This window comes from Arthrobacter caoxuetaonis, assembly GCF_023921125.1.
In the GTDB taxonomy this organism is placed as follows: domain Bacteria; phylum Actinomycetota; class Actinomycetes; order Actinomycetales; family Micrococcaceae; genus Arthrobacter_B; species Arthrobacter_B caoxuetaonis.
Map to the genome: position 1 here is coordinate 2,287,578 of NZ_CP099466.1, position 230,686 is coordinate 2,518,263.

Genomic DNA, 230,686 nt, shown 5'->3' on the forward strand with positions numbered 1-230,686 from the left:
CCGGTACTTTTCCTGTGAGAGGTACACCACCACGGATGGTTAGAACGCTGCCCATGAACACCTGTTTCTTTCGTCTGTTTTGCCCCCAAGGCCACTAGAGACTGCCTCCCCCAGCATAGGAGCAAGCACGCTGATACCGAAATATCGCCACTCACGCCGGGGCGCGGGATCGTGGCTTGTTTGCAGCGGGTTTTAGGGCCAAAAGCGGATAGGCCCTCCGGACGGGAGGGCCTATCAATTCTATGCCGGGACCTGCGTATGCAAAAACCGCCCCCAGGGGCGCCTCCGAGTCCGGAACGTCAGCTCAGGGGCCGCTAGGACCGGGCCGGAAGCGTGGTCGGTTTGAAAGCTGGACGCCTCGCTTCGAAGGCCGTGATGTCTGCTTCGTGCCGCAGGGTCAGGCCAATGTCGTCGAGGCCCTCAAGGAGGCGCCAGCGCGTGTAATCGTCGATCTGGAACGGTGCCGTGACCGTGCCGCAAATCACCGTCCGGGCTTCGAGGTCAACGGACACTTCGGTGCCCGGAGAGTTTTCGAGCACCTTCCAGATGAGCTCAATGTCGTCCTGGGCGACCTGAGCTGCAACAAGGCCCTGCTTGCCTGAATTGCCGCGGAAGATATCGGCAAAACGCGAGGAGAGCACAGCCCGGAAACCGTAGTCCTTCAGGGCCCAGACTGCGTGCTCGCGCGAAGATCCCGTACCGAAATCCGGGCCCGCGACCAGGACGGATCCGGCGTTGTAGGGCTCCTGGTTCAGGATGAACTCGGGATTCTTCCGCCAGCCGGCAAACAGTGCATCTTCAAACCCGGTTCGGGTGATGCGCTTGAGGTAGACAGCCGGGATGATCTGGTCCGTGTCCACGTTGCTTTGCCGCAGCGGAACGCCGATCCCGGTGTGAGTGGTGATCTTTTCCATGTGCTTCTCCTAGGCTGCCGCAGCAGCGGCGGTGCCCGCGGCCGCACCGGGCAGCGGATCGAGGTCCGATGGTGAGCTGAGGGTGCCGCGCACCGCCGTCGCGGCCGCCACGACCGGCGAGACCAGGTGCGTGCGTCCGCCCTTGCCCTGCCGGCCCTCGAAGTTGCGGTTGGAGGTTGAGGCGCACCGCTCCCCCGGTTCCAGCTGGTCGGGATTCATGCCCAGGCACATGGAGCAGCCGGCGAAACGCCATTCCGCACCAAAGTCCTTGAACACCCGGTCCAGACCCTCGGCTTCCGCTTCCAGCCGAACGCGTGCGGAGCCGGGGACCACCATCATCCGCACGTTCGGGTCTTTCTGCCGTCCGCGGATAATGTCTGCCGCGATCCTCAGGTCCTCGATGCGGCTGTTGGTGCAGGAGCCCAGGAAGACGGTGTCGACCCGGATGTCCTTCATGGGTGTGCCTGCCTGCAGGTCCATGTATTCCAGGGCGCGTTCGGCGGCTGCCTTGGCGTTCTCATCGCCGAAGTCCTCAGGAGAAGGCACGCTCTCGGAGAGTGAGACACCCTGGCCCGGGTTAGTCCCCCAGGTCACGAAGGGCTCCAGTTCATCGGCGTTCAGGTAAACCTCGGCATCGAACGTGGCGTCCTCGTCCGAAACCAGTGATTTCCAGTGCTCGACGGCGGCGTCCCAGTCCGCGCCCTGCGGCGCGTGCGGCTTGTCCTTGAGATAAGCGAACGTGGTCTCGTCCGGTGCCACCATGCCGGCACGGGCTCCGGCCTCGATCGACATGTTGCAGATGGTCATCCGCGCTTCCATGGACAAGGACCTGATGGCTGATCCACGGTATTCCAGGACGTAGCCCTGGCCCCCGCCGGTGCCGATCTTCGCGATCACGGCGAGGATGATGTCCTTGGACGTCACACCGGGCCGCAGGGTGCCCTCAACGTTGATGGCCATGGTCTTGAATGGCTTGAGCGACAGGGTCTGGGTGGCCATGACGTGCTCCACTTCGGAGGTGCCAATACCCATCGCCAGGGCTCCAAAAGCTCCATGGGTGGACGTATGCGAGTCTCCGCACACCACTGTGAGACCCGGCTGTGTCAGTCCCAGCTGCGGACCGACGACGTGGACGATTCCCTGCTCTGCGTCGCCCAGCGGGTGCAGGCGGACACCAAACTCGGCGCAGTTGGCGCGCAGGGTTTCGATCTGCGTCCGGCTGACCGGATCGGCGATCGGCTTGTCGATCTCCAGCGTGGGAGTGTTGTGGTCTTCCGTGGCGATGGTCAGGTCCGGCCGCCGCAGCTTCCGACCGGCAAGGCGCAGCCCCTCGAATGCCTGGGGAGAGGTCACTTCGTGGACGAGGTGGAGATCGATGTAAAGAAGGTCCGGAGCACCGTCCTGGCCCTTGGAGACAACGTGCTCGTCCCACACCTTCTCGGCGAGCGTCCTGCTCGCTGCGTGCTCTCCCATGACCTGCGCTCCTCGCCCGATGTGGTTCCGGCCTGTGCAGCCGAACCGCGGATTACTGATGGATTTAAGACAACCAGCATTGCAGCGGCCGGCGCCAGTTTTTCAGCTTGCATCTCAGATAATGAGACGGCAGTATCATTCTATGGACAACTCAAGCGGCGTGGGCGTTATTGATAAAGCTGCAATGGTGCTCGACGCACTGGAAGCGGGACCGACAACCCTCGCCCAGCTTGTAGCTGCCACCGGGCTGGCCAGGCCCACGGTCCACCGGCTGGCGCTGGCACTGGTTCACCACCGCCTGGTCGGGCGGGACATCCAGGGACGCTTTGTGCTCGGGAGCCGCCTCGTGGAGCTGGCATCTGCAGCCGGCGAAGACCGGCTCATCGCCTCAGCCGGACCCGTGCTGCTGGCCCTGCGCGATGCCACCGGTGAAAGCTCGCAGGTGTTCCGCCGACAGGGTGAATGGCGGGTGTGCGTGGCCTCCGCCGAACGGCCCATCGGCCTCCGCGACACCATCCCGGTCGGAACGCAGCTGTCCATGAAGGCAGGGTCCGCAGCCCAGGTGCTGCTGGCCTGGGAAGACCACGACAGGCTGCTCGAAGGCCTGCAGAATGCCCGTTTCACCCCCACGGTGCTGGCCGGTGTCCGGCGCCGCGGATGGGCGCAGAGCCTGGGCGAACGCGAACCGGGAGTAGCTTCTGTCTCCGCTCCCGTTCGGGGGCCGTCCGGGAGGGTCATCGCCGCCGTCTCCATCTCCGGGCCGATTGAACGCCTCACCCGCCAACCGGGCCGCATCCACGCCGAAGTCGTGACGCGGGCGGCGCAGCAGCTCACCGAAACCCTGCGCCAGGCTGCCGACTGACCCTGCCCTGCCGGCCGTGCCCGGCCTATCCTGAAGACCCAGCGGTCCGGAGAGCCTCCGGAAGAGTCCAAGGAGCGGCCATGAAACGCATGAGGGTGCTCTGGCACATAATCCGCCTCACTGGAGCCGACGTCGTCCTCTTCGGATTCCTTATTGTCTACGCGTCCGCTGCCCTGCTTCTGCCCCGGTTCGAACGCGGGATTCCGGGCCTCGGCGATTCCCTGTGGTACCTGTTCTCGTCCTTCACGACGATTGGGTTCGGAGACTACGTCGCCGTCACTTTCATCGGCAGGCTCATCACGGTATTCGTTGCCCTCTACGGCATCCTGGTGGTCGCCCTGGCCACGGGCGTGATTGTGGGCTTCTACAACGAGCTGCTCCGTGCCCGCACCAAGGACAGCCTGCGCGAATTTATCGGCGAGCTGGAGCACCTGCCGGACCTTTCCAGGAAGGAGCTGGAGGATCTTGCGGTCAGGGTGCGGCAACGGCACATCCTGGACTGAGCTCTCCCTCGGCGTTAAACCTAAACGGTTGGCGGGTTACAGCGCACGAGAGACACTTCTAATCAACTCGATTTCAGCTTGGACAGTCTGGCCCAAGCCGCTCTGACGTGTCACTCTCGCAACTGCAGCGGCTGACATCGCTTCGAACCGTTCCTGATCCTCCCACAGGCTTGCAATCCCCCTTGCCATTTCAGCCGCGTCTTCTGCTGGCGCCAGGATTCCACACGACGAATCCACGAACTCAGGGATAGCTGTAACGGCGTTTGTAACGGGCACGAGTCCTGACGACATGGCCTCATCTCTTGAGACTCCTTGACTATCCATTCTCGTGGGTGACAAGAACACACCGAAATTCCGATGCAGTTGCGCAATCTCCTGCTGTGTCAGGAATTGACGGCGCATTTCCACGTTAGGAATATCTTTCAAAGGTCGCAATACATCGTCAAACAGAGGCCCATCACCAACAATGAGGAACGAAGACCTGTCAAACAAAGGGTGGCTGCGCAACTGTAAAATAGCCTCCACCGTAAGATCGTTTGCGTACTTTCTCGAGGCGAAGGGGCGAATACTCAGCAATCTGAATCGCTGGTCCACGTCTTTTGCCTGGTAAGAAAATCTCTCTGTATCAATGAAGTTGTGTATGATGCTGAATCTGGTCGACTTAAGAGTTACACCCGTATCTTCCATGACCTCATGTGCAAAATACGCGGACACAAACACAAAATGCAAATTAGGATGTTGATAATTGAAAACCTGTCGCCATAGCTCGATGCGAGAGTCACTGCGAGCCTGAGCTACCTTCCGCTGTTCGTCTGTTTCATAGTTAAATTCTCTTCTATACCAGGGCTGGACTTCGGAGCCATGGAGCCAAATAATGGTTGGCACTTCGACAATGTGACGCTCCAAAATCTGCCACATCTTCTGATCAAGGAAATGGACCAAAATACTCTCGAAGTTGTTTTCTTTGATGGTTGAAGCCAGTTCTTCGGCACCGCCGACCTCAACGTCTACACCTTCAAACTCATACGTCCCTTGGGTAAGATTTTGGTTGAGCACAAACACCGCAGTGGGCATTCCTGCCTCACCATAGGCGCGGACTCGACTATGCACGAACCCGTGACGATAAAGATCATTGTAGGACGGGTAATGATTCGTGACAACGAGCTTCCGTTTATCACTGAGCAAGGGCACGACTTCACTTGTGCGATCTACCTTTTTTAGAGATATGCCAAAGACTTCTGCCGAACCTGTTCCCCTAATCCGCCAGCCGAATCTTAAAGAACGAGTACCAGCTGGAATTACTAATAATTCGTTTCGGTTCGTTCGTAGCACCTGACTATTTAGGCGCTCACCTTGGTGGTCAAGACATAAAACTATAAACGACAGGTCCAAACCGTCACTGGTAGCGGCATATACATACGGTTCCGCTAGTCTAAGACCGCGGTTCAAAAGCTGTTCTAAGGGAGTCGAGACATTTGAGTAAAGGAAACAGCGTTTTTCCACCGGTTGTTCGGAATCGACGCGGAGAGCAGTGCCGGTTGACCCGATGGAGATTCCTTTGGGATGATTTGTGCCCCCAAACTCCTGCGCGAGCTGGTCCGCATCCACATCAAACTTGGTGTGTTCGGGTGCAAAATCAGCACCCAAACCTTCTGCTAACGCGACTAGGCGTGTCAGTGGTATCCCTGTGTTCGTGCTGTTTTCCCACTTACCTACGTCCACGAGAGTCCTGGATCTAGGGGCATGATCGAAGGCTGGCAAAACCATGATGGCCATTCCGCCAATGAATGAACAATGTGACGTTCCCTCATCACCCGGGTCCAGTTCAGGCATCGAGGAAGTTCGCCATACTGTCGAGAAAGCAGGAGCAGTTGATACGCGTGTAAAAGCTCGACGAAGCCCGAGAGGATCACTAACCTCTGTCAAGCGGGATACCCCGTCAACTCCGGCAAATCCAAGGATACGCGCCGCGTCTTCAAGATAATGGGCGCCGTAGCTTGAGCTGGCCTCCCACAGGGAGACATAAGGCGCATCAGTGACTGTCGTTATGTCGAGTCTGGTGTTGGAGACCACATAACACCGGATCCCCGGCCCCGACACCGGCCCACCCAAACTGGTCTCAGGGTCAACAAGGAATACAAGTTCTTTTTCCGCCCAGGTCTGACGTGAATAATCACGCAGAATAGTGTCGATTTCCCCCCTGCTCTTCACTTTTGCAAGAACGGCAATTTTGCGCTCCGCCCATGATGGCCCACCGGCCAATGCCTTGGATGCAATGTAGGTGAGTCGAACGGTGGTCGTATACTCGTCGAGAACCTTCCGGAGTGCGCGCAGGCGCATATATGCCGCGCGGGCACTACGTGGGTTATTCGTACCGTCCAGGAACTTGTCAACCCGCCTTCTGGCCTCCTCCCTGTTATCAGATGATATGACTAAGTCACCAAAAAGAGCGCGGACCTTCGACGAGTAATTGCAGGTCACGGGACGGTTGCCAACGAGTAGTTCGAGTAGTTTACGCGAAACAATACTCTGGGACCCATGGGACGGACTGTGAAGTTTGTCGACTCCATCGGGGTCGGCTTCACCTGTAATGAAACTACTCGCGGCATCATTCATTTCATTATTGGCCGGATAACCTTGGCCATTTTCTGATGCTTTATCTAACCCTGGCTCATAAAAGAAAGGCAATAGATATACGCGCTCGTGCATCAGCACACGTTTGTACTTGGAAATCCGATCGATATCGGAAGTAAAGACATGATCAAACGCTGCTAAGAAATTTAGTGCTCCGTCGTTGGAGTCCGAATTGTCCCAGAGGACCGTAGGGATTCGACGCTCGCGACACCATAGAACTAAACTAAGTAACTGCGTCGCACTGAAATCTGAGCTTGAGTTCCGTTGCCCTTCATCTTGGCCGCGGTCAGTTTCGACAATCAAAATGTCAGGTGAAAATTGGTTGCATTCTCTTTCCCACCCTGCAGGAGTCGGCTGATGAACATTACATGTCATCTTGAACGCAGATGCAGTATATGTTCCTAGAATTCCCAAGACGCGGAGATCTGACAACCTTTTAACTCCGCTGTTGCCGTTAGAGATTGGTCTTGATAACAAAGAACCGGGCGCAAATCGAGACCCGTCAAGTGATTCAGCAAGCATCTCCTTCAGCGACCCATCCATTTTCTCTGAGCGCCTCGCGTTTCCCAGGGCAGAGTCCTGGACATCGCGTTCTTCGAAGGTGGTGTTAGGGTCGCATTTCGTTGAAGGCTTGGAGAGGGACGATTCATGCGGCTCGTTGACATCCGGCCTGTCTTCATAGAGTGGCTGCTCCATTGTCTTCCCTTTTCGTTTCCTCACCAATCGCTTACCCCCGAATCGTCTGAACGGCGAGCTTCATTCCACGATCCGTAAATGTGAATTCTACCCCAGCACGCTCTATTCCTTGGGTAGCAAATCGCGTGGTTATCTCAGGTGTACTCTGATGGCCAGATACTTCTCTCCCCGTAGAGGTCGGCCATCATTTAGTCGGGCAGTCGAAGAAGGACCGGGTGCCGACACGCGAAGTTAGCCGCTTGGACGGTGAGAGGACACGCGAAGCTATGGAAAGGTGGCTGCCGCCTGGTCCTGACCAATAGCTTGGAGCTGTAATGTCACCGTACTGTGGATCTACGGAACGTGAGAATCGTCCCGCCTAAGCCTGTGTCGGATGCCACTGTCCTGCCGGAATCCTGCTGATAAAAACTGCCAAGGTTCATGGCATCGCTTTTCGTTTGGCCGGGGACCCTGTCCAAGATCCTTTTTGTCGGTGTCACCGGCAGATTCTTAGATTGCTTAGCCGGCGAAATGATCCCACCCCACTGGCGGCGACTTCCTGCCCCGAACAGTCACCGTGCCGGCGCCGCTGCCCTTGGCGTCCGTTACCACGCCGATTCTTCGGAAGCCCCGCGGTAGCTCAGTCCCGTGCCCGAAAACGGCTAGCAGCCCATGGTCCTCTCCCCCACCTAGGACCCAGTCGACCGCGTTGGCCCCCATGCCCTTAGCAGCTTCCGTCAGTTGTTCTGCTTCGCGCAGCAATGCCTGAGGATCAAGGTCGACCCCTACTCCTGATGTAAGGGCTAGCCGGCCGGCATCGCGCACCAGCCCGTCAGAAATGTCCATCATGGCGTGAGCCCCCGCCACAGCCGCTGCGGGTCCGGCAGCCAAGGGCGGGCACGGACGGGACTGCGAGGCCGCGAGTGACCGCTCCCAGCCGCCCATGGCCGCGTAGTCCGCGCCGCTGTCCAGCAACGCCAGCCCGGCAGCTGCATGGCCCAGCGCCCCGCAGACCGCCAGGGTGTCCCCTGGCCGGGCTCCCGAGCGCAGAACGGGTGCCCGGCCCTGCAAGTCGCCCGTGACCGCAGCCGTAACCACCAGAGACTGACCGCGGCCAAGGTCGCCGCCGGCCACGGTGCATTGTTCGGCACCCAGTGCACGCAGCGCCGCGGAGAGGCCGTCTGCCAGGCCTTCCACCCAGGTAATACGGGTGTCCCCCGGCAGCGTCAGGCTAACGACCAGCGACGTCGCCACGGCGCCCATGGCATTAATGTCCGAAAGGTTCTGCGCCGCACACTTCCAGCCGACGTCGAAGCCGGTTGTGCGGTACCCGCCGGGCCACTGCAGCCGGAAGTCCTGATCCTGGACCAGAGTGTCTATGGAGATGACCGTCCGACCATCGGGAGCTGCCAGCATCGCAGCGTCGTCTCCGGGGCCCAGGAGGGCCTTTCCGGCTCCCAGCCGCGGGAAGATCCTTGCCAGCAGTTCCCCTTCACTGAGTTCCGCTACGTGCTGGGGGTGGTATGCCACGAAAATCCGTTGTCCTTTGCCTCACGCTTGCCGAGCTTTCATTATGCTTCATGGCTTCCCTGCGCCGGAGTACCCTCGCCCTATGAAGGGATCAGTAACACGGTTCGCCATTCTCCTGCGGGGCGTGAACGTCGGAGGAATAACGGTCAAGATGGCTGACCTGCGTGCAGTCCTCCAAGGTCTGGGGCTCCAGGCGGTGCGAACCCTGCTGGCCAGCGGCAACGCCGTCGTGACTTCTGACCTGGAACCCGTCGTGCTCAAGGCCAGCGTCGAGCAGGCGCTGCGTACGGAGTTCGGCTATGAGGCGTGGGTGATTGTGCTGCCCGTCACCCGCGTAGCCGAGCTTGCCGATGCGGTTCCCTATGCCGCAGACGATCCCGCCGTCCACGCCTACGTCACGTTCTCCTCGGATCCGGGGGTGCTGGACGAACTGGTTGGACTCGGAGCTGCTGCCGGACAGGAACAGGTTCGGCTCGGGGCCGAGGCAGTGGCGTGGACAGCCCGGAAAGGGTTGGCGCTGGATTCCACGCTTTCGAAGGCAACTGGAAAACCGCGCTATAAGTCTGCGACGACGACCCGCAATTTACGGACACTGCACAAAATAGTGGATGCTGGATAAACCGAGTTAAAGAAAACAGCCCCGGACATTTCTGTCCAGGGCTGTTGCCTAGTGACCCCAGCGGGATTCGAACCCGCGTTATCGCCGTGAGAGGGCGACGTACTAGGCCGCTATACGATGGGGCCATTTTGCTTCACTTGCTAAGTGAGCTCAATAAGTATTCCATACTCATTGATTCTTTCTCAAATCCGGCGAGAACCTTCTTTGATTAGCGCTGGGATACCAGGACTCGAACCTAGAATGTCGGTACCAGAAACCGATGTGTTGCCAATTACACCATATCCCAATGTGTTGATCCGGGCTGCTTCGGAAGCTTGAACATCCGGCTGCAACCCCTCAGCACGAGTTATTACTATACACGGGTTCGGGGCGGAGTACAAAACGGCTCCGCTTACTCGGCCCGGAGGCAAGGAACGCACGCTGTACAGGTCAGGATCACGCCAGTACCGGCGGCAGGAACCCTTCGACCAGTTCATTCAACGACCCGATTCTGGCCAGCGTCTTGGTTGCCGCGGCACCTTCCCCGATCCCGGTGCGGTCCAGCCAGATGCCCTGCAGCCCCGCGCTGCAGGCACCGCGGGCATCCACCTCGGGATTGTCGCCGACGTACAGGGTGCGGGCCGGATCAGTGCCCAGCAACCGTACGCCTTCAAGGAAGATCGCCGGATCCGGCTTCGCAGCGTCCACGGCGTCAATGCCCACCAGGACCTTGATCCGTTCCAGGCCTGCGGCATCGAGCTTGGCCCGCTGGTAGTCGTGCACGTTGTTGCTCACGGCCCCGTAGGGGATGCCGCGGGCATCCAGTTCGTCCAGGACCGGAACGACGTCGTCATATGCCTTGAAATGCCTGGGCAGTTCGCGGTCATAGGCATCGTTCCAGGCAGCCTCTGCGTCGTCGTCGAACACCGGGAGGCCGTGCGCCTGCTGCGCGTGTGCCACGCGCAGCAGGCGCTGGCGGGTGAAGCTCAGCTCCCCCGTCAGGTACTTGTCGTAGTAGCCCTGCGGATCGGCTGCGTAGAGGTGCTGGTAGGCCGCCCAGTCCTCCTCGGTGAAGTGTGCCAGGTCCGCGGCGCTGATTTCACGCAGCGTGTTGCCCATGGCCGTGCGGAGGTCCACGAGGGTCTCGTCGATATCAAAGAGCACCCCCATGGGCCTGCTGCTCCGCACTTCACTCATGGACGGCTCAGGCCTCGGCAGCGCGGAACGCGCGGATCCGTGCCAGTGACGAGTCCTTGCCCAGGATCACCATGGACTCGAACAGCGGCGGGGAGATCCGGCGGCCGGAGACGGCCGTACGGACGGGTCCGAATGCCAGCCGGGGCTTGATGCCCATCTCGTCCACCAGTGCTGAGCGAAGGGCTGCCTGGATGTTCTCGGCCGTCCACTCCTGCACGGGCTCGAGCGCCGCGAGCGTGGCATCGAGCACCTCGGTGAGGTTGGCCGGAAGGCCCTTCCGCGCGTCGTCCGCCACGTCAATGGCGTCGTCGGCCTTGAAAAGGAAGCCAAGCATGTCCGGAGCTTCACCCAGCAGCGTGATGCGTTCCTGCACCAGTGGCGCAGCTTCAGTGAGGATCTCCTCCTGGCGCTCAGTGAGCTGCTCCCCCACCAATCCGGCGTGCTGGAGGTAGGGCACCAGCCGGCCGCGGAAGTCAGCGGCGTCCAGCCGGCGCACGTGGGTGCCGTTGATTGCTTCGGCTTTCTTCAGGTCGAAGCGTGCCGGGTTGGAGAGCACATCGTGAATGTCGAAGTTCTGCACTAGTTCCTCGACCGTGAAGATGTCCTCATCGGCGGAGAGCGACCAGCCCAGCAGGGACAGGTAGTTGAGCAGGCCTTCGGGGATGAATCCGCGTTCACGGTGCAGGAAGAGGCTGGACTCCGGGTCACGCTTGGAGAGCTTCTTGTTGCCGCCGCCCATGACGTACGGCAGGTGCCCGAAGAGCGGCATGTACTGCGCAACTCCGACGTCAATCAGCGCCCGGTACAGGGCAATCTGCCGAGGTGTGGAGGAGAGCAGGTCTTCGCCACGGAGAACATGGGTGATCCCCATCAGGGCGTCGTCGACCGGATTCACCAAGGTGTACAGGGGAGCACCGTTGGCACGGACGACGACGAAGTCCGGGACGGTGCCGGCCTTGAACGTGATCTCGCCGCGGACCAGGTCGTTGAAGGTGATGTCTTCGTCCGGCATCCGCACCCGGAGCACGGGCTCGCGGCCCTCGGCTTTGAAGGCGGCGATCTGCTCTTCGGTCAGGTCCCGGTCAAAGTTGTCATAGCCGAGCTTGATGTCACGGCCGGCGGCGCGGTGCCGGGCCTCGATTTCCTCCGGGGTGGAGTAGGACTCGTAAAGGTGCCCCGCGTCCTTGAGCTTGGCGATGACGTCCTGGTAGATCTCTCCGCGCTGGGACTGGCGGTACGGTTCGTGCGGACCGCCAACGTTTACGCCTTCGTCCCAGGTGATGCCCAGCCAGTCGAGTGCGTCCAGAAGCTGCAGGAAGCTCTCTTCACTGTCCCGGGCCGAGTCGGTGTCTTCGATGCGGAAGATCATCTTGCCGCCGGTGTGCTTGGCGTAGGCCCAGTTGAACAGGGCGGTGCGGATCAGGCCCACGTGGGGCGTGCCGGTCGGGGACGGGCAGAAACGGACCCGCACCGGAGTGTTGTCGTCGACGGTGGGGAGATCAGCGAAGGAAGAAGGCTCAGTAGTCATGATGCTTCAAGTCTAGCCGCCGTCCACCCAGGGAACCGCGGCGGGTTCACGCCACGGCTGCCAGAAGCGCCCAAGGTATGCCCGCGCCCAGTACGGCACCAATCGCGGCGGCAGCCAGTTTCCTGCCGGAGAACTTCCGGTCCGGCCAGAACACTCCGGCAGCTGCGGCTGCTGCCAAGGCCAACCATCCGATCCACGCCAGGGGACCGACTGAGGGAAGGCCGGAGAACAGCATGGCGGCCGCGCCGGCACCGCCGCAAAAAACCAGCAGTCCGTTATCCAGGGCGGCGGCCCGCTGGAGCAGCAGGCCAGCCGCCGCCGAGGCTGTAAAGGCAAAGACGGCGGCTGCAACCGCCAGGGGTCCATCGAGCCACAGAATCAGCCGCAGCAATATAAAGCACAAGGCGACGGCGCCGAGCACCACCGGCCCCGTTGGAGCAGCTGCTGCCCAGCGGCTCAAATCGTTCCGCCGCTGGAGCACGGCCACCAGGACCACGGGGAAGACGCACAGCAGCAAGGCACTGCCTATCCCCCACAACCAGGGGGTGTCTTCACCTCTCATGCCGGCTTCCCCATGAAAAGGGGCTATTAGCAGCGCCGCAGACCACACACTTACGGCAGCGGCAGCGGGGAAGCCCGCTGCCCGACGCGCGCCGTCGTACGTTGAGTCCTCTGTCATTTCTTGATGTGCTTGCTAGCCGCGGGCAATATTGGCCAGCGTGCCGATTCCCTCGACCTGGACTTCGATCCTCTGCCCGTCCGTGATCAGGCCGACGCCGGCCGGGGTGCCGGTGAGGATGATGTCACCGGGAAGCAGGGTGAAAGCCTGGGACACGTACGACACCAGTTCCCTGACGCCCCACACCATCTCGGAAGTGTTGCCGTCCTGCACGAGTTCGCCGTCGAGGTAAGACCGCACAGCCAGGTTATCCGTGTCCAGCTCCGTCTCAATCCAGGGACCGACGGGGCAGGAGGTGTCGAAGCCCTTGGCGCGGGCCCACTGACCGTCGGTGCGCTGGGCGTCGCGCGCAGTGAGGTCGTTCGCGCAGGTGTACCCGAAGACCACTTCGTCCACCCGTTCAAGCGGAACGTCCTTGCAGATGCGTCCGATCACCACGGCCAGCTCGGCCTCGTAGGAGATCTCATCCGAGAAGGAGGGCAGGACGATCGGATCGTTCGGCCCGATCACGGAGGTGTTCGGCTTGAAGAACATCAACGGTGCTGCCGGGACTTCACCGCCCATTTCAGCCGCATGGTCCGCGTAGTTCTTGCCGATGCCCACGACTTTGCTGCGGGGAATGATCGGTGCGAGGAGGCGTACGTCCTCGAGCTTGTGCCGCTCCCCCGTGAGCTGCACGCCGGAGAAAAACGGGTCCCCCTTGATAACGGCAATTTCTTCATGGCCTTCATCGCCGTCGACGACGCCGAAGGTAGGGTCACTGTCCTGGATAAACCGAGCAATACGCATGGGTTCAAGCCTAGTCGAGAATGTGTGTACGCACGCATGGACCGTGGCTGGCTACCGGAGCAGGGTGAGTGTTCGCTAGCAGGGTGGAACAGCGTGGAAAGCAGGGTGGAACAGCGTGGAAAGCAGGGTGGAACAGCGTGGAAAGCAGGGTGGAACAGCGTGGAAAGCAGGGTGGAACAGCGTGGAAAGCAGGGTGGAACAGCGTGGAAAGCAGGGTGGAACAGCGGAGACAACGCAGCCTGGCTTTGGATGACTGGGTACAGGCCGGGACCACCCAGATACACACGGTTCCAGCATCAGGGGCGGGCTACGAACTAAAACGTGGAGAGCCGCTCTGAAGTTTTCCATGGGCTGCGCCTCGGTGACTGCTCACAACGCCGCGGCCCTGAACCGGGATGGGAAGAAGCCCTAAGACAAGACCCTTTCGCAGCACGTGGTGGACCGACCTGCGACAAATCGGCGCCTTGCCTGTCCTAGTCGCTCACGTCACCGTAGGCAGGACAGTCCAAACCGCAATGAAACTAGCCGGCATCGGCGTGCTTCCCCATCGAAGCCGCGGGCTGCTCGCATCATCCGACGGGAACATCCATCCGCCCCCAGCACCCGCGCGTGTGGTGTGGCAAAAATAGCGAGACCTCACGCGAAGACCCGGTTCCAAAGAACCTGCTTCAGCTGCTTGAGGATAAAGCACACGGGTAACTTCCCGCCCAGATGGGTGAGATCAACCGCCATCGTAGAAAATATCGGGCAGCTGCGGAACGCGGCGGTCGAAGTACACCTCGCCAGGAAACATCATTGCCAGCGCTTACCTGCAACCCGTCGAAGTGGTCTTTTAGCTAAGCTAAAAGACTGAAGTCCCTAGATCGGAGCGTCGCCTATGCCCACCCGAACGCCAACGTCAGAAGTCCTTAGAGCTCTTCTGACATCCAATTACTTGGACGGGCAATGCCCGGAGCTAGATTCCGTAATCGCTGCTTCAAGGCACCGCCCTGAGGCCTTTACGACGGTCATTCGAAAAGTATTTTACCGGACCATGGATCAGCAATTTAAGCGGCCGCAACAAAAGACTCTAGCTGCAACCGCACAATATTATAGACGATTGCGCGGAGTCATCTTGACGGATGAGTACCGATATTTTGACGCAGCGCTATCGCTCACCGCTTCTGCGCTCGAATCTGGTATAGCGGCGGCCGCCTCCGGTGATCAAACAAAAGCAATGTCCGTGATTGAAGCTGTGAGGAGGGAATATACTTTCCAATTCGGAGGCCTTGTAGACAGTCCCGAGGCGGTAGCCTTCCATGTGCTTGCCGGCCAGCTGCTCTCACTTACTGACCGTGAAGCCGCAGGCTATCATTTCACCAATGTTCAAAGAAGTGAATATAGGCGGCTGGTTCCACTGTTTTATTGGGATTCAGGCGCGACTACCTACTACACGCATGATACCGTGAACACCCAGCGGGCTCGAGACGATATGAAGAAGGCATTAGCAGCACCAATAAGCCTAAGACGCCCGGTGACTGACAACACGACTGTGATCGCAATTTCCGTCGATAAGACTTTCTTTCGAATTTACATAGGTTGGTTCCTGTTCTACGCACAACAACTCCCGGAAATCGACTTCGCCATTTATATTTGTGCACCAGCGGAAGAGGCCCGCACCCTAGTGGAAGACGGCGATCGATTCATAGCAGCACTATCGAATCTCAATAGTGGCTCGACGCCCTCGAATCTTGCGTACTACGGGGTTTCGACTCCAGATTTCGTCAACCAAGAGCGAACGTATTATGCATGTGTTCGCTTTTACGCGCTTCCGCATCTGCTAGCTCGATATGACAACGCGTACCTTGTGGACGCCGATCTATATTTCGAAAACGATCCTGGAGCGTTCTTGAAAAAAGTACGCGACTATACGTTTGGGACAGTGGTTAATGAGGGACTTATCGCTCTGCCGCCATGGCGCCGAAATATGGCTGGTAACGTCGTCGCAAATCGCTCTGTTCTGAGCACTAACCTGCTCGATGATCTTCTAACGTACATCTCTCACGGTCTAAAAGAATCCACAAGCTGGATGCTTGATCAGAATGCAATCACCTACGCTGTGGAACGTGCAGGACCTGCTGGCGGAGTCCGTTCGCTCAATGGCGCCGCGCGGCCGACGGTTGCCTCAAAGTTCATGACTCGATGGGAAAAGAACTTCACCGCTGCAAGAACATAGACGGAAAAGCCGCAAAGGCAGACCTTGGTCCGGGTATGGAGTGGCTGATGGCGGCCCACCAGCTCCAATTACCGCTCTGTCCCCGGACCCCGGGGAAGCATAGTGCCCCCGCAATCAACCGCGCCTCTGGGGGTATGGATACGCGTCATGAGTAGCTGCTCGAGAGTTTGGTGAATATGTCATTGACCCGCGGCGGATGTCTCGCCCGGTCACCCGCAGCATGGAAACCTGCGGCTGTCCGCGAGGTCTTCGGTGACGCTATAGAAACTGCATGCCACGCCGGAACCCGACCCTCCGGCCCCGCATACCGGTCGGGTTAAACAGGTCGGGCCCCGCACCAGGTGCGGGGCCCGTAGCCCGGAACCCCCAGGGGGGTTCTAATGGTTGTCCGGCGGTGACCTACTCTCCCACACCCTCCCAGGTGCAGTACCATCGGCGCTGCGGGTCTTAGCTTCCGGGTTCGGAATGGGACCGGGCGTTTCCCCCGCGCAATGACCGCCGTAACCCTACCAACCCGGCACACACCCACCCGGACCGAGTCCGGTGGTATGGCGGGTAAATCAGTGGATTACACGATAACCGTGTATTCAATTAGTTCCTGCAACCAGAACAACCCTGGCGGGTTGTTGGTTGGGAACCACATAGTGGACGCAAGCAGCATGATCACAACACCCTGTACGTTGGGAAACCGTTTGAAGTCGTGTTTCCCCAGGTGTTGGTGTGGTGTAAGTTATCGGCCTATTAGTACCGGTCAGCTTCACGGGTCTTTAGTCCCCGCTTCCACATCCGGCCTATCAACCCAGTGGTCTGGCTGGGGGCCTCTCACACACAAGGTGTATGGAAATCTCATCTCGAAGCAGGCTTCCCGCTTAGATGCTTTCAGCGGTTATCCCATCCGAACGTAGCTAATCAGCGATGCACTTGGCAGTACAACTGACACACCAGAGGTTCGTCCGTCCCGGTCCTCTCGTACTAAGGACAGCCCTTCTCAAATTTCCTGCGCGCGCAGCGGATAGGGACCGAACTGTCTCACGACGTTCTAAACCCAGCTCGCGTACCGCTTTAATGGGCGAACAGCCCAACCCTTGGGACCTACTCCAGCCCCAGGATGCGACGAGCCGACATCGAGGTGCCAAACCATGCCGTCGATATGGACTCTTGGGCAAGATCAGCCTGTTATCCCCGAGGTACCTTTTATCCGTTGAGCGACGGCCATTCCACAATGTACCGCCGGATCACTAGTCCCGACTTTCGTCCCTGCTTGAGATGTCTCTCTCACAGTCAAGCTCCCTTGTGCACTTACACTCGACACCTGATTGCCAACCAGGCTGAGGGAACCTTTGGGCGCCTCCGTTACTCTTTAGGAGGCAACCGCCCCAGTTAAACTACCCATCAGGCACTGTCCCTGACCCGGATTACGGGCCGAAGTTAGATATCCAGTATGACCAGAGTGGTATTTCAACGATGACTCCACCCGAACTGGCGTCCGGGTCTCACAGTCTCCCACCTATCCTACACAAGCCACACCGAACACCAATACCAAACTATAGTAAAGGTCTCGGGGTCTTTCCGTCCTGCTGCGCGTAACGAGCATCTTTACTCGTACTGCAATTTCGCCGAGTTTATGGTTGAGACAGCGGGGAAGTCGTTACTCCATTCGTGCAGGTCGGAACTTACCCGACAAGGAATTTCGCTACCTTAGGATGGTTATAGTTACCACCGCCGTTTACTGGGGCTTAAATTCCCAGCTTCGCCCTTGCCGTAAGGGCTAACCGGTCCTCTTAACCTTCCAGCACCGGGCAGGAGTCAGTCCGTATACATCGTCTTGCGACTTCGCACGGACCTGTGTTTTTAGTAAACAGTCGCTTCCCCCTGGTCTCTGCGGCCCACACCCGCTCCGGAAAGCAAGTTTCCATCACGGGGCAGGCCCCCCTTCTCCCGAAGTTACGGGGGCATTTTGCCGAGTTCCTTAACCATAATTCTCTCGATCGCCTTAGTATTCTCTACCTGATCACCTGTGTCGGTTTGGGGTACGGGCGGCTAAAACCTCGCGCCGATGCTTTTCTAGGCAGCATAGGATCACCGGATTCCCCCATACGGGGGTCCCATCAGATCTCAGGTGCGTCATCAAAGACACAGTGACGGATTTGCCAATCACTGACCCTACATCCTTAGACCAGGACAACCATCGCCCGGCCCGGCTACCTTCCTGCGTCACACCTGTTAATACGCTTACCTCCCAGGTTACGGTCCCGCGCTCCACCAAAACCCGGAACACCACAAGGGTGCACGGGCAGGTTTCGGGCGGTTAGTATCCCCCGCTTGGTATGGGCGGTTTTTCGCCGGTACGGGAATATCAACCCGTTGTCCATCGACTACGCCTGTCGGCCTCGCCTTAGGTCCCGACTTACCCAGGGCAGATTAGCTTGACCCTGGAACCCTTGATCATTCGGCGGACGGGTTTCTCACCCGTCTTTCGCTACTCATGCCTGCATTCTCACTCGTGTAGGCTCCACCACTGGTTTACACCGCAGCTTCACTGCCCACACGACGCTCCCCTACCACTCCAGACGGCTGAACCACGAAGGCTTACCAATAATCTGAAATCCACAACTTCGGCGGTGTACTTGAGCCCCGCTACATTGTCGGCGCGGAATCACTTGACCAGTGAGCTATTACGCACTCTTTCAAGGGTGGCTGCTTCTAAGCCAACCTCCTGGTTGTCTGGGCAACTCCACATCCTTTCCCACTTAGCACACGCTTAGGGGCCTTAGTTGGTGGTCTGGGCTGTTTCCCTCTCGACTATGAAGCTTATCCCCCACAGTCTCACTGCTGCGCTCTCACTTACCGGCATTCGGAGTTTGGCTGACGTCAGTAACCTTGTAGGGCCCATCGGCCATCCAGTAGCTCTACCTCCGGCAAGAAACACGCAACGCTGCACCTAAATGCATTTCGGGGAGAACCAGCTATCACGGAGTTTGATTGGCCTTTCACCCCTACCCACAGCTCATCCCCTCCATTTTCAACTGAAGTGGGTTCGGTCCTCCACGACGTCTTACCGTCGCTTCAACCTGGCCATGGGTAGATCACTCCGCTTCGGGTCTAGATCACGCCACTCACTCGCCCTATTCAGACTCGCTTTCGCTACGGCTTCCCCACACGGGTTAACCTCGCGACGTAACACTAACTCGCAGGCTCATTCTTCAAAAGGCACGCTGTCACAGCAACAAGGCTGCTCCAACGGTTTGTAGGCACACGGTTTCAGGTACTATTTCACTCCCCTCCCGGGGTACTTTTCACCTTTCCCTCACGGTACTTGTCCGCTATCGGTCATCAGGGAGTATTTAGGCTTACCAGGTGGTCCTGGCAGATTCGCACGGGATTTCTCGGGCCCCGTGCTACTTGGGATCCTCTCCAAGCGGCAGCATACATTCCGGTTACGGGGCTAACACCCTCTACGGCCTGGCTTTCAAACCAGTTCACCTATGCACCTGCACTCACTTCACCAGTCCGGCAGAACTGATACGGAAAGTCCCGCAACCCCAGTGATGCAACGCCCGCCGGCTATCACACACCACTGGTTTAGCCTCTTCCGCGTTCGCTCGCCACTACTAACGGAATCACTGTTGTTTTCTCTTCCTGCGGGTACTGAGATGTTTCACTTCCCCGCGTTCCCTCCACGCACCCTATGTGTTCAGATGCGGGTCACCCGGTCACTCGCGCGCCGGGCGGGGTTTCCCCATTCGGACATCCTGGGATCAACGCTCGGTTATCAACTCCCCCAGGCTTATCGCAGATTCCTACGTCCTTCTTCGGCTCCTGATGCCAAGGCATCCACCGTGTGCCCTTAAAAACTTGACCACAAAGATCAATAATTAATATCGCTATCGAGAAAACCACGGTTACCAGTACAAGACCGGTCACCAGGTTTTTCTGAAATTGCACTTAATAATTTTTAAGATGCTCGCGTCCACTATGTAGTTCTCAAACAACAACCCCGTCACACCCATCCACCAGACCAGGCACCCCGCAAGGGGAAACCCACAGCCCGGCATCCGGCATGCGCAGGAAAACCAGAAACAACAGATCCTGTTGCCTCAGGACCCAACAGTGTGCCAAACGATACCCACCGGGCAACCCGACCGGCCATGCTTTCCAACCCCCAGAAGGAGGCGTACTCACCAGCCGGACAGAACCCGGAAGAACCTATTTATTGATATTCCACCCTTGAGCACCCACCGGAGAACATATGTCTCCGACATGGGCATCTCCTGCAAAGCACACATCCAACACTGTGGAAGGACCTGCCACTTTGAGGTGCTCCTTAGAAAGGAGGTGATCCAGCCGCACCTTCCGGTACGGCTACCTTGTTACGACTTAGTCCCAATCGCCGGTCCCACCTTCGACGGCTCCCTCCCACAAGGGGTTAGGCCACCGGCTTCGGGTGTTACCAACTTTCGTGACTTGACGGGCGGTGTGTACAAGGCCCGGGAACGTATTCACCGCAGCGTTGCTGATCTGCGATTACTAGCGACTCCAACTTCATGAGGTCGAGTTGCAGACCTCAATCCGAACTGAGACCGGCTTTTTGGGATTAGCTCCACCTCACAGTATCGCAACCCTTTGTACCGGCCATTGTAGCATGCGTGAAGCCCAAGACATAAGGGGCATGATGATTTGACGTCGTCCCCACCTTCCTCCGAGTTGACCCCGGCAGTCTCCTATGAGTCCCCGCCATAACGCGCTGGCAACATAGAACGAGGGTTGCGCTCGTTGCGGGACTTAACCCAACATCTCACGACACGAGCTGACGACAACCATGCACCACCTGTAAACCGACCACAAGTGGGGGACCTGTTTCCAGGCCTTTCCGGTTCATGTCAAGCCTTGGTAAGGTTCTTCGCGTTGCATCGAATTAATCCGCATGCTCCGCCGCTTGTGCGGGCCCCCGTCAATTCCTTTGAGTTTTAGCCTTGCGGCCGTACTCCCCAGGCGGGGCACTTAATGCGTTAGCTACGGCGCGGAAAACGTGGAATGTCCCCCACACCTAGTGCCCAACGTTTACGGCATGGACTACCAGGGTATCTAATCCTGTTCGCTCCCCATGCTTTCGCTCCTCAGCGTCAGTTAATGCCCAGAGACCTGCCTTCGCCATCGGTGTTCCTCCTGATATCTGCGCATTTCACCGCTACACCAGGAATTCCAGTCTCCCCTACATCACTCTAGTCTGCCCGTACCCACTGCAGACCCGGGGTTGAGCCCCGGGCTTTCACAGCAGACGCGACAAACCGCCTACGAGCTCTTTACGCCCAATAATTCCGGATAACGCTTGCGCCCTACGTATTACCGCGGCTGCTGGCACGTAGTTAGCCGGCGCTTCTTCTGCAGGTACCGTCACTTTCGCTTCTTCCCTGCTGAAAGAGGTTTACAACCCGAAGGCCGTCATCCCTCACGCGGCGTCGCTGCATCAGGCTTCCGCCCATTGTGCAATATTCCCCACTGCTGCCTCCCGTAGGAGTCTGGGCCGTGTCTCAGTCCCAGTGTGGCCGGTCACCCTCTCAGGCCGGCTACCCGTCGTCGCCTTGGTGGGCCATTACCCCAACCAACAAGCTGATAGGCCGCGAGTCCATCCAAAACCGCATAAAGCTTTCCACCACCATGGCATGCGCCAGATGGTCGTATCCGGTATTAGACCCGGTTTCCCAGGCTTATCCCGAAGTTAAGGGCAGGTTACTCACGTGTTACTCACCCGTTCGCCACTAATCATTCTGTGCAAGCACAGAAGTCATCGTTCGACTTGCATGTGTTAAGCACGCCGCCAGCGTTCATCCTGAGCCAGGATCAAACTCTCCGTAAATGTGTTACAGACACACAACCGGAGCCAAGGAAAATTGGCTGCACAGTCATGCACTAAATTCGAAACCAGCTAAAAAAGCCATTCCAGCCCACGGGGTGGGCCGAACAGCCAGTTCAACCAATCAAAATAATTGGTATCAATAAACTTGGCACACTATTGAGTTCTCAAACAACAGTCGCATCCGGCCTACTCAGAAAAACCATTTCCGTTTCCGGCTGATTCTTTTTCTTTTCGCACCGCTGCGGTGTTTCATAATTCTATTTCATCGATCCGGTTTTAGCAATTCGGCGGATTTCCGTGGAAATCGTTTCGAACCGGTCAAACCATCACTCCGAACCACACGAAAGCGTCCGGATTATTTTCCGGCTGATTTGTGTGGGTTTTGTTTCCGTTCCGACCATTTCCGGTCGGTGGCAACTCGCTCTACTTTACACACCCCGGGCAGTTCCCGCAACCTGGCAGGAATGTGTTTCCCTGCACGGCTCCGGTTGCCCTGATGCGCGCTCCCCCGGTCCCGGGTTCACCGTTCTTCCGTGGAAGCGATAATCCATTTTAGGGAGTGCAGCGCCCCTCGATGCAAGTTCTGCAGCGGTGCCGGTGCTCACATGCCTCCCGCTCAGCCGGCAACGCGCAGATACTCCAGCTGTGCGGCGACTGAAAGCTCTGCTGCGCCCCTCACCGCTGCGGGTACATCCGCATAGACAGCGTCGGTGACTTCCTGCACGGAGGCATCGGCGCCAAGGTCCTCGAGCGCAGCCCGGATCTGGGCCAGGCGTTCATCCCGGTGGTCCCGGTACGTCAGGACGACGGACTCCAGGTTTTCGAGGTCGGCTCCGTGCGCCGGCAGGACTGCAGCCGGGCCCAGCGTGCCCAGCTTCTCCAGGCTGGCCATAAAGTCCTGCAGGGTACCGTCCGGGTAATCCAGCACAGTGGTGCCGCGTCCCAGGATGGTGTCCCCTGTCAGGACGGAACCGTTGGTGCCGTCTTCCGGAAGGAAGAAGCACACCGAGTCGGAAGTGTGTCCGGGTGTAGCAAGGACCTGGATCCTGGTACCGCCGGCCTGAATTGCCTCACCGTCGCGCAGCGGCTCGCCGCCGAAGCAGAACGCAGGGTCTGCCGCCCGCACCGGTGCGCCGGTCAGTTCATGGAACCGCTGGGCACCTGCGGTGTGGTCGGGATGCCGGTGCGTAATCAGCACCAGCTCAACGTCTCCGGATGCGGCCAGAGCCGAGAGGTGCAACTCATCCGCGGGTCCCGGGTCAACAACCACAGTGGATCCGCCCTCGACCGCCGCGATGATGTAGCTCTTGGTGCCGTCCAGGCTCATGGGCCCGGGGTTGTCGGCCAGCCGGTACCGGGCAAGCGGTGTGCTGCGCACGATTTCGCCCGGCGCCGGCTGAGCCGAAGCCGCCATCCTAGGCAAGCCGGGTCAGCCAGCCGCGGGTGTCCTCCACGGCGCCGGTCTGGATACCCAGGAGTTCCTGGCGGATGCTCATGGTCACGTCGCCTGCAACGGCCTCCGGGGAGCCGATGGTCTCCGTCTCGGACTTCAGTTCGCCCACGGGCGTGATGACTGCGGCAGTACCGCAGGCAAAGACCTCAGTGATTTCGCCGGAGGCAACGCCGTCGCGCCATTCATCGAGAGTGATCTTGCGTTCTTCGACCTGCAGGCCCCGGTCACGGCCGAGCTGCAGGACCGAGTCCCGGGTCACCCCGTGGAGGATGGTGCCCGAGAGCGCCGGGGTAACCAGCCGGCCGTCCTTGAACACGAAGAACACGTTCATGCCGCCGAGCTCTTCAACTGCGTTGTCGTTGAATTCGTCCAGGAAGAGCACCTGCTTGCAGCCGTGGGCCTCGCCTTCCATCTGGGCGATCAGCGATGCCGCATAGTTGCCGCCGCACTTGGCTTCGCCGGTTCCGCCGCGGCCGGCGCGGGCGTACTTGGTGGAAAGCCAGATCGAGACGGGCTTCAGCTCGCCGCCGAAGTAGTTTCCGGCAGGCGAGGCGATGACCCGGTACGACACCTCGCGTGCGGGGCGGACGCCCAGGAAGGGTTCCGTGGCGATCATGAAGGGGCGCAGGTACAGCGACTCCCCGTCACCGGAGGGAACCCATTCCCGGTCAACTGCGGCCAGCTGGCTGATGGACTCCAGGAACAGTTCCTCCGGCAGTTCCGGAAGGGCAAGGCGCCGGGCCGAAGCGTTCAGGCGTGCAGCGTTGGCCTCGGGGCGGAACGTCCAGATGGAACCGTCAGCGTGGCGGTAGGCCTTCAGCCCTTCGAAGATTTCCTGGCCGTAGTGCAGGACGGCTGCGGCCGGGTCCATGACGATGGGGCCGTACGGCTCAATGCGCGCGTTCTCCCAGGCACCAACGCCGGTATCATCCGCCCGGTAGTCAATGACGGCGGTGTGGTCCGTGAAGTGGTTTCCGAATCCCGGATCCGCCAGGACCGCTGAGCGCTCCTCTTCGGACTTGGGCTGGGCGGATAGCTTCTGGGTGAACTCCAGAGCGCTGACAGACATTATTCCTCCACGGTGAACGGCCGTGCCGTTCGACGTTCCTATTGATCGGGTCACTGTTGAGCTTATGACACAGCTGCGGCGATCGCATCGCCGATTTCCGCGGTGGTGCGCGTATTTCCTGCCCGGGACGCGACGTCGGACTCTACCGCCTGCTCCACCCGCTCGGCTTCGGCGTCGAACCCGAGGTGGTGCAGCATCAGGGCTGCGGAAAGGATGGCAGCGGTCGGATCGGCCTTCTGCTGGCCAGCAATGTCCGGGGCGGAGCCGTGGACCGGTTCGAACATGGACGGGAAGGTCCCCTCCATATTGATGTTGCCGGAGGCAGCCAGGCCGATTCCGCCGGTGACGGCGGCGGCGAGGTCGGTGATGATGTCACCGAACAGGTTATCCGTGACGATCACGTCGAACCGGGACGGGTTGGTGGTCAGGAAGATGGTGGCGGCGTCGACGTGGAGGTAGTCGGTCTCGACGTCCGGGAAGTCCGCCGCAACGGACTCGAAGGTGCGCTTCCAGAGGCTGCCCGCGTAGACCAGGACATTGTGCTTGTGTACCAGGGTGAGCTTCTTCCGCGGGCGTTCGCTGGCGCGCCGGAACGCGTCGCGCACCACGCGCTCGACGCCGTGGGCGGTATTCAGGGATACCTCAGTGGCAATTTCGTGTTCGGTTCCGGTGCGCAGGGATCCGCCGTTGCCGACGTAGGGACCCTCGGTGCCTTCACGGACCACGATGAAATCGATATCGCCGGGGTTGGCGAGCGGGCTGGCAACCCCCGGGTACAGCTTGGACGGGCGCAGGTTCACGAAGTGGTCGAGGCTGAACCGCAGCTTCAGCAGCATCTCGCGCTCAATCAGGCCGGAGGGCATCTGCGTGTCTCCGGGGGCAGCGCCGACCGCTCCGAAGAGGATCGCGTCGTGGCCCTTGAGCGCCTCGAGAGTTTCATCGGGAAGGGTTTCGCCCGTCCGGAGCCAGTGTTCGGCGCCGAGCTGGTACTCCGTCAGCTCGAACCGGGCGGGTCCGTCCTGCGTCACTGCCTTGAGGACCTTGACGGCCTCGGCAGTAACCTCAGGACCAATCCCGTCACCGGGAATGACGGCCAGGGAAATAACCTTCGACGCTTCTTCGCTCATACGCCAATTCTAGGAACTGCGTCCATATAGCGGTCAAGGCGTATCACATAATGAGACGCACGACGGCGTGACACCGTCCGCGCCGTCCGTCCAGGTGCGGTGCGCAACAGGGCGAGGCGGATGGGCTCGCACCGTTCCTGGTCGCAGGGGGCGGCCCCCGACTTCAACCCACGGCATGAGGCCAAGGCGCACCGGCACCCCCTAAAGTTGTTGTTCATGCTCCTGCACCAACGAATCTATGCCTGGATGCAGGCCAACCCGTTCAAAGTGGATCTGGCCGGTGCAGTTCTGGCCACCTTGGTTTTCGCCTTTCCGTTCCTGCTCGGCGGCTCCGGCTCGCTGGTCGAGTTTGCCCTCTCCGCAGCCATCACCATGCCTCTCGCCTGGCGGCGCACCCGCCCCGTGCCGGCAGCTGCCGTACAGGCCGCTGCGTGCCTGATCCAGCTCCCCGCGGTCCCGGTCACCGGGCTGTTTGCGGACATCTTCGTCCTGCCCATGGTGTACGCGCTGGCCGCCTACGCACCGCGCTGGGCCAGTCTGGCAGGCCTGCTGCTGGCCATGGTCGGCGGTGTGCTTTTTGTCCTCCAGTACTTCTTCCTGCCCTCGCTGCAGGGCGGCGCCCTGACCATGCAGCTGGGCGGGACAGCCATAGCGGTCTATCTGGTTGGCATCGTCTCCATCGAAGCGATCGTGCTGGTCTGCTGGACGCTGGGCGACCTGGCGCGCACCCGCCGCCTGGCCATGGAGTCCCTTCGCGACCGGGCCCGGCGCCTGGAAGTAGAGCGGCAGCAGGAACGGGACCTGGCAGCAGCGGACGAGCGCACACACATCGCCCGGGAAATGCACGACATCGTGGCGCACTCCCTCTCGGTGATCATCACGCAGGCCGACGGCGCCAGGTATGCGAGCGCAGCGAACCCGGACATCGCGGTCTCGACGCTGGGCACCATCGCCGAGACCGGGCGCGGTTCGCTCCGGGAGATGCGGCGCCTGCTGGGGGTCCTGCGGGGGGATGAGCATTCCTCCACCCGCCCGCTGCCTACCCTCGCGGACGTCGGTGATCTGGTGGAAGGCGTCAAGCGCGCCGGACTGGACGTACAGGTCAGGACGGCCGGTTCCATGCGCCGGGCGCTGCCGGCAGGCGCTGAGCTGACGGCCTACCGCGTGATGCAGGAATCCCTGACCAACGTGCTCAAGCATGCCGGCCCCCAGGCCCGGGCATGGATGGATCTCGAATGGACGCCCCGCGGCCTGGCACTGACAGTCCAGGACGACGGCCGCGGTGCCGGAGCCGACCAGTCCCCCGCAGCCGCTTCCAGCCTCCCTGATGGATTGGCCTCGCAGACCGCCGGCCCCGGACAGGGCATCAACGGAATGCGCGAGCGCCTGGCCCTCTACGATGGAACGTTGGAGGCCTCCCCCGTACCCGGAGGCGGCTTCCGCGTCGCCGCATTCATTCCCTACACGGAGGCTTGATACATGAGCACCCCCTCCCCCGGAGACGGGGAAGCAGTTCCTATTCGGGTCGCCCTGGTCGATGACCAGCAGTTGGTCCGCGGCGGCTTCAAGATGCTGGTCAACTCCCAGCCGGACCTCACCGTGGTGGCAGAAGCCGGGGACGGCGCAGAAGCCGTCCGGATCCTGGGACAGGTGAGCGCCGACGTCGTCCTGATGGATGTGCGCATGCCCGGGTTGAACGGGATCGAGGCCACCGAACGCATCCTGGAACGAAGCGGCCGGGGCGACGGTGAAACTCCGGTCAAGGTCGTCGTCCTGACAACCTTCGACCTGGACGAGTACGCCCTCTCCGCTATCCGGGCCGGTGCCAGCGGCTTCCTGCTGAAGGATGCCCCGCCGGAGGAACTGCTGGAGGCTATCCGGACTGTTTACCGCGGAGATGCGGTGATAGCGCCGTCGACCACCCGCCGCCTGCTGGACCATGTGGCACCCATGCTGCGCGAACCCACTCCCGAGGTCAGCCGGCACGCGGCAAGCGTGGAAACGCTGACTCCCCGCGAGCGCGAGGTGTTCACGCTCATTGCCGGCGGACTGTCCAATCCGGAAATTGCCGCCAAGCTGTTCCTTTCCGAAGCGACGGTCAAGACGCACGTCGGACACATCCTGGCGAAACTGGGAGCCAGGGACCGCGTGCAGGCTGTTGTTATCGCCTACGAGACCGGTATCGTCGCCCCATAACCCAGGAGGTGGCCCGTGGCTTCGGTGGACGACGTCCGTTTCTTCTGTCTGTCCCTGCCGGGCGTCTCTGAACGCCGGAGCTGGAACCAGCCGGCGTGGTTCGCCCGCACGCTAATGGCCAGGATGTGGGAAGACGGCGTGCTCACCGTCAAGACCGGGGAACGTGAGGCCCTGGCTGCGATGAACCCGGAAACCTACTACTGGACCCCGCACCACAACCGGTCCCCGCAGCTGATCCTGGCCCGGCTGGCGCACGTGGACAGGGACGAACTCCAGGAACTGCTGCTTGAGTCCTACCGGCTGGCGGGTTCCCTTCCACCCACGGGATGAGACTGCGGCTGGAATAACCCGCCCGTTCTCCGATGCGGGTGCATGACCGCGGGCCGTAGCGTTGCAGGCATGACAACCCTTACTGAGCATTCCGCTGTTCCCGGCCCCGGCAGCTCCACGGCTGCCGCCGCCGCGCTGGCGCTGAACAAGACCTACGGAAAAGGCGACACCGCCGTCCACGCGCTGCGCAACGTCGATGTGAGCTTTCAAACCGGGACCTTCACCGCCATCATGGGCCCCTCCGGCTCCGGCAAGTCCACGCTGATGCATTGCCTGGCCGGCCTGGACTCAGCTGACTCAGGCCAGATCTGGATTGGCGGCACGGAGATCACGTCCCTCAAGGACGCGGAGGTCACCCGCCTGCGCCGCGAGAGCGTCGGCTTTGTCTTCCAGTCCTTCAACCTGGTTCCCACGCTCACTGCCGAGCAGAACATCACCCTTCCCGTCGCCCTGGCCAATGGAAAAACGGATGCCGCCTGGCTGCAGGAAATCACCCGTACGCTCGGTCTCGAGGGCCGCCTCGCGCACCGGCCGCATGAGCTCTCCGGCGGCCAGCAGCAGCGCGTGGCCGTGGCGCGGGCCCTGCTGACCCGCCCGCACGTGGTGTTCGCGGACGAGCCCACCGGCAACCTCGATTCCCGCTCGGGTGCTGAGGTGCTTTCCCTGCTGCGCCGTTCCTCCCGTGAAATGGGACAGAGCATCATCATGGTGACCCACGATCCCGTGGCCGCATCCTATGCAGACCGCGTGGTCCTGATGAACGACGGCGAGCTGGTAGGCGAACTCTCCCAGCCCACACCGGAGAGCGTACTGGCAGCCCTCACCAAGCTGGGGGCGTAAGCCATGCTGCAGGTAGCCCTGGCGCAGGTGCGCCTGAACGCGCGCCGGTTCATCGCCGTCGCCGTGGCCGTGACGATCGCCGTCGGCTTCCTCACCGCCACATTGATCATCAACTCCTCCTCGAAAGCGTCCCTGACCCAGAGCGTTGGGCAGTCCTTTCGGAACGCAGACCTGGTGGTCTCCGCGAATTGGGACGAGGTAGCCGAATCGTTCCCCGTCCTGGACGACAGGATCGCAGACCTGGCCCGCAATACGGACGGAGTTGCTGATGCCTACGCGGTCCGGGATGCTTCGGTAAGCGTCCGTGACGGGAACGGTACCTCCTATGCGCAGCTGTCGAACATCCCGGCTGACGCTTCCCTGCTCCCGGTCGGCGTCGTGCAGGGCAGCTTGCCGGCACAGGCCGGTGACGTGGCGGTTGACCAGCAGACCGCCGACCGCCGGGGTATCACCCTCGGCTCGGTGCTGCCGGTGGCCGCAACCATGGATCCCGCGGAAGATGCCCCCGAAGCGGAACTGACTGTGACAGCACTGGTTGAGTCCTCCGTGGACCCGTCAATGACGGGGGCGGCACAGCTGTACGCAGTCGACACAACGGTCCTCGAGTACGCTGACGCCGAGCGCGGCTACAGCAGGATCCTGCTTGCCCTCGGCGACGACGCCTCCGGCGCTTCCGTACAATCCTCCCTCTCCGACGCACTTGCCGGTGCGGGCATCAGCTCCGTTTCGGTGCGGACCGTTGAGGAAGAAACCACCGAGCTTATGGCCGGCCTCACCGACGGCCAGGACAGCCTGACCGTTATCCTGCTTGCCTTCGCAGCGGTCGCCCTGCTGGTCTGCGCCCTGGTCGTTTCAAACACTTTCTCGGTGCTGGTGGCCCAGCGCACCCGCGAGCTGGCCCTGCTGAGGTGCATCGGCGCCGGCCGGTCACAGATCCGCCGTTCCGTGCTCGTCGAAGCACTGCTGGTGGGGATCGTGTCCTCCGTCGCCGGTGTGCTGGCGGCGGTGGCCCTGGTGGGCGGAATCGTCGCTTACCTGCAGACCCTTCCGGAAAGCGGTTTCGCTACCCTCTCCGTTCCGCCGTCGGCGGTTGCCGCAGGCTTCGCTGCCGGCGTCATCCTCACTGTCCTTGCTGCACTGGTGCCTGCCCGCGCTGCTACCGCCGTCGCTCCGCTGGCCGCCCTGCGCCCGGCCGAGGACGTCCGCGCCGGTACCCGCAGGGGACGCGTCCGGCTGGTTTCCGGGCTGCTGCTGATTGTGTCCGGCGCTGCGCTGCTGGCCTTGGGCGCCACCGACGGGGACCTGATCATCGCGCTTCCGGGCGGAATCCTCAGCTTCGTCGGAATCCTGATGTGCTCCACGCTTTTCATCCCGCCGCTGGTCCGCGCTGTTGGTTTCCTGGCCTCACCCTTGGGTGTTCCAGGCAAGCTGGCAGCCGTCAACGCAGTGCGGAACCCGCAGCGGACGTCCGCGACCGCCTCGGCCCTGCTGATCGGCGTCACGCTCGTAGTCATGATGATGACAGGTGCCGCCACCACCAGGAGTGCCTTCAACGACACACTCGCCGGCGAGTTCCCAGTGGACGTGACCGTCCGCGGAGCCATACCCGTTGAGTCGCCGTTCACCGGAAACGACGCGGCTGCCGCTGCCGCGGTGGAGAACGTGGAACAGGCAGCGTTCCTGCCGCTCGCCGGGCTGTTGGGCAGCGACGGGGAAGAAACCCCCGTCTATTCCCTTGATGCCGCTGACAGCTCCGTCCTGCTGGATGCCTCCATGGTCCCGGTGGACGGTGCCATCATGATGCCCCAGGGAACAGAGGCACAAACCGTCACAGTGCGGGGAGCCGCCGGGGACGTGGAATTGGACGTTGTGACTTCGTCGAGCCGTTCCTTCCCCGCCCTCGTCTCAGCCGAGACGGCCCGGGCGCTGGGCGGTGTGCCGGAGCAGCAGACACCGGAGCGCTTCCAGCCTCAGCCGCTGCTGTGGCTTGCCGTTGCCGATGGCCTGAACACCTCGCAGATCCTGGAACTCCAGTCGGCGCTTGCCGAGGCACTGAACATTGAGGAATACCAGATCATGGGTTCCGTCATCGAGCGGGCCGCCTACGAGCAGGTGATCGATGTCCTCCTCATGGTGGTCACGGGACTGCTGGGAGTCGCCGTCGTTATTGCCCTGGTGGGCGTGGCCAACACCCTTTCCCTCTCTGTGCTGGAGCGCACCCGGGAATCCTCCCTGCTGCGGGCCCTGGGACTGACTAAACGCCAGCTGCGCGGGATGCTGGCGCTGGAAGCCGTGCTGATCGCGGGTGTCGCCGCGTTGTTCGGGATCGGACTCGGCGCGGTGTACGGATGGCTGGGTGCCCAGTCCGCGCTTGGTGCCTTCGCCGATGTGGCTCCGGTCCTGCCCTGGGCACAGCTGGGCGGTGTGCTGGCGGTGGCCCTGGTGGCCGGACTGGGGGCCTCGCTGCTTCCGGCTCGCCGGGCAGCGCGCCTGTCCCCCGTGGCCGGACTGGCAGCAGACTAGCCGCATCTGCGGCAAGCGCGGGGCGGTGTCCATTGGACGCCGCCTCGCGTTTTGTCCGTTGGATCTGCAAAGATACAAAGCACACTGACAATCCCGGCGCCACGCCGGCGTACCGGAAGCAGAGAAGGAGCCGCAATGCCGCAGACAGCGACCGGGAGGACACCCCGTCACGAGTCACTGGCCGCCTACCTGGATGACCACCTTCTCGCCGCCGAAACCGGGGTCAGGCTTTTCAAGGCAGCCCGGAAGACGTGGGAGGGCACGGAGCACGAGTCGGTCTTTGCGCAGCTTGTCGAGCAGATCTCCGATGAGCGGGACGAGCTGGAAACGCTCATCCTGGCCCTTGGCTATCAGCGCAGCCAGATCAAGAAGGCCCTGGCATGGGTCGGGGCTGCCGTCGGCCGGACGGGCCCGATCAATCCGCTCAGCACAGGCAGGGGTCCCACCGGACAGCTGGAGCTGGAAACCCTGCAGGCGATCGTGCGTGCCAAGGAATGCCTGTACCGGACGCTGCTGGTGCTTTCGGCCCATGACCACCGGTTCCATGCCCCGCGGATCCGCGAGATGCTCGAGCTTGCCCAGCAGCAGCAGGATGCCGTGGCCAGGGTCATGGAGGAAACCGTTCCCGCCCGTTTCCTCACCTAGGCCCCCCGCCCAAAAAAACCATCGAGAGGCCAGTTACGGCCCGTTTGGACGTCCAAACGGGCCGTAACTGGCCTCTCGACGGTGCTGAAGGGGGTCGGCGGTGTTACTCCGCGGGTTCCTCGAACTTGGGGAAGATCGGTGCCGGCGCCGGAAGGGGCGTCCCGGCCACCAGCGGCGTGCCCAGGGCAGCGAACATGCGGGCGTCGCCCTCAGGCTGGCCCAGGACGTCGAGCAGCTTGCCGGCACTGCCCGGCATCACCGGCTGGATGAGGATGGCAACGATCCGCAGCACTTCAAGGGTCACGTAAAGCACGGTGTTCATGCGTTCGACGTCGGTCTTCCGCAGCACCCACGGCGCCTGCTCCGCGAAGTAGGCGTTGGTGTCGCCCAGAACCTTCCAAGTCGCCTCAAGGGCGCCGTGGAAGTCCTGTACGTCGTAGGCTTTACGGGAAGTTTCCAGCAGGCCGCGGGCAGCGGAGAGCAGCGCCTCGTCCTCGTCGGTGAAGTCCCCCGGCTGCGGGACAGCCGCGCCGCAGTTCTTGGCCACCATGGACAGCGACCGCTGGGCCAGGTTGCCCAGGTTGTTCGCAAGGTCGGAGTTCATCCGGCCCACCACGGCGTCGTGGCTGTAGGAGCCGTCGCCGCCGAAGGGCACCTCGCGCAGCAGGAAGAACCGCACGGAATCGAGTCCGTACTGGTCCGCCCATTCCTTGGGCGCCACCACGTTGCCCAGCGACTTGGACATCTTCACGCCCTTGTTGTGCAGGAAGCCGTGGATCATGACCCGCTTGGGCAGTTCAAGCCCTGCGGACATCAGGAAGGCCGGCCAGAAGATGGCGTGGAAGCGGGAGATGTCCTTGCCGATCACGTGGACGTCTGCCGGCCAGTACCTCTTGAAGGTTTCGCTCTCGGTATCGGGGAAGCCGACGCCGGTGAGGTAGTTGGTCAGGGCGTCCACCCACACATACATCACGTGGTCCGGGTTCCCCGGCACGGGAACGCCCCAGTCAAAGGTGGTGCGGGAGATCGAAAGGTCCTCCAGGCCTCCCTTCACGAAGCTAATCACTTCGTTGAAGCGGGAGCGCGGGGCGGCGAACTCCGGCTGGGATTCGTACAGGGCCAGGAGCTTGTCCTGGTAGTTGGAGAGGCGGAAGAAGTAGCTTTCCTCCTCCGTCCAGGTCACTTCGGTGTCCGTCTCCTTGGAGTAGCGGATCCCGTCTTCGCGGACTTCGGTTTCGTCTTCGCTGTAGTACGCCTCGTCGCGTACGGAGTACCAGCCGGAGTACTTGGAGAGGTAGATGTCCCCGTTCTCCTCCATCCGCTTCCAGATCGCCTGCGCAGCGGCGTAGTGATCGGCGTCGGTGGTGCGGATGAACCGGTCGTAGGAGGTCCCCATGTCCGCTTCCATCTGCTTGAAGGCGGCCGAGTTGCGGTCCGCGAGTTCCTTCGCGGTAATGCCTTCCTTATCCGCGGACTGCTGCATCTTCAGGCCATGCTCGTCTGTGCCCGTCATAAAGAACACGTCGAAGCCGTCGAGCCGCTTGAAGCGGGCCATGGCGTCGGTAGCGATGTGCTCGTAGGCGTGCCCGATGTGGGGTTCGCCGTTGGGGTAGGAGATAGCGGTGGTGATGTAGAACGGGGTCTTGGAATCGGAAGAAGTCACATAAGAAAATTACCCTGTTTCCGCAGTCCTTGTCGCTTTGTGCCCTCCGGGCCCAGGAGGCCCGGAGGCACAGGACTGTCCCGGTCAGTCGGTTCCGCCGTCCAGTACCGCACTAAGCACCGGACCGGTGGTAGCAAGTCCTGCCCGCACCAGCCCGATTCCGGCCGCAACGGACCCGGCCAGGAATGCCATGGAGACCGGAGCGAACAGCAGGGCCGCCCCCGTCAGGGGGAACAGCAGCGCCGCCGATACCGCAGCGGACCCGACGCTGACCAGGAGCACCGGCTGCATAACGGCTCCGATCCGCGCGGAGTCAATCACGTCCCTGGGCATGCCCATCCGGTCCAGGCTGCGGTACAGCTCTGCACGGTCCAGGACCGTTGCGGCCTGGTTGATGCCGGCCGAGCAGGCCACCATCAGGAATCCGGCGATGACGGTGATGAAGACACCTGTCATCACGTCCTGGAGCAGGAAGTCTTCCGGGCCCTCGGCCTGCGCGGTCTGCAGGAGGGCAGCGCCGGCTCCGACAATGACCGCTGTGAAGCAGACCATGGAGAGTGCACTGACCTGCCGCCAGGCGGCTTTGGGTGCGTCCAGCACAATGCGGGCGGCAAGCAGTGCCTGCGGTGTTTTGGCCCGCCGCAGCCGCCACTTGGCGGAACTGGCTACCAGCCAGGGACCGACCAGGTTCAGGACGGACATCCCGGCGGCGAACACACCGAAGATGATCACGATGCCTATGACGGGTCCGGCGCCGGGGATTATCAGGGCCAGGATGCAGACGCCGACGACCGCGGCTGCAATGCCTGCGCGTGACCAGTGGACCTTCTGTGCAGCGGAGCGGGTGCGAACTCCCAGTGGAGAAATCACTACCCGGCGCAGGCTGATAACGGAACTGACGACGGCGAGGATCACCACCGCTGCCACGGCCAGGGCTCCCGCAAGCGGATGCAGCCAGTAGGCCGAGCCGAGCGGAGCGCCGCGGAAATGGATGAGCGCAACGAACGGCGCAAGGACCAAGTAGCCGGCTACTCCCGCCACCGCTCCTGCAAATGCCTGAACAGCAGCCTCCACGACTGCCACCCGGCGCACCGTTTGGGCGGAGGCGCCGAGCAGCCGCAGGGTTGACAGATGCTCATCACGGCGCCGGGCGGAGAGCCGTGCTGCCGAACCTCCCAGGGTGAACAGTGGCAGCACCAGCAGGATGAGCGCGAAACTGGCCAGGAGCAGGTAGAAGTCGCCTTCCTCGTCTCCCCATTGCAGGAAGGACAAGGCGCCGGCAAGGACGGTAAGCAGCAGCGTGGTGACCACAGCGAAGGACGCCGCCGGCAGGACCCCAGCAGTCCGTCCGGATGTGCCGGGCCGGTTCAGCAGCCAGACAATGCGCAGCGGAACGTCCCACCCGGAGCTTGCAGCCCGGGCCACTATGGAAGGGGCGTACTGCGCACTCATCGCAGGATCCCGGCGGCGCCAGCGGTGTCAGCCACGATCCGGCCGTCAGCCAGGGTGATGGTCCGCCCGCACCAGGCAGCAACTGACGGATCATGGGTAACAACAACCAGCGTCTTGCCGGCGTTGACGGTTGACTCCAGCAGCACCTGCATAACCTCCGCGGAGGTACGCGAATCCAGCGCACCGGTAGGTTCATCGGCAAACAGGACCTGGGCGCCGCTGACCTGGGCGCGGGCAATGGCAACCCGCTGGGCCTGGCCGCCGGAAAGCTCACCGATCCGGCGCTGCTCCATGCCGGCCAGGCCAAGCCGTGCCAGCCAGGCCGCCGCTGAATCTTCAGCAGCGGCCCGCGGAACGCCGTTGAGCATCAGGGCCATCGCAACGTTCTCCCCGGCGGTCAGCTCTGGGATGAGCAGTCCCTGCTGGAACACAAAACCAAAGTCCCGGCGCCGCAGGAGCGAACGGCCGGCGTCGTCCAGGGTAGTGATATCCCCCTGCACGGAAGGGAGCCGGAGCAGCACCGAGCCGCTGTCCGGCAGGACAATCCCGGCCAGGCAGTGCAGCAGGGTGGTTTTGCCGGAGCCGGAGGCACCCATGACGGCCACCGACTCCCCCGCCCTGATCAAGGCTGATACCCCGTCAAGCGCAGTGGTGCTGCCGTAGGTTTTTCTCAGGTTGTGGGCGCTCAGGACAGGCGTATCTGCAATCATGCATCCAGTCTCCGCCGGCAGGCCCGGTCGGCGCGTCGGCTTCCGGCATGAACCCGGTTCCGGCGCCGTCGTACTGCGGGTGGAGGCCGGGATCCGCGGGGTACCTCCCCGGATGCACAGAAGGCCGGCCCCGCCGGGACCGGCCTTCCCCAACCCGCAGCAGGTTAGTCCTGCAGGTCCACTTCCCGTGCCACGGTTGCACCGATGGCGTCGCGGACGGACTCAAGTACGTCCTGCGGCACGGAGGAATCCACCGTCAGCAGCGACAGCGCCTGGCCGCCCTCGGAGTTGCGGGCCACCTGCATGCCGGCGATGTTGACGTCCGCTTCGCCCAGTATCCGGCCCAGGGCGCCGATGACGCCGGGACGGTCCTGGTAGATCAGCACCAGCAGGTGTTCGCTGATCGGGATTTCCAGGTCGTAGCCGTTGACGCCGACGAGCTTCTGGATCTGCTTCGGGCCGGTCAGCGTGCCGGAGACCTCCAGCTGGGTGCCGTCGGAGAGCGCGCCGCGGATGGTGAGCAGGTTGCGGTAATCATCGACATCGGGCGTGGTGATCAGGCGGACGGCGATGCCGCGCTGTTCGGCGAGCACCGGAGCGTTCACGTAGGAGACCTGCTCCGAGACGATGTCCGTGAAGATGCCCTTCAGCGCTGCCAGTTCCAGTGCCTTGACGTCCAGGGACGCGATCTCGCCGGCCACCTCGATGTCGATGGCGGTCACGGAGTCGGAGGACAGCGCAGTGAAGATCCGACCCAGCTTCTCGATCAGCGGGATACCCGGGCGGACGTCCTCGGCGATCACGCCGCCGGCGACGTTTACGGCGTCGGGCACCAGTTCGCCGGCAAGTGCCAGGCGGACCGACTTGGCGACCGAGATTCCGGCCTTCTCCTGGGCTTCGTCCGTGGAAGCGCCCAGGTGCGGGGTCACGATGACGTTGTCCAGTGCCATGAACGGCAGGTCGGTGCTGGGTTCCTTGACGAAGACGTCGACGCCGGCGCCGGCGATCTTGCCCTCGGTCAGGGCCGTGTACAGGGCCTCTTCATCCACGAGGCCGCCGCGGGCGACGTTGATGACGTAGGCGGTGTCCTTCATCTTCTCGAACGCTTCGGCGCCGAGCATGCCCAGGGTTTCGGGGGTCTTGGGCATGTGGATCGTGACGAAGTCCGACTGCTCCAGCAGCTCGTCCAGGGTGACCAGCTTGACGTTCAGCTGGGCGGCGCGGGCGGAGGTGATGTACGGGTCATACGCCAGGACCTCGGTGCCGAAGCCCTGCACGCGGGCGGCAACCAGGGCGCCGATGCGGCCCAGGCCGATGATGCCGACCTTCTTTTCGAACAGCTCGGTGCCGCTGTACTTCGAGCGCTTCCATTCCCCGCCCTTGAGGGCGCTGGAGGCCTGCGGAATGTGGCGGGCCAGGGAAAGGATGTGGCCTACGGTCAGTTCAGCGGCGGAAATGATGTTCGACGTCGGTGCGTTGACGACCATGACGCCGGCCTGCGTGGCCGAACGGATGTCAACGTTGTCCAGACCCACGCCGGCACGGGCAATGACCTTGAGTTTCTTGGCAGCCGCAATCGCTTCGGCGTCGACCTGGGTGGCTGAGCGCACCAGGATAGCGTCGACGTCCTCAATGGCGGACAGCAGCTGGGAACGGTCTGCTCCATCGGTCTGGCGGATCTCGAAATCGGGGCCGAGGGCCTCAACCGTGGCCGGGGAGAGTTCCTCCGCGAGGAGTACTACTGGTTTGGTGGCAGTCACCGATGACCTCTTTAGCTGTGTGTCGATGTGGTTTTGGGTATTTCACGCCGGAGGCCGGACCCTGTGCAGGGCCCGGCCTCCTTACCGAAACGGCTTGCTATTTAAGCGTAACGCCCGGGTTCGGACACGAATAATCCGTGTCTTTGTTACTGGCGCAACTAGCGCGCGACGTTGCCTTCGGTGTAGTCGTCGTCAGACTTGATCCATGAGAAGAGCTTGCGCAGTTCGCGGCCGGTGGCCTCGATCGGGTGGTCTTCACCCTTCTGGCGCAGTTCCTTGAACTCCGGAGCTCCGGCGTCCTGGTCATCGATGAAGCGCTTGGCGAAGGCACCGTTCTGGATGTCCGTGAGGACAGCCTTCATGTTTTCCTTCACCTCGGGGGTGATGACGCGCGGACCGGAGACGTAGTCGCCGTATTCGGCGGTGTCGGAAACGCTCCAGCGCTGCTTGGCGATGCCGCCCTCAACCATCAGGTCCACGATCAGCTTGAGCTCGTGCAGGACCTCGAAGTAGGCGACCTCCGGCTTGTAGCCGGCTTCGGTCAGGGTCTCGAAGCCGTACTGGATCAGCTGGGAAGCGCCGCCGCAGAGGACAGCCTGCTCGCCGAACAGGTCGGTTTCGGTCTCTTCGGTGAAGGTCGTCTCGATGACGCCGGCACGGGTGCCGCCAATCGCCTTGGCGTAGGAAAGCGCCAGGTCCTTGGCCTTGCCCGAGGCATCCTGCTCGACGGCGATCAGGTCGGGAACGCCGCGGCCTGCTTCGAACTCGCGGCGCACAATGTGGCCCGGGCCCTTGGGAGCAACCAGGGCGACGTCGACGTCGGCCGGGGGCTGGATGTAGCCGTAGCGAATGTTGAAGCCGTGGCCGAAGAAGAGGGCGTCGCCGGACTTCAGGTTCGGGGCGATCTCTTCGGCGTAGACGAAGCGCTGGACCTGGTCCGGCGTGAGGACCATGATCAGGTCCGCCTCGGCAACGGCATCGGCAACGCTGAGGACCTTCAGGCCTTCTGCTTCTGCCTTGGCGCGGGACTTGGAGCCTTCCTTGAGGCCAACGCGGACATCAACACCGGAATCGCGCAGGCTCAGGGCGTGTGCGTGGCCCTGGCTGCCGTAGCCGATGACGGCGACTTTGCGGCCCTGGATGATCGACAGGTCTGCGTCGTCGTCGTAATACATGTCAGTCACTGAAATATCTCCTGTTTGGGTTCTTGGATAAAGGTTTGTGGGTGGAACTAGGCGCTGCGCAGCGCGCGGTCGCTCATGGACTTCGCGCCGCGGCCAACGGCCAGGGTTCCGGATTGAACAATTTCGCGGATGCCAAAAGGCTCCAGCACTGACAAGAGTGCATTGAGCTTATCGGCGGTGCCTGTTGCTTCAACGATCAGGGAGTCTGTGGACACATCTACCACTGAAGCACGGAACAGCTCGGCTGCCTGGGTTACCTGCAGCCGGGTTGCGGCATCCGCGCGAACCTTGACCAAGATGTGGTCGCGTTGCACGGAAGACTCGGGAACCAGCTCGACGATTTTGATGACGTTGACGAGCTTGTTCAGTTGCTTGGTGACCTGCTCCAGCAGGTCACCCTCGGCTTCGACGACGACGGTAATGCGGGAAAGCCCCGCAACCTCCGACGGACCGACAGCCAAAGAATTAATATTGAACGCCCGGCGGGCGAACAGGGACGCGACCCGGGTCAGGACACCGGGAACGTCTTCAACCAGCACGGAAAGGGTGTGGCGTGCCATGTCCCTACTCCTCCTCTTCCCAGGTGGGCGTCATGTTGCGGGCAATCTGGATGAGGTCATTGCTGACCCCCGAGGGGACCATCGGCCACACCATCGAATCGCGGCTGACCACGAAGTCGATGACAACCGGCCGGTCGTTGATTTCCAGTGCCTGCTTGATCGTGGCGTCGATGTCCTCTTCGCGTTCGCAGCGCAGGCCCACACAGCCGTAGGCGTCAGCCAGCTTGACGAAGTCGGGGATGCGCACGGTGTCATGCCCGGTGTTCAGGTCAGTGTTGGAGTAGCGGGACTCGTAGAAGAGCGTCTGCCACTGGCGCACCATGCCCAGGGACGAGTTGTTAATGATGGCTACCTTGATCGGGATGTTGTTGATCAGGCAGGTTGCCAGTTCCTGGTTGGTCATCTGGAAGCAGCCGTCGCCGTCAATGGCCCAGACCACCCGGTCCGGGTTGCCCACCTTGGCGCCCATGGCCGCGGGAACGGAGTAGCCCATGGTGCCGAGGCCGCCGGAGTTCAGCCAGGCGCGGGGACGTTCGTACTTGATGAACTGGGCGGACCACATCTGGTGCTGTCCCACGCCCGCAACGTAGACACCCTCAGGGCCGGTGAGTTCACCGATCCGGCTGATGACGTGCTGCGGGGCGACATGTCCGTCTTCGGGTTCCGTCCAGCCGGTCGGGTAGGTCTCCCGCAGCCGGGAAATCACCGACCACCAGGGCGCGATGTCGGGGGTGCCGGTCGCCTCGAACTGGGCCCGCACCGCCTCGGTGAGTTCGGGAATGATTTCCTTCACGGACCCGACAATCGGCACATCGGCTGTCCGGTTCTTGGAGATCTCTGCCGGGTCGATGTCTGCGTGGATGACCTTGGCGCCGGGGGCGAAGGAGCTGAGGACGCCGGTGACCCGGTCGTCAAAACGTGCGCCGAGGGTGATCAGCAGGTCAGACTGCTGCAGGGCAGTAACTGCGGACACGGATCCGTGCATGCCGGGCATGCCCACGTGCTGCGGATGCGAATCCGGGAAAACACCCCGGGCCATCAGGGTGGTCACCACGGGAGCGCCCACTGTTTCGGCAAGCTCCAGCAGTTCAGCTGAGGCATTGGCCTTCAAAACGCCGCCGCCAACGTAGAACACCGGCCGCTGTGCTGCCGCAATGAGGCGGGAGGCTTCACGTACCTGCTTGGAATGCCCGCGGACCACGGTGCGGTAGCCCGGCAGGTCGATCTTCGGCGGCCAGGAGAACACCATTTTCCCCTGCTGCGCGTCCTTGGTGATGTCCACCAGGACGGGGCCGGGGCGCCCGCTGGTGGCGATGTGGAACGCCTCGGCGAGCACCTTGGGGATGTCGTCGGCGTTTGTCACCAGGTAGGAGTGCTTGGTGATCGGCATGGTGATGCCGACGATGTCCGCTTCCTGGAAGGCATCGGAACCGATAACGGCGCTGGAGACCTGGCCGGTGATGGCGACCATGGGCACGGAGTCCATGTGTGCGTCGGCGATCGCGGTGACCAGGTTCGTGGCGCCGGGGCCCGACGTCGCAATGCAGACACCGGCGCGGCCGGTAACCATGGCGTAGCCCTCGGCAGCGTGGCCGGCGCCCTGTTCGTGCCGCACCAGGATGTGGCGGAGCTTGGTGGAGTCCATCAGCGGATCGTAGGTGGGCAGGATTGCTCCGCCGGGAAGGCCGAAGACGTCGTCGACTCCGAGCTCCTCCAGTGCCCGGACGATGGCCTGAGAGCCGGACATCTCGGTGGGCGGTACTACATTGTTCGGGCCCTGGACGCGCGTGTCCGGGGCCTCAATCTGCGCCGCAGCAGAAAAAGCAGCATCTTTGGTCTTGGCATGCACGGACCGTGCCGGGCTTGCCTTCTGTGCCATCAGCGAGGGGCTGATTGGCGATCCCTTACTCATTGGAAACTTCCTTTGCGGATACATATCCAGTTGTTCTGATGCGGCGGCCGCCCGGGCGGTAAGTCCGGAGCAGTCTTTGTGCTTTCTGAAGCCAATAAAAAAACCCCTCGTGCCTGTTGGCTCCGTAGGGGTCCGCGCGTGACGTCTTTTTCAAGTCGGGCTGTTACGCCACGCGCTTGGTAAGGACGACGGTTACGATCTGCATGAGTTCAGTGTTCCCCTCCCCCGCTGACGGTGTCAACCGGAGACTATTACGTCTCATTATATGAGACGAAACAGTCCGCCCTCTGGACACCACGCCCGAAACTACGGGATTTCCCCCGCGTTAGCGGGTCTTCAAGCCCCGCCCCCCCCGAAAAGGCGGCAGGGCTTAATAAGGTTGAAACCCTTTAGGGGCCCCAATCGGAAGGCGCTCTGGGCGCCTTCCGATTGGGGAAGGGTTTCAACCGCAGTAAGCCCCGGTGGACGCGGAGTTGACCATCTTGGCGTACTTGGCCAGGACTCCCTTGGTGAACTTGGCCGGCAGCGGCTCCCAGCCGATCTTGCGGGCTTCGAGCTCTTCGGGCTCCACCACCAGGTCGAAGCTGCGGGCAGCGATGTCCACGCGGATGCGGTCGCCGTCCTTGACGAAGGCGATGGGGCCGCCGTCGACCGCTTCGGGAGCGACGTGGCCGATGCACAGACCTGTGGTGCCGCCGGAGAACCGGCCGTCCGTCAGCAGCAGCACATCCTTGCCCAGGCCGGCCCCCTTGATGGCACCGGTAATGGCGAGCATCTCGCGCATGCCCGGTCCGCCCTTGGGTCCTTCGTAGCGGATGACGACGACGTCGCCTGCGTGGATCCCGCCGGCATCGAGCGCATCCAGCGCACCCTGTTCGCGCTCGAAGACGCGGGCGGTGCCCTCGAAGACGTCGGCGTCGAAACCGGCGCTCTTCACGACGGCACCTTCCGGAGCCATGGAACCGTGCAGGATGGTGATGCCGCCGGTCTTGTGGATCGGGTTGTCCATCGCGCGCAGGACCTTGCCGTCCGGATCCGGCGGATTGATCGACGCCAGGTTCTCGGCCACGGTCTTTCCGGTGACGGTGAGGCAGTCGCCGTGCAGCAGGCCGGCGTCGAGCAGGGCCTTCATGATGACCGGCACGCCGCCGATCTTGTCGACGTCGAACATCACGTAGCGGCCGAAGGGTTTCAGGTCACCCAGGTGCGGGATCTTGTCGCCGATGCGGTTGAAATCCTCCAGCGTCAGGTCCACTTCGGCCTCGCGGGCGATGGCCAGCAGGTGGAGGACGGCATTGGTGGAGCCGCCAAAGGCCATGGTCACGGCGATGGCGTTTTCGAAGGCCTTCTTGGTCATGATGTCGCGGGCGGTGATGCCCTTGCGCAGCAGGTTAACCACGGCTTCCCCGGACTTGCGGGCGAACTCGTCGCGGCGGCGGTCGGCCGAGGGCGGGGCAGCGGAACCCGGCAGGGACATGCCGAGTGCCTCGCCGATGCAGGCCATGGTGTTGGCGGTGTACATACCGCCGCAGGCACCTTCACCGGGACAGATTGCCCGTTCAATGGTGTCCAGGTCCTTCAGGCTCATCTTCCCGGCTGCGCAGGCCCCGACGGCTTCGAAGGCGTCAATCAGGGTGACTTCCTTCTCGGTGCCGTCTTCAAGCTTGGCGAAACCGGGCATGATCGATCCGGCGTAGAGGAAAACACTGGAGAGGTCCAGGCGCGCGGCAGCCATCAGCATGCCGGGCAGGGACTTGTCGCAGCCAGCCAGCAGGACGGAGCCGTCAAGGCGTTCGGCCATCATGACTGTTTCAACGGAGTCGGCGATGACTTCGCGGGAGACCAGGGAGAAGTGCATGCCTTCGTGTCCCATGGAAATGCCGTCGGAAACCGAAATGGTTCCGAACTGCATCGGGAAGCCGCCGCCGGCGTGGACGCCTTCCTTGGCGCCCTGGGCGAGACGGTTCAGGGAAAGGTTGCAGGGGGTGATTTCGTTCCAGGAACTCGCAATGCCGATCTGCGGTTTGGCGAAATCGTCATCTCCCATGCCAACGGCACGGAACATGCCGCGCGCAGGCGCCGCATGGATTCCGTCAGTTACCACTCGGCTGCGGGGTTTGATGTCAGGGGTGTTCTCCATGCTCATAATCAAAATCCTATTCCTTTGCCCCGCATGCCTGCGCATCGCCTCCCCGCACATCGGTAAGGAGGCTGCTTTGTTACGTGCGGGTTACGTTCAGCGGACGGCAGGATGAAACCTGCGCCCCGCCAGCCGCCTTCTCCCCCGGCGGGGCTCCCTGTCCATACACTGGGGAGCATGACACTGGAATCCGGACTGCCAGAAGACCCAGCCAGCGCTGCCCTGAAAGCCTCGCTCCGCCGGGTGTTCGACTCCCAGATTCCCAATTACGGCGATTACAACCTCGTCTGCGCCACCCCGGCCGCTGACTCTTCCGGATTCTTTGTCCTGGGCTACCGGTGGCGCCCGCCGGAGCTGGTCTTCGCACCGTTTTCGGTGGATTCAATGGAGAGCCTGGCTCCGCCCACGGCGGTGAACTCCACCAACCTCTCGCACGCCGACGAGGTGGCTCCCGAGAGCTACGAAGTCGGGACGACGGCGGGCCGGGTCTTCCGCTTTTCGGTCGTGCCCGAGCCGGAGCTGCCCCCGGCAGGCGGCGGATCTCCCCGGCGGCTGGAACAGGACGGGGACTGCGAGGATTTCAATTCGTTCCTGGACACCTTCCTGGAACTCGGCTGAGCGGACGGCAGTACAGCGCTTAAGCCCAAGGACCGCGCTGCACAAGGTTCAGCGGCTCGCGTCCCTCGGCCAGCCGGGCAGCCTGGCGCCGCAGGAATTCCTGAATCCGCGGCGTAAAGGCCTCAGAGTTGCCTCCGACGTGCGGGGTGATGATCGCGTTCGGCGCCTTCCACAGCGGGTGGTCCGCCGGGAGCGGTTCGGGATCAACGACGTCGAGCGCTGCCTTGAGCCGCCCGGACGAGACTTCCGCTGTGAGCGCCGCGGTATCAACGACGCCGCCGCGCGCGACATTGACGACCAGCGCCCCGTCGGGAAGCGCGGCCAGGACCCGGGCATCGACCAGGTGCCGGGTCTGTTCGTTCAGCGGCGTAATGAGGACCATTACGTCCGCGGAAGCTGCAAGGTCAACGAGTTCGTCCGTGCCGTGCACATGGCCGTCCTCGTCGTCGCGTGCCTGGCTGCCAACCCGCGTCAGTTCAACCTCGAAGGGTTCCAGCCGGGCCGCGATTTCCCTGCCGATCCCGCCGACGCCAACCAGCAGGACACGCCGGTCAGCCAGGCCCGGATAGCGGCTGGGATTCCAGCGGGCCTCCTGCTGGTCCCGCACCGCCGCATCGATGCCCCGCAGCGAAGCCAGCATGAGCCCGACCGCGAGTTCGGCGGTCGCTGCGGCATGGACGCCGGCTGCGCTGGCCACCGCAGTGCCGGCACCCACGAGTTCGGGAAGTCCGTCATGCCCCGTGGTCTGGGCCTGGAGGAGCTTGAGGTCCGGGACCCGTGCCACGCCCGCACGCCAGTCCGTACTTGCCGCATAAGGCGTGACGACGGCGTCGATCTGCGCGTAGTCCACACCGTGCGGTTCCCCCACCATGTCCCATAGGTGTGCCGTCATCCCTGCAGGCAGCGGCTGCAGGGCATCGAGGAGTTCTTGGGTGGGGACAGTCAGGGTGCGGACCGGATGAGTTGACATGCGCCTCAGCCTAGCGGGGCCCTGAACCTTCCCGGAAAAGAAAACACCCCGGTCCGCCGGACCGGGGTGTTGCCTGCGCCGCGGCGGATCGCCGCGGCTCATCAGGGTGCGCGAGGAGGGACTTGAACCCACACGTCCGAAGACACTGGAACCTAAATCCAGCGCGTCTGCCAATTCCGCCACTCGCGCGCGGCCCGGCCGGGATCCCCCGGCCGCAGGCCAGCCCTTAGTCTACCTGAGAATCAGTCGAGACCGAGATCACGACGGAGCTTGGCAACGTGTCCCGTCGCTTTGACGTTGTACTGGGCGAGGGAGACTTTGCCTTCCGGGTCCACGACCACGGTGGAACGGATCAGGCCCTCGTAGACCTTGCCGTAGTTCTTCTTTTCCCCCCACGCCCCATACGCTTCGGCGACGGCGTGGTCGGGATCGGAGAGCAGCGGGAAAGTCAGCGCTTCGTCGGCCGCGAACTTGGCCAGTTTGTCCACGTTGTCCGGGGAAATTCCCAGCACGGCGTAGCCGGCCGAGGCCAGGGAGTTCAGGTTGTCCCTGAAGTCACAGGCTTCCTTGGTGCAACCCGGGGTAGCGGCGGCAGGGTAGAAGTACACAATGACGCTTCGTCCACGCAGGTCCGCCAGCGAGACGGGCGAGGAATCCGAGGACGCCAGGCTGAAATCGGGCGCAGCGTCACCAACGGAAAGTCTGGGCATGGGCAGGGGCTCCTTCAAATATAGATTGGGCAACGGCTGTGTCACAGCAGGACAGCAGGCTTGCGAATGGCTATCCTAGATATTGGATTTGTAGGCTATCCGAAACGCCGCGCAGAATCCGCACTCGAAAGGGAGAGTTCAGTTTTATGCCGGACATGGAGCATTGGCCAACCGGTCGCCTCTTATCAACAGCCGCCCGCCTCGTTGAGCATGCGTGGAACGAGCGTCTGGTCCGTATAGGAGTGACCCATGCTGGCGTTATCGCCCTTGGCGTCTTGGATTCACAGGGACCCATGACGCAGGCGCACCTGGCCCAGCTGGTAAGGGTCCAGGCCCAGACGATGGGCAAGACCCTCGCGAGGCTCGAAACGCACGGGCATGTGACCCGCGTTCGCAACGACCTCGACAAGCGAAGCCACATGGTCTCGATCACCCCGTCAGGCAAGCAGGCCCTGAACGAGGCCCAGGACATTGAGCGCACCCTGCTCGACGGCGGTGAACTGCTTTCCGAAGACCTCCGCGGCCAACTGCGGAAGGTCATCCGTGAACTCGGCAATCCCCGCTGGCAGATGGCCGTGGACGTTCCCGGACTTCCTGTCCCGCTGGACGCACCCTTGGACATCCCGGCGGACACCGCTTCCCGAACCGCTTAGGAAAACCGAACAGTACGTTTGAGCTTGTAGGGCGCACCAATGAAGGTGCGCCCTACAGGCGTTTAACCCTCCCGACCGGGCCGGGCCATCGGGGTTGGGGGCAGTACTGCTGCGCTGAAGTCTGGGTCCAGCCCCTGGAGTCCTGGCCGCGTCCACTCAAGAATTCACGGGTTCAGGCCCGCGTGGTGCTTCCACTGTGGCTGCAGCGGCTCTGAACCAAACGTCTGGAAAGTTCGTAAAAGATACTGGACTGGACGGTTCAGTGCAGTATGCTGATCGAAACATGCTCCAGAAAGGCGATGTAATGTCAACGACGACAACGGGCGCGGCAGCGACAGAACTACTGACGCGCGCAGAGGAAATGGTTCCTGTACTCCGGGAGCGGGCCGGAGAGGCGGAATCGCTCCGCCGCCTGCCTGAGGAAACGATTGCGGATTACCGCGCAGCGGGGTTCTTCACGGCCATGGTTCCCGCTGACCGCGGTGGTTCCGCGCTCAGCCTCCAGGAATTCGCGGATCTGATCAGGGTGCTCTCCCGGGGTGACGCATCCGCGGGGTGGATCGCTGCGTTTCTGATCTCGCATTCAACGTTGCTCTACCGCTATGGAGCAGCAGCACAGAGTGAGTTCTTCGCCGAGAAACCGTATGGGCTCACTGTCGCCGCATCCGCGCCTCCCGGCAAGGCGGAACCCGCAGACGGGGGCTACCGGCTGTCCGGGCGCTGGCGCTTCGGTTCGGGGGCCATGCACGCTGAATGGGCGACTCTCAGCGCCATGTCCCCTGAGGGTCCGCTGAGCGTCACAGTCCCGATGACCGAACTCGAAATCATCGATACCTGGCACGTCCCTGGAATGAAGGCAACTGGCTCAAACGACCTGGCCGCGGACAACGTGTTCGTCCCAGCCCACCGCACGGCACCCTTTGCGACATTCGCGTCCGGGGCCAACGACGGCGCTGCGCTCACGAGCTACCCGCTCATCGGATACCCCATGAACCGGACGCTTAACCTCATCCACTCCGCCGTCGCGATCGGCACTGCGGACGCAGCCCTCGAGCTGTTTGCTCAGGGATTGGGCAAGCGGGTGCGGATGCAGACCCAGCAGCGGGTGATCGACGAGCCGATCACCCGTCAGACCTACGGCAAGGCATGGGACCTGGTACAGGTCGCGGCACTTCAGATGCAGGACTCTCTCGCACACACGGACAGGGTTTACGGCGCCCACGCGGCTGCCCCTGCTTCGCTTGCCGACCGCGCCCGCATCAACCTTGGACTGACCGGCTCCGGCCAGAAGGCGTTTCAAGCCGTTGACCTCGTCGCAAGAGCCTCCGGTGCCTCCATCTACCGCACCGGTGACCATCTGGACCGAATCGTCCGGGACACGCAGGTCATGCGCAATCACGCGGCCATCGATTTCGAGACGATGGCCTCGGTCGCCGGCGGTGCCCTTCTCGGCGCCGGCATCGGCGACTACGCCGACCCCATGTTCTGAGCCCGTCCCACTGCCCTCCTCCAACTGAAAAGGAAGACCCTATGACAGACATTGCAGCACTTGAACGCCGGATTTCCCGAACCGAGGCCTACATCGAGATCTCGAACATCATGGGAAGGATCGAGTTTCTTCATTCCGCTTATGCGAACGAGCCGATCGTCCCTTACTTCAGCACACGGCCAGACACCGTGATCGAACTCCCGTTCGGCCGCTACACCGGTTCCGACGCCGCGCAGCGCTGCTTCGTCGGCGCCCTGGACGAGGGTCTGCCGCCGCGCGACCTGAGCGGCGAGTACGTGGAGCACCTCTTGTCCACACCAGTCATCGAGGTTGCCGATGACCTCGAAACGGCGAAGGCTGCTTGGATCACACCGGGCGCCGAGGCGCACCACCTCGGTTGGGTCGAGGGCAATCCCCTTCACGGTTTCTGGTACTGGGGCCGTTACCATCTGGTCTTCCGCAAGGAGGAAGGTGCCTGGAAGATCTGGAAGTACCGGAACTCGCTCACGTTCGTTGCCGACTACTACAAGAGCTTCACCGACGGCAGCCTCCCCCGGCCCCCTGCCCCAGTCGGCAACGGCGGGCCGGACAGCGCTCCGCGATTCCAGGTCGAGTACACCCCGTCCTGGGATCCCAAGAAACTCGTACACGCGCCCGAGCCCTACGCCACGTTCGTCGACGAGGACGAGTTCTAGGCGCAGGAACAACGAAAAGCGGCCGGATGAAATATCACCCGGCCGCTTTTGTTCTGCCTATCAGCTGAGGCGTTCCAGCACGATTGCCATGCCCTGGCCACCACCCACGCACAGCGCGGCCATACCGAGCGTCTTGTCTCCGGTCGACAAGCCGTTGATCAGCGTGCCGATGAGACGGGTACCGGTCGCACCGAACGGATGCCCAATGGCAATTGCCCCGCCGTGCGTGTTGAGCTGACGGTCTATGTCTATCCCGAGCTCCCGCGCAGAAGCGACGACCTGGACGGCGAATGCCTCGTTGATCTCGATGAGGTCGAGGTCTGCGATGCTCAGGCCGGCCCGGCGCAGCGCCCGGCGCGATGACTCCACAGGGCCAAGCCCCATGATCTCCGGAGACAGGCCCGAAACACCTGTCGAGACGATGCGTGCCAGTGGCTGCAGGCCGTGCGCCTTCGCGTACCGTCCGGAGACAACGAGTGCGGCGGATGCGCCGTCGTTCAGCGGGCAGGCATTGCCTGCCGTGACCGTCCCGACGGGAGAGAAAACGGGCTTGAGTTCCGCCAGTGCCTCCACCGTGGTGCCTTCTCGGATCGAGTCATCCCGATCGAAGATCGACCCGTCCGCCCTCACCACGGGCACGATTTCCCGCGCAAGATAGCCGCTGGCCTGCGCTTCCGCCGCCAGATACTGGGAACGCGCTGCAAAGGCATCTTGCTCCGCACGGCTGACCCCGGTCAACCGCGCCACGTACTCCGCGGTGTGGCCCATCTGGATGTAGGCGTCGGGCATCCCGCCGTCGGCGCGCGGGTCGCACCACGGCTCCGCCGACTGCATCGCCTCCGCGGTGCGTTCGGCAGGTGCGTCGAAGGCGGGGTTGCCTGCCCCGGCCGGCGGGGCCGCGTGTGATGTCGACTCGGTGCCGCCGACGAGGAACGCGTCCCCTTCGCCGGCTTTGATGGCATGGAAGGCCATCCGGGTGGTTTGAATTGAGGATGCGCAGAAGCGGTTCACGGTCGTGCCCGGCAGCGTGTCGTAGTTGAGCAGCGTCGCCACGACACGGGCCATGTTAAAGCCCTGCTCCCCGTCGGGTGCCGCTGTGCCAAGCATCAGGTCCTCGACGTCCTCGATTGACAATCCGGGTACCCGGCCGATGACGCTGGCGAACACCTGGCGCGCGAGTTCGTCGCCGCGCACGTCGGCGAGCCCGCCCTTGCGTGCGCGGCCGATGGCGGTGCGGGCAATGGAGACGATGACGGCGTCGTCGTCGTTGAGTGTGGTCATGCGGGCTCCCGTAGCTGGGTCGATTCAAGTGCGGACATGAGGTCTATGGCGTCGTCAACGGTCTTCGCAGAGCCGAACCCGTGGAAGTCGGGACGATAGATGACAGCCACGGCAGTTTCGAAGACCTCGCCGTATCGGCCGTCGACGTCGCTGCCGCTGTGCCGGTTGCGGGCCGCAGCATCGGGTGGCATGACCTCGATAACCTTGCACGGGAATCCCGCGGGTTTGGCCGCGCGGATACGCTCCGCATCTTCCTCGCTGACTACTCGCCCGTCCACGAAGGCCACGAACTCACCCCAGGTAATTCGGTCTGCGGCGCTCTCGCTGCCGTCGAGGCCCCGCAACCGTCCCTGCACGCCGATTCGGCCGGCGATCGGATCAGCCCCGGGCGCACCGCCCGGGAAGAATCCCGGACCGAGGATCTCCGGCGGCATGGGGGGAAGGGCATTCCAGGGAAAAGGCCCGGCACTGAGGAAATGGGCGTCACGCTCGGCGACCTTGGCGGGGTCGGTCTCACAAATCATTCGACCGAGTTCGAGTGACATCATCAGCGCATGCTGAACGTGTGCGCCCCGCTCGCTCCCATAGGTATCGAGCAGGCTGAGCGGCGCGACCCCGCTCAAGACGTGGTCAATTTTCCAGACGAGGTTCGCGGCATCGCGAACACCGGACACCATGCCCCGGCCGAAGAACGGCGGCATCTGGTGTGCGGCGTCGCCGGCCACGAACACACGTCCGCGGCTCCATTCGGTGACGCATCGTGCGTGGAAGGTGTACATCGCCAGGCGCTCAAGCTCCGCGTTCCCGGGGGTGACCCCCCAGGGCGCGACGAGTCCCCAGGCGTTTTCCGTACTGGTGAATGCAGCAGCATCCTCCCCCGGCATCAGCATGAATTCGAAGCGGCGTCGCCCCGGACCGCCGGAGACTACCGAGGTCGGACGCAGGGGGTCACAGATCTGGCCGTTCTCGGGCGTCCAGGCACGCTCGGACATTTGAAGATCGATCACCAGCCAGTCCGAGCTGAAGTCCAGGTCCTTCATTGCCAGACCGGCGAGTTCTCGCACGGTCGAATTGGCGCCGTCGCATCCCACCAGGAATGTGGCACGGACCGTGGCCTCACCGGAAGGTCCCGCGATGACCGCTGACACCCCATCCGCATCCTGGTTGTACCCGGTAAGGGCGGTTCCCCAGCGAATCTCGAGCCCTTCAACCCCCTCCTGATGCCGTCTCAGCGCGGCTTCAAGGTCAGGCTGGGCGAACATTGTGGACTCCGGCCACCCCTGCGGCCCGTCGATGGGTGCGGGGAACGTCAGCAGGAGCTTCCCGTCAGCGGTCAGCCAGTCGTAACTCAGGGCAGGCTCGCTGAACGTTGCCTGCTCGTCCGCGTCCAGACCTACGCCGGCCAGGAATCGGTTGACGTCAGGGTCATAATGGACTGCCCGTGGCAAAGAGTACGGTTCGCGGTGCTGCTCAACGGCCAGCACCCGGTACCCGCGCTGTGCAAGGTAGAGCGATGTCAGTTGCCCAACCACGCCCTGCCCCACAACAAGCACATCGACATCTTTGTCGCTCATTTGGCTTGGATTCCGTTCTCTTCATTGAATACTCGGGCCCGCTGGACGAACCAGTCGACCGAGCCTGGATTCTGCAGCGATCCCCGATTGACTGCCTTGGCCTGGTCGTAGCCGAGGAACACCTTCTTCAAAGGCACCTCGATCCGCTTCCCGGAGTACGTGAGCGGGATGCCCGGCACTGCTTCGATCGCGTCGGGAACGTGCCGTGCCGTCGCCCGGGAGCGAATGGCGGTCCGGATCCGCGCTACCAGGTCGTCGGTGAGTTCAACGCCGTCGGCCAGTTCCACGAACAACGGCATCCAGTACCGCCCGCCCGGCATTTCGATCCCCAGAACGACGCCGTTGCGCACCTCGTCCAGAGTCTGCAGCGCGGCGTAGATCTCCGCGCTGCCAAGCCGCACGCCGTCCCGGTTGAGCGTGGCGTCGGATCTTCCGTGCACTATCAGGCCCCCGCGCGGGGTGCGGCTGATCCAATCGCCGTGAGTCCAGACGGAGGGATCGGCCTCGAAGTACGCCGCGTGGTATTTGGCCCCATCCTCATCGCCCCAGAAGCGGACCGGCATCGACGGCATCGGCCCGGTCAGTACGAGCTCACCCACTTCGTCGTCCGCAGCCTCCCGGCCGTCCTCGGTGCGAACCTGGACGGGAGTCCCAAGCGTCGGTCCCTGCAGTTCGCCGAGGTGCACGCGCTGCCACGGGTTACCCCCGATAAAACCGCTGCAAATATCGGTGCCGCCGGAATCACTGGACAGATGCACATCAGCCTTGACTGCCTCGTGGACCCAGCGCCAGGTCGAGGGGGCGAGAACCGAGCCCGTGGACATGATCGTGTCGAGGCACGAGAGGTCGTGGCGATCCCCCGGGCGCAGCCCGGACTTCTCCACGAGGGAGAGATATGCGGCGCCTGTCGCGAGCATCGTCGCGTGTGCCTGGGCGACGATGGCGAACTGGCGGTCGGCGTCCGGCCACATGGACGCACCGGGGAAGGTAACCACGGACGCCCCCACGCTGAGCGTGTTGGGAAGCGTGTTCCACACCATCCAGGAGGTATTCGCTGCCGTGAAGTACCGATCATCCGGACCGAGGTCGAACTGCAGCCCGATTCCCTTGGCCGATTCCAGCAGCATCCCGCCGTGTCCGTGCACAATGCCTTTCGGAACGCCCGTGGTCCCCGAGGAGAAGAGAACCCACAAGGGGTGGTCGAACGGCAGCCGCCGGTAGTCCGCGGATGCAGACGGCAAGGCATCGAGGTCATCGAGGTACACGACGTCGGTCACTGAGGGCAGGGCGGAGCCAACCGAGTCCACCAGCGGCCTGGAGTCGACCGGGCGGCCCTTGAACGTGTAGCCGGAGGAACCCAGCAGCACGCGGGGCTCCAACGGCGCGAGCCTGTCCACGATCGCAGGTTGGGCGAAGTCGGGAGAGCACACTGACCAGACAGCGCCGACGGACGCGGTCGCGAGCATCGCCGCGATCGCCTCCGGAACGTTGGGAAACACAGCCGCGACGACGTCGCCCTCCTCCACGCCGAGGCCGCGGAGGCGGGAGGCGAGGGCAGCGACCCGGTCGCGGAGACCGGCCCAGGTCCACTCAATCCGCCCATCCTCGGACAGCCCCACGATCGCTACCTCGTCCGGGCGTGTATCCGCGTGCCTTAAGACGTTCTCGGCATAGTTCAGCCGCGCATCCGGGTACCAGACCGCGCCGGGCATGCGGCGCTCCGAAAGAGCAGGTCCCACCAGCCCGTCGCCTATCAGGCCTGCGTGTTCACGGACGAGATCCCAGAACGCCCCGGGTTCCTCGACCGACCACCGCCAAAATGCGGGATAGTCATCGACGAGTACCCCGTGGCGTTCGAGGGCCAGCTCCCGCAGGGCCCACAGCTTGGTCTTCCGGATACTCTCCTCGGTCGGCGCCCAGGTGACCTCGGGCGCCTCAGGCGTCTCGGTCACGATGCCGCAATGAACTCGTTCGTGAACGAGCCGAAGCCGTCGAGAGTGCTGGTGAGGCGGTAGCCCGGCCGCATCAGGATCCCGCGCGAGAGTCCCACGCCCGCCGGCGTGCCCGTGAAGATGATGTCGCCGGGCAGCAGCGTCACGATCTGCGAGAGCCTGTGAATGCTCTCGTCAATTGGGAAGAAGAGCTGGTCAGTGTCACCGTCCTGAAGAGTAATCGTCTCCTCGCCCGGGCGCTCCAGCGTTGCGTGGAACGAGATGGAGTTCCGGTTCGGGAATTCGTCCGGTGTGACCACGTACGGTCCGAACGGTCCGAAGTTCGGGAACGACTTGCCCATCGAGAACTGCGGTACGGGGGGACGACGCTGCACCGTGCGTTCCGAATAGTCCTGTCCGACGGCGATCCCGGCCACATGCTGCCACGCATCAGCCTTGGAGATCTTGTGGCCTTCCTTACCGATAACCACAACGATTTCGGTTTCGTAATCGACGTCGTCGCTTGGCAGTTCGACCTGTGCATTGGGCGCTGCGAGGCTGGAACGGAACTTCGTGAAGACGATCAGCTCATCGGGAGCCGGGATGTTCGCCTCGGCGGCGTGGTCCTTGTAGTTCACGCCGATGGCGAGCACCTGCGGAGGCCTGGGAACCGGGATGCCGAGATCGGCTGGTTCGAAGGGCGCTGCCGCCGGCAAGGTCGCCGCCGCTGCCCAGGCAACGAAGTCGCTCCAGCGCTCGTACACGTCCATCGGGTCAGGCCCGAAAACGCCGTCGGAGGCTGCGGCGATGTCCACCGCTCCCCTCTCACTGACAAGCGCTGCACGGCCGTTCAGGTTAGCGATGCGCATGTCTCAGGCCTCCGCTGCCATGGGGAAGGGAACTCCGCGCAGGAGTTCCGGGTTCGCCGCGATTTTTTCTGCCCAGCGGTCGGGGAACGACGGGTTGGGCACTTCAACGGCGGGACGGAACTCCCCGGCATAGGCCCGGCGATGGATCTCGTCGTGGTCCATCCCCGCCTCGCGTGCTGCAACCAGCTTGTCCGGATCGAACTGCGGTCCGAGCTGGTCCTCCGCGAACTCGCGCGATGCCCACATCCACTCGCTCGACTTGCCCCAGTCATGGAAGTTGTCCACCTGGATCTCGATGCCGTTCCCGTCCGGGTCGGCGTAGTACATGGACATCGTCATACCGTGGTCCATGTTGAAGGCAGGAAGGATTCCCTGGTCCCGCAGGCGGACGTAGTTGTCGAGCCACGAGTCGAAGTCGGGGTACTCGAAGGCCGTGTGGTGGATCCCGGCCGAGTGGGGTTTGTTCACCGGCGGGACCGTCCCCGGGATGCGGAGCAGTGCGATGCGGTGGTTCGCCTCGTCATTGACCAGCCACGCGGCGTTCTCCGAGTAAAAGACTGGCTGCAGGCCGCAGACAGCTTCGTAGAACCTCACCATCGGGTCGATCTCCATGGTCATGAAGGTCGCATGGTGCAGCTTGGGCACCCGGATCGGCCGTGGCCTGGGTGTGGTGGCGTAAACGGACTGGGACATCATTGTTCCTTAACTCGGCGGCTGCTGCGGCAGCCGGTGTTCTATTGGTTTAACCCGATGCTCGCTAAGCAGCCGGTTCAACGGGCGTGAAATGCCCGAACCGGCGGTGCTGATAGACCAGGCCAGCGACATCTGCGCTGTCCGCTCCTTCAACAAGTCCGGTCACGATGGTGTGATCCCCACCTGGTATGAGGTCTACGACCCGGCACGCCGCCCAGGACGCAATGCCGGCGATTCGCGGCACCCCCTGGTCCAGCACCCAATCGACTCCCTCGAATCGGTCCAAACCACGCTTCGCGAAGGTGGAGGCAATGCCCGCCTGGTCAAAGGCGAGGACGTTGAGCCCGAAACGTCCGGACTGCGAAATCAAGCCGAGCAGGTCTGAGTCGTTTTGCAGCGAGACCAGGACCATCGGCGGGTCGAGCGAGAGTGATGCGAATGCGCTGACGGTGGTCCCATGCGGAGCGTGAATAGACGTGGTGACGATGGAAACCGGTGTAGCCACCGCTCCCATGGATGCACGGAATGACTGCTGGTCAACAGGAACTTCGGCATGAGTTTTCACTGTTGCCTCCTTTTCGTTCATAAACGTACTGTACGGTGTAGTCCAGTTATGCGCAATGGTGCTGATGTCATATGCCGGGGAACGTGCCGTACGGTTCCGGGGCCAGGGCAAGGTCACGGGGATCCCAGACCGGTGAGTACGGCACCTGACCCCGGGGCGGAGCATCTGGTCCGTTCTCGTCGTAGGGCGGCAGGGGCGGGCTCAGCTGTGCAGCGGCGTCCGTGAAGCTGGCACTGTAGTCCGTGATGAAGGTGGCGGAGAGCCGGAAGTGCCAGAGCCGCCAGGCATCGTCTTCACGGACGAAATCCGCCGAGTAACGCCCCCAGTACCAAAGCGCCCGAAGCGGGTTGCCTTCAACCCAGCCGAGGTGATGCGCCTCGGCGCCCGGTGAGATCCATGCCGCCCGAGCGGTGCGCCCGTCCTGGGCAACTTCCACCACCGGAGTCGTGAGCAGGTGCTCAACGTACTCACCGGTCAAATCACGCGAGGGTGCCTTCATGGGGGGCGGCGCCCACGCTCTCCGTGCGGCATCCCGCCCGGTGAACGTACCGAACGGCATCTCCACGACCAGGTCCTCCCGGTCCGCGAACAGCGGTGGAATCAGGTCATCCCGGTAGGCCGAGTGGTAGAACGCATAGCGCCCCATGAGGTTTTCGATTTCATGAACAGCTTCGAGGCGCTCCAGTCGGCGGGTGATATCTGCGAGTTCGGACATGATGCCCTTTCGTAACGGAGGGGATGGAGGGGCGACGTCGTTTAAAAGAGGGGCTCGGGGAAGTCGCCGAGATCCTGCCCGAGGAGGACACCGCCGGCAACAGCGCTCATGGTCATGAAATCTGCGGACGCATGATTGCGGATGACCTGCGCATCCCTGCAGATGCGCTCCAGCGGGTCACCCGTGCGGAAGATAGAGGCCCCCGACGAGCGCACCACAAGGTCCACTGCAGCGAATGCCTTGGTGCCCGCCCCGGTGAGACCCAGGTTGATCACGGCGCGATTCTCAAGGCTTGCTTCCTGCGAGCGCTCAGGCCCGTAGATGGCGGCCGTCATTTCGAGTGCGTCCCTCATCTGCAGCTCCGCGACGTGCAGCAGGTCCCACGCGTGGGCGTATGCCGACCGCACGAGGGGGTCGTCCACGATTCGCTGCCCGGTCTGCATACGGACACGCTTACCGGCATTTCCGCGGAACAGCTCCAGGGCCGCATCCGCGGTGCCGAGCGCAACTGCCGCCTGGATGACAGGCAGAATGCGGTTGACGGGGTACGCAGCGAGCGGGTAACCGGGGTGCAGCGCAGCAGCCCGTTCCGAGTCTGCGGAGAACAACGCGAACTCAATCGTTCGGTGCGCGGGAACGAAGACGTCCTCTGCCTCTACATCGTTGCTCCCGGTGCCCTTCATACCGGGGACCTGCCACGTGTCGATCACCGTCACGTCCTCGATGGGCACCGCCACCGAGAGCGGCCCGGTTGGAGAAAGAGCGCTGACCATCACCCATTGGGCGTGCATCACAGCGGAGGCGAAGCGCCAGCGACCGCTGACCAGGTAGCCGCCCTCGGTCGGCGCTGCCGTTCCTGGCGGAGTTGCTGCCGCTGCGGCCAGAGCATACGTGCCGCCCTGGAAGAAGTCCGACTGTGCCTGCACTCCGTAACGGGCAAGCAGAAGATTGTGGGCCATGAGGAACGCGCCGACCCACCCGGCTGACGCGTCGCCCCGGGACAGGGTTCGGACGATGTCCACGTACTCGATGAGGTCGATCTGGGAGCCGCCCAGCGTGGCTGGGAGCATCGCGCTGAATAGGCCTGCCCTTTCGAAGTCGGAGATCGTTTCGTCCGGGAGGCGGCGCAGCTCCTCGGTCTCTGAAGCGCGTGCGCGCAGGGCTGGCACGAGCTCCTCCGCACGAGCGAGCAGGTCGAATGCAGATGGAGCGGTGGGCGCATGGATCATGACTGTGTACCTTTTCTTATAACGGAAAACGAGAACATAGAGGACGGGATGACGGCCGGCGGGCGTGCACCCGCCGGCCGCCGGATGGGAACTAGACGGCCCGGCTCGGTGGAGTCGCCGCGGTCTCGTCGAGCAGTTCCGGATTCGCCCATGCAGGGGGGTATTTCGGCAGAAGGGCGGCGCACGCTACCGCGATGACGCCCAGCACAACGAGTACGAGCATCGGCGCGGCGTAGCTTCCCGTAGCTGCCTGAAGCGCACTGAAGAGGTACGGGGACGCCGCAAGCGCAACACCCGTAACCGCGAGCGTCATGCCTTGGAGTGCCGCGAAGGACTTCATCCCGAAATACTTGGCGATCAGCGCCGGGCCCAGGGCCGACTCCACGCCCGCGATGATGCCGAGCAGTCCCATAGAGAGATAGACAAGCACCAGGGAACCACCGTTACCGAGTGCGAGCAGGAGACCTACCGGTGCGCCGAGGAGAAGCAGGGCTACGACCCAGGGGCGACGTGTGCGGTCAAGAGTGGTGCCCCCGGCAAGCAGTCCAATGATTGACGTGCTGGCGAGTACTGAAAGCGAGACCGAGACGGCGGCGGGATTGACACCGGACTGGCCGAAGAAATCCACTGCGTTCTGACGCATCGCGATCGGCCCGGTCCCAGCGAGGACGAGGAAGAGGATGAGCAGAATCCACGGTCGCGTCAAAATCGCTTTCCGGAACGGCACCCCCGGAAGAGAAGCGTCGACCGCCTTGGGCAGAGGAACGTGCGCAGTGACCTTGGGCTCGGAGATGAGCCAGAGCACGGTGGGGATTCCGATGACGGCGACCGCGATGGCGGTAACGAGGTAGGTGCCGTCCCAGCCAAGCCCCTCGAAGACCCCGGGGTCGACGGTGGGAAGAGGCGCACCGCCCGCTTCACCGGGTGGAATCAGACCAGCACTCCCGGCATCGGCAGGGGGTTCGGCACCCGCGGGCATCTCCCCTGCCGCCGGCGGAGCGGGGGTCGCCGCGTTTCCGTTAATAAGCCATTGAAACAGAGGCGACGAAATTGCCGCGATCATACCGGATGTCACGCCAATGAGGCCGAAACCAATGCCGCGATGCGCCGGGAACCACCCGGAGATGACTTTGAACACCACACCCAGGCTCGCACTGAAGCCACAGATTGCCGTGAGGGTAAGAAGCACACCGAGCAGCCATGTGGTGGTGCCGGCGACCGGAACCAAGGCCATAAAAACCGCATAGAGAATGATGGACGGCAAAGCGACCGTCCGGGCGCCGTGGCGGTCGACCCAGCGTCCGAGGAAGGGAAGGAACAATGGTCCGACGAGCAGCGGAATGCTGACGAACAGAAGGATCCCGTCCTGCGGCCGTGTACCTGTGCTCATCGCGAAGGCCGGAACAATAAAGGGTGTCATCGCAGCCAGGGCCGCAGGACTCACGGCGACCAGCAGGAGACTGCCGATAAGCGCCGCCTTAGCCCGGCCAGGGGCCTTCATGAACTCGAGTGCGTATTGTCTAAAGCTGATTTTTGCTGCACCGTCGAGCAACGGTGCAGGAGGCGGAAAGCTCGCCGCCGGCACAACAGGATTGTCTTTTTGCATCGGAGCTCCTTGTGGTCGGTACTCGCCTACGTCGACGTTGACGTTGGCGCCTTTCGGTTCTGGGGGGCCCGGCGGGCGAACACGCGGGCACGGCCTTACGGGTGCGGCGGGGCTGCCGGAGGACGCACGTTCTCCGGAGCAGTGACGGGCGAACTGATAGCCGCCATCATCGGAAACGGGGAAAGGCCGAACATCGCCCGGCCATTGATCTCAGCCATCGGATCGATGCGGAATGCCCCATGAGTCGCCAGGACGTGGATGTCCCGGACCGCGCGCTGGATCGGATTGGAGAGGGAAACCGCCGACGATCCCAGAGCGAGGAGGAGCCCGTCCACTGTGTGGAGGCACTGGTGGATCAGGTGGACGAGATCCATCGTGATTTCGGGTTCTTCAGACGGGAGATAGTCCTCGCCTGCGAGCGCCCGCCGATCGGCCTCGTCCATGTGCCGGGCGAGGACCGCCTCCGCTGCATTGATGACCGCACGCGCTTTACCGGCGACCACCTGGATCGAGGCCATCTCCGACATCGCCGGGTAGGGCAGGTTGAAGGGCGGACGCTTGGCAGCCTGAGCCAGGAACGAGTCAAGTGCCCCCTGTGCGATTCCGATGGCCAACGCCGCGAATGCGCCGCTGCTGCCGATCATCATGCCGAACGCGCCGTGTTTGAAGCCCAGCCCCGAGTAGGCGCCTCGAAGAGAATCGCTCAGACGCGGAAGGTCCGCGGTGTGGACGACGCGGTAGTCGGGGACGAAGGTCTCCTCGTCCGCCCGGATACTGTTCGAGTTTGTCGCCTGGAGGCCCATGACATGCCAGTCGTCTACGATCGCGTACTGGTCCCTGGACAGGACCCCCATTGCACGTCGCCGCTCGCCGCTCGCCGGGTCTTCATACTCGAAACCGACCGAGCCCCAGGCAGCGTGCTTGCTGCCGCTGCCGAACGACCACTTCCCCTTCACCTGGTAGCCTCCCGCCACCTTGCGCCCGTCGCCGACTTTTGGAGCAAAGACCGTCGCACCGAACACGAGCGGACCGACCCAGTCATCGATTCCCGCAAATACTTCGTCACGGACCTTCACATCGAATCCAAGGATGTTCCGGGTGGCGCTGGAGACGATTACCAGCCAGGCGGCTGCTGCATCGCCTTGGCCGAGTGTTCGCACGACCTCCGCAGTATCGCGGGCCCCGAGTGCGTAGCCGCCCAACTCCGTGGGGATTGTGATCTTGAAGGCACCGACGCCATTCACCGCCTCCAGAGTCGCGGGAGTGAGTGCGCCGAGCGCTTCCCCCTCGGCGGCCTGTTCGCGCAGCGACGGGAGGAGCTGGACGATCTCGTCCCGCATTCGGCGTCCCTCATCACTGAGGTACGGCGATTCGGGAAACTTCGCCCGGGCGGCAGGAAGACCGTCCCGCAGGATCGGTTCTCCGTTGGGGATGCCTGCGGGCGGGATTGTGTGTGATGTCATTGCGGGATCCAGTTTCTTCTGTGAGGTTTCCGTGATCAGGAGCGAGGCGCCGGGGGTCCCGGAGGCAGCGTGGGCGGCGGCGGACCTTCGGCACGCAGCGGGCCCAGCACCTGCGTCCACCGCAGCAGTTCCGCGAGCATCGGTGCGACGGCCCTCTGAGCGGAAGGCGGCGGCACGAACTCGCCGGCCTCAAAGTTCTGCATAACGAGCGGCAGCGCGACGCCGTCCGGCAGGGGCATCATCCGAACAGTCGTGACAATCTGTTTCATGACCTGGACTGCCCGGAGGCCTCCTGCGATGCCGCCGTAGCTGACGAACGCCACTGGGGCATACATCCATTCGCGCCCGAGATAGTCGAACGCATTCAGCAGGGCAGCGGATGGCCCGTAGTTGTATTCCGGTGAGACGAAGATGAACGCGTCCGCTTCCTGGATCTTGGCGGCCCAGCGCTGAGTGTGCTCATTCTCGTAGCGTCCGAGGACGGGGTGGTGCCGTTCGTCGAGGACGGGCAGACCGTACTCCGCGATGTCGACGAGCTCGACGTCGAACCGCCCATCCGCGGCTGTCTTCTCGAAGACCCACTTGGCAATGGGCCCGGCGAGGCGGCCGGGGCGGGTGCTGCCGACAATGATCTGCAGTTTCGGCACGGTCAGTCCCCCAGCGGATCCCGGCCGGGGACCGCTTTGCGGAACGTGCTCCAGTGCTCCGCCAGCTTTCCGTTGTGCACCCGGAAAACGGTGAGGATGTTCCACTCGTAGGTCGTGTCCGGCACGACTGGATCCGGGACAGGTTTTCGCATCATGAGGCACGCGACCTCGCCGTCAAGGATGACGCTCACTACCGGCGGCGAAACCTCGCCGACGACCGGCACATTCCGGAAGTGTTCAATGAGCTTCTCAAGGCCGTTACCGGCTGCGTTCGGATCGTGCTGAACGTAATCCCAGGCAGCGTACTTCGTCATCACCTCAACCACCTGTTCCTGCACCCGGTCGTCACGGACCATGCGGGCCAGGTCGGCTTCGAAGTCTATGAGCAGGCGCTTGACCGCGTTGCGTTCCGGCGAGGAATCAGCAGCTACCGCCGCTTTGAACTCCTCATTGTCGAGCCAGTTCTCATAGATCGCAGGATCGGTAATTTCTGCGATCCCGTTGACGATCGAAAATCCACTCATGCGCTGTCTCCTTGTTCGAGGTGAGCTGAGGACGCGGACATCGCGGACGAAGCAATGAAGGGCCGCCCATTATCGAAACGACATCGTTTCGTTCACCTAGAAGTGAGACTAACGCCACATTCAGCCATGCACAACCCTTTTCCGCGCGTCGAATTTTCGTGGCACATACGCGGGCCCTGCGCGGACACCGGGACGAGTTCTCCGCGAACACCGGGGCCAACCCATCAACCCCAAAAAAGAGGGACCAGCTCAGTTTGAACTGGTCCCTCTTCACTTCGCGGCTTTTCAGATTGCCTGCAGGAAATGCCTTCTCTCCGGACAGCTAGCGGAGCCCTCCGCGGGGCGCAAGCACAGGAAGCAGGATCGTCTCCACAAATCCCTTCAAATACGCGGGATCAGGGAACGAGCCCTCGACCAGATGCCGGGCGAGCGGGATTGAAAGGAAGACGTGGTGGCAATACCGGCGCGTCACCTCGTCAACGGTGATCTCGCCTCGAACAACGGCGCGGTCGATCGCCCGGTCCAGCGGCGATCCTGCAGGAGCGGAGAGCTGTTTGCGCATCGTCTCAGCGAGCATCGGGTCCTTCATGGACGCGTGAGCGAGGGCTGCCAGGAGCGCCATCTCCGACTCCGCGACCTGCCCGAGGTCGTCCATGATGGCAGCAAGATCACCAGAGAGTGTACCCGTGTCCTTGTCGGCAGGCTGGGCGATCGAGGAATAAGACCGAAGCGCGGCCATAACCAGGCCGGGTTTGCCCTGCCACTGGCGATATATGGTCGCCGTGCTGCATCTGGCGCGCTTGGCCACCGCGGCCATCGTCAGATTCTCGTATCCAACCTCTTCAAGCAGCTCAACGGCCGCGGCCAGGATCTCTGTCTGCCGCGCAGCCGAGAGTCTGGTGCGCCGCCCGGGCTCATCCTGCGCCTTGACCACCGCAGTCCTCCTAAATCGGGAATCGACACAACCCTATCCTTCCAGGCCGTGCCTTTCGCACCTCGGAAGTCAGGCCAATGCAGGGCCCCAGGGATAGTCGTACCCTGGAGGCAAAGCCACGGCAGGCTCGCTGGCCGTCGGCCGGAGGCCTCGCAGGAACACTCGCGTGATGTATTCCACGTGCGACTCAAGCAGCTCGTCCGAAAGCTGAAAATCCGAGATCAGCTGATCGAACTCAATGCCGGATGCTGTCATGCGCAGGAGCATGGCGGCGTGGGCATCTGGCCGATCGAGAGTGAAGCCGCACTCCGAACCGTAATCAACGAGCAGGTCCGCGATGATGCTGACGATGTCCGATACCTCCGGCATCTCCGCCGCAAAAGTACCGAATGCGTCTAGGATTTCCCGACGCCGGTTTGCTTCGGCGATCATCACCCGGAAATAGGCGATGGCCTGGGACCCTGACCCGGCCTGGCTGGCGGCGATCAACGCGGACACCAGACGGTCCTCCGCCGACCCCTCAGATAAAGCATCGCGCTCTTTCAGCTCAGACAGGTGCTGCCCCAACTCCCTGGCACCGTAATGCAATACAGCTTTGAACAGCTCGAGTTTGTCTGCAAAGTGCGCGTAAACGGTCGTCTTGGACACCCCCGCGAGCGCGGCAACCGCATCCATGGACGTACCGTCATATCCGTTGACCAACAGCAGCTCAACGGCTGCATCCAGGACTATGTCGCGCTTGCTGCGACCACTTCGTTTTTTCCGGGGCATTCACGCTTCCTTTGCTCGAACTTCAACTGCCGCCAATGCGCACTGTTGAAGGCATTGAGGAATCTACCCACCTTATCGCCTGGATCGAGAAGTCCAGTGTACCGGCCTTACCCGTCTGGTACTGTGCGGTACAGTACAGCAACTTACCAGAACATCGACGGAGATGACCATGACTGACACGATCAACCCTGCTGGTACTGGCCTCCACGAGGGGCGTATGCCTGGTCCCCCCGTCGACCGGATGACACCGTTGGATGCGGCGGCCTCCAGGTACCTCAGCCCGGAAGGGAGGCGGATCGCGGCCGGCGTACAGGGTCTGCAGCAGCGTATTCGCGATCTGGCCCCGGAAGCAGAGAAGCGTGGCCGGCTGGACAGCGGGATCATCGAAGCGTTTACGGATCTCGGTCTATACCGCGCGTGCGCCCCGCTTGAGTACGGCGGCTATGCGCTGGGTGCCCGCGACATCGCGGAGATCGCGGGCGCGCTCGGCAAGGGTGACGCCTCCGCAAGCTGGACATTCTTTGTTGGCACCAGCCTTCGTATGGTGAGCACACTCCCCGAGCGTTTAGTCAATGAACTGTACAGCCGGCTGGACGGTCACTCCGGACCACTCGCAGCCGGCGGTTCCACCTTCGCGGCGGTAACCGGCACTGCCACTCGGGCTGAGGGAGGGTGGATGGTCGAAGGCAAGTGGACCTATGTATCAGGGAACCATGACGCCGCCTGGCTGTTCGGCGGTGCTGCCTGGGTTGACGGTGACAAGAGCGGGCATGCCCTGATCATGATGGATCCGGCCGACATAAAGCGGCTTGATGATTGGCAGGTGGCGGGAATGGCGGCCTCTGATTCGAATTCGATTGTGACAATTGAGCCGGTGTTCGTGCCTGACCACCGGTTCGTTGACATGGCCGAGCTCCCGATGCACATGGATAGCGCCGCTGCCCGGTTCAGCGGCCTTGCGTACCAGGCGAAGACCCGCGCCTCCATGATGACAGCCACGGTTGTGAACATGGCCGCTCTCGTTGGTATGGCGGAGGGCGCGTTGGATGTGTTTCGCCAGCTAGCCCCCGCGCGGAAGCCGTTCAGCCCGCCCTACGCCAGCATTGCCGAGATGGCCTCGAGCCAGGTTGCCGCCGGCAAGGCCAGAGCACTCATTGACGCGGCAAAGGCGACGGTGCTGCAGTACGCGGACGAAATCGACCACCTCGCGGTACGCGGCGAGGACTATACCGGTGATGAGGAAGCACAAGGATGCACCAGCCTGGCTTTCGCGGGCCAGCTCGCGAAGGACGCAATAGACCTCATCCTGCGCATTACGGGCTCCTCCGGAATGGCACTCTCCAGCCCGCTTCAGCGATACTCCCGTGACGCCGCCGTGATCCTCTCCCACGGCGCAATGCGCCTGGAGTCCCTCGCCGAGATCAGCGGCCGGCGCCTCCTCGGCCAGCCACCGTTCAGCATGTTCGCCGGCGGACTGCAGGACAAGGCTGCTCAAAAGTAGCGAAAACAAACCTTGACGGTCCGGGACTGATCAATCCCGGACCGTCAAGGTGCAGTCCTGCTGGAAAAACGGAAGGCGGGGCCGGGCCAAGTGGCCCTGCCCCACCTTCTGCGGCTGGCGGTGTTCAGTGTTGGAGCACACCCGCTTGAACGCTGGCGCCGGTGATCCACCCCACCACGGTGTCCTTATCGGTCTCCCCCGTCGGCACATCCGCTACTTTCCGACCGCGGTTCAGGACGACGATACGGTCTGAGACTGCGGAAGCGAGCGGAAGGTTGTGGGTGACGACCACGATCGAGACGCCCCGTGCGGCGAGGGTTCGGATGAGCGACTCAACGAGCTCAGTCTGCTCGTGGCCGAGCGCCGCAGTGGGCTCGTCCATAAGCAGAACCCCATGTTCCGGCAACCGGGCACTCGAACGAGCAATCGCGATGACCTGCCGCTGGCCACCGGAGAGCATCTCCACTGACCTTGTCACCGGCGCTGTTCGCACTCCCAGCGCATCGAGCTCACGCTGTGATTCTCTGCGCATGGCCTTTCGGTCCAAGAAGCCGAGCCAGCCCAGCGGTCCATGCATCAGACGCTCGCGCCCCAACATCAGATTTCCGGCAATGTCCATCGCTTCTACCAACGCCAGGTCCTGGTACACCATCTGGACACCGGAGGCGGAGGCATCGCGCGGGGATTTGAAATGCACCCGCTCACCGGACACAAACAGTTCCCCCGCGGTGGGCACGTGTGCTCCGGACATGACCTTGAGCAACGTTGATTTACCTGCCCCATTGTCCCCCAGGAGCGCGACGACCTCTCCGGGGCGGACCACAAGTGAGACCTGCTCAAGCGCCCGTGCGTAGCCGTAGTGGACATTAATATTCTTCAGTTCAAACGCCGCACCGCTCATCGGAGCCCACCTTTCATGCCTTCGCCGTTGTTGGCTACAAGGAGCTTTGACGTGGTGTTTGTTGTCCACATGTTGAGCCCGAGTCCCCCGACGAGCAATATGCCCGTGGCGACAGAGGACCAGTCGGCGGGAACCTTCGCGAGCAGGAGCCCAGCCGATATCGTGGCTACCACGACGGCACCGAGCCCCACCCGGGGCAGGCTTCCCCGCCCACCGACAAAGGGAACCCCGGCGAGAGCGACAGCGGTCATCGCTGTGAAGACCGTGCCGACGCTCGCGCTCGGAACCGCCGTCGTGATGTATGCAGCGGTCACGATTCCTCCAAGCGCTGCGCACACTCCCGAGATGACAAACCCCAGAATGCGGTACTGGTTTACTGCGATTCCGACGCGACGGGCCGCTTCGGCGCCGCCGCCCACTGCCAACAGCCGAACGCCGCCCCGGGTGTACTTGAGAAAGACAGTGAGCACCACAAAGACGCCGACCGAAATGTACACCGGGGCAGGAATGCCGAAGTAGGTCTGCGTCCCCATGAACACGAGCTGGGTCAGCCCGGAGATATTGGAGCCGTTCGCCAGGAGCAGCGCAGCACCACTTAGGACGCTGAGCATGGCGATCGTTACGATCAGTGGATTAAACCCACGCAGTACGACCAGCGCGTTGACTACACCGACGACGAGCCCCGCCAACAGCCCGGCCGCAACCGCCAGCCAGGTCGGTGATCCCTGCGTCAAGAGGGTACCGGTGACGACGCCGGCAAATGCGGCCGTACCCGGAACGGAAAGGTCCAGCACTCCGGTCATCACTCCCACGGCAACACCCGCAGCATAAATCCCGGCGATTGCAGCAGCGTTGAGTACCGAAACGGCTGTTGGAAGCGACAGGAAGTGAGGGGCACCCCAGAAACTGAAGATGACTATAATCCCGACCCAGAGTGCAATGAGCCCTTGGTCACGGACCAAAAGCAGCCCGCGGACCTTCCACGGCAAGCTCGTACTGGGGGAAACCTGATGAACGGTTTCCGTGCCGATAACGCGCGCCATTCTCAGTTGCCGCCCGAAGCCTTGACAGGAGTCTCGATGATCCCGCCTACAGAGGTGGGGTCGGACATCAGCCTGATGAGGTCCTCTGCTGCCTCGGCGATGGCGGAGGTGTAGTCCCAACTGATGATTGCAGTGATGTCACCAGCCTCATATGCAGCCATGCCGCCTTCGCCGCCTCCACCGGCGACGATGCACGCGGGCGTCTTGTTCGCGGCCTTAAAGGCACCAACCGCGCCGAGTGCAGTCTCGTCACTCGCCGCGATAATGACGTCCGCGTCGGGATGAGCGATGAGAAGCTGTGAGACCGCGGTCTGCGCACTGGCAAGGTCCGCTCCCTCCGCAGTTCCGACGATCTCCACGTCGGGGGCACCAGCGGCAAATGAAGCATAGATTGCCTCGTTCACGGCAGCAGACCCGCCAGCGGAATCAGGCGGCGACAGGAACAAGGCTTCGTGTCCATCCTGGACTGCGCAGCTCGCCGCTGCCTCACCGATCGCAGTACCGTACTTAACGAAGCTAGGGGTGTCAAAGGCTATGCCTGGCTGCGGACCTTCGAAGCCGAGTGACATCGGCGGCCCTTCGATGACCGCGGGGATGCCGGCGCTTTGAAGCGCCTCCACGCTTTGAGCCGCAGCTTCAGGGGCTACTGGAAAAACCCACGCACCGACTATGCTTCGAGTGTCGAGCGCCTGCTGGATTTGCTGCGCCTGCTTAACGGGGTCGAAGTTCGCGTCATGAACAACTACCGTGTACCCCTGCGCCTCCATTTCCTCAGTTACTCCTGCGGCGAGCGCGCTAACCACGTCGATCTGAGCCGACGGCGAAAAGAACGCAATCTCCCCCTTCGCGTCCGCGGACTCAGAGGGCGCATCGGCCGTCGAGGCAGCTCCGGCGCAACCAGAAAGGGCGAACAGTCCGACGGTGAACACCGCGCCAGCGAAAACGATACTACGAGGCTTCTTCATTGAAACTCCTTGTACGAGGGCTGCTCCGCCCAGGGAAGGCACTTTATCGATGCTGTACTGGACTGTACAGGCCAGTTCTATCGATTCGCAATGATTAGGCGCAGATGATCTGAATTCGCTTCGGCCGCGTCACAAGTGACCCGCAGGCCTCCCGCCCATGGAACATGTAAGAGGCATCCGGGCAGCTGCAAGGTACTAACGGGATGCGAGGCCATTTTGTCAGGCGCCTTACGCGGCGCTTTCCGGAGCTCATACATAGCGGCGGCTCGCCCCAGCGCGCAGCCGCGGGCACTGGATGCCCGTCACCATCGATTGGGTGTGGGCCATGGTCAGACTTTGCGGCACTCGGTTTCCTGGGGACCGCCGTATACAGCGGGAGCATTCTGCCACCCGGGCAGCCGGAGATGGCCGTGCCGAACGACTGCTCTCGCCGTGCGCAGGCCTTCCTGCCGCAAAGGCCCAGGAAAGCAAAAAGGTCCGGAATCCCTGTATCATCAGGGCTTTCCGGACCTCGCTGGTGCACCCCCCGGGACTTGAACCCGGAACCCATTGATTAAGAGTCAATTGCTCTGCCAATTGAGCTAGAGGTGCTTGGCGGTGTGCATCCCTGCCTGGGTCATGTTTCCCCCGGCCGATCAGCAACGACAAGTTACTCTACCAGCTTTTTCGCCCCGCCACGAACAGCCCGCAAGGGATGCAAAAAAGGCCCGCTGCTCCCGGACGGGAGCAGCGGACCTTGTCTGTGCACCCCCCGGGACTTGAACCCGGAACCCATTGATTAAGAGTCAATTGCTCTGCCAATTGAGCTAGAGGTGCTGGCAGTCTTGGAGGTTTCGACGGCCGGAATTTCGGCGTTTGAAGCGTCCGCAACGACATGAAACTCTACCAGCTGTTTTCGGCAAAAGCGAAATCCGGGCCGCTTTGAGAGGCGTCTCACACTGCGTCAGGTCCGGGCCTGCGGCGCGGGTCATCGGCAGGTACCACCAGCTCCCCCGGCAGGCCCCGCCATTCAGGCCCGTCATGCACTACCCACGTTCTTGGCGAACTACTCACACCCGCGTCCAGTGTGATCACCTCGACCGTTTCCCTGCCTCCGCCTGCGGGCCCGTCCTTCCACCCTGGAAGCGCTTCTCCTTCCGCCTCCTTGACAGCAGTGACGGCTTCCGCAGAACTGCTGGATCCTTTTGCCGGATCTGCGGGGCGCCGGACCCTGCTGATCACCGGGTGGCGGAGCATCCTTCGGACCAATGCACCTGCTCCGGCTGCAGCTGCGCCCAGGATCGCTCCCGCAGCCAGCGCGAGGGCAGGCGCGGTTCCCGCCGGGCGGTGTGCAAATGGAGACGGACTCACCTTTCGAAGCTACGGCGGCCGTGCCCCCTATGTCCATCGATTCACTTCGGAGTGCCCGGCCGCGCACGTAACCGAATTGTGACCGGGCCCAGCATGCTTAGCGTCCCAAAGCATGCGCGGTGTGCCAGTAGGCTCTGACCATGGTTTTGTGTTGCACGACACAAACGTGCGCTGCGGTCCGACCGGCCGCAGCGATACTCACCGCCCCAGAGGAGATAGAACAATGACCCTTGCTGGCAGATTCACTCTCAGCCGGTCTGCCCGGCGACGGGCAGCCGCCCTGACTGCCGGCCTGGCCATGAGCGCTCTTGTGCTCTCCGGCTGCGCCGAAAGCAACCGCGATGCCGCAGACGACGGCGCCACTGCCTCTGAGGTGGACGGCACGTTCGTCTTCGCCGCATCCTCGGACCCCAAGACCCTGGATCCGGCCTTCGCCTCCGACGGCGAATCCTTCCGCGTCAGCCGCCAGATCTTCGAAGGCCTTGTCGGCGTCGAACCCGGAACCGCCGATCCGGCGCCGCTGCTCGCCAAGTCCTGGGAGACCTCCGAGGACGCCCTGACCTACACCTTCGCCCTCGAAGAAGGCGTCACCTTCCACGACGGCACTCCGTTCAACGGCGAGGCCGTCTGCGCGAACTTCGACCGCTGGTACAACTTCACGGGCATCCAGCAGGCCGAAAGCCAGGCCTACTACTACAGCAAGCTGTTCAAGGGCTTCGCTGACACCCCTGAAAACGCCACGTACGAGTCCTGCGAAGCTACCGGCGAGAACGAAGCCGTCGTGACCCTGGCGAAGCCGTTCGCCGGCTTCATAGCGGCACTGTCCCTTCCGGCCTTCTCCATGCAGAGCCCCGCCGCCATGGAAGAGTTCGCCGCTAACGATGCCTCCGGCACCGCTGAGGCACCGGAACTGACCGAATACGCCAAGTCGCACCCGACCGGCACCGGCCCCTTCAAGTTCGAGGGCTGGGAAGTCGGCAACCAGATCAAGCTTTCCGCCAACGAGGATTACTGGGGCGAGCAGGGACAGGTCACGGACATCATCTTCCGCGTCATCGATGATCCCAACTCCCGCCGCCAGTCCCTGCAGTCCGGTGACATTGACGGTTATGACCTGGTGGCCCCGGCAGATACCCAGGCACTGGCCGACGCCGGCTTCAAGGTCATTCCGCGTGATCCCTTCACCATCCTCTACCTGGGCATGAACCAGAAGGTCGAGCAGCTTGCCGACCCGCTGGTCCGGCAGGCGATCGCCCACGCGATCGACAAGGAAGCGCTGGTCAACCAGACCCTTCCCGAAGGCACCAAGGTTGCAACGCAGTTCATTCCCGACGTCGTCAACGGCTACAACGAAGACGTCACCACGTACGAGTACGACCCCGAGAAGGCCAAGGAACTGCTCGCCGAAGCCGGTTACCCGGACGGCTTCACGGTGGACTTCAACTACCCCACCGGTGTCTCCCGCCCGTACATGCCGACTCCCGAGCAGGTGTTCTCCAACATTTCCGCACAGCTGGAGGAAGTGGGCATCACCGTCAACCCGCAGCCGAGCAAGTGGTCCCCGGACTACCTTGACCGTGTGCAGGCCACTGAAGATCACGGCATCCACCTGCTGGGCTGGACCGGCGACTACAACGACACCGACAACTTCGTGGGAGTGTTCTTCGGCCAGGAGAAGCCCGAATTCGGCTTCTCCAACCCGGAGATCTTCGAACAGCTCGAGGCAGCACGCCAGGTGAGCAGCCTCGAGGAGCAGACCCCGATGTACGAGAAGATCAACGACGACATCGCCAAGTTCGTCCCGGCGGTACCGCTGGCACACCCGGCGCCGTCGCTCGCCTTCTCGGACCGCGTGGATTCCTACCCCGCCTCCCCCGTCAACGACGAAGTGTTCAACCAGATCAAGCTCAACAAGTAGCGGGCGAACCGGGCCGGGATCCAGCGCCGCTGGGTCCCGGCCCGTTCTGTCCTTACCTTTTCAGCAGCCGCACAACCGGCTGAGAAAGGACACTCGTGCTGCGAGTTATAGGCAAGCGCCTGTTAATGCTGATCCCGACCCTGATCGGCTTGTCCATCCTTTTGTTCATCTGGGTCCGCAGCCTTCCCGGCGGCCCGGCCACCGCCCTCCTGGGCGACAAGGCCACACCTGAGGCCATCGCCAGGATCAATGAGGCCTACGGCTTCGACCGGCCCCTCATTGAGCAGTACTTCACCTACGTCGGCAAACTCCTGCAGGGCGACTTCGGCACCTCCACCGTGACCGGCCGTCCCGTCCTGGAAGAGTTCGCCACCCGTTTCCCGGCCACCTTGGAACTCGCCGCCGTGGCCCTGATCTTCGCGATCGGCATCGGGATTCCGCTGGGCTACCTGGCTGCCAGGCACTACGGCAGGTTCTGGGACCACTCCTCCGTGGTGCTCTCCCTGATCGGCATCACGGTGCCGGTCTTCTTCCTCGCCTTCATCCTCAAGTGGCTCCTGGCCATCCAAATCCCGCTGTTCCCCACGGATGGCCGGCAGGATCCGCGCATCAACGCCACGCATGTCACGGACTTCTATGTCCTGGACGGGCTCTTAACAAGGGAGTGGGACGCCTCCTGGGATGCGCTGATGCACCTGGTGCTGCCAGGCATTGCGCTCGGAACGATTCCGCTGGCGATCATCGTGCGCATTACCCGCGCGTCCGTCCTTGAAGTGCAGGGCGCGGACTATGTCCGCACGGCCCGGGCCAAGGGGCTGATGGAAAAGACCATCCGCAGCCGGTTCGTGCTGCGCAACGCGATGCTCCCTGTCACCACGACCATTGGCCTGCAGACAGGGTTGCTCATCTCCGGTGCCGTCCTGACCGAAACGGTCTTCGCCTTCAGCGGAGTGGGAAGGTTCCTGCGGGACGCCATCTTCAACCTGGACTATCCCGTGCTGCAGGGCTTCATCATCTTTATCGCCGTGGCGTATTCCCTGATCAACCTGCTGGTTGATGTCTCCTACGGCTTCATCGACCCGAGGGTGAGGGTGCAATGAGTACAGTTCTTCCGCCGCCGGCAGGCGGCGCTGTCCGCCCCGACGAACCGGCCGCCCCTGATGTACGCGGCAGCGGAATGTGGAGTGACGCCTTCCGCAGGCTGCGCCGCAACCCCGCGGCGATCGCGGGCGCCGTGATCGTGGGCCTGTTTATCCTGGTCGCCGTCTTCGCACCCATCCTTGCGCCATACGGCGGCGAGGAACTGCCGGGCCGCACCGAAATCACGCCGACGTCGATCCCCGGCCCCGGTGACATCGAAGGCTTTCCGCTCGGGCTGGACCGCTTTGGCGGCGACGTCCTGTCCAAGCTCATCTGGGGAGCCCGCGCGTCCCTGCTGATCGGCGTTATCTCCACCGCGCTTGGACTGGCCGGAGGCATGCTGCTCGGCGTCATTGCCGGCGGCGTAGGCGGCTGGGTGGACAACGTCATCATGCGGTTCGTGGACATCCTGCTCTCCGTCCCGAACCTGCTGCTGGCCGTGAGCATCGCGGCCGTGCTGGGACAGACGCCGTCGGCGGTGATGATCGCCATCGGGGTATCCCAGGTGCCGATCTTCGCCAGGCTCCTGCGGTCGTCCATGATCAGCCAGCGGGGCGCGGACTATATCCTGTCCGCGCAGGCCCTGGGACTAAGCACCCGGACCATCACCATGAGCCATCTGCTGCCGAACAGTGTTGGCCCGGTGATCGTCCAGGCGACCCTGACCCTGGCCACCGCCGTGATCGACGCCGCGGCCCTGTCCTTCCTGGGACTCGGCGGCGGACGGCCTGAGAGCGCGGAATGGGGGCGGATGCTGACCTACGCACAGAACGAACTTGCCGTGGCACCGCAGCTCGCGTTCCTGCCCGGCATCTGCATTGCCATCACGGCCCTCGGCTTCACCCTGCTGGGTGAGTCGCTGCGTGAATCACTGGATCCCAAGACGCGGCGCAAGTAACTCCGTCAGCGGACACAAAAACAGGGCCTGCTCCCATGGAGCAGGCCCTGTCTTTTTCTGCCGGTGTGCCGTGAGGTTGCTGCAGGCTATGAAGCCAGCTCGCCTTCGATGTTGAGTTCGTTGCCGGGAATGGAGGCAAGCAGCTTACGGGTGTACGGGTGCCGCGGATTCTGGAAGACCTCTTCGGAGGTCGCCGCTTCCACCAGCTCACCGTCCTTCATGACGCAGACGTAGTCCGAGATCAGCCGGACCACGGCCAGGTCGTGGGAAATGAAGAGGTAGCTCAACCCGAGCTCGCGCTGCAGGTCCCCCAGCAGTCTCAGGATCTGCGCCTGCACCAGGACATCCAGTGCCGAGACAGGCTCATCGCAGACGATCAGCTCGGGCTTGAGTGCCAGGGCACGGGCAATGGCCACACGCTGGCGCTGCCCGCCCGAGAGCTCCGCCGGATAGCGGCGCAGCATGGACACAGGCAGGGCAACCTGTTCCATGAGTTCGCGTACCCGGGCAGCACGCTCTGCACGATCGCCCCGCTTGTAGGTCTTGAGCGGTTCGTCCAGGATCCGTTCAATGGTGAACATCGGGTCCAGTGAGGAGTAAGGGTCCTGGAAGATCGGCTGCACCCGCTGGCGGAAACTGCTCAGCTCGCGCTTCTGCAGCGAAGCAACGTCAACGCCGTCGAACGTCATGGTGCCCGACGTCGGCTCGATCAGCTTGAGCAGCATCCTCGCGGTCGTCGTTTTGCCCGATCCGGACTCCCCCACGATGGCTACTGTCTTGCCGCGCGGGATCTCAAGGCTCACGTTCCGCACTGCATGGAAGTCTCCGGCCTTGCCGCGGATGGAGAAGACTTTGTTCAGGTCCCGGATTTCCACGATGTTATCCACCGCAGCCGGAGTTCCAGCTGTGTCAGTGCCGGTGCCGGCGCTTTCTCCGCCGCCGACTGCATGCAGCCGTTCAGAGGCCGGCGCGGCAAACGCGCCGGGTGCAAGGCGCACGGCCGCCACGCTGGGCGCAGCACGCACCAGGGACTGCGTATAGGGATGCTGGGGGTCCTCCAGCAGTTGGCGTGCAGGCCCGGTCTCGACGACCTCGCCCCGGTGCATCACCACCAAATCGGAGGCACGTTCGGCGGCCAGACCAAGGTCGTGGGTGATCAGCAGGACGCTGGTGCCCAGTTCTTCGGTCATCCTCTCGATCTGGTCCAGGATGGTCCGCTGCACCGTGACGTCCAGCGCGCTGGTGGGCTCGTCGGCAATGAGCAGGCGGGGCCTGCAGGCAAGCCCAATGGCGATCAGCGCGCGCTGGCGCATACCGCCGGAGAATTCGTGCGGATACTGCTTGGCCCGTTCGGCGGCATCGGGAAGGCCGGCTGCGGTGAGCACCTCCACGACCTTGCGGTCCACGTCCTTGCCGGTGGCCATGCCGTGGACCAGGAGCGTCTCTGCTACCTGGGTGCCGATCTTGGTCACCGGGTTCAGGTTGGACATCGGATCCTGCGGAACGAGTCCAATGGACCGCCCCCGGACGGCGCGCATCTTGGATTCCGGGAGCCCGACCAGCTCCCGCCCGTCAAAGCGGATACTGCCCGAAGTGACTTTGCCGTTCCCTGGAAGCAGCCCAATGACCGCCATGGCGGTGGTGGATTTGCCGGATCCGGATTCGCCCACAATGGCCAGGGTTTTCCCGGCACCGAGGCTGAATCCGGCCTTGCGGACCGCCTGCACGGGGCCTTCCATGGTCCGGAAGCCGACGGCGAGATCGGTCACTTCTAGCAGCGGAGATTCAGGGCTGGTTTCAGTCATTTCCATATCCTGCCTTACCAACGGGCACTTGTGAGGCAACTCTCACCCGCCTTTACCGGTTTTTTATCATTTAGACTAAGAAATCGACCGATCAGGCAGGGATGGTGCGTCCCGGAGGAGAACCCAGAAGCTGTGACAACATCCGCCACCAGGCGCTCCATTATTAAGGCTTCTGCCGCTGCCGCCGCACTCGTCCTCACCGGCTGCACTGCCGCCCGCCCCGACGACGACGCGCCCAGCACCTCGGCCTCGCCGTCGGCGTCCGGCGGGCCTTCGGCTTCGTTCACCTTCGCCACAGCCGCCCGTCCGGCCGGCCTTGATGCTTTCCTGGCAGTGGACACCGAGTCTCACCGGGTGACCCGCCAGGTCCTGGAAACGCTGGTGGGCGTTGACCCGCTGACCTCAGCTCCCGTGCCCCTGCTGGCCCAGGAATGGTCGGTATCTGAGGACGGACGCATCTATGACTTCACCCTTCAGCGCGGCATCACCTTCCACGATGGGGAGCCGCTGACAGCTGAAGCGGTCTGCGCGAACTTTGACCGCTGGTACAACCTCCCCGTCTCAGCGCGGGGCACCGAGGTCCTGGCCTTCCGGTCAGTCTTCAAGGGCTTCTCCGACACCCCCGACCTGTCCGCCTACAAGTCCTGTACGGCCACGGGCGAAAACACCTTCCGGCTGGAACTCAATACCCGGCTGACCGGCCTCATCCCTGCACTGGCCTCGCCCGAGTTCGGCATCGCTTCGCCGCGTGCCCTGGCTGAAGGACGTGCGGACGAGCTGACCGAAGACCGGAACGGCACCCGGCTCTCGGTCTACGCGCAGCATCCGGTCGGAACCGGACCGTTCGTCTTTTCCAGCTGGGCTGAGGACGAGGTCCAGCTGGTGTCCAATCCGGACTACTGGGGCGACCGCGGGCAGATCCAGAACGTCACCTTCCGGACCATCACCAGCCCGGAAAGCCGGCTGCGCGCCTTGCAGAACGGCGAAGTGGACGGCTACGACCTGGTGACTGTCTCCGACGTCGGCGAACTGGCCCGCGCCGGCATGCAGATCCTGCAGCGTGATCCCTACTCCATCCTCTATTTGGGGATCAACCAGAACTTCCCAGGCCTGGATGAGCCCAAAATGCGCCAGGCCATTGCCCACGCCGTGGACAAGCCTGCCCTGCTGGAGGGACTGTTCCTGAACGGCAGCAAGTCGGCGAACCAGTTCCTGCCCGAAAAGCTGGGACTGCGCTCGGACAACGTCACCAATTACGGACACAACCCGGACCGCGCCAAGGAACTGCTCGAAGAAGCCGGGTATGCCGGGGAGGAACTGCCCTTCTACTACCCCCGCCGGGTCACCCGGGCCTATCTTCCCAATCCGGAAAAGGTCTATGCGGAGCTAAGCCGCCAGCTCACGGCTGCCGGCCTGAATATCCGGCCCGTTCCCGTGGAATGGTCTGACGGTTACCTGGAGCAGGTCTCGAAGAACGGGGACCGTGCCCTGCATCTCTCCGGACTCAGCGGAAGCTACATGGATGCGGACAACTTCGTCGGCACGTTGTTCGGCGCCTACAGCGAAGAGTTCGGCTATGAGGATGCGCAGCTTTTCACGAAGATCGACCGTGCCCGGACGCTGCCGGCGGACGATGATCGGGCCGACGCCTACCGCTCCATTTCGGACCGGATCTCCACCCGGGTTCCCGCCGTTCCGCTGGCTTTCCCGATTTCCACGCTGACCGTCTCGCCCCGCGTGTCCCAGTACCCGACGTCCCCGCTCCTCAACGAGGTCTTCAACAAGATCCGCCTCACCGACTAGCGTGGAAGCATCTGCCGATCCGCCGTCCTCCTGCACGCGGGCTGCGGCGGACCCGGCACACAATTTTAGTAAGCGCGGCACTGAGGGATACGCTTCTTAGGCTAGCGTCCACGTGACTGGAGATATGAAGTTGACTGCTGAGAGCCCGGCGGAGAAGTCCGCAAACAGAACTGATGTACTGCTGATCGGCGGCGGCATCATGAGCGCGACCCTCGGGGCGTTCCTGAAGCAGCTGGCACCGGACTGGGACATTTCCCTCTATGAGCGGATGGACCGCGCCGGGACCGAAAGCTCCGATCCCTGGAACAACGCAGGCACCGGCCACGCGGCGCTGTGCGAGCTGAACTACAGCCCCGCCGGCCCGGACGGCACCGTCGACCCGGCCAAGGCCATCGGGATCAACGAACAGTTTCAGGTTTCACGCCAGTTCTGGTCCCACCTTGTGGACCAGGGCCACATCTCCGGCGGCTTCATCAACCCGCTGCCCCATATGAGCTTCGTCTGGGGAGATGCCCACTCGGACTACCTGCGCAAGCGCTATGAATCCCTGAGCGCCCAGCCGCTGTTCAAAACCATGGAGTTCTCCGAGGATCACGGCAAGATCGCCGAATGGGCCCCGCTGCTGATGCAGGGCCGCGACTCCGGCCAGCGCGTTGCCGCGTCCCGCGTCGCAGGCGGCACCGACGTCGACTTCGGTGCCCTCACCCGCGAACTGGTCAACTACCTCGGAGCCAACGGCGCCGAGCTCAACTTCGGCCACGAAGTCACCAACCTCACCCGGAACTCCGGCGGCGGCTGGGATGTCACTGTCCGCAACCGCGCTACGAAGGCTTCCCGTACCGTTTCAGCCCGTTTCGTCTTCATCGGCGGCGGCGGAGGCGCCCTGCACCTGCTGCAGCGTTCGGGCATTCCGGAAGGCAAGGGCTTTGGCGGCTTCCCCGTCTCCGGCCAGTTCCTGCGCTCCACTGATGAGTCGATCATCTCTGCCCACAACGCCAAGGTCTACGGCCAGGCTTCGGTAGGCGCACCGCCAATGTCCGTTCCGCATCTGGACACCCGGTTCGTCGACGGCAAGAAGTCCCTGCTGTTCGGCCCGTATGGCGGGTTCTCCCCCAAGTTCCTGAAGAACGGCGCCCTGACGGACCTGCCGTTCTCCGTCCGCCCGCACAACCTGGTGCCGATGCTGGCCGTCGCCAAGGACAACATGTCCCTGGTGAAGTACCTCGTCACGGAGGTCCTGAAGTCCCGCGAAGGCAAGACCAAGGCGCTGCGCGAGTTCTATCCCGAAGCGGCCACCGAAGGTTGGGACCTGATCACCGCCGGACAGCGTGTCCAGGTCATCAAGAAGGATCCCAAGAGCGGCGGCGTGCTGCAGTTCGGCACCGAGCTCATCACCTCCGCGGACGGTACGGTCGGCGCCCTGCTGGGCGCTTCCCCCGGAGCCTCCACTGCCCCGCCCATCATGATCAACCTGATGAAGCGCTGCTTCCCGGCCGAGTTCGCCGGATGGGAAGCCAAGATCAAGGAAATGATCCCCGGCTACGGTGTAAAACTGAACGAAAACGAATCCCTGGCCGATGAAATCACGGCAGAGACCAACCGCGTCCTGAAGCTGGGCTAAGTCCAGGACGCTGCACGCTGGTGCCCCGGTTCCGTCATGGGACCGGGGCACCGCTGCGTTAACCTGCCCCGTTCGCGCCGGCCCCGGTGCCGGGCAACGCTGCGCACGTATGATGATTTCGTCTACGTAAAAAGGCAGGTAAATGGACCGTCTGGCCAAGCTTTCGCTCTCCAACCGGGCACTCATCGCCCTCATCACAGTTTTTGTAGCGGTTTTCGGCGTGATTTCGCTGAACTCCCTCAAGCAGGAACTCATACCCGCACTGGAATTCCCACAGATCAGCGTTATCACCGCTCTTCCGGGTGCATCTCCCGAAGTCGTGGACAAGCAGATCAGCGAACCGCTCGAAGCTGCCCTCACCGCGGTCGAAGGCCTGGAGTCTTCCTCGGCTACGTCGCGCTCCTCGATTTCCGCCATTACCCTGACCTTCGCCTACGGGACCGATCTGGACCGGGCACGGGGTCAGGTGGACCGGGCGATCTCCAACGCCCGCCAGTCGCTGCCGGAGGACACGAATCCGCAGTCCCTGGCCGGCAGTATCAGCGATTTCCCGATCGTCTACCTTGCTGTCTCTAGTGATGAGGAGCTGAGCGAACTCAGCTCCGACCTGCAGCGGCTGACCGTCCCGCGGCTGCAGAAGATCGAGGGCGTGCGCACCGCAGAGGTGACCGGCGGTTCCGAGCGGCACATCGCGATCCAGCCCGACCAGGCAGCACTGGCCGCCCTGGGCGCGACGCCGTCGGACATTTCCGCTGCCCTTGAGAACAGCGGCGCGCTAATCCCCGCCGGCACTGTCGACGAGGACAGCCGCACGCTTTCCATCCAGGTGGGCAGCCCGCTCGATTCGCTGGAGAAGATTTCCGCACTGCCCATCCAGGCCGAGGCAGCGGCGACGGGCTCCGCACCGCCGACCATAGGCGACGTCGCCACCGTGGAAATCACGGAGGATGAACAGACGTCGATCACCCGCACCAACGGCGAGGCAACCCTGGCCATCTCCATCACCAAGACACCGGCCGGGGACACCGTGGGCATTTCCCACGAGGTACTGGATCTGCTGCCCTCGCTGCAGGACGAACTGGGGAACGGCGCAAAGTTCACGGTGATCTTCGACCAGGCACCGTTTATTGAGAAGTCCATCTCCGACCTCACCACCGAGGGCCTGCTTGGCCTGGGCTTCGCCGTGCTGGTGATCCTGGTCTTCCTGCTCTCGGTCCGGTCCACGCTGGTGACGGCCGTTTCCATTCCGCTGTCCCTGCTGGTGACCTTCATCGGCCTGCTGGCGTTTGGCTACTCGCTGAACATCCTGACCCTGGGCGCCCTGACCATCGCGATCGGCCGGGTGGTGGACGACTCCATTGTGGTCATCGAGAACATCAAACGGCACCTGGGCTACGGGGAAGCGAAACGGACGGCGATCCTCACTGCCGTCCGCGAAGTTGCCGGCGCCATCACGGCCTCCACCCTGACCACCGTGGCGGTCTTCGCTCCGATCGCCTTGGTTGGCGGCCTGGCCGGGGAACTGTTCCGGCCTTTCGCGGTGACCACGTCGCTGGCACTGCTGGCCTCGCTGCTGGTCTCCCTGACCATCGTGCCGGTGCTGGCGTACTGGTTCCTGAAGTCACCCAAGCCGGTCAGCGATCCCGCTGCCTACCGTGCGGAAGCGGAACAGCGTGAACAGTCCACGTTCCTGCAGCGAGGGTACCTGCCCATCCTCCGCGGCACCCAGCGCCATCCTGTCTACACCCTGCTGGCCGGTGTGCTGATCCTCGGCGGAACGGCGGCGCTCACCCCGCTGCTGCAGACCAACCTTCTCGGGGACACCGGACAGAACACGTTCAGCGTCCGCCAGGAGCTTCCACCGGGCAGTTCGCTTCAAACCACCTCCGAAGCCGCTGCCGGCGTCGAAGAGATCCTCTCCGGCACCGAGGGCGTGAAGGACGTCCAGGTGACCATGGGCACCTCCACCTCCGGCATCGCTGCGTTCAGTGCCGGCGGCGCCTCGGTAGCGAACTTCACCGTAATCACCGAACAGGGCGCGGACCAGGTAGAACTGCGCGAGACGGTCCGGAAGGAGCTCGAAGACCTCGGGGACGACGCCGGTACGGTGACCCTGGGCACCCAGGGCGGCGGCTTCGGCACGTCCAACACTGTGGACATCGAAATCTCGGCCGGAGATCCGGCAGAGCTGCAGCCGGCAACCGACGCACTGGTCAAGGCCATGTCCGATCTCCCGGGGGTATCCGAGGCAACGTCGAACCTGGCGTCTTCGGAACCTGTCGTACAGGTTTCCATTGACCGGGCCAAGGCTGTGGCCGCCGGGCTGGATGAGCAGCAGGTCGCCGGGATCCTGGCCTCTACCCTGAGTCCGCTCCCGGCAGGCACCGTCCGCCTGGGCACTGACGATTTCCCGGTCCTGATCGGCGAAGGCACCGAAGTCGCCACCGTCGAACAGCTGGCGGCTATCCCGGTTCCGACGGCGGCCGGTCCCGTGCCGCTCAGCGAACTCGCGGTCGTGGAAGAAGTCGCCGTCCCCACCTCGGTGTCCTCTTCCGGCGGAGAACGCACCGCCGTCGTCTCGGTGACTCCTGCCGGGGACAACCTCGGCGGAGCGATTACCGAAGTCCAGGCAGAACTGGCCACTGTGGACCTGCCAACCTCCGTGACCGCAACGCTCAGCGGTGCAGCCACTCAGCAGAACGAATCCTTTACCCAGCTGGGCTGGGCACTGCTGGCTGCCATCGCAATCGTTTACGTGATCATGGTCGCGACGTTCAAGTCCCTGATCCAGCCGCTGATCCTCCTGGTCTCCGTTCCGTTCGCGGCAACAGGCGCGATCGTGCTGCTGCTCGTGGCCAACGTGCCGCTGGGGCTTCCGTCCCTGGTCGGGATGCTGATGCTGGTAGGCATTGTGGTCACCAACGCCATCGTGCTGGTGGACCTGATCAACCAGTACCGGCGCCCGGACGGCAGCCGCCCCGGCATGAGGGTGCAGGATGCGATTGTCCGCGGTGCCCGGCAGCGGCTGCGGCCGATCCTGATGACGGCACTGGCCACGATCTTCGCGCTGACGCCTATGGCATTGGGCGTCACCGGCGAAGGCGGGTTCATCTCGCGGCCGCTGGCGATCGTGGTGGTTGGCGGGCTGGTCAGTTCCACCCTGCTCACCCTGGTGCTGGTACCTGTGCTGTACCAGCTCGTTGAGGGCCCGCGGGAACGCCGTGCATTGGCCAGGGAGGAAGCCGCCGGGCAGGCCACGGCCTGATCCGAGCCTGCAGAAGACCCGCGCGCCTTCCCGGCGGGCGGGTCTTTTGCTGTGCGGAATGAAATGTCAGGACCGCCTGTTGTATCCTGACATTAGATGCAAATGCATATACGCCCAGGGAGGCACACCATGCAGATCGGCGTATTCAGCGTCAGCGACATCACCCGTGATCCGGTAACCGGCCGGATGCCCACGGAGGGTGAGCGCATCAAGGCCGCCGTCGCCATCGCCCGGAAGGTCGAAGAGATCGGCATGGATGTCTACGCGACCGGCGAGCACCACAACCCGCCGTTCTACGCGTCATCCCCCACCACCCTCCTGGGCTACATTGCGGCGCAGACGGAACGGATCATCCTCTCCACGGCAACCACCCTGATCACCACCAATGACCCGGTGAAGATCGCCGAGGACTTCGCCATGCTCCAGCACCTCTCTGACGGCCGCACGGACCTCGTCCTGGGCCGGGGAAACACGGCTCCGGTCTATCCCTGGTTTGGCAAGAACGCGCAGGACTCGGTCGACCTGACCGTGGAGAACTACAACCTGCTGCGCCAGCTCTGGGACAAGGAGAGCGTGAACTGGGAAGGCAAGTTCCGCACGCCGCTGCACAACTTCACCGCCACGCCCCGCCCGCTCGACGGCGTCGCACCGTTTGTCTGGCACGGTTCGATCCGTACGCCCCAGGTGGCGGAAATCGCCGCCTACTTCGGTGACGGATTCTTCGCCAACAATATTTTCTGGCCGAAGGAACACTACATGCAGCTCATCGGCCTCTACCGTGAGCGCTACGAGCACTACGGCCACGGCTCGGCGGACCAGGCGATTGTTGGCCTGGGCGGGCAGTTCTTCATGCGCAGGAACTCGCAGGACGCCGTGAACGAGTTCCGGCCGTACTTCGACAACGCGCCGGTCTACGGCCACGGCCCGTCCATGGAGGATTTCACCGCGCAGACGCCCCTCACTGTGGGCAGCCCCCAGGAAGTCCTGGAAAAGACGCTGACCTTCCAGGAGTACTTCGGCGATTACCAGCGCCAGCTCTTCCTGATCGACCATGCAGGCCTGCCGCTGAAGACCGTCCTGGAACAGCTGGACCTCTTCGGTGAGCATGTCCTGCCCGAGCTGCGCCGGGAACTGGATTCCAGGCGTCCAACGCACGTACCCGACGGACCTACCCACGCTGCGCGGGTCGCCGCACGCGAGCAGGCCGCGTCCGGCGCCACGCCGGCCGCAACTTCAGTAGGCTAATGGAATGAGTTCCGAGACCAACGGGGTGTCCCCCCTCAAACAGACAGCCGAAACCTGGGAATCCCTCTTCCGTGCCCAGGTGAGTGTCATGCGCAGGCTGCAGCGGGACCCCGAGTTCAAGGAACTCACCATGCGGGAATACGACGTACTGTTCAACCTCAGCCGCTGCCCCACCGGCTGGACCAGGCTGAATGAGCTGAACGAGCACCTGCTCATCAGCCAGCCGAGCCTGAGCAGGATGATGGACCGGCTGGAGGGCAAGGGCCTGGTGCAGCGGCGCCCGGCCCTGAACGACCAGCGCGGCGTGGAACTTTCCCTGACGGATGAGGGCCGGGCAGTGCAGAAGCGGCTCGGAAGGATCCACGTCCGCGGAATCCATGAACTTCTCGCTCCTTCGCTGACCCAGGAGGAACTCGTCCAGCTGAAGGCGCTGACGGACAAACTGCTGGCGGGCCTCCAGCCGGAGGCGAAGTCGAACCAGGCCTGAGACGGCCCTGGACAGCGGGGCTTCCCTTCGCAGGCCCCGCTGTCCGTCCCCCGGCTAGCGCGAATTCTCTCCCGGGGCAGGAAGAGTGCCTTCGGCCAGTCCCGGAACCAGCGGCGCGTCGGCAAAGGCCAGCCGGGGCACCAGCAACAGGGCTGCGGCAGCAGCGAATGCCGTCACGGAACAGACCGTCCATACCGTTAGATAGCCCGACAAGGGAGCTGCCGTCGCGGCACCCGTAATGCCGCCCAGCGACTCCCCCGCCGCACTGAGCAGCGCGATGCCGAAGACGGCGGAGGCGAAGGACCCGCCGATCGTCTTGGTGGTGTTCGTCAACCCAGTGGCCATGCCCGTGCGGTTCAGCGGTGCTGCGGCTGCCGCGGCAGACGGCAGCGCCGCAACCAGTGCGCCGGAGCCAAGTCCGGCGATGACCATGTTGGCCAGGGTCTGGGGAAGGGAATCGTGGAAGGGCACTTGCAACCCGTAGCCGATGCCGACCACCGCAGCAGCACCGCTGAGTGTGATCCGCGGCGTCGTCAGCCGTGCCGCCAACGGAAAGAGCAGGGCCCCGCTCAGCACCGCGAGCACGTAAGCCCCGATAATCAGGGACACCGAGCCTGCCTCGAGCCCCAGCCCGTAGCCGTGCACTTCCCGGTCGGTCCGGGCGAAGGTTGACATGGGCGCCTGTGCTCCCAGCACCGAGATGCCGAAGAGTCCTGCGGTGAGCTGCACCGGCCACATGGACGGGGAACGGAGCATCCGGATGTCCACCAGCGGTTCGTCGATCCGCAGCTGGTAGCGCACAAAGGGCACGAAGGCTGCCAGGCCCGCCAGCAGCACCAGCCAGACCCACCAGGTGCCTGCTCCGTTGATGCGCAGGAAGGTCAGCCCGGAGGTGAGCAGCAGCAGGCCCACGGCCAGCAGTGCGAACCCCTTGATGTCCACCGCGCCGCCGGCACGGAGCGCAGATTCCGGCACCCCGAACCACACCGCGAAGATGCACAGCGTTGCGGCAACTGCCGGGACCATCAGGGTCAGCTGGAGGTTCCCTGCGAAGACGCCGATCAGGGCACCCGCCGCAAGGGCGCCGGCAATCACGCCGAACTGGAGGCCACCCACCAGCAGGCCGGCGGCTTTGCGGGTCAGCGCCGCACGGTCAGGCTTCGAAGCGACCCGGGCAAATATGAGCGCGATCTCCAGGGGCAGCCACACCACGTAGAAGCCCTGCAGCGACCAGGCCACGAGGAACGTCCAGAAGTCCGGCGCGAACGCCACACCCCAGGAGGCCGCAGCCGTCAGCACGGTGGAAACCAGCAGGATCCGTTTGTGCCCGTAGATGTCGCCCAGCCTGGCCAGGACGGGGACGGCCAGCGCGCTGAACATCAGCTGCGCTGCCTCGAACCAGTTCACATCGCCGTCGGCGATTCCGAGGTTCCGGGCGACGTCGGTCAGGATGGGCGTGTAGTACCCCTGCAGGATGCCGCTGGTGATTTCGACCAGGAACAGGAACAGGACGATCGGCCCCAGGGCGCGCATCAGGAGGCCGCTTCCAGGTTCTGAAGCAGGTGCCGGTAGAACGCGATGCCTTCACCAAAGGCCCGGACCGCCAGTTTCTCGTTATCCGCATGGATCGATGCCCTGGCCGCCTTGTCCATCCGGAAGGGGGCAAACCGGTAGACGGCCTTGCTGATGCCGGTGAACCGGCGCGAGTCGGTGCCGCCCATCATGATGTACGGTGCCGCGATCGCATCCGGAAACACCTCGCCGATGGCCTGTTCCAGGGCGGCGAACTGGGCGTTGCCGGTGGAGGACACCGGCGACGGGTCGGTCCCTTCCACGACCCGCAGCACCACTTTCGGGTCCCGGATGGTCTTCCGCATCCGCTCCAGGACGGACTCGATGCTCTCCCCCGGCGCGATCCGGACGTTGGCGACGGCGCTGGCCCGGGTGGCGAGTACATTGGTTGCCTTGGAGCCCTGCAGCATGGTCACGGCAACAGTGGTGCGGGTCATGGCATTCGGTTCGCCGCCCAGGGCACCGAAAACCCTGGTCAGCGGCAGGGCCAGGGCGCCGGCGCGGGCAAAGAGGAACGCCGGGAGGCGGGAAGCCCCGGCTGCCAATCGACCCAGCATTTCGACGGTGACCGGATGCAGCGAGGCGGGGAATGGCTTGTTGTCCAGCCGAACGACGGCGCGGGCTACGCGGGCCGTCGCGCCGCCCCGGCTGGGTGTGGAGGCATGGCCTCCCGGATCGTTCACGGAGAGCTCGACGTCGAGGATCCCTTTTTCGGAGACTCCGATCACGGCAACCGGCCGGCTGACGAACGGGAACGCCTGTCCGGCGACGGCGCCGCCTTCGTCCAGCACAAGCCAGGGGCGTATGCCGCGTTCCTCCAGCACCCGGGCCACTTCGGCCGCGGTGTCCCCCGCGGTCTCTTCGTTGTCACCGAAGGACAGGTAGACGGTCCGCTCGGGAACAAATCCTTCCGTGAGCAGCGTTTCCACGGCCTCCATGATCGCCGCCAGCGATCCTTTGTCATCCAGCCCCCCTCGGCCGTGGATGAACCCGTCTGCGATGACGCCGCCAAACGGCGGGTGGTCCCAGGTGCTGGCGTCCTCCACCGGGACGACGTCATAGTGCGCCATCAGCACCACGGGCTCTTCGTTCCGGCGCCCCTGCCACCGGAAGAGCAGGCCGCCGCGGATATGTTCCAGGGACAGGCCTGCGTGCACGGCGGGGAACAGTGCGGCCAGTTCGCTGCGGAACCGTTCGAACTCGGCTGTCTCCACCTCTCCGGGTTCCCGGGAGGAGACGGTGCGGCAGGTGATCAGCCGGGCCAGCTTGGGTGCCGCCGCTTCGCCCAGCGCCTGGTGCGGCACGGCAGCGGAAGGAGTGCTCGTATGCATGGCATGAGTGTAGGGGCGGCAGAGTCCCGGTCCGGTTTGCTACGCGATGCTACGACGGCGTGTTCGGCTGCAGCTCCCTGACCCGGCGGACTGCGGTGACCAGCGCGCGGGCAGCCATGGTGATTTCGTTCTCCCGGACCGAGGGACCGAAAGTAAGGCGCACCGCAGACTGGGCTGTTGCACGGTCCACACCCATCGCCGTGAGGACCGGGGACGGCTCGTCGGATCCGGCCGCGCAGGCCGACCCTGAGGAGCAGAGCACTCCGGCCCGTTCGGCTTCCAGCAGGACTGCTTCCCCGCTGGTCCCGGGAAAGCAGAAGGAGGCATGGCCGGGAAGCCGTTCGGTGCGGTGGCCGGTCAGGACCGCTCCGGGCACCTGGTCCAGGACGGCGCCGATCAGGTAATCACGCAATCCGCGGGCACGTTCGGCGACGGCGTCACGCTCACGGTCCGCGAGCGCCAGCGCTGTAGCCACGGCGACCGCGCCGGCCACGTTTTCGGTGCCCGAACGGCGTCCGCGTTCCTGTCCCCCGCCGTGGAGCAGCGGTTCAAGCGGCAGCACTCCCCTGACATACAGCAGCCCGCAGCCTTTGGGTGCTCCCAGCTTGTGTCCGGAGATGCTCATGGCGTCAATCCCCGTTCCTTCCACAGACAGCGGCAGCCAGCCGGCCGCCTGCACCGCGTCGGTGTGGAAGGGGATGCCGCGGTCCCGGCAGGCTTGGGCAATCTCTCCAACGGGCTGCACGGTACCGACCTCGTTGTTGGCAGTCATGACCGTGCACAGCGTGGTCTCATGCGTCAGGGCAGCCGCGGCCTCAGCCGGGTCCACGCGGCCATCCGAGTCCACGGGCAGCAGGGTAATCCGGAACCCGTGGTGCCGGGCAAGGTAGGCGAGGGATTCCAGCACAGCGGGATGCTCGACGGCGCTGGAGACGATGTGCCGCCCCTGCGGTGCAGCAAGAGCCAGCCCTTTCACAGCGAGGTTGTCGGCCTCCGTGCCGCCCGAGGTGAAGACGATGTCCCCGGGACGGCAGCCGAGTACCTCCGCGGCAGTGCGCCGGGCGTAGTCCAGGGCACGGGCTGCGGTCTCCCCCGCCGAGTGGGTGCTGGAGGGGTTGCCGAAGTCGGTTGTGTACAGCGGCGCCAGCGCGGCCAGGACCTCCGGGCGGACCGGTGTGGTGGCAGCGGCATCAAAGTAGATCATTCGCGGTACTCCTGCTGCGCTGCCAGCGAGGCGCGGATGTCCAGGCCAAGGTCCAGTGCGCGGACGCTGTGGGTTAGGGCACCGGCGGAAATGATGTCCACACCGGTGGCGGCAATGGCAGCAACGGTATCCAGCCGGACGTTGCCGCTGGCCTCCGTCAATGCCCGCCCGTTGACGGCTTCCACTCCGCGGCGCAGGTCCTCGACGCTGAAATTGTCCAGCAGTACGGTGTCCGCTCCGCCGGCAAGCACAGGTTCGATCTGGTCCAGGGAGTCCACTTCCACCTCGAAATGCACGGTGTGGGAGAGCTTGTCCCTTGCCTCGCGGAGCGCTGCGGCGAGGTCCAGTCCGGCGGCGGCCAGGACGGCCAGGTGATTGTCCTTTGCCATGACCGCGTCGGAGAGGGAATAGCGGTGGTTGAACCCGCCGCCGCAGCGCAGCGCGTAGCGTTCAAGTGCCCGCAGCCCGGGGGTTGTCTTGCGGGTGTCCGCGATGCGGGCCCTGGTTCCCTCGGTTTCCGCCACGAACCTGGCTGTCAGCGTGGCAATCCCGGACAACCGCTGAGCAAGGTTCAGCGCCACCCGTTCGGCGGTGAGCACGGTCCGGGCAGGTCCGGTGATCTCGGCCAGGATGGCGCCGGCGTCGAAGCGCTCCCCGTCGCGGACCAGCTGGATCACGGCGGTGCCGGTGCCGGCCAGCCGGAAGGCTGCCTCAAGGACCTGTTCGCCGCAGAAGATTCCCTCTTCGCGGGCGGTCAGGAACGCGGTGGCAATGGCGTTTTCCGGAATCAGTGCGTGTGAGGTGAGGTCGCCCCACGGGGCATCCTCTGCGAGCGCAGCGGAGACGAGGTCATCCACCGCCCGGGCCGGGAGCGGCAGGGGCGCTGCGCCGCCCGTCCGGGGCAGCGGGGTGGGTGCGCCGCCGGTCCCGGTGCGTGCGGGAAGCTGTGTGTTGGTCATCTGTTGGTTCCGTTCATCGGTCAGGCAGGTTCGGGTAGGCGGGCTCCGCGGGACGCGGCCCGGCGCATCGGAGGATGGAGTGCAGGCAGGGCATCGGATCGGAAGTGCGCGTCCCCGGGCACGCCGGCGATTCCGCTGCCGACGACGGCGATGCTCACGGCCGGACCGCCAGCATCCGTTCCAGGGCAGTACGGGCCGCCGAGGCTGTGGCGGCGGGAACGGTGATCCGGTTGTGAACCTGGCCGGCGGCGAGTCCCTCCAGCACCCAGGCGAGGTAGCCCGGGTGGATCCGGTACATGGTCGAGCAGGGGCAGATCACCGGGTCGAGGCAGAAGATCGTGTGCTGCGGGTACTGCGCGGCCAGCCGGTTCACCATGTTGATCTCGGTGCCGACGGCGAAGGTGCTTCCCGCAGGTGCTGCGGCGATCGCCTTCTGGATGTAGTCGGTGGAACCGGACTCGTCCGCTGCGTCCACCACCGGCATGGGGCATTCGGGATGCACGATCACCCGGACTCCTGGGTGTTCGGCGCGGGCCTGCTCGATCTGGGCGACGGTGAAGCGCTTGTGGACTGAACAGAACCCGTTCCAGAGCAGGACTTTGGCGTCCTGCAGGGTTTGCGGCGTGTTCCCGCCCAGCGGCAGCCGCGGGTTCCACATGGGCATGGCAGCAAGCGGAATACCCATGGCCTTGGCGGTATTGCGGCCCAGGTGCTGGTCCGGGAAAAACAGCACCCGCTGCCCGCGTTCAAAGGCCCACTCCAGGACTGCGGCAGCGTTGGAAGACGTGCAGACAATCCCGCCGTTCTCCCCGCAGAACGCTTTCAGCGCCGCGGAGGAGTTCATATAGGTCACCGGGATAACCGGCTGCCGGCCCAGGGCGTCCGGTGCCTCGCCGTACAGCGCGGAAAGCTGCTCCCAGCATTCGGCGACGGAGTCGGCGTCGGCCATATCTGCCATGGAGCACCCGGCCGCCAGGTTCGGCAGCACAACGGCCTGATCGGGCCCGGAGAGCAGGTCCGCGGTCTCTGCCATAAAGTGCACGCCGCAGAACACGATGGCTTCGGCGTCCGGACGGCTCTTGGCAGCACGGGCCAGCTGGAAGGAATCCCCGACGAAGTCTGCGTGCCGCACGACCTCATCCCGTTGGTAAAAATGCCCCAGAATCACCACGCGGTCTCCCAGAAACTCCTTGGCCCTGGTAATCCGCTCTTCCAGTTCGGCATCCGATGTCCGGCGGTATTCTTCCGGCAGCTCGGCCTGGCGGGGAATACCTGCCGGAGCGGCATCCGTCAGGGAGGCACCGGGACCGTATCCTGGAGCGGCGTCGAAATCCCACGGCCCGGAGGCAAGCCCGGGAGCGCAGGTGGCGGTTGATGCCTGTGCCTGGTTCAGCGCCTCTTCGGGTCCGGAAAGCAGGGCGATCCTGGTGGCTACGCTGCCGCCCGGGACCGGAATCGTTGCAGTCATTTCAGTGCTCCGTTGCTTGTCATCGCTGGCTGGGGAAGGAATTCTCCCGGGGATCCGGGCCGGTGTAGCGGTACAGCCGCGGGGGCCGGTGCCGCCCGCCCTGCAGGTACTCGTCGGTGGGCTCGATGTGCACTGATGACTGGAGCTGGCGGCGGAAGTTCGCCGGATCCAGTGCCCGGCCGAGGACGGCTTCATAGACTTCCCGGACCTGGGCCAGGGTGAAGGTGGAGCCAAGGAACGCGTAGGCCACGGTTCCGTACTCGAGCTTGTTGCGCAGGCGCCAGAGCGCGTACTCGACGATCTGATTGTGGTCGAAGGCCAGGGTGCCCACCCGGTCTGCCCGGAACCATGCCACGTTCTCGTCCTGCCGGGCCAGCGCTGCCTCGTCCGGCTGCACCAGCGCCCAGTACACAATCGACACCACGCGGGGCGACGGGGACCTGTCCGGGCCGCCAAAGGCGTACAGCTGTTCAAGATACCGGGGTGCCAGGGCTGTGGTCTCCTGCAGGTTCCTGGCGGCGGCGTCCTGGAGCGACTCGGTGGGCCGCAGCGGACCGCCCGGCAGAGCCCACAGATCCAGGTAGGGCTGCCGGATCCGGCGGACCAGGGGAAGCCACAGCGTCAGGTTTCCGGTATCCGGATCCGGGCGCAGCGCAAAGATCACCGTGGAAATGGCCAGCGACGGCGGCTCCTGCTCCCGCTCCGAAACGTTGGCGTATCTGGGGCTCATGCCTGCGTGCCTTCCTTGCCGGCACCCTAAGGCCGCCGCTTGTCCTGTAAGGGTCAGGTTGACTCTAACTCAGTCTGCGGGAAATGCAGAGGACTGCTAATTGAAAGTTACGCGCTCTTTTCCGGCTCCGCGGCGTCTGCGCCTGCGGCGGCATGCAGCAGCGGCAGCATCCGCCCTTCGAAGTGGGTGTTCAGCACGATCACCGAAGAGGATCTCAGTACGGCACCGGTGGCAACCATTGAGTCGATCACACGCTGCAGATCCGAGTTTGACCGCGCGGCCACCCGGGCAATGAGATCACTTTCCCCGGAGACAGTGTGCGCTTCCTGGACCTCAGGAATCTCTGCCAGGGCGGCTACGACGGCGTCATGCCCCATATCCTGGCGGATAGTGAGAGAGCAGTACGCCGTGACGACGTAGCCCAGTGCGGCAGGATCAAGCCGGGGCCCCCAGCCGGCTATGACGCCGTTGCGCTGCATCCGGTCAAGCCGGGCCTGCACTGTGGCACGGGCAACCTTGAGCATGCGGGACGCTTCCAGGACCGACATCCGGGGGTCATCGGTAAAGAGGGACACGATCCGGGCGTCGAGCTGATCTGTTGCCATGGCAGCCTTTCCGTGCAGGAAATCCGGGCGGGACCGGGCAGCCGCCCGGAACGGGACTGCTGATGCCGCCCCTGATGGAACTTTAGCGGCAGAGCCGCTTTGGCTGCACCGCGCCACGCACGGGAATATGGCGGGCTGCCCCGAACCCAGGGCACCAAAAAGGCATAATGTGAATTGCAAACACACTGGAAGCTGATTCAAGCAAAAACTACCAGGCAGCAATGTTTAGTGGTTTTTCAAAATTGCAGCCAATAAATTCCTACCCCGGAACCGGACGGACCACACCAAGCAATCCCCGGAAGCCGCACAGGCTCGAATCCGCAACAGGGCGGGCGGCCGGGCTGCCGTCCAGGCAGGAGCTCGAAAGCTCCCGGCCTAAACGGTTTCCCTTTGCACCGGGCGGCTTACAGGCCCTTGCGCTTGCGGGGCGCCGGCTCCACTGAAGCGGACTTGGCCCGCTTCTCCGCGCGCTTCTCCTTGATGGACTTACCTGGCTTTTTGGCGTTTCCTGACATTTGCACTCCTCAGCGACTGGCCGGCGGCGCTGGCCTTTTCTCAGGCCGCCTGACTTTTTATCCACTTTGGGAAAACCGGTTTCCGCAGTTTATTTGAAAGACCGGCTATTGACGACCATACCCGGAAATAAATTAAATGCCAGTCCTGCATCCGGCCCGCGCAGCTGCTGCACACTCGTGCACAGCCGCCCCGGGCGGACACTTATGGAGCGCCTCACCTCGAACACTGCAAGCCACTCCGCTAGTCAGCAGGAGAGTAGACATTTTGTACAGGTAATGCCGCGGACCAATGAACTATCTGTGCAGTGTGTTCAGGCTCGCAATAGCTGTTTGCAGAGTGGCGTGATGGCGGTTACGTTTTGCCTCATGGACCTAGACATAACGAGCATCCCCGAGCTCACACATGAGGAACTGCGCCGGCTGTACCAGCTGGTGGATGCCACGCGGGAGCTGGACCTGGCCGCGGTCGCCTGGCAGCGCCAGGGCATCATCCCGGGCTACGCCCCCGAACTGGGCCAGGAAGCTGCCCAGGTGGGCAGCGCCTTCGCCATGGACACCGCCCGGGATTTCCTGTTCCCCACCTACCGCGAAATGGGTGTGGCTCTGGCACTGGGCGTGGACATGGTCGAGTACATGTCCACTCACAAGGCAAGCTGGCACGGCGGCCTGTACAACCCGGTCAGCACCGGCCTGGCGCCGATCCAGGCAGTTGTTGGGGGTTCCGTGCTCCACGCAGTGGGATGGGCCCACGGACAGCGCCTGTCCGCTGCGCCCGGTTCCGAACTGCCCGCCGCCATGGCCTATTTCGGCGACGGCGCCAGTTCCCAGGGCGATGTGCACGAGGCCATGAACTTTGCCGGTGTCTTGAAGGCCCCGGTCATCTTCTTCGTCCAGAACAACGGCTGGGCTATCTCGCTGCCCACGCAGGACCAGGTTGCCGGCGGCACCGTTGCAGCCCGCGCCGCAGGCTACGGGATGCCCTCCGTGACCGTCGACGGAAATGATGCACCCGCCGTCGTACGCGCCACCCGGGCTGCCCTGGCCCACGCGAGGGCGGGCAACGGCCCGGTGCTGATCGAAGCCATGACCTACCGCCGGGGACCCCACTCCACCAGCGACGACCCGGGACGCTACCGGAGCCTCGACGAGGAACGCCGTGACGCCGGAGCAGATCCCGTAGCCCGGCTTGCCGCACTCCTGCTGGAGGACGGCGCCGCTGACCAGGCTTTCCTGGACGCGTCCCGCAGCGAGGCGAAGGCGCATGCCGAGAAGGTCCGCGAAGGGGTCCAGGCCCTGGAACCGCGTCCCGGCCGGGAAATGTTCGACTTTGTCTTCGCTGAACCCACCGACACCCTGAAAGCCCAGGCCCGTGCCTGGCGGGAGGAATCCGAGCATGTCTAGCCAACTGACTGAAGGAATCCGGCCCATGGAAGGTTCCATCCCCGGCTCCCCCGCTGCCGAAACAATCTCGATGCAGGCCGCCCTCAACCGGGCTCTTGCGGAGATCCTTGCCGAGGACGAAAAAACTGTTGTCCTCGGAGAAGACGTGGGACGCCTCGGCGGGGTCTTCCGCATCACCGACGGTCTGCAGAAGCGGTTCGGAGCCGAACGCGTCTTCGATACACCGCTGGCGGAGTCGGGAATCCTGGGCATGTCGGTGGGACTGGCCATGGCCGGCTACCACCCGATCCCCGAGGTCCAGTTCGACGGCTTCGCCTATCCTGCGGTCAACCAGATCATTACCCAGCTGGCCCGGATGAACTACCGCAGCCGCGGAACCATGCCGATGCCCGTAACCCTCCGGGTGCCCAGCTTTGGCGGGATCCGCGCACCTGAACATCACGGCGAGTCGCTTGAGGCGCTCTTCGCGCATGTGCCGGGGCTGAAGGTTGTCTCGCCGTCCAATCCGCACGACGCCTACCACCTGCTCAAGCACTCGGCCCGCCAGCCGGACCCGGTGATCTTCATGGAACCGAAGTCCCGGTACTGGCAGAAGGACACAGTCGACTTCGCCGACGCGGGTTCCCCGCTGGGTTCCAAGGTTGTGCGCCCAGGGCGCCACCTGACCCTTGTTGCCTGGGGTGCCATGGTGGCGCGCTGCCTGCAGGTCGCCGAACTCGCCGCCGAGGACGGCATCGAGATCGAGGTGCTGGACCTGCGCTGGCTCAAGCCGATCGATGCCGCCGGACTTGCCGCATCAGTGTCCCGCACCCGGCGGGCAGTAGTGGTCCACGAGGCCCCGCTCACCGCCGGGCTGGGCGCTGAAGTCGCCGCGCTGATCACCCAGCACTGCTTTGACACACTGCGGGCGCCGGTGGAACGGGTCACGGGATTCGACGTACCGTATCCCTCAGGTGATCTTGAAGACGAATACATCCCGAACGTTGACCGGATCCTTTTCGGGATCCAGCGAGTATTGGAGTACCGGCGTGGCTGAACTTTCCTTTCCCCTGCCCGACCTGGGTGAAGGCCTGATCGAGGCAACCATCCTGGAGTGGCTCGTCGCCCCGGGAGACCAGGTGGAGCGCAACCAGCCCCTGGTCGAGGTGGAGACCTCCAAGTCTGCTGTGGAGCTTCCCTCCCCGCAGGCCGGAATCGTCGCCCGGATCTACGGAGATGCGGGCGAAAAGATCAATGTCGGTGAACCCCTCGTCGTTTTCGAGGTTCCCGATGACACAGCCGGGATTGTTGGAACGGTGCCGCAGGAGGCTCCGGCCCGCCGCCGGGTCCGCTTGTCCGCTGTCCTGGACGAAGACTAGGGTCCATGGAGATCCTTGAGGGCACCGAGCCCGTGCTGTCCAGCGAAATCTACGAACCCGCGGACGACGCCGGGCTGCGTCCCGTACTGCTCCTCCACGGTTTTGCTTCCTCAGCGGAAATGAACTGGGTTTCCACCGGATGGATCCGAACGCTCACCGAGGCCGGCCGCCGGGTAATCGCCGTCGACCTCCCGGGCCACGGACGCAGCACCTCGCCGGCCGGACGCGAGCACTACTATCCCAGCCGGATCCGCAGCCGGATCCTGGATATGCTCACGGCTGCCGGGGTCCGGCCGCTGGAGCCGCACGACCGCTCCTCGGGCGTGGACATCGTGGGCTACTCGCTGGGCTCCCGCCTCGCGTGGGAGTTTGGTGCAGCGGCGCCGGAGCTGGTGCACCGGATGGTCCTGGGCGGTCCGGGTTCCGGTGATCCGCTGGCGGAGTTCGACCTTGACGGCGCCCGGCAGGCGCTGGCCGGCGGCTCACCCCTCACGGACCCCGTCAGTGCCGACCTGCTCAGGATGGCAACCATTGTCCCCTCCAATGACCTGGAGGCTTTGTTCACGTTGATCGAGGCGATCAAGGAAGAGCCGTTCCGCCCCGCCGCCGCAGTTCCGGCGATGCCCCTGCTGCTCGTAGCGGGTGAGAACGATGAGCTCGCTGCTTCCGCCCCGGAATTGGCTGAGCTGAACGGACGCTCGGATCTGCTGCTTCTTCCTGGCCGGCATCACGCCAACGCAGTGACCTCGCGCGCTTTCAAGAGCTCAGCCGTGGATTTCCTCTCCCAGGGCGCCGCACCGCTTCCCTGAGGGTTCGGCCAGGACCTGGTTGAGGCGGCTCAAAACGCCGCTGGCAGGTGCAGGTAACCGGTAGGATGAGATGGTCAGTACACTGATACTAATAATCAGTGTGCTTGGCAATATTTCCGGCGACAGTTCTGGTGACTGAAATCGCTTTCCGGGGATATTTGTGTGTGAACATCCGCCCGGCCATTTCGTGCAGCTCAACCTATAAGTGAGGATGCCCTTGGACCTATTCCTGGGCCAGCGCTACCGCACCACCGATCTCATCGGAACGGGCGGCGCTGCTTCTGTGCTCCGGGCGACCGACGAGAACCTGGGCCGCGAAGTTGCGGTCAAGATTTTCCGTCCGTCTGTCCAGGAGGACGACGCTTACCGCCGCCAGCACACAGAGACGCTGCTGCTGGCGACGCTGAACCACCCGGGGCTGGTCACTCTGCTCGACGCAGGCCTGCACCATGACGAGGACGGCAACGTCCTGAACTACATCGTGATGGAACTTGTCGACGGCCCCGACCTGCGCCGTACTTTGAAGTCCGGGCCGCTGCCGGCAGTCTCGGTTGCTTCCCTGGGCGCAGACCTGGCCGATGCGCTGGCCTACATTCATTCCCAGGGAGTCATCCACCGGGACGTGAAACCGGCCAATATCCTGCTCTATCCGCAGGGTGAGCTTGATTCGCGGCTCTATCCCAAACTGACCGACTTCGGCATCGCCAGGTTCGTCGAAGCCACGGTCGCCACAGCCCACGGAGCCACCATAGGCACCGCGAACTACCTCAGCCCGGAGCAGGCACAGGGCGGGACGGTCCAGCCTTCCACCGACATCTATTCGCTCGGCCTGGTGCTGCTTGAATCGCTCACCGGCGAAAAGGCCTTCCCCGGACCGATTGTGGAGGCCGCCGTCGCGCGGCTGCTCCGCGATCCGCACATCCCCGATGCACTTGGCGATGACTGGGTGCAGCTGCTCCGCTCGATGACATCCCGCCTGCCCGATACCAGGCCGGCCGCCCACGAGGCAGCTGCGGCACTGCGCCTGCTGGCCCTGGAGCCGGAGGCGGCTCCGGCGGTCGGCGAGGATTCAGCAGCAGAGGAAGAGGAAGTCACCACCGGCGGCGTGACGACCGGCAATATCTATATTCCGCTGCCGCCGACTCACGCACCCAGCCTGCCCTAGCTGCGCCGGGGTCCGGGGACTGTCAGGATTCCCCGGCCGCTTCCGGGTCTTCTTCGGGCTCGAAGTTTGATGCCTCGTCAGCGCTGCCGGCGGCGATGCCGTCTTCGGAAGCCGGAATGGTCCCTTCCGGGCCGGCTCCGCCGTCTTTTTTCTGCTCGTCCGGATTTTCCTTGCCCTGATCCGTCATGGCTGTCCCTTCCTTCGCTTCCCGTGGCTTGCTTCGCTTCCCGTGGCTTGCTTTGCGAACCTGCTCCGCGGGGCGGTCGGCCGCCCCCGGATTCGGCTCCTCACCCGATACTAGGTCAACCTGCCTGAACTAAACAGGGACGCGGCGTTCTCCGCTGGGCGAAGAATGCCGCGTCCCTGTCTACCTGACGGCTGGTGAGCCGGCCGCTAGGAGAAGTCGCTTCCCCCGCCGCCGGGCGGGTCTCCGCCGTCGACCAATGCGGCGCCATGGGGCACCGAGGTCCTGGACTCGGTGGCCTGGACGGATTCGACGCCCTTGTTGCGCTTGGCGATCTGGATCTGCTCGTACACGTGGTTGCGGAGCTCCACGAAGCGCGGAAGCGACCGTGTGGTCAGCTGGTCCCGCTTCTCCGGAAGGTCGATCACAATGTCTTCCTGGACCACGGTCGGCGAGCTTGAGAGCACTACCACCCGTTCCCCGAGGTAGACAGACTCATCGATGTCATGGGTGACGAAGAGGATCGTGACTCCCAGCTTCTCCCACACGCTTCGGACCAGGTCCTCCAGGTCGGCCCGTGTCTGGGCGTCGACGGCGGCGAACGGCTCGTCCATGAGCAGGACCTTGGGCTGGTACGCGACGGCGCGGGCAATGGCCACGCGCTGCTGCATGCCGCCGGAGAGCTGCCAGGGGTAGCTCGTGGGCACGTCGTGCAGTCCAACAGCCTCGAGTGCATCCTCCACCAGCTGGGTACGCTCACCCTTGGGGATGCGCGCATTCTTCAGCGGAAGCTCAACGTTGGCCCGCACCGTCATCCAGGGAAAGAGGCTCCGCCCGTACTCCTGGAAGACAACGGCCATGTCCTTGGGCGGCTCAGTGACCTTCTTGCCTTCCAGGACCACTTCGCCCGACGTCGGGGCCATGAGCCCGGCAATGATCTTCAGCAGCGTCGTCTTGCCGCTGCCGGACGGGCCAACAAGGCAGACCAGCTCCCCCGGGCGCAGGTCAAACGTCAGGTTCCGGACAGCTTCAATCTCTCCGGCGTCGACCTTGTAGATCTTCTGGACGCCCCGGACCGAAAGCAGCGGCTGGCCCTGGCCATCCGTGGGGTTACTCTGCATGTTCAACCTCTCTCAAACCGTGGTACCAGCCGAGAATGCGGCGTTCAGCCCACTGGAACAAAAATGACATGGCCACGCCGATCAGACCCAGGACCACAATGCCGCTCCACATTTCAGGAATGGCGAAGGACCGCTGGAACTGGACGATGGTGAAGCCGAGGCCCTCCGAGGATGCGAACATCTCCGAAATCACCATCAGGATCAGGCCGATGGACAGGCACTGGCGAATGCCGGCCATAATCTGCGGGCTGGCACTGGGAAGAACCAGGTACCGCAGGCGGGCAAGTCCCCCGATCCGGAAGGTGCGGGCAGAATCGCTGAGCACGCCGTCGACGGCGCGGACGCCCTCGATCGTGTTGAGCAGCACCGGCCAGATGCAGCCCGAAACGATGACCGCAATCTTCATCTGGTCATTGACGCCGATCAGCAGCATCAGGACCGGAATCAGCACTGGCGGCGGGATCGCCCGGAAGAACTCCAGTACGGGTTCCAGCAGGCTCCGAAGCCACCGCGTGGTGCCGATGAGGATTCCCAGCCCGGCCCCAAGGACGATGGCCAGGAGGATACCGATCACCAGGCGGGTGACGCTGGGCAGGACGTCCTGCACCAGCCGGTCCCCGATCCACACGGTGAAAAACTTGTCCACCAGGGTTCCCGGCTTGGGAACGAAGAAGTTGGTGCTGCCCTGCGTGCTGATCCACCAGATGAAGATGAGCAGTGCGGGCAGTCCGATGATGTAGCCGGACTTCTTGAGAATGTTCATACGACGACCTCCCCGCGCACCGAACTGTGCCAGGACAGCGTGCGGCGTTCAATGACCCGCATGCCCATGTTGATGAGGATGCCCAGGACGCCGGTGGTGAGTACCAGCGCATACATCTGCGCGATGGCACCGCCGGACTGGGCATTGGCGATTTCCTTGCCAAGGCCCGGGGAACCGATGATCAGGCTGGCGGTGATCGCCAGGATCAGCGCCACGGCTGCAGCCAGCCGGATGCCGGTCATCAGGTACGGCAGGGTGGTGGGCCACACCACGTACCGGATGCGGGCAAACGTGCCCAGGCCGAAGCTCTTGGCCGTATTGCTCGCCACCGGATCTACGTCAGCCACTCCGTACAGGACCTGGATCAGGACCTGCCAGAAGGAAGCGTAAATCACCAGGAGCAGGGTCGATTCCAGGCTCAGGCCGAACAGCAGCACGGCGAGCGGAATCAGCGCCACCGAGGGGATCGGGCGAAGGAACTCGATGGTGGAGTTGGTTGCCTTCCGCAGGAAATCGCTGGAACCGATGATAAGTCCAAGCACGACGGCGGCTACGGTCGCGATCAGCAGGCCCAGGAACCAGCCGGTCATTGTGTCAAGAACGGCGGCCCAGAAAGCGCCGAGCCCAAAATTGCTGACGAACACGACGAGTACTTCGCTGGCAGGAGGGAGGAAGCGGGGATTGACCACACCCAGCCGGGGAATGAGTTCCCAGGTCAGCAGGAATCCAAGGATTCCTGCCAACCCGAGCAACGGCCCCGTGGGGAGGCGTTTGGAGATGTTCATAACGTCTCGTTCTGTAAAGCCGGACTCACAGTCCGGTGTTAGTCCTGTGCGGGCAGCATAGCGTCCAGGTCCGGAGCCTTGGAGAGCGTGCCGTAGCTGGCAGCAGCCTCACCCAGCACGGTCAGGCCCTCGCGGTCGAACTCGGCCCGGAAGGTCGGCAGGATCATTTTGGCGCGCATTTCGTCATCGATCTTGGTGTAGGTACCGACGATGTCGCGGACGGCGTCCGGATTCTCCTGGGCGTATTCGAGCGACTTGTTCATCGCCGCAGTGAACTTCTCGACGAGTTCCGGGTTTTCCCCGACGTACTTCGTGGAGGTGAAGTAGCCGGAAATGTCCAGGTTCTCGTGGGTTTCGGCGAAGTTGTAGGCGATGACCCGGGCACCGTTATCCACGGACTGCGTCAGGAACGGATCCAGGATCCAGGCGGCGTCAACCTGTCCGCTTTCAAGCGCAGCGGGAGCATCCGGGAAGGGGATCTCGACGAACTTGATGCTTTCGTGGTCCCCGCCGGCATCCTCCACGACCTTGCGGATGGTGGTGTCACCGATGTTGGCAAGGTTGTTCACGGACACGGTCTTGCCGGCGAGGTCCGCCGCGGTCTGGATCTCCGAGTCTGCGGCTACAACAACGGCGCCGAAGTCGGAGCTGGTGTCGCCCGTGGTCGAGTTGCCGTTGGACACGAACTGAAGGTCCAGGCCCTTGTCATTGGCCACCATCACCGAGACGACGTTGCCGAAAGCGAACTGGAAATCACCGCTGACCACGCCGGGAACGGCGGCCGCGCCACCCGTGGTCGTCTGGATATCGAGGTCGATTCCTTCTTCTTCGAAGAAACCCTGCTCCTTGCCGAGCCAGATGGGTGCAGTGTCAACGATCGGGATCACGCCGACGGACAGCTCGGTCAGGCCCGCGGACCCTTCGGACGCCGCTGTGCCTTCGTCACCGGAAAGTGAGCCACCGCCGCAGGCGCTGAGGGCGAGGGCCGCAGTGGCGGCGAGGATAACGGGGACAGTACGTTTCACTTTGGAGCGCTCCTTATACATGGGAAACCCCGCATGAACGGACGCGGGGACTCAGAACTCCCTGATGCAGCGAATGTTCGCATGCTGAACAGTAGTTCTACAGATAGACGCTATGAAATGCGTCACTCCCAGTCAAGGAAAAGATGTGATTGGAAGCACATTCGATATATGGCGGTAATGTGCCTGTCTCAACGGCCACGAATGCGGCTCCATCACGCTGGTTGGGCTATGCTGGATCTTTTTTTGCGCGGCGGACTGCGGCGGAGGACGCCAACCCCAGGACGAGGAGCGCAGCGGCTGCTCCTGCGCTGACCCAGAATGCGGCGCCGTGCCCGTACTCCTCTGCCAGCGGACCGGCCAGCGCGGAACCGATGGCTGTTCCGGTAACCGTACCGCTGGCCAGCAGCGTCATGACGGTCCCCATGAGATGGCGGGGTGCCAGCTGGGCACCGATGCCGAAAATGCTGACCATAGTGGGTCCCACGGGAATGCCGAGAATGAACAGCACCACGAGCATTTCGGGTACGCCGCCGGGCAGCAGCAGGAGCAGTGCGGCACCGGTCATGGCAAATGCAGACATCACCCACCGTGCCGACTGGCTGAATTTCTCCGGCCAGAACGCCACGGACAAAGCCGCAGCAGCAGAACTGATACCCATCACGGAGTAGAGGAGGCCGGCCGCGTCTGCGATGCCGAAACTCCCGCCGAAAGCTGTCAGGGATGCCTGCGTCGCTCCGAAGAAGGTGCCCATTGCCACCATGCCCAGGACGGGAAGCGCCAGCAGCGCCCAGGACACGCCTTCGGCGCGGTCCTTGGAGGCACGGGCCTTACCGTTGGCAGGGCGCCGGCGGCGGGGTGAGGGCTGGACAGCGCCGACCGTCCGGTGCAGGGCAAAGGCCGTCACCATGGTCGCCGAAAGTGCAGCGGCCAGGGCCAGCGGAAGCCAGGGCGCTACCGTGGCAGCCAGCAGCCCCACCAGGGCAGGGCCCAGGACAAAGCTGAGTTCGTCGGCCATGCTCTCATAGGACAGCGCAGTCCCAAGTTCCTGCCCGGTGCGGTCCCGTGCAGTCAGGGACATCCACCGGACCCGGGCCAGCGGACCCACCTGGGCACTGCTGGCCCCCATGGCGAATGCTGCTGCCAGCACGGCAGCCAGCGGTCCCCCGCCGGGAAGCTGCGACGCCGTCCACAGGACGGCCAGGATCATGAGCGGATTGGCGACGGCGGTACCCAGCAGCAGCGGCCGCTGGCCAATGCGGTCCGCCAGGTAGCCCAGCAGCGGCGCACCAAGCGCAGACCCGAGTCCCACCGCGCCGGCGGCGAAGCCTCCCTGCGCGTAGGACCCGGTGATGCTCGTAACCAGGGTCAGTGCCCCGATGGTCAGCATGGCGAGCGGGAGGCGGGCCAAGAAGCCGACCGAGAAGAAGGCGGAGCCGGCAATCTCGAAGATCCGCGCGTAGCGGCCGGTGGCGGGTTTCGACGCCGCAGGCGGGACGCTGGTGTCCGGGGACAGTTGGGCGGGGGGATGCATGTCAGCGTGCTCGTGGGTAAACGGTTCAGGGCTCATGGTGTGCTCAGTTCAGGCGAAAACGCGCATCGTCCCTCCACCCGATGCGCCCAACCCGGCTACATACCGATCTTACCCCTGCTCCCTGCGCGCCGGCGTGCGGCTTCGCTCTGGGCAAACGCCGGAGCAGGCTCTCAGGCCGGGAGGGTTTCAGCTGCCCGGAACCGCACCGTGGAGCCGTTGCGTCCCCGGGTGATCTGAAGCTGGGCGCCGATGCGCTGCTTCATTTCCGCCACGTGGCTGACCAGCCCGACCACCCTGCCGCCGTCGCGCAGCCCTTCCAAGGCATCCATCACCTGTTCCAGGGCTTCCTCATCGAGGCTGCCGAAGCCTTCATCCACGAACAATGTCTCCATGCTCGTTCCGCCCGCCTCCTGCTGGACGACGTCGGCGAGGCCAAGCGCGAGTGCCAGCGAAGCCATGAAGGACTCACCGCCCGAGAGCGTGGAGGTGTCCCTGCGGATCCCCGTCCAATCGTCGATGACGTGCAGTCCGAGTCCCGCCCGGCGGTTTCCGGAACGCGAATCATCGTGGACCAGCGAGTACCTGCCTGCCGTCATCGCAGCCAGCCGCTCTGTCGCCGCCGCAGCCACCTGTTCAAGGCGGGCGGCGAGCACATACGTACTCAGCGCCATACGGTAGCTGTTCTCACCGTTGCCGCGAGCCGTGTCACTGACGGAGGAGAGCAGGTCATGCCGCTCCTGCAGCGGACGCATCTCTTCTTCGGCAGCTGCCAGCCTGCCGGCGAGGTCTATCAAGGCGGCGGCGGATCCTTCCAGAAGCCCAATCTGCAGGGCCTTGCCCGTAACGGCCTGCCGCGCTGCCTCGGCGCTTTCCGAGGCTTCGGCAACATCCTCTTCGTTCGGCATGGTCTCAGGCTCGCCGTCGCCGTCCAGCGCTGCTGCGTCCTGGCTTTCGCGCCGCATGGCCAGCCGTGCGCTTTCCAGGTCGAGCTCCTCCAGTCCCCTGCGGAGTTCACCGGCCTCCGCCTCCGGCAGCAGTGCTGCCCTCACGGCTGCCTCGTCTGTGAACCCTGTTCCGTCCAGCGCTTCGGAAAGGGCCCGGATGGAATCTTCCTGGACGGACGCGGCATGGCCGGCAGCCTGCAGCGCAGACCTGGCGGCCCCGGAGAGGCGGCGCACGCGTTTCAGTTCCTGCACCCGACCCATGAGGGCGGCCGGCTCTGCACCGGTCCCGCGGCCCAGAAGGCCGGCGGCCTCTTCCGCAGCTGCTGCGCCCCGTGCCTGGGCCTGGGCAGCATCCTGGAGCAGGAGCGATACCCGGCGGTCGAGCTGCCCGATTTCGTCCTCAAGGCTGCGCAGGCGTTCTTCGTCCGCAGCGAGCTGCTGCGCGGCCGCCTGGGCGACCCGGTAATCCCGTTCCGCTTCTTCGCCCGCACGGCGGGCTTCGCCGGCGTCGGCTTCGCCGCCCTGCCCCCGGAGGCTGGAGACTTCGGCGGCGTCGGTCTCTGCCGCGAGGCGTGCCGCGTCCCATTCCTTTTCCGCAGCCTCGGTGGACTGCCGTGCCGCTGCTTCTTCCTCGCGGGTGACGAAGCCTCCGTCTTCCGGCAACGGAGCCGGGTCCGGATGGCTGGTGCTTCCGCAGACCGGGCAGCCTTCGCCGTCCTGAAGCGCCGAGGCGAGCTCGGCGGCAGCCTGGTCCAGACGGAGCTGGAGCAGGCCCTGCCACTTCTCACGCTGGTCCTGGTAGCGCTGCCGCGCATCGGCGGCGGATTCGCCGGACGCTGCCGAAGCGGCAAGGGCCCGCTTGTAGGCTGCGATCACCTCTTGGGTCCTGGCTGCCTCCTCCATCCGGGCACGGGAAGCCTGAACAGCTGCAGCCGCCGTCCGCAGCGCGGGAAGTCCGGAACGGAGCTCGTCCTGCTCTTCGCGCAGCGTCCCGGCTGTCTTCTGAACGCCGTCCGCTTCCGCCCGAAGCGTTTCCTCCCGGGTACGGTCTGCGGCAGCCTGCCGGTGCAGCGCCGCAGCACGCTCCGCTTCGGCCAGGAGTACTTCGGCAGCGGATATTTCCGCCGCCGTGTGTTCATCCAATCCGTCGAGTCCGGCCGGAACCGGCAGTGCCTCCGCGGCGGATTCGCCACCGTCGCCGGCCGGAACCAGCTCGGCAAAACCGGCGCGGCCTGCAGCGTGCCGCAGTTCCCCGAGGGAGTCTGCGGCCGCAGCGGAGGCATTCCGGAAGCTCCGTGCAGCGGAGGCGCAGGCCGCCAGGTAGCCCGCGAGGCCGGCTGCACGGTCATGATCCTTGAGCGCCCGCCGACGGGGAACCATGGCGGCTTCACGCCGGGCATGCTCCCGTTCGTCTGCCTCCAGCTGGAGCAGGGCCATGCCGCGGGCGCGTCGGGCCTGCAGCTGGTGGAGGGCTTCCTCTGCGCGCTCCAGCTCCGAGCTGCTTTCCTCCTGCTCTGCACGCAGGGCGTCCAGGCGTTCCGCGAGAGAGTCCTGCACGGACTGCAGCCAAGCCGAGTCCTGCTCGGCCTCCTGGTGCTGCTCCGGATTGTCTTCATCCTCCGCAGGTTCTCCCAGCAGCTTGGCGCAGCGCATGATTTCGTTCCGGGCCTGGGCCCGCAGGAGTTCACTGGCGGACCGTGCCTCGGCGAGGCGGGCACGTGCGGCGTCCGTCTGTTCCTTGAGCTGCCGCTCGATTTCCTCGAAACGCCATGTGCCAAAAAGCCGCTGCAGCAGGTCCGCGCGGGACGTTGCATCGGCCCGCAGGAAAGCGGCGAAGTCCCCCTGGGGAAGCATGACCACACGGGTGAACTGCTCCCGGCTCATCCCGAGCAGGCTTTGGATCTCCGCGGCGGCCTCATCATTGCGGGCCGTCTTCTGCGTCCATTCACCGTTGACGAACTCGCTGAGCAGGGTCCGCGCCTGTTCCGTGACGGTTCCGGTCGCACTGCCGGCCCGTTTGGCCGGGCGCTCCCACTGAGGATTGCGTACCACCTTGAAACGGCGCGGCCCGGCACTGAAGTCCAGGACAACTTCCGGCGGCGTCCCCGGGGACGCGTGGTCGCTGCGCAGCTTGCGGGCTTCCTGCCTGGCTCCGGGAACCGAACCGTACAGGGCGAAACAAATGGCATCGAGGACACTGGTCTTGCCGGCGCCGGTGGGCCCGTTGAGCAGAAACAGACCCTGGGCGCCCAGTTCGTCGAAGTCAATGGACTGGCGGTCCGCAAAGGGTCCGAACGCCTGCATCTCCAACCGGTGGATCCTCATTTGGAAACCTCTGCCGCGTTGACCTTGCCCAGGACTTCAGCGAAGAGGTCCCGTTCCTCGGGTGCTGCCTCGCGGGACCGGACATGGTCCAGGAATCCGCAGCAGACGTCCAGGTCATCTGTCGCCCGGGCCAGCCGCGTGCTGTAGCTCTCGTTGACTCCGCGGGAGCCGGACGGCGGCTCGAAGGCGAGGACCAGTGTGCCGGGGAAGCGGGACCGGATGCGTTCCATCGCTTTGGGAGGCCGCTGCTCATCGGTCAGGGTCACCTGGCACCAGGCGTCTTCGGCAGTGCCCAGGTGAGGATCTTCCAGGAGTCCTTCCAGGGTCCCCCGCAGGACCTGCAGGTTCCGCGGCGCCTTCCAGGGCACGGGAGTAACTGCAGTGAGGCCGCCGTCGTCGATCTCGACCAGCAGTCCGCCCTTGGACTGGCGCGCTTCGGAAAAGGAATACGGAAGGGGCGAGCCGCTGTACCAGACGTTGGGGGCCAGTTCCTGGCGCCCGTGCAGATGCCCCAGGGCTGCGTAGGTGAAGCCGCTGAACAGATCCAGGGGTACCGCACCGACACCGCCCACCGAGAGGTCGCGTTCGCTGTCGGAGGTGATCCCTCCGCTGGCAAAGGTGTGGGCCATGACGAGCGGCAGGACCGGTGCACCGGCTGCCTCCCTGCGGGCCACGTCTTCGCGGATGCGGCGGACCGCTTCGCCCAGGACGCCGGTGTGTGTCGGTGACACGTCCGGACCAAGTTCCGGTGCAGCCAGCCGCGGTTCCAGGTAGGGAATGCCGTACACGGCAACCGGGGTGCCCTCCCCCAGCAGGACCGGTGCCGTGATCGCTTCGATCCCGGTGCGCAGATGCACCCCGCCCTGCTCGAAGATCCTGCCGCCGAAGCCCAGCCTTGCGGCGGAATCGTGGTTGCCGCTGGTGAGGATGACGCGGGCGCCGGCTGCCGTGATGTCGGCAAGGGCCTGGTCCAGGAGACGGACGACGTCGACGCCGGGAAGCGCGCGGTCGTACACGTCACCGGAAATGAGGACGGCATCCACTGCCGAGGTGCGGACCGTGTCGAGCAGCTGGGCCAGGAACGCCCGCTGGGCGTCCAGCATGCCGACTCCGTGGAAAGACCGGCCCAGGTGCCAGTCTGAGGTGTGCAGGATTCGCATACCAACCAAACTACCGCCCGCGGGTGACACTTCCGTTCCGGCGCCTGCCGGACCGGAAGTGTCACCCGCCGGTGCAGCCGATCCTAGGAGCGCCGGGGATCCGCCGTGCCGTTGTCCGGGTCGCCGTCGCTGTCCCGGGCATCGTCTTTGTCAAAGAAGCCGCGCGCTTCGTTATCTTGCTGCGGGTCAGCCTGCACGGCGGGAGCCGTGCCGGTCTCCGGTGACAACCGGGAGGCAGCAGCCGTGCCGCCGTCGGCGTCGTCCGGCTCGCCTTCCGTGACCTGCACTGCCGGGGAAGCGGAGAGATCGAGGCTGCGGTAGATCAGGCCGGTGATTGCGGCGCCAAGCAGCGGAGCCACCCAGAAGAGCCAAAGCTCGCCCAGGGCCCAGCTTTCAGCGAAGACCGCGGTGGCCGTGGAACGGGCGGGGTTGATGGATCCGCCGGTGATGGGGACCAGGAACGTCAGCAGGGCTGCGTAGGTCACGCCGGTGGCAAAGGCGGCTGCAGCGGACGTCATGCGCGTGCCGCCGCCCAGGAAGACGGCAGTCAGGAGCGCCGCGGCGATGACCTCGGTCAGGAGTGCCCCGGCAAGCGGGAACTGTGTTGCCGAGTGCTCGGCGAAGCCGTTGGCGACGGCGGAGAAGAACGGCTGTGTCTCGGGAATCTGCGGGTGACCGGTCATGGAGACCCAGAGGATGACGGCCGCGAGCAGCGCGCCGACCACCTGGGCCACGATGTAGGGCACCACAGACTTCCAGCTGGTCCTGCCGGCCAGCGCACTTGCCACGGTGATGGTCGGGAGGAAGTGGCCCCCGGAGATGTAGCCGAAAGCAATGATGGCCGCGGCCAGGACAAGTCCGAAGGCCAAGGGGGCGGAGAGCCCGCCGGAGGGGTTGAAGAAGGAAACGCCCAGGCCTGCCAGCACCAGGAGGAAGGAACCGGCCGCTTCAGCGATGCTGCGGCCGACGAGCCCATACGAACGCAGGGGGGTGATCCGGGCGGACCCGGTCTCTGCAGCCGAGGCTCCGGCTGGGAAATGTGGCTCAGCAGTCATTGAGGAGAAGTTCCTATCAGTGGGAGACATATTGTTGCCGCAAGCGGCGCTCACGCGCCCGGGAGAACCCGGAACGGTGCAAACCACCCAGACTTCCACTGGTTCCTGTGAGTCCGCTGGGTGCGCACTGAGCATACACTCGCACCGTCTGAACGGAAGGGCGCAGGCAGGAGACCTATGCTGGAAGGGTGAAACCATCTTCCGATGCCGGTTCCGGGACACCGGACCCCGCCGCTGCGCAACCCTCCGACTCCGCACAGTTCAAGGACAAGGTCCGGGGCTGCCTGCTGGGAGGAGCGGTTGGCGACGCCCTCGGCTATGCCGTGGAGTTCGATTCGATGGACGGTATCCGCTCCCGTTTTGGCACGGCAGGACTCTCCGGCTTTGAGCAGCTTGGACTTCCCGCCCCCATCTCGGACGACACCCAAATGACCCTCTACACCGTGGACGGGCTCGTGGAGGTGCTGGAATGGGCCAACGACGGCGTTGGCGCCGACGAGACGGCCTGCCTGTGGCTGGCTTACCTGCGCTGGCTCAAGACCCAGGGCGAGGCCTTGCCTGCGAATGCACCGGACCAGCCCGGACGCTGGATCGATGCGCAGGAGGTGCTCCATCACCGCCGTGCTCCGGGCAATGCCTGCCTGTCCGGGCTGATGACCGGAGAAATGGGTACGCGCACGCGCCCGGTCAACCCGGATTCCAAGGGCTGCGGCACCGTTATGCGTTCCGCCCCCTTTGGCCTGCTTCCCTGGATCGAGGCGGAAACGGTCTACAAGTTCAGCTCCGACGGCGCTGCCCTGACGCATGGGCATCCGTCCGCGATCCACAGCGCCGCTGTCTTCAGCACGCTGATCCATGACCTGCTCCCCGACGGGGCTGCACTCGACGGGGCCGCTGCGGCTGCCGTACGGCGCGCGGCTGCCAGCGGCGTTCCGGAACTCGCCGCCCGTCTGGAGGCCGCCGTCGCGCTTGCTGCGCAAGAGCTGGCCGGAGACGCCGATGCATCCCCGGAGCGCATGACGCAGGCGCTGGGGGAAGGCTGGGTCGCTGAAGAAGCTCTGGCCATTGGCCTTTACTGCGCCCTGGCATCCGCGGACGCAGGCTCACCGGAAGCCCAGTTCCGCAAGGCTGTCAGCCTGGCGGCCAACCACGACGGCGACAGCGATTCGACCGCCTCGGTGGCCGGCAACATCATGGGCACGCTGTACGGCCGCACTGCGGTACCGGCCGACTGGATCCAGGCCATCGATGCACGGGACACCGTGGAAAAGATGGCCGACGCGCTGATCCGGGTTACGGCAGGCTAAAACCGGGGCCGGCAGCCTATTGGCTGGCCGCCGGCCAGGTCCCGCCGAGCATCTGCAGGAACTCGGCCTCGGAAAGCACCTCGATGCGCTGGCCGCGTTCATGCAGGTCCAGGACCCTCCTGGCCTTACCCGTGACGCGGCCGTTTCGCAGGTCCCCTGCTTCGAAGCCGTCACCCACCACCAGGACAGTAGTGGAACGGGTCACGTTGCTGGCCGGCCGTGCACCCAGCTCAGCGGCACGGTCCTTGGCGTCCTGCCGTGGCATGCCCAGGTTGCCCGTGAACACCACGGTCTGTCCAAAGAGCGGATGGCCCGGAAACGCATCCAGGTTGGGCGGAGGATTCACTCCCTCGGAAGGCCAGCCGCTGAAGGACCCCGCGGCCGAGGGTGCACCGGTTCCGCGCTCCAGCGCGTCGCGGGTGGCCTTGGACACCGGATCGATGCCGGGGCGGTAGGCCGGGGCATGGTTGGGCGCTTTGCCCTGGAGTGCGAAGTACTCAGCGGTCCCCGGAGCACCAGAGCGCCGGATGATGTCGATGAGGATTCCGGCGCAGGCGCGGGCATCCGCGGCCGCGTCGTGGTGGTTCTCCAGCGGCACCCCTGCCGCTTCCGCCACGAACGGCAGGGAATGCGAGGGCAGGGAATAGGTGCGCCGAGACAGCATGACGGTGCAGGCATAGTCATAGGCAGGCCCCGCCAGTCCGGAGACTTCCAGGGCGGAGCGGATGACACCGAGGTCGAAGGCGGCGTTGTGTGCCACGAGCAGGTCCTCGCCGATGAAAGCGCCGATCTCGGGAAAGAGCTCGCCGAACCGGGGTTTGCCCGCCACCATCGACGCCTCGATGCCGTGGATGCCGGTGTTGCGCCGGTCAAAGAAATCGTGTCCCTCGGGCGGGCGCATCAGCCAGGACGTTTCCTCGACGATCCGGCCGTCCCGGACTTTGCTCAGGCCGACCGAGCAGGGAGATCCGCGGAAACCATTTGCAGTCTCAAAATCTATGGCGGTGAAATCTACGCCCACGTCAGGAATCTTCGGCCGTGCGCTGGGCCTTCTTCCGGCGGTAGGAGCGGATCTTGGACGTGATATACCAGATGCCGCCGATCAGGACGGCCGCGATCACGATCTTCTGGAAGATCCCGGCGTATTCCTCAACGATGTGCCAGCTTTCGCCCAGGAAGAAACCGGAGAACACGAAGATGCTGTTCCAGATAAGGCTGCCGGCAGTGGTCAGCCCCAGGAACTTGAGCATGGGCATCTTCTCGATGCCGGCCGGGATGGAGATCAGGGAGCGGAAGATGGGGATCATCCGCCCGAAGAACACGGCCTTGTAGCCGTGCTTCAAGAACCAGGCCTCCACCTTGTCCACGTCCTCGATGTCCACCAGCGGAACCTTTTCCACGATGGCACGCATCCGGTCGCGGCCCAGCCAGGCGCCGAGTCCATACAGCGCCCAGGCGCCAAGGACGGATCCAAGCGTCGTCCAGATCAGGGCTTCGACAATGGAGAAGTTGCCCTGGCTCGCGGCGAAACCGGCCAGCGGGAGGATTACTTCGCTCGGCAGCGGAGGAAACAGGTTCTCCAAAGCAATGGCAAGCCCCGCGCCGGGGGCGCCGATGGCTTCCATGATGCTTACGGCCCACTCGGCAACCCCTCCCAAAGCCGAATCGGAGCTGGAGGGGTCTGTGGCGGCGCTGATCAGGATACTCATATCGGAACCAATTGTGCCCTACTGGTCCGCAGGCCAAGAATGCCGGGGCCCGTCCGCGGTGTGCCGCAGCACAGATCACCTGCCCGAAGCAGTGGCGCAAATCACCCCTGCGCCGGCTCCTGGGATCCGCCGAGGACCCGGACGATGGCAGGCAGCAGCGCACGGAACGCCTGGCCCCGGTGGCTGATTGCATTCTTCTCGTCGGAGCTCAGTTCGGCACAGCTCCGGGTCTCCCCCAGCGGCTTCAGGATCGGATCGTAGCCGAATCCGCCGCTGCCGCGCGGCTCGCCCAGCAGCGTTCCGCGCAGCTCACCGCGCTCCACGACTTCGGCTCCGCCGGGGACTGCGAGGGCCGCAGCACACACGAAGGCCGCACTCCGGTGCTCCTGCCCGATGTCCGCCAGCTGCGCCAGCAGCAGCTCCAGGTTCGCGGCATCATTGCCGTGGACACCGGACCAGCGGGCGGAGAAGATGCCCGGTGCGCCGCCGAGGACGTCCACGGCGAGCCCGGAATCGTCGGCGATGGCCGGCAGGCCGGTTGCGGCGGCAACGGCACGTGCCTTCAGGAGCGAGTTTTCTTCAAAGGTGACACCGGTTTCGGGGACGTCCGGAACACCGGCTGCAGCGGCGTCGATCACCTGGGTATCCACGTCGAGTCCGGGAATCCGTCCGCGCAGCAGCTCACGCAGTTCCCGGAGCTTGCCGGCGTTGCGTGTCGCCAGGACCAGGCGGGGTTCGACGGCGTTCACTGGCCCGCGAGGGTGCGCCGCTGGATCTCTGCCAGCTCGGAGGTCCCGAGCAGGGCAAGGTCCAGGAGTGCGTCGAGTTCGGCGCGGTCAAAGGGTGCGCCTTCGGCAGTGCCCTGGACTTCCACGAACTTTCCGCTGCCCGTGACGACGACGTTCATGTCGGTCTCCGCGCGGACATCCTCGACATACGGCAGGTCCAGCATGGGCACGCCGTCGATGATGCCGACCGAAACGGCGGCAACAGTGTCCACCAGCGGCTCGGCGGTGCGGGCAATGAGCTTGTTCTCCTTGGCCCAGGCCAGTGCGTCCGCCAGTGCCACGTAGGCGCCGGTGATGGCAGCGGTGCGGGTGCCGCCGTCGGCCTGGAGGACGTCGCAGTCCAAGACCACGGTGTTTTCGCCGAGGGCGCGGGTGTCGATTACCGACCGCAGCGACCGGCCGATCAGCCGGGAGATCTCATGCGTCCGGCCGCCGATCTTGCCCTTGACGGACTCACGGTCGTTGCGGGTATTGGTGGCGCGGGGAAGCATGGCGTACTCGGCGGTGACCCAGCCCTTGCCTTCGCCCTTGAGCCAGCGCGGGACACCGGCCGTGAGGGAAGCCGTGCAGAGCACGCGGGTGTTGCCGAACTCGATCAGCGCCGACCCTTCGGCCTGCTTGGACCATCCGCGGGTGATGCTGATGCTGCGGAGCTGGTCGGGTGTGCGGCCGTCGGCCCGCAGGACAGGCGAAGAATTCGGAGCTGTAGTCATAGGCCCCAGTCTATCGGCCGCTCAGCGGGCGCCCTTCCGAGGGGTGCCCCAGCGGCGGGGTCAGCCGCTCCACGGCCAGCGGGGGCACAAAGGGTGTGCCGACGTCGTAGGAGACACCCGCGACTGCAACGGCGAGGTCGCCGTCGTAGGTTTCCCGGGCTTCCAGCACCGCCGTGTTCGCATCGTTCCAGACCGGCAGATGGGTCAGCAGCAACCGGCGCGCACCCGCAGCGGTAGCCGCCGCTCCTGCCCGTTTCCCGGTGAGGTGGACTCCGCTGATCGCGTCGTCACGTCCCTCGTGGAAGGCTGCCTCGCACAGGAACACGTCCGTGTTCCTTGCCGCTTCCTCCAAGCCGGGACAGGAATCCGTATCCCCCGAATACGCCAGGGTCCGCAGGGTCTCCGAGCCGTCCTCTGCCGTCCCGGAAGCTTCCACCCGGAGTGCATAGGCTTCCTCGGCCGGGTGGGCGACAGGAAACGGCGTCACCTTGAACGGGCCGATTTCCACCGGTTCCCCGGCCTGCCAGGACAGGAACTCGAAATCCTCATGCATCCCCGGCTCCGGATCGAGCCCATAGGCCACAGCTATCCGGTCAGCCGTGGCTGAGGGTCCGTAAACCTTGACCCGGTCCCGGTTCCAGCCGTTGGGGTCCCAGTGCACGGCTACGTGCAGGCCGCACAGGTCCATGAAGTGGTCCGGATGCAGGTGGGTAATAAGGACCGCATCGATGTCCCGGATGTCCATGTAGCGCTGCAGGGTTCCCAGTGAGCCGTTGCCCATGTCCAGCAGGATGCGCCAGTCGCGGGTTCCGTCGCTGGCCGTCACCAGGTAGCACGACGCCGGCGAGGCAGGGCCGGGGAAAGAGCCGGAACATCCAACGATCGTCAGTTTCACAGCACGCCGTCCCGGAGGGCGCCGGCAGTCCTGCGCTGTTCGGCCACAGCACGGGCCTCGGCGATCATCTCCGGAGTAATCCGTGCCAGCACCCCGGTGGGATAACGTGCGGCAACGGAGTCGGCGTGCTCTACCCGGAGTACCTCCGGGCCAAGGAACCGGCGGGCCAGGAGCTCGAAAGATTCAGCATCGCCGGTGGCGACGAAACGGTGGCTGGGCGGCTCCGGCGATTCGCGCTGCAGGCCGTGGGTCAGCAGCGCCCGGTACACGTCCTTGGCCGTTTCCTCCGCACTGGAAACCAGTGTGACGCCGTCGCCCATCACATAGGAGATGACGCCGGTGAGCAGCGGATAGTGCGTGCAGCCCAGCACCAGGGTGTCCACGTCCCGGTCCCTGAGCGGATCCAGATATCCCTCGGCCGCCCGGAGGAGTTCCTCGCCGCTGGTGACGCCGGCCTCGACGAACTCCACGAAGGCCGGGCAGGCCACCGACGAAACCTCCAGATGCGGTGCCGCGGCGAAGGTGTCGTCGTAGGCACGCGAGCCCACTGTCGCTGCCGTGCCAATGACTCCGACCCTGCCGGAGCGGGTGGCCGCCACCGCGCGGCGCACTGCCGGCTGGATGACTTCGATCACCGGAATGCCGTAGCGGCCGGTGTAGCGTTCGCGGGCGTCGCGCAGGACGGCTGCCGAGGCGGAGTTGCAGGCGATCACCAGCAGCTTCACGCCGGCATCCACCAGTTCGTCCATCACGCCCAGCGCGTAGGCGCGGACATCGGCGATCGGCAGGGGGCCGTAGGGCCCGTGGGCGGTGTCCCCCACGTAAAGAATGGACTCATTGGGCAGCTGGTCGATCACAGCCCGGGCAACGGTGAGACCCCCAACACCCGAATCGAAAATGCCTATCGGCGCGTCGGTGGTCTTCGGCAGGGCGTCCTTCAGCGGCGAAGTAACCGGATGGTCAGAGCTCATGATGTTTCGACAATAGTCCCCGGTTTCTCACCGGGGCACCCGAAATGCAGTGGCCTTGGTCACACTCATCTGGCGGGCAGGGTGTCCAGGAGTGCCTTCATCAGCGTTTCCTGCAGCCAGGTCACAAAGTTGTAGACAAGGGCCAGGTACTGCTCCACGTCCTCGGCGTCCCCGGGTTCCGTGATGGAGTGCAGCGCCTCCGCGTCCTCGTCGGTGCGCAGGTCCAGCCGGCTTCCCAGCACCAGCCGCACGTCATTCAGTGCCTGCGCAAAGTGCCGTGCCTGTTCCGGATCCAGGTGCATCTGGTTAGATTCCAGGGCCAGGGACGCCGCCTGCAGGGAACCGATTTTCCCTTCCCGCAGCGACCGTTCGGTCAGCCGCCGGAACTCCAGGGCGTCGTCGTCATTGCCGTGGACCGCGTCAGGCAGCAGCCGCAGCAGGGCCGGGTCCCGGGGCACCTCGGCACTGGTGTCCATGCCAACCATGGCCGCCAGCGGATCGGTGTGGGCCGGTGTGTCCGGGGTCAGCATGGTGATGACGTCGGAAAACAGGCCGCGCAGCAGGGTCCGCTCCCCCGGTTCCAGGTGGGCAGTAATCCCCTTGCGGGTGAGCTTGAATCCGGTAGCCAAGAAATGACCTTTCCGCTAGTTCGACGGCCCTAGGGCTGGTCGGCCTTCTGGAACGTGGCCCAGAGTCCGTAGGAGTGCATGGCAAAGGTGTGTCGCTCAGCTTCTTCGCGCGAACCGGTGGCCACCACCGATTTCCCGTCGTTGTGCACCTGGAGCATCAGCTGGTTCGCTTTTTCCTCGGAGTACCCGAAGTAGCTCTGGAAGACGTAGCTCACGTAGCTCATGAGGTTCACCGGGTCATTCCAGACAATAACCACCCACGGAACGTCCTCGATGGTTTGTTCTGCCGTCCAGGCATCCGTTTGGGTCCCGGTTCCCGGGAGGGTGGCAACGCTCATGGAGCCAATTGTAGTTTGGCTGCCGTGCCCGGCTGCTCCGCGCGCAGGGTGCGGCGCTTGGCCGACCCCACGGGTTAGAGTTTTGGTGTGAACAGTCCCACTGCGTGGCAGCGTCCCAACGCTGCCCTGTACACCGACCACTACGAACTCACGATGCTGCAGGCCGCGCTGCACGCAGGCACCGCCGAACGGCGGTCGGTCTTCGAGGCCTTTGCCCGCAAGCTCCCGGATGGCCGGCGCTACGGGATCGTCGCGGGGACCGGACGGCTGCTCGAAGCCCTGCAGGACTTCCGCTTCGAGGAACCCCAGCTGAATTTCCTGGCCTCCACGGGCGTGGTCGATGAGCGCACCATCGCCTGGCTGGCTGATTTCCGCTTCTCCGGCACCATCACCGGCTATGCCGAGGGCGACGTCTACTTTCCCGGTTCCCCGATCCTCCAGGTCGAGGCGAGCTTCGGTGAAGCCTGCATCCTGGAAACCCTCATCCTCTCCACCCTGAACCATGACAGCGCCATCGCCTCCGCTGCCTCCCGGATGACCAGCGCCGCCGGCGGACGGCCCTGCATTGAAATGGGCTCACGGCGCACGCACGAGGAAGCTGCCGTCGCGGCGGCCCGGGCCGCCGTCATTTCCGGATTCGACAGCACCTCCAACCTCGAGGCCGGGCTGCGCTACGGCATCAAGACCGTTGGCACGGCCGCCCATTCCTTCACCCTGCTGCATGATTCCGAGGTCCAGGCCTTCGAGGCGCAGACCGCTTCGCTGGGGTTGAACACTTCCCTGCTCGTGGATACGTACGACGTCGAGCAGGGCGTGCGCAACGCCGTCGCCGTCGCCGGACACAAACTTGGCGGGGTCCGGCTGGACTCCGGTGACCTGGTGGCCCAGGCCCAGTGGGTGCGCGAGCTGCTGGACGAACTGGGCAACACGTCCACCCGCATCATGGTGACCTCGGACCTGGACGAGTACGCGATTGCGGCACTGGGTTCGGCTCCCGTTGATGCCTACGGCGTGGGCACCTCGCTGGTTACCGGTTCCGGCGCTCCGACCGCCGGCCTGGTCTACAAGCTCGTCAGCCGCGAAGGAACGGACGGGAACTTCGTTTCCGTGGCCAAGGCAGCCAAGAACAAGGCTTCGCTCGGAGGGCATAAATACGCCCTCCGCCGGCTGAATGAACGCGGGCGTGCCATTGCCGAGGTGGTGGGCGTGGGCAGCCGCCCGGAAAACGACGGCAACGACCGCGAGCTGCTGGAAACCTTTGTGTCCGACGGCGTCCTAAAGGACGGCTGGACCGGAGCGGACGCTGTGGCGCGGGCCCGTGCCCGCCATGACGCTTCACTGCTTGAACTGCCCGCGGCGGCTTACCGCCTGCAGCGCGGCGAACCCGTGATCCCGACCGAATTCGAGGAGGAAATCCGATGACCCGTGCACTGATTGTGGTTGATGTCCAGAACGACTTCTGCGAAGGCGGTACCCTGGCCGTTCCCGGAGGGAACGACGCCGCGGTGGAGATCAGCGACTACATCGAGAGCTCACGGGACCGGTACTCAGCCGTCGTGGCGACCCAGGACTGGCACATCGAGCCGGGCAGCCACTTCTCGGACAACCCGAACTTCCGTGATTCCTGGCCGGTGCACTGCGTGGCCGGAACGCACGGCGCAGCACTGAACCCGGACCTTGATACGGAGTTCATCGACGCCTATTTCCGGAAGGGGCAGTACGAAGCTGCCTACTCCGGCTTTGAGGGTGTGCTGGCCCCCGACGTCGAAGTTCCCCTCGGGGAGCCTGACGCCGAGCCCGCACCCGATGCCGACACCGTGTCCCTGGACGACTGGCTGCGGGACAGGGGCGTGGACGAAGTGGTGATTGTGGGACTGGCCACCGACTACTGCGTTAAGTCCACCGCGCTGGACGCTGTTGCCGCAGGCTACGACACGTATGTGATCCCCGAGCTCTGCCGCGGCCTGGACCGGGTTGATGTGATTGCTGCGCTCGATGACCTCGAGGATGCCGGCGTCGAACTCCTGGATCTCTAGCCCCTCTCCCCCTTTCTCCCCTCGAGAGGCCAGTTACGGCTCTTTTCAGCGTTCTGAAGAGCCGTAACTGGCCTCTCGTTTGGAAGAGAGGGAGGAATCAGGGGGGCTACTTGCGGCCGATAAACCAGTCCTGCAGCTTTTCCAGCCGCTTTTGCAGCTGTTCCTCGTTCGCCTGGGCCACGGCGGGGCCGCCGCAGATCCGGCGGAGTTCGCTGTGCACCATGCCGTGGGGCATGCCGGAGCGGGCGGACCAAGCCGAGACGTTCTTGGCCAGCTGGGCCCGCAGTTCCGTGAGCTGGCGGTGGTCAGCGACCGATGGCAGCGCCTCCGGTACCTTTTCCTCCGGCTTGCGCCTGCCCCGGCGGGAAAGCTGCTCCTGCTGCCGCTGGCGCAGCAGCATGGTGACCTGCTCCGCGTCCAGCAGTCCCGGGATGCCCAGGAAGTCCTGCTCATCCTCGCTGCCCAGTTCGCCGCCGGTACCGAACTCGCCGCCGTCGAACAGCACACGGTCAAAGGATGCCTGTGATTCCAGCGCCTCGAACTTCTGCTTCTGCAGCTCGCCGGAGGCCTTCTCTTCCCGGTTCGCCGCTTCCATCAGCGAGTCGTCCAGGCCGAAGCCTTCCTCCTCGGAATGGTTCTCGGGACGGTCCAGCGCGTGGTCGCGCTCCACTTCCATCTCGTTCGCCAGGATCATCAGCGTGGGTACCGACGGCAGGAACACCGACGCCGTTTCTCCCCGCTTGCGGGCACGCACAAAGCGGCCCACGGCCTGGGCAAAGAACAGCGGCGTCGACGTCGAGGTCGCATACACACCGACGGCGAGGCGCGGAACGTCCACGCCTTCGGACACCATGCGCACTGCCACCATCCAGCGCTGCGTACCCGCAGAGAACTCCTCGATCTTCTCGGAGGCCTTCGCATTGTCGGAGAGGATCACCGTGGGTGATTCACCGGTGATCTTCTTCAGCTGCCCGGCGTACGCGCGGGCGTCTTCATGGTCCGTGGCAATGACCAGGCCGCCGGCGTCGGGCACGGCACGCCGCACCTCGCTGAGCCGGCGGTCAGCAGCAGCGAGGACGGCTGGAATCCATTCACCGGCCGGGTTCAGTGCCGTGCGCCAGGCGTGCGCGGTGATGTCCTTGGTCACCGCCGCTTCGCCAAGCGACGCAGCCATTTCCTCACCGGCGCTGGTGCGCCACCGCATCTGGCCGGAGTACGCCATGAACATCACCGGACGGACCACATGGTCCTTCAGCGCCTGGCCGTAGCCGTACGTGTAGTCGGCCTTGGAGCGGCGGATTCCGGCGCCGTCCTCGATGTAGTCGACGAACGGAATGGGTGCGGTGTCGGAGCGGAACGGCGTACCGGTCAGCGACAGCCGCCGGGCAGCTGGTTCAAACGCTTCACGGATGCCGTCGCCCCAGGACAGCGCGTCGCCGCCGTGGTGGATCTCATCCAGGATGACCAGCGTCCGGGCGGCTTCGGTCTTGGCGCGGTGCAGCATGGGCTTGCTGGCCACCTGCGCGTAGGTCACTGCCACGCCTATGAAGCCGTGGCCGTGCCGCCCGTCCGCGTTCTTGAAGTTGGGGTCCAGTGCCAGTCCAACGCGCGCGGCTGCATCTGCCCACTGGCGCTTGAGGTGGTCGGTGGGCGCGACGACGGTAATCCGGTTCACGATGCCGCGTTCCACCAGTTCGGTGGCTACACGCAGGGCGAAGGTGGTCTTGCCTGCGCCGGGGGTCGCCACGGCCAGGAAGTCGTTGTCATTCTTGGCGAAGTATTTTTCCAGGGCTTCGGCCTGCCACTGGCGCAGCTTCGGGGCTGTCCCCCATGCTGCCCGTTCGGGATAGGCAGGGGGCAGCGCCGGTCCACTGCCGCCGAAAAGGGTATCGGGACTCACGCTTGGGAAGGCACCTTTCCGGTACTTGGTCTAACAATTGCACTGCGTATGCCCGCAGCTGTTCCAATCACCGCAAAGACTGCGAGGACCAGCCACATCAGGGCATAACCTGTTTCCGGGCCCACAGGTCCGCGCTGCACCAGGACGGCGAGCAGCACCCCTCCAACCGTGGTGCCTGCGACGGCACCCACCTGGTCGGCGAGCTGAAGCGACGCCGAGTTCTGCCCCCGGTCAGCTGCCGAGGAGGCATCAAGGACCAGCACCGAAGTGCTGGACAGCGCCGCACCCATGGCCACGCCCGCCAGCGACCAGACGGCCACCAGGAGCCAGAAGGGCGACTGTGCCCCGGCCATCAGCCCGGTGCCGCCAATGGACAGCGTCAGCAGGCCTGATCCGCCCGCCAGGAGCAGGTGGCGCCGGTCTCCGGGTACCCGGGCCTGCAGGAAGGATCCAATGGCCCAGCCTACCGCGCCTGCGGTCAGTGCGATTCCGGCAGTGGCCGGGCTCACGCCGTAAACGGCCAGGAGCATCACCGGCATAAAGGCTTCCGCCGCGACGAATGCGGCGTTGATCAATCCGCGTGTCGCCACCACCGATGGCAGGCCCCTGCGCAGCCACAGAGTCCCCTGCGGAAGCAGCACGGAAAGCGCTGCAACTGCCGCCAGCACACCCGAGGCCGTCAGGATTCCGAGCAGCACGGACCCCGCAGCAGCGGCCTCGTTCCCGGCCCACTGCGCCGCGAAGACACCTCCGGCCAGGAACACTCCCCAGACCGCGCGCCTGCGGCCCAGGGCACGGTCAAGTTCCGGGCTGTCCGGCGGGCCAAGAGGGCGCACCCGCGGCCAGACGAGCGCGGCCGCGATCAGGACAATGGGAATCACGACCGCGAAAACCCAGCGCCAGCTGGCGTACTGTGCCAGCAGTCCCGCTGCCAGCGGCCCCACCATGGACGGCAGGATCCAGGCGGTCGCCACCCATCCGAAGATCACCGGCTGCAGCCTGGACGGGTAAACCTGCCCGATGATCACATACAACGCCACCACCATTGCGCCGCTGCCCAGGCCGGAAACTGCCCGTCCGGCCGTTACCAGCCAGAACTCTCCTGCCGCCGCGGAGAGCACCAGACCCGCCACCAGCAGCGCCATGCCCGTGATCAGCGACCGGCGCGGGCCTTCGACGTCGCAGCGGGAACCGGCCAGCACCGAGCCGAGCAGGGACGCGGTCAGGAACATGGAGAAGGCAAGGCCGTAGCCCGCCCCGGCGCCGAGATCGTCCCCGATCACGGGCATCGCCGTCGTGACCGCCATGGCTTCGAACGCCACGCAGGTAACAATGGCGATGACGCCGAGGGTCAGCGGCCGGAAAGCAGCGGACATGGCGCCCTCGCGGCGCTCCGCGGGCAGTGGGTCACTCATAAGGGCATCAGGACTTACTGCCGTGCCAGGATGCTACGGCTGGGAAGGGCAATGGGGAGGGCGCGGGCGCTACTTCTTCCCGCCGTCGTCCTTGCCCGGGCGCAGGCCTTCGTAAATTTCCTTGCACGTGGGGCAGACCGGGAACTTCTTCGGATCCCTGCCCGGGGTCCAGACCTTGCCGCAGAGGGCAATGACCGGTTCGCCGGACAGGGCCGATTCCATGATCTTTTCCTTGCGCACATAGTGCGAGAAGCGTTCGGCGTCACCCGGCTCAACGAGTTCGCGCTGTTCTTCGCGCTCGATGACTGCGGTGGAGGAACCGCTGTCGGCCCGGCGCATGGGGTCGGATTCGAAGGGATCAGGAGGCAGAGTCATGGTTCCCATCTTAGTACCGCGGCCCCGCCGCTACTTGTTGACGGACACGGCCAGCAGGACTTCCGGAGCACGGCGGTCCAGCCATCGGCCGCCGATCCGGATGCCCATGATCATCGCAGCTGCACCGTACAGCACTCCCACCACCAGGGCCACCCAGCCCCAGAGCGGACCCGCTCCAAAGAGGTAGGCGACGGCGGGCGCGAGCAACGGCAGAGCGATGACGAACTGCACTGCCATCCAGATGAACTGCACCAGCATGGTGCGCCCGGTAGACCCCGGAGGAGTCTTGAACGCGTTCTCCCCCGGCAGCGGCACGTTGTAGGTGTAGCGGGCCGAAAAGACGCTGGAGAGCCCCAGTCCGCTGAGCAGGAGCCCGACAGACAGTCCCAAAAGCGCCGGAATATCCTCCGGCCGGCCCACGAGCACGGGCGGAAGCACGGCTGCGGCCAGGGTTGCAGGCAGGGCGAATACCGCACAGGCGACGGCGCGGCCGGCGCGGTCAGCCGTGCCGGAAACGCCGGTGGAGATATGCAGGGCGAAGGCAGTGTTGTCGTAGGAGATGTCGGCGGAGATCCCGAAAGCGAGAAGGAACGCCACCAGCGGGCCGAGCCCCAGGACGACCGGCGGTATGCCCTCGCCGCCCTGGAAGCCGACGAAGACCATAATCGCGACGAGCGCCGGAATAAGGATCAGCGATGCCGAGTACCGCGGGTCGCGCACCCAGTAGGTGAGGGCCCGTGCGGCGACGGCTCCGGCAGGAGTGGCCGGCATACGGGCAAAGAACCCGAGCTTGCCGGCGCCCCGGCGCGCGGCCGCATTGTGCGCCGGGGTGACCAGTGCGCGGGCCAGCAGGGCTTTCCAGGCCCAGGTAATAAAAACCAGGAAGGCGACGGCGATGACAAACCGGACTGCCGCCGTGCCCGTATTCCCCAGGACGATATCGCCCGGGATGGCCCACGCGGCCCCAAGCGGGGTCCAGGCCAGTCCCTCTGCGAGGTCAAACAGGAAGTCCCCGGAGGCAGCAAACCCCGTGGCCGAAATCCCGAAGATCGGGCCAAGAAGCACCAGGGGAACGATGGCAACCAGGCCTGCCACGTCCTTGAACCGGCGTGAGCTGGCAAGTGATGTCGTTGCGGCAACCGTGGTCCGGGCCAGCACGACACAGGACAGGACGGCGACCAGCGCGGCGGGAACAGCGGCCAGCACGGCCGCCGGATGCTGCCACCAGGAGAACGCCTGCGCCAGCGAAGCCAGCAGCGTGACGAGCCCGGGAACTCCGATCAGCGATCCCAGTGCCAGGCCGGCAAGCATCTGGCGCATCGGAATCGCGAACGTCACGAAGCGCGCAGGGTCCAGGGTCATGTCCACGCCGGTGGCCAGCACGGGAATGATGCCCCAGCCCAGCAGCACTGCGGATCCGCCGAGGATGACGGCGGTGCGGGCAAGGGCAGGATCCGTCAGGCCGAGGAAGAACAGTGCCCCGATCAGCATGGTCAGGATTCCGATGCCGTAGAGCGCTCCGAAGACGATCCCGACGATCTGCCAGGGGCTGCGGCGCAGTGAGTTGCGCAGCAGGATGAGTTTGAGCCTTAGGAGGTGCGCAACCATGACAGGCCCTCCGAGGTGCTGCGTCCGCCGACCAGGTCCACGAAGGTTTCTTCCAGGCTCCGGCTGCCGCGGACCTCATCCACCGTTCCGGCTGCCAGGACGTTGCCGGCCGCAACGACGGCAACGTGGTCGCACATGCGCTGCACCAGGTCCATCACGTGGCTGGAAACAATCACCGTTCCGCCGGAGGACACGTAGTCCGCGAGGATGTCACGGATGTTCGCGGCAGAGACCGGATCAACGGCTTCGAAAGGTTCATCCAGGACCAGCAGGCGCGGCGCGTGGATCAGCGCCGAGGCCAGGGCGATCTTCTTGGTCATGCCGGCGGAGTAGTCCACCACCAGGGTGCCTGCATCTGCCGAAAGGTCCAGTGCGCGCAGGAGGTCAGCCGTGCGCTCCGCCACGGTGTCCCGGTCCATGCCGCGCAGCAGGCCCGCATAGGTCACCAGCTGTTCACCCGTCAGCCGGTCAAAAAGCCGGACGCCGTCGGGAAGCACGCCCATGAGCCTCTTGGCCTCCAGCGGCTTGTCCCAGACATCCACGCCGTGAACCCATACCTGTCCGTAGTCCGGACGCATCAGCCCGGTTGCCATGGACAGGGCAGTGGTCTTTCCGGCGCCGTTCGGCCCAACCAGTCCATAAAACGACCCGGCAGGGACATCAAGGTTGATGCCGTTGACAGCAATCTTCTGCCCAAACCGCTTGGCCAGTCCGCGGATGGCAAGCGCGGGCACGGGCTGCGCTTCGGCTGGTGCTGGCACGGCAGCTGCGGACTGCTGGTTCCCGCCGGGAAGTACAGAGGGATCTGGTGTTTGGCTCATACACAAAACCTAGCAACCAGAACCCCGGCTGCACTCCATCCTGCGGACCAAATCCAGTAACAAAGACGCCGCCCGGCCCCGCCGCACGGACTAGGAGGCGGTGCGCGGCCGCACCGCCTCCGCTGAAGCTAGAGCACCAGGAGTTCCGTTCCGTCTGCCGCATGGTCTGCCATGGATACGGATTGGATGGCCGGGTCTTCGTAGGTATTCCAGTAGTAGCTCTTTGTCCTGGCGGAGAAGAGCCCCGTGTAGACCGTCTTCTCGAACTGCCCCGAATCCATCGCTGCGCTGCCCTCCACCATCGCGACCTGCTGCAGGGTATGGAACGCACGGCTGACGTTCTCTTCCTCGGTCGACTTCTGTGGATAGTGGGCGTTCACGTAGGCGGCCCTCACGAACCGGGACGGCGAGTAGTAGTCGCCGGGGATGCCGCGCATCAGGGATCCTGAACCGAATGGGACCAGGTCAGCCCCTGCAAGCACAACCTTCCCGGGATAGTCGGGGGACGCGTTGAGGTAGTTGCGCAGGTTCTCGTGGTGCCAGGAAAAGCCGGGCTGGTTCGCCAGGACGTCGACGTCGTCATCGAAGACGTGCATGCCGTCGCTCGTGTACTCCACCACTATGGCGCGTTTGGCGTCACCGATGATCCAGTGCAGCAGGGAGCTCGGGTACTTTTCGTTGATCGGCCGGTCCACAATGACGACAGAGCCGAGCGCGGCCTCGACCTCGTCAACGCTGGCGAACTGGGATGCCACCCAGAGGGGGAATTCGAACGCGGCAACGTTCACCGCCCCCTCAACCGCTTCCGTGGCGTAGTCCGCGTATCCCGGAAAGTTGAGCCCGGCTACGGCCAGGCCTGCGTCGTTTCCGCAGTCGAAATACAGCGGCGTGTCTTCCTCCACGATGCCCATTCCAATGACCGCGTGCCGGATCTCCGGCACCGCTCCAAAGGGGGAACGTGTGGCGTACCCCGTCGGCGTCAGCACAACCCGCTCGCCGTAACCGAACGTCCAGTCCAGATTGCGCGCGAGGTAGAGGTTGCCGCTGTTGTCAGAGAATCTGATGCCTGTGCACATATTCCTGCTCCCTGTCACGGCGAACTGCCATGGCGCTTCGCCTGTCCGGTGCCTTATGCCGGCAAGTATCCGGGAGCCGCGGAGCGCTCCGCCTGTCCCTGTCCCTCCGGCTCTTTTCAGCTTAGGCCCGGACCCCGGGCCTGCGGCAGGGCCCCATGGCAATGACGGGCGCCCTGCCCGCGGATATTCCTAGAACAAGGCGCGGGCCAGTGCGGAGCGTGCCTTGTTAACACGCGGATCGGTTGGGCCCGTAATCTCGAAAAGATCCAGCAGGCGCAGCCGGACGCGTTCCCGGTCCTCCCCGAAGGTGCGGCTGATCAGCCGAATCAGGCGGTTGAATGCGTCCTCCACATGTCCGCCCGAAAGGTCGAGGTCCGCCACGGCAAGCTGGGCATCCACGTTGTCCGGTTCCTTGGCGGCAGCGGAGCGGAGCGCTTCGGCATCGGCGTCCTTGAGCCGCTGCATCAGCTCCACCTGCGCCAGGCCCGCTTTTGCGTCAGCGTCGGCGGGCTGCTCTGCCAGGGCCTTGCGGTAGGCGGCAGCGGCGCCGTCGTAATCCCCTGCCACAATGGCGTCGTAGGCCTCCTGGTGCAGCGGGGGCAGCGGAGCCTCGTCCTCTTCACCGGGTGCACCGCCGGGCTCACCCAGTGAACCGGTGACGCCGTTGGCTTCCGCCACCTGCATCAGCTCGGTGATCAGGGCCTGGATCTGCTCGGCTGGAACTGCGCGGTCAAAGAGCGGAACGGGCTGGCCCTTGACTACCGCGGCGACCGTTGGCACGGAGACAGCCTGGAAAGCCTGGGCGATCTGCGGGTGCGCATCCGCATCGACATTCGCCAGCAGAATGCGTCCGCCTCGGACTGCCGCTTCCTGTTCCAGCGCAGCGGTAACCTCAGCCGACTCCGGGCTGCGGGAAGAGTACAGGTTGATGATTACCGGAACCGTAGCCGAAAGCTGCACCACCTGGGGGAAGGTCTGTTCGGTGACTTCCACGACGTAGGAGGTGTTCTGGCCGGCCGGGGCACCCTGCTGCGCAGCGGGCGGCGGCGCACTCGCCTTGGCCTTGAGTGCGGAGAGGTCCACCGCTCCCCTGAGGTTCATGGACGGTGCCGGTGCCGGTGCCGGACGATGGTTCGGTGTGCTCATGGTCTCAACCCTAGTACGGGGACCGGGCCCCGGAGCAAGTACGTCCGCAGACAGCGCAGGACCGCAGCTGCTGCAGCCGCGGCCCTGTCCTGCCACCCGGTCCGGGCGGCGCATGCCGCCGCACCGGATCGACGGCGGGGGTTACTTCAGGGTTGCCGAGAGCAGCTCCTGGGCGGCGCCGATGACCTCGACCTTGTCCGAGGTCCCGGCCGGGGGCACGTAGAGCATGACAGCCTCGCCGTACTTGACGTCGATTCCCGCCTCGGTGTTCTTCTCGCCGGTCAGGGTCTCGTAGATGGTGCCCTCCAGGTTGATCGAATCACCCTCCTCGCGGGGAACGCTCGAATAGCTGTGGGACATGTAGCCAAAGACGATGGCGCCGCCGTCCCCGGTGCGCAGGGAGCGCGTGTCTTCAGGGACGGGAGTGTGGCTAAAGGTGATGGAGGCGAACTCGTTGTCCGGGTTGGCTGTCACCTCAGCCTGGAACGTCGTCACGGCCTCAGCGAAGCTGTTCGGCGCAAACGTGGCGCTGTTCCCGCCCTCAGGGTTGGTGAGGGCGTCGGCCAGGGCATCGACCGCTGCCTGCGGCGACATCGCCAGTCCGTCCGCGGAGCCCGGCTCAGCCGCGCTGACGCCGGTTCCGTCCGACGGCGCCTGGGGGAACGTAGTACCCGGCAGCATCTGGATCGCGGAAACGAGCTTGTAGTTCTCACGCGCGGAGGGCTGGACCAGCACCAGTGCCTGGGGAACGGTGTTGTCTCCGCCCTGGGTGACGGCCACGACGGTGCGCGGGAAGCCTGTCCCGGTGGAAACCAGGTCGGTGAGAAGGGGCGAGGCTGCGACCGACGTCGGCGCGGCTGTCTCGGGTACCTTCGCCGCCACTGCGTAGTTCGCCTCGCGGAGGGAGAGTGCGGTGGAGGAGACGCGTTCTTTCAGCAGGGCCGGGTCCCGGGCAGCGTCCGCTTTCTGGACTGTCCCCGCGACAGAACCCAGGATGCGTGCCAGCTGTTCGTCCAGCACGACAGGGTATGCGGCATCCTCCGGGGCATCCGTTGCCGCCGTGGCAGCGCCCGGCACCAAGGCCAGGGCGATGCCCGAAGCCAGGGCGGCGGAAAGCACCCCTGCGGTGCCTTTCCGAATCGCTGAAGCGGCAGGCTGGGCTGAGACGGAACGCGCGGTCCCGGCGTCCTGCCCGCGCCGGGCGACGATCTTGTGGGCCGCGGTATCGGATTCCCGGGTGGCGCGGCGGCTGCCGGGAGCAGGCGGGGTTCGCTTGCTGCCGGAACGGGCCATGAACGCCAGGGCCAGCCCGAGGATGGCCACCAGGGCACCGCCGACGATCAGCGGAACGGCGAACGGCGTTCCTTCCTCGTTGGCCCAGCTGACGGAGATATCCGTCGGAGCAGGCGCTTCACCGTCGGAGGCGATCAGCACCGACCAGTCCCCTTCTGCCGGTGCCGTCCAGAGGTAGGAGAGTTCGCCTTCTGCGGCTTCCTCGCTGACCCACAGATCAGAGCCGGCGGGGTTGGGGACCGTGGCCTCGCCGTCACCGGTTTCGGCCGCCAGGGCCTCCGTTGAGGCACCCGTAATCCGCGTTGCAGCCGCGCCGTCGGCCCAGGCATCGACGTCGGCACTGCGTCCAACCGCAAGGAAGATGCCGTCCTCGCCCCGTACCGTGATCTCCGCACCGGAACGGTCGGCGAAAAGACCGGCGTCCAGCACAGCCAGAGGCGCCTCCGCCTCGGTTGCGGGGGCCTGGACGGTGACGGTGTCCGGCGGTGCCCACAGCGTGCGCTGACCGATGCCCACCAGCATCATCAGCACACCAAGCACAATCAGCGGAACTGCAATTTTGTTTCGCACAACTTACCTATCGTCGGTCACGGTCACTCGCCCGCCTGTAGGCAGCGGCGATGGGCGTGAGGGCCCATGGATATCCGTCATGGCGGCTGGTTTATAACCCTATGGTAACGAAATCCCCTCCAAGAGCACATTTAGGGGGCACGGCCCGGAAGTGCCCGGCCCCGTGCGGCAGGCCCGGCATCCGGGACTGATAATCTGACGCCGCAGCACAGGACCGGAAAACCAAGGACTTCCAAGGAGAACAGCGCGGATGAGCGATGACAGGGACGTTCCCGTCGACGAGCCCCTCCCCGCGCCCGGGCAGGACGCACCGCTGCGCCCCAGCCGTTTCGCAGCAGCAGGCTCGCGCGCCCGGCAACTGCTCACCCGCATCCCCGGAGCCCGCCCCCGGCACCGGTTCGACGTTCCTCCGGAAGATGAACTGCCTGAGCAACGGCTCCCCGAGCCGGAAGTTGATGAGGACGCGAAACTCTCGGACGAGCGGCGGCGCTTCGGAGGAGCTCCTCCCCCGGCGACGGGCGAAGGGGGGCCTGAACGGCATCCCATCCGCTTCGGCTTTATGTTCACGACCGGCGTGGGGTTTGCCCTGCTGCTGTTTTTCATTGTCACCAACGTGGGTGAGCTGCTGGTCTGGATCGGCGCCGCACTCTTCATCGCACTGGGCCTGGATCCGGTGGTGCGCTGGCTGAGTGCCCGGGGGGTCCCCCGTCCCGCCGGCATCGCCATCACCGTCGTCGTCCTGGCCGGTGCCGTTGCAGGCTTTTTTGCAACGCTGATTCCCACGATCGTCAGCCAGACCACGGAAGTCATCAATAACGCCCCGAGCTACGTCGACCGCTTTATGTCCTCGCAGTTCTTCGTGACGGTGGAGCGGCAGTTCCAGATCCGGGACCGCATCGACGATGAAGTGGAGAAGTTCTTCTCCAACGCCGATGCCGTCGGCGGTATTTTCGGCGGGGTGCTGAGCGTGGGCTCGGTCATCGCCAACGGCCTGTTCGGCGCGCTGATTATCCTGGTGCTGACCCTGTACTTCCTGGCGTCGCTGCCGTCAATGAAGAAGTGGGCCTACCGGCTGGCTCCCCGCAGCCGGCGGCGGAGGGTGGAAGCCCTCTCCGAGGAAATCACCGGCAGCGTGGGCAACTACGTCATAGGCCAGGGCTTCGTGGCACTGCTGGATGCGCTCTACGCCTTCGTGATCATGACCATTACCGGGGTCCCTTTTTCGGTTCTCCTGGCTTTCCTGGTGGCGATCCTGGCCTTCATTCCCCTCGTGGGGCCGCCCATCGCCCTTATCCTGGTGTCCCTCATTGCACTGACCGCCAGCTGGCAGACCGCCGTCGTGTTCGCCATTCTCTACATGGCCTACCTGCAGTTCGAGGCGTACTTCGTTTCCCCGCGCGTGATGCAGCGGGCAGTTGCCGTCCCTGGCGCGGTCGCCGTTATTGCGGTGATCGCCGGCGGCACCCTGCTGGGCGTCCTCGGCGCACTGATCGCCATTCCCACCGCAGCGGCGATACTGCTCCTGATGAAGGAAGTCGTGATCGCGCGCCAGGACCGGCGCTAGCCGCGGCTCCCTAGCGGCGCTGGCCGGATCCGGGGCGGATGCGCCAGCAGCGTGCATGCCAGTGCCTGCGGTCTGCGACGGCGGTCTCCCGGCCGAACAGCGAGTCCTCCTGCCAGACCACCAGGTGCTCGATCCCCGGCGGAATGACCTGTCCGCAGCCCGGGCAGCGGTACTCCTTGGCCGCGTTCCTGGCGGTAATCCGCCGCACCGACCATTCGCCGTCGGCCGCGCTCTCGCGCTCAGGCAGGCCCGCCCGGGCACGGTCCAGATCCACCTCCGGTGCCGGTGCCGCCCATTTACGCCGCGCGTTGCGTCCGGCAGCAGTGCTGGAAGCGGGCAGCTGCCGTCGGGGGCGGTTGGAGCGGGGCATGAGTCCATCTTGCCGCAGCCGAGCCGGTAAAGTGCAACTGTGCGTTTAGTGATAGCCCGCTGCTCCGTTGACTACGTCGGCCGCCTCCGTGCCCATCTGCCCCTGGCCACCCGCCTGCTCATGGTGAAGGCGGACGGCTCTGTCCTGATCCATTCCGACGGCGGGTCCTATAAACCCCTGAACTGGATGAGCCCGCCCGCAACCCTGCGGATCACCAAGCCGGACCAGGACGATGCCGAAAACGGTGTCGTTGAGGTCTGGAACGTCCAGAGCGCCAAGACCGACGACAAGCTGGTGATCAGCGTCTATGAGCATCTCTCCGACGTGGCCCATGACCTTGGAACGGATCCCGGGTTGATCAAGGACGGCGTGGAGGCGGACCTGCAGCGCCTGCTGGCCGAGCAGATCACCAAGCTGGGCGACGGCTATTCCCTGATCCGGCGCGAATACATGACCGCCATCGGTCCGGTGGATATCCTGGCCCGCGATGCTGACGGCGCAACTGTGGCCGTCGAGCTGAAGCGCCGCGGGGATATCGACGGGGTGGAACAGCTGACCCGGTATTTGGAACTGCTCAACCGGGATCCGTTGCTGGCGCCCGTCCGCGGCGTTTTTGCGGCACAGCAGATCAAGCCCCAGGCGAGGGTTCTGGCAGCAGACCGCGGGATCGAATGCCTAACGCTCGACTATGACGAAATGCGCGGTGTCGATGACAGCGAATCCCGCTTGTTCTAGTGCACCTGGCCGCACGGTGCCGCGGCATTGATAATCCCGGTGCCGGCCGTTCAAAAAGGCTGCGGTAAAGCCCGCAAAAGCGGCCTGAAATTTCCGGAAACTTTTTCTTCGAATCCGTTGACGGCTCTATAGCGGTATGTAACGCTATAACCAGTCTTTGTGTAGGTGTTATTCATGCTCGCAAGACGGTCGCGAGCGTGAAGCTCCTGTAGGAACTGCCGATCGGCAGGGAACCTGGACTTCCCGCTTCGGTTCAACCAGGCACGAGGTGTGCCGGTTAAGTTCCAGTAATAAAGGAGACAGGCAAATGGCACAGGGAACCGTCAAATGGTTTAACGCGGAAAAGGGCTTCGGCTTCATTACCCCGGATGATTCCGACGGCGATGTATTCGTCCACTACTCGGAAATCCAGTCCAACGGCTTCAAGACCCTCGACGAGAACCAGCGGGTTCAGTTCGAGATCGGCCAGGGCGCCAAGGGCCCCCAGGCAACCGGCGTAACCGCCCTCTAGTCGTACCGGTTGAAGGCGGGGACTTCGGTCCCCGCCTTTGCTGTGTCCGCACGCTTTCGGGGCGGTACAGGCTTCCCGGCTAGCTCCGACGGCGCAGGACGTTCGCGCCGAGGGCCCGCAGGCTGTCCATAAAACGCTCATACCCGCGGTCGATGTGGTCCACCCCCCGCACCTCCGTGGTGCCCTCCGCCGCAAGCCCGGTAATCACCAGCGCCGCTCCGGCACGGATGTCATTTGCTTCCACGGGAGCTCCTGAAAGCCTGGCCACTCCCTGGATCAGGGCGTGGTGTCCATCCAGCCGCACCACGGCACCCAGCCTTGCCAGCTCGGAGGTGAAGCCCCAGCGTGCTTCGAAGACGTTCTCCGTCACCATCCCTGATCCGGAAGAAACCGCATTCAGCGCGACGACGAACGGCTGCAGGTCGGTGGGGAAACCGGGGTAGGGCAACGTCGAGACGTTGATGGGCTCCGGACGCGACGGCCCTTTGACGAAGAAGCCGTCCTGCGTCGTTTCCACCACACAGCCGGCCTGTACCAGCTTGTCCAGCACTACCGTCAGCGCACGTGGATCCGCCTGCCTGATCTCGATGCTTCCGCCCGTAATCGCAGCGGCGAAAGCCCAGGTACCGGCGACAATGCGGTCCGGGACAACCCGGTGCTCTACCGGGGAGAGCTTCTCGACGCCTTCAATCACCAGGGTATTCGTACCAACCCCGCTGATTCTCGCGCCCATCGCACCCAGCATCTCGGCGATGTCCGTGATTTCCGGCTCCCGGGCGGCGTTGTCGATGACAGTGGTGCCGGCGGCCAGCGTTGCAGCCATCATGATGTTTTCAGTGGCACCCACGGACGGGAAGTCCAGGATGTGGCGGGCGCCGGTGAGCCCTGAGGGCACCGAAGCGATCAGGTAGCCGTGGTCGATCGAAATTGACGTTCCCATGGCCTCCAGTCCGGCCCGGTGCATATCCAGCCCGCGGGAACCGATGGCATCGCCTCCGGGCAGTGCAACTTCGGCACGGCGGCATCTGGCTACGAGCGGCCCCAGGACGGAGATCGAGGCACGCATGGCGCGAACCAGGTCATAGTCCGCCTGGTGTCCCGGTACAGCCGGAACATCAATGTGCACGCGGGCGGCATCGGCGTCGTAGTCCACCGTGCAGCCGAGCCTGCGGAGCAGTTCGGACATGATCCAGACATCCTGGATATTGGGCACGTTGGTGATGGTGGAGCGTCCCTGCGCCAGCAGCGTGGCTGCCATCAGTTTCAGGACACTGTTCTTGGCTCCGGGAACCGTCACCGAACCGTTCAGGGTGGATGGACCTGTGACAACAATGACGTCTTCCATCCCTCCATAGTAGGGGCCGGGATGCGCCCCCACCCGCAGCAGTGCGGATACGGGAAAGGCGCAGGGGAAGAAATCCCCTGCGCCTTCCGCGCTTAGCTCCCGGCGCCTCAGCGCCAGGTGCCGATACCTATCACCGGTCCGGCCTCCAGCCAGGAGGACAGGCCCGTGTAGACGTCATACTTCATGGCGATAAGGAGCTCCTGGCCTTCGTATTCGAAGGTGACAACCAGCGCCCCGGGCTGGATCCGGGCACGCTCTGCTTCGGTGGGCTGGCGCCATCCCTTCAGCTCCAGCGAACTGCGCAGGAACCGATAGGGCGGACGCGGGCTCAGTGAGAGCAGCCGCAGCCACTCCACATGGGTGTCCGTATAACGACAAACCCCCATCCGCCACCCGCCGGGCGGGAGACAGATGGAGGCGTCGAAGGTACCCAGGGTGCGCCGCAGCTGTGTGCGGCGCACCCAAAAGAGTCCCGTTGCCAAAACCAGCAGAGCGAAGAACGCTGCCAGCGCAATGAACACGTAGGTACTGTCCATTGGGAAGGGTCAGCGGGTCCCAGCGTTGGCTGCGTCGTTCAGCTGCGCGTTATCCGCGACGATGACCACGCGGTTGCTGTCCACGGAGAAGAACCCGCCGTCGACCCCAACCGTGATGCGGCTGCCGGACACCGGTTCGATGGCCAGCTCGCCCTCGGCCAGGATCGCAAGGACCGGCGCGTGGCCGGGAAGGATCCCGATTTCGCCGTCGGCAGTGCGTGCCTTGACCATCTTGGCTGCGCCGGACCACACGAAGTGGTCCGCCGCAACAATCTCGACTTCGAGTTCAGCAGTGTCAGCCATGGGGATTACTTCCCGGTCTGCTCTTGGATCTTCGCCCACTGACGTTCGACATCATCCATGCCGCCGACGTTGAAGAAGGCCTGCTCGGCGATGTGGTCCACGTCGCCGTCGCAGATGGCCTTGAAGCCTTCGATGGTGTCCTTGATGGAAACCGTCGAACCCTCGACGCCGGTGAACTGCTTGGCGGTGTAGGTGTTCTGCGACAGGAACTGCTGGATGCGGCGTGCACGTGCAACGACGATCTTGTCTTCTTCGCCGAGCTCGTCGATGCCGAGGATGGCGATGATGTCCTGCAGTTCCTTGTTCTTCTGGAGGATCTGCTTGACGCGGACAGCCGTGTCGTAGTGCTCCTGGCCAACGTACTGCGGGTCGAGGATGCGCGACGTCGAGGTCAGCGGATCCACGGCCGGGTACAGGCCGCGGGATGCGATTTCACGGGAAAGTTCCGTGGTGGCATCCAGGTGCGCGAACGTGGTGGCCGGGGCCGGGTCGGTGTAGTCATCAGCCGGGACGTAGATGGCCTGCATCGAGGTGATCGAGTGGCCCTTCGTCGAGGTGATGCGCTCCTGCAGCAGACCCATCTCGTCAGCCAGGTTGGGCTGGTAGCCCACGGCGGAAGGCATGCGGCCCAGCAGGGTCGACACCTCCGAACCGGCCTGGGTGAAGCGGAAGATGTTGTCGATGAAGAGCAGCACGTCCTGGTTCTGCACATCGCGGAAGTACTCCGCCATGGTCAGTGCGGACAGGGCCACGCGCAGACGCGTTCCCGGCGGCTCATCCATCTGGCCGAATACAAGGGCCGTGTCCTTGAGGACGTTGGCTTCTTCCATTTCAACCCAGAGGTCGTTGCCCTCACGGGTACGCTCGCCGACGCCGGCGAACACCGAGGTGCCGCCGAAGTTACGGGCAACACGGGTGATCATTTCCTGGATCAGAACGGTCTTGCCGACACCGGCACCGCCGAACAGGCCGATCTTTCCACCCTTGATGTACGGGGTGAGAAGGTCGATAACCTTGATGCCGGTCTCCAGCATTTCGGTCGAGCCCTCAAGGTCCGCGAAGTTCGGGGCCTTGCGGTGGATCGGCCAGCGCTCGGTGATTTCGAGCTGGTCTTCCGTAACATCCAGCGGCTCACCGAGCACGTTGAAGATGTGGCCCTTGACGCCGTCGCCGACAGGCACGGAGATGGGAGCACCGGTATCGAACACGGCTGCGCCGCGAACCAGGCCGTCGGTGGCCTGCAGGGAGATGGCGCGGACGAGGTTGTCACCCAGGTGCTGGGAGGTCTCGAACGTGATGGTTTTGGTCTCACCGTTGAGCGTCAGCTCGGTGGTGAGGGCGTTGTAGATGGTGGGGATTGCGTCAGCCGGGAATTCGACGTCGACAACCGGGCCAATGACACGGGCGATACGGCCTGTGGCGCCCGGTGCTACGGAGGTTGCTCCGTGCTCGGCAGTTTGGGCAGTCATCTCTCTCACTTCACTCAGTTAGATGGCGTGTGGACTAAGTTTTTTCTGGTGGAACTTTTCGAACCGGGAGGCTAGGAAGCGCTGAGCGCGTCCGCACCTGCCACGATCTCGGAAAGTTCCTGGGTGATTTCAGCCTGACGGGCGTTATTCCGAAGTCGCGTGTACTTCTTAATAAGGTCGGAGGCGTTGTCCCCTGCGGACTTCATGGCGCGCTGGCGTGCTGCGAGCTCGGAAGCGGCGGCCTGGAGCATTGCTGCGAAGATGCGCGACTCGATGTAGCGCGGCAGCAGTGCGTCAAGAACCTGTTCCGGTTCGGGCTCGTATTCGTAGAGGGGCAGGATGTCCGTCTCGGACGCTGCTTCCTCTTCGACTACTTCCAGCGGCAGCAGACGGATAACCGCAGGTTCCTGGACAACCATGGACTTGAAGCGCGTGAACACGATGTGGATTTCGTCCACGCCGCCGTCTTCATAGGCCGTATTGAAGTCATCGAGGAGTGCTTTGCCGATTTCACGGGCGGTCTCGAACTCGGGCGCATCCGTGCCGCCGGTCCAAACACGCTCGTAAGCGCGGTCGCGGAAGTCGTAGTACGCCTGGGCCTTGCGGCCCACCAGGTAGGTCTTGATCTCCTTGCCCTCTTCGCGGAGCAATTCGTTCAGCGATTCGCTCTGCTTCAGGACTCCGGCGGAGTACGACCCGGCAAGACCGCGGTCGGAGGTCATGATAACTACTGCTGCCCGGCGGATCTGCTCCGGCTCGGTCGTCAGCGGGTGATCAATTTCCGACTGGGACGCCACAGCAGAAACGGCACGGGTGATCGCATTGGAATACGGCAGGGCCGCGGCGACGCGGGTGCGTGCCTTTCCAATCCGAGAGGCAGCAATCAGCTCCATCGCCTTGAAGATCTTCTGCATCGACGTAGTCGAGGCGATCTTCTGGCGGTAGACCCGAATTTGGGCTCCCATACTTTTCCTTTCGGTTCCTAGCGTTGAACTAGGGCTAAGGCAATGGCCAAGAGTTCCGCGGCGGCCGGAGCCGGCCGCGGAACCCGTTAGCCGTTAGCGCTTCTGCTTGACGATCTTTTCCTGGTCGACTGCGTCTTCGTCCAGAGCCGATGCCTCTTCGTGGCCGGCAGCAACCATGCGGTTGTCACCTTCGCCGAAGAAGCCCTGCTTGAAGTCGGAGATGAGGCTCTTGAGTTCATCAACCGTGGAGTCTTCGAGCTTGTTGGTCTCAGACAGAACGGTCATGACCTTCGAGGTCCGGCGCACGTGATCAAGGAACTCGGTTTCGAAGCGGCGGACATCTTCCACCGGAACGTCATCGAGGAAGCCGTTGGTGCCGGCCCAGATCGAAACGACCTGGTCTTCGACCGGGTACGGGGAGTACTGACCCTGCTTCAGCAGTTCCATCAGGCGTGCACCGCGGGTCAGCTGCTGGCGGGAAGCCGCATCCAGGTCCGAGGCGAACATGGCGAATGCCTGCATGTCCCGGTACTGGGCGAGTTCCAGCTTCAACGTGCCGGAGACCTTCTTCATGGCCTTCTGCTGTGCAGCACCGCCAACGCGGGACACGGAGATGCCGACGTCCACTGCGGGGCGCTGGTTGGCGTTGAAGAGGTCCGACTGCAGGAAGATCTGGCCGTCGGTGATGGAGATGACGTTGGTCGGGATGTAGGCCGAGACGTCGTTTGCCTTGGTTTCGATGATCGGCAGGCCGGTCATCGAGCCTGCACCGAGCTCATCGGAGAGCTTGGCACAACGCTCCAGCAGACGGGAGTGCAAGTAGAAGACGTCGCCCGGGTAGGCTTCGCGTCCCGGCGGGCGGCGCAGCAGCAGCGACACGGCGCGGTAGGCTTCAGCCTGCTTCGAGAGATCATCAAAGATGATCAGGACGTGCTTGCCGCCGTACATCCAGTGCTGGCCGATAGCCGAGCCGGCGTACGGTGCCAGGTACTTGAAGCCTGCGGGGTCGGATGCCGGGGAGGCCACGATGGTGGTGTACTCCATGGCGCCTGCATCTTCGAGGGTCCGCTTGATCTCAGCGATCGTGGACGCCTTCTGGCCGATGGCCACGTAGATGCAGCGCACCTGCTTGTCGACGTCGCCGGAAGCCCAGTTGGCCCTCTGGTTCAGGATGGTGTCGACGGCGATTGCCGTCTTGCCGGTCTTGCGGTCACCGATGATCAGCTGGCGCTGGCCGCGGCCGATCGGGATCATGGCGTCGATAGCCTTGAGGCCGGTCTGAAGCGGCTCGTGAACCGACTTACGCTGGGTAACGCCCGGTGCCTGGAGTTCCAGTGCACGGCGTGATTCAGCCTGGATCGGACCCATGTCATCCATGGGCTCACCCAGCGGATCGACGACGCGGCCCAGGAAGGCATCCCCAACGGGGACGGACAGGACTTCACCGGTGCGGTGAACTTCCTGGCCTTCTTCGATGCCGCCAAAATCGCCAAGGACAACGACACCGATTTCACGGGTGTCGAGGTTCTGGGCCAGGCCCAGCGTTCCGTCCTCGAACCGAAGCAGCTCATTCGCCATCACGGAGGGCAGGCCCTCCACACGGGCAATGCCGTCGCTGGCGGTGGTTACGCGGCCAACTTCAACGCGCTCTGCGTTTCCGGGTTCGTAGGACGCCGCAAATTCATTCAACGCATTACGGACGTCGTCGGCGTTGATGGTCAATTCGGCCATCTGCAGTCCCTGCTCTCCTATGTTGTGATCATCGCTTCGTGCCGATGACCTTCGATTGGTTCTAATGTTTCTCTTGGCCCGCTTCAGCCAGGAAGGTGGCTAAACGGCGAGCTTCCGGCGCAGTTCCGACATACGGGTCACCACGGTGGAATCGACGACTTCATCGCCCACCGTAACCCGGATACCACCGACGATCGAGGGATCAACAGCTGCGTTGATCTTCAGCTCGCGGCCGTACAGGCTGTTCAAGGACGCCTGCAGCCGTGCAAACTGCTCTTCCGTCAGCGGGCGGCTGGTCACTACTTCGGCGATCCACCGCTGCTGCCGTCCGGCGACCAGTTCCAGGAACCGGGTCACAAGGGCAGTGGGGCGGAGTCCGCGCGGAGCCGTTACAGCCTGCCGGATCAGTACCATGGCCGCGTCGGACGCGCCGGGTACCAGCTTCTGTGCAAGTTCTGCCCGTGCATCCGCGGTTGCCCGCGGGTTGGACAGCGCACGCTGCACATCATGGTTGGATGCCACGGTCTGGTTGAAACGGAAGAGGTCGCCCTCAAGTTCCTCAAGGCCGGCAGTACCGGGACCCTTGTTTTCCGCGACCGCGGAGACAACCGTTGCAGCCAGGGTTTCCAGAGCATCCCCGAGGTCACGCGGTGCGCGCCAGCGGGATTCAACCAAAGAAGCAACAATCTGTTCGGCGTCGGCCGAAACCTTGCCGCCAACCAGTTTGGAGACCAGGGCTGCCTTCTCATGGCCATCACGAGCCGGATCCGTCAGGGCCCGCAGCAGGCCGGTCTGGCCGTCCAGCAGGCCCAGAATTCCAAAGAGTTCCTCTGCCAGGCCAAGGGCAGCTGTGGGAAGACGTGCTTCCAGCTGACCCTGGGCTGCTGCCAGAGACTCGCTCGATATACCTGCCATTACTGAACCGCACCTGCGTTCTGCGATGATTCCAGCTCATCCAGGAAACGGTCCACTACGCGTGCCGAGCGTGCATCGTCGGAGAGTGACTCGCCGACGATCTTGGATGCCAGCTCGGTGGCCAGCGTGCCGACTTCGCTGCGGAGCGAGACAACTGCTGCCTGGCGCTCTGCCTCGATGGCGACCTGGGACTGTTCCATGATGCGTGCTGACTCGGCAGCAGCCTTGGCCTTCAGGTCGGCGAGAATCTGAGCGCCTTCAGAGCGCGCTTCCTCACGGATCCGGTTGGCTTCGGTGCGTGCGTCAATCAGCTGCTGCTTGTACTCGTCCAGGGCAGCACTGGCTTCCGCCTGTGCAGCCTCGGCCTTGGCAAGTCCGCCTTCGATGGCCTCGGTACGCTCTGCATACGTCTTCTCGAACATCGGGACGACGAACTTGACGACGATGAACATCAGCACGGCGAAGCCAAGCAGTGTTACCAGGATCTCCCAGATGTTTGGGATCAGAGGATTAGCGCCTTCTGCGGCGGCGAGGATAAGTGCCTCGTTCATTTCTCATCCGTCCTATCTACTTGGTGTGGGAAATACGCGCTGAAGTTAGAGAACGAACGCGAAAACCAGACCAAGGATGGCGAGGGCTTCGGTCAGGGCCAGGCCCAGGAAGGCGATCGGCTGGAGCACGCGCTGTGCTTCCGGCTGGCGTGCAACGCCGTTGATGTAAGCAGCGAAGACCAGGCCCACGCCGATGGCGCCGCCGATGGCGGAGAGGCCGTAACCGACGAGGTTGATGTTGCCGTTGATTTCACCAATCATGATGGCTTATTTCCTTTCAAGATGCCCGCAGGCAGGTTGTTTGGTTCAGGGGGTTCCCCGTAAGGGGAGGTTTAGTGATCCGCGGCTGCGACTGAGCCTTGGATGTAGATCGCAGTCAGCAGCGTGAAGACGTAGGCCTGCAGGCACTGGATCAAAACTTCGAACAAGAACATTGCGACGCCGCCAACCAGTGTCAGTGCGCCCAGCGGCTTCAGCAGGCCTTCGGCCTCCAGCAGCAGGAATTCGGTTCCCGAGGCGGCCAGCATGATGATCAGGTGGCCGGAGAGCATCGTCGCGAAAAGACGGAGGCTGTGCGTGATCGGGCGGACCAGGAAGGTCGAGATGATTTCGATCAGGACGACCAGCGGCAGGATGGCGATCGGGACGCCGGAAGGAACGGTGGCGTACTTGAAGTACTTGATGCCGTGCCTTTTGATGCCCAGGATGATCCAGGTGAAGTACACGATCGCTGCCAGCGCATAGGCGGTGCCAACGTGTGAGGTGGTCGGCAGCTGCGCCAGTGGAATGCTGCCCCACAGGTTGTTGATCAGGATGAAGAAGAACAGCGAGAACAGCAGCGGGATAAAGGGACGGAAGTCCTTTTCACCGATGATGTCGCGGCCGATCGAATTGCGGACCAGGTTGTAGCTGAACTCGCCCAGGAACTGCAGGCGTCCCGGAACAAGCTGACGCTTCCGCGCGGCAGCAATAAAGAACCAGCTGATCAGGGCAACGGACAGGAGGATAAGCAGCATCTGCTTTCCAAAGCCCTCGCCGTACTCGGCACCCCAGGGAAGGATCTCAGGGAGGTGCATTTCATCGAGGGTTGGTGCAACAAACCCCTCTTCATTGGCGGCGGGAAGCGCAAGCGCGATCAACGCGTTTCCTCTCTGCTTTGTCCATCGTTGGGCATTTCATTGGCGGGGGCATGTGGCATGCATCCGTTTACTAAGTTGTGTGACATGGCTTCGTCTAACCCTCATCCGGCCGTTCTCCACCCGTGGGCGGTTTCGGCTTAGTGGAAGTGAGCCCGTGGGCGGCAGCTACGTAATAACCACTCAACCCGCCCAGGGCAATACCTGCAAATAGAATCCAGCGGGTCTCCAGAAGACTGTCCAGCCCCCACCCTATCAAACCAAGGGCAATGATTCCGGACAGGACATATTGGAGGATCGCCCGGCGCTTGCTGAGCGGTGCTTCAAATGCTGCTGGAACCTGGCCGGGCGCTTTCTTCTTCGATTTAGCTGCCACCTCAGGCTCCTTTCAAGGAATTGTCTGCGCCGGCAGGCGCGTCGGAATAAATAAGCTGGCGGGTCCGGGAGAATGTGCGGATCTCCGCAATCTGCCAGATCACCACCGTGCCCAGGGCAGCGAAGGCAAACCAGGGCCGCTCGAGCCACTCAGGCACACCGAACGCCCACAGGGCCGCCGCGAAGCCGACGACTTTGACGGCATAGGTGACGGCGAACATTCCAATGGCGCCGGAGGGGTTCTTCCGGCCAACGGCATGGCCGACCAGCAGGCTGATTCCAAAGAAGACCACAATCAGCGCCCAGCCGGCACCAACACTGGCGGCACCGCTGACTCCGGGGCCCAGCAGGGCTGCACCGGCTGCGGCAGCGGCGGGCACGGCGGTCCACAGAACCGATGTGGCGAGGATGCTCAGCCAGGGAGCATTCGACGGCCCGGAAGCACTGATCCGCATACCGCGTGCGCCTTTGGCTTGGCTCATGGCTGCAGGATCATCCTTGTGCTGGGGGAAATGTGGAACAGGTGCGCTTGACGCGTCACCGTTCTTAGCGACGTTTGAATTCTACAGTACATAGAACTGCGTCGTGACACGGGGGCTGCGGGCTGCCCGGCAGTTCTCACGCCCGGGTCCGGCCGCGCATGGCGGCCAGCAGCTTCGGGGACGCGAGGTACAGGACAGCGACAGCCACGACGAAGACGGTTCCGGCCGCAGTGGTCCCCCAGCCGGACCCGCCGGTAACCAGGCCTGTTGCGCCAATCAGGACAGTGCAGGCGGTGACGACCGACGCAGACTGGACGTGGCTCAGGCCGGCATCGGTCAGCCGCTGGTACACATGCTGGCGGTGGGCGGCATACCATCGTTCGCCCCGCCGGATCCGGCGCATCAGGGTGGTGAAGGTGTCCACGAGGTAGATCAGGATCGGGAAGAGCAGGTACTCGACGTAGACTCCGGCCAGCAGCGCGGCAACAGCGGTACCGGCGATGGAAGCACCGAGCAGGTAGCTTCCGACGTCGCCCATGAACACCGACCCGCGCCCGAGGTTCCAAGGCAGGAACGCCGCAAAGGCCGCAGCGATCACGGCACCGGCCGCGATCAGCCAGACCTGCCCGGACAGGGCTCCGCTTGCCGCGTACAGGATCCCGACCACCATTCCATGCAGGCCGGAGATACCGTTCACCCCGTCCATGAAGTTGGCGACGTTGATGTACCCGGCTATGACCAGCATTCCCGCCGGCACCCACCAGTAGCTTTGCCCCAGGGCCGCAGCCAGCGCAGCGGTCGCCGCAGCACCGATCAGCAGCTGTCCCGTGAAACGCGTCTTGATGGACAGGCCCCGGAAGTCCTCGACCCAGCCCAGCAGTGCGGCGGAGGCGACGACGGCGATGAGGATCAGCACCAGGGACCGGTCAACGGCAACATAGCCCGTCAGCAGCGCGGTCCCGAGGCCAAGCAGGACGCCGGCCGCAATCGTGGCGCCGACTCCCCGGATCACCACCTTGGTGTGTGAGGAGCGTTCATTGGGAACGTCCACCACCCCGAGGCGGCGGAGCAGCGGGATGAAGGCAAACGGCAGCAGCAGGCTGGCCAGGAAGGAAACAGCGACGGGTACGGCCAAAGCCATCAGCCGGTCCGCCGATCCTCGCGGCCGGCGGCCCCGGGGCCTTCCGACAGGTCCTGCAGCCGCAGCGCGGCAGTATCCGGAAGGGGGAACAGGACGGCCGCGGGAGCCCCGGCACCGTCCGCCGCGGCCACCGGAGCCTCCCCCGGACCGAAACCGCAGCGGCGCAGCCAGTCTTCGGCGTCGAGATCTTCCGGAGCGAGGACGGCCACCGAGGTGTGCGAGATCTTCGGATGCAGCGGACGGGAATCGTCCTCACCGGTGCCGACCAGGATCTCGTGCAGCTTCTCGCCCTTGCGCAGACCAGTGAAGACAATCTCGATGTCCTTGCCGGACATCGCAATCATGCGCCGCGCTACGTCGATGATCTTCACCGGATCGCCCATGTCCAGGATCAGGACCTCTCCCCCGCGGCCGATCGCCCCGGCCTGGATGACCAGCTGGCAGGCCTCCGGAATAGTCATAAAGAACCGGGTGACCTCAGGGTCAGTCACCGTGACCGGCCCGCCCTGGCGGATCTGCTCAGTGAAGAGCGGCAGCATGGAACCGCGGCTGCCGATCACGTTGCCGAAGCGGACGGAAACGAACCGGCGCCCGCTGTGGCCGGCCATCCAGGCGGTCAGCTTCTCCGCTACCCGCTTGGAGTGGCCCAGGACCGTGGTGGGGTTGGCAGCTTTATCGGTAGAGATATTCACAAAGTGGCTCACGCCCGCCTTGTGCGCTGAACGCAGGACGTTGGCCGTGCCCAGCACGTTCGTCTTCCAGGCCTCGAGCGGATACTGCTCCAGCAGGGACACATGCTTGAGCGCCGCTGCGTGGAAAACGACGTCGGGACGGCGCTGGTCGAAAATTTCATCCAGCGCCCTGGCATCGCGGATATCCGCAAGCACGGTGTCCCGGCCGTCAAGCAGGCCCTGCCCGGTGATCGAAAGCTGGGTAAGCTGCAGGCCGGTCTCGTCCCGGTCCACCATGATCAGCTCTGCGGGTTCGAAAGCAGTGATCTGCCGGCAGAGTTCCGAACCGATCGAGCCGCCGGCCCCGGTGACCAGTACTTTCTTGCCGGTGAGGTATCCGGCCACTTCATCAACGTGGATGTCCACCGGACGGCGGCCGATCAGGTCTTCGACAGCGACCTCGCGGAAGTCCGTCAGGCCTGCTCCCGAACCCTTGGCCAATATGTCGCGCAGCGGCGGCAGGACCATGACCCTCAGGTCCAGGCCCTCGGCGCTGTCGGTAACCTGGCGCACCTGGGCAGCATCGACGTCGGCAATTGCAATGATCAGCACCTTGGCCCTGGTCCGCTGCACCAGGTCCTTCAGGTCGGCGAGCTTGCCCATGACCGGCACAGTGCCCAGGCGCAGGTGCTTCTTGGCGGGATCGTCATCGACCAGGCCCACCGGAAAGTACGGGGAATCCGGATCGTTCATCATCCGGGTGACCAGTGAGTTTCCAAGGAAGCCGGCACCGTAGATCAGGGTGCGCTGCGCTTCGTCCCCCGGGCGCGCCTTGCTTTCGACGTACATGCGCTTGAGGTAACGGATGGCCGCCATGAAGAGGCAGGCGAACGGGAACGCCAGGACGCCCGTGCTTCGCGGAATGTCGATCGCCAGGCCAAAGAGGACGCTGACAAGCACCAGGATGGCGGAGACCACGATGGTGACGACGGCAAGCAGCCGCATCTCATGGAAACTGCCAAAGCTGTACCGGCCCCGGTACAGGGCAAAGGAATACCCGACGATCAGCTGCGTCACCACGGCAACGCCGCAGAACACGGCCAGTCCGCCAAAACTGATCTGGTCCACAGTGAGCTCGTAGCGCAGCACCAGCGCCAGGACGATGGCCACCACCCAGGCAAGCGAATCCAGCACGTATTGCGACCAGAGCCAGAGAGCGGGCTTCTCGTCACGGGCCGCGGTGGTTGTGTCCCTGCTTGAATCGTTCATAGTCCTCAACGGGTTTGCGCCCGGTTCGTGTCTCGGTTGCTGGGTCCCCACGTGCTGCAGACACGAAAGGACGTTGATTCGGCGTGTAATAGACTTGGAATCTATTCAGCATACTAACTGCATGCCCCATCTCCGTCCGGCAACGCCCGTGGCTGCGGACGGAGCCTTGGAAAGGAACACCTTGCCGGAATCAGTGGCCGTTGCTGCGGTGACGTTCGACCGCCCCGATGACGTCAAGACCCTTTTGGGGGCACTGGCGGCGCAGACGGCACCGGTGGCTTCGGTAGCGCTGGTGGACTCAGGGAAAAGCCCGGTGCAGGATATCGCCGAGTCTTCTGCCGCCAATGTCACCTATGTGCGCTCCGAAACCAACCTCGGCGGGGCAGGCGGATTCTCCCTTGCCATCCTCACCGCCATGGCCTCCGGTGCGGACTGGATCTGGATCATGGACGACGACGCCCATCCGGAGGATCCCGAATGCCTTCAGGCCCTCCTCGACGCCGCCAATGAGCGTGGACTCGATGTCATCCTGCCGCTGGTGGTAGCACCCGGACAGCCTGACACGCTTTCCTTCCACTTCCGGATCGACGGCCGCCTGACCCATGACCGCGCGGAGGTTGCCAAAGCGGGTTTCCTGCCGGGCGTCGGGCATTTCTTCAACGGCGCCCTGATCCGCCGCGACGTGTTCTTCCGCGTCGGCCTGCCGGACCTGCGGCTGTTCATCCGCGGAGATGAGACGGACTTCATGATCCGCCTGCGCAAGGCCGGCATCCCCTTCGGCACGCTGACCTCGGTGGCGCTCAGCCACCCGGCGGCCTGGTCCGAGGTGCAGGAGATCCTGGGCGGACGCCTGCACGTGCTGGTGCCGGACACCGAATTCAAGCGTTTCTATTTCTTCCGCAACCGCGGGCACCTGACCTTCAAGCACAAGCGGCTTCGGTCGCTGGCGGCAGACGCGGTTGGCTACCCGGTCCACTTTGCGCGCACCCGCGACCTGCGCGGATTCCGGGCCTGGCTGCGTGCTTATGCCGGCGGGGTACGCGGCAACATGTTTGGCCCTCCCTCAGACCAGGGCTTCTAGCATGCCTGGTTCCACTGCCGGCATCGAGGACCTGACGCTGGTCATTGCGACCTTTAACCGCTCCGATTACCTGCGGGGCCTGCTCACGTCCGTGGCGTCCCTGGACCCGGCACCGAATTCCGTGGTGGTCGTTGACAACGCCAGCACGGATGGAACTGCTGAGGTCCTGGCTGAGCTGCAGCCCGGGTTCCCGGTCCCGCTGAGCGTAGTGACCCTCACGGAGAACACCGGAGGTTCCGGTGGTTTTGCCGCGGGGATCAGCCGGGCCATGGAGCTGGGGGCGCAGTGGCTCTGGCTCATGGACGACGACGTCGTGGTACTTCCGGGAGCAGTTTCAGCGTTGTCCAAGTGGACAGGGGAATACGACTGCATCCACGGCAGGCGGCTGGACGAGGCCGGCAGGCCGTTCTTTTGGCAGCACCGGTTCCTGCCCTTCCTGGGCGTGCACGTTCCGGTGCGTGGAAACGTCTTCCGGAACAGCCCTGTCTTTGCGACGAACGTGGGCTGCTTCGAGGGAATGCTGGTCCGGGCCGGCGTTGTCCGGACCATCGGCCTGCCGGATCCGCGCTTTTTCATCAACGGCGACGACGAAATCTACGGCTGGCTCGCCTCGCTCAGCCACAAGGTCGTCTATGTCAACGATTTCGTCCTGCAGAAGGTCCGTCCGCAAAAGCAGATCGACCTGGGCATCCGGCACCTCAACGATTCCAGCGACCTCAGCCGCTTCTGCGCCATGCGCAACCGCGGCCATACGGCCGGCTACCTCCGTGCCCACGGCCGGTTCAACAGGGCAGGGTTTGCTGCCGGGACCGCGCTGACGGCAGCCAAGGAAATCCTTCGCCTGCTCGCCGTCGAGCACCGGCTGCGCGGAGCGGGCACGCTATGGCGCGGCTGGCGCGAATCCCGGACCATTCTGCGCGATCGGTCCTGGCAGCCCATGGCACCGTTCCCGGCCGAGTCCACGTCCGGCGGCACTGCGGCTCCCACCAAACCCGCGATCTAGGAAACCAACACGTTGAACCCGAACTCCCCCATCGATCCTGCCTCCGAACCTGTCTGGGCTGTCCTCGGGGCCAGCGGATTCATTGGCTCCGCCCTGCAGTCAACCCTGGCCTCCCGGGGAATCACCGTGCGTTACCTCAAGGCGCCGCGGCTCACGGCAGTGTCCACGGACGCCGCAGGCATCCTGGCCGAAGCCGCCGTTCTTGAGAACGAGCGCCTGGACCTGGCAGGTGCCCTGGCCGGCGCGGACGTCGTCATCAATGCTGCCGGGCTGGCGACCCCCTCCGGTACTGATTCGCCGGTGCTGCGCGGTGCGAACGCACTCCTGCCGGTGCTGGTTGCCGATGCAGCCGATGCCGCAGGAGTCCGCCGCTTTGTCCACCTCAGCAGTGCGGCCGTCCAGGGACACCGGCCCTTCCTCGACGAAAGCAGCTACGTCCAGCCGTTCTCGGCCTACTCCCGGTCAAAGGCCCTCGGTGAAGCGGCCCTCGCCGCCCGGACGCAGAAAAACTGCGGCGTGGTGACCATCCGGGCGACGTCGGTCCAGGGGCCGGAGCGACAGACAACGTTGACGCTGGTGCGTGTGGCTGCCTCTCCCCTGGCATCGGTGGCCGGCCGCGGGGAGGCGCCCACGCCGGTCAGTTCCGTCCACGCTCTCACCGAGTTCACAGCCGCCGTCGCCTCCTATGACGGCGAAGTGCCTTCGGTCGTCCTGCAGCCCTGGGAGGGCGCGACCGTCGCCGATGTGCTTCGCGCCGCCGGAGGCCGGGAGCCGAAGCGGCTGCCTCGGTGGTTCTGCAGGGCATCGCTCAAGGCCGGTTACGCTGTCTCGTCTCTCCTGGGAGAGCGGTTCCACGGCCCGCTGAGGCGGCTGGAGATGATGTGGTTTGGCCAGCGGCAGGAGCCGGGCTGGGCTGAGGCCGCCGGGAAAGTTCCCGCGCCGCGGGTGGCGCAGGTTCTGGACGACGCCCGGACGGCACGGCAGCGGGTAGACCCGGCCGGTTAGGCCGGGCTGGTTACTTCAGCTTCGGGGCCGGCGTCCGAAGCTGAGGGGGCGGGTTCCTCGCCCAGGTCCAGCACCGAGGGAACGACGGCGCGGAGTTCCTCCACGCTGATGGCACCGGCACGCACTATCCGCAGCGGCGAGGCCGTGGCATCAACAATGGTGGACGGAATGGCTTCACTGCCTTCGTGCGGACGCGGACCGGCTTCCAGGTACACCTCGACGGATTCGGCGAGCTGCTCCTGCGCCTCGGCCGCGGTTTGGGCAGCGGGCGATCCGGTGCGGTTCGCGGAAGACACCGCCATGGGGCCGGTCAGTGCCAGCAGATCCAGGGCCACTTCGTCGTTGGGCATCCGCAGGGCCACTGTTCCCTTGGTGTCGCCAAGGTCCCAGGTCAGCGAGGGCTGCGCGTGGAAGATCAGGGTCAGGCCGCCGGGCCAGAAGGCTTCAGCCAGGGCCCGGGCCTCGGTGCTGACGTCAACGGCCAGGCCGTCCATGGTCTGCAGGCGGGGAACCAGCACGGGCGGCGGCATGGAACGCCCGCGGCCCTTGGCTGCCAAAAGAGTTGCCACAGCCTGCGGCGAGAACGCATCTGCGCCGATGCCGTACACGGTGTCCGTGGGCAAGACGATGCACCGCTTGGCAGCTATGGCCTGCTGGGCGCGTGCCAGTCCGGCGCTCCGGCCTTCGGGGTCTGAACAATCAAAGCTGGTGGTCACGGAAGTATTCTTTCATGATGCGGCCGTAAGGTCAGCGGGCTGACCTTACGGCGGAGGTGGCACGCGGCCGGTCATTAAGGTCCTGATGGGAGGTAACGTCCTCCCATGCCGGGTCCGAGGCAAGGCGGGCTGCGATGACTTCGGCCTGGATTTCGGCGTGTTCCATGACGAAGTATCCGCCTCGCCGCAAAAGCCGTGCGGCTGTCTTGGCGGCAGCAGCCGGCAGTTCCAGCCCGTCCTCTCCCCCGCCGTAGAGGGCCATTGCCGGGTCATGCTCGGCGGCCTCCGGCTCGTTCGGGACGGCACCGGCGGGAATGTAGGGCGGGTTGGAGGCGACGACGTCGAACGTCCCTTCGTGTCCGGCCAGCGCCGTCCGAAGGTCTCCTTCAAGCACTGTGACGCCCAGCGGCTCGAGGTTCTTGCGCGCCCACGCCAGCGCCAGCGGGCTCAGCTCAACAGCGAACACCGTGGACCCGGGAACCTCGGCCGCCACGGAACCGGCTATGGCACCGGAACCGGTTCCCAGATCCGCCACTTTGGCCCCGCCGGATACCAGCCGCGCATGGTCGATGGCCAGCTGGGCAACCGTCTCCGTCTCCGGCCGCGGGACGAAAACGCCCGGGCCAACCGCCAGTTCCAGCCGCCGGAAGTATGCCTTGCCGGTGAGGTGCTGGAGCGGAATGCGCTGCGCACGCTCGGCTACCAGTTCCGCGTAGCCGGCAGGTGCCGGAGCATCCGTGTAGGCCAGGGCCCGGACACGTCCCAGGCTCTCTCCCAGCAGATGAGCAGCCAGGAGTTCAGCGTCCACGCGCGGGGTGGGCACGCCGGCGGCGGATAGCTCCGCCGCCGCCGCGCGCAGCGCCTGGTCCAGTAAAGGAACGGGCACGGGTGGTCCTAGGCTTCGTCGCCGATGGCGTCCAGGCGTGCCTGCTCATCCATTTCGATGGCAGCCTGGACAACGGCTTCCAGGTCACCGTTCATGACGGTGTCGAGGTTGTACGCCTTGTAGCCGGTGCGGTGGTCAACGATCCGGTTTTCCGGGTAGTTGTACGTGCGGATGCGCTCGGAGCGGTCCATGGTGCGGATCTGGGACTTGCGGATGTCCGAGTTCGCGGCGTCGATTTTTTCCTGCTCGTGTGCCAGGATGCGGGAGCGCAGCACCCGCATTGCCGCTTCACGGTTCTGCAGCTGGGACTTCTCGTTCTGCATGGCCACCACAATGCCGGTGGGCAGGTGGGTGATGCGCACGGCGGAGTCGGTGGTGTTGACCGACTGGCCGCCCGGACCGGAGGACCGGTAGACGTCGATCTTCAGGTCGTTCTGGCTAATCTCGACCTCTTCAGGCTCGTCCACTTCGGGGAGCACCAGCACGCCGGCAGCCGAGGTGTGGATACGGCCCTGGGATTCGGTGACGGGAACACGCTGGACGCGGTGCACGCCGCCTTCGTACTTCAGGCGGGCGTACACGCCCTCGGCCGGGTCATTGGATGATCCCTTGATGGCCATGGAAACATCCTTGTAGCCGCCCAAGTCGGACTCGGTGGCGGAGATGATCTCGGTGCGCCAGCCGCGGGTTTCCGCGTAGCGCGTGTACATACGCAGCAGGTCGCCGGCGAAGAGCGCGGCTTCGTCGCCGCCTTCGCCGCCCTTGACCTCAATGATGACATCGCGGCCGTCGTTGGGGTCACGCGGAATCAGCAGGCGGCGCAGCTTCTCCTGCGCCTCAGCCAGCTGGTTCTTCAGGACGGGAACCTCGGCCGCGAATTCAGGGTCCTCGCCGGCCATTTCCTGTGCGGCAGCGAGGTCGTCTTCCAGCCCGTGCCAGGTGTTGTACGCGTCCACGATCCGGCTCAGTTCCGCATAGCGCCTGCCCAGGCGGCGTGCCAGGCCCTGATCGGCGTGCACGGCGGGATCCGAGAGCCGCATCTGGAGTTCAGCGTGCTCATCCAGCAGTCCCTGTATGGACTCAAACATTGTTTTCCATTCCTTCTTCGCACCTTGGGTTCTGCCTGAAAACGCGGATCCCGTTGCTGTCTTAGAACCATTCTCGCCCGGGCGGGCAGCTGCCGGTTAACCGGCGAGCCTTTAACTGCCAAGCCGCCCAGGCCCCCGGTCCTCCTGAAAGGACCGGGGGCATGAGCGGCCGGGTAAGGCAGCTAATCGTTCTTGCTGCCCAGGGTGGTCTTCTGCACCTGCATCAGGAACTCGACGTTGGACTGCGTTTCCTTGATCTTGCCGGTGAGCAGTTCCAGCGCCTGCTGGGTGTCGAGGCCGGAGAGAACGCGGCGCAGGCGCCACATGATCTTGACCTCTTCAGCGGAAAGCAGGTTCTCTTCGCGCCGGGTACCGGAGGCGTTGACGTCAACGGCCGGGAAGATGCGCTTGTCCGCAAGGTTGCGGGAAAGGCGCAGTTCCATGTTGCCGGTGCCCTTGAACTCCTCGAAGATGACCTCGTCCATCTTGGACCCGGTCTCGACGAGCGCGGTGGCCAGGATGGTCAGCGAACCGCCGTTTTCGATGTTGCGGGCTGCACCGAAGAAGCGCTTCGGCGGGTACAGCGCCGAGGAGTCGACACCGCCGGAGAGGATGCGGCCGGACGCCGGAGCGGCCAGGTTGTAGGCACGGCCCAGGCGGGTCATGGAGTCCAGGAGGACGACGACGTCGTTGCCCATTTCCACGAGGCGCTTGGCCCGCTCGATGGCGAGTTCGGCAACCGTGGTGTGGTCATCGGCGGGACGGTCGAAGGTCGAGGCAATGACTTCACCCTTGACCGTGCGCTGCATGTCGGTGACTTCTTCGGGACGTTCGTCCACGAGGACCATCATCAGGTGCACTTCGGGGTTGTTGATGGAGATTGCGTTGGCAATCGCCTGCAGGATCAGCGTCTTGCCGGCCTTGGGCGGGGACACGATCAGGCCGCGCTGGCCCTTGCCGATCGGAGCCACCAGGTCAATGACGCGGGGGCCAATCACCTTGGGCGAAGTCTCCAGGCGCAGGCGCTCGGAGGGGTAGAGCGGAACCAGCTTGTTGAATTCGACGCGGTCCTTGTTGTCCTCGGCCGGCTTGCCGTTGACGGAAGTCAGGCGGACCAGCGCGTTGAACTTCTGGCGGGCGGTGTTGCCCTGGTTCTCGCCGTCACGCGGTGCGCGGATGGCGCCAACAACGGCGTCGCCCTTGCGCAGGTTGTACTTCTTGACCTGGGCGAGGGAAACATAGACGTCGTTCGGGCCCGGGAGGTAGCCGGACGTACGGACGAACGCGTAGTTCTCCAGCACATCCAGGATGCCTGCCACGGGCAGCAGGACGTCGTCTTCGGTAACTTCGACGTCGTCCACATCAGGGTTCCGGTCGCGGCTGCGGCGGCGCTCGTTGCGGTCACGGAACCGGTCGTTCCGGTCGTTGCGCTCGTTGCGGTCGTTCCGGTTGCGGTTGCGGCGGTTACGTCCGCTGCGGCTGTTGTCGTCGCCGTCGGAGTCGCGGTTGTCGTTGCGGTCGCCGCGGTTGTTCTCGCGCTCTGCGCGGTTTTCGTTCCGGTCGCCTCGGGTATTCTCGCGCTCGCCACGGCTTTCGTTCCGGTCACCGCGGGTATTCTCGCGCTCGCCACGGCTTTCGTTCCGGTCGCCGCGGGTATTCTCGCGCTCGCCACGGTTTTCGTTCCGTTCGCCGCGCTCTGCGCGGTTCTCGTTCCGGTCACCGCGGTTGCGGTTGCGGCCCTGGCGCTCGGAGCGGTCCTCGCCGGAGTCTGCCTTGTCCTGGCCGTTGTCCTGGCCGGCATTTTCCTGACCGGCATTTTCCTGGCCGGAGCTCTGGGCTGCGGCCTCTTCGGTGCTGCCCTCGCCGTCGTTGCGGCGGTTGCGGCGGTTGCGGCCACGCTCGCGCTGGCCTTCTTCACGGGTTTCCTGAACCGGTGCGGAGGCTTCGGGCTGGGCTGCTTCTGCTGCCTCGCCGGCTGCGGGCGTCACGACGCCGTCGCTCGCTGCCCGGCGGTTGCGGTTGCGGGTGCGTGCCGGACGCTCGGCCGGCTGCTCGCTGTCCGTGGCCTCGGCCTTTGCAGCCGGAGCGGACTCGCCGTTTCCGGCTTCCTTGGCGGGGCGGTCTGCGCCCGCCTTATCCGTCTGCGGTGCTTCGGACTTGGATCCGCGGACCGGACGGTCCGCTACGGCGCCGCCGCGCTGGTGGTTCGAAATGGCGGTCACCAGATCGCCCTTGCGCATGCGGGACCCTCCGGTGATGCCCAGTTGTCCGGCCAGTGCCTGCAGCTGTGCAAGCTTCAGGCCGGCGAGCCCGGAGCTCTTGGAAGTAGTTTCACCGTTGGAACCGGCGGATGCTGATGAGTCCACACCTGCAGTCAGGTCGGTGGTATCTGTCACGAAGGATCCTTCCCCCTCGTCGGGCGGTCCGGCGCAATGCCGGCCGCGTTGAATGGCCCTGGGACCGAAAATGAGATTTGCGGTTCAGGGTTCACCTGTTGCGGGACCAGTCCCGGCAACGGTGAATCTGCTGGTGCCTTGCTGGAGAGTCCACGGGAGTTACGGCAGTGTCACTGACGAAAAACGCGAGGATCAGATGATCGAGCGACTGACCGTTTCTTGGCAGTCTCCGGAAGGCTACACCGATGATTGCGTTTCCGCGGGCCGACGTTACCCTGCCGCCCGAATCGTTATGAATGAAGCGCTTTTGCAGCATCTGGGCTGATACCTGTGCACTACAGTCAACAATCCGGTTGCGGAGCTAGCCTCGGTGGTCCACAGAAACGGACGACCTTGCCGGTGGAAGCACAAATACGGTTATACACGAAAAACACGAATCGGTAATCACCGCTGGTGCAGTTCCACTGTAGCACCATCTCCGTCAACGCGAAGCCGGAGGACGCGCCAATTCTGCCCGGTTTGTGCGGCTGCGTGCCCCGCAATGAAGGCTTCGGCCTCAGCGGCCTGTCCCGCTCCCGCCGCCAGCGTCAGCACCGTCGGGCCCGCACCGGAGACGACGGCCGCAAACCCCGCTTTCCGCAGCGCGCCAACCAGGGCGGCACTGGGCTGCATGGCAGCTGCACGGTAGGACTGGTGCAGGAAATCTTCGGTAGCCTCCCGCAGCAGCGACGGATCTGCCGTCATGGCCAGCATCAGCAGCGCCGCGCGGCCGGAATTCGCGGCAGCATCCCGATGCGGCACACTGGCGGGCAGCAGGCCCCGTGCGCTCTCCGTGGACAGTTCGGTCGCCGGGATTGCCACAACGGGAATGATGTCGGGGTGCACTTCGGTCCGCACCGAACGGAACCGGCCCTCTTCTTCCCAGGAGACGGCCAGGCCGCCGCTGAGGGCGGGCGCCACATTGTCAGGATGGCCTTCGAGGGCCGAGCAGGCGTGCAGGAGTCCGGCAGCATCCAGCTGGGCCTCCGCCGGCAGCAGTGCGTTGCCCGCCAGCACGCCGGAGACTATTGCCGATGCCGAGGAACCCAGGCCCCGGCCATGCGGGATGACGTTCTCGCACTCAAGGTCGAATCCGCCGGCTGCATAGCCCGCATTGTGCACTGTCTCAATGACTGTGCGGGCAATGAGGTGCGTTTCGTCCGTCGGGAGCACTGCGGCTCCTTCGCCCTGCACCGTGACCCGGACGCGGCCGGAGCCGTTCGTCCGGATCCGCACCGTGTCGAACAGCCCGACCGCCATGCCCAGGGAGTCAAAGCCCGGGCCGAGGTTGGCACTGGTTGCGGGCACGCGGACGGTAATGTCCTGGTCCGGCGCGACCTGCACCGCCGGAGCGCTGCCCGGTGTCGTGAGCTCCACCTGCATGCCCTTTGCTAGCGGCCCGCGGCCGGGGCGGCCTCTTCGAGGCCAAGGGCAGCGGCAACGCTGACGACGTCGAAGTCCACCTTGGTCGGTTCGACGTCGGATCCGTCGGCAGTGCGCAGGGCCCACTGCGGGTCCTTCAGGCCGTGGCCCGTGACAGTGATGACGATCTTCTTGCCGCTCGGGGCTTCGCCCGCGGCGTGCTTCTTGAGCAGGCCCGCCACACCGGCGGCAGAGGCCGGTTCCACGAAGACGCCTTCGCGGGAGGAAAGCCAGCGGTGGGCCTCAAGGATTTCGGTATCCGTAACGGCTTCGATCAGGCCGCCGGATTCGTCGCGGGCCGCGATGGCCTGGTCCCAGGACGCGGGGTTGCCGATCCGGATGGCGGTGGCGATCGTGTCCGGGTCCGTCACCGGGTGGCCCTTGACCAGCGGCGACGCGCCTTCAGCCTGGAAGCCCCACATCACCGGAGTCTTGGTGGCAACGGGCGCAAGCTCCACGCCTGCATTGTTCGTCCACGGCTGCGCGTATTCCTGGTAGCCCCGCCAGTACGCTGTGATGTTGCCGGCGTTGCCGACGGGCAGGAGGTGGTAGTCCGGTGCGTCGCCCAGGTAGTCCACTACCTCGAAGGAGGCGGTCTTCTGGCCTTCGATGCGGGCCGGGTTCACGGAGTTGACCAGGAAAACCGGGTAGGCCTCCGCCAGCTTCCGGGCCACCTCGAGGCAGTTGTCGAAGTTGCCGTTGACCTGCAGCAGCTGCGCACCGTGGGCGATGGCCTGGCTGAGCTTACCCATCGAGATCTTGCCGTCCGGAACCAGCACGGCGCAGGTGAGTCCCGCCTGCGTTGCGTAGGCAGCGGCAGAGGCACTGGTGTTGCCGGTGGACGCGCAAACTACGGCCTTGGCCCCGGCTTCGACGGCGGCGGTCATGGCCATGGTCATGCCGCGGTCCTTGAAGGAGCCGGTGGGGTTCATGCCTTCGACCTTGAGGTAGACCTCGTTGCCGGTCAGTTCCGAGAGGGCCTTGGCGCGGACAAGCGGTGTACCGCCTTCACCGAGGGTAATGACTTCGGTGTTCTCGGTTACCGGCAGACGGTCGGCGTATTCGCGGATAACGCCGCGCCATTGATGAGCCACGGTTCTAGACCCCTTCTACCCGCAGGACGGATGTGACGGAATTGATGACGTCCAGGCCCTTGATGGCCTCGACGGTGGCCGCGAGGGCGGCCTCAGGTGCGCGGTGGGTGACAAAGCGCAGTTCAGCCGATGCATTTGCTGCGTCGCTGTGGCTCTTCTGCCGCATGGTTTCGATGGACACACCGTGGTCCGCGAAGACCTGCGCGACGGCGGACAGCACGCCGGGAGCGTCGGCGACGTCCAGGCCGATGCTGTAGCTCGTAGTGACCAGTTCCTTCGGCAGGGCCGGGAAATGGCCGGAGGCAGCTTCGACACCCATGTGGCCGCCCAGGGCCAGGCGGCGGGCAACAGTGACGACGTCGCCCATGACAGCCGAAGCGGTGGGAGTGCCCCCGGCGCCCTGGCCGTAGAACATCAGTTCGCCGGCGTTCTCGGCCTCAACGAAAACAGCGTTGAAGGCGCCGTGAACGGCGGCCAGCGGATGAGTGCGCGGCAGCAGCGTGGGATGGACCCGCACGCTGACGCCCTCGGTTCCGTCCGCCTCGAGCTTCTCGGCGATGGCCAGCAGCTTGATGACAAAACCGGCGTCCTTGGCCGCCGCGATGTCTTCGGCGGTGACACCGGTGATTCCTTCGCAGGAGACGTTGGCCATTTCGAACGTGGTGTGGAAGGCGAGGGAGGCCAGGATTGCACCCTTGGCCGCGGCATCATGGCCCTCGACGTCTGCCGTGGGGTCGGCTTCGGCATAGCCCAGGCGCTGTGCCTCGGCCAGGGCGTCGGCAAACTGCGCACCGGTGGTGTCCATGGCGTCGAGGATGTAGTTGGTGGTGCCGTTGACGATACCGAGTACGCGGGTGATCCGGTCACCGGAGAGGCTGTCGCGGATCGGGCCCAGGATAGGGATGGCGCCGGCAACCGCGGCTTCGTAGGCCAGCCGGACGCCTGCGGCATCTGCCTTCTCGTACAGCGCGGCACCGTCGGCAGCGAGCAGTGCCTTGTTGCCGGTGACAACAGAGGCACCGTGGCCGATAGCGTGCAGGATCAGGGTGCGCGCAGGTTCCAGCCCGCCCATCAGCTCAATGACGATGTCCGCTGATTCCACCAGTGCCTCGGCGTCGGTGGTGAACAGCTCGCGGGGAAGCTCGACGTCACGCGGGGCCTCCGGGTTGCGGACAGCGATTCCGGCCAGTTCCAGCCGGGCGCCCGTGCGTGCGGTGAGGTCGGCGGCGTCGTCAATGAGGATCCGGGCCACCTGGGATCCAACGTTGCCGCATCCCAACAGGGCCACTTTCAGGGTCTTCATTGCTGTGCCTTCTCCTATACCGGTCATGACATATCCCGCGCCAGCAGGTCTTCTTCGGTTTCACCGCGGATGATCAGCCGTGCGGCTCCGTCCCGAACAGCGACGACGGGCGGGCGGGCAATGTAGTTGTAGTTGCTCGACAGCGCCCAGCAGTAGGCGCCCGTGCCCGGAACGGCCAGCAGGTCGCCGTGGTCCACGTCCGAGGGCAGATAAACATCCCTCACTACTATGTCCCCGCTCTCGCAGTGTTTACCAACTACGCGCGACATAACCGCGTCATGTTCCGAGGAGCGGGACGCGAGCACCGCGGAGTAGTCGGCGTCGTAGAGCACCGGGCGGGCGTTGTCGCTCATCCCGCCGTCCACTGAGACGTACCGCCGGGCAGCAGTGCCGCCGTCTTCAGTATCCACCCGGACCGTCTTGATGGTGCCGGCGCGGTACAGCGTGAATGTTGTCGGTCCGACGATCGCGCGCCCGGGCTCAATCGAAATCCGGGGAACAGACAAACCCAGCTCCGCGCAGGTGGCCCCCACGACACCAGCCATCGCCTGGGCGATTTCGGCAGCGGGCCGCGGGGTGTCAGCTTCGGTGTAGGCGATCCCGTAGCCGCCGCCCAGGTCAAGTTCGGGAAGCTCGACGCCGTGGGCCGCCTTGACCTCCGCCATGAAGTCAAGCAGGCGGCGGGCCGCCAGTTCGAAGCCGGCGGGGTCGAAGATCTGCGAGCCGATATGGCTGTGCAGGCCCAGCAGGCGGATGCCGGGGTTTTCCAGTGCCTGCGCGACGGCGTCGGCAGCGGGCGAGGTCCCGGTTTCCGGATCGGCAGCCATGGACAGGCCGAACTTCTGGTCTTCGTGGGCCGTAGCGATGAACTCGTGCGTGTGGGCGTGGACCCCGGGGGTCAGACGCAGCATGATGTTGGCGCGGACGCCGCGGTCCTGCGCCAGGGCACCCAGCCGCCGCAGTTCCGGCAGGGAATCCACCACGATCCGGCCCAGCTCCATGTCCAGGGCGCGGTTCAGTTCGGCGTCGGATTTGTTGTTGCCGTGGAGTCCCAGGTCTGCGCCCGGGATGCCGGCGCGTGCGGCCACCGCCAGTTCGCCGCCGGAGCAGGTGTCCAGCCGCAGGCCTTCATCCGCGACCCAGCGGGCGATCTCGGTGCAGAGGAAGGACTTGCCCGCGTAATAGACGTCCACTCCCCCGCACAGTTCAGCGAATGCTGCGTCGAAGGAATCCTTGAAGTCCCGCGCCCGTGCCCGGAAATCCGCCTCAGACACGACGAACAGCGGGGTGCCGAAGTCGGCGGCCAGCTCGGAAACCGGGATGCCGGAGATTTCCAGTTCGCCGTCTTCGCCGCGGCGGACATCCCGGGCCCACATGGGCTCGTGCAGCTTGTTGGAATCTTCCGGGCAGCTCAGCCAGGCAGGGGCCAGCGGTGAAATGGTCATGGCGCGTCCTACATCCGTTCCGGCGCGGAAACGCCCAGCAGGTCCAGCCCGTTGGCCAGCACCTGGCGGGCAGCGAAGTTCAGCCACAGGCGGGTGCGGTTGACGTCCGTGACCTCCTCGCCGTTCTGCGGAGCGATCCGGCACGCGTCGTACCAGCGGTGGTAGGTTCCGGCGATGACCTCCAGGTGGCGGGCCACGCGGTGCGGTTCGCGGAAGACACTGGCCTGCGCGACGACGCCGGGGTACTGGCCCAGCGCTGCGAGCAGTGCGCCTTCGGTCGGGTGCGTGAGCAGGGATGCGTCGAAAGCGGAATCATCCACGCCTGCGGCTTCGGCGTTGCGGGCCAGCGCGTACGTCCGGGCGTGGGCGTACTGCACGTAGAACACGGGGTTCTCGTTGCTGCGTTTGGTGAGCAGGTCCAGGTCGACGTCGATGTTGGAGTCGGCGGAGAACCGGGCCAGGGTGTAGCGGGCAGCGTCCACTCCGACGGCATCCACGAGGTCCTCGAGGGTGACCACGGTTCCGGCGCGCTTGGACATCCGGACCGGCTTGCCGTCCTTCACCAGGTTCACCATCTGGCCGATCAGCACCTCGACGCACTCCGGGTCGTGGCCCAGGGCGGCAGCAGCGGCCTTCAGGCGTGCCACGTAGCCGTGGTGGTCCGCGCCGAGCATGTAGATGTTCAGGTCGAAGCCGCGCTCGCGCTTGTTCTGAATGTAGGCGATATCGCCGGCGATGTAGGCAGCGTTGCCGTCAGACTTGATGACCACCCGGTCCTTGTCGTCGCCAAACTCGGTGGAGTTCAGCCACCAGGCGCCGTCCTTCTCGTACAGGTTCTTCGAGCCCTTGAGCTGCTCCAGCAGCTTTTCCACGTGCCCGTCCTCGTGGAGGGAGTCTTCGTGGAAGTAGACATCAAAGTCGACGCCGAAGTTGTGCAGCGACTCCTTGATGTCACCGAACATCAGGTCCACGCCGATGGCGCGGAAACGCTCCTGCGCCTCTGCATCGGGCAGGTCGAGGATGTTCGGTTCGACGGCAAGCACGCGTGCGGTGATGTCCTCGATGTACGCGCCGGCGTAGCCGTCCTCCGGAGCCGGCTCACCCTTGGCGGAGGCCATCAGGGAGCGGGCGAAGCGGTCGATCTGCGCTCCGTGGTCATTGAAGTAGTACTCGCGGGTGACCTCTGCGCCCTGGGACTGGAAGACCCGCGCCAGCGCATCGCCGACTGCGGCCCAGCGGGTACCGCCGAGGTGGATCGGTCCGGTGGGGTTTGCCGAGACGAACTCGAGGTTGATCCTGGTGCCGGAGAGCGCATCGGAACGGCCGTAGGCCGGGCCCGCTTCAACGATGGCCTTGGCCAGCTCGCCGGCGGCACCGGCGTCGAGCGTAATGTTCAGGAACCCGGGACCGGCAATGTCCACCTTGGCGACGCCGTCGATCTTCTCCAGCCTGGAGGAGAGGATCTGCGCGAACTGGCGGGGGTTCATGCCGGCCTGCTTGGAGAGCTGGAGGGCGATGTTCGTGGCCCAGTCGCCGTGGTCGCGGTTCTTGGGGCGCTCCACGCGTACCTCGGAGGGAAGCTCGATGCTGAAGTCACCCGCATCGATGGCGTCTTTGAGGCAGGCGGTTACGGCAGAGGAAAGTTCTTCAGGAGTCACCGGTTAAGCATAGCGGGGACGCGCTCTGCGCCCTTATCCTGCGGACTTGGGCCGGTCCCGGCACCGGTTCGGGATCAGCGGAGCGGGCTCCCACAGGAAACCCCCAGCATTCATGCGCTGTAATAAAGGTTGAACATTCTTCCGCTTCCCGAAGGAGACCAACCGTGAAATCGCAGGCCAAAAAACCCCTCCTCACCGCCGTTGCCGGCGTGGCGCTGCTGGGTACTGCCGGCTGCGGCTCCGCCGGAACCGCACAGGACGGGCCTGCCACGCCGGCTCCTGCTTCTGCTCCTGCTCCTGCTTCTGCTTCGGCTTCTGAAGCGGTCCCTTCCGCTGCCGGCAGCACAGCCTCGGGCGCCGGCACTTACGCAGACGGCGAGTACACCGGGACGGGTTCCTACATCCCGCCGTCGAACAAGCAGGAAGAAGTGACGGTCACTATGACGCTCTCCGGCGGCACCGTGACCGCCGTGGAGGTCTCACCGTCGGGCAATAATCCGACGTCCAAGCGCTACCAGGCCGAATTCACCGACGGCATCCAGAAGGAGGTTGTCGGAAAACCCATCGACAGCCTCGACGTCGGCAAGGTCGCCGGATCCTCGCTGACCAGCCAGGGCTTCAACAAGGCACTGGAGCAGATCAAGGCTGAGGCAGGCAGCTAGAAATCCCGTGAACGAGGAGTACGGTTTCGAGGCGATCGGCACCCAGTGGCTCATCACCACCCAGAAGCCGGTGGACTCCGCAGCCCGGGCTGCCGTGGCCGGGCTCATCGCGGAGTATGACGCGGCACTGTCCCGTTTCCGCCCGGATTCAGTGCTGGGCTCGCTGGGCGGCGGCGCGGGAACCGTAATCCTCCCCGGCTACACCGCCGGGCTGTTCCAGCTCTTCGGCCGGCTCGAGGCGCTGACCGGGGGCAGGCTCAATCCACTCGTCGGCGGGTCGCTGGAGCAGCTCGGCTACGGCCCCGGCTACCGGTTGCAGCCGCAGGGCCCCGCCGTCGCTGCCCCTCCCTGGCGTTCCGCGGCAACCTGGCGCCCGGTTCACGGGCCGGCCGGCGGCGTCGAACTGGTCCTGGAGCGTCCCGCCACCGTCGATGTGGGGGCGGCAGGCAAGGGACAGCTGGTGGACCTGGTCTGGGAGCTGCTGGTCTTCCGCGGATATGCTTCGGTAGTGGTTGATGCCGGATCGGACATGCGCCATTCCGGTGCTGCGGGCGTTCGTGTGGCACTGGAACACCCTTACGATTCCACGCAGGCCATTGGCGTCGTCGAAGTTTCGGGGCGTGCCCTCTGTGCGTCGGCAGCCAGCCGCCGGACCTGGGGAGAAGGCCTGCACCATGTACTCGACGCGTCCACCGGCCGCCCCGTGGACGCAGTGGCCGCAACCTGGGTCCTGGCCCCGGACGCCATGACTGCGGACGGGCTTGCGACCGCCCTGTTCCTGACCGACCCTTCACTGCTCGCCGCGGAGTTCGACTTCGACTACGTCCGGATGTTCTCCGACGGCCGGGCACAGTATTCACCCGCTATGGCTGGAGTCCTTTTTTCATGACCGTATCCCTGAGCCCGCCCACTGCACGGCTGCAGCGCCTGCTGGGCAAGATGAGCATGTACCGCATGCTGGTGGTACTGCTGCTGGCCTTGGCAGCCTGGTCGTTTGTGCTCTCGCTGACCGGGGCACTTCATTACACGCCGGCTGAGCTGGCGGCCACGCTGGCCACATCGGTCGTCTCCACGCTGGTGGCCAGCCGGGTCATGGGGCTATTGTTCCGCACCTTCCCGATGACGGACTCGGCCCTCATCACCGGCCTGCTGCTGTTTTTCCTCTTCTGGCCGACCACTGACGGTCCCGAACTGGGCACCATCGCACTGGCTGCCTTTGCCGCGACGGCGTCGAAATACGTCCTCGTCTGGCGCCGCCGGCACATCTTCAACCCCGCCGCCCTCGGCGCCGTTGTTATTGGCTTCACCGGGCTGAACGTGCCGGTCTGGTGGGTGGCTGCTCCGCTGATGCTCGTCGTGGTCCTGCCCGCCGCCCTCCTGGTGCTCTACCGCAGCCGGCTGCTGCCCATGGCCGGGGTCTTCGTCCTCGTCGCCGCGGGGATTGTGGGTATGCGCTTCGCGGTTGCCGGTGAGCCGGTCCTGGACGGGCTGGCCACTGCATTCATGTCTTATCCCATCCTGTTCTTCGCCGGGTTCATGCTCTCCGAGCCGCTGACCCTGCCGCCGCTGCGCTGGCAGCGGCTCGCTGAAGCCGCCGTCGTCGGTGTCCTGTTTGCGACTCCGCTCTCCGTGGGTCCGGTGTTCATGTCACCGGAGCTGGCACTGCTGATCGGCAACCTGCTGGCTTTCGCCGTGGGCCAGCGCGGAGGCATCAGCCTGCGGCTGCGCGAGGCGCGGGAGCTGACCCCCACCTCCCGCGAGCTCATCTTCGAGCCGGCGCGTCCGCTGCGTTTCCGGGCGGGCCAGTACCTTGAGCTGAGCCTGCCGCACCCCAACCCGGACGGACGCGGCCTGCGGCGTGTTTTCAGCATCACCTCCGATCCGGCAGACGGTTCCACCGTGTCCCTTGGGCTGCGCGTCTCCGAACCGGGCAGTTCCTTCAAGACCAAGCTGCTGGCGCTGAAGCCCGGAGCCAGGCTCTCCGCGACGTCCGTGGGCGGAGACTTCCAGCTCCCCCGCGATCCCTCCCGCAAGCTGCTGCTGGTTGCCTCCGGGATCGGGATTACCCCGTTCATCAGCCAGCTGCGCTCGGCGGAGGCCGAGGGACGCGACGCCGTGCTGGTTTACGCAGCATCGTCTGCGGCGGAGCTGGCCTACGCCGGCGAACTGGCGGAGATGGACGTTCGGGTGCTGGCCTGCACGCCGGAGGATCCCGGGGTTCCGGGCTGGAGGTGGCTCGGACCGGGGCTGCCGGACGGCGCCCGCCTGCGCGAGGCCGTGCCGGACGCTGCCGAGCGGACAGCGTTCCTGGCCGGGTCGCCGTCGGCCGTTGCCTACGCCCGCCGGGAGATCCGGTCAGCCGGCGTCCGCCGGGTGCACACCGATCCCTTCCTCGGCTACTAACCGCCCTCCCCCTCCTCCTCGAGAGGCCACTTACGGCTCTTTTGACGGCTGAAACGAGCCGTAAGTGGCCTCTCGGCGGGTGGGAACCAAAAGTGGTTTCCGGGCACCGCCGAGAACCTGCTAAGCTTCTTTAGTCCCTGCAGGACGTACCGGTTCGCCGGTGTCCCGCCCTCGTAGCTCAGGGGATAGAGCGGTTGCCTCCGGAGCAACAGGCCGTAGGTTCGAATCCTATCGAGGGCACGTGAATTGCAGGGAAAACCCCCGCTGCCTTACCGGCAGCGGGGGTTTTTGCTTTCCGTGGGTGACTCCCCGGCAGTGGATCTCCTAGTACCTGATGGCGTCGATAACTTTCACACGCACCGCCACCAGCGCGGGAATCAGGCCGGCCAGGGTTCCGACGGCGGTAGCCGCTGCCAACCCCAGAATCGCTGCGGTGACCGGGAACGGCGGCAGCTCCGTTATTCCGAACGCAATCTGCTCCTGCACGATCGGAAGCTGGACGACGGCGACGGCTGCCATTACGCCGACGACGCCTGCCGCGAACGTTGCGACCACGGACTCAAGCAGGACTCCAAAGAAGATCCTGCCCGAGGTGGCGCCGAAGCTGCGGCGGATGCCGATCTCCCGAACCCTGTGCCTGACGGTCACCATGGAGATATTCAAGAGGCCCACGGCCCCCAGAAGCATCACCATGCCGGCTATGCCGCCTACCACCAGCGTCATGACAGCGTACGGGTCGCCCCAGGCTGCATAGTCGCTGCGGTACACATTGGGCTGCATCCCGGGGAACTGCGCCGCCAGGTCTGCCGTGATGGCGTGCTGCAGCGGCTCGGCGATCTCCTCGGGAACCCAGAGTTCCAGCATCGGCACAGCGCCCGTGAGGCTCTCTGCCGTCCCGAGCCGGTCATACGCGTCGGTGAGCATGTACGCAGCCGCAGGCTCGTCAGCCCACGAATTCACCCGGACGCCGGTGATCACCGCATTGACCGGCTTTCCGTTCCAGATCTCCACTACGGGATCGGCGGCAAGGTCCGGGTAGCCCAGCCGGGCGTGGAACGCTTCGTTGATGATCACCGCAGGTGCCAGCCGGGAGGAATCTGCCTCGGTGAACCAGGAACCGGAGGAAAGGTTGACCCGGCGCATGGTGCCGAAGTCCGCATCCACCACCACGGTCTCGGTCTGGGCAACGCCGTCGGGGAACTGGAAGGGCAGGGCAGTTGGCAGGTACATCGAAGCGTGGCTGACGGCGTACCGCTCCACGGTGGCATCGTAGGCGTCCCGGAGGGCCATGACATCGGCCGGGGACCCGTCATTGGGATACGCGGAGACACTCAACGTCGCCGGCCTGCCGCTTTGCGCTTCGGAGCCCTGCGCCATTGCCGCCCGGGCCATGTCCGCCAGGGCGACGACGGCAGTCAGCGCTGCCACTGACAGGGCTACGCCAACCAGGGCGAGCAAGACCCGGGCCTTGTGGATCCGCAGCTCTGTCCAGGCCTCCACCAGTGCCGCGGTCATTCCGGACAGGCTCATGCTTCGCCCCCTTCCCCGGCGCGCAGGCGGCCGGCATCAAGGAGGTAGTGCCGGTCCGCCAGCGCAGCCACGTTCGGATCGTGGGTGATCGTCACCAGGGAAGCACCTGATTCGGCCACCACATCAGAAAGCAGTGCCATCACGGACGCTCCGGTGGCAACGTCCAGCGCACCGGTCGGTTCGTCTGCCAGGATCAGCTGCGGACTGCGGACCAGCGCCCTGGCGATCGCCACGCGCTGCTGTTCTCCGCCGGAGAGCTTCTGCGGTTTGTCCCGCAGCCGGGACCCCAGGCCCACCCGCTCCAGCATGCCGGCCGCTATCCGTTCCCGCTGCCAGAACGTCCGGCCGCGGGCGTACAGCAGCGGCGTCATGACGTTCTCCAGTGCCGTGCGTTCGGGCAGGAGATTGAACTGCTGAAAGATGAAACCGACGGCGTTTCCACGCCGCACGGCCCTGGCATTCCCGCTCATGGATTCGGCCGGCACACCGTCAAACTCCATCCGTCCGGAGGTGGGAAGGTCCAGCATCCCCAGGATGTTCAGGAGGGTTGATTTCCCCGATCCCGAGCGCCCCACCACCGAAATATGCTCGCCGGCGTGGATCTGCAGGTCGACGCCGTCCAGGATGGTGAGCTTCTCTCCGTCCGGGAGGGCAACGCTGCGTGTGACCGCTTCCAAGCTGGCCAGGGGCCCGGCTTCCGTGCCCGCGGGTGCTTCCAGGAACGTGGCTGCAGCCCCGGTCATCCGCCCATCACTCCGGGGCCGTACATGATTCCGGCCTCGTTCATGGGTGCTTCGGCACCGGGGACGAAGAGCAGCACTTCTTCGCCTTCGCTCAGGCCCTCGGTGATTTCCACAAGCTGGCCGTCAGTCAGGCCGAGGACAACGGGGCGTTCTTCGCTGCTTCCTTCTTCGCCCACAACCCAGACGATGCCGTTTTGCACCAGTCCCTGGACCGCCGTCGTGGGCACGGTGACGGCGTCGAGCGCCTGGCCGGCGGTGATGGCAACAGAGGCGCCAAGTCCCGCGAACACTGCCACCCCTTCCGGCACGGCACAGCTCACGGATCCCGCATCCGGTGATGCCGGCGGGCCGAAGCTGGCCCCGGGGGCCTGTGCCTGGGTGGAGATGCCCTCGGCGGCGGGAGGCGTCCGTCCCATGGTGACGTCGCTGCAGGCGAAGGGCGCCGGGCCGCCGTTGATGGTTACCTCGGCGGTGTTCGGACGGTCCATGATCCGGAACTGCTGGTCAGTGCTCAGGGTGCCCTGTACGGAGAAGGTTCCCGGATCAATCGCACCGATGTCGCTCCCGACGGCGACCTGCTGGTTCAGGAGCACGGTAAAGCTGCTGAGGGTCCCGTCCGCGGGTGCCGTGACGTCCACGAAGGTGTAGAGCGGTGCCGGCGGAGCCGTGGGTTCCTCGCTGTCGGACACGGGCGGCGCCGCGGGCTGGTCCTCCACGGGCTTTCGGACCTGGAACAGCCGTTCGCCCTTCACCACCTGCTGGCCGGCTTCGGCATCGAGGAAGACGACCACGCCCTCCGCCGTGCTGCGGACCGGGATTGCCGGATCGGCGGCAACGGCGCCCTGGAGCTCGACGGTATTCGTGATCGCGGCACGTTCGGCCAGGACGGTTGCTGTCTGCAGCTGGGCCGAGGGCACCTGCGGCTGGGCTTCGGCACGCATCCCGTCGACGAAGGCAAGCTTGAACAGGGCTGCGGCAATAACGGCGAAGACCACCAGCCACAGGACAGGGAAAACTATGCGTCGGACGACACCCATGCAGACACTCCATTGCGGTTGCGTTCGCTGCCGGGTGGGGCCAGCTGCGTGTTCGGTCCGGGCACAGAGGTGCAGTGCGCCTGCCCCTCTGCGCACCGGCAGATGCCTTGGAAGCTACCAGCAAATGCTGTCTCAGACGGCCGGGAAACTCCGCAGCCCCAGGGATTTCGTCTTTTGGGAGTGGACGTTTCAACCCGCAGGCTGAAAGCTGCGGACTCACCGGCCGGACCCGGGACGCCTGCTAGCGCGGACCGGGATTGCTAGCGCGGTGCGGGCTGCGAGCGCGGTGCGGGCTGCGCCGGGTGGAGGGCGTAGCGGCTCCCGCCGCCCTTTCCCAGCCGGTCAGCCCGTCCTCGAAAGACGCGCCGGTAGGCTGCCGGGCTGATGCCTACTTCGCGGTTGAAGTGGTGCCTCAGCAGGACTGCCTGCCCAAACCCTGCCGCCCGGGCGACCTCCTCGACGGTCAGTTCGGAGTCTTCCAGGAGTTCCTGTGCGCGCAGGACGCGCTGGGCATTGATCCAGGCGCCGGGGGTCGTGCCGGTTTCGGATTTGAAGCGCCGCGCGAAGGTGCGCGGGGACATGTTCTCCCTGGCAGCGAGCGCCGTTACCGAGTGCGCCTGCTCCAGGTGCGAGGCGATCCAGACCAGGAGGTCTTCCAGGGTGCCGACGCCCGCAGCGGAGACCGGCCGGTCAATGTACTGGGCCTGCCCGCCGTCGCGGTGAGGAGGCACCACCATGTCCCTGGCGATAGCCGCTGCTGCCTTCGCTCCGAGCTCCAGCCGGACCAGGTGCAGGGCCGCGTCGATGCCAGCTGCTGTCCCCGCGCTGGTGACGACGTTGCCCGCCTGGACGTACAGCACGTCCTCGTCCACTTCTACCAGCGGATAAAGGGAGGCCAGCTGGTGGGAGTTCAGCCAGTGCGTGGTTGCTTTCTTCCCGTCCAGGAGGCCTGCTTCTGCGAGCGCGAAGGCACCGGTACAGACCGAAAGGACCCATGCACCGCGGTCGTGGGCATCCCGCAGCGCCTGGAGCACCGGTTCCGGCGCCGGCGTCGGTTCCGGTTTCCAGCGGCCAAAAGGCGCCATCACCACCAAGTCCGCATCCCGGACGGCATCGAGCCCGGCGTCCACCCTGATGGAGTATCCGGACGACGTCCGGACCTCTCCGGGAACGTCCGTGGCCAGCCGGAAATCGAAATGCGGAACCCCGGTGCCGCGGCCCGAGCGGTCAAGGCCGAACACTTCGGAAAGGATTCCCAGTTCAAAGGAGCCGACGTTGTCCAGGGCAATCGCTGCCACAGATCTCAGCATGGGACGAGTATGGCAGTAACTTGTTGCTGATGGTCGTTTCTGCCACTTATTTTTGTTCCCCCGCGGGATGAGCCTTGAAGTATGGAAATCTTTCTGGCCGGCATTGTCATCGCGCTCCTCATTGCCAGCATCACTGCCGTGGTGATGGGCATCCACAATGACGGGCGCGGCCACCTGCCCCCGGTCCGGTCCAACGCCCCGTGGCACGGCAACGCCCTTTGGGATGTCAGCGACCCCCGTGATCTGTCCCTGGACCACCAGCGCTACCAGCCACGCCGCTAGGCCCCGGCGTCCTCCCTGGCCGCAGCGCTGTTAACGCTCCCTGCCGCCGGAGCCCCGTCACGGTGCGCATACAGGTCCCGCAGCAGGGCCACTTCTGCCAGTTGATGGATGAGTTCCCGGTGGATATGGAGCACCAGCGTGGCCATGGGCGCCTCCGCCCACCCCCCTTCCGCAGGTCCCACGGGTCTGGCCAGGTCTTCCTCTGAGAGGGCAGAGACGTGGCTGATCCACCGCCCGTAATACTCGTCCAGCAGCGCGAGTGCTTCGGCCGCGTTCCCCGGGTACTCGAAGCTCTCATAGTCCGCCGCCGGACCGCCAAAATGGGCGGCATTCCGTTGTCCAAGGACTCCGCACAGGATGTGGGACAGCCGCCAGGCAATGGTGGTCACCGGTGCGGGATCTGGCTCAGGGTAGGCCCAGTCGCAGGTGTAATCCCCGGACCCGGCCTGGATTGGAGCATCCCCGGTTCCCCGGGGCCGGACATTCCAGCAGCCCTGCACCGGTTCCCAGAAGTACTCTTCGTCGCTGAGGCCCTCCAGCCGCGGCCTGGCCTGGTTCTCCCAGTGCCACCGAAGCTGGTCCGCCAGCTCCGTCCCCCAGTTCAGCCCGGGCTGCGCGGGTCCGTGGTGGACAAGGGGCTCGGTGTGTTCCGTCATGGCTGCTCCTCCTGGGTGAGTGCGTGCGGGTTCGTTAGGTCAGAGCACCCAGACTAGTTTTCATCCAGGACAGCTTCTGTCCGCATACCGGAGTACGTTGGGCACATGCTCGAGACATCCGCCAGGCTGCTGCATCTGCTCTCCCTGCTGCAGCTGCGCCGCGAATGGACCGGAGCCGCGCTGGCGGACCGCATGGCGGTCACTGAACGTACAGTTCGCAGGGACATCGGCAAGCTGCGCAGCCTCGGCTATCCGATATCAGCGTCTCCCGGAATCGCCGGAGGCTACCAGCTCGGCGCCGGAGCACAGCTTCCTCCCCTGCTGCTCGACGACGAGGAAGCGCTGGCCGTCGCCCTGGGCCTCACTGCGGTGGCGTCCGGTCCGGTCTCCGGAATCGGCGAAGCGTCCATCCGCGCCCTGGTGAAGCTTGAACAGGTGCTTCCCGGCCGCCTGCGCCCCAAGTTCTCTGCCCTCCGCCAGTCCGTCAGCGTCCTCTCCGGCCCACCGGCCAGCGCGTCCACCGTCAATCCGGAGATCCTCACCGCTTTCTCGACCGCCATTTCCGAACGGCGCATGGCTTCCTTCCGCTACCAGGCGTTCGAATCCCCCGAAGGCCGCAGGATCGTGGAGCCGTACAAGCTGGTCAGTACGGGGCGGCGCTGGTACCTGGTGGCGTGGTGCACGGAACGCCAGGACTGGCGCACCTTCCGGGTGGACCGCTGCCAATCCGTCCCGGTCTTCCGGGAAAAGTTTGCTCCCCGGCCGCTTCCCGCCAGGGATCTTGCGGCCTACGTCCAGGCCGCCATCACCCGCAGCCCGTACAAGTACGACGTCGTGATCCGGATTGCGGCACCGCTGGAGCTGGTGGCCGCGCAGGTGCCGGCGGAGGTCGCCGTCCTGCAGGCGGACGGCCCCGGCCATACGGTGCTCCGCAGCGGGTGGGACTCGCTGGACCTTCCGCTGATCCGGATGGCGGGGCTCGGCGTCGAATTCGAGATCCTGGAACCGGAGGAGATGCGCCAGCGCGCCCGCGACGCCGCCGGGCGCCTGGACAGGGCCGCCGGAGCCGCCCCGCCCGCCGGGGAGCTTCCGCCCACGCACTAGACTGGTGCCAACTATGGCACTGACAATTTCCTATCCCCCGCAGCTTCCAGTCTCGGAGCGCCGGGATGACATCATGGCCGCCATCGCGGCCAACCAGGTTACCGTGATCGCCGGTGCCACCGGTTCGGGAAAAACCACCCAGATTCCGAAGATGTGCCTGGAACTGGGCCTGGCGGAGAAGGGCCTGATCGGCCATACGCAGCCCCGGCGGCTCGCTGCCCGTACCGTCGCGGAACGGATCGCGGAGGAGCTCGACGTCGAAATCGGCGCCGAAGTGGGCTTCCAGGTGAGGTTCACTGGAGAGACCAGCCGGGATACCAAGGTCAAGCTGATGACCGACGGAATCCTGCTCGCGGAGATCCAGCACGACCGCAAGCTCAAGAAGTACAGCACCATCATCATCGACGAGGCGCACGAGCGCAGCCTCAACATCGACTTCATCCTCGGCTACCTCAAGCGCCTGCTGCCCGAACGCCCGGATCTGAAGATCATCATCACCTCCGCCACGATCGATCCCGAACGGTTCGCGCAGCACTTCGCGTCCCCGGACGGCACGCCGGCACCCATCATCGAAGTCTCCGGCCGGACCTTCCCGGTGGAGATCCGCTACCGCCCGCTGAACCAGCCTGCCCTCGGAGCAGCGGACGACGAGGACGAGCTCGAAGAAGACCGCGACCCGCTGGATGCTGTCTGCGACGCGGTTGACGAACTCTCCCGCGAGGCTCCCGGGGACATCCTGGTGTTCTTTTCCGGCGAACGTGAGATTCGGGACGCCGCCGACGCGCTGCGCGGCACCATCACCCGCAATCCCCGCCTGGCCAACACGGAAATCCTGCCGCTGTATGCCCGGCTCTCCCTGGCGGAACAGCACCGGGTGTTCTCCCCCGGCAAGCAGCGCCGCATCGTCCTGGCCACGAACGTTGCAGAGACCTCGCTGACGGTTCCCGGCATCAAGTACGTGATCGACACCGGCACCGCCCGCATTTCCCGCTACTCGCACCGCACCAAGGTTCAGCGCCTGCCGATCGAGCGCATCTCCCAGGCCTCGGCCAACCAGCGCTCGGGCCGCTGCGGGCGTGTCTCGGACGGCATCGCCATCCGTCTCTATTCCGAGGACGACTTCGAAGCCCGGCCGGAATTCACCGACCCGGAGATCCTTCGCACCAACCTCGCTGCGGTCATCCTCCAGATGGCCGCCATGGGTGTGGCCCAGGGGCCCAAGGACGTTGCAGACTTCCCGTTCGTCCAGCCGCCGGATGCCAAAGCAGTGAACGACGGCGCGCTGCTGCTGCGCGAGCTCGGTGCCCTGGCGCCCAAGGGCGGGATCACCGCCGTCGGACGCAAGCTGGCCCAGCTCCCCGTCGACCCGCGCCTGGGCCGCATGATCGTGGAGGCCGGGCAGCGCGGCTGTGTCCGCGAGGTCATGGTGCTCGCTGCGGCGCTGACCATCCAGGACCCGCGTGAACGGCCGTCCAAGGACGATCCCGCCCGGGCCCAGAAGGCCGCGGAACTGCACAAACGGTTTGTCGACGAGAATTCGGACTTCACCGGTTTCCTGAATCTCTGGCGCTACGTCCAGGAAAAGCAGAAGGAACTCTCCTCCTCCCAGTTCCGCAAGCTGTGCAGGAACGAGTTCCTGAACTTCCTGCGCATCCGGGAATGGCAGGACCTCTTCGCCCAGCTGCGGCAGCTGGCCAAGCCGCTGGGGATCACCCTTGCTCCCGGCGAGGTGGATCCCGTAGGCCGCGAGAAGGACGTTCACATCTCCCTGCTCGCCGGGCTGCTGAGCCACATTGGCCTCTATGACCAGCGCAAGCGCGAGTATGCCGGCGCCCGCGGCACCCGTTTTGCAGTGTTCCCCGGGTCTGCCCTGTTCAAGAAGTCCCCCGACTGGGTGATGGCGGCCGAGCTGGTGGAAACTTCACGCCTTTGGGCCCGGATCGCCGCAAAGTTTGATCCGCTGTGGGTGGAGGAAGTCGCTCCGCACCTGATCAAGCGCACCTACAGCGAGCCGCACTGGTCCAAGCGCAGCGGTTCGGTGATGGCCTATGAAAAGGTCACGCTCTACGGTGTGCCGGTGATTCCGCGCCGCAGCGTGAACTACGGCCGGATTGATCCGGTGCTGTCCCGCGAAATGTTCATCCGGCACGCCCTGGTGGAGGGCGACTGGCGAACCCACCACAAGTTCTTCCACCGCAACCAGGCCCTCCTGGCCGAAGTCGAAGAGCTGGAGACCCGGGTACGCCGCCGCGGCCTGCGGGTGGACGACGAGACCCTGTTCGAGTTCTACGACGAACGCATCGGCAGCGAGGTGGTCTCCGAAAGGCACTTCGACAAATGGTGGAAGCACGCCCGGCATGAGGACCCCAAGCTGCTGGACTTCGATCCGGACGCGCTGCGCACCGACGACGCCGCCGGTCTGGACGAGGCGGAGTTCCCTAAGACCTTCCGCTACGCGGACTTCGACCTGCCGCTTTCCTACGAGTTCACTCCCGGTGTTCCGGGTGCCAACGACGGCGTGAGCGTCGAGGTGCCGGTGCTGTTCCTGAACCAGCTGGACCCCGAGCCCTTCCGCTGGCAGATCCCGGGCCTGCGGGCCGAACTGATCACCGCGCTGATCAAGTCCCTGCCGAAGGCCGTGCGGAAGAACTTCATCCCCGCGCCGGATGTGGCCCGGGCCGCCGCGGCGGCGTTGGCAGCAGACTTCGATCCGGCGTCGGACGCCTTGGAACCGTCGCTGGAACTGGCCCTGCGCCGGCTCAAGGGACACATCATCCCGCCGGGTTCCTGGAACTGGGACGCCATCCCGGAACACCTGCGGATGAGTTTCTCCGTGGTGGATTCCTCCGGCCGCATCCTGGACGAAGGAAAGGATCTTGCCGCCCTGCAGGAATCCCTGGCGCCGGCGACCCGGCGGGCGATTGCCGAATCCCTCGGTGCCACGCCCGGAACGGTGAAACCGGCTCCGAAGGCCAAGGGCAAGCCAGATCGCACCGCGGGAGAGGACGCTGCATCGAACGGACAAGGCACGCCGTCGTTCCGGGAAGAAACCGGCCTCACCGAGTGGAGCGTCGGCACGATCCAGCGGCAGATCGCCACCCTGGTCGCGGGCCACACAGTTACCGGCTACCCCGCCCTGGTCGACGAGGGCACCACCGCCGGCCTGCGTGTTTACCAAAGCGCCGGGGAACAGGCCGCAGCGATGCGCGGCGGAGTCATCCGCCTGCTGGCCCTGCGTGTCCCCAGTCCCGCCAAGTACGTGCTTGAACACCTCAGCAACGCGGAGAAGCTGACCTTCAGCCAAAACCCGCACGGCTCGGTGGCGGCACTGATCCAGGACTGCACCTTGGCCGCGGTTGACAAGCTCACGCCGGAGGACCTGCCCTGGTCCCGGGAAGAGTTCGACGCCCTGTATGAGAAGGTCCGGGCGGAGCTGATCGACACCGTCTTCACGGTGACCGCAATCGTGGAGAAGGTCCTCTCAGCGACCCGCCGGATCCAGAAACAGCTCAAGGGCACCACGTCGCTGGCGCTGATTTCAGCGCTGAACGATGTCCGCGCCCAGCTGGAGCAGCTGGTCTATCCCGGCTTTGTGGCCCGGACCGGTTATGCCCAGCTCTCCCAGCTGCCGCGGTACCTGGCGGGCATTGAGCGGCGCCTGGAAAAACTGCCCACGAACGTCCAGCGGGATTCGCTGAGCATGGCAGTGGTGCAGGGGCTCGAAGATGATTACGACGACGCCGTCGCGGCCCTGGTGCCCGGGCGCGGCACTCCCCCGGCGCTGGCGGAGGTCCGCTGGATGATCGAGGAACTGCGGATTTCGTTCTTTGCCCAGGAACTGGGAACGGCCCGGTCCGTTTCAGAGAAACGGATCCGGACCGCCCTGAACCAGGCTTTGGCTCCGGCCTAGGCCTTAGGTACGCAGATTAGGCCTCGGGGACGAACTCGCCGTGGCCGGCGGCCCGCAGGCCCTCGCGGATCTTCTCCGCGTTGGCAGCCATGCGGTCCTGGTCCGGATTGGTTTCTGCCCGGCTGAAGTCGAAGTCTGCCAGCGAGTTGGCCGGCCAGACGTGGATGTGCAGGTGGTCGATTTCGAAGCCGGCGATGGTCAGGCCTGCACGTTCCGCGCCGAAGGCTTCCACCTGGACCTTTCCGATCTCCTGGGCCACGGCCGTCAGCCTGGCGAGCAGGTCCGCGGGAGCATCCGTCCACTTGTCCACTTCCCGGCGCGGGACCACCAGGGTGTGGCCGTCTGCGAGGGGGCCGATGCTGAGGAACGCGACGACGTCGTCGTCCTTCCAAACGAAGCGGCCGGGGATCTCACCCTCGATGATCCGGGTGAATAGTGTGCTCATTCGTTCTCCTTGAGGTGACTGCCGGACCAGCCCGCCGGAACGCTGCACGCGCAGCGGCGGGGGAACGGGACGGCCGGTAAACATGGCTCTGACGCTACCCGTCCTCAGCCCCGGTCGCCACCGGCCGGCCGGGGGTGGACGACCATTCAGACCACGAGCCGGGATACAGGGCTGCCTCGAATCCTGCCACGGCAAGCGCGGCTACCTCTGCGGCAGCGAAGACCCCGGAGCCGCAGTAGGCTGCCACGGGTTTGGTGCCGTCCACCCCGGCAGCTTCAAAACGCCCGCGCAGGACGGAAGGATCCGCGAACCGGCCCCGCGGGTCCAGGTTGCCGGCCGCCGGGACGTTGACGGCACCGGGGATGTGCCCTGCCCGGGGATCGATCGGCTCGGTTTCGCCGCGGTAGCGTTCCGGGGCGCGGGCATCGATCAGCACCCCAACGGAGGCAAGTTCACCGGCCCGTTCCATGTCCGCTGTGGGCATGTGGTCCCAGGAAAGGGTAACGTTCCCCGGCTCCGGCGTCACGGGACCCTTCGCCAGCTCTCCCCCGGCATCCACCCAGGCCTGCAGGCCTCCGTCCAGCAGCCTTACCTGCGGATAGCCGGCATGGCGCAGCAGCCACCAGGCGCGGGCGGCCGCGCTGCCTCCGGAGGCGTCGTACGCCACCACGAGGTCGCCGTCGTTGATTCCCCACCACTTGGCCATCGCGGCAAAGACCGACGGCGAAGGCAGCGGGTGCCGGCCGCCGGGTCCGGGCGGCGAGGAGAGTTCAGTGTCCAGGTCAACGTAGACGGCCCCGGGGAGATGTCCGGCCGCATAGCGCAGGTAGCCGTCCGTGCGGCCAAGCTCCCACCGCACGTCCAGGAGCCGAACCGGTGCGCCGCTTTCGACCTCATCCGACAGTTCTTCCGCACTGATCAGCACCCCCGTCATACCTCCACCGACTCTCCGGCGGCGAGGCTGACGTACTGCGTGCCGTACATCGGGCCGAAACGTTCCAGGTGCTTCTCCACAACGCCGCGTCCGTTCCCGTTCAGCAGCGCGTCATGGATGGGGTACGCGGTTTCCGCACCGCAGGCAATGACGAAGTCGATCACCTCGCCGACCTTGGACCAGGGGGCGTGGATCGGCACCAGCAGGGTGCGGGCCTTCAGCCCGTGCGGGACGGTAAAGGAATCCCCCGGATGGTAAATGCCGTCCTCAATCAGGTACGCCAGGTTCTCCACCACCGGAACCAGCGGATGGATCAGGGCATGCTGGAATCCGAACGAACGGACGGCTATCCCGCGGATGTCGAAGGCTGTGCCGGGCTCGACGTCGTGGATGCGGGTCCGGACGTCCTCAGCGACGTCGCCCCGCAGGGACCCGGCAAGCACCGGCGGCGCATAGAGGTGGAGGTTCGGGGCCGCAGCGAGGATAGGCAGCACCCGCTCCCGGTCGATGTGGTCCGCATGTTCATGCGTCACCAGGATGGCGTCAGCACTCTCCAGGGCTTGATCCACCTCGGAAAAGTTGCCGGGATCCAGCACCAGCACGGCCCCTTCTTTTTCGAAACGGACACAGGAATGGGAGTACTTGGTCATTTTCATAGGGTCACGATACTCCGCCGGGTTCCGGGAGCAGCCGGAGCGAACCGGCAGCGGCGCTGATAATCTGGGGAAGGTCCGAATTACCCACCAGAGCAGGAGATCCCATGCCAGCGCAGCCCTCCCCGCCGCGGCGGACGGCCGAGCCCCGGGTTACCCGGCAGCGCCTTGCCGTGGGACGGACGCTGGACTCCCTGGACGACTTCGTCAGCACACAGGAACTGCACCGCCTCCTGCAGGACCGCGGCGAGCAGGTGTCACTGGCCACCACCTACCGGATCCTGCAGTCCCTGGCGGACGAAGAACAGGTTGACGTGCTCCGCGGTGCCGACGGAGAGGCCCTGTACCGGCGGTGCGAGGCGGCCCATCACCACCATCACCTGGTGTGCCGCAGGTGCGGGAAGGCAGTGGAAGTGGAGGCTCCGGCTGTGGAGAACTGGGCAGCACGCCTCGGCAAGGAACACGGCTTCACCGACGTTGCCCATACCGTGGAAGTTTTTGGGCTCTGTCCCGACTGCTCCCGCTAGGGGGAACAGGTTCCTCCGCTACGCGGCAGTGCCGGTTTGCAGGCGCCTGCTGCGGCCGCGGACCTGCATGATCACCCGGCAGACCAGGTAGATCGCGAAGGAAATCGTGGTGACGTAGGGGCTGATCGGAATCCGGCCACCGAGGGCCAGCAGGATCCCGCCCACCGCGGAGACCAGTGCAAAGATCACGCTGAGCGCCACCACCAGGCGCGGCGACGACGTCACCAGCAGGGCTGCGGCGGCCGGGGTGATCAGCAGCGAGAGCACAAGCAGGGCGCCGACCACCTGGATGGACAGGGCCACGGACAGGCCCAGCAGGAACATAAACACGATCGAGAGCGCGCCCACCGGGACACCGCGGGCTTCTGCAAGTTCCGGATCGGCACTGGCGAACGTCAGCGGACGCCACACCACCAGGAGCCCAACAATGACGACGGCGGCGCAAATCGCCAGCAGGTTCAGCTGGACGCTGTCCACGGCGACGATCTGTCCGGTCAGCAGGCCGAACTTGTTGGCTGAACGGCCTTCGTACAGGGCCAGGAACAGGATGCCCAGGCCCAGCCCAAAGGGCATGATGACGCCCGTGATGGAGTTCCGGTCCCGGGCCCGCAGGCCCAGCAGCGCCAGCAGCAGGGCTGCGGCAATAGAGCCGACCAGTGATCCAAGGACAACGTTGACACCCAGCAGCAGTGCCAGCGCTGCACCGGCGAAGGACAGCTCGGCGATGCCGTGGACGGCGAACGCCAGGTCCCGCATCATCACGAAGACGCCGATCATCCCGCCGACCAGGCCCAGGATGGCGGCAGCCCACAGCGAGTTGGATACCAGCGGCAGCAGCTGCCCGTAGTCACGGAAGTCGAAAACGGTGGAGAAAAAGTCAGAAAGGTCCATGGTCGCCTTCGGGGTCGCCGTGGTGGTGCGTGGTGGCGTCAGGGACGCCCAGCACCACGATCCGGCCGTGGCTGCGCAGCACCTCCACATGGGAACCGTACATGTCCGAGAGCACGTCCGAGCGCAGGACTTCATCCGGCGTTCCGGTGCGGAAGGAACCGCCCGCCAGGTACAGGACCCGGTCCACGTAGTCGATGATCGGGTTGATTTCGTGCGTCACGAAGACGACGGCGGAGTCGTGGACGTGGCAGCGTGCATCGATGAGGGCGCTGATTGCCTGCTGGTGGTGGAGGTCAAGGGAGAGCAGCGGCTCGTCGCAGAGCAGCAGGTCGGGGTCCGTAGCCAGCGCCTGTGCCGCGCGCAGCCGCTGCAGTTCCCCGCCCGACAGCATGCCCACGGGCTGGTCGGCATAACCGGCGGCACCCACCTGGGCCAGGAGTTCATCCACCCGCCGGCGCACCGGGGCGCGGCGCAGGCGCACGCCCCACTTGTCGCCGTCGACCCCCATTCCCACCAGGTCCCGGCCGCGCAGCGGCGTGCCCGCGGCAAAGGATTTCTGCTGCGGGATGTAGCCGATGTCCTTGCTTCCCCGTTCGACCTTCCGGCCGTTGATCCTGACGGTGCCCGCACTGAGCGGCTGCAGCCCGAGGAGCACCTTCAGCAACGTGGTCTTGCCGGTGCCGTTGGGGCCAAGAACGGCCAGGAACTCTCCGGCGTTGATGTCCAGGTCCAGGCCCTCCCAGAGCGTGCGGCTGCCGAAGGCCATGGAGGCACCCCGCAGCTGCACGACGGCGCGGGTCACTTCAGGACGCCCTCAAGCGCATCGACGTTCGAGTTCATCCAGCCAAGGTAGTCCTGCCCCTCAGGCAGGGTCTCGGAGAAGTTGAGAACGGGCACGCCGGCGTCTTCTGCTGCCGAGCGGACGGCTTCGGTCTGGGACGTGGACGTCTGGTCGTTGTAGGCCAGGAACGCGATGTCTCCGGAGGCCACGAGGTCCTGCATTTGTTTCAGGACTGCCGGGGGCAGATCCGAGCCTTCTTCCACGGCTTCGGTGAAATCCGCGGGTGTGACATTGTGCAGTCCGGCGTCTTCGAGCAGGTAGTCAGGAACCGGTTCGGTCATGGCAACGTCCCGGTCCCCGCCCGAGGCACGGAGCGCGTCCAGGCGTGTTTCCAGTTCCGCGATGCCGTCGCTGAACGCCGCTGCGTTGTCGCGGAAAGCCGCTTCGTTCGCCGGGTCGAGTTCGGCGAGCCGCTGGGCGGCCGCCTCTGCCAGCAGGGCCATTGCCGACGGGTCGTACCAGACATGCTCGTTGAATCCGCCGTGGGAGTGGCCGTCATGCGCGTCCGCTGACCCGGAGCCGGATTCGGCGTCCTCCGAGCCGTGTGTGTGATCTGATCCGTCTTCCAGGCCGGAAATCTCGACGGCGTTCAGGACGTCCTCGGACGGCACGCCCTCGTCCTCGACGAGGACTTCCATGAAGCTGTCATATCCGCCGCCGTTCAGGACAACCAGACCTGCCCCCGAAACAGCGAGCTTGTCCCGCGCCGTCGCCTCATAGGAGTGGGGGTCCTGGGACGGGCGGTTGATGATCGATTCAACGCTGACGTAGTCCCCGCCCACAGACTCCAGGATGTTCCCGTAGACATTGGTGGACGCGACGACCCGGATAGTTCCTTCGTCGGCGTTCTGGTCCCCTCCATCACCGGATGAGCAGGCTGACAGCGCAAGGGCTGCGGCGATGAAGGTTCCGGCCACACGGAAGGGCAGGCGGCGCATAGTGTCAGTATCCCCGTTTCAGGTAATGGTGCAGCCTCCGGGAATACCGGAGGCTGCCAGCATAACGCAAACGCGAATCATTCGCATCTGAGCCTTCGGGTCAGCCGCTGAAGCTCTCACCTGTTCGGCGGGAGCCCTGCGCCTGCGTGGCGTCACGGATCTCCCCGACCAGCTGCTCGATGATGTCCTCCAGGAAGAGGACGCCCTTCGTCTGTCCGTCCGGCCCCAGGACCCGGGCCACGTGCGACCCGGTGCGCTGCATGACGGCAAGCGCATCCTCGATCCCGTCGTCCAGGCGGAGGTTCGCCAGGGTCCGCACTTTGTTCTCGGTGATCGGGTGGTCGTAGTCCTCCTCGGGGATGGCCATGACGTCCTTCAGGTGCATGTACCCCGTGAAGTTCCCGGCGTCGTCCATCAGCACGAACCGGGAGAAGCCGGTCCGCCCCACGGCCTTTTCAAACTCGGCCGGAGTGCAGTCCGTGCGCAGGGTGACCAGTCCGTCCAGCGGAACCATCACTTCACCGGCGGTCTGGCCGGAGAATTCCAGGGCACCCGAGATCACGCCGGAATCATCGGCCACGAGCCCGTGGCGGGTGGATTCCTGCACGATCGACTGCACTTCCTGCAGCGTGAAGGATGACGTCACCTCGTCCTTGGGGGTGACGCCCACCAGGCGCAGCGCGTGGTTGGCAACCCAGTTCAGGCTGGCAGTCACCGGACGCACCACCCGCGAGACCATCACCAGCGGCGGAGCCAGCGCCAGTGCGGCGCGGTCTGCCACCGAGACTGAGATGTTCTTCGGAACCATCTCGCCAATAGTCACGTGCAGGAATGTCACGAACAGCAGCGCCACCAGGAAGCCGGCCAGGTCGGCCACTTCCACCGGAACTCCCACAGCCTCCAGCGGCGCCGCCATCAGGTGGTGGATTGCAGGTTCGGCGACATAGAGGATCAACAGGGAGCAGACCGTGATGCCCAGCTGGGCGCATGCGAGCATCAGGGACACGTGCTCCATGGCCCACAGCGTGGTCTTGGCGCGCTTTGATCCGGCTTCGGCCAGCGGTTCAATCTGGCTGCGGCGGGCCGACATGACTGCAAACTCGGCACCGACGAAGAACGCGTTGCCCAGCAGCAGGATGACCAGCCAGAAAATGCCTGCGAGGTCGTTCATCGGGAACCTTCCCTGCGTGCCGAAACTGCCGTCGCGCCGTGGCCCGGGCGGCCCTCATGTTCCTCGTCTTCGTCCGGCGAAGGAATGAAGCAGACACGGTCGATGCGCCGCCCGTCCATCCTCTCCACTTCCAGGACCCCGCCCGGAACGGGAACGGTGTCGCCTGCTTCGGCAATCCGTCCCAGGCCGGCCATGATGTAGCCGCCGACCGTCTCGTACCCGGCCTCGTCAGGAACATCCAGCGAAGGAATGAGCTCGGAAACCTCATCAGGGCGCATCATTCCGGGGAAGTACCAGTAACCGGAGGCGCTCTGCAGCACGCCGGGCTTCAGCTTGTCATGTTCGTCGGAGACCTCTCCGACGATTTCCTCGACCAGGTCCTCCAGCGTCGCCACGCCCGCGGTTCCGCCGTATTCGTCAAGCACGACGGCGAGCTGCAGGTTGGCACTGCGCAGTTCGGAGAGCAGCGAATCCAGGTGCACCGTCTCGGGTACCCGCAGGACCTCGCTCATCAGGGCTGCGGCGGGGAGTTCCGAGCGCTTGTGCCTGGGAACTGCCACCGCTTTCTTCACGTGGACCACGCCCCGGATGTCATCAGGTGAATCCCCCAGAATGGGAAAGCGGGAGTATCCGGTGCGGCGCGCCGCTTCGATGACATCGGCAACAGGCTGCTCTGAATCGATGGTTTCCAGGCGGATGCGCGGAGTCATCACGTCGGCAGCTGTACGTTCGGAGAAGGACAGCGTGCGGGCCAGGAAGTTGGCCGTCCCCTGGTCCAGGGTTCCCATTTCAGCCGAACGCCGGACCATCGAGGAGAGCTCCGCTGGCGTCCGCGCCCCCGAGACCTCTTCCTTGGCTTCGAGTCCGAACAGGTTCAGGACCTTGTTGGAGAAGCCGTTGAGCACCAGGATTGCCGGCTTAAAGATAAAGGTAAAAGCAAGCTGCGGCCGTGCCAGCACCCGGCCCACCTTGAACGGAAGTGCAATGGACATATTCTTGGGGATCAGTTCACCCAGCAGCATCGACAGCAGCGTGGCCAGCACCATTGCGGCAATCACCGAAACAGACAGTGCAGCCGCCGGCGGAAGGCCCAGTGCAGCCAGCGGCCCCTGGAGAAGCCGCCCCACGGACGGTTCCATTACGTAACCGGTGAGCAGCGTCGTCAGGGTGATGCCAAGCTGGCAGCTGGAGAGCTGGGTGGAAAGTGTCGTCAGGCAGCGCAGCAGCGGCTCCGCGCGGGTGTCGCCGTCGGCCACGGCCCGCCTGACGGTGGGCTGGTCCAGGGCCACGAGGGAAAACTCGACGGCAACGAAAAAGCCGGTGCCGCAGATCAGCAGCAGGCCGGCAAGGAGGAACAACCACTCCATTTAGGAAGCCACCCCCGCTTTGCAGCTTGGGCCCGGGGCTTCCGCGGAGCACTGTGGCGGATAACCGCCGGACGGAGGATGGTCGGCTGATGCCGTACTGGAAGGCTCCGATGAGGCGGCCGGAGCTTGGGGTGATCGGGTGCGGGCGTTGCCGGCTCTGTGCGTCCGCGCTGCGGTAACCGCAGCTGTGGAAGCAGGCCGGCGCCTAGAGTTGCTGTCCATAGAATTTCCAGTTTACAGCTTTCGATCCCGGGCACCAGATGTCTTTTCCGCGGCACCGGGGGCCTCCGGGGCGTGCGGCACTTCGGCTGCACCACACCTGGATGTGTCGCATCACACATCCACACACTGCGGAGATTGGCCACTTCCGTCGATCTGTAACTAGACTTGCTACCAAGTCTCGGTCACTGCGCACCGGGCCGCACCAGCAAGTCTTGAGGCGGAAACGCTCAGATCATGGTGCCATCAGGGCAAACGGCAACTCATGGAAGAGGCGTATAACTAGTGCCAGACCAACCCAACCACCGCCTGCCGGAGGAATTCGGCGGGAACGAATGGCTTGTCGACGAATTGTACGAGCAGTTCCTCAAGGACAAGAACTCGGTCGACAAGAAGTGGTGGAGCATTTTCGACTCCTTCAAGGCGGAGGACGCGAAGCAGGCTGAGCGCGGATCCGCCTCAGGCAACGGCTCGACCCCGCCCAGCGAACTCGGTGCGAACCCGGCAACACGCCAGCTTCCCGTCGTCCAGACTGAGGCGCAGGCTCCCAAGGCCTCCGGCGAATCCCCGGCAGCCACGCAGCAGTCCGGCAAGCCGCCCGTAGCCAAGGAAGCCTCGGCTCCCCAGGACGAGCCCAAATCTGCCGAAGCAGCCGCCAAGCCCGCTCCCATCCCGGCACAGCTCCCCAAGACGAAGCCCAGCACCCAGACCGAAGAGGACACTGTTACTGTCCTGCGCGGCCCGGCCAAGGCCATCGCCACGAACATGGACCTCAGCCTGAGCGTCCCCACAGCCACCACCGTGCGTGCAGTGCCGGCCAAGCTGCTGATAGACAACCGCATTGTCATCAACAGCCATCTGGAACGTGCCCGCGGCGGCAAGGTCTCCTTCACTCACCTGCTCGGTTACGCCATCATCCGTGCTGCGGCCCAGTTCCCGTCCCAGAATGTGTACTACGACGAGGTGGACGGCAAGCCCGTTGCTGTCCAGCCCGCGCACATCAACTTCGGCCTCGCCGTCGACATGCCCAAGCCGGACGGCAGCCGCCTGCTCGTGGTCCCGAACATCAAGAAGGCCGAGACCATGAACTTCTCGGAGTTCTGGCACGCCTACGAAGACCTGGTCAAGCGCACCCGCGCCGGCAAGCTCACTGCCGACGATTACAAGGGCACGACCATCTCCCTGACGAACCCGGGCGGCATCGGAACGGTTCATTCTGTTCCCCGCCTCTCCAAGGGACAGGCCTGCATCATCGGTGCCGGTGCCCTTGAGTACCCGGCGGAGTTCCAGGGCTCCAATGAGAAGATCCTGGCCCGCAACGCCATTTCGAAGGTCATCACACTGACCTCCACCTATGACCACCGCGTCATCCAGGGTGCCGGCAGCGGCGAGTTCCTGCGCATTGTGCACCAGCTGCTGCTGGGTGAGCAGAACTTCTACGACGACGTCTTCGAGTCCCTGCGCATTCCGTACGAGCCGGTCCGCTGGAGCCCCGACATCCAGGTCAACCCGGATGAGCAGGTCAACAAGGTTGCCCGCATCCAGCAGCTGATCCACTCCTACCGGGTGCGCGGCCACCTGATGGCGGACACCAACCCGCTCGAATACGTCCAGCGCCGCCACGCGGACCTGGACATCCTCAACCACGGCCTGACCCTCTGGGACCTGGACCGCGAATGGCCCACCGGCGGATTCGGCGGCAAGCCGATGCTGAAGCTGCGCAAGATCCTCGGCGTCCTCCGGGATGCCTACTGCCGCACGGCGGGCATCGAATACATGCACATCCAGGATCCGGAAGAGCGCAACTGGTTCCAGGACCGCCTCGAGGCTCCCTACAGCAAGCCTTCCCGCGAAGAGCAGCTGCGCATCCTCAGCAAGCTCAATGCTGCCGAAGCCTTTGAGACGTTCCTGCAGACCAAGTTCGTCGGCCAGAAGCGCTTCTCCCTCGAAGGCGGCGAATCGCTGATTCCGCTGCTGGACGCGATCATTTCCGGTGCCGCGGACGAAGGCATGGAAGAAGTCGGAATCGGCATGGCCCACCGAGGCCGCCTGAACGTGCTGACAAACATCGCCGGCAAGACCTATGCCCAGGTCTTCCGCGAATTTGAGGGCACCCAGGATCCGCGCTCGGTCCAGGGCTCGGGCGACGTGAAGTACCACCTCGGCACCGAGGGAACCTTCACGTCGGACAACGGCAACCAGACGAAGGTTTACCTGGCCGCCAACCCGTCGCACCTCGAGGCCGGCGACTCGGTCCTCGAAGGAATCGTCCGCGCCAAGCAGGACCGGCTGGACCGCGGGGATGAATTCCCCGTCCTGCCGATCCTCATCCACGGTGATGCTGCCTTCGCCGGACAGGGCGTGGTGGCGGAAACGCTCAACCTCTCCCAGCTGCGCGGCTACCGCACGGGCGGCACCATCCACGTGATCGTGAACAACCAGGTTGGCTTCACCACCGCCCCGACGTCCTCGCGCTCCTCTGTTTACGCCACGGACGTTGCCAAGATGGTCCAGGCACCGATCTTCCACGTGAACGGTGACGATCCGGAGCAGGTTGTCCGCATGGCCCAGCTGGCCTTCGACTACCGCCAGCGGTTCAACAAGGACGTCGTCATCGACATGGTCTGCTACCGCCGCCGCGGGCACAACGAGGGCGACGATCCCTCGATGACGCAGCCGATGATGTATTCGCTGATCGAAGCGAAGCGTTCCGTGCGCAAGCTTTACACCGAGTCCCTGATCGGACGCGGCGACATCAGCCAGGAAGAAGCGGAGCAGGCGCTGCGCGACTACCAGAGCCGCCTGGAGCGTGTCTTCGCCGAGACGCACGCCGCCCAGACCTCGCCGATCCCGGTCATCACCAAGGATTCCGAGGCTGTCTCCGACCTGGAACGTCCTGCCGCCCAGCAGGAAGGCTCCACCGTCGTCGCGCCGTCCAGCACTGCCATCTCCGCGGATACCCTCGCGCACATTGGCAAGGCCCACGTCGCGGTCCCTGAGGGCTTCACCGTGCATCCGAAGCTGAAGTCGCTCCTGGAGAAGCGTGAGCAGATGTCCCGTGAGGGCAACATCGACTGGGGCTTCGCAGAAATTGCGGCCTTCGGTTCGCTGCTGATGGAAGGTGTTCCCGTCCGCCTGGCCGGCCAGGACTCCCGGCGCGGCACGTTCACCCAGCGCCACGCCGTCTTCCATGACCGGGCAACCGGTGCCGAGTGGATGCCGCTTGGAGAACTGGATCCGAACCAGGCCAAGCTGTGGATCTATGACTCCCTGCTCTCCGAATTCGCAGCCCTCGGCTTCGAATACGGCTACTCGGTGGAACGCCCCGATGCCCTCGTCCTGTGGGAAGCGCAGTTCGGTGACTTCGTCAACGGCGCGCAGACCATCATTGACGAGTTCATTTCCTCGGCCGAGCAGAAGTGGGGCCAGCGCTCCTCGCTCGTCATGATGCTTCCGCACGGCTACGAGGGCCAGGGCCCGGACCACTCTTCGGCCCGGATCGAACGGTTCCTCCAGCTGTGTGCTGAGGACAACATGATCGTGGCGAACCCGACCACCGGCGCTTCGCACTTCCACCTGCTGCGCCGGCAGGCGTACAGCCGGCCGCGCAAGCCGCTGGTGATCTTCACTCCGAAGCAGCTGCTGCGCCTGAAGGCCGCCGCTACCTCGGTGGAGGAATTCACCCAGGGTTCGTTCCAGCCGGTCATCGGCGAGCATGCCGAACTGGATGCGAACGCCGTAGACAAGGTCCTCCTGGTCTCCGGCCGTCTCTACTACGATCTGCTGGCCAACCGCCAGAAGACCAATGATGAGAAGACGGCGATCATCCGCGTCGAGCAGCTGTACCCGCTGCCGGTCAACGAGATCAAGGAAGCCGTGGCGAAGTACCCGAACGCCGAGATTGTGTGGGCGCAGGATGAGCCCGCCAACCAGGGTCCGTGGCCGTTCATCGGCCTGAACCTGCCGCAGGAACTGGACCGGCCGCTGCGGCTGGCTTCCCGTCCGGCGTCGGCGTCGACAGCAACCGGCTCGGCCAAGCGTCACGCTGTTGAGCAGGACATCCTGGTCAAGAAGGCCTTCGAACGCCGATAGTAGGCTAGGTTTGGGTGGGGCACCGGTGGTGCCCCACCCGGCTTTTAACGCAATCCATTCTCTGGATATCCCGTCAAATGGAAAAGGCAACTCGTGGAACAACGCAGAATCAGGCTCGCTGCGGTCGGTGACGAACTGCTCGCCGGACACGGTGACCCCCGCGCGCTGGGCTGGCTGGGCCGTGTGCTCGCCCGTACGACGCCGGAGACCGCACAACTCGAGGCATACAGCCTTGCTGCTCCCGGCGAAGGCACCGAAGCCCTGGCGAACCGCTGGCTGATGGAAGCCGGCCGCAGGTTCGATGAGAGCTGCGAGAACCGCCTCGTCATCGGCCTTTCGGACCGCGACCTTGATCTGGAACTGTCGACGGCGCGCAGCCGGCTGAACCTGGCCAATATCCTGGACGGCGCTGCCCAGATGAGCATCAAGGTCCTGGTCGTAGGTCCTCCCCCGGGCCTGGATGCGGAGCGCAACCGGAAGCTGGCGGATCTTTCCGCTGCTTTTGGGGACGTCACGACGCGCCGCAAGCACGTCTACGTCGACACCCTGACGCCGCTGCTGAACCACGAGCAGTGGCGCACCGACCTCGCTGCCAACGGCGGCACCCCCGGCCAGGCAGGCTACGGGCTGATTGCGTGGCTCGTCCTGCACCGCGGCTGGTTCCGCTGGCTGGACCTGCCGGACATGAACTGACACTTCCGGCTCAGTAATACAAGAAGGCGCCCGCAGTTTCCGCGGGCGCCTTCTTGCATTACTTGTTGCGTCAACTGCTCACTGCCAAAGGGCTCAGTGACGGAAGACGATCTTCCCGGTAGCTTCGCCGTCGTGAAGCCGGCGGAATCCTTTGGCCGCTTCTTCCAGCGGGAGGACCGAATCGATCTCCGGCCGGACCCCGGTGGCGAGAAGGAAACCGATGAGCCTCTGCAGTTCCGCCTTGGTGCCCATGGTGCTGCCCAGAACCTTCAGCTGCAGGAAAAAGATGCGGTTCAGGTCCGCAGGCGGATTCGGCCCGCTCGTCGCCCCGCAGGTCACCAGGGCTCCGCCCGGCTTCAGCGCCTTCAGGGAATGGCTCCACGTCGCCTCGCCGACGGAATCGAACACGGCGTCTACGCGATCCGGGAGCCTGGCACCGGCCTCGAACACGGCTTCGGCGCCGAGCCGGCGTGCGTGCTCCAGCTTGTCCGGGTTCCGTCCGGCCACCCACACCCGGAACCCCGCAGTCGAGGCCAGGGAAATCAGCGCCGTCGCGACCCCGCCCGCGGCCCCCTGCACCAGGACCGTGGACCCGGGAGCGGCCGGTGAGACCGTGAACAGCATGCGGTAGGCCGTCAGCCACGCCGTGGGCAGGCAAGCCGCCTCTTCGAAACTCAGCTGCGAGGGTTTCGGAACCAGGTTGCGTTCGGGCACCCAGACTTCGCTGGCCATGGTGCCGGGGTACCGTTCCGAGAGCAGCGTCCGGCGCGGATCCAGGGTCTCATCGCCTTCCCAGCCGGGAGAGGAAACCACCGAGTGGATAATGACGTCGTTGCCCTCGTCGTCCACACCGGCGCCGTCACAGCCCAAGATCATCGGGAGCCGGTCGGCGGGCAGTCCCACGCCGCGCAGCGACCACAGATCGTGCCGGTTCAGCGCGGAGGCGACGACGCGGACGCGGCGGAATCCCGGTTCCGGCTGGCTGGCGGGGAGCTCACCGACGACGAGTCCGCTGAGCGGATCCCCGTCGGACTGGGACTGGGCGTACACGGCTCGCATGGATAAGCTCCTTTGGTCGCTGGTTGCTCCATCCTAGGGGACAGCCGGGCCGTCCTGGACAGCTGCATGTCCGGGGCCCGCATTTACGCCATCGGTACAGTGTGTGGGAGACTGAAGGGCAGAACTTGAACGCGAATCGAAGGAGGCAGCCATGAGCAAGCGAGCACGCAAGCGTCGTGACCGTAAGCGCGGCGGCGCAAACCACGGCAAGCGTCCCAACACCTAAGTCACGGGACGTTTGCGCGGTCTGACGCGCACAACAGAAAACCCCCGCAGCCTCACGGCGCGGGGGTTTTCTGTTTGCCGGGTTAGTGGTCCACGGACTGGATCTGGCTGATGCGCGCCAGGATGCTTGCTTTGAGTGTCTCGGGGGCAGCTTCGGTGCACGAGCGCTTCACCACCGACCGGATGACACACTCCAAGTCATGCTCCTCGGCGCATTCCGGGCAGCCTTCCAGGTGTTCCTTGATCTCCACGAGGTCATCATGCGAGAGCGCGCCGTCGAGGTACTCGTACAGCCTTTCGATGCGTGCATCATCGCAATCGCCCAGGCTCTGGCAATCACTCATAGTGTGTTCCCCTGTTTCTTGTTACCGGCGGCTGCCGGACGTGCCTTCGCTTTGATGCCGCGCTCGTGGGCGTACTCCGCGAGGATCTCGCGGAGCAACTTCCGTCCGCGGTGAAGGCGGGACATCACGGTGCCGATCGGCGTGTTCATGATTTCGGAAATCTCCTTGTACGCGAAGCCCTCCACGTCGGAGAAATAGACGGCCAGGCGGAACTCCTCCGGAATGGCCTGCAGAGCGCTCTTGACGTCCGAATCCGGCAGGTGGTCCAGGGCTTCAGCTTCCGCTGAGCGGAGACCCGAGGAGCTGTGTTCAGCGGCGCGGGCCAGCTGCCAGTCCTCCACTCCCTCGGAGTTGGACTGCAGCGGTTCACGCTGGCGCTTGCGGTACAGGTTGATATAGGTGTTCGTCAGGATGCGGTAGAGCCAGGCTTTGAGGTTGGTTCCCGGCTTGTACTGGTGAAACGCGGAGAAGGCTTTGGTGTAGGCCTCCTGCACCAGGTCTTCGGCGTCAGCAGGATTGCGGGCCATGCGCATGGCAGCCGAGTAGAGCTGATCCACATACTGCATGGCGTCACGCTCAAACCTCAGCTTGCGGGCCTGCTCAGACTCAGCAGCGACATCCAAGCCCGGATCTTCCACTTGTGGGCTGCCTTCCGGCACATCAGTTCTCATTACGTCCAAGTGTAAGGGGCGTGTGCCGGCCAGCAAGGCGGAGGGCCCGGCCGCCAAGACGGCAGAGTCATCCAGCACTGCGTTCACCATCCGTGCCTGCTCCTTCTTTATTGCCGTCTTTATTGCCGTCTGTTGCGGTCCGGGTTTCTTCCCTGACTCCAGCCATAACCGGCGCCGCCCGGGGGTTATTCCTTCCCCGCCGCTCTTGAAGCTCGGGCTGCCGAGATGTAGAAGGGTTTTAAAGGTGCCAGACTAGGGGTTATCCGTTTGCGTACGGCACGCCTGGCTGCGCCGCCGTATCATCCCGTTCAGCACGCCGGACCCCGGCGCAACAAGGAGGCACGCATGACGATTGTCCGTTCCCTAGCCCGCCCGCTCCTCGCAGCAGGATTCGTCGCGGCCGGCGTAGAGCGCCTGCGCAACGCCGAGACGACCGGTGAGCAGCTCGCCCCGACCCTGCGGCGCCTTGGCAAGAGCATGCCGTCAGCGGCCGGACTGGCGGACAATCCCGCCGCCGTCGCCCGTGTCCTCGGCGCGACCCAGCTTGGGGCCGCCGGCCTGCTCGGCCTCGGCAAGCTCTCCAGGCTGGCAGGCGTGGTGCTGGCAGCCACTACAGGCATCAACACCTTCGTGGAATACCGCAACGCTGACGCCACCACGGCTGAAGGCCGCAGGGACAGGCGCACCCAGCTGCTCAAGAACCTCTCCCTGATCGGCGGCGTCCTGCTGGCAGCAGTGGATACCAACGGGCGCCCCGGGCTGGCCTGGCGCGCCGAGCACCTGGTGTCCGACACCGGGCGCAGTGTCCGCGCCATCGGCAAAGACGCCGGCCGGCGTTCCCGGCAGGTCACCAAGCAAACCAAGAAGCAGCTCGCCAAGGCGGACCGCGCCGTCCGCAGCGCAGCCTCAGATATAGCAGGTTCCTAAGCACCATGGTTTCCCCCTCCGCGCTCCAGCCCGTTACAGAGGGCTGGCCGGCCCCCACCCCCACGGACCCCGTCGATGCAGTGGTCCGCGTTCCCGGTTCCAAGTCGCTCACCAACAGATATCTGGTCCTGGCGGCCCTGGCAGACGGACCGTCCCGTTTGCGTGCCCCGCTGCATTCACGTGACTCGGCCCTGATGGTCCAGGCGCTGCAGGCCCTGGGGGCGGGAATTGCACAGGTGCCGGGGTCGGGACCGTTTGGTCCGGACCTGCTGGTGGAGCCGCTCAGCTCCGGTGCCGCGGGGGACGCGGACGTTGACTGCGGACTGGCGGGAACCGTGATGCGGTTCGTGCCGCCGCTGGCCGCGCTGCGGAACGGCACAGTGTCCTTTGACGGGGATCCGCACGCCCGGCAACGTCCGATGGGCGTAACCATCGAGGCGCTGCGCGCCCTGGGAATCGAAGTCGACGACGGCGGGCGGGGTGCCCTGCCCTTCTCCGTCGCCGGCCGCGGTGAGGTGGCCGGAGGCCGGTTGGAGATCGACGCCGGTGCCTCGTCCCAGTTTGTCTCGGCCCTTCTCCTGGCAGGGGCACGGTTCACCAACGGCCTGCATCTGGTCCACAGCGGCGCGAACCTGCCGAGCCTGGACCACATCGCCATGACGGTCCAGGTCCTCCGCGAATGCGGCGTCGAGGTCGACGATTCAGTTCCGAACCAGTGGCGGGTCTCCCCCGGTACCATCCGGGCCTTCGACGTCGCCATTGAGCCGGATCTCTCCAACGCCGGCCCCTTCCTCGCGGCAGCATTGGTCACCGGCGGCACCGTCCGCATCCCGGGCTGGCCGGAAACCACCACCCAGGTAGGCGACCAGTGGTGCCGGATCCTGCCGCAGATGGGAGCCGAGGCTGAACTGTCCGACGGCGTCCTGACGGTCCGCTCTGACGGAAAGATCCGCGGAGGGGTTTTCGCCGACACCAGCGAACTGGCTCCCACGGTGGCCGCGCTCTGTGCACTTGCCGACTCGCCGTCGGTCCTCACGGGCATCGCGCACCTGCGCGGCCATGAAACGGACCGCCTCGCTGCGCTGAAGACCGAGATCAACCGGCTGGGCGGCTCGGTCACGGAAACTGACGACGGCCTGCGGATCCAGCCGGCACCGCTGCACGGCGGCACCTTCGGCACGTATGCGGACCACAGGATGGCCACCGCCGGAGCGATCATCGGGCTGGCCGTTCCGGGGGTGGTCGTGGAAGACATCTCCGCCACCTCCAAGACCATGCCGGAGTTCGCGGATCTGTGGACCGAATTGGCAGCCGGCCCTTCGGGCACCGCCGGAACTGCGCAGGAAGGCTAGCGGTGGCACGAGGTACCGGCGGGTGGGACGAATCCGACGTCCGGGTCCGCCCGAACAAAAAGGGCTCGCGGCCGCGCACCAAGGACCGCCCTGCGCACGAGGACGCGGTGACCGGACGGATCATTACCGTGGACCGCGGCCGCTACACCGCGATCGTGGACGAAGACACTCCCCAGGAGCGGATCGTCACCGCTGCCCGGGCGCGTGAACTCCGCCGCACGCCCGTCGTCGCGGGCGACCTGGTAGCGCTGGTGGGTGACGTCTCCGGCGCCCCGGACAGCCTGGCCCGCCTGGTCCGGGTCAATGAGCGGGCCACCCTCCTGCGGCGTTCCGCTGATGACACTGATCCGGTGGAGCGCGTGGTAGTTGCCAATGCTGACCAGCTGGTCATCGTGGTGGCGGCCGCGAATCCCGAGCCGCGCACCGGCTTCATTGACCGGGCATTGGTTGCCGCCTATGACGCCGGAATTTCACCGCTGCTGTGCATCACCAAGGCTGATCTCAAGGACCCTGCTGACCTGCTGGCCAACTATGAGCACCTCGACCTGGAGGTCATCATCAGCCGGACGGCGCAGGCCGAAGACACCGGCGTGGACTCCGAATCGGATGACGGCCTCTCCGCCCGGCTGGCAGGCAACGCTGTCGAGGCACTCCACGAACACCTGCTGGGCCGCGTCAGCGTGCTGGTGGGACATTCCGGCGTCGGCAAATCCACCCTGGTGAACGCCCTGACCGGTTCCCGCCGCGCCACGGGCGGGGTCAACGCCGTCACGGGCCGCGGCCGGCACACCTCCTCCTCGGCCCTGGCACTGAAAGTCAACGACTCCCCCTCCGGAAGCTGGATTATCGATACCCCCGGCATCCGCTCCTTCGGCCTGGCCCACGTGGACCCGGACCGTATCCTCAACGCCTTCCCGGACCTCGAGCCCGGTACCGAGGCCTGTGAACGCGGTTGCCGCCATGACAATGAAGCCGTGAACTGCGGGCTCGACGCCTGGGTGGAATCCGGCCAGGCAGGTGCTGCCGGACCGGCCCGGCTCGCGTCGCTGCGGCGGTTGCTGGGCTCCGGGATGCGGACCGAAAACAGGGCCCATGCCAAGGAGCTGGGAAGCCAGTAGGCGCAGTTGCGCAGCGGGCACACGCCGGGCACCTGCGTAAACGTGGGCACAGCGGTGTTAATAGCGATAAGTTGAAGTATGCCGTTCGCTCAGAACTACAACGATGATCTGCGTCTCGCCCATGTCATGGCCGACTCCGTGGACGACCAGACCATGTCCCGTTTCAAGGCCCAGGACCTGAGGGTGGAGACCAAGCCGGACCTCACGCCCGTCACCGATGCAGACAAGGCCGCCGAAGACGCCATCCGCGGACAGCTCTCGCGTGCGAGGCCCCGCGATGCCGTCCTCGGCGAGGAATTCGGTTCCACCGGTTCCGGTCCGCGGCGGTGGATCATTGATCCGATCGACGGCACCAAGAACTTCGTCCGCGGCGTCCCTGTCTGGGCCACCCTGATTGCGCTGGTCGACGACGGCGTTCCCGTCGTGGGACTCGTCAGCGCACCGGCACTGGGCAAGCGCTGGTGGGCAGCCACCGGAACCGGCGCATACATGGGCCGCTCCCTCGCCTCCGCCACCCGGCTGCGTGTATCCGACGTCTCCAAGCTTGACGACGCTTCGCTCTCCTACTCCAGCCTCACGGGATGGAAGCAGCGCGGAAACCTGGAGGAGTTCATGGGCCTCACGGAGTCCGTCTGGCGGACCCGCGCCTACGGCGACTTCTGGTCCTACTGCATGGTGGCCGAGGGCGCCGTCGACATAGCCTGCGAACCCGAACTCAATCTTTACGACATGGCAGCCCTGGTGCCCATCATCACCGAGGCCGGAGGGCGTTTCACATCGCTTGAGGGCGAGGACGGTCCCTTCGGCGGAAATGCCCTGGCCACCAACGGGGTGCTGCACAACGAGGTCCTCCAGCGCCTGAACCCGGACCTCGACGACCTTTTCTAGGGGCGTTCCGATGGCGGCGAGAGGACCACGCCTGGACAGTCTGCGGCGGCGTGAGCTCGCCCGCAGCTACCGCAGCGGCGGGGAGCACTACGACCGGATCCGTCCGGGCTACCCGGACGAGGCTGTCCGCTGGCTTTTTGACGTTCCCGGAGTGCGTTCACGGACACCGTCCAACGTGACCGTGGCTGATGTCGGTGCAGGGACCGGAAAGTACACGCGGGCCCTGGCCGCAGCCGGCTTCGACGTCCATGCCGTGGACCCGTCGGAGGACATGCTGGGCCAGCTGCACAAATCCCTGCCGCAGGTTCCCGTGAGCGTCGGAACGGCAGAAGCCACCAGCCTCCCGGCCGGGTCCTTCGATGCCGTAACCGTTGCCCAGGCCTGGCACTGGTGCGATCCGGAGGCGTCGGCGGAGGAATTCGCCCGGATACTTGTTCCAGGCGGATTCGCGGGCCTGGTCTGGAACCAGCTCGACGTGGGCGTCCCCTGGGTCCACCGGTTCGCTCGCATCATCCATGCCGGTGATGTGCTCCGCCCCGGCTTCCGCCCGCCGATGGGCCCTGCGCTCCGCCTGCAGGAAGCACACACCACGGCCTGGACCCAGCTGATGACACCCGCGGACCTCAAGGAGCTGGCCAAGTCCCGGTCCTACTATCTTTCAGCGAACGAGGACGTCCGCGCCAAGGTGCTGGCCAACCTGGACTGGTACCTGCATGAGCACCTCGGACATGCTGACGGGGAGAGCCTGGAGCTGCCGTACCTAACCCTGTCCTGGCGGGCAACGAGGGCTTGAGCGGCTCCCCTGGCCCTGTTCCGCTGGGATGGCTTGCTCTGGGCTGATCCAGTTCCAATACCATCCAGCGCCCGCCCTGCCCTGGGCTGGCCCCCTGCCCTACACTGGACCGACCGGTGATGCGCACGCCGTCGGCTGCGGAAGGGGTTGTGCATGGTCACGTTCGGCGTTGAGGAGGAGTTCCTGCTCGTCGATCCGGAGAGCGGCATGCCCTCGGCCCGCGCGGCGGAACTCGCGGAGAGCCTGGCGCTGGTCCCGGGGTTTTCCGGTGCGACAGAACTGCTCGCGTGCCAGCTCGAGACCTCCACAGAGATCTGCGAGAGCCTGGAGCAGGCTTCGGACGCCCTCGCCCGGGCTCGGAAGGCGCTGTCAGACGCTGCCTCTGCGGCTGGCCTGGGCGTCATGATGACCGGCGCTGCACCGCGCATCCCTGACACACCGGCCCAAATCAGCGACACCGCGAGATACCTCCTCATGGGCGAAACCACGGGTGCCGTAGCGGGCGAGCATTACCTCAACGGGATGCATATCCACGTTGCCGTCCCGGACCGCGAAAAGGGGGTGGCAGCCCTGAACTATCTGCGCCCCTGGCTGGCCGTCGTCGCGGCCCTGGCGTCCAACTCCCCTTTCTGGCGCGGCCAGGACACCGGCTTCGCCAGCTGGCGGCTGATCCATTACCGGCGCTGGTCCGTGCAGGGCTGCCCCCCGTATTTCGCCGGTGCTGCGGACTATGACAGGAGGCTGGAGCAGCTGCTGGCCACCGACGTCGTACTGGACGCCGGGCATGTGGGCTGGGCAGCGCGGCTTTCGCACCACTTTCCCACCGTGGAGGTACGGATTAGTGACGCCCAGCTGGAGGTTCGGGATACGGTTCTGCTGGCGGCACTGATCCGCGGCCTGGTGACAACCGCATTGGCCCGGGAGGCTCTTCCCGTCCAGTCCCCTGAACTGCTCGACGCCGGGATTTGGCAGGCTGCACGGTACGGCTTGGGCGGTCAGCTGCTTGACGTCCAGGGCGGATCTGCCTCTGCACAGGACCAGGTGGATGCGCTCCTGGCCCTGATCCGGCCAGCGCTCGAAGAAGCCGGGGACCTGGCGTTTGTCACCGCCGGGGTGCGGCGGCTAGCCCTTGAGGGGACGGGCGCCGCCCGGCAGCGGGCCGCAGCGGCCGACGGCGGGTGGAACGGCCTGGCCGACATCTTCAGGCGCTCCCTCACCGCCGTCTAACCCTGCGAGAAGAACCTCAGTCTGCTTCTCATTTGGATTCCGTGCACCACTTGGCCCTAGTCTTCTCAACAGGCACTGCCGGCAGGCGGCGGCGTGCCCCGAACAGATTCTGGAGGGTTGAATGGCGACACTGGGCATCGAGGAAGAGTACCTGCTGCTGGATCCGGAGACCGGACTCCCGTCGCACCAGGCGGAGGAGGTAGCGGGCTACCTGCACCGTTCACCACGAGTCAGCGACACCGAGATCCAGCGTGAGCTGCTCAGCTGCCAGATCGAGACGGCCACGCCCGTTTCCTCGACGCTGACGGAAGCGGAAGAGTACCTGCTCAATTTCCGGTCACAGCTGGAAACCGCAGCCCGAAAAGCCTCCGTGGTTGCCGCCGGTACCGCGTCTGCTCCCCTGATCGCGGACCATTACCCCGAGCTCACGGACAAGGAACGCTACCGACAGCTGAAGGACAGCGCACCAGGAATCGTCGGTGACCAGTTTGTGAACGGCCTGCATGTCCACGTTTCCATCCCGGACCGGGAGTCCGGTGTCCAGGCCCTTAACCGGATCCGGGAGTGGCTCCCTGCCATCGTGGCCCTGAGCTGCAACTCCCCTTACTGGCTGGGCCGGGACAGCGGTTTCGGCAGCTGGCGGGTGGTGCACTACCGCCGTTGGCCGGTCCAGGGCTGCCCTCCGACCTTCAAGGACGCAGACGACTACGAGCGCCGGATCCAGCAGCTGGTGGCCACCGGCGCCATCATCGACCGCGGTGTCCTGACCTGGATGGCCCGCCTTTCCGATTCCTACCCCACGCTGGAGGTCCGTGCCGGCGATGCCCAGCTCAGGGCGCGGGACTCAGTCCTTGTGGCTGCACTGGTCCGCGGCCTCGTTTCCACTGCGGTCGGAGAAGCCGAGCGGGACGTGCTGCGGCCGAATCCGGAGCCGGAGCTCCTGGACGCGGCAATGTGGCAGGCAGCCCGGGAAGGGATGGCCGGCATGCTGGTGGATCCCGTCAGTGCAGACCTGGTACCTGCCCGGACACGCGTCCGGGACATGCTGGAGTTCATCGGGCAGGCGTTGGATGCCGAAGGCGACACCGAATGGGTGCAGGCCGGCCTCGCGGAAGTCCGGGACTCCGGGACGGGGTCCGATCGGCAGCGCCGAGCCATGGAGAGCAAGGGCATGCAGGGGCTGCTGGAGCTCTACCGGGGAACCTTGTCGGAGAACGCTAACCTGTCGCGCTGATGTCCGTCACCCGTGCCTCCCAGGGGGCAAGGACTGCCGGATCCGCTTCCCCGCCGTAGTTGCCCAGCAGGACCTTTCCCGTCCGAAGGTCCGGCGGGACAGGGAGCTCCTGGTATGAGGGATTGGCCAGGATGCTCAGGCTGACCTCCCCGAGCGTCCGGCGAAACGCGAACAGCGCCGGGTGGTTGGCGTACAACAGGTTGAACGTGCCCAGCGCGACGACCGGAAGCTCGTGCCGCATGCGGATCAGCTCCTGGTAGTACCGGAAAATCGACTTCACCGAGGCCTTGTCGGTTTCGACATTGATTTCCCGGTGGCGGGGACCGAGGCCGATCCACGGTATGCCGCCGCTGAACCCGGCGCGGGGACCGGCATCCCACTGCATGGGCGTGCGTGCGTTATCCCTGGAGACGTGCCGCAGCAGTTCCAGCACGGCCTGCGGTGACCGCCCCCGGGCTGTGGCCTCCGCATAGAAGTTCAGGGACTCCACGTCCCGGTACTGGTCGATCGAGGAGAAATCGGCATTGACCATGCCGATCTCCTCGCCCTGGTAGATGAAGGGTGTGCCCCGCTGCATATGCAGAAGCGTGGCCCAGAGCGTCGCAGACTCGTAGCGAAAGTCCCCGTCATTCCCAAAGCGTGAAACGTGCCTGGGCTGGTCGTGATTGCTCAGATAGAGGCTGTTCCAGCCGCGGCCCTCGAGCCCCCGCTGCCAGCGGTTCCAGCTGGTCTTGAGGTCCCGGAGCTGAACCGGACGCCGGTCCCATTTCCCGCCGGGACCGTGGTCCAGATTGACGTGCTCGAACTGAAAGAGCATGTCCAGTTCCCCGCGCTCCGGGATGGTGAACAGGAGCGCCTCTTCAACCGTTGCCCCGGTGGTTTCCCCCACGACCAGGTAATCAGTGTCCCGGTCGGCAAATACCTTGCGCATCATTTCGTGGACGAACTCGTGGACGCGCGGGCCGGAGGTATAGAACGGCGCCCCGTCCCCCCACACCCCGCCGAACTGGATCATGCTGTCCGGAAACCGCTGGTCCTTGGAAATGTAGTTGATGGCATCCATGCGGAACCCGTCGATGCCGCGGTCCATCCACCAGTTCATCATTTCGAAGACCCGGGTCCGCACCCGGGTGCTGGCCCAGTTCAGGTCGGGCTGGTGGGCGGAAAAGATGTGCAGGTAGTACTGCTGGGTTAGTTCATGCCAGCTCCAGGCCGATCCGCCGAAAAGGGAGCCCCAGTTGTTCGGCTCGGCCCCTGGCTCCCCGCCTTTGAACGAACCGCGCGGATCTCGCCAGTGATATGAGTCCCGCGAGATATTCTCCCGCGACGACGCCGAGACCTTGAACGCCTCATGTTCCGTGGACGTGTGGTTGACGACCAGGTCCATGATCATCTTCATGCCCCGTGCGTGCACTTCGGCGAGCAGGTAATCGAATTCATCCTCCGTACCGAAGACGGCATCGATCCTGCGGTAATTGCTGATGTCATAGCCGTTATCGTGCTGAGGGGACTCATGGATCGGGGACAGCCAGATGACGTCTACCCCCAGCTCGGAAAGATGGTCCAGGCGCTGGACGATTCCCGTGAGGTCCCCGATGCCGTCATCGGTGGTGTCCTGGAAGCTGCGGGGGTAGATCTGGTAGACAACGGCGTTGGTCCACCAAGCTGGCCGGGAACTGTCCCTCATTGACGCTCCTGACAGTGAGCGGTGTCCCGGAGGCGGTGTTCCGGGCAGTGCGTGGGGCCAAGCTTACGGCTGCCTGCACACGTTAGACAGGTGCTAATGCCAGTCCGGGGCCGTCTTGTCCCGGGTCCGGCAAATTCCTTGATTACCGGGCGGTCAACTGGCTAACGTGACGCCTACTCTGGTCGCGCGTGTGCCCCGTACACGGCGGTCAGTGCATGGACCCCAACTGTTTGGAGTATCTGCCATGGCAACACTTACCGTATGGAAATTCCCCGACGCGGACGCCGCAGAACGGGCAACACAAACACTCGCCAGCCTGCAGTCCCAGAACCTGATCACGGTGCAGGACGAGGCCATCGTTACCTGGCCGCGCGACAAGAAAAAGCCGCGGACCATCCAGGAACACAACACGGTCGGAGCGGGCGCCCTCGGCGGCGGCTTCTGGGGGCTGCTCTTTGGGCTCATCTTCTTCATTCCGCTGATCGGAGCTGCGGTGGGAGCGGCGATTGGCGCCCTCTCCGGTTCCATGGTGGACGTGGGGATTGATGACAACTTCATCAAGCAGATCCGGCAGGAAGTCACCCCGGGAACCTCGGCCCTGTTTATCCTGTCCTCAGACGCCGTCGAGGACCGCGTCCTTGATGCCTTCAAGGACAGCTTCCCCGGCGCAACGCTGATCGCCACCAACCTCTCCAAGGACCAGGAGGCCAACCTCCGGAAGGCCTTCGCCGAGGCTGACTAGGGAGCACCAGGGTAAACGGCAGGGCACGACGGCGGCGCACCGCCGTCGTGCCCTGCCGTATCGTTAAAGCGATGATTACTCGACGCCAGGCCGCACAGTTCCTTGATATCCCGCTCGAAATGGCCGCCAAGCACGGCATACCGCCGCGGCTGGAGCAGGCCGACCTCGACGCGCTGGATGCGAATCCCCCGGCCTGGCTGGCGCAGTCGCGGGCTAACCGGACCGGCAAGCGTCCCGTCTGGGTGCACCTTGAATGTGAAGTCTGCGGATTCCGCGAAACTGCACGGCCCAAGAAGTGGTGGCCGGACTTCACCTTTGTGGCCTGTGAAGACCACAGCGCCCGCGAGCTCCCCGCAGTTCCTGAAGGCAGAGTCCGCAGCGAATATGAAGGTGTGGGCTCCCGCTTCACCGGAATCGTCGATGTTCCGGTGAGCGGGGCGAACTAGTTCTCCGGCTTTTCTAGCGGCCTGTAGCAGCCAGCCCGGTGCGGGCCATCGCGTCCTTGTAGACGATCCGCATTTCGGCCAGTGATTCCTGCTGGCGTTCCTCGGTCGCACCAAACGAACGGCCCTCGGCCGAACGCGCCTTGTAGACCTTGAAGCTGCGCCGGTAGATCATCCGGTTCTCCGTCTTCAGGAAGGCCGCAGCCAGGCGCTGGGCTTCCGTGCCGTGTGCCACGATCACCGAGGCGCGCGGCACGAGGGCCAGGAAACGCAGCAGCGGCCTCAGGCCCTCCTGGACTTCTTCCTTGGTGAGCTTGGTGTGCGGCTCGCCGGGGGTGTACCAGGGGTGCACGTTCCACGGCATGACGTACTTGGGCTGCAGGCCCACCTGCCAGTGAACGCCGAGGAGGCGGGTGACGGCCTCGTCACTGCCTGCGGTGATGAACCCCGACGGGTGGGCAGGGCCGTTGTTGGAGAACAGGCTCACGATCCGGGCTTCGTCCACGTCATGCTGCGGATCGATGTAGGGAACTTCACTGCCGGGCTTGAGCTCGGCGAGGGTATCGCACAGCTGGTTGACTTCGGCGACGTTGGGTTCGTAACGGCGGTCGAAGAGGGAAACTTCGGCGGTTTCTGCGGGCGATTCTTCGTGGGTTTCTGCGGGCGATTCTACGGACGATTCAGCGGGGGCGGACTGCATGGGGGTGGCGCTTCTCCTACGGTATTGCGTGTCTTCCCGCCGCGGGCGTGGGGCACCGTGCAGCTGCTCCGGCTTGGCGGCACGTGCGAAGGGCACAGTGCGCAGAAGAGCAGCAGGTCAGTGGTGGGTGCGGTGGAAAGGGGCGCCTCCGCACCGGAAGCCGGACACTGCTGTGGGCAGCGCGGCGGGCGAAGGGCTTCTTCCAAGCTTACCAAGGGCTGGCCCTGGCCGGTGCCAAGCGCCTGTCCCGGAGGCCTGGCGGCGGGGCCGGCGGTAAGTCCCGGCGGCCTGCCCAGGGCCCTGACATGGGTAGTTCTGCCCATGGATTTCTGCGGGGAAAGGAAGCAGACTCTCCCGTAACGAAGATGGCCATCATCTCCAGGGGGAACATGCAGTAGGAGATCCAGGCGGGTGTTATCCACGCTGCCATCGTGGATATCGCTGCAGACGGCCAGGCTCTGCTGGACGCAGGCAGGGATGCCGAGAAGAGTGCTGACCAGCTCGCCGGAAGTTTTGGCTCCGCCGAGGCGGTAGCCGTGGCTTTTTCCCAGTTCTGGGATCCGCGCCGGGATGTCGCCCGAAACGTAGCCAGTCTCCTCTTTCGCAAGACCTCTGCTTTGGCAGACGCCACAGCGGCTTTTGTGGAGGCTGACGGCCAGATGACTGCCGCTGCCGAGTCAGCGCTGGCAAAGCTGCCTACCGCGTACTCCCCGGCTTCCCCGCCGCGGACGGGCCGGCTCCGGTTTATGGAGGAATGATGGCCGGCGCCGAGCTTCCTGACATCAGCGGGAACTGGTCCACCCTCAATGCCGCCGCCGAGGACCTGTTGGTGCGGGCCGGGGTGGCCGAGAGCTACCTGACCGACGCGGGCACCGCGTGGAACCGGGTCGTTCCTGCCTACCGGGAGCCCGGGACACAGGACCTGGTGCACACGGCCATGAATTCCCTGGCGGCTCCCATGGCCGGCTGGCGTTCCGCCCTCGTAGCCGCTGCCGGCATCATCGAGGACTTCGCAGCGGCCGCAGGCACCCTCGGCGACGAGTGCCGCACACTCGAAGCCGAGCGGCCATCCTCAGACCCTGCCGAAGATGATCCCGCGGGGCAGCGTGCCCTCTACGAATTCAACACCCGCGCGGGTGAGCTCACACAGAAGTGGATTACCCTCCAGCAGGAGACTGCCGCTCGGTTGGCCGCCATTTCCGGAGGGAGCGGAGAGGGACTGCCCATGGTGGCCCGGGCTGGCGGGTCTGTGCTCCCGGAGGTCGAATGGGCTGCCCTGACGGTCACCCTCGACGACAGGTTGGGTGCCGTCGCTCCAGGCCAGCTGCTGGAGTCGCTGCGGGGGCTGGACACCGCGGAGCTGAGGGCCTGGGCCGAAGCCAATCCGGAAGCCGCTGCCTTGCTCGCAGCTAATAAACCCATGGGCCCATTCCCCGTGGGAAGCCCCGAGGCAGCCATGTCCGGCGTCCTTCAGGACAGCCTTTCGCAGGAAGGAATTGCAGCCATCCGCACCGCATGGCTGCAGCTGCCTGCGGCAGACCAGGAATAGCTTCTGCTGTTGTATCCCGCGGTGTTTGGAGCGCTCAACGGGGTGCCGTTTGCCTCCCGCGCCCATGCCAACACCATCACGGTCGCCGGCTACCGGCAGACGCTGAAGCAGGACCTGGACGCGCTGAACCAAAGCTTGCCGATTATGGATACGACAACGTCGCGGCGATGCAGTTCAACCATGACCATGCTGAGTGGAAGACGGAGCAGGAACGCCTGCAAAGGCTGCTCAAAGGGCTGGATTACGCCTTCACACAAGGAACGCAGGTCGTGATGGTCAGCGCCGAAGGGGACGGCCGCATCGTCACGATGCAGGGCACGCCGTCAGCCACCGCTACCAGGAGCGCCGTCCTGGTTCCAGGCACCGGCGCGGACCTCGGCTCCCTCGCAAGCTATCTGGAGCGCCTCGATGCCGTAGAAGGAAAACCGGAACAGCAGAAGGTCTCCTTTTACTGGCAGGGCACCGATCTTCCCAACGAGCTGCACCACAACCTCACCAGCAGTTACAACGAAAACGGCGGGCCTTTGCTGGCCGCATTCGACCACGCCCTGGACCTGGAAGTTCCGCAAGATACGCGCAGCACCTACATTGGCTACAGTGCCGGAGGTTCCCTGCTCGGGACCGCCGAGCGGGAAGGGCTGACGGCGTCGAACATCCTTTATGTCGCCCCGGCCGGCACCGGCCACCAAGTCTCCAGTCCCAGCGACACTGCCGGCCCGGACTCCAACCGGTATTGGATCCAGACCAGGGACGATCCGATTTCAGTAGCGCAGATAGGAGGCGGCGGCTTCCACAGCGGTTCATTCTGGAGCGGTGGCGACCCTAAAACGCAGATGGGTGCCGTGCGGCTGGAATCCGGTTTTGTGGATCCGCAGAAGCCAGATTCGCTCATGCGTGGGCACACAGACTATTTCGCCAAGGGGTCAACCTCGGCAGCCAACATCCAGGCGGTCATCAAGGGAGGCCGTGTGAGCCTGTACGTTGAAGAAGTATTCCACTACGGATTTGGCTACGCCTATTCGGAGAGCCCCATTGAAGAACGACCGGAGGACTACGCCAATATGAAGCTGCAGACCGTGACCACCGGGAGTCTCGAAAAGTGACGCCACGACGTTCGGCTGCCGCAATGGCCGGAGCCATGATCCTTGCCGTATCCCTGGGAGGCTGTGCTTTGAACACCGAAACACCCCCTGATCCTGCCGCTGCGCAGGAGTCACCGGACTATCTGACCCAGTTTGAGGAGCTGCTTCCTGCGTTGATGGAGCAGGCCGGGGCCGGCCTCCAGGTTGAGGACCTGCGGGAGGAATCCTGCCTGCGCCCCGAGATTGAGGAACAGCAGCTCGAGACCAGATGGCTTGGCGCGGCCTCCAGCCCGGTAGCCGATACCGAAACAGCCAACGCAGCGCTGGACCGGATTGGCAGCTGGCTTGACGCGGAGGGCTGGGAACGCCAGACAGAGGTCTCCCATCCGCCGGAAGAGGGCGGCGACGTGCGGGTCCTCATGTATCTCAAGGACGACATCAGTGCCACAGCTACCTATAGCCAGAGCGAGCGTGCGTGGGTGGAAATCCTGCTGACATCCAGCTGCCGTCAGAATCCGACGGAGCACCGTATGGTCCGCTCTGAGCTGGACCCGGACTACGGCGCGCCCAGCCTGTACTACGAGGACGGCGCCTCGTAGCTGAATGCCCGACATTGCGGGGGTGTCGCCAGTCTGTCAGGAGCGGTAAGTTGCGTGTACTTTGTTGACCTGCTCGATCATGACCTGCAGTTTTTGGTCAGATGTGGGTTTCGGCGGCATTACACCCAGTTCCGCCGCAAGCTTGTAAAACCCTGCACCTTCGTTCGTTGAGTTCTTATGAGTAACCAGGGCTGAAAGCATGACGCCGTGTTCCAAGTGGCTACGCCGGGACACCTCGCCAAGGAGCCTGCCCACTGCGGTTCGGTCAGCCTCGCGGCTGAAATCGAAAGGAGCTTGGCCTGTGGCGCGTGTGAGCTCCCTGTTCAGCTGGCTATAGTCGGTCATTCCCCGCGACCTCGCCACGCTCGTAAGATACGTTTCAGCAGCCTGCTGCAGCTGTTGCCATTCAACTTCTGTACGTCCGAACATCTCGCCCCCCTCTTTCTGGTGCGCAAGGTCTTTCCCCGCGCACTTGCTAACGCTGCACATCTGTAAACCTGATAACCCAGACTCTAACGGCCCGCGATGACACTTCGGGGTAAATGGTTCTCCTGCCCCCAGCGGCAGGAGAACCCACAACTGCCGGCTTTACTCAGCCGCCGACCTGGATCCGCGCAGTCTCCTGCAGCAGAGGATCGGTGATCACAACGGTGGCCGGGCCGGGAGCGATATCGAAGACCACGGTGCCGCGGGACTTGTCTCCCACCTGCACCTCTCCGCTTCCCAGCTGGTTGTCGGCAAACATGTAGTAGTCGCCGGCCCGGCCTTCGGCGTCTTTCGTGTTGAAGTACAGCGGGTTGGACGAGGTGACTCCGGCTTCGGTCTCCCACAGCACGTCAAGGACGAGGAAGCCGCCGTTCTGCGCAGCCGGAGCGAAGGACTGGGTACTGGCCGTATCCGCGTATTCAGCAGACACCACAGTGATACGCGCGGTGTTTCCGTTCCCCATGTCGGCAGTGAAGGGAACGCCCACTGAAGGTGCAGCGGGTGCTTCCGGGCCCGGGGTCTCCACGGTCTCGGGAGAGGTTGCTGCCGGCTGTCCGGCGTCCGTTTCGCTGCCGCTGCTGGTGGTCTCAGTGGAGCAGGCGGACATGGTCAGTCCCAGGATCAGCGCTGCGGAGGCGGCGAGCGCCGGCTTGCGGATGTGTTTGATGTTCATGGTTGTTCCTTACTTACTGTTGGTGATTCTTGGTTTGATTGCTTATTGCGCTGAGGCCGCTACTGCTTCTCCCAGGTTCCGCAGCGGGCAGTATTGAAGTCCTGCCCCTCGGCGAGGGTCACCATTGGTCGCCCACCGCCCGGGATATCGTTTTCGAGGATGTCCGAGCCGTTGGAACCACTGCGGAGCACGGCCCAGTAACACCGCGATCCGACGTCGGCGGAGGAACGGTACGTACCTGGAGCGATGTCACGTCCAACCGTCCAGGTACCGTCGGAGATGGTGTTTGCTGCCTTCTCTTCCTCCGCTCCCGTGACCGCTTCCTCACGGGCTTTGACCGTTTCCTCCCGCTTCACCAGCTCCAGTCCACGGACTATCTGGGCCTCTTCCTTCTCAGCTACGGCATCCTCGCGACTGCTGATGCCGGATGAAAGGCGGGCGAACCTGGATTCCAGGTCTTCAAGGTCACCCGTGACGTCGGAGAGCTCGGCGGACAGCGCGGCATACTCTTCGCTGGCAGTGGGATCCGTCATCAGGACGGCTGAGACAGCACCTGTTCCCACCAGGATCATTGCGAGAGCGGTGCGTCCCATCCACCGACGCTTGCGCTTCGGCTTTGGAAGTTCCACTTCGGGCTTCGGCGTGTCATGCGAGCGCCGGGTGGAATCCTCCAGATGCTCCGCTGGCGCTTCCCTGGGCGGCCAGTGTGAACTCATCACTTCGCCTCCACAATCTCGACGACGACGTTCATACCGCTGTCCGGGTGATAGCCCCATGTGGCGGAGAATTCGCCCCACTGCGCGTCCTGGCGTCCGTCAAGGGCACGGGTGTTACCCATCCGGCTGCTTACGCTGTCCGGCATACCCAGCTCATCCAGCACACACGTCACGTTGGTGTACGCGGTGCCTGAGGACTCCTTGCCTTCGGTGTCAATCGAGACACTGGCGCCTTCGTCACCGACGACGATCCACTCGTCATCCTCCACACCGCAGGCGGCGACCGCCTCCTGAATAGCGCTGGACTGTGCGGGAAAGTCGACTTGTCCGGCCAGAAGTCCCAGAGCGAGGCCAGCTACCAGCCCGACGGCGCCGAAAATGACCGGCGTACGGCTCACCGGTGTCTTCTGGAAAGGGTTAGCGGCTACTACAGGGCTCATGTCTTCCGGAGCCACGGCGTCGGTTGTGGTGGAGGAGCCGGCACCCGGTTCCCTGGGCGGTTCATGCGTCATGGGGTTTCCTTCATCGAATGGTGCGGAAGTGAGGTGACGGAGCCACGGTCATTCCCCCCAACTGGCAATGGCCGTGGCTCCTGCGGGGCATCTCTGTCCCGCTTCTTCAACCTAGGCGCGTCGGATGTATTTGCGCCTTCACAGTCTTGATAAGGGGGGTTATCAGGACCTCAGCTGAAATAAGACCGCTACGTCGTACAGTGATAACCACTAGTCCACTTACCAAGGAGGGAGCAGGACGTTATGGCCAAAGACCCGCAACTCCTGCTTTCGTTGCCTGATGTAGCGACGCTGGCGAAGGTAAAGCGTCCCGCCGTCTCCATGTGGCGCAGCCGGCTCCAGGGCACTGCCCATCCGTTTCCGGCGCCCGTGAAGACCGAGGCCGGCCAGGATTTCTTCGACGCCCACCAGGTTGCCGGCTGGCTGACCACCACCGGGCATGGAAAGAACGCCGACGCGCTGGCCGATCTGGGCGCCTTCGCGGTCATGGCAGACCTGCCGCAGAACAAGGAATCGGTCTTCGACGCCCTGACCTCGCTCCTGACCCTCCGGGAACTCGCCGGGCAGCCACTGGCCGGCTGCGATGCAGCTGATTTGCTGGACATGGCGGACACCGAGGACCCGGACGATGAACTCCTTTACCGCGAGCTGGAAGCGTTCAAACCGGACGTTGAAAGCCTTGCCCGGTGTGCCGATCTCCTGGCTGACGCCGCCTTCAACCCGGCTGCAGCCTTTGAAAAGCTGATGGCTGACCGCTTCCGGAGCAATCTGCGCAGGCATTCAGCCACAGCGCTGACCGAAACGGCAACCCAACTCGTTGCCTCCGTCGCCGTCGAACTCGCGTCCTCACTGCCGGAGCCCCCGGTCTTCGCCGACCCGTCCTCCGGCAGCAGCGACCTTCTCCTGGCGCTTGCTCACGCCCTCGGTGATGGCTCAGATGCGACGCTGATGGCCAGCTCCGGCGGAGATGAAACAGCCCGTCTTGCCCGGCGGCGGCTGAGGATCCACCGCTTCTCCCAAGACCAGTTGGACGTCGCCGATTCCGGTGAGTTTGTTCTCCACGGTCCCGCGGTGCATCTGGCGCACTATCCGTCTCCCGGTGCGGCGGGCATGGGGACGCTGGAGATTCTGACCGCGATTGACCACAGCGTCCTGCAGATGGACGATCAGCAGCGCGGCGTCATCATCGCTCCGGACGCGGCCCTGTCCGGAGTCCTTCCCCAGGGGGCGGCACGCAGCATACGGTCGGGCCTGATCCGTGACGGCCGTGTCCGGGCCATCGTCCGCCTGCCCAAGGGGCTTCTGAAGAGCAAGCCCCGACAGATCCTGGCTCTCTGGGTCCTGGGACCCGCGCACCCGGACGTGCCCATCCCGGAGCGGTGGGTCATGCTTGCCGACCTGACCGGCGAACGGATGGATTCCGGTGTCATCCAGGACCTGGTGACCGACCTCTCTGCCAGCATGGGGGCGCTGGAGGAAATCCGTGCCCACTCGTTCCGTTTCGCCACACGGGTTCCGGCCCGTGTCATTCTGCCCGGCGATGTCCCTTTGACCGCGGCTGCACGTCCTGTCCGCGGACCGGCAGTACCGGGCGGCGCAGAGTCCGCACTGAAAGCCGACCAGCTCCTGGAGGACCTGAGTTCCGCCGGCCCGGTGGATACTACGAACCGCTATTCAGTCGAGCCGCTACTCGAGCGTGCCGAGCAGCGTCAGCGCCTGCAGCCATTGGACACCCTCCTCAGGCAAGGGGCGCTCCGGTACATCAAAGGCAATCGCATTTCGGAGGACGAGCTGGCGGATGTCGGGAGCCTGCCCGTTTACGGCCTTCCTGAGTTATTCGAAGAGCAGGCCCGCGGCACCCGGCGAATGGGCCTGGCCCCGTTTAGCGCCGCGCATCCAGACGGACGCTTGACCGAACCCGGCGACGTCGTGTTCTGCACCGGCCCGCAAGCGGCCGCCTTTGTGGATACCGAAGGCACCGCCGTCGTCGCTTATCCCGCCCGTATCCTGCGCATCAAAGCCGGCGCTAACCCGGGGCTGCTGCCTACGATGCTGGCTGCGGACATCAACCTGCAAGCGGCAAACCGTGGGCCCTGGCGCCGCTGGCCTGCACGTTTAATCCCCACTAACCAAGGCTCAAGCCTGGCCGCCTTCCTGTCTGACCTAGAACAGCAGCGTGCCCAGGCCCATACCCGGCTCAAACAGCTTGAGGAACTCACTACGCTTGTCTTGGACGGCGTAGCCGGAGGAACCCTCACCGTGACAAACACCTACGCCGCAACGGAAGGAAACAGCTAGTGCCCCCGAAAACGAAGGTTGCCGCTCTGCCGTCAACCATGAAGGAACTCAAGGACACGCTCTGGAAGGCAGCTGACAAGCTCCGCGGCTCCATGGATGCGTCCCAGTACAAGGACGTGATCCTGGGACTGGTGTTCCTCAAGTACGTCTCGGACGCCTTCGACGAGCGCCGCGCCCAGATCCATGCGGAGTTGGAAGCCGACGGGATGGATGAAGACCAGATTGCCCAGTTCATCGACGACGTTGATGAATACACCGGCCGCGGTGTGTTCTGGGTTCCGGTCCGTGCCCGCTGGCGCTACCTGGCGGAAAACGCCAAGGGCACGCAGGCCTCGATGGATTCCCCCGCCAAGTCCATCGGCGAGCTCATCGATGACGCGATGGACCTGATCATGAGCTCCAACCCCACCCTGGCTGCCACCCTGCCGAAGATCTACAACCGCGACAACGTGGACCAGCGCCGCGTCGGCGAGCTGCTGGACCTGCTGAACTCCACCCGGTTCACTGGCGACGGCGCCAAGAAGGCCCGCGACCTGCTCGGCGAGGTGTACGAGTACTTCCTGGAGAAGTTCGCCCGCGCCGAAGGCAAGCGCGGTGGGGAGTTCTACACACCCGCCGGCGTCGTCCGCGTCCTTGTCGAGGTGCTGGAACCGGACCACGGCCGGGTCTACGACCCGTGCTGCGGTTCCGGCGGCATGTTCGTGCAGACCGAAAAATTCCTCGAAGCCCACCAGAAGGAGGGCTCGGACATCTCGGTGTACGGGCAGGAACTCAACGAGCGCACCTGGCGCATGGCGAAAATGAACCTAGCCATCCACGGGCTCAACGGCAACCTGGCGTCCCGCTGGGGCGATACCTTCGCGCGCGACCAGCACCCCGAGCTGCAGGCCGACTATGTGCTGGCCAACCCGCCGTTCAACATCAAGGACTGGACCCGCTCCGAGTCCGATCCGCGCTGGAAGTTCGGTGTCCCGCCAGCCAACAACGCGAACTATGCCTGGATCCAGCACATCCTCTCCAAGCTCGCGCCGGGCGGCAAAGCCGGTGTGGTTATGGCCAACGGCTCCATGTCCTCCAACTCCGGCGGCGAGGGCCAGATCCGCGCCCAGCTGGTGGAGGCGGACCTGGTCTCCTGCATGATCGCCCTGCCCACCCAGCTCTTCCGCAGCACCGGCATTCCGGTCTGCACCTGGTTCTTCGCCAAGGACAAGACCGCTGGGCCCGGCGCCTCCATTGACCGTTCCGGCCAGGTGCTGTTCATTGACGCACGCAACCTGGGCTACATGGTGGACCGCGCCGAGCGCGCCCTGTCCGAGGATGACATTGCCAAGATCGCCAACACCTTCCGCGCCTGGCGCGGCAAGGCCTCCGCGGTAGACGCCGGTCTGGAGTACGACGACGAACCCGGCTTCTGCTATTCGGCCACTCTGGAGGAGATCAAGGCTGCTGACTACGCCCTGACTCCGGGCCGCTACGTCGGTGCTGCCGCGGTCGAGGATGACGGCGAGCCCATTGAAGAGAAGATCGAGCGGCTGAAGAAAGAGCTGTTCGAGCAGTTCGAGGAATCCGACCGGCTCGCGAAGGTTGTTCGCGAGCAGTTGGGGCGGCTCTGATGAGCAGCTTTGTCGAATACCGGCTTCCGGAGCTGCTCAAGTTCATCGTAGACAACCGAGGTCGGACTTGTCCCACATCGGATGACGGAATACCGCTAATTGCAACCAACTGCGTCAAGGACGGGCATTTTTATCCCGTCTTTGAGAACGTACGTCACGTTGACTCAGTTACCTACAAAAACTGGTTCCGGTCCCATCCCGAACCAGGGGACATCCTGTTTGTTTGCAAGGGCAGCCCGGGACGCATTGCCATGGTCCCTGATCCTGTCACTTTCTGCATTGCCCAAGATATGCTTGCGCTTCGGGCCGATGAAACCATCATCGATAACCGCTACCTGTATTATCTTCTGAAATCCAGAGACACGCAGGACAAGATCGCGAATTTGCATGTAGGCACTATGATTCCGCATTTCAAGAAGGGCGACTTCGGGAAACTTGCACTTTCCGTGCATTCAACTTTGTCTGAGCAGCGGGCGATCGCGGAGGTGCTGGGGGCCCTCGACGACAAGATCGCCGCCAACACCAAGCTCGCCGAGACCCTGAGCCAAACTCTTTCTGCCTCCTACCAGAAAGTAGTCGGAAGCCCAGAGGCGTTCGTCCCTTTCTCCGATCTCGTCACCGTCACTAAGGGCATCTCGTACAGGAGCGTAGATCTCACCGAATCTACGACTGCGCTAGTGACCCTGAAATCCTTCGACCGTACCGGGGGCTACTCCCCCCGAGGTCTGAAGGAGTACTCAGGCCCCTACAAGCCACAACAAGTCATCCGCCCAGGAGAACTGGTGGTGGCGCAAACGGACCTCACCCAAGCTGCCGAAGTCGTTGGCCGCGCAGTACGCGTTCCTGCCAGCAACCGACACTCAACTCTTGCCGCCAGCTTGGATTTAGCAATCGTGCGCCCGATCGGGGACGAGCCGGAAGAGTTTCTGCTCGGTACGATGCTCCAAGGCCGTTTCCGCACGCACTGTCAGAGTCTGACCAGCGGGACGACGGTACTTCACCTGAAATCGGATGCAATTCAGTCGTTTATGGCGCCGTTAGTTTCACGAGAGATACAGCTGCAGTATGCCGCGCTGGCAAGACCTATGTTGCACTTGGGGGATTCCATAAGGGGCGAAAATGAAACCCTCGCCGCCAACCGCGACACACTGCTACCGCAGCTGATGTCAGGGAAACTGCGAGTCAAGGATATAGAAAACACCATGGGGGAAATGGTCTAAATGACACAGGCACAGCAGCTGGGGTATTCCGAAGCCGATTGGGAAGGCAGCGCATTGGAAATGCTCGCCGAACCACTCGGTTGGCTCCCGAAAACCGGACATGAAATCGCACCCGGAACCGGCGAGCGCGACACCTGGGATGAACTGCTCATCCGGCCCCGGCTACTGAAGGCCCTGCACAAGTTCAACCCGGCCGTACCCACGCAGTATCTGAAGCAGGCACTGGCGGAAATCGCTTCGCCTAAGTCCGCCGATTCCATCACCGAGAACAAGCGCATCCACGACTACCTCACCGATGGCTTCCGGCTGACCTACATCGACACCGACGGCACCGAGGTCAGCCCCACGCTGCGGCTGCTCAGCCATGACCCGGATGAGAACGACTGGCTCGCCGTCAACCAGGTCACCATCGTGCAAGGCGACTACAAACGCCGCTTCGACCTGGTTCTCTACTGCAACGGCATGCCCGTGAGCATCATCGAGCTGAAAAAGGCCGGCAGTAAAAACGCAGACGTCCCCGCCGCCCACAACCAGCTGGCCACCTACGTCCGTGAATTCCCCATGGCGTTCCGGTTCTGCGTCTTCACGCTCGCCTCGGACGGCCTGTCAGCCAAGTACGGCACCCCCTTTACTCCGCTGAACCATTTCTCCCCGTGGAACGTGGACGACGACGGGAAGCCGGTCACCCCCGGCACCCTGCTCGACGGCGAGCCAGTGGTTGGGGAACTCGACACCGCCCTGCTCGGCCTCTACAACCAGGAACGGTTCCTGCAGCTGCTGCACAGCTACACCGCCTTTGACGAAGGCGCCGCCGGCCTGACCAAACGAATCGCCAAACCGCACCAGTACTTCGCCGTCACCAAGGCCGTGGGCAGCACCGTGCCGGCCGTTGGCAGCAACGGCAAGGCCGGCGTCGTCTGGCACACCCAGGGCTCCGGTAAATCCATGGAGATGGAGCTTTACACCAATCTGGTGATCCGCCACCCCAAGCTGCGCAACCCCACCGTCGTCGTCATCACTGACCGCAACGAACTCGACGGGCAGCTCTTCGAATCCTTCCTCGCCAGCCAGCTGCTGCCCGAAAAGGCCCAGCAGATCCGCAAACGCTCGGAACTGCGCACAGAACTTTCCAGCCGCACCACCGGTGGCATCTACTTCACCACGCTGCAGAAGTTCGGCCGCAGCCAGTCAGAGCGCGACGCCGGCGCCGAGCACCCGCTGCTCTCGGACCGGCGCAACATCATTGTGGTGGTGGACGAGGCGCACCGCAGCCACTACGACAACCTCGACGGCTACGCCCGGCACCTGCGCGACGCACTGCCGCACGCCACCCTCATCGCCTTCACCGGCACCCCGATTTCCTTCGACGACCGCAACACCCAGGACGTTTTCGGTGAGTACATCGACGTCTACGACCTAAGCCGGGCCGTTGCCGACGGCGCCACCGTCCCGGTTTACTTCGAGCCGCGGCTGATCAAGGTCGGCCTGGCGGAGGGGGTCAGCGAGGAGACCCTCGACGCGGCCGCTGACGAAGCCACCCGGACACTGGATGACACGGAACGGGCGCGCATCGAGGCGAGTGTCGCCGTCGTCAATGCCGTTTATGGTGCGCCAGAGCGCATCGCCAAACTCGCCCAGGACCTGGTGGAGCACTGGGAGAACCGCAGCGAGAAGATGGAGAAGTTCATCTCCGCGCCCGGCAAGGCCATGATCGTGGGCGGCACCCGCGAGATCTGCGCGAACCTGTATTCGGCGATCGTGGCGCTGCGCCCGGAATGGCACTCGGACGAGCTCGATAAGGGCAAGATCAAGGTGGTCTACTCCGGCACCGCTTCCGACGCTCCCCCGGTCTCCGACCATGTGCGCCGTGACGCTTTTAACGCCAGCATCAAGGAACGCCTCAAGAACGTGGACGATGAACTGGAACTGGTGATCGTCAAGGACATGATGCTCACCGGCTTCGACTCCCCGCCGCTGCACACCCTCTACCTGGACCGGCCGCTCAAAGGTGCCCTGCTGATGCAGACCCTGGCCCGGGTGAACCGCACCTTTCGCGGCAAGGAGGGCGGGCTGCTGGTGGCCTACGCACCGCTGGCGGAGAATCTGACCAAGGCGCTGGCGGAATACAACCTGCACGACGGGGGCACGCAGCAGCCGCTGGGAAAGAACATCGACGAGGCCATCGCGGAAACTGAGAAGCTAGTTGCGAAACTCGATCAACTTCTAGACGGGCACGACTGGCGGGCCATTCTTGATAAGGGCGGCCCGAAGGCTTGGCTGCATGCCGCATGGGGCGCTGTGAACTACCTGCGCGATCCGCTCACCCCCGGCAACAAGCCGGAAGCCGACGGCGAGAGCCTCGCTTCTCAGTATCGGAGCCTCTCCAGCCAGCTCGCCCGAGCCTGGGCGCTTTGTTCGGGCACAGATTACCTACCCTTGTTGCTTCGCGACGTCAGAATGTTCGAAGAGATTCGCGTCTGGATGGCAAAGATGGATGCCGCTGATCGTCAGTCACGGGGTGAGCCCATTCCCGAGGACATCTCCCGCCTGCTCGGCCAGCTCATCGCCACGTCCACCGTCTCGGGCGAGGTGCTTGATATCTATGAAGCCGCCGGTATGCCCAAGCCGTCGCTGGATGACCTGACGCCGGAATTTATGGCCAAGACCCAGAAGGCGCGGAACCCCCAACTGGCGATCGAAGCGCTGCGGAAGCTCATCTCCGAGGAAGCTGCCCGCACCACACGGAACAACGTGATCCGGGAGCGGGCGTTCTCGGAGCGGATCACCGAGTTGATGAACAAGTACACCAATCAGCAGCTGACCTCAGCAGAAGTCATTGCCGCGCTGGTGGAACTGGCCAAGGAAGTAGCCAAGGAGAAGGACCGCGGCCAGCGGTTCTCGCCACCGCTGAACGAGGACGAGCTGGCGTTTTACGACGCCGTCACGCAGAACGATTCCGCCGTCGATGTCCAGGGCGAAGGAGTGCTTGCCAACATCGCCCGGGACCTCGTCGCCGTGATGCGCCGCGACGTGCGGACCGACTGGACGGTGCGTGACGACGTCCGGGCCAAGCTGCGCTCCTCCATAAAACGGCTGCTCGTCAAGAACGGCTATCCGCCGGACAAGCAGCCTGCCGCGATCAAGCTCGTCATGGAGCAGATGGAGTCCATGGCGCCGCGCTTCGCGGAGGCCCGGGCGGGGTAGTCCCGCTCCCCTCTCCATCGCTGTGACCCGGCCGTCGTGCCGGGTCACAGCCTCCACCTTTCCTGCGCTCGATGATGAGCCCTGCCCGAAAGACCGGATCCACTTGCTAGACGAAGATCAGCGCCTGAAGCTCCGGGCGTTATCAATGTCATCGAAGGACAGGTCGAAACCGAATTGGACCGAGATTTCTTCAACGGCAGCCCGCCAGCCCCTCATCAGGTCCGCAGCTTCTACCGCCGGCCCAAGGGGTCAGGCCCAAACGCGCTCAAGACGGAGTTCGTCAGCGCACACACAAGAGGAGCAAAGAGCCTCTTCCATGATCCTGCCCTGTTGCCCTCCGTCACTATCGTAAGGAAGTAGTTCTGCGTGCGTCGGGTGCCTACGGACCAGCAGGCACCCGACGCACGCAGAAAGACCTACTCCGCCGAGGCCTGGGGCACCGCAGAAGCGCCAATTTCAGCCGGCTCCCAGCGGGTCATCGGTTCAGTCAGCAGACGAACCTGTTGATGGTATTGGGAGTGCCCCTTGACTCGCGCAGAAACGTCCACGTTCTGGAGTTTCGCATCGGCTGGCCGGAAGCCAACCTCACCTGCGGCCCTCTCGCCAGGCTGAGTTCCACGGTAGGCAAACTTCAAAACCGGATCATTCGACGAATGGTAGTTGTAAACGGCCTCATCGACTACGGTTGTCAGGCTGCGCCAATCGCTCTTGCCGCCAATGGCCGCTCCCAGCAGGTGCATCGCCTGGACACGAGGTCCGCCCTTCTTGCTGGACATTGCCTGGGCCGCAACCACCATTGCCCGGGCCCCCAGGCTGTGCCCAATCAGGACGTAGGAGTTGGCCTCGGTTCGAGCCAGCAGGTCAGCGAGGATGACGCCCGTTTTCTCGGCGCGGTTCTTCGCTATGTGCCAGGGATTTCTCGCGACGTCGGCCGCGATCAGCGCGGGGGCAACCGGAGCCAGCCGTTTGGCGGCTACCTTGGCGGCCTTTGCTGCGGCTCCTCTCACCGCGGCCCCAGCGGCGGCTTTGCCCACGTTCGCACCTGCGAACAATGTGAGGTGCCGGAGTTCACGCGCACCCCAATGGACGCGGTAGACGGGTGAATCCGGATAGCGATCCGTCACGATATTCCGCCACTCGCCCCAACCGGTTTTGGTTTCGCTGAGGAAGCCGTTGCACACGATGACCGGGACTCCGGATCCGTCCTGGAGCATTTCGATATGGAAGGACTTGTCCTGCCGCACGTAGGCGTTCGCAATCGTGCCCCCGAGAGCCGCACCCAGAGCTGCTCCGACCGCGGTGACCACGGCCGTTCCCCCGGCCATACCCAAGCCGCCGGCCGCCACAGCACCACCGCCGAGCAATGCCAGCCCAAAGTTCGTCGCCACAATGCCGCTGTATCCTCCAATGGCTACACCAACGGCACCGCCGATGGCGGGAGCGGCGAGGACCGCGAAAGGCGTGGCTGCTGCAACGCCGGCGCCTGCAAGTCCCACCACCTTGACCGTTTTCGCCAAGTTGGGCTTTTCGTAACTCAGGAACTCTCTGTAGTCATTGAGCGCGCCCATCTTTCGATCGGCCTTCTCGAAGCCAGGGATCTCATGCCGGTGCTCCGCACAGTAGCGCTGGACCCGAATCGCACCCTCTTCCCGGACCGCCATGTTCGCGCACATCACGGCTGCACAGGGAAGCGTCGGCGCCCCGCACCCGTTGCAGATGTAGGCGGGCAGCTGCCCCATGGGCCGGTTGGCCTTGCGGTGCGTATGCTTGCCGAAGCAGGAGGAGCACCAACCGGTTCTCTCCTCCAATGTCAGGTCCTCTGCCAGCTCGGCTATCCATTCAGCGGCCTTTTTGAATCCTTTGGCCCGTTTATCTGCGGCCTTCTGCTGATCTTCGTCAGGCAGGTTCACAGCGGCATGCCGACTGAGGGCGTATGCCCAGGCGTTACTGATCAACGAGTGGTTGTCGCCAAGAATGCCCTGGCCGACTTCAGGCTCAGCGTCTGTGTGGCTGCCGGACAAGGTGAGCTTGTAGCCCTTGGGAGAAACGACGTCGCACTGGATGCGACCCGTGTCGAGGACACGGAAGAGAACCTGAGATTTAGACATGGTGACGATCCTCTCAGATAGCACCGACAAACCGGTTTACCTTGCGCCCGTGTCACCGGCTGTATGGCGCCATCGACGCTTGGCTGCTCGTCATCTCCCAGGCGCTCCTCAAGGCCGGAGGGCCCGGGGGAAGGCGGCTTTAATAATCGTTGCGAGCCCTGCGAGCAGTGATTTTCGTTGCCGCCGTCCCGGGTTCTCCGGCCGGACGCACCCGCGAACTGAACCGAACCGCAAAAGCAACACAAAAAGCACCCCGGCCCGAAGGCCGAGGTGCTCTTTGTACAAAAAGTGGAGATGGGGGGAATTGAACCCCCGTCCGATGTCGTGTTGTCAGGGCTTCTCCGGGCGCAGTTCACGTCGGAGTTTCTCGGCCCCAGCCATCATGTGAACAAGTGGCTGATCCGGGCCCAGCCGTCTAAAAGTCCCGAGCACTCCAACGGCGAAAGTGCTCAGCAGTGGCCCTCTAAATGACGCCAGGATCCGGGACGAGAGCATTCCCGGTCTGACGGACTATGCCCGCTGCTTAGGCAGCGAGAGCGAAGTCAGTGCGCTTAGAATCGGCACTTATTGGTTTGCAAGGAGCGTTTACGAGATAACCCTGCATCCTCGGCCCGCTTCACCTGTCGCGACTAACATCGTCGAAACCTGTCATCCCCGTATTCAGTTACCAAACTGATTTGTCCGCCCGCAACCGGCCGGACCGTTAACTATAACGCATAGACGCTAGAACGTCATTCCGAACACCGTGAACGGGGCACCCCACAGGATGACCAGCAGGACAGACAGCAGAACGAACAGGACGGACAGGATAGCCAGGCCGGTCATGCCGGCGTACTTGCGCCGGAACGCCCAAACGAAAAGGACGGCATTCGCCCCGAGCAGGACCGGACTGGCCCAGACCAGGATCTGGGCAAGATAGACGTAGAACACGGCAAAGAACGGCACTGCCACCAGAATGACGACCGGGGCCGCGGCTGCGACAACCAGCAGGTCCAGGGCGGTCACGGCCCAGGCCCAGAGCGGTTTCCGGGGCTGGCCTTCGCGGGATTCTTCGTCTTCCTGGAGCTGCGTTTCCCAGAACGTGCCGCTCATCAGGCTCCGCGGTTCTTGGAACGCATTTCGCGCAGTGCCTCGCGGTTGTCCTGCTTTTCACGCAGCGTCTGGCGCTTGTCATAGTCCCGCTTGCCGCGGGCAACGGCGATTTCCACCTTGGCGCGGCCGTCCAGGAAGTACAGCTGGAGCGGAACGATCGTGAACCCCGATTCCCGGGTCTTCTGCGCAATCTTGTCGAGCTGCTCGCGGTGCAGCAGCAGCTTGCGGCGGCGCCGTGCCGAGTGGTTGGTCCAGCTTCCGTTCAGGTACTCCGGAATGTAGACCCCTTCCAGCCACAACTCGTCGTTGTAGAACGTGGCGAATCCGTCGACCAGGGAGGCCCGCCCCTCCCGGAGGGACTTCACCTCGGTTCCCATCAGCACCATGCCTGCTTCATAGGTGTCGAGGACTTCGTAGTTGTGCCGGGCCTTGCGGTTGGTGGCCACCACTTTACGGCCACTTTCTTTGGGCACGGTTCAACTCCTTCGTTAGATGCGAAAACACCTATTCTATGCCTACAGCAAACCCATCGGGTTAACCAGCTGGCCGTTGAGCATGGTCTCGAAGTGCAGGTGGCATCCCGAGGAATTACCGGTCTGTCCGACGTAACCGATCAGCTGTCCGGCGTTCACCCACTGTCCGGCGTTCACCAGCCGGCTGCTCAGGTGGTAGTAGTTCGTGGCCAGGGCACTGGTGCCGATGACCCCGTGGTTGAGTACGATCCGGTTTCCTGTGCCGATCATTTCCCCGCCGCCGGTGTCCGAACGCCAGACCTCTCCGGCAGCCGCAGCGTAGATCGGGGTGCCACAGCGGGCCCCGAAGTCGAGCCCGGAGTGCAGATACCCGCCGCTGCCGTTGAAATCGATGGTGCCGACCGGCGTCGCGCGCCAGCCAAAGCCCGAACTCAGCGGAGCGCTGACAGGGTAACGCAGTCCGAATGCGGACGGGTTGGTGGGCTGCACTGTCTGCGGAGGTGGCGGGGGCTGGTTGTTTTGAGCCGCTTCTTCAGCAGCGCGGCGGTTGGCCTCGGCGATCCGGGCTTCCTCGGCGCGCCGTGCTTCTTCGAGCAGGATCCGCTGCCGTTCGGCGATCTCCGCCTGGACGGCTGCCTGCTCGGACTGGATCGAAGCCAGCTTGGCCTGGATGACCGGTTTCTTCGCCTCCAGTTCATTGTTCAGCGACTCGGCGCTGGCAATGAGGCTGTCCACCTTGGACTTCTCTTCAGCGGCCTCGTCGCGGGCCGCCTGCTCGGACTCCAGTGCTTCCTGTGCCTGCGCCTTGAGCGAGGAAATCTCCTCCTCCACGGCTGCGAGGCGGGCCTCCGAGTTCACATTGGTGGCAGCTTGCTGGGTGAGGCGCTCGACGGCGGCGTTCTGGCCGCGCAGGGCCTGGCCGGCCATGCCCATCGAATCAGTCAGGCTCTCCGCTCCCTCGGCACCCAAAAGAAGCGTGAGACTGGAGGGCACTCCCCCGCTCTTGTAGGCCTGGCTGGCGATCTGCCCGATGACCTTCTGCGTTTCATCGAGGGCCTGCCGGTCCTCTTCGATCTGGGCGGCAATCGTGTTGCGGCTCTCCTGCGCCAGGGCCACGCGGTCCGTGAGCGCGCCAACCTTCGCTGAGGCCGTGCTGACCCGGCCCTCCGCCTCCGTCAGGACGGCCTGCGCTGCGGGCAGTTCCTGGTTCTGGTAGATGTTCAGCTGCGCCACCGTCTTGGCAATGTCCTGGTCAAGGTACTCGTACTGTTCCTGGACCTTTTGCTGCTCAGCTTCAAGTGCGGCTTTGCGGTCACTGAGTTCATCTGCGGCAGCCGGCGCGTTGACCGCACCGAGGGCGAGGGCAAGGGAAAGCAGCACCGCTGCTCCTGCAGCGGCGGCACGTTTGGCAGCGCCCGCCGAGGCGGCGGCTGCGGCGGCAACGGTGCCCTGCCGCTCCCGGCGCCTAGTCATTGGCAAAGCAATTCATATGGTTTTTCATCTTTCCTGTCCCAGTGCCCACACTCTAAACCTTGATGTACCGTCTGAGCGTCAGCAGCGAGGAAACACCCGCGAGCAAAGCACCAAGAATCAACAGGGCCGGACTAAGCATGAGCACTTCCCGTGCGGAAATGAAGGCGGTTGCGGGATACTGGCGGGCCAGCATGCCGATGAAGAAGTGCGCCACGGCCCACAGGGTTCCCGACGCAAGGACGGCCCCGATGAGCGCCGCAATCACGCCCTCCAGCACAAACGGCAGCTGGATCACCGCCTTCGAGGCCCCCACCAGCCGCATGATCCCCGTTTCACGGCGCCTGCTGAACGCAGAAAGCCGGATGGTCGTGGCGATGAGGAGGATGGCGCAGACCAGCATCAGCACAGCGATGAGCAGCGCCACCAGGGAAGCAATGTTCATGAAGGAGAACACCTTTTCCAGCAGTTCCCGCTGGTCGCTGACGGACTCGACGCCGGGCATGGAGGAGAACGCCTCGTTGATGACCTCGTACTTCTCCGGGTCGACGAGGGAAACGCGGAAAGTCTCCGGCAGCTGGTCGGCCGTCACGCTGTCAACGATCGGAGAGTTTGCGAACTGCTCACGGAAGTGGCCCAAGGCAGTTTCCTGGTCTTCGAACTGGACCGTGTCGATATATTGCTTGAACTCGGGCGAATTCAGCTTGGCTTCGATCGCACTGCGCTGCTGGTCTGTCACCGCGCCTGAGGCACATGACGGCGAGACGTCGTTGCCCACGCACAGGAACACCGCAACCTGCACCCGGTCGTACCAGTAACCCTTCATCTGGTTGATCTGCAGCTGGAGCAGGCCGGCAGCGCCGACGAAGGTCAGTGACACGAACGTCACCAGGATGACCGAGACAACCATCGACAGGTTGCGCCGGATTCCGGATCCAATTTCACCCAGGACAAAAGCCATCCTCATTCGGGGGCCTCCGAACCGGAGAGACCGCCGGCTTGGGCGGGGGTGCGATCTTCTTTCCCGGCCGGGCCGGCGGCGGCGTCGGGCTCGCCCGACGCAGGAACGATGGGCTGCATCGCCGTCGCCAGGTAGATTCCCCCCCGCTCATCGCGGATGACCTTGCCGTGGCGCAGTTCGATCACGCGCTTGCGCATGGCATTGACGATGTCGTGGTCGTGGGTGGCCATGACCACCGTGGTTCCGTTCTGGTTAATCCGGTCCAGGACCTTCATGATGCCCAGCGAGGTGGTGGGGTCGAGGTTGCCGGTCGGTTCGTCGGCAAGAAGGATGCCCGGTTTGTTCACGATCGCCCGGGCAATGGCCACGCGCTGCTGCTCGCCGCCGGAGAGCTCATGCGGCATCCGGTTGTCCTTGCCTTCCAGGCCCACCGTCTTGAGGACCTCGGGAACGGTCTCGCGGATCACGGCGCGGCTGCGGCCGATGACCTGCATGGCGAACGCGACGTTGGCGAAGACAGTTTTGTTGGGCAGCAGGCGGAAGTCCTGGAACACGACGCCGATGCCGCGGCGCAGGCGCGGAACGCGCCAGCTGGGAATCTTCGCGACGTTGGAACCTGCGACGTACACCGTGCCGCGGGTGGCGTGCTCTTCCTTCATCACAAGGCGGATCAGCGTGGATTTGCCTGAACCGGATGCTCCCACCAGGAAGACGAACTCACCGCGGTCCACGTCAAAGCTGACCGAGTTCAACGCCGGCCTGGAGTTGCGGTCATAGACCTTGGTGACGTTGTCGAATGTGATCATTAGCGTTTCATGCCCTTGTCTAACTACCGGATCGAAAAGGGCCTTGGGTTGGGGAGCAGGGAACCGGCCTTTCGACTATAGCCAGCGGATCGACCTGCCGGGGAGAGCGCCGGCGGTGTGTCGCGATCGTCCTGCCTCCGGCGCCCGGCCGGGCGGGAAGGGCGGGCCGGATACCGGCCCCTGCTGCAGGTTAGGCCACCCCGTCCGGGACTCCTGGCTCAGCGCCGGCCGGGAAGCGGGAGTGCTCCCGCAGGACTCCGGCAACCGAACCTGCGCCCGGCTCATCCATGACGATCGTGTAGTGGTTGGTGTCCGGGACGTCCGTGACCACCAGGGACGGCAGGCGCTGCTGCCATTGCTGAACGTAGCCGGGTGCGTACAGGCCTGGCTCTTCGTTGAAGAGACCCCGCGGCGCGCGGAGCAGCTGCACAGGATGAGCCAGCTCTTCGAGGGCACGAAGCAGTGCGGCGCCCCGGTGAAGTTCAGCAGTATCCTCGGCCAGGGCTGCGTAACTGGTTGCAGCGCGGAAACCGCCGTCGGGATGCGGCTGGAGGTCGTACGCCAGATAGTCCAGCAGCAGCGGGTTCCAATGTCCGGCGAACGCGGGATGGGGGCGCCAGAAATCGAGATACTCCTCGTGGGAGGCAAACGGCTGCCCGAGCCGCTCTGCGGCGGAGCCCAGGACGGCCTGCACTACCTGTTCGTCGCTGAGTCCCGCTGGAACATCCAGCGGCAGTCCGCCGTCGATCAGCACCAGCGACTGCACCAGTCCGGGATGCAGGTTCGCCAGCACCAAGGCGGCAAAGGCACCCATGGAGTGGCCGGCGACGACGGCGCGCGGCACCTTCAGCGCGTCCAGGACGGCTGCCAGGTCCTCGGCATGGACCGGCATTCCGTAGGGCCCGGGCAACGTGTTGCTCCTTCCGCGGCCGCGCAAATCCGGTGCGATGAATCGGAACTCGGGCAGGGCCCCGGCCACCATCCCCCAGGTGCGGTGGGAGGCAGTGACACCGTGGATGGCCAGGACCGTGGGAGCACCGGGGTCATCCGGCCCCCAGACACCGGTGCGCAGCAGTCCGCCGCGTACCGGGACGTCGATGCTCATGTAGGCAGTCATCGCGCACTCCACCCCCCGTCCATCGTGTAGGAGGCACCGGTGACCATTCCGGCGCCCGGTCCGGCAAGCCAAGCCGCGAGGGATGCGACTTCCTCCGGCTCCACCAGGCGTTTGACCGCTGATTCCGTGAGCATGATGGAGGCCACCACCTCCTCTTCCGGAATCGAATGGATCCGGGCCTGGTCCGCGATCTGGGTTTCGACCAGCGGGGTACGCACATAGGCCGGGTTGATGCAGTTGGACGTCACGCCGTGTGGCCCGCCTTCCAGCGCGGTGACTTTGGACAGCCCCTCCAACGCGTGCTTGGCGCTGACGTACGCACTCTTGAAGGCGGAAGCGCGCAGTCCGTGGACGGACGAAATATTGATGACGCGCCCGAAGCCGCGTTCATACATACCCGGCAGGACGGCACGGATCAGCAGGAACGGAGATTCGACCATTAGCCGGTGCACCAGGCGGAACGTGTCCGGATCGTATTCGTGGATGGGGTTGATCCGCTGGATGCCGGCGTTGTTGACCAGGATGTCAGCTTCCAGGGACAGGTCTTCGAGGGCGTGCGTATCGCTGAGGTCGACTTCCCAGGCCGTTCCTCCCGTTTCGGCCGCCACCCGGGCGGCCGCCTCCTTGTTGATGTCGGCCACGGTCACTTTGGCACCGAGAGCGGCGAAGGTGCGTGCGCACGCTTCGCCGATGCCGGACCCTGCTCCCGTGATGAGTGCCGTCCGCCCGTCCAGCGACGGCCCGCTGAGTGCATCCGTTGTCATTCTCCAGCTCCTTTACCGGGCGCAACCGGCGCCATTCCGCGTTCGATGAAGCGCATCATTTCTTCAAACTCCGCTTCCGGAATCTCGGCGACGGCACCTGCCTCGGTGTCGGCTTCCTTATTCCAGAGCACCCACCGCATCCCGAGCATCTCCCCGATGCCCATCAGCGCCCACGCCACGGTGTCCACGTCCATCTCCCGGATGTCACCGGCCTCGCGGGCGGCTTTCAGGCCTTCCACGTAGCCGTTGACGATCCGCGTGTAATGCATGCGCAGCGCACCGGGTGAGACAAACTCTGCCTGCCGGATGATCCTGTACAGCGCCGGGTGTTCGGCGGTGAACCGGAAGAAGGCACGGAAACCGGCACGCTCGGCGTCGATCCGGTTTCCTGCTGCCCTGGCGGCCTCGGTCATGGCATGCCGGACGCGGCGGTTCAGGTCCTCGACCACCTCGTCGAAGATCGCCTGCTTACCCTCGAAGTAGAGGTAGAAGGTCCCCAGCCCTACACCTGCCTCTTCGGTGATCTTCACGATCGACGCATCGTGGTAGCCCAGCGACCCGAAGACCTCTTCAGCTGCGGCGACCAGCCGTGCCCTGGTGCGGGTGCCCCGGGCGGTTCGCGGTGTTGTGCTCATGCGTTGTCCTGACGGTGGGAGACGGGTCCTGCGGGTTGGTCGTGGAGGGAGGTGGCCGGGACCCCGGGTTCCGGTTTCCCCAGCCGTGACCTGGCGATCTTGTGCAGCGAGGTGCGGGGCAGCCCGTCCACGAAGGAGATTCGGGAGGGGACCTTGAAGCGCGCCAGCCGGGCAGAGCAGTGTTCGAGCAGCTCGAGGGCATCGGCTGCGGTACCCGGGCGGCGGACCACATAGGCGATCCCCGTTTCACCCCACTGGGGATCGGGCACCGAGGTCACTGCCGCCTCCGCCACCGCGGGGTGCTCGCGCAGGACAGCTTCGACTTCGGCGGGAGCAACGTTCTCGCCGCCCGAAATGTAGATGTCCTTTAACCGGTCGATGACGCGCAGATAACCGTCCGCATCGCGCTCCACCAGGTCTCCGGTGTGCAGCCACCCGCCCGCGAGCGCCGCGGCGGTCGCTTCAGGGTTCCGGAAGTAGCCCTGGAAAACCCCGGGGCCGGCGACGAGGAGTTCCCCCGTGCAGGGGCCCGCCTGCAGTTCTCCGGTCACCGGGTCCGCAACTGCGACATCGACGTGCGGATACGGTTTGCCTGCCATGCCGATCCGGGCTTCGGCTTCTTCCTCCGGCAGGCACAGCACGTTGGGGCCCGCTTCGCTCAGTCCGTACCCCTGTGCCAGTGCGACGCCCCGGGAGTGCCAGGTGCGCAGCAGCGGAGCGGGCATGGGCGCCCCGCCCACGACGGCGCGGCCCAGGCTGGAAAGGTCCGCGGACGCGAAGCGCGGGTGGGAGGCCAGCATCAGGTAGTTCGCGGGGACACCCATCATGGTGGTGACGCGCCGGTCTTCGATCAGCTGCAGGATCCGTCCGGCGTCGAACGTCCTTTCCAGAACCACTGTGGCTCCTGTCCACCAGGCCAGCAGCGGCTGGATGTTCCAGCCTCCTGCATGGAACTGCGGCAGCACGGCCAGCACGACGTCGTGGCTGCCGATCTCTGCTGTCCGGGAGAGGGAGAGATTGGTCCAGAAACAATTGGCGTGGCTGAGCACCACGGCTTTGGGGTCCGCCTGCGTGCCCGAGGTGAACACCATCAGCAGCGGATCGTCGTCGTCTGTCGTTCCGCCCGCAGGCCGTTCGCCGGGCGGAAGCAGGTGCAGCGGCGGAGGCGGGCCCGCTTCGATGCCGGTGCGTCCCAGCGGAGCAGCCGGCGGCGGCACCGGCAGACGGGAAGCGGCCGCCGCCGCGACGGAGGAGAACTCGTCCTCCACCAGCAGCAGGGCGGGGTCCGCCAGCTGCAGCTGCGCGGCAAGCTCTCGGGCGGACAGGCGCCAGGACAGAGGGACCAGGACCAGCCCCGCTTTGGCGCAGGCGAAGAACAGGACCACGTGGTCGGCGCTGTTCCCGGTTACTGTCGCGATCCGGTCCCCGTGCCGGTAGCCGGCGTCCTGGAACGCACCGGCCAGTGCCGCGGCACGGGTGTCCAGTTCCCGGTAGCTGAGCCGGACACCGCGGTCATCGATCGCGGTGCGGTCAGGTGTGGCCAGCGCACGGTCCGCCGTCCAGCGGCCAAGGGTATGCAGCCCGCTCATCCGGCTTCCTCCAGGATCTCCCGGGGCCGGGCAGCGTCTTTTTTGCGTCCCTTCAGCCGTGCGGCCGCTCCGGCCAGGCCGCCGGGCAGGAACAGGACCACCAGGATGAACAGCGTGCCGAGCAGGAACAGCGGCTCGCTGAGCGGGATGTGCAGGATCGGCGGGAGACCGGCAATTGCCTCCGAGTTTGCGAGCGCCGTCAGCCGCTGGTCCAGCATCGTATAGACGACGCCGCCCAGCACGGCACCCCACCGCGAACCCACACCGCCCAGGACCACCATGACCAGGAGCGTAATGGTGAAGTCCGAGGAGACGGCCCGCGGCACGGCACCGGATTGCAGGAGCAGGTAGGTCATGCCGACCACACCGGCCAGGGTCCCCGCCACGACGAAGATCAGCAGCTTGGCGAGGTACGGCTGCAGGCCCAGCACCCGTACCCGCATCTCGTTCTCCCGCACGGCGGCGGCGACGTGTCCTGCCCGGCTGCGCTGGATCCAGGCCGTCACGAGGAAAACGGTGACCAGTGCGGCCAGGGCCAGCCAATACAGGTTGCGTGTGTTGGCGACGCCCACCAGGAAATCCGGGACGTGCTCGGTGGCCAGGCTCAGCCCTTCCTCTCCCCCGGTGGCGCCGTCGGGATTCCTGCGGACCATTACCGAACCGGCCTGCGCGAAGGCGAGGGTGACCATGGCGAACGGGATGCCGGTGACCCGCAGGGCGACGGCGCCGGTGAGGTTCGCCAGCACAATGACAGCCACGAGCGTCAGCGCCATGGCCGGCAGCAGCGGCAGGCCGGTCCGGTCCAGGATGATGGCAAGACCGTAGACTCCTGCCCCGAAGTACAGCGCGTGGCCGAAGGAGAGCATGCCCGCCACTCCGAGGAGCAGGTGGTAGGTCAATGCTGCGGCGGCCATCAGCATGCACAGCGCCATCAGCTGGAGCGACCCCGGCGTATAGGTCGGACCGGGCAGCAGGCCCGGGACGGAAAGGTTGAACAGCGGCAGGACAGCCAGGACCACGACGCCGGCCGCACCGGCAGCCCAGGCCAGCGGACGCCGTCGGCCCTTCTGCGGTTCCGGCTTCGGCCGGTGTGCCCTGGTGTCCTCCCGGACCTGGGTTGCGCTCATGCGGTTACCGCCTTTCCCATCAGTCCGGAGGGTCTTGCCAGTAGTACGGCGGCGAGGAGGAGGACCACCACGAAGTCCCCCACTCCCCAGTAGAAGTTTGCGAACTGCTGCAGGATGCCCACCGCCACGGAGGCCAGCGCTGCTCCGGTGAGGGACCCGAGCCCGCCGATCACCGTCACGATGAAGGCGAAGATCAGCAGTGAACCGCCCAGCAACGGCGACACGTAGCCGAAGTAGTGGCTGGCGAGCACGCCTCCCATGCCTGCCGCGGCTCCGCCGATGGTGAAGACAAGCGTGAACGCGCGTCGGACATCGATGCCCAGTGCGGTCACCATGGACCGGTTTTCCACTCCCGCCCGGATGATCATGCCGTACCGGGTCTTCTTCAGGAACAGCAGGAGCCCGGCCAGGACCAGTCCGGCAGCGACAATGGCGACGAACCTGTCATTCGGAATCCGCGCACCGAGGAGCTCCGTGGTCTCTTTGAGCCAGGGCGGCCCGGTAATGAAGGACGGATCCGTTCCCCAGATTCCTTCGAACAGGGCTACGGAGGCGAGCGAGAGACCCACGGTGACCAGGACCTGTTCAATGTGCCGCTGGTACAGGGGACGGATCAGGATCCGTTCGGTGAGCGCGGCGAAGACGGCTCCGGTCACGGCTCCGACAGCCAGGCTGATGAGGAACACTCCCCAGCCGCCTGCGCCCAGCGCCTGCGCAGCCTGCCAGCCGAGGAAGGCACCGAGGGTGAGGAAGGACCCGTGGGCGAAGTTGAGCACGCCCATCAGCCCGTAGATCAGGGAAAGTCCCGAGGCGACGAGGAAGTACAGCGCGCCCAGGCCGAGGCCGGTGACGATGAGCAGGACAATGGTGCTCACGCTTCACGCACCTTTCCGGCCTCCGGGGCCTGTGCCGTGAGTTGGCCGGCCGTGTCGGAGGATCCTGCCGCGTCCCTGGCAGGTTCCGGAGCGCCGCCGGTGTGGACCCCCAGCAGCCGGTGGAAGAGCTCCGTGTCATCGAGGAACTCGCCTGCGTCCATGCCGGTCAGGGCGACTTTGCCGCCGCTGAGCACCGTGACGGTCGAGGCCAGCTGGCGTACGACGGTCAGGTTCTGTTCCACGAGCAGGATCGGAACGCTCCGGGCAGCCTCAGCCAAAGCCTCGCTCACTTCCTGCACGATCTTCGGCGCGAGTCCCTTGGTCGGTTCGTCCACGAGGAGCACCTTGTTGGTGTTCAGCAGCGCGCGGGCCAGGGACACCATCTGCTGCTGCCCGCCCGACAGGGTTCCGGCCATCTGGGCCGACCGTTTGACGAGGTCCGGGAAGAGGTCCTCCACGAGCTGCCGCTGCGGATGCCCGTCCCGTTCTGCCAGCTTCAAGTTTTCCGCGACCGTCAGGCGGGAAAACACCTCGCGGTCTTCCGGAACGTAACCCACTCCCCGCTGGATGATGCGGTGGGTGTGTTCGCCGTCGATCCGGGCGCCGTCGAGCTCCACCGTCCCGGTACGGGAAAGCAGGCCGATGATGGCCTTGATGGTGCTGGTCTTGCCGACTCCGTTGCGCCCCAGCAGGGCCGTGACGCCGGCCGCCGGCACTTCGAAGCTGACGTCCTCCACGACCTGCTGGCCGCCGATCGAAGCGGACAGGTTCGCCACCCGCAGGATGGGCACGGGAATGTGGTTCATCAGACGGGTTCTCCCAGGTAGGCGCTTTGGACCAGCGGATTCGCCATGACGGCTTCGGGGGTGTCGATGGCCAGGAGGCTGCCGTGATGCATGACCGCCACCCGGTCCACCAGGCCCAGGACCACCTCCATGTGGTGCTCGACCATCAGCACCGTCCGGCCGGAGTCGCGGTGCATCCTGCGGATCACCTCGGACAAGGCCGGAACGTCTCCGGACCCGACGCCGGCCATCGGCTCGTCGAGCAGGATCACTTCGGGATCAGCGGCCAGCAGCATGGCGATTTCAACCTTGCGTTTGTCCCCATGGGACAGCCCTCCCGCGGCGGTGCCCGCTTTGCCGGCGATTCCCGCCTCTTCGAGGTGCCTTTCAGCGATCCGGGTCGCCCCGTCACCCCGATGCGGGAAACGCAGCAGCGACAGGCTCCCGCCGAGACGTGCCTGCGCAGCCAGCCGGACGTTCTCCAGCACGCTCAGCTGCGGGAACAGGCTGGACGTCTGGAAAGTGCGGCCCAGCCCGGCTGCGGCACGGCGGTGCACGGCCAGCCGCCCGACGTCGTTGCCTGAGACTGCCACGGTGCCCTCGGTGGGTCGCAGCAGCCCGGAGATGACGTTGAAGAGGGTGGTTTTCCCAGCCCCGTTGGGGCCGATCACGCCTACCATCTCCCCTTGCGGAACGGTAAAGCTGATGTCTTCCAGGATCCGTGCGCCGCCGATCATCAGGCCGACGCCGGAAAGCTCGAGCGCGTTGGGGCTGTCCATACGGGCGGGCCTACTTCGCGGCTTCCGGCGGTGCCACCGCATCGGCCGCAACCGTGTCGACCAAGGTGGGAACCCAGGTTCCGCCCTCGTCCGCCAGCGTGACCTGGTACATGTCCTGCAGCAGTGCGTGGTCGGAGGCGCGGACTGTCGTTGTGCCCTTGGGCCCTTCGAAGGAGTAGCCCTCCAGCGCCGCGACCATGGCGTCGACGTCGTTGCCGCCCTCGCGGACTGCCTGGACGATCATCTGCCCGGCCACGAAACCGTCCGGGGTGAAGAGGTCGGCTTTCTTGCCGGCCGCCTCGACTGATTCGATCATGGCCTTCTCGACGTCGTTGCCGCCGGCACCCGGGAAGTAGTGGTTCAGGAAGGAGATCTTGGTTCCGGCTGCTCCATAGGCGCCGAAGGTCGCGGCGTCGCCGAGTCCGGTCACGATGGGCGCCGCTTCGAAGGCACCCTGCTGGTCCAGGGCCTGCCACATGGAACCGGAGGTCGCGCCGGCCCAGGCGACGAACGCCATGTCGGGGGCAGCATCGATGAGCTGGCGGGCAAAGGGCGTGAATTCGGTGGCGTCCTCGGGGACCAGCACGCTGCTCACTTCCGCTCCCTGTGCGCCCAGGACGGCCTCCACTGCTGCCAGGTTGCCCTGTCCGAAGGCGTTGTCCTGCGCGAAGACCACGACCTTCTTGCCTTCGAGGTCCGGCACGAAGGAACCCGCCGTCGCGACGTCCTGCAGGGACTGCCGGCCGGAGCGGAAGGTGTATTTGTTGATGCCCTGAATGGCGTCGGTGGCGGCCGGACCCGAGATGTACAGGACCTGGTTCTGTTCGGCCTGTTCGGCGAGTTTCAGGGCAATGCCGGAAACCACGGTGCCGGCAAGGATCTTGTAGTCCTGGCCGATCAGGTCTTTGGCGACCGTGACCGCCTTGTCCGGGTCGCCGCCGTCGTCGTGGTACGTAATGTTCAGTTCGGTGTCCCCGACCTTACCGGTGCCGTCTGTGGCGTAGTCGATGCCGGCCTGCAGGCCTTCGTAGTAGGCCTCGCCGTAGGCGGCGAGCGGCCCTGTCTTCGAATAGACGATCCCGACGTCAACGCTCGACGGCGCTTCGCCGCCCTCGGCGGGTGCGGTGCCGGAATCTGCGGCAGGGGCGCAGGCCGAGAGCGTCAGCCCTGCGGTGACGGCCGCTGCGAGGAGGAACTTCTTTGTTGCCTTCACGGTGGTGCCTTTCGGTGCGGTGACTGGCGTTGCCCGGCCCGTTGCGGGCCCTGCAAACCTGAAAGGCGATTCAGGTTACGGAAAATGTAGAACATGAATCACACTGCGTCAATGGCCGGCGGTGCTGCGTCAGCGCTGCGCGCCTGCGGATGAGGAGTTCCGGAACTCGTATACTTACAACTCGTGTCATCAATGGACCTCCGCTTACCGGACGCTCGCCCAGCGCCGGCCTCCGCGAGTACGCGTTCGGCTCCGTCGGGCCGGCCTGCACCTAACCGGGCCCATCGAAACGACATCCAGGGTTTACGAGCCCTGGCCGTCGGCCTGGTGGTTTGCTATCACATCTGGCCGAACGCGCTGCCCGGAGGTTTCATCGGCGTAGATGTCTTCTTCGTGATTTCGGGTTATTTGATCATCGGGTCACTGGCACGCGAGGCTGCCGGCGGGAAAATCCAACTGCTTCGGTTCTACAGCCGCCGTATCAAACGTTTGCTTCCAGCCGCAGGAGCCGTCCTCGTCGCGACCATGGCGGCGACAGTCCTGATACTTCCGCAGAGCCGCTGGCAGTCCGTTTCACGGGACGTCGCCGCTTCTGGCTTGAACATCCAGAACTGGAACCAGGCTTTCTTCAGCACCAGCTATGAAGGCGCAACCGCATCCGTTTCGCCGCTCCAGCACTTCTGGTCTCTGGCTGTTGAAGAGCAGTTCTACCTCGTGGCGCCTGTCATCCTGCTCTCCTGCGCCTGGCTTGCACGAAAAAGGCTGCGCGGTGGTGCCCGCACATTCAAACTGCTGGCACTGGGCGTGTTAGGCAGCTTGACTCTGGCCTCCTTCACCCATTCAGTCCTCTTCTCCGCGGCCAGTCCGGACTTGGCCTACTTCTTCACCACCACCCGAGTGTGGGAGCTGACCCTCGGGGGCATGGTGGCGCTGGCCGCCCGACCCGCCGGAGTCCGCCCGGCACTGTCCGCGCTGCTGGGCTGGTTTGGCCTCCTCCTGGTTCTGGGATCGGCAGCGGCATTTTCGACGGCAATGCCCTTTCCCGGATGGATCGCCCTTTTTCCGGTGACCGGGGCCATCTTTCTGCTGCTTTCGGGAGCGTCCGCCCAACCGCGCCGCGGCTTATCCCCGGCCTGGTGGCAGTCCTTGGGCCCGATGAGGTATCTGGGCGACATCTCGTATTCGCTCTACCTGTGGCATTGGCCGGTCATCGTTTTTTCCGTTTTTCTGCTGGGTCCTAACCCTGGCTGGCTGCACGGCAGCGCCGTCATCGCTGCCAGCATCGCCTTGGCTGCTGTCTCTACGCGTTATATCGAGCAGCCAGTGCGCAATTTCGAGCCGGGCCGCAGCCGTTCACACGGCAGGCGCCGCGCCGTGACACCCGGTTACGGCCGGATTTTTGCGTTGGGCGCGCTCCTCACACTTCTGCCAATTGGCTTGGCAGCCGTCCCTTATCAGGCCATGGAGTTGAAGGAACGTTCGCTGACTGCGGAGCTCGACCTTGATACCTATCCGGGTGCCATGGCACTGCATGGTTTCGGGCCCAGGGACTTCCCGGATATGCCGGTTCGGCCGGACCCCGCTATTGCCGCAGCCGATCAGCCCGATGCACCCGAGGAGTGCCGCAACAGCTACGACCCCGCCAAGGTGGATTATCAGGATTGTGTTTTTGGAGATGGGGCAGCAGAACGCAGCATCGTCCTCGTCGGGGACTCGCACTCGGCCCAGTACCTGGATTCACTGAGCATTGTTGCGCGCGAAAGCGGCTACCGCCTGTATGTGCTCAGCAGGAATGGCTGTCCTTTCAGCATCCACCCGCTGCAGTCAGACACCTTCACCTACACCAACTGCTCCGCACAGAACGAACAAACGGTCCAGGACATACTGGCGATCCAGCCGGCGCTGGTAGTCACGGCCGCCCTGAGCCCCGCGGGATACGAAGACGCACTGGGCTGGCGCTGGAGCGATGAGTCCGCCGCAATCGATGGATTCAGGGGAACCCTGCTGCCCCTGCAGGAGGCCGGCATCCGCATAGCGGTCATCAGTGACCTTCCCTATCCGCCCTTCAGCGTGCCGGAATGCGTAGCTGCGAAGTCGGAGGATTCCTGCACGTTCCCGGCCGAACATACGCCAAGTCCCCTTGCCGCAGCGGCCGAGTCAGTGGATGGCGCTATCTCCGTGGACCTCCGGGATTATCTCTGCCCGGACGGGGTCTGCCGGAGCGTGATCGGGAACGTACTGGTGTACCGCGACAACCATGTGACGGGAACCTTCGCCAAGACGCTGACCATTCCCCTGCGTCAGGCGCTGGGGATCTAGGACGGAGCGTTAGTTGCGCGCTGAAACGCTCCCATTGGCGCGCCAGCGGATACCGGCGTCGATGAAGTCGTCAATCTCCCCGTCGAACACTGCGGAGGTATTGCCGACTTCGTGTTCGGTGCGCAGATCCTTGACCATTTGGTACGGATTCAGCACGTAGGAACGCATCTGGTCGCCCCAGGATGCCTTCACATCGCCGGCAAAGGCCTTCTTTTCGGCGTCTTCCTGTTCCTTCTTCAGCAGCAGCAGGCGCGATTGGAGCACCCGCATGGCAGCGGCGCGGTTCTGCAGCTGCGATTTCTCATTCTGCATCGACACCACGGTCCCGGTCGGGATGTGGGTCAGGCGCACGGCCGAATCTGTGGTGTTCACAGACTGGCCGCCCGGGCCCGAGGAACGGAACACGTCCACGCGGATCTCATTGTCCGGAATATCGATGTGGTCCGTCGCCTCGATAAGCGGGATGACCTCGACGGCGGCAAAGGACGTTTGGCGCCGTCCCTGATTGTCGAAGGGGCTGATGCGGACCAGCCGGTGGGTACCGGCTTCCACCACGAGCGTGCCGAAGGCGTAGGGAGCCTTGACTTCGAAGGTCGCCGATTTGAGGCCGGCCTCTTCGGCGTAGGAGGTGTCGAGCACCTGGGTCGGGTAGCCATGGCGCTCGGCCCATCGCAGGTACATCCGCAGCAGCATGTCGGCGAAGTCCGCCGCGTCCACCCCGCCGGCGCCGGCCCGGATGGTCACTACCGCTTCGCGTTCGTCGTATTCGCCGGAAAGCAGTGTCACCACTTCGAGCTCTGAGAGGGCCTTGCGCAGCGATTCCAGTTCCAGGACCGCCTCGGCCTTGCTGTCGGCGTCGGCTTCATCCTGGGCAAGCTCCACGAGGACCTCAAGGTCATCGATCCGGGCTTCAAGCCGCTGCAGCCTCTCCAGCGCGCTCTGGCGGTGCGAGAGTTTTGACGTGATCTTTTGAGCGGCGTCGGGGTCGTCCCAGAGGTTCGGCTCGCCGGCCATTTCGCTGAGCTCGGCGATATCTTCCTTCATCGCTGCGACGTCTGACACGTCCTCGATGGAAGCGAACGTGGAGCGGAGCGCGCGGAT

At 64.6% G+C, this 230,686-nt stretch carries 199 protein-coding genes, 6 tRNA genes, 3 rRNA genes and 1 other RNA gene (2 of these 209 only partly in view); 66 read left to right on the forward strand and 143 right to left on the reverse strand.

The annotated features are described in order from the left end of the window. The 3 genes from murA (NF551_RS10510) to leuC all read right to left on the reverse strand — a co-directional run. Positions 1-55 carry the start of a UDP-N-acetylglucosamine 1-carboxyvinyltransferase gene (murA, locus tag NF551_RS10510; RefSeq protein ID WP_227895486.1) on the reverse strand. Its footprint begins 1,271 nt before the window's first position, so only the first 55 of its 1,326 coding nucleotides appear in the window; its start codon is at positions 53-55; its stop codon lies beyond the left edge, outside the window. A gap of 259 nt (positions 56-314) precedes the next feature. Then, on the reverse strand, positions 315-914 hold the full coding sequence (gene leuD / locus NF551_RS10515; protein ID WP_227895485.1) for a 3-isopropylmalate dehydratase small subunit: 600 nt from the start codon (positions 912-914) through the stop codon (positions 315-317). Positions 915-923: 9 nt separating this feature from the next. After that, positions 924-2,387 (reverse strand): 3-isopropylmalate dehydratase large subunit, encoded by a 1,464-nt coding sequence (gene leuC / locus NF551_RS10520; RefSeq protein ID WP_227895484.1) that lies wholly within the window; start codon positions 2,385-2,387, stop codon positions 924-926. Positions 2,388-2,529: 142 nt separating this feature from the next. On the opposite strand from leuC, the gene NF551_RS10525 reads away from it, so the two are divergent. Further along, positions 2,530-3,249 (forward strand): IclR family transcriptional regulator, encoded by a 720-nt coding sequence (locus NF551_RS10525; protein ID WP_227895483.1) that lies wholly within the window; start codon positions 2,530-2,532, stop codon positions 3,247-3,249. A gap of 80 nt (positions 3,250-3,329) precedes the next feature. After that, positions 3,330-3,752: a potassium channel family protein gene (locus tag NF551_RS10530; protein WP_227895482.1), complete on the forward strand. Its 423-nt coding sequence runs from the start codon at positions 3,330-3,332 to the stop codon at positions 3,750-3,752. Between the two features lie 36 nt (positions 3,753-3,788). On the opposite strand, the gene NF551_RS10535 is transcribed toward NF551_RS10530, so the two are convergent. Beyond that, positions 3,789-7,082, reverse strand: coding sequence for a glycosyltransferase (locus tag NF551_RS10535; protein ID WP_227895481.1), 3,294 nt, complete (start codon positions 7,080-7,082; stop codon positions 3,789-3,791). 498 nt (positions 7,083-7,580) lie between these two features. Beyond that, positions 7,581-8,591: a thiamine-phosphate kinase gene (thiL, locus tag NF551_RS10540; RefSeq protein ID WP_227895480.1), complete on the reverse strand. Its 1,011-nt coding sequence runs from the start codon at positions 8,589-8,591 to the stop codon at positions 7,581-7,583. A gap of 82 nt (positions 8,592-8,673) precedes the next feature. Between thiL and NF551_RS10545 the strand changes: the two genes are divergently transcribed. After that, positions 8,674-9,210, forward strand: coding sequence for a DUF1697 domain-containing protein (locus NF551_RS10545; protein WP_227895479.1), 537 nt, complete (start codon positions 8,674-8,676; stop codon positions 9,208-9,210). Between the two features lie 52 nt (positions 9,211-9,262). Here NF551_RS10545 and NF551_RS10550 read toward each other — a convergent pair. From NF551_RS10550 to NF551_RS10575, 6 genes are all read right to left on the reverse strand, one after another. Then, positions 9,263-9,335, reverse strand: a tRNA-Glu gene (locus NF551_RS10550). A gap of 89 nt (positions 9,336-9,424) precedes the next feature. Beyond that, a tRNA-Gln gene (locus NF551_RS10555) sits at positions 9,425-9,496 on the reverse strand. Between the two features lie 149 nt (positions 9,497-9,645). After that, positions 9,646-10,386, reverse strand: a complete 741-nt coding sequence (locus NF551_RS10560; protein ID WP_227895478.1) for an HAD family hydrolase — start codon at positions 10,384-10,386, stop codon at positions 9,646-9,648. 7 nt (positions 10,387-10,393) lie between these two features. Then, on the reverse strand, positions 10,394-11,914 hold the full coding sequence (gene gltX / locus NF551_RS10565; RefSeq protein ID WP_227895477.1) for a glutamate--tRNA ligase: 1,521 nt from the start codon (positions 11,912-11,914) through the stop codon (positions 10,394-10,396). A gap of 46 nt (positions 11,915-11,960) precedes the next feature. Then, on the reverse strand, positions 11,961-12,476 hold the full coding sequence (locus NF551_RS10570) for a hypothetical protein (RefSeq protein ID WP_227895476.1): 516 nt from the start codon (positions 12,474-12,476) through the stop codon (positions 11,961-11,963). Positions 12,477-12,608: 132 nt separating this feature from the next. Then, positions 12,609-13,382 carry a fumarylacetoacetate hydrolase family protein gene (locus NF551_RS10575; protein ID WP_227895475.1) on the reverse strand — a complete coding sequence of 258 codons (774 nt, stop codon included), beginning with the start codon at positions 13,380-13,382 and terminating at the stop codon, positions 12,609-12,611. Positions 13,383-14,415: 1,033 nt separating this feature from the next. Between NF551_RS10575 and NF551_RS10580 the strand changes: the two genes are divergently transcribed. Beyond that, positions 14,416-15,597, forward strand: a complete 1,182-nt coding sequence (locus NF551_RS10580) for a hypothetical protein (protein WP_227895474.1) — start codon at positions 14,416-14,418, stop codon at positions 15,595-15,597. Between the two features lie 386 nt (positions 15,598-15,983). Here the strand turns inward: NF551_RS10580 and rrf are convergent. The 6 genes from rrf to NF551_RS10610 form a co-directional block, all read right to left on the reverse strand. Continuing rightward, positions 15,984-16,100: ribosomal RNA gene (gene rrf / locus NF551_RS10585) — 5S ribosomal RNA — on the reverse strand. Between the two features lie 217 nt (positions 16,101-16,317). Then, positions 16,318-19,458: ribosomal RNA gene (locus NF551_RS10590) — 23S ribosomal RNA — on the reverse strand. Between the two features lie 467 nt (positions 19,459-19,925). After that, positions 19,926-21,454: ribosomal RNA gene (locus NF551_RS10595) — 16S ribosomal RNA — on the reverse strand. Together the 16S, 23S and 5S rRNA genes form the textbook arrangement of a ribosomal RNA operon. Before the next feature lie 616 nt (positions 21,455-22,070). Beyond that, complete coding sequence (locus NF551_RS10600; RefSeq protein WP_227894742.1) at positions 22,071-22,868, reverse strand: MBL fold metallo-hydrolase; 798 nt, start codon at positions 22,866-22,868, stop codon at positions 22,071-22,073. A gap of 1 nt (position 22,869) precedes the next feature. Next, complete coding sequence (locus tag NF551_RS10605; RefSeq protein WP_227894741.1) at positions 22,870-23,976, reverse strand: branched-chain amino acid aminotransferase; 1,107 nt, start codon at positions 23,974-23,976, stop codon at positions 22,870-22,872. A gap of 62 nt (positions 23,977-24,038) precedes the next feature. Then, positions 24,039-25,103 carry a 3-isopropylmalate dehydrogenase gene (locus tag NF551_RS10610; RefSeq protein WP_227894740.1) on the reverse strand — a complete coding sequence of 355 codons (1,065 nt, stop codon included), beginning with the start codon at positions 25,101-25,103 and terminating at the stop codon, positions 24,039-24,041. Positions 25,104-25,319: 216 nt separating this feature from the next. Between NF551_RS10610 and NF551_RS10615 the strand changes: the two genes are divergently transcribed. The 6 genes from NF551_RS10615 to NF551_RS10640 all read left to right on the forward strand — a co-directional run bounded on the left by NF551_RS10615 (position 25,320) and on the right by NF551_RS10640 (position 31,637). After that, entirely contained in the window at positions 25,320-26,579 is a 1,260-nt protein-coding gene (locus NF551_RS10615; RefSeq protein ID WP_227894739.1) for a sensor histidine kinase, read from the forward strand. 3 nt (positions 26,580-26,582) lie between these two features. After that, a complete protein-coding gene (locus tag NF551_RS10620) occupies positions 26,583-27,299 on the forward strand; it encodes a response regulator (protein ID WP_227894738.1) in 717 nt (238 codons plus the stop codon). 15 nt (positions 27,300-27,314) lie between these two features. Continuing rightward, positions 27,315-27,629: an MmcQ/YjbR family DNA-binding protein gene (locus NF551_RS10625; RefSeq protein ID WP_227894737.1), complete on the forward strand. Its 315-nt coding sequence runs from the start codon at positions 27,315-27,317 to the stop codon at positions 27,627-27,629. 69 nt (positions 27,630-27,698) lie between these two features. Then, complete coding sequence (locus tag NF551_RS10630) at positions 27,699-28,469, forward strand: ABC transporter ATP-binding protein (protein ID WP_227894736.1); 771 nt, start codon at positions 27,699-27,701, stop codon at positions 28,467-28,469. 3 nt (positions 28,470-28,472) lie between these two features. Beyond that, the gene (locus tag NF551_RS10635) at positions 28,473-30,992 is read left to right on the forward strand and encodes an ABC transporter permease (protein WP_227894735.1); all 2,520 of its coding nucleotides are present in this window, start codon (positions 28,473-28,475) and stop codon (positions 30,990-30,992) included. A 135-nt stretch (positions 30,993-31,127) separates the two neighbouring features. Next, a complete protein-coding gene (locus NF551_RS10640) occupies positions 31,128-31,637 on the forward strand; it encodes a hypothetical protein (RefSeq protein WP_227894734.1) in 510 nt (169 codons plus the stop codon). 103 nt (positions 31,638-31,740) lie between these two features. Here NF551_RS10640 and metG read toward each other — a convergent pair whose 3' ends face one another. From metG to ilvD, 8 genes are all read right to left on the reverse strand, one after another. Beyond that, a complete protein-coding gene (metG, locus tag NF551_RS10645) occupies positions 31,741-33,300 on the reverse strand; it encodes a methionine--tRNA ligase (protein WP_227894733.1) in 1,560 nt (519 codons plus the stop codon). 84 nt (positions 33,301-33,384) lie between these two features. Beyond that, positions 33,385-34,752, reverse strand: a complete 1,368-nt coding sequence (locus tag NF551_RS10650) for an FtsX-like permease family protein (protein ID WP_227894732.1) — start codon at positions 34,750-34,752, stop codon at positions 33,385-33,387. After that, on the reverse strand, positions 34,749-35,462 hold the full coding sequence (locus NF551_RS10655) for an ABC transporter ATP-binding protein (RefSeq protein WP_227894731.1): 714 nt from the start codon (positions 35,460-35,462) through the stop codon (positions 34,749-34,751). Before NF551_RS10655 ends, NF551_RS10650 begins: the two co-directional genes overlap by 4 nt. A gap of 164 nt (positions 35,463-35,626) precedes the next feature. Then, on the reverse strand, positions 35,627-37,222 hold the full coding sequence (gene serA / locus NF551_RS10660) for a phosphoglycerate dehydrogenase (protein WP_227894730.1): 1,596 nt from the start codon (positions 37,220-37,222) through the stop codon (positions 35,627-35,629). 158 nt (positions 37,223-37,380) lie between these two features. Then, entirely contained in the window at positions 37,381-38,406 is a 1,026-nt protein-coding gene (ilvC, locus tag NF551_RS10665) for a ketol-acid reductoisomerase (protein ID WP_227894729.1), read from the reverse strand. A gap of 47 nt (positions 38,407-38,453) precedes the next feature. Then, complete coding sequence (ilvN, locus tag NF551_RS10670; RefSeq protein ID WP_055239688.1) at positions 38,454-38,966, reverse strand: acetolactate synthase small subunit; 513 nt, start codon at positions 38,964-38,966, stop codon at positions 38,454-38,456. A 4-nt stretch (positions 38,967-38,970) separates the two neighbouring features. Beyond that, positions 38,971-40,878 carry an acetolactate synthase large subunit gene (locus NF551_RS10675; protein ID WP_227894728.1) on the reverse strand — a complete coding sequence of 636 codons (1,908 nt, stop codon included), beginning with the start codon at positions 40,876-40,878 and terminating at the stop codon, positions 38,971-38,973. A 442-nt stretch (positions 40,879-41,320) separates the two neighbouring features. Continuing rightward, on the reverse strand, positions 41,321-43,024 hold the full coding sequence (ilvD, locus tag NF551_RS10680; RefSeq protein ID WP_227894727.1) for a dihydroxy-acid dehydratase: 1,704 nt from the start codon (positions 43,022-43,024) through the stop codon (positions 41,321-41,323). Between the two features lie 171 nt (positions 43,025-43,195). On the opposite strand from ilvD, the gene NF551_RS10685 reads away from it, so the two are divergent. Then, entirely contained in the window at positions 43,196-43,636 is a 441-nt protein-coding gene (locus NF551_RS10685) for a hypothetical protein (RefSeq protein ID WP_227894726.1), read from the forward strand. A 19-nt stretch (positions 43,637-43,655) separates the two neighbouring features. Here the strand turns inward: NF551_RS10685 and NF551_RS10690 are convergent, their stop codons facing one another. The 3 genes from NF551_RS10690 to bcp form a co-directional block, all read right to left on the reverse strand. Next, the gene (locus NF551_RS10690; RefSeq protein WP_227894725.1) at positions 43,656-44,606 is read right to left on the reverse strand and encodes a 2-hydroxyacid dehydrogenase; all 951 of its coding nucleotides are present in this window, start codon (positions 44,604-44,606) and stop codon (positions 43,656-43,658) included. A gap of 107 nt (positions 44,607-44,713) precedes the next feature. Beyond that, a tRNA-Leu gene (locus NF551_RS10695) sits at positions 44,714-44,795 on the reverse strand. A 53-nt stretch (positions 44,796-44,848) separates the two neighbouring features. Then, positions 44,849-45,316, reverse strand: a complete 468-nt coding sequence (gene bcp / locus NF551_RS10700) for a thioredoxin-dependent thiol peroxidase (protein ID WP_227894724.1) — start codon at positions 45,314-45,316, stop codon at positions 44,849-44,851. A gap of 155 nt (positions 45,317-45,471) precedes the next feature. Here bcp and NF551_RS10705 point away from each other — a divergent pair, with 155 nt between their 5' ends. The 3 genes from NF551_RS10705 (at position 45,472) to NF551_RS10715 (ending at position 48,153) form a co-directional block, all read left to right on the forward strand. Continuing rightward, positions 45,472-45,969, forward strand: a complete 498-nt coding sequence (locus NF551_RS10705) for a MarR family winged helix-turn-helix transcriptional regulator (RefSeq protein WP_341481677.1) — start codon at positions 45,472-45,474, stop codon at positions 45,967-45,969. Between the two features lie 304 nt (positions 45,970-46,273). Next, a complete protein-coding gene (locus NF551_RS10710; protein ID WP_227894722.1) occupies positions 46,274-47,458 on the forward strand; it encodes an acyl-CoA dehydrogenase family protein in 1,185 nt (394 codons plus the stop codon). Between the two features lie 41 nt (positions 47,459-47,499). Then, a complete protein-coding gene (locus tag NF551_RS10715; protein ID WP_227894721.1) occupies positions 47,500-48,153 on the forward strand; it encodes a nuclear transport factor 2 family protein in 654 nt (217 codons plus the stop codon). A 60-nt stretch (positions 48,154-48,213) separates the two neighbouring features. Here NF551_RS10715 and NF551_RS10720 read toward each other — a convergent pair whose 3' ends face one another. The 14 genes from NF551_RS10720 to NF551_RS10785 form a co-directional block, all read right to left on the reverse strand. After that, positions 48,214-49,434, reverse strand: a complete 1,221-nt coding sequence (locus NF551_RS10720) for an acetyl-CoA C-acetyltransferase (protein ID WP_227894720.1) — start codon at positions 49,432-49,434, stop codon at positions 48,214-48,216. After that, positions 49,431-51,008, reverse strand: a complete 1,578-nt coding sequence (locus tag NF551_RS10725; protein WP_227894719.1) for a bifunctional 3-(3-hydroxy-phenyl)propionate/3-hydroxycinnamic acid hydroxylase — start codon at positions 51,006-51,008, stop codon at positions 49,431-49,433. Before NF551_RS10725 ends, NF551_RS10720 begins: the two co-directional genes overlap by 4 nt. Further along, positions 51,005-52,960: an acetoacetate--CoA ligase gene (locus NF551_RS10730; RefSeq protein WP_227894718.1), complete on the reverse strand. Its 1,956-nt coding sequence runs from the start codon at positions 52,958-52,960 to the stop codon at positions 51,005-51,007. The genes NF551_RS10725 and NF551_RS10730 overlap by 4 nt, the downstream gene beginning before the upstream one ends. Further along, positions 52,957-53,808 carry a fumarylacetoacetate hydrolase family protein gene (locus NF551_RS10735; RefSeq protein WP_227894717.1) on the reverse strand — a complete coding sequence of 284 codons (852 nt, stop codon included), beginning with the start codon at positions 53,806-53,808 and terminating at the stop codon, positions 52,957-52,959. Before NF551_RS10735 ends, NF551_RS10730 begins: the two co-directional genes overlap by 4 nt. 3 nt (positions 53,809-53,811) lie before the next feature. After that, positions 53,812-54,504, reverse strand: coding sequence for a VOC family protein (locus NF551_RS10740; RefSeq protein WP_227894716.1), 693 nt, complete (start codon positions 54,502-54,504; stop codon positions 53,812-53,814). Positions 54,505-54,565: 61 nt separating this feature from the next. After that, positions 54,566-55,087 carry a flavin reductase family protein gene (locus tag NF551_RS10745; RefSeq protein WP_227894715.1) on the reverse strand — a complete coding sequence of 174 codons (522 nt, stop codon included), beginning with the start codon at positions 55,085-55,087 and terminating at the stop codon, positions 54,566-54,568. Between the two features lie 46 nt (positions 55,088-55,133). Then, positions 55,134-55,781, reverse strand: a complete 648-nt coding sequence (locus tag NF551_RS10750; protein WP_227894714.1) for a nuclear transport factor 2 family protein — start codon at positions 55,779-55,781, stop codon at positions 55,134-55,136. Between the two features lie 41 nt (positions 55,782-55,822). Further along, complete coding sequence (locus NF551_RS10755) at positions 55,823-57,010, reverse strand: acyl-CoA dehydrogenase family protein (RefSeq protein ID WP_227894713.1); 1,188 nt, start codon at positions 57,008-57,010, stop codon at positions 55,823-55,825. A 91-nt stretch (positions 57,011-57,101) separates the two neighbouring features. Continuing rightward, a complete protein-coding gene (locus NF551_RS10760; protein ID WP_227894712.1) occupies positions 57,102-58,616 on the reverse strand; it encodes an MFS transporter in 1,515 nt (504 codons plus the stop codon). A gap of 95 nt (positions 58,617-58,711) precedes the next feature. After that, positions 58,712-60,079, reverse strand: coding sequence for an acyl-CoA dehydrogenase family protein (locus NF551_RS10765; RefSeq protein WP_227894711.1), 1,368 nt, complete (start codon positions 60,077-60,079; stop codon positions 58,712-58,714). A 35-nt stretch (positions 60,080-60,114) separates the two neighbouring features. Next, positions 60,115-60,726, reverse strand: coding sequence for an NADPH-dependent FMN reductase (locus NF551_RS10770; protein ID WP_227894710.1), 612 nt, complete (start codon positions 60,724-60,726; stop codon positions 60,115-60,117). Positions 60,727-60,728: 2 nt separating this feature from the next. Further along, positions 60,729-61,250, reverse strand: a complete 522-nt coding sequence (locus NF551_RS10775; RefSeq protein WP_227894709.1) for a nuclear transport factor 2 family protein — start codon at positions 61,248-61,250, stop codon at positions 60,729-60,731. Positions 61,251-61,572: 322 nt separating this feature from the next. Then, positions 61,573-62,184 (reverse strand): TetR/AcrR family transcriptional regulator, encoded by a 612-nt coding sequence (locus NF551_RS10780; protein WP_227894708.1) that lies wholly within the window; start codon positions 62,182-62,184, stop codon positions 61,573-61,575. Positions 62,185-62,253: 69 nt separating this feature from the next. After that, entirely contained in the window at positions 62,254-62,955 is a 702-nt protein-coding gene (locus NF551_RS10785) for a TetR/AcrR family transcriptional regulator (protein ID WP_227894707.1), read from the reverse strand. 217 nt (positions 62,956-63,172) lie between these two features. Between NF551_RS10785 and NF551_RS10790 the strand changes: the two genes are divergently transcribed. Continuing rightward, a complete protein-coding gene (locus NF551_RS10790; RefSeq protein ID WP_229970807.1) occupies positions 63,173-64,456 on the forward strand; it encodes an acyl-CoA dehydrogenase family protein in 1,284 nt (427 codons plus the stop codon). A 124-nt stretch (positions 64,457-64,580) separates the two neighbouring features. Here NF551_RS10790 and NF551_RS10795 read toward each other — a convergent pair whose 3' ends face one another. The 5 genes from NF551_RS10795 to NF551_RS10815 all read right to left on the reverse strand — a co-directional run bounded on the left by NF551_RS10795 (position 64,581) and on the right by NF551_RS10815 (position 68,181). Next, positions 64,581-65,357, reverse strand: a complete 777-nt coding sequence (locus NF551_RS10795) for an ATP-binding cassette domain-containing protein (RefSeq protein ID WP_227894705.1) — start codon at positions 65,355-65,357, stop codon at positions 64,581-64,583. Next, complete coding sequence (locus NF551_RS10800) at positions 65,354-66,346, reverse strand: ABC transporter permease (protein WP_227915329.1); 993 nt, start codon at positions 66,344-66,346, stop codon at positions 65,354-65,356. The genes NF551_RS10795 and NF551_RS10800 overlap by 4 nt, the downstream gene beginning before the upstream one ends. 56 nt (positions 66,347-66,402) lie before the next feature. Further along, the gene (locus NF551_RS10805; protein WP_227894703.1) at positions 66,403-67,365 is read right to left on the reverse strand and encodes a sugar ABC transporter substrate-binding protein; all 963 of its coding nucleotides are present in this window, start codon (positions 67,363-67,365) and stop codon (positions 66,403-66,405) included. Between the two features lie 515 nt (positions 67,366-67,880). After that, positions 67,881-67,956, reverse strand: a tRNA-Lys gene (locus NF551_RS10810). Positions 67,957-68,108: 152 nt separating this feature from the next. Further along, positions 68,109-68,181 (reverse strand) — tRNA-Lys (locus NF551_RS10815). Between the two features lie 757 nt (positions 68,182-68,938). On the opposite strand from NF551_RS10815, the gene NF551_RS10820 reads away from it, so the two are divergent. The 3 genes from NF551_RS10820 to NF551_RS10830 all read left to right on the forward strand — a co-directional run bounded on the left by NF551_RS10820 (position 68,939) and on the right by NF551_RS10830 (position 72,671). Continuing rightward, positions 68,939-70,633 (forward strand): ABC transporter substrate-binding protein, encoded by a 1,695-nt coding sequence (locus tag NF551_RS10820; protein ID WP_423721309.1) that lies wholly within the window; start codon positions 68,939-68,941, stop codon positions 70,631-70,633. Between the two features lie 95 nt (positions 70,634-70,728). Next, entirely contained in the window at positions 70,729-71,733 is a 1,005-nt protein-coding gene (locus NF551_RS10825; RefSeq protein WP_227894702.1) for an ABC transporter permease, read from the forward strand. Continuing rightward, a complete protein-coding gene (locus tag NF551_RS10830; protein ID WP_227894701.1) occupies positions 71,730-72,671 on the forward strand; it encodes an ABC transporter permease in 942 nt (313 codons plus the stop codon). The genes NF551_RS10825 and NF551_RS10830 overlap by 4 nt, the downstream gene beginning before the upstream one ends. A gap of 86 nt (positions 72,672-72,757) precedes the next feature. On the opposite strand, the gene NF551_RS10835 is transcribed toward NF551_RS10830, so the two are convergent. Then, complete coding sequence (locus NF551_RS10835) at positions 72,758-74,476, reverse strand: ABC transporter ATP-binding protein (protein WP_227894700.1); 1,719 nt, start codon at positions 74,474-74,476, stop codon at positions 72,758-72,760. A gap of 132 nt (positions 74,477-74,608) precedes the next feature. Here NF551_RS10835 and NF551_RS10840 point away from each other — a divergent pair, with 132 nt between their 5' ends. The 5 genes from NF551_RS10840 (at position 74,609) to NF551_RS10860 (ending at position 82,897) form a co-directional block, all read left to right on the forward strand. Continuing rightward, positions 74,609-76,279, forward strand: coding sequence for an ABC transporter substrate-binding protein (locus tag NF551_RS10840; RefSeq protein ID WP_227894699.1), 1,671 nt, complete (start codon positions 74,609-74,611; stop codon positions 76,277-76,279). 124 nt (positions 76,280-76,403) lie between these two features. Then, the gene (locus NF551_RS10845; protein ID WP_227894698.1) at positions 76,404-77,900 is read left to right on the forward strand and encodes a malate:quinone oxidoreductase; all 1,497 of its coding nucleotides are present in this window, start codon (positions 76,404-76,406) and stop codon (positions 77,898-77,900) included. 142 nt (positions 77,901-78,042) lie between these two features. Continuing rightward, entirely contained in the window at positions 78,043-81,165 is a 3,123-nt protein-coding gene (locus NF551_RS10850; RefSeq protein ID WP_227894697.1) for an efflux RND transporter permease subunit, read from the forward strand. Between the two features lie 129 nt (positions 81,166-81,294). Next, positions 81,295-82,410 carry an LLM class flavin-dependent oxidoreductase gene (locus tag NF551_RS10855; protein ID WP_227894696.1) on the forward strand — a complete coding sequence of 372 codons (1,116 nt, stop codon included), beginning with the start codon at positions 81,295-81,297 and terminating at the stop codon, positions 82,408-82,410. 4 nt (positions 82,411-82,414) lie between these two features. Further along, positions 82,415-82,897, forward strand: a complete 483-nt coding sequence (locus tag NF551_RS10860) for a MarR family winged helix-turn-helix transcriptional regulator (protein ID WP_227894695.1) — start codon at positions 82,415-82,417, stop codon at positions 82,895-82,897. A gap of 54 nt (positions 82,898-82,951) precedes the next feature. Here NF551_RS10860 and NF551_RS10865 read toward each other — a convergent pair whose 3' ends face one another. From NF551_RS10865 to NF551_RS10895, 7 genes are all read right to left on the reverse strand, one after another. Then, positions 82,952-84,430: an MFS transporter gene (locus NF551_RS10865; RefSeq protein ID WP_227894694.1), complete on the reverse strand. Its 1,479-nt coding sequence runs from the start codon at positions 84,428-84,430 to the stop codon at positions 82,952-82,954. Beyond that, positions 84,430-85,800: a M20/M25/M40 family metallo-hydrolase gene (locus tag NF551_RS10870; RefSeq protein ID WP_227894693.1), complete on the reverse strand. Its 1,371-nt coding sequence runs from the start codon at positions 85,798-85,800 to the stop codon at positions 84,430-84,432. Before NF551_RS10870 ends, NF551_RS10865 begins: the two co-directional genes overlap by 1 nt. Before the next feature lie 49 nt (positions 85,801-85,849). After that, the gene (locus tag NF551_RS10875) at positions 85,850-87,004 is read right to left on the reverse strand and encodes a cysteine desulfurase family protein (protein ID WP_227894692.1); all 1,155 of its coding nucleotides are present in this window, start codon (positions 87,002-87,004) and stop codon (positions 85,850-85,852) included. Beyond that, entirely contained in the window at positions 87,001-87,963 is a 963-nt protein-coding gene (gene nadC / locus NF551_RS10880; protein ID WP_227894691.1) for a carboxylating nicotinate-nucleotide diphosphorylase, read from the reverse strand. Before nadC ends, NF551_RS10875 begins: the two co-directional genes overlap by 4 nt. Positions 87,964-88,117: 154 nt before the next feature. Beyond that, the gene (nadA, locus tag NF551_RS10885) at positions 88,118-89,431 is read right to left on the reverse strand and encodes a quinolinate synthase NadA (RefSeq protein WP_227894690.1); all 1,314 of its coding nucleotides are present in this window, start codon (positions 89,429-89,431) and stop codon (positions 88,118-88,120) included. A 19-nt stretch (positions 89,432-89,450) separates the two neighbouring features. Continuing rightward, positions 89,451-90,161, reverse strand: a complete 711-nt coding sequence (locus tag NF551_RS10890; protein WP_227894689.1) for an NUDIX hydrolase — start codon at positions 90,159-90,161, stop codon at positions 89,451-89,453. A 107-nt stretch (positions 90,162-90,268) separates the two neighbouring features. Beyond that, positions 90,269-90,766 carry an Lrp/AsnC family transcriptional regulator gene (locus NF551_RS10895; protein WP_227894688.1) on the reverse strand — a complete coding sequence of 166 codons (498 nt, stop codon included), beginning with the start codon at positions 90,764-90,766 and terminating at the stop codon, positions 90,269-90,271. 881 nt (positions 90,767-91,647) lie between these two features. Here NF551_RS10895 and NF551_RS10900 point away from each other — a divergent pair. The 5 genes from NF551_RS10900 (at position 91,648) to NF551_RS10920 (ending at position 96,014) form a co-directional block, all read left to right on the forward strand. Further along, entirely contained in the window at positions 91,648-92,682 is a 1,035-nt protein-coding gene (locus NF551_RS10900; RefSeq protein ID WP_227894687.1) for a thiamine pyrophosphate-dependent enzyme, read from the forward strand. Between the two features lie 25 nt (positions 92,683-92,707). Further along, positions 92,708-93,718 carry an alpha-ketoacid dehydrogenase subunit beta gene (locus NF551_RS10905; RefSeq protein WP_227894743.1) on the forward strand — a complete coding sequence of 337 codons (1,011 nt, stop codon included), beginning with the start codon at positions 92,708-92,710 and terminating at the stop codon, positions 93,716-93,718. Next, positions 93,711-94,040: a biotin/lipoyl-containing protein gene (locus tag NF551_RS10910; RefSeq protein ID WP_227894686.1), complete on the forward strand. Its 330-nt coding sequence runs from the start codon at positions 93,711-93,713 to the stop codon at positions 94,038-94,040. Before NF551_RS10905 ends, NF551_RS10910 begins: the two co-directional genes overlap by 8 nt. A 5-nt stretch (positions 94,041-94,045) precedes the next feature. Continuing rightward, complete coding sequence (locus NF551_RS10915) at positions 94,046-94,849, forward strand: alpha/beta fold hydrolase (RefSeq protein ID WP_227894685.1); 804 nt, start codon at positions 94,046-94,048, stop codon at positions 94,847-94,849. A gap of 217 nt (positions 94,850-95,066) precedes the next feature. Next, the gene (locus NF551_RS10920) at positions 95,067-96,014 is read left to right on the forward strand and encodes a serine/threonine-protein kinase (protein ID WP_227894684.1); all 948 of its coding nucleotides are present in this window, start codon (positions 95,067-95,069) and stop codon (positions 96,012-96,014) included. Positions 96,015-96,036: 22 nt separating this feature from the next. On the opposite strand, the gene NF551_RS10925 is transcribed toward NF551_RS10920, so the two are convergent. The 9 genes from NF551_RS10925 to NF551_RS10965 form a co-directional block, all read right to left on the reverse strand. Next, positions 96,037-96,201 carry a hypothetical protein gene (locus NF551_RS10925; RefSeq protein ID WP_227894683.1) on the reverse strand — a complete coding sequence of 55 codons (165 nt, stop codon included), beginning with the start codon at positions 96,199-96,201 and terminating at the stop codon, positions 96,037-96,039. Positions 96,202-96,407: 206 nt separating this feature from the next. Beyond that, on the reverse strand, positions 96,408-97,319 hold the full coding sequence (locus NF551_RS10930; RefSeq protein WP_227894682.1) for an ABC transporter ATP-binding protein: 912 nt from the start codon (positions 97,317-97,319) through the stop codon (positions 96,408-96,410). Then, entirely contained in the window at positions 97,309-98,082 is a 774-nt protein-coding gene (locus NF551_RS10935; protein WP_227894681.1) for an ABC transporter permease, read from the reverse strand. Before NF551_RS10935 ends, NF551_RS10930 begins: the two co-directional genes overlap by 11 nt. Continuing rightward, on the reverse strand, positions 98,079-98,867 hold the full coding sequence (locus NF551_RS10940; RefSeq protein WP_227894680.1) for an ABC transporter permease: 789 nt from the start codon (positions 98,865-98,867) through the stop codon (positions 98,079-98,081). Before NF551_RS10940 ends, NF551_RS10935 begins: the two co-directional genes overlap by 4 nt. Before the next feature lie 38 nt (positions 98,868-98,905). Then, a complete protein-coding gene (locus NF551_RS10945; RefSeq protein ID WP_227894679.1) occupies positions 98,906-99,892 on the reverse strand; it encodes an ABC transporter substrate-binding protein in 987 nt (328 codons plus the stop codon). 226 nt (positions 99,893-100,118) lie between these two features. Next, on the reverse strand, positions 100,119-101,459 hold the full coding sequence (locus tag NF551_RS10950; protein WP_227894678.1) for an MFS transporter: 1,341 nt from the start codon (positions 101,457-101,459) through the stop codon (positions 100,119-100,121). 134 nt (positions 101,460-101,593) lie between these two features. Then, positions 101,594-104,692 (reverse strand): AAA family ATPase, encoded by a 3,099-nt coding sequence (locus NF551_RS10955; protein WP_227894677.1) that lies wholly within the window; start codon positions 104,690-104,692, stop codon positions 101,594-101,596. Further along, positions 104,689-105,852, reverse strand: coding sequence for an exonuclease SbcCD subunit D (locus NF551_RS10960; protein ID WP_227894676.1), 1,164 nt, complete (start codon positions 105,850-105,852; stop codon positions 104,689-104,691). Before NF551_RS10960 ends, NF551_RS10955 begins: the two co-directional genes overlap by 4 nt. An 83-nt stretch (positions 105,853-105,935) precedes the next feature. Continuing rightward, on the reverse strand, positions 105,936-106,907 hold the full coding sequence (locus NF551_RS10965; RefSeq protein WP_227894671.1) for an MIP/aquaporin family protein: 972 nt from the start codon (positions 106,905-106,907) through the stop codon (positions 105,936-105,938). Between the two features lie 188 nt (positions 106,908-107,095). On the opposite strand from NF551_RS10965, the gene NF551_RS10970 reads away from it, so the two are divergent. After that, complete coding sequence (locus tag NF551_RS10970) at positions 107,096-108,214, forward strand: ADP-ribosylglycohydrolase family protein (RefSeq protein WP_489886054.1); 1,119 nt, start codon at positions 107,096-107,098, stop codon at positions 108,212-108,214. A 16-nt stretch (positions 108,215-108,230) separates the two neighbouring features. Here the strand turns inward: NF551_RS10970 and NF551_RS10975 are convergent, their stop codons facing one another. The 8 genes from NF551_RS10975 to clpS all read right to left on the reverse strand — a co-directional run bounded on the left by NF551_RS10975 (position 108,231) and on the right by clpS (position 114,257). After that, the gene (locus NF551_RS10975; protein WP_227894670.1) at positions 108,231-109,235 is read right to left on the reverse strand and encodes a 3'-5' exonuclease; all 1,005 of its coding nucleotides are present in this window, start codon (positions 109,233-109,235) and stop codon (positions 108,231-108,233) included. Position 109,236: 1 nt separating this feature from the next. Continuing rightward, complete coding sequence (locus NF551_RS10980; protein ID WP_227894669.1) at positions 109,237-109,923, reverse strand: DedA family protein; 687 nt, start codon at positions 109,921-109,923, stop codon at positions 109,237-109,239. 101 nt (positions 109,924-110,024) lie between these two features. Continuing rightward, the gene (gene rdgB / locus NF551_RS10985) at positions 110,025-110,672 is read right to left on the reverse strand and encodes an RdgB/HAM1 family non-canonical purine NTP pyrophosphatase (RefSeq protein ID WP_227894668.1); all 648 of its coding nucleotides are present in this window, start codon (positions 110,670-110,672) and stop codon (positions 110,025-110,027) included. Next, positions 110,669-111,424: a ribonuclease PH gene (rph, locus tag NF551_RS10990; protein WP_269437184.1), complete on the reverse strand. Its 756-nt coding sequence runs from the start codon at positions 111,422-111,424 to the stop codon at positions 110,669-110,671. Before rph ends, rdgB begins: the two co-directional genes overlap by 4 nt. Positions 111,425-111,434: 10 nt before the next feature. Beyond that, on the reverse strand, positions 111,435-112,319 hold the full coding sequence (locus tag NF551_RS10995) for an MBL fold metallo-hydrolase (RefSeq protein WP_227894667.1): 885 nt from the start codon (positions 112,317-112,319) through the stop codon (positions 111,435-111,437). Next, on the reverse strand, positions 112,316-113,290 hold the full coding sequence (gene murI, locus NF551_RS11000; protein WP_227894666.1) for a glutamate racemase: 975 nt from the start codon (positions 113,288-113,290) through the stop codon (positions 112,316-112,318). The genes NF551_RS10995 and murI overlap by 4 nt, the downstream gene beginning before the upstream one ends. Positions 113,291-113,355: 65 nt before the next feature. Continuing rightward, positions 113,356-113,919, reverse strand: coding sequence for a DUF2017 domain-containing protein (locus NF551_RS11005; RefSeq protein ID WP_227894665.1), 564 nt, complete (start codon positions 113,917-113,919; stop codon positions 113,356-113,358). A gap of 29 nt (positions 113,920-113,948) precedes the next feature. Then, positions 113,949-114,257, reverse strand: coding sequence for an ATP-dependent Clp protease adapter ClpS (gene clpS, locus NF551_RS11010; RefSeq protein WP_227894664.1), 309 nt, complete (start codon positions 114,255-114,257; stop codon positions 113,949-113,951). Between the two features lie 87 nt (positions 114,258-114,344). Between clpS and NF551_RS11015 the strand changes: the two genes are divergently transcribed. Both NF551_RS11015 and NF551_RS11020 read left to right on the forward strand, forming a co-directional pair. Further along, on the forward strand, positions 114,345-115,679 hold the full coding sequence (locus NF551_RS11015) for a nicotinate phosphoribosyltransferase (protein ID WP_227894663.1): 1,335 nt from the start codon (positions 114,345-114,347) through the stop codon (positions 115,677-115,679). Further along, entirely contained in the window at positions 115,676-116,293 is a 618-nt protein-coding gene (locus NF551_RS11020; protein WP_227894662.1) for a nicotinamidase, read from the forward strand. Before NF551_RS11015 ends, NF551_RS11020 begins: the two co-directional genes overlap by 4 nt. A gap of 106 nt (positions 116,294-116,399) precedes the next feature. On the opposite strand, the gene NF551_RS11025 is transcribed toward NF551_RS11020, so the two are convergent. From NF551_RS11025 to NF551_RS11060, 8 genes are all read right to left on the reverse strand, one after another. Next, positions 116,400-118,193 (reverse strand): DEAD/DEAH box helicase, encoded by a 1,794-nt coding sequence (locus tag NF551_RS11025; RefSeq protein ID WP_227894661.1) that lies wholly within the window; start codon positions 118,191-118,193, stop codon positions 116,400-116,402. Then, positions 118,190-119,608, reverse strand: a complete 1,419-nt coding sequence (locus NF551_RS11030; RefSeq protein ID WP_227894660.1) for an MFS transporter — start codon at positions 119,606-119,608, stop codon at positions 118,190-118,192. Before NF551_RS11030 ends, NF551_RS11025 begins: the two co-directional genes overlap by 4 nt. Positions 119,609-119,677: 69 nt before the next feature. Next, positions 119,678-119,992 (reverse strand): DUF3039 domain-containing protein, encoded by a 315-nt coding sequence (locus NF551_RS11035; protein ID WP_423721291.1) that lies wholly within the window; start codon positions 119,990-119,992, stop codon positions 119,678-119,680. Between the two features lie 21 nt (positions 119,993-120,013). After that, entirely contained in the window at positions 120,014-121,591 is a 1,578-nt protein-coding gene (locus tag NF551_RS11040) for a transporter (RefSeq protein WP_227894658.1), read from the reverse strand. Further along, positions 121,573-122,412, reverse strand: coding sequence for an ABC transporter ATP-binding protein (locus tag NF551_RS11045; RefSeq protein WP_227894657.1), 840 nt, complete (start codon positions 122,410-122,412; stop codon positions 121,573-121,575). Before NF551_RS11045 ends, NF551_RS11040 begins: the two co-directional genes overlap by 19 nt. A 128-nt stretch (positions 122,413-122,540) precedes the next feature. Then, entirely contained in the window at positions 122,541-123,488 is a 948-nt protein-coding gene (gene bsh, locus NF551_RS11050; RefSeq protein ID WP_227894656.1) for a choloylglycine hydrolase, read from the reverse strand. A gap of 189 nt (positions 123,489-123,677) precedes the next feature. Continuing rightward, entirely contained in the window at positions 123,678-124,634 is a 957-nt protein-coding gene (locus NF551_RS11055; RefSeq protein WP_227894655.1) for a tetratricopeptide repeat protein, read from the reverse strand. Between the two features lie 141 nt (positions 124,635-124,775). After that, a complete protein-coding gene (locus NF551_RS11060; protein ID WP_227894654.1) occupies positions 124,776-126,497 on the reverse strand; it encodes a DUF8094 domain-containing protein in 1,722 nt (573 codons plus the stop codon). Positions 126,498-126,747: 250 nt separating this feature from the next. On the opposite strand from NF551_RS11060, the gene NF551_RS11065 reads away from it, so the two are divergent. Then, positions 126,748-128,061 carry an AI-2E family transporter gene (locus NF551_RS11065; RefSeq protein WP_227894653.1) on the forward strand — a complete coding sequence of 438 codons (1,314 nt, stop codon included), beginning with the start codon at positions 126,748-126,750 and terminating at the stop codon, positions 128,059-128,061. A gap of 10 nt (positions 128,062-128,071) precedes the next feature. Here NF551_RS11065 and NF551_RS11070 read toward each other — a convergent pair whose 3' ends face one another. Beyond that, positions 128,072-128,431: an Rv1322 family protein gene (locus tag NF551_RS11070; RefSeq protein ID WP_227894652.1), complete on the reverse strand. Its 360-nt coding sequence runs from the start codon at positions 128,429-128,431 to the stop codon at positions 128,072-128,074. Positions 128,432-128,470: 39 nt separating this feature from the next. Between NF551_RS11070 and nucS the strand changes: the two genes are divergently transcribed. After that, positions 128,471-129,166, forward strand: a complete 696-nt coding sequence (gene nucS / locus NF551_RS11075; RefSeq protein WP_227894651.1) for an endonuclease NucS — start codon at positions 128,471-128,473, stop codon at positions 129,164-129,166. Between the two features lie 307 nt (positions 129,167-129,473). Beyond that, positions 129,474-129,677 carry a cold-shock protein gene (locus tag NF551_RS11080; RefSeq protein ID WP_055239636.1) on the forward strand — a complete coding sequence of 68 codons (204 nt, stop codon included), beginning with the start codon at positions 129,474-129,476 and terminating at the stop codon, positions 129,675-129,677. A gap of 79 nt (positions 129,678-129,756) precedes the next feature. Here NF551_RS11080 and murA (NF551_RS11085) read toward each other — a convergent pair whose 3' ends face one another. The 14 genes from murA (NF551_RS11085) to NF551_RS11150 form a co-directional block, all read right to left on the reverse strand. Beyond that, a complete protein-coding gene (gene murA, locus NF551_RS11085) occupies positions 129,757-131,022 on the reverse strand; it encodes a UDP-N-acetylglucosamine 1-carboxyvinyltransferase (RefSeq protein WP_227894650.1) in 1,266 nt (421 codons plus the stop codon). Between the two features lie 107 nt (positions 131,023-131,129). Then, positions 131,130-131,558, reverse strand: a complete 429-nt coding sequence (locus tag NF551_RS11090; protein WP_227894649.1) for a DUF2550 domain-containing protein — start codon at positions 131,556-131,558, stop codon at positions 131,130-131,132. A 9-nt stretch (positions 131,559-131,567) separates the two neighbouring features. After that, positions 131,568-131,861, reverse strand: a complete 294-nt coding sequence (locus tag NF551_RS11095) for a F0F1 ATP synthase subunit epsilon (protein ID WP_227894648.1) — start codon at positions 131,859-131,861, stop codon at positions 131,568-131,570. Between the two features lie 5 nt (positions 131,862-131,866). Continuing rightward, positions 131,867-133,330 carry a F0F1 ATP synthase subunit beta gene (atpD, locus tag NF551_RS11100; RefSeq protein ID WP_227894647.1) on the reverse strand — a complete coding sequence of 488 codons (1,464 nt, stop codon included), beginning with the start codon at positions 133,328-133,330 and terminating at the stop codon, positions 131,867-131,869. A 71-nt stretch (positions 133,331-133,401) separates the two neighbouring features. After that, a complete protein-coding gene (locus NF551_RS11105; protein ID WP_227894646.1) occupies positions 133,402-134,295 on the reverse strand; it encodes a F0F1 ATP synthase subunit gamma in 894 nt (297 codons plus the stop codon). Positions 134,296-134,388: 93 nt separating this feature from the next. Then, complete coding sequence (gene atpA, locus NF551_RS11110) at positions 134,389-136,026, reverse strand: F0F1 ATP synthase subunit alpha (protein WP_227894645.1); 1,638 nt, start codon at positions 136,024-136,026, stop codon at positions 134,389-134,391. Between the two features lie 99 nt (positions 136,027-136,125). Then, positions 136,126-136,941 carry a F0F1 ATP synthase subunit delta gene (locus NF551_RS11115; RefSeq protein WP_227894644.1) on the reverse strand — a complete coding sequence of 272 codons (816 nt, stop codon included), beginning with the start codon at positions 136,939-136,941 and terminating at the stop codon, positions 136,126-136,128. Beyond that, a complete protein-coding gene (locus tag NF551_RS11120) occupies positions 136,941-137,492 on the reverse strand; it encodes a F0F1 ATP synthase subunit B (RefSeq protein WP_227894643.1) in 552 nt (183 codons plus the stop codon). Before NF551_RS11120 ends, NF551_RS11115 begins: the two co-directional genes overlap by 1 nt. A gap of 45 nt (positions 137,493-137,537) precedes the next feature. Next, positions 137,538-137,753: an ATP synthase F0 subunit C gene (gene atpE / locus NF551_RS11125; RefSeq protein WP_191807777.1), complete on the reverse strand. Its 216-nt coding sequence runs from the start codon at positions 137,751-137,753 to the stop codon at positions 137,538-137,540. A 71-nt stretch (positions 137,754-137,824) separates the two neighbouring features. Further along, positions 137,825-138,631: a F0F1 ATP synthase subunit A gene (gene atpB / locus NF551_RS11130; protein ID WP_227894642.1), complete on the reverse strand. Its 807-nt coding sequence runs from the start codon at positions 138,629-138,631 to the stop codon at positions 137,825-137,827. Positions 138,632-138,725: 94 nt separating this feature from the next. Continuing rightward, positions 138,726-139,004 (reverse strand): hypothetical protein, encoded by a 279-nt coding sequence (locus NF551_RS11135; protein ID WP_227894641.1) that lies wholly within the window; start codon positions 139,002-139,004, stop codon positions 138,726-138,728. 1 nt (position 139,005) lies between these two features. Continuing rightward, the gene (locus NF551_RS11140; protein ID WP_227894640.1) at positions 139,006-139,485 is read right to left on the reverse strand and encodes a hypothetical protein; all 480 of its coding nucleotides are present in this window, start codon (positions 139,483-139,485) and stop codon (positions 139,006-139,008) included. A 136-nt stretch (positions 139,486-139,621) separates the two neighbouring features. Then, a complete protein-coding gene (locus NF551_RS11145) occupies positions 139,622-140,626 on the reverse strand; it encodes an MraY family glycosyltransferase (RefSeq protein ID WP_227894639.1) in 1,005 nt (334 codons plus the stop codon). After that, positions 140,626-142,566, reverse strand: a complete 1,941-nt coding sequence (locus tag NF551_RS11150; protein ID WP_227894638.1) for a polysaccharide biosynthesis protein — start codon at positions 142,564-142,566, stop codon at positions 140,626-140,628. Before NF551_RS11150 ends, NF551_RS11145 begins: the two co-directional genes overlap by 1 nt. A 181-nt stretch (positions 142,567-142,747) precedes the next feature. On the opposite strand from NF551_RS11150, the gene NF551_RS11155 reads away from it, so the two are divergent. The 3 genes from NF551_RS11155 to NF551_RS11165 are packed head-to-tail and all read left to right on the forward strand — an operon-like array spanning position 142,748 to position 145,655. Next, positions 142,748-143,647, forward strand: coding sequence for a glycosyltransferase (locus tag NF551_RS11155; RefSeq protein WP_227894673.1), 900 nt, complete (start codon positions 142,748-142,750; stop codon positions 143,645-143,647). 1 nt (position 143,648) lies between these two features. Further along, positions 143,649-144,650 (forward strand): glycosyltransferase, encoded by a 1,002-nt coding sequence (locus NF551_RS11160; RefSeq protein WP_227894637.1) that lies wholly within the window; start codon positions 143,649-143,651, stop codon positions 144,648-144,650. Positions 144,651-144,662: 12 nt separating this feature from the next. After that, positions 144,663-145,655 (forward strand): NAD-dependent epimerase/dehydratase family protein, encoded by a 993-nt coding sequence (locus NF551_RS11165; RefSeq protein ID WP_227894636.1) that lies wholly within the window; start codon positions 144,663-144,665, stop codon positions 145,653-145,655. Here NF551_RS11165 and NF551_RS11170 read toward each other — a convergent pair. The 9 genes from NF551_RS11170 to argS form a co-directional block, all read right to left on the reverse strand. After that, positions 145,652-146,371: an L-threonylcarbamoyladenylate synthase gene (locus tag NF551_RS11170; protein WP_227894635.1), complete on the reverse strand. Its 720-nt coding sequence runs from the start codon at positions 146,369-146,371 to the stop codon at positions 145,652-145,654. The genes NF551_RS11165 and NF551_RS11170 overlap by 4 nt on opposite strands. A gap of 31 nt (positions 146,372-146,402) precedes the next feature. Next, entirely contained in the window at positions 146,403-147,257 is an 855-nt protein-coding gene (prmC, locus tag NF551_RS11175) for a peptide chain release factor N(5)-glutamine methyltransferase (RefSeq protein ID WP_227894634.1), read from the reverse strand. An 8-nt stretch (positions 147,258-147,265) separates the two neighbouring features. Continuing rightward, entirely contained in the window at positions 147,266-148,345 is a 1,080-nt protein-coding gene (prfA, locus tag NF551_RS11180) for a peptide chain release factor 1 (protein ID WP_227894633.1), read from the reverse strand. A 182-nt stretch (positions 148,346-148,527) separates the two neighbouring features. Further along, positions 148,528-150,741 (reverse strand): transcription termination factor Rho, encoded by a 2,214-nt coding sequence (rho, locus tag NF551_RS11185; protein WP_227894632.1) that lies wholly within the window; start codon positions 150,739-150,741, stop codon positions 148,528-148,530. Positions 150,742-151,185: 444 nt separating this feature from the next. Next, the gene (thrB, locus tag NF551_RS11190) at positions 151,186-152,157 is read right to left on the reverse strand and encodes a homoserine kinase (protein WP_423721222.1); all 972 of its coding nucleotides are present in this window, start codon (positions 152,155-152,157) and stop codon (positions 151,186-151,188) included. Between the two features lie 14 nt (positions 152,158-152,171). After that, complete coding sequence (gene thrC / locus NF551_RS11195; RefSeq protein WP_227894630.1) at positions 152,172-153,296, reverse strand: threonine synthase; 1,125 nt, start codon at positions 153,294-153,296, stop codon at positions 152,172-152,174. 4 nt (positions 153,297-153,300) lie between these two features. Then, positions 153,301-154,599: a homoserine dehydrogenase gene (locus NF551_RS11200; RefSeq protein ID WP_227894629.1), complete on the reverse strand. Its 1,299-nt coding sequence runs from the start codon at positions 154,597-154,599 to the stop codon at positions 153,301-153,303. A 23-nt stretch (positions 154,600-154,622) separates the two neighbouring features. Beyond that, on the reverse strand, positions 154,623-156,044 hold the full coding sequence (lysA, locus tag NF551_RS11205) for a diaminopimelate decarboxylase (RefSeq protein WP_227894628.1): 1,422 nt from the start codon (positions 156,042-156,044) through the stop codon (positions 154,623-154,625). Between the two features lie 8 nt (positions 156,045-156,052). Then, complete coding sequence (gene argS / locus NF551_RS11210) at positions 156,053-157,702, reverse strand: arginine--tRNA ligase (protein ID WP_227894627.1); 1,650 nt, start codon at positions 157,700-157,702, stop codon at positions 156,053-156,055. Between the two features lie 164 nt (positions 157,703-157,866). Between argS and NF551_RS11215 the strand changes: the two genes are divergently transcribed. The 4 genes from NF551_RS11215 to NF551_RS11230 all read left to right on the forward strand — a co-directional run bounded on the left by NF551_RS11215 (position 157,867) and on the right by NF551_RS11230 (position 161,007). Beyond that, a complete protein-coding gene (locus NF551_RS11215) occupies positions 157,867-158,364 on the forward strand; it encodes an FMN-binding protein (protein WP_227894626.1) in 498 nt (165 codons plus the stop codon). A 7-nt stretch (positions 158,365-158,371) separates the two neighbouring features. Further along, the gene (locus NF551_RS11220) at positions 158,372-159,253 is read left to right on the forward strand and encodes an FAD:protein FMN transferase (RefSeq protein ID WP_227894625.1); all 882 of its coding nucleotides are present in this window, start codon (positions 158,372-158,374) and stop codon (positions 159,251-159,253) included. Next, positions 159,250-160,767 carry an oxidoreductase gene (locus NF551_RS11225; RefSeq protein WP_227894624.1) on the forward strand — a complete coding sequence of 506 codons (1,518 nt, stop codon included), beginning with the start codon at positions 159,250-159,252 and terminating at the stop codon, positions 160,765-160,767. The genes NF551_RS11220 and NF551_RS11225 overlap by 4 nt, the downstream gene beginning before the upstream one ends. A gap of 167 nt (positions 160,768-160,934) precedes the next feature. Beyond that, positions 160,935-161,007 (forward strand) — tRNA-Arg (locus NF551_RS11230). 84 nt (positions 161,008-161,091) lie between these two features. On the opposite strand, the gene NF551_RS11235 is transcribed toward NF551_RS11230, so the two are convergent. The 4 genes from NF551_RS11235 to NF551_RS11250 form a co-directional block, all read right to left on the reverse strand. Next, on the reverse strand, positions 161,092-162,297 hold the full coding sequence (locus NF551_RS11235) for an ABC transporter permease (protein WP_227894623.1): 1,206 nt from the start codon (positions 162,295-162,297) through the stop codon (positions 161,092-161,094). Then, complete coding sequence (locus NF551_RS11240; protein ID WP_227894622.1) at positions 162,294-163,040, reverse strand: ABC transporter ATP-binding protein; 747 nt, start codon at positions 163,038-163,040, stop codon at positions 162,294-162,296. Before NF551_RS11240 ends, NF551_RS11235 begins: the two co-directional genes overlap by 4 nt. Continuing rightward, positions 163,037-164,077: a permuted SH3 domain-containing protein gene (locus NF551_RS11245; RefSeq protein WP_227894621.1), complete on the reverse strand. Its 1,041-nt coding sequence runs from the start codon at positions 164,075-164,077 to the stop codon at positions 163,037-163,039. Before NF551_RS11245 ends, NF551_RS11240 begins: the two co-directional genes overlap by 4 nt. Positions 164,078-164,337: 260 nt before the next feature. Next, complete coding sequence (locus NF551_RS11250) at positions 164,338-165,387, reverse strand: helix-turn-helix domain-containing protein (RefSeq protein ID WP_227894620.1); 1,050 nt, start codon at positions 165,385-165,387, stop codon at positions 164,338-164,340. 81 nt (positions 165,388-165,468) lie between these two features. Here NF551_RS11250 and NF551_RS11255 point away from each other — a divergent pair, with 81 nt between their 5' ends. Continuing rightward, positions 165,469-165,669: a hypothetical protein gene (locus NF551_RS11255; protein ID WP_227894619.1), complete on the forward strand. Its 201-nt coding sequence runs from the start codon at positions 165,469-165,471 to the stop codon at positions 165,667-165,669. On the opposite strand, the gene NF551_RS11260 is transcribed toward NF551_RS11255, so the two are convergent. Then, on the reverse strand, positions 165,666-166,325 hold the full coding sequence (locus NF551_RS11260; protein WP_227894618.1) for a DinB family protein: 660 nt from the start codon (positions 166,323-166,325) through the stop codon (positions 165,666-165,668). The genes NF551_RS11255 and NF551_RS11260 overlap by 4 nt on opposite strands. Positions 166,326-166,430: 105 nt before the next feature. Here NF551_RS11260 and NF551_RS11265 point away from each other — a divergent pair, with 105 nt between their 5' ends. Further along, on the forward strand, positions 166,431-167,429 hold the full coding sequence (locus NF551_RS11265) for a helix-turn-helix transcriptional regulator (protein ID WP_227894617.1): 999 nt from the start codon (positions 166,431-166,433) through the stop codon (positions 167,427-167,429). 13 nt (positions 167,430-167,442) lie between these two features. Beyond that, positions 167,443-171,339, forward strand: coding sequence for an ATP-dependent RNA helicase HrpA (gene hrpA / locus NF551_RS11270; RefSeq protein WP_227894616.1), 3,897 nt, complete (start codon positions 167,443-167,445; stop codon positions 171,337-171,339). 16 nt (positions 171,340-171,355) lie between these two features. On the opposite strand, the gene NF551_RS11275 is transcribed toward hrpA, so the two are convergent. From NF551_RS11275 to NF551_RS11285, 3 genes are all read right to left on the reverse strand, one after another. Next, the gene (locus tag NF551_RS11275; RefSeq protein ID WP_227894615.1) at positions 171,356-171,784 is read right to left on the reverse strand and encodes an HIT family protein; all 429 of its coding nucleotides are present in this window, start codon (positions 171,782-171,784) and stop codon (positions 171,356-171,358) included. Positions 171,785-171,878: 94 nt separating this feature from the next. Then, the gene (locus tag NF551_RS11280; RefSeq protein ID WP_227894614.1) at positions 171,879-172,718 is read right to left on the reverse strand and encodes a sulfurtransferase; all 840 of its coding nucleotides are present in this window, start codon (positions 172,716-172,718) and stop codon (positions 171,879-171,881) included. Continuing rightward, a complete protein-coding gene (locus NF551_RS11285) occupies positions 172,715-173,374 on the reverse strand; it encodes an MBL fold metallo-hydrolase (RefSeq protein ID WP_227894613.1) in 660 nt (219 codons plus the stop codon). The genes NF551_RS11280 and NF551_RS11285 overlap by 4 nt, the downstream gene beginning before the upstream one ends. A 104-nt stretch (positions 173,375-173,478) precedes the next feature. Here NF551_RS11285 and NF551_RS11290 point away from each other — a divergent pair, with 104 nt between their 5' ends. After that, positions 173,479-173,898: a Fur family transcriptional regulator gene (locus tag NF551_RS11290; protein ID WP_227894612.1), complete on the forward strand. Its 420-nt coding sequence runs from the start codon at positions 173,479-173,481 to the stop codon at positions 173,896-173,898. Positions 173,899-173,916: 18 nt separating this feature from the next. Here NF551_RS11290 and NF551_RS11295 read toward each other — a convergent pair whose 3' ends face one another. From NF551_RS11295 to NF551_RS11315, 5 genes are all read right to left on the reverse strand, one after another. After that, a complete protein-coding gene (locus tag NF551_RS11295; RefSeq protein ID WP_227894611.1) occupies positions 173,917-174,789 on the reverse strand; it encodes a metal ABC transporter permease in 873 nt (290 codons plus the stop codon). Continuing rightward, the gene (locus tag NF551_RS11300; RefSeq protein WP_227894672.1) at positions 174,776-175,555 is read right to left on the reverse strand and encodes a metal ABC transporter ATP-binding protein; all 780 of its coding nucleotides are present in this window, start codon (positions 175,553-175,555) and stop codon (positions 174,776-174,778) included. The genes NF551_RS11295 and NF551_RS11300 overlap by 14 nt, the downstream gene beginning before the upstream one ends. A gap of 32 nt (positions 175,556-175,587) precedes the next feature. Next, complete coding sequence (locus tag NF551_RS11305) at positions 175,588-176,568, reverse strand: metal ABC transporter solute-binding protein, Zn/Mn family (RefSeq protein WP_227894610.1); 981 nt, start codon at positions 176,566-176,568, stop codon at positions 175,588-175,590. Positions 176,569-176,668: 100 nt separating this feature from the next. Beyond that, positions 176,669-177,739: a hemolysin family protein gene (locus NF551_RS11310; protein WP_227894609.1), complete on the reverse strand. Its 1,071-nt coding sequence runs from the start codon at positions 177,737-177,739 to the stop codon at positions 176,669-176,671. Next, positions 177,736-179,106 (reverse strand): hemolysin family protein, encoded by a 1,371-nt coding sequence (locus tag NF551_RS11315; protein WP_227894608.1) that lies wholly within the window; start codon positions 179,104-179,106, stop codon positions 177,736-177,738. Before NF551_RS11315 ends, NF551_RS11310 begins: the two co-directional genes overlap by 4 nt. A 504-nt stretch (positions 179,107-179,610) precedes the next feature. Here NF551_RS11315 and NF551_RS11320 point away from each other — a divergent pair. Both NF551_RS11320 and NF551_RS11325 read left to right on the forward strand, forming a co-directional pair. Further along, entirely contained in the window at positions 179,611-183,417 is a 3,807-nt protein-coding gene (locus NF551_RS11320) for a multifunctional oxoglutarate decarboxylase/oxoglutarate dehydrogenase thiamine pyrophosphate-binding subunit/dihydrolipoyllysine-residue succinyltransferase subunit (RefSeq protein ID WP_227894607.1), read from the forward strand. A 93-nt stretch (positions 183,418-183,510) separates the two neighbouring features. After that, positions 183,511-184,110 carry a GDSL-type esterase/lipase family protein gene (locus NF551_RS11325; protein ID WP_227894606.1) on the forward strand — a complete coding sequence of 200 codons (600 nt, stop codon included), beginning with the start codon at positions 183,511-183,513 and terminating at the stop codon, positions 184,108-184,110. Positions 184,111-184,203: 93 nt separating this feature from the next. On the opposite strand, the gene NF551_RS11330 is transcribed toward NF551_RS11325, so the two are convergent. Beyond that, positions 184,204-185,169, reverse strand: a complete 966-nt coding sequence (locus NF551_RS11330) for a zinc-binding dehydrogenase (RefSeq protein WP_227894605.1) — start codon at positions 185,167-185,169, stop codon at positions 184,204-184,206. A 151-nt stretch (positions 185,170-185,320) separates the two neighbouring features. Here NF551_RS11330 and NF551_RS19050 point away from each other — a divergent pair, with 151 nt between their 5' ends. Next, positions 185,321-185,395 (forward strand): 50S ribosomal protein bL37, encoded by a 75-nt coding sequence (locus NF551_RS19050; RefSeq protein WP_369299106.1) that lies wholly within the window; start codon positions 185,321-185,323, stop codon positions 185,393-185,395. An 82-nt stretch (positions 185,396-185,477) separates the two neighbouring features. Here the strand turns inward: NF551_RS19050 and rsrA are convergent, their stop codons facing one another. Further along, positions 185,478-185,738: a mycothiol system anti-sigma-R factor gene (gene rsrA, locus NF551_RS11335; RefSeq protein WP_227894604.1), complete on the reverse strand. Its 261-nt coding sequence runs from the start codon at positions 185,736-185,738 to the stop codon at positions 185,478-185,480. Continuing rightward, positions 185,735-186,499: a sigma-70 family RNA polymerase sigma factor gene (locus NF551_RS11340; protein WP_423721211.1), complete on the reverse strand. Its 765-nt coding sequence runs from the start codon at positions 186,497-186,499 to the stop codon at positions 185,735-185,737. Before NF551_RS11340 ends, rsrA begins: the two co-directional genes overlap by 4 nt. Before the next feature lie 255 nt (positions 186,500-186,754). Between NF551_RS11340 and NF551_RS11345 the strand changes: the two genes are divergently transcribed. From NF551_RS11345 to NF551_RS11375, 7 genes are all read left to right on the forward strand, one after another. After that, positions 186,755-187,336 carry a DoxX family membrane protein gene (locus NF551_RS11345; RefSeq protein ID WP_227894602.1) on the forward strand — a complete coding sequence of 194 codons (582 nt, stop codon included), beginning with the start codon at positions 186,755-186,757 and terminating at the stop codon, positions 187,334-187,336. Positions 187,337-187,341: 5 nt separating this feature from the next. After that, the gene (gene aroA, locus NF551_RS11350; protein WP_227894601.1) at positions 187,342-188,688 is read left to right on the forward strand and encodes a 3-phosphoshikimate 1-carboxyvinyltransferase; all 1,347 of its coding nucleotides are present in this window, start codon (positions 187,342-187,344) and stop codon (positions 188,686-188,688) included. A 2-nt stretch (positions 188,689-188,690) separates the two neighbouring features. After that, positions 188,691-189,806, forward strand: a complete 1,116-nt coding sequence (gene rsgA / locus NF551_RS11355) for a ribosome small subunit-dependent GTPase A (RefSeq protein WP_227894600.1) — start codon at positions 188,691-188,693, stop codon at positions 189,804-189,806. A gap of 78 nt (positions 189,807-189,884) precedes the next feature. Then, on the forward strand, positions 189,885-190,694 hold the full coding sequence (gene hisN / locus NF551_RS11360) for a histidinol-phosphatase (RefSeq protein ID WP_227894599.1): 810 nt from the start codon (positions 189,885-189,887) through the stop codon (positions 190,692-190,694). 10 nt (positions 190,695-190,704) lie between these two features. Continuing rightward, the gene (locus NF551_RS11365; RefSeq protein WP_227894598.1) at positions 190,705-191,487 is read left to right on the forward strand and encodes a class I SAM-dependent methyltransferase; all 783 of its coding nucleotides are present in this window, start codon (positions 190,705-190,707) and stop codon (positions 191,485-191,487) included. A 153-nt stretch (positions 191,488-191,640) separates the two neighbouring features. Continuing rightward, on the forward strand, positions 191,641-192,714 hold the full coding sequence (locus NF551_RS11370; RefSeq protein WP_227894597.1) for a carboxylate-amine ligase: 1,074 nt from the start codon (positions 191,641-191,643) through the stop codon (positions 192,712-192,714). A gap of 121 nt (positions 192,715-192,835) precedes the next feature. Continuing rightward, the gene (locus NF551_RS11375) at positions 192,836-193,948 is read left to right on the forward strand and encodes a carboxylate-amine ligase (protein WP_227894596.1); all 1,113 of its coding nucleotides are present in this window, start codon (positions 192,836-192,838) and stop codon (positions 193,946-193,948) included. Here NF551_RS11375 and NF551_RS11380 read toward each other — a convergent pair. Next, on the reverse strand, positions 193,932-195,635 hold the full coding sequence (locus NF551_RS11380; protein WP_227894595.1) for an alpha-glucosidase: 1,704 nt from the start codon (positions 195,633-195,635) through the stop codon (positions 193,932-193,934). The genes NF551_RS11375 and NF551_RS11380 overlap by 17 nt on opposite strands. Before the next feature lie 244 nt (positions 195,636-195,879). Here NF551_RS11380 and NF551_RS11385 point away from each other — a divergent pair, with 244 nt between their 5' ends. Both NF551_RS11385 and NF551_RS11390 read left to right on the forward strand, forming a co-directional pair. After that, the gene (locus NF551_RS11385; RefSeq protein WP_227894594.1) at positions 195,880-196,377 is read left to right on the forward strand and encodes a DUF1269 domain-containing protein; all 498 of its coding nucleotides are present in this window, start codon (positions 195,880-195,882) and stop codon (positions 196,375-196,377) included. Between the two features lie 71 nt (positions 196,378-196,448). Further along, a complete protein-coding gene (locus tag NF551_RS11390) occupies positions 196,449-196,823 on the forward strand; it encodes a hypothetical protein (protein WP_227894558.1) in 375 nt (124 codons plus the stop codon). Positions 196,824-196,836: 13 nt separating this feature from the next. Here NF551_RS11390 and NF551_RS11395 read toward each other — a convergent pair whose 3' ends face one another. After that, positions 196,837-197,520: a uracil-DNA glycosylase family protein gene (locus NF551_RS11395; RefSeq protein WP_227894557.1), complete on the reverse strand. Its 684-nt coding sequence runs from the start codon at positions 197,518-197,520 to the stop codon at positions 196,837-196,839. A gap of 431 nt (positions 197,521-197,951) precedes the next feature. Here NF551_RS11395 and NF551_RS11400 point away from each other — a divergent pair, with 431 nt between their 5' ends. The 4 genes from NF551_RS11400 to NF551_RS11415 all read left to right on the forward strand — a co-directional run bounded on the left by NF551_RS11400 (position 197,952) and on the right by NF551_RS11415 (position 200,750). Further along, positions 197,952-198,278 (forward strand): DUF6507 family protein, encoded by a 327-nt coding sequence (locus NF551_RS11400; RefSeq protein WP_227894556.1) that lies wholly within the window; start codon positions 197,952-197,954, stop codon positions 198,276-198,278. Beyond that, complete coding sequence (locus NF551_RS11405; protein ID WP_227894555.1) at positions 198,275-199,069, forward strand: hypothetical protein; 795 nt, start codon at positions 198,275-198,277, stop codon at positions 199,067-199,069. The genes NF551_RS11400 and NF551_RS11405 overlap by 4 nt, the downstream gene beginning before the upstream one ends. Positions 199,070-199,236: 167 nt before the next feature. Further along, on the forward strand, positions 199,237-200,172 hold the full coding sequence (locus NF551_RS11410; protein WP_227894554.1) for a hypothetical protein: 936 nt from the start codon (positions 199,237-199,239) through the stop codon (positions 200,170-200,172). Then, a complete protein-coding gene (locus tag NF551_RS11415; protein ID WP_227894553.1) occupies positions 200,169-200,750 on the forward strand; it encodes a hypothetical protein in 582 nt (193 codons plus the stop codon). Before NF551_RS11410 ends, NF551_RS11415 begins: the two co-directional genes overlap by 4 nt. Positions 200,751-200,786: 36 nt before the next feature. Here the strand turns inward: NF551_RS11415 and NF551_RS11420 are convergent, their stop codons facing one another. From NF551_RS11420 to NF551_RS11435, 4 genes are all read right to left on the reverse strand, one after another. Beyond that, the gene (locus tag NF551_RS11420; protein ID WP_227894552.1) at positions 200,787-201,179 is read right to left on the reverse strand and encodes a hypothetical protein; all 393 of its coding nucleotides are present in this window, start codon (positions 201,177-201,179) and stop codon (positions 200,787-200,789) included. 163 nt (positions 201,180-201,342) lie between these two features. Continuing rightward, the gene (locus NF551_RS11425; RefSeq protein ID WP_227894551.1) at positions 201,343-201,909 is read right to left on the reverse strand and encodes a DUF4352 domain-containing protein; all 567 of its coding nucleotides are present in this window, start codon (positions 201,907-201,909) and stop codon (positions 201,343-201,345) included. Positions 201,910-201,968: 59 nt separating this feature from the next. Continuing rightward, positions 201,969-202,502: an Rv1352/Rv1906c domain-containing protein gene (locus tag NF551_RS11430; RefSeq protein WP_227894550.1), complete on the reverse strand. Its 534-nt coding sequence runs from the start codon at positions 202,500-202,502 to the stop codon at positions 201,969-201,971. A gap of 122 nt (positions 202,503-202,624) precedes the next feature. Then, positions 202,625-203,137 carry a hypothetical protein gene (locus NF551_RS11435; protein ID WP_227894549.1) on the reverse strand — a complete coding sequence of 171 codons (513 nt, stop codon included), beginning with the start codon at positions 203,135-203,137 and terminating at the stop codon, positions 202,625-202,627. Between the two features lie 243 nt (positions 203,138-203,380). Here NF551_RS11435 and NF551_RS11440 point away from each other — a divergent pair, with 243 nt between their 5' ends. The 4 genes from NF551_RS11440 to NF551_RS11455 are packed head-to-tail and all read left to right on the forward strand — an operon-like array spanning position 203,381 to position 211,472. Next, on the forward strand, positions 203,381-205,435 hold the full coding sequence (locus NF551_RS11440; RefSeq protein WP_227894548.1) for a DNA methyltransferase family protein: 2,055 nt from the start codon (positions 203,381-203,383) through the stop codon (positions 205,433-205,435). Then, complete coding sequence (locus NF551_RS11445) at positions 205,435-207,048, forward strand: class I SAM-dependent DNA methyltransferase (RefSeq protein WP_227894547.1); 1,614 nt, start codon at positions 205,435-205,437, stop codon at positions 207,046-207,048. The genes NF551_RS11440 and NF551_RS11445 overlap by 1 nt, the downstream gene beginning before the upstream one ends. Continuing rightward, positions 207,048-208,268, forward strand: a complete 1,221-nt coding sequence (locus tag NF551_RS11450) for a restriction endonuclease subunit S (RefSeq protein WP_227894546.1) — start codon at positions 207,048-207,050, stop codon at positions 208,266-208,268. The genes NF551_RS11445 and NF551_RS11450 overlap by 1 nt, the downstream gene beginning before the upstream one ends. Further along, positions 208,269-211,472: a type I restriction endonuclease subunit R gene (locus NF551_RS11455; RefSeq protein WP_227894545.1), complete on the forward strand. Its 3,204-nt coding sequence runs from the start codon at positions 208,269-208,271 to the stop codon at positions 211,470-211,472. Positions 211,473-211,888: 416 nt separating this feature from the next. Here the strand turns inward: NF551_RS11455 and NF551_RS11460 are convergent, their stop codons facing one another. The 16 genes from NF551_RS11460 to NF551_RS11535 form a co-directional block, all read right to left on the reverse strand. After that, positions 211,889-213,580, reverse strand: a complete 1,692-nt coding sequence (locus NF551_RS11460; protein ID WP_227894544.1) for a DUF726 domain-containing protein — start codon at positions 213,578-213,580, stop codon at positions 211,889-211,891. A gap of 286 nt (positions 213,581-213,866) precedes the next feature. Continuing rightward, positions 213,867-214,236: a transfer-messenger RNA gene (gene ssrA, locus NF551_RS11465) on the reverse strand. Positions 214,237-214,303: 67 nt separating this feature from the next. After that, complete coding sequence (locus NF551_RS11470) at positions 214,304-214,672, reverse strand: hypothetical protein (protein WP_227894543.1); 369 nt, start codon at positions 214,670-214,672, stop codon at positions 214,304-214,306. Then, on the reverse strand, positions 214,672-215,145 hold the full coding sequence (smpB, locus tag NF551_RS11475; RefSeq protein ID WP_227894542.1) for an SsrA-binding protein SmpB: 474 nt from the start codon (positions 215,143-215,145) through the stop codon (positions 214,672-214,674). The genes NF551_RS11470 and smpB overlap by 1 nt, the downstream gene beginning before the upstream one ends. 42 nt (positions 215,146-215,187) lie before the next feature. Further along, complete coding sequence (locus tag NF551_RS11480; protein WP_227894541.1) at positions 215,188-216,618, reverse strand: M23 family metallopeptidase; 1,431 nt, start codon at positions 216,616-216,618, stop codon at positions 215,188-215,190. 52 nt (positions 216,619-216,670) lie between these two features. After that, positions 216,671-217,582 (reverse strand): permease-like cell division protein FtsX, encoded by a 912-nt coding sequence (gene ftsX / locus NF551_RS11485; protein ID WP_227894540.1) that lies wholly within the window; start codon positions 217,580-217,582, stop codon positions 216,671-216,673. Further along, positions 217,579-218,382, reverse strand: coding sequence for a cell division ATP-binding protein FtsE (ftsE, locus tag NF551_RS11490; protein WP_227894539.1), 804 nt, complete (start codon positions 218,380-218,382; stop codon positions 217,579-217,581). Before ftsE ends, ftsX begins: the two co-directional genes overlap by 4 nt. A gap of 190 nt (positions 218,383-218,572) precedes the next feature. Beyond that, a complete protein-coding gene (locus NF551_RS11495) occupies positions 218,573-219,499 on the reverse strand; it encodes an alpha/beta hydrolase (RefSeq protein WP_227894538.1) in 927 nt (308 codons plus the stop codon). Beyond that, positions 219,496-220,263 carry a 3-hydroxybutyrate dehydrogenase gene (locus NF551_RS11500; RefSeq protein ID WP_227894537.1) on the reverse strand — a complete coding sequence of 256 codons (768 nt, stop codon included), beginning with the start codon at positions 220,261-220,263 and terminating at the stop codon, positions 219,496-219,498. Before NF551_RS11500 ends, NF551_RS11495 begins: the two co-directional genes overlap by 4 nt. After that, a complete protein-coding gene (locus NF551_RS11505; protein ID WP_227894536.1) occupies positions 220,260-220,898 on the reverse strand; it encodes a TetR/AcrR family transcriptional regulator in 639 nt (212 codons plus the stop codon). Before NF551_RS11505 ends, NF551_RS11500 begins: the two co-directional genes overlap by 4 nt. After that, positions 220,895-222,487, reverse strand: a complete 1,593-nt coding sequence (locus tag NF551_RS11510) for a class I adenylate-forming enzyme family protein (RefSeq protein ID WP_227894535.1) — start codon at positions 222,485-222,487, stop codon at positions 220,895-220,897. The genes NF551_RS11505 and NF551_RS11510 overlap by 4 nt, the downstream gene beginning before the upstream one ends. Further along, complete coding sequence (locus NF551_RS11515; protein ID WP_227894534.1) at positions 222,484-223,614, reverse strand: branched-chain amino acid ABC transporter permease; 1,131 nt, start codon at positions 223,612-223,614, stop codon at positions 222,484-222,486. The genes NF551_RS11510 and NF551_RS11515 overlap by 4 nt, the downstream gene beginning before the upstream one ends. Next, positions 223,611-224,489 carry a branched-chain amino acid ABC transporter permease gene (locus tag NF551_RS11520; RefSeq protein WP_227894533.1) on the reverse strand — a complete coding sequence of 293 codons (879 nt, stop codon included), beginning with the start codon at positions 224,487-224,489 and terminating at the stop codon, positions 223,611-223,613. Before NF551_RS11520 ends, NF551_RS11515 begins: the two co-directional genes overlap by 4 nt. Next, positions 224,486-225,295 carry an ABC transporter ATP-binding protein gene (locus tag NF551_RS11525; protein WP_227894532.1) on the reverse strand — a complete coding sequence of 270 codons (810 nt, stop codon included), beginning with the start codon at positions 225,293-225,295 and terminating at the stop codon, positions 224,486-224,488. Before NF551_RS11525 ends, NF551_RS11520 begins: the two co-directional genes overlap by 4 nt. Next, positions 225,295-226,053 (reverse strand): ABC transporter ATP-binding protein, encoded by a 759-nt coding sequence (locus NF551_RS11530; RefSeq protein WP_227894531.1) that lies wholly within the window; start codon positions 226,051-226,053, stop codon positions 225,295-225,297. The genes NF551_RS11525 and NF551_RS11530 overlap by 1 nt, the downstream gene beginning before the upstream one ends. Before the next feature lie 10 nt (positions 226,054-226,063). After that, positions 226,064-227,266, reverse strand: a complete 1,203-nt coding sequence (locus NF551_RS11535; protein WP_227894530.1) for a substrate-binding domain-containing protein — start codon at positions 227,264-227,266, stop codon at positions 226,064-226,066. 192 nt (positions 227,267-227,458) lie between these two features. On the opposite strand from NF551_RS11535, the gene NF551_RS11540 reads away from it, so the two are divergent. Further along, complete coding sequence (locus tag NF551_RS11540; protein WP_227894592.1) at positions 227,459-229,585, forward strand: acyltransferase family protein; 2,127 nt, start codon at positions 227,459-227,461, stop codon at positions 229,583-229,585. 9 nt (positions 229,586-229,594) lie between these two features. Here the strand turns inward: NF551_RS11540 and prfB are convergent, their stop codons facing one another. Then, a protein-coding gene (prfB, locus tag NF551_RS11545; RefSeq protein ID WP_227894529.1) for a peptide chain release factor 2 crosses the window boundary here: on the reverse strand, positions 229,595-230,686 show its 3' portion. It continues 27 nt past the right edge of the window; the window shows 1,092 of its 1,119 coding nt (coding positions 28-1,119); its start codon lies off the right edge, out of view — the gene reads right to left on this strand; it ends in the stop codon at positions 229,595-229,597.

Excerpts from the sequence above, each read along its gene's own strand:
- NF551_RS11455 (WP_227894545.1), top strand. The coding sequence starts at position 208,269 with ATGACACAGGCACAGCAGCTGGGGTATTCCGAAGCCGATTGGGAAGGC.
- NF551_RS10675 (WP_227894728.1), bottom strand. The coding sequence starts at position 40,878 with ATGAGTAAGGGATCGCCAATCAGCCCCTCGCTGATGGCACAGAAGGCA.
- NF551_RS11260 (WP_227894618.1), bottom strand. The coding sequence starts at position 166,325 with ATGACGGAACACACCGAGCCCCTTGTCCACCACGGACCCGCGCAGCCC.
- NF551_RS11450 (WP_227894546.1), top strand. The coding sequence starts at position 207,048 with ATGAGCAGCTTTGTCGAATACCGGCTTCCGGAGCTGCTCAAGTTCATC.
- leuC (WP_227895484.1), bottom strand. The coding sequence starts at position 2,387 with ATGGGAGAGCACGCAGCGAGCAGGACGCTCGCCGAGAAGGTGTGGGAC.
- NF551_RS10915 (WP_227894685.1), top strand. The coding sequence starts at position 94,046 with ATGGAGATCCTTGAGGGCACCGAGCCCGTGCTGTCCAGCGAAATCTAC.
- NF551_RS11140 (WP_227894640.1), bottom strand. The coding sequence starts at position 139,485 with ATGAGCCAAGCCAAAGGCGCACGCGGTATGCGGATCAGTGCTTCCGGG.
- NF551_RS11370 (WP_227894597.1), top strand. The coding sequence starts at position 191,641 with ATGGTCACGTTCGGCGTTGAGGAGGAGTTCCTGCTCGTCGATCCGGAG.
- NF551_RS11045 (WP_227894657.1), bottom strand. The coding sequence starts at position 122,412 with ATGAGCCAAACACCAGATCCCTCTGTACTTCCCGGCGGGAACCAGCAG.
- NF551_RS11435 (WP_227894549.1), bottom strand. The coding sequence starts at position 203,137 with ATGACGCATGAACCGCCCAGGGAACCGGGTGCCGGCTCCTCCACCACA.
- NF551_RS10835 (WP_227894700.1), bottom strand. The coding sequence starts at position 74,476 with ATGACTGAAACCAGCCCTGAATCTCCGCTGCTAGAAGTGACCGATCTC.
- NF551_RS10650 (WP_227894732.1), bottom strand. The coding sequence starts at position 34,752 with ATGAGTGCGCAGTACGCCCCTTCCATAGTGGCCCGGGCTGCAAGCTCC.
- NF551_RS10735 (WP_227894717.1), bottom strand. The coding sequence starts at position 53,808 with ATGCGCATCGCTAACCTGAACGGCCGTGCAGCGCTTGTCAGTGAGAGG.
- NF551_RS10530 (WP_227895482.1), top strand. The coding sequence starts at position 3,330 with ATGAAACGCATGAGGGTGCTCTGGCACATAATCCGCCTCACTGGAGCC.
- NF551_RS11160 (WP_227894637.1), top strand. The coding sequence starts at position 143,649 with ATGCCTGGTTCCACTGCCGGCATCGAGGACCTGACGCTGGTCATTGCG.
- NF551_RS10705 (WP_341481677.1), top strand. The coding sequence starts at position 45,472 with ATGGAGCATTGGCCAACCGGTCGCCTCTTATCAACAGCCGCCCGCCTC.
- NF551_RS10740 (WP_227894716.1), bottom strand. The coding sequence starts at position 54,504 with ATGATGTCCCAGTCCGTTTACGCCACCACACCCAGGCCACGGCCGATC.
- clpS (WP_227894664.1), bottom strand. The coding sequence starts at position 114,257 with ATGAGCGTTGCCACCCTCCCGGGAACCGGGACCCAAACGGATGCCTGG.
- NF551_RS10750 (WP_227894714.1), bottom strand. The coding sequence starts at position 55,781 with ATGTCCGAACTCGCAGATATCACCCGCCGACTGGAGCGCCTCGAAGCT.
- murA (WP_227894650.1), bottom strand. The coding sequence starts at position 131,022 with ATGGAAGACGTCATTGTTGTCACAGGTCCATCCACCCTGAACGGTTCG.
- NF551_RS11255 (WP_227894619.1), top strand. The coding sequence starts at position 165,469 with ATGGAAATCTTTCTGGCCGGCATTGTCATCGCGCTCCTCATTGCCAGC.
- NF551_RS11080 (WP_055239636.1), top strand. The coding sequence starts at position 129,474 with ATGGCACAGGGAACCGTCAAATGGTTTAACGCGGAAAAGGGCTTCGGC.
- NF551_RS11430 (WP_227894550.1), bottom strand. The coding sequence starts at position 202,502 with ATGGGACGCACCGCTCTCGCAATGATCCTGGTGGGAACAGGTGCTGTC.
- NF551_RS11425 (WP_227894551.1), bottom strand. The coding sequence starts at position 201,909 with ATGAACATCAAACACATCCGCAAGCCGGCGCTCGCCGCCTCCGCAGCG.
- NF551_RS11480 (WP_227894541.1), bottom strand. The coding sequence starts at position 216,618 with ATGACTAGGCGCCGGGAGCGGCAGGGCACCGTTGCCGCCGCAGCCGCC.
- ftsE (WP_227894539.1), bottom strand. The coding sequence starts at position 218,382 with ATGATCACATTCGACAACGTCACCAAGGTCTATGACCGCAACTCCAGG.
- NF551_RS10685 (WP_227894726.1), top strand. The coding sequence starts at position 43,196 with ATGACACTGGAATCCGGACTGCCAGAAGACCCAGCCAGCGCTGCCCTG.
- NF551_RS11540 (WP_227894592.1), top strand. The coding sequence starts at position 227,459 with ATGGACCTCCGCTTACCGGACGCTCGCCCAGCGCCGGCCTCCGCGAGT.
- NF551_RS11530 (WP_227894531.1), bottom strand. The coding sequence starts at position 226,053 with ATGGACAGCCCCAACGCGCTCGAGCTTTCCGGCGTCGGCCTGATGATC.
- lysA (WP_227894628.1), bottom strand. The coding sequence starts at position 156,044 with ATGACCATTTCACCGCTGGCCCCTGCCTGGCTGAGCTGCCCGGAAGAT.
- NF551_RS10620 (WP_227894738.1), top strand. The coding sequence starts at position 26,583 with ATGAGCACCCCCTCCCCCGGAGACGGGGAAGCAGTTCCTATTCGGGTC.
- NF551_RS10715 (WP_227894721.1), top strand. The coding sequence starts at position 47,500 with ATGACAGACATTGCAGCACTTGAACGCCGGATTTCCCGAACCGAGGCC.
- atpD (WP_227894647.1), bottom strand. The coding sequence starts at position 133,330 with ATGACTGCCCAAACTGCCGAGCACGGAGCAACCTCCGTAGCACCGGGC.
- NF551_RS10895 (WP_227894688.1), bottom strand. The coding sequence starts at position 90,766 with ATGGCAACAGATCAGCTCGACGCCCGGATCGTGTCCCTCTTTACCGAT.
- NF551_RS10725 (WP_227894719.1), bottom strand. The coding sequence starts at position 51,008 with ATGAGCGACAAAGATGTCGATGTGCTTGTTGTGGGGCAGGGCGTGGTT.
- NF551_RS10855 (WP_227894696.1), top strand. The coding sequence starts at position 81,295 with ATGCAGATCGGCGTATTCAGCGTCAGCGACATCACCCGTGATCCGGTA.
- NF551_RS10950 (WP_227894678.1), bottom strand. The coding sequence starts at position 101,459 with ATGAGCCCTGAACCGTTTACCCACGAGCACGCTGACATGCATCCCCCC.
- NF551_RS11290 (WP_227894612.1), top strand. The coding sequence starts at position 173,479 with ATGCCAGCGCAGCCCTCCCCGCCGCGGCGGACGGCCGAGCCCCGGGTT.
- murI (WP_227894666.1), bottom strand. The coding sequence starts at position 113,290 with ATGAGCTCTGACCATCCGGTTACTTCGCCGCTGAAGGACGCCCTGCCG.
- NF551_RS11345 (WP_227894602.1), top strand. The coding sequence starts at position 186,755 with ATGACGATTGTCCGTTCCCTAGCCCGCCCGCTCCTCGCAGCAGGATTC.
- NF551_RS10865 (WP_227894694.1), bottom strand. The coding sequence starts at position 84,430 with ATGCGCGCCCTGGGGCCGATCGTCCTGTTCCTGTTCCTGGTCGAAATC.
- prfA (WP_227894633.1), bottom strand. The coding sequence starts at position 148,345 with ATGTTTGAGTCCATACAGGGACTGCTGGATGAGCACGCTGAACTCCAG.
- rph (WP_269437184.1), bottom strand. The coding sequence starts at position 111,424 with ATGACTACAGCTCCGAATTCTTCGCCTGTCCTGCGGGCCGACGGCCGC.
- NF551_RS10935 (WP_227894681.1), bottom strand. The coding sequence starts at position 98,082 with ATGAACATTCTCAAGAAGTCCGGCTACATCATCGGACTGCCCGCACTG.
- NF551_RS11380 (WP_227894595.1), bottom strand. The coding sequence starts at position 195,635 with ATGAGGGACAGTTCCCGGCCAGCTTGGTGGACCAACGCCGTTGTCTAC.
- NF551_RS11150 (WP_227894638.1), bottom strand. The coding sequence starts at position 142,566 with ATGAACGATTCAAGCAGGGACACAACCACCGCGGCCCGTGACGAGAAG.
- NF551_RS11505 (WP_227894536.1), bottom strand. The coding sequence starts at position 220,898 with ATGAGCACAACACCGCGAACCGCCCGGGGCACCCGCACCAGGGCACGG.
- hisN (WP_227894599.1), top strand. The coding sequence starts at position 189,885 with ATGCCGTTCGCTCAGAACTACAACGATGATCTGCGTCTCGCCCATGTC.
- NF551_RS10755 (WP_227894713.1), bottom strand. The coding sequence starts at position 57,010 with ATGATCCATGCGCCCACCGCTCCATCTGCATTCGACCTGCTCGCTCGT.
- NF551_RS10795 (WP_227894705.1), bottom strand. The coding sequence starts at position 65,357 with ATGAGCGGTGCGGCGTTTGAACTGAAGAATATTAATGTCCACTACGGC.
- NF551_RS11410 (WP_227894554.1), top strand. The coding sequence starts at position 199,237 with ATGCAGTTCAACCATGACCATGCTGAGTGGAAGACGGAGCAGGAACGC.
- NF551_RS10575 (WP_227895475.1), bottom strand. The coding sequence starts at position 13,382 with ATGCGTATTGCTCGGTTTATCCAGGACAGTGACCCTACCTTCGGCGTC.
- NF551_RS11390 (WP_227894558.1), top strand. The coding sequence starts at position 196,449 with ATGATTACTCGACGCCAGGCCGCACAGTTCCTTGATATCCCGCTCGAA.
- gltX (WP_227895477.1), bottom strand. The coding sequence starts at position 11,914 with ATGACTACTGAGCCTTCTTCCTTCGCTGATCTCCCCACCGTCGACGAC.
- NF551_RS11105 (WP_227894646.1), bottom strand. The coding sequence starts at position 134,295 with ATGGGAGCCCAAATTCGGGTCTACCGCCAGAAGATCGCCTCGACTACG.
- NF551_RS10640 (WP_227894734.1), top strand. The coding sequence starts at position 31,128 with ATGCCGCAGACAGCGACCGGGAGGACACCCCGTCACGAGTCACTGGCC.
- NF551_RS11440 (WP_227894548.1), top strand. The coding sequence starts at position 203,381 with ATGGCCAAAGACCCGCAACTCCTGCTTTCGTTGCCTGATGTAGCGACG.
- bcp (WP_227894724.1), bottom strand. The coding sequence starts at position 45,316 with ATGCCCAGACTTTCCGTTGGTGACGCTGCGCCCGATTTCAGCCTGGCG.
- NF551_RS11515 (WP_227894534.1), bottom strand. The coding sequence starts at position 223,614 with ATGAGCGCAACCCAGGTCCGGGAGGACACCAGGGCACACCGGCCGAAG.
- NF551_RS10930 (WP_227894682.1), bottom strand. The coding sequence starts at position 97,319 with ATGCAGAGTAACCCCACGGATGGCCAGGGCCAGCCGCTGCTTTCGGTC.
- NF551_RS10965 (WP_227894671.1), bottom strand. The coding sequence starts at position 106,907 with ATGACTGCTGAGCCACATTTCCCAGCCGGAGCCTCGGCTGCAGAGACC.
- NF551_RS11245 (WP_227894621.1), bottom strand. The coding sequence starts at position 164,077 with ATGGGTGTCGTCCGACGCATAGTTTTCCCTGTCCTGTGGCTGGTGGTC.
- NF551_RS11030 (WP_227894660.1), bottom strand. The coding sequence starts at position 119,608 with ATGAGTGACCCACTGCCCGCGGAGCGCCGCGAGGGCGCCATGTCCGCT.
- NF551_RS11315 (WP_227894608.1), bottom strand. The coding sequence starts at position 179,106 with ATGGAGTGGTTGTTCCTCCTTGCCGGCCTGCTGCTGATCTGCGGCACC.
- NF551_RS10875 (WP_227894692.1), bottom strand. The coding sequence starts at position 87,004 with ATGATCTACTTTGATGCCGCTGCCACCACACCGGTCCGCCCGGAGGTC.
- ilvN (WP_055239688.1), bottom strand. The coding sequence starts at position 38,966 with ATGGCACGCCACACCCTTTCCGTGCTGGTTGAAGACGTTCCCGGTGTC.
- NF551_RS11495 (WP_227894538.1), bottom strand. The coding sequence starts at position 219,499 with ATGACTGCCTACATGAGCATCGACGTCCCGGTACGCGGCGGACTGCTG.
- NF551_RS10790 (WP_229970807.1), top strand. The coding sequence starts at position 63,173 with ATGCCTGGTCCCCCCGTCGACCGGATGACACCGTTGGATGCGGCGGCC.
- ftsX (WP_227894540.1), bottom strand. The coding sequence starts at position 217,582 with ATGAGGATGGCTTTTGTCCTGGGTGAAATTGGATCCGGAATCCGGCGC.
- NF551_RS10775 (WP_227894709.1), bottom strand. The coding sequence starts at position 61,250 with ATGAGTGGATTTTCGATCGTCAACGGGATCGCAGAAATTACCGATCCT.
- NF551_RS11145 (WP_227894639.1), bottom strand. The coding sequence starts at position 140,626 with ATGGCTTTGGCCGTACCCGTCGCTGTTTCCTTCCTGGCCAGCCTGCTG.
- NF551_RS10525 (WP_227895483.1), top strand. The coding sequence starts at position 2,530 with ATGGACAACTCAAGCGGCGTGGGCGTTATTGATAAAGCTGCAATGGTG.
- NF551_RS10820 (WP_423721309.1), top strand. The coding sequence starts at position 68,939 with ATGACCCTTGCTGGCAGATTCACTCTCAGCCGGTCTGCCCGGCGACGG.
- NF551_RS10545 (WP_227895479.1), top strand. The coding sequence starts at position 8,674 with ATGAAGGGATCAGTAACACGGTTCGCCATTCTCCTGCGGGGCGTGAAC.
- NF551_RS10615 (WP_227894739.1), top strand. The coding sequence starts at position 25,320 with ATGCTCCTGCACCAACGAATCTATGCCTGGATGCAGGCCAACCCGTTC.
- NF551_RS10710 (WP_227894722.1), top strand. The coding sequence starts at position 46,274 with ATGTCAACGACGACAACGGGCGCGGCAGCGACAGAACTACTGACGCGC.
- NF551_RS11330 (WP_227894605.1), bottom strand. The coding sequence starts at position 185,169 with ATGCGAGCCGTGTACGCCCAGTCCCAGTCCGACGGGGATCCGCTCAGC.
- NF551_RS11250 (WP_227894620.1), bottom strand. The coding sequence starts at position 165,387 with ATGCTGAGATCTGTGGCAGCGATTGCCCTGGACAACGTCGGCTCCTTT.
- NF551_RS10635 (WP_227894735.1), top strand. The coding sequence starts at position 28,473 with ATGCTGCAGGTAGCCCTGGCGCAGGTGCGCCTGAACGCGCGCCGGTTC.
- NF551_RS10940 (WP_227894680.1), bottom strand. The coding sequence starts at position 98,867 with ATGAACATCTCCAAACGCCTCCCCACGGGGCCGTTGCTCGGGTTGGCA.
- NF551_RS10745 (WP_227894715.1), bottom strand. The coding sequence starts at position 55,087 with ATGAACGAAAAGGAGGCAACAGTGAAAACTCATGCCGAAGTTCCTGTT.
- NF551_RS11055 (WP_227894655.1), bottom strand. The coding sequence starts at position 124,634 with ATGAGCACACCGAACCATCGTCCGGCACCGGCACCGGCACCGTCCATG.
- leuD (WP_227895485.1), bottom strand. The coding sequence starts at position 914 with ATGGAAAAGATCACCACTCACACCGGGATCGGCGTTCCGCTGCGGCAA.
- NF551_RS10845 (WP_227894698.1), top strand. The coding sequence starts at position 76,404 with ATGAAGTTGACTGCTGAGAGCCCGGCGGAGAAGTCCGCAAACAGAACT.
- NF551_RS11040 (WP_227894658.1), bottom strand. The coding sequence starts at position 121,591 with ATGGTTGCGCACCTCCTAAGGCTCAAACTCATCCTGCTGCGCAACTCA.
- NF551_RS11200 (WP_227894629.1), bottom strand. The coding sequence starts at position 154,599 with ATGAAGACCCTGAAAGTGGCCCTGTTGGGATGCGGCAACGTTGGATCC.
- NF551_RS10630 (WP_227894736.1), top strand. The coding sequence starts at position 27,699 with ATGACAACCCTTACTGAGCATTCCGCTGTTCCCGGCCCCGGCAGCTCC.
- NF551_RS11115 (WP_227894644.1), bottom strand. The coding sequence starts at position 136,941 with ATGGCAGGTATATCGAGCGAGTCTCTGGCAGCAGCCCAGGGTCAGCTG.
- NF551_RS10900 (WP_227894687.1), top strand. The coding sequence starts at position 91,648 with ATGGACCTAGACATAACGAGCATCCCCGAGCTCACACATGAGGAACTG.
- NF551_RS10655 (WP_227894731.1), bottom strand. The coding sequence starts at position 35,462 with ATGATTGCAGATACGCCTGTCCTGAGCGCCCACAACCTGAGAAAAACC.
- NF551_RS10955 (WP_227894677.1), bottom strand. The coding sequence starts at position 104,692 with ATGAGGATCCACCGGTTGGAGATGCAGGCGTTCGGACCCTTTGCGGAC.
- NF551_RS10720 (WP_227894720.1), bottom strand. The coding sequence starts at position 49,434 with ATGACCACACTCAACGACGACGACGCCGTCATCGTCTCCATTGCCCGC.
- NF551_RS11090 (WP_227894649.1), bottom strand. The coding sequence starts at position 131,558 with ATGGACAGTACCTACGTGTTCATTGCGCTGGCAGCGTTCTTCGCTCTG.
- NF551_RS11240 (WP_227894622.1), bottom strand. The coding sequence starts at position 163,040 with ATGACCGGGGCTGCAGCCACGTTCCTGGAAGCACCCGCGGGCACGGAA.
- NF551_RS11275 (WP_227894615.1), bottom strand. The coding sequence starts at position 171,784 with ATGAGCACACTATTCACCCGGATCATCGAGGGTGAGATCCCCGGCCGC.
- NF551_RS10690 (WP_227894725.1), bottom strand. The coding sequence starts at position 44,606 with ATGTCAACTCATCCGGTCCGCACCCTGACTGTCCCCACCCAAGAACTC.
- aroA (WP_227894601.1), top strand. The coding sequence starts at position 187,342 with ATGGTTTCCCCCTCCGCGCTCCAGCCCGTTACAGAGGGCTGGCCGGCC.
- NF551_RS10870 (WP_227894693.1), bottom strand. The coding sequence starts at position 85,800 with ATGCATACGAGCACTCCTTCCGCTGCCGTGCCGCACCAGGCGCTGGGC.
- NF551_RS10605 (WP_227894741.1), bottom strand. The coding sequence starts at position 23,976 with ATGTCTGTCAGCGCTCTGGAGTTCACCCAGAAGCTATCCGCCCAGCCC.
- NF551_RS10765 (WP_227894711.1), bottom strand. The coding sequence starts at position 60,079 with ATGACATCACACACAATCCCGCCCGCAGGCATCCCCAACGGAGAACCG.
- NF551_RS10980 (WP_227894669.1), bottom strand. The coding sequence starts at position 109,923 with ATGAGTATCCTGATCAGCGCCGCCACAGACCCCTCCAGCTCCGATTCG.
- NF551_RS10890 (WP_227894689.1), bottom strand. The coding sequence starts at position 90,161 with ATGAGCCCCAGATACGCCAACGTTTCGGAGCGGGAGCAGGAGCCGCCG.
- hrpA (WP_227894616.1), top strand. The coding sequence starts at position 167,443 with ATGGCACTGACAATTTCCTATCCCCCGCAGCTTCCAGTCTCGGAGCGC.
- NF551_RS10905 (WP_227894743.1), top strand. The coding sequence starts at position 92,708 with ATGGAAGGTTCCATCCCCGGCTCCCCCGCTGCCGAAACAATCTCGATG.
- NF551_RS11070 (WP_227894652.1), bottom strand. The coding sequence starts at position 128,431 with ATGCCCCGCTCCAACCGCCCCCGACGGCAGCTGCCCGCTTCCAGCACT.
- NF551_RS11375 (WP_227894596.1), top strand. The coding sequence starts at position 192,836 with ATGGCGACACTGGGCATCGAGGAAGAGTACCTGCTGCTGGATCCGGAG.
- NF551_RS11295 (WP_227894611.1), bottom strand. The coding sequence starts at position 174,789 with ATGGACCTTTCTGACTTTTTCTCCACCGTTTTCGACTTCCGTGACTAC.
- NF551_RS11500 (WP_227894537.1), bottom strand. The coding sequence starts at position 220,263 with ATGACAACGGATGCACTCAGCGGGCCGTCGCTGGACGGGCGGACGGCA.
- NF551_RS11035 (WP_423721291.1), bottom strand. The coding sequence starts at position 119,992 with ATGGGAACCATGACTCTGCCTCCTGATCCCTTCGAATCCGACCCCATG.
- NF551_RS11525 (WP_227894532.1), bottom strand. The coding sequence starts at position 225,295 with ATGAACCACATTCCCGTGCCCATCCTGCGGGTGGCGAACCTGTCCGCT.
- NF551_RS10610 (WP_227894740.1), bottom strand. The coding sequence starts at position 25,103 with ATGAGCGAAGAAGCGTCGAAGGTTATTTCCCTGGCCGTCATTCCCGGT.
- NF551_RS11235 (WP_227894623.1), bottom strand. The coding sequence starts at position 162,297 with ATGAGCCTGTCCGGAATGACCGCGGCACTGGTGGAGGCCTGGACAGAG.
- bsh (WP_227894656.1), bottom strand. The coding sequence starts at position 123,488 with ATGTGCACAGGCATCAGATTCTCTGACAACAGCGGCAACCTCTACCTC.
- NF551_RS10570 (WP_227895476.1), bottom strand. The coding sequence starts at position 12,476 with ATGAGAGGTGAAGACACCCCCTGGTTGTGGGGGATAGGCAGTGCCTTG.
- NF551_RS11395 (WP_227894557.1), bottom strand. The coding sequence starts at position 197,520 with ATGCAGTCCGCCCCCGCTGAATCGTCCGTAGAATCGCCCGCAGAAACC.
- NF551_RS10785 (WP_227894707.1), bottom strand. The coding sequence starts at position 62,955 with ATGCCCCGGAAAAAACGAAGTGGTCGCAGCAAGCGCGACATAGTCCTG.
- NF551_RS11095 (WP_227894648.1), bottom strand. The coding sequence starts at position 131,861 with ATGGCTGACACTGCTGAACTCGAAGTCGAGATTGTTGCGGCGGACCAC.
- NF551_RS10760 (WP_227894712.1), bottom strand. The coding sequence starts at position 58,616 with ATGCAAAAAGACAATCCTGTTGTGCCGGCGGCGAGCTTTCCGCCTCCT.
- atpE (WP_191807777.1), bottom strand. The coding sequence starts at position 137,753 with ATGATTGGTGAAATCAACGGCAACATCAACCTCGTCGGTTACGGCCTC.
- nadA (WP_227894690.1), bottom strand. The coding sequence starts at position 89,431 with ATGACTGCAACGATTCCGGTCCCGGGCGGCAGCGTAGCCACCAGGATC.
- NF551_RS11365 (WP_227894598.1), top strand. The coding sequence starts at position 190,705 with ATGGCGGCGAGAGGACCACGCCTGGACAGTCTGCGGCGGCGTGAGCTC.
- NF551_RS11405 (WP_227894555.1), top strand. The coding sequence starts at position 198,275 with ATGATGGCCGGCGCCGAGCTTCCTGACATCAGCGGGAACTGGTCCACC.
- NF551_RS10600 (WP_227894742.1), bottom strand. The coding sequence starts at position 22,868 with ATGGCGGCTTCGGCTCAGCCGGCGCCGGGCGAAATCGTGCGCAGCACA.
- ilvD (WP_227894727.1), bottom strand. The coding sequence starts at position 43,024 with ATGAGCATGGAGAACACCCCTGACATCAAACCCCGCAGCCGAGTGGTA.
- NF551_RS10925 (WP_227894683.1), bottom strand. The coding sequence starts at position 96,201 with ATGACGGATCAGGGCAAGGAAAATCCGGACGAGCAGAAAAAAGACGGC.
- NF551_RS10850 (WP_227894697.1), top strand. The coding sequence starts at position 78,043 with ATGGACCGTCTGGCCAAGCTTTCGCTCTCCAACCGGGCACTCATCGCC.
- NF551_RS11225 (WP_227894624.1), top strand. The coding sequence starts at position 159,250 with ATGACCGTATCCCTGAGCCCGCCCACTGCACGGCTGCAGCGCCTGCTG.
- NF551_RS11460 (WP_227894544.1), bottom strand. The coding sequence starts at position 213,580 with ATGTCTAAATCTCAGGTTCTCTTCCGTGTCCTCGACACGGGTCGCATC.
- NF551_RS10560 (WP_227895478.1), bottom strand. The coding sequence starts at position 10,386 with ATGAGTGAAGTGCGGAGCAGCAGGCCCATGGGGGTGCTCTTTGATATC.
- NF551_RS11510 (WP_227894535.1), bottom strand. The coding sequence starts at position 222,487 with ATGAGCGGGCTGCATACCCTTGGCCGCTGGACGGCGGACCGTGCGCTG.
- rsrA (WP_227894604.1), bottom strand. The coding sequence starts at position 185,738 with ATGAGTGATTGCCAGAGCCTGGGCGATTGCGATGATGCACGCATCGAA.
- NF551_RS10535 (WP_227895481.1), bottom strand. The coding sequence starts at position 7,082 with ATGGAGCAGCCACTCTATGAAGACAGGCCGGATGTCAACGAGCCGCAT.
- NF551_RS11285 (WP_227894613.1), bottom strand. The coding sequence starts at position 173,374 with ATGAAAATGACCAAGTACTCCCATTCCTGTGTCCGTTTCGAAAAAGAA.
- NF551_RS11020 (WP_227894662.1), top strand. The coding sequence starts at position 115,676 with ATGACCCGTGCACTGATTGTGGTTGATGTCCAGAACGACTTCTGCGAA.
- NF551_RS11470 (WP_227894543.1), bottom strand. The coding sequence starts at position 214,672 with ATGAGCGGCACGTTCTGGGAAACGCAGCTCCAGGAAGACGAAGAATCC.
- NF551_RS11065 (WP_227894653.1), top strand. The coding sequence starts at position 126,748 with ATGAGCGATGACAGGGACGTTCCCGTCGACGAGCCCCTCCCCGCGCCC.
- NF551_RS11120 (WP_227894643.1), bottom strand. The coding sequence starts at position 137,492 with ATGAACGAGGCACTTATCCTCGCCGCCGCAGAAGGCGCTAATCCTCTG.
- NF551_RS10830 (WP_227894701.1), top strand. The coding sequence starts at position 71,730 with ATGAGTACAGTTCTTCCGCCGCCGGCAGGCGGCGCTGTCCGCCCCGAC.
- NF551_RS11265 (WP_227894617.1), top strand. The coding sequence starts at position 166,431 with ATGCTCGAGACATCCGCCAGGCTGCTGCATCTGCTCTCCCTGCTGCAG.
- NF551_RS11385 (WP_227894594.1), top strand. The coding sequence starts at position 195,880 with ATGGCAACACTTACCGTATGGAAATTCCCCGACGCGGACGCCGCAGAA.
- NF551_RS11305 (WP_227894610.1), bottom strand. The coding sequence starts at position 176,568 with ATGCGCCGCCTGCCCTTCCGTGTGGCCGGAACCTTCATCGCCGCAGCC.
- NF551_RS11310 (WP_227894609.1), bottom strand. The coding sequence starts at position 177,739 with ATGAACGACCTCGCAGGCATTTTCTGGCTGGTCATCCTGCTGCTGGGC.
- NF551_RS11300 (WP_227894672.1), bottom strand. The coding sequence starts at position 175,555 with ATGGCCTTCGGCAGCCGCACGCTCTGGGAGGGCCTGGACCTGGACATC.
- NF551_RS11280 (WP_227894614.1), bottom strand. The coding sequence starts at position 172,718 with ATGACGGGGGTGCTGATCAGTGCGGAAGAACTGTCGGATGAGGTCGAA.
- NF551_RS10805 (WP_227894703.1), bottom strand. The coding sequence starts at position 67,365 with ATGAAGAAGCCTCGTAGTATCGTTTTCGCTGGCGCGGTGTTCACCGTC.
- NF551_RS10960 (WP_227894676.1), bottom strand. The coding sequence starts at position 105,852 with ATGCGAATCCTGCACACCTCAGACTGGCACCTGGGCCGGTCTTTCCAC.
- atpA (WP_227894645.1), bottom strand. The coding sequence starts at position 136,026 with ATGGCCGAATTGACCATCAACGCCGACGACGTCCGTAATGCGTTGAAT.
- NF551_RS10860 (WP_227894695.1), top strand. The coding sequence starts at position 82,415 with ATGAGTTCCGAGACCAACGGGGTGTCCCCCCTCAAACAGACAGCCGAA.
- NF551_RS10580 (WP_227895474.1), top strand. The coding sequence starts at position 14,416 with ATGGATCAGCAATTTAAGCGGCCGCAACAAAAGACTCTAGCTGCAACC.
- NF551_RS11340 (WP_423721211.1), bottom strand. The coding sequence starts at position 186,499 with ATGGTGAACGCAGTGCTGGATGACTCTGCCGTCTTGGCGGCCGGGCCC.
- NF551_RS11420 (WP_227894552.1), bottom strand. The coding sequence starts at position 201,179 with ATGTTCGGACGTACAGAAGTTGAATGGCAACAGCTGCAGCAGGCTGCT.
- nadC (WP_227894691.1), bottom strand. The coding sequence starts at position 87,963 with ATGACCAACACACAGCTTCCCGCACGCACCGGGACCGGCGGCGCACCC.